Source organism: Pseudomonas sp. PvP001 (genome assembly GCF_040546375.1).
GTDB lineage: Bacteria > Pseudomonadota > Gammaproteobacteria > Pseudomonadales > Pseudomonadaceae > Aquipseudomonas > Aquipseudomonas coleopterorum.
On sequence record NZ_JBEPNQ010000001.1, the window covers coordinates 3,290,008 to 3,519,199 of the forward strand.

Annotated in this window: 201 protein-coding genes, 6 tRNA genes, 19 pseudogenes and 1 riboswitch (1 of these 227 cut by a window edge); of the genes and pseudogenes, 130 read left to right on the forward strand and 96 right to left on the reverse strand. The window is 62.1% G+C overall.

The genetic code is table 11. The annotated features are described in order from the left end of the window. Positions 1–42 precede the first annotated feature (42 nt). Positions 43–660: a BamJ family beta-barrel-assembly machinery protein gene (gene bamJ, locus ABMD26_RS14995; protein WP_354310480.1), complete on the forward strand. Its 618-nt coding sequence runs from the start codon at positions 43–45 to the stop codon at positions 658–660. A 262-nt stretch (positions 661–922) separates the two neighbouring features. Here the strand turns inward: bamJ and ABMD26_RS15000 are convergent, their stop codons facing one another. The 3 genes from ABMD26_RS15000 to ABMD26_RS15010 all read right to left on the reverse strand — a co-directional run bounded on the left by ABMD26_RS15000 (position 923) and on the right by ABMD26_RS15010 (position 2,853). Then, entirely contained in the window at positions 923–1,165 is a 243-nt protein-coding gene (locus ABMD26_RS15000; protein WP_043192798.1) for a PA4570 family protein, read from the reverse strand. A 143-nt stretch (positions 1,166–1,308) separates the two neighbouring features. Then, positions 1,309–1,650 carry a zinc ribbon domain-containing protein YjdM gene (locus tag ABMD26_RS15005; protein ID WP_056844078.1) on the reverse strand — a complete coding sequence of 114 codons (342 nt, stop codon included), beginning with the start codon at positions 1,648–1,650 and terminating at the stop codon, positions 1,309–1,311. A 234-nt stretch (positions 1,651–1,884) separates the two neighbouring features. Next, entirely contained in the window at positions 1,885–2,853 is a 969-nt protein-coding gene (locus ABMD26_RS15010) for a polyprenyl synthetase family protein (RefSeq protein WP_354310483.1), read from the reverse strand. 331 nt (positions 2,854–3,184) lie between these two features. Between ABMD26_RS15010 and rplU the strand changes: the two genes are divergently transcribed. From rplU to ABMD26_RS15035, 5 genes are all read left to right on the forward strand, one after another. Continuing rightward, complete coding sequence (gene rplU, locus ABMD26_RS15015) at positions 3,185–3,499, forward strand: 50S ribosomal protein L21 (protein ID WP_003176051.1); 315 nt, start codon at positions 3,185–3,187, stop codon at positions 3,497–3,499. A 34-nt stretch (positions 3,500–3,533) separates the two neighbouring features. After that, entirely contained in the window at positions 3,534–3,791 is a 258-nt protein-coding gene (gene rpmA, locus ABMD26_RS15020) for a 50S ribosomal protein L27 (protein ID WP_008371588.1), read from the forward strand. A 185-nt stretch (positions 3,792–3,976) separates the two neighbouring features. Then, complete coding sequence (gene cgtA, locus ABMD26_RS15025) at positions 3,977–5,197, forward strand: Obg family GTPase CgtA (protein WP_056844080.1); 1,221 nt, start codon at positions 3,977–3,979, stop codon at positions 5,195–5,197. Between the two features lie 229 nt (positions 5,198–5,426). Then, positions 5,427–6,545, forward strand: coding sequence for a glutamate 5-kinase (gene proB / locus ABMD26_RS15030; protein ID WP_049860975.1), 1,119 nt, complete (start codon positions 5,427–5,429; stop codon positions 6,543–6,545). Between the two features lie 19 nt (positions 6,546–6,564). Continuing rightward, the gene (locus ABMD26_RS15035; RefSeq protein ID WP_320523120.1) at positions 6,565–7,026 is read left to right on the forward strand and encodes a CreA family protein; all 462 of its coding nucleotides are present in this window, start codon (positions 6,565–6,567) and stop codon (positions 7,024–7,026) included. A 157-nt stretch (positions 7,027–7,183) separates the two neighbouring features. Here the strand turns inward: ABMD26_RS15035 and rpsT are convergent, their stop codons facing one another. Continuing rightward, positions 7,184–7,462: a 30S ribosomal protein S20 gene (gene rpsT, locus ABMD26_RS15040; protein ID WP_043192805.1), complete on the reverse strand. Its 279-nt coding sequence runs from the start codon at positions 7,460–7,462 to the stop codon at positions 7,184–7,186. A gap of 253 nt (positions 7,463–7,715) precedes the next feature. Here rpsT and murJ point away from each other — a divergent pair, with 253 nt between their 5' ends. From murJ to ispH, 6 genes and pseudogenes are all read left to right on the forward strand, one after another. Further along, on the forward strand, positions 7,716–9,254 hold the full coding sequence (gene murJ / locus ABMD26_RS15045) for a murein biosynthesis integral membrane protein MurJ (protein ID WP_049860976.1): 1,539 nt from the start codon (positions 7,716–7,718) through the stop codon (positions 9,252–9,254). Positions 9,255–9,365: 111 nt separating this feature from the next. After that, the gene (gene ribF, locus ABMD26_RS15050; protein ID WP_049860952.1) at positions 9,366–10,301 is read left to right on the forward strand and encodes a bifunctional riboflavin kinase/FAD synthetase; all 936 of its coding nucleotides are present in this window, start codon (positions 9,366–9,368) and stop codon (positions 10,299–10,301) included. A gap of 15 nt (positions 10,302–10,316) precedes the next feature. Further along, positions 10,317–13,148, forward strand: coding sequence for an isoleucine--tRNA ligase (ileS, locus tag ABMD26_RS15055; RefSeq protein ID WP_354310488.1), 2,832 nt, complete (start codon positions 10,317–10,319; stop codon positions 13,146–13,148). Further along, positions 13,141–13,663, forward strand: a pseudogene (lspA, locus tag ABMD26_RS15060) (signal peptidase II). The gene ileS and the pseudogene lspA overlap by 8 nt, the downstream one beginning before the upstream one ends. Then, positions 13,656–14,093 (forward strand): FKBP-type peptidyl-prolyl cis-trans isomerase, encoded by a 438-nt coding sequence (locus ABMD26_RS15065; RefSeq protein ID WP_049860955.1) that lies wholly within the window; start codon positions 13,656–13,658, stop codon positions 14,091–14,093. Before lspA ends, ABMD26_RS15065 begins: the two are co-directional and overlap by 8 nt. Positions 14,094–14,109: 16 nt before the next feature. After that, a pseudogene (gene ispH, locus ABMD26_RS15070) lies at positions 14,110–15,058 on the forward strand (4-hydroxy-3-methylbut-2-enyl diphosphate reductase). Here ispH and ABMD26_RS15075 read toward each other — a convergent pair. After that, on the reverse strand, positions 15,051–15,551 hold the full coding sequence (locus ABMD26_RS15075) for a GspH/FimT family pseudopilin (protein ID WP_354310490.1): 501 nt from the start codon (positions 15,549–15,551) through the stop codon (positions 15,051–15,053). The pseudogene ispH and the gene ABMD26_RS15075 overlap by 8 nt on opposite strands. On the opposite strand from ABMD26_RS15075, the gene ABMD26_RS15080 reads away from it, so the two are divergent. The 7 genes and pseudogenes from ABMD26_RS15080 (at position 15,435) to thiO (ending at position 22,489) form a co-directional block, all read left to right on the forward strand. Then, a complete protein-coding gene (locus ABMD26_RS15080; RefSeq protein ID WP_354310492.1) occupies positions 15,435–16,172 on the forward strand; it encodes a GspH/FimT family pseudopilin in 738 nt (245 codons plus the stop codon). The genes ABMD26_RS15075 and ABMD26_RS15080 overlap by 117 nt on opposite strands. Further along, positions 16,169–16,645: a type IV pilus modification protein PilV gene (gene pilV / locus ABMD26_RS15085; protein WP_192001191.1), complete on the forward strand. Its 477-nt coding sequence runs from the start codon at positions 16,169–16,171 to the stop codon at positions 16,643–16,645. Before ABMD26_RS15080 ends, pilV begins: the two co-directional genes overlap by 4 nt. Next, positions 16,642–17,376, forward strand: a complete 735-nt coding sequence (locus ABMD26_RS15090) for a PilW family protein (protein ID WP_122742588.1) — start codon at positions 16,642–16,644, stop codon at positions 17,374–17,376. The genes pilV and ABMD26_RS15090 overlap by 4 nt, the downstream gene beginning before the upstream one ends. 55 nt (positions 17,377–17,431) lie before the next feature. Further along, the gene (locus ABMD26_RS15095; RefSeq protein WP_134723844.1) at positions 17,432–17,896 is read left to right on the forward strand and encodes a pilus assembly PilX family protein; all 465 of its coding nucleotides are present in this window, start codon (positions 17,432–17,434) and stop codon (positions 17,894–17,896) included. Further along, a pseudogene (locus ABMD26_RS15100) lies at positions 17,880–20,964 on the forward strand (pilus assembly protein). Before ABMD26_RS15095 ends, ABMD26_RS15100 begins: the two are co-directional and overlap by 17 nt. Positions 20,965–20,972: 8 nt before the next feature. Beyond that, positions 20,973–21,368, forward strand: coding sequence for a type IV pilin protein (locus ABMD26_RS15105; RefSeq protein WP_134723722.1), 396 nt, complete (start codon positions 20,973–20,975; stop codon positions 21,366–21,368). Positions 21,369–21,388: 20 nt separating this feature from the next. After that, a complete protein-coding gene (gene thiO / locus ABMD26_RS15110; RefSeq protein ID WP_354310496.1) occupies positions 21,389–22,489 on the forward strand; it encodes a glycine oxidase ThiO in 1,101 nt (366 codons plus the stop codon). Positions 22,490–22,725: 236 nt separating this feature from the next. Here thiO and ABMD26_RS15115 read toward each other — a convergent pair whose 3' ends face one another. From ABMD26_RS15115 to ABMD26_RS15130, 4 genes are all read right to left on the reverse strand, one after another. Beyond that, a complete protein-coding gene (locus ABMD26_RS15115; protein ID WP_354310498.1) occupies positions 22,726–24,072 on the reverse strand; it encodes a sigma-54-dependent transcriptional regulator in 1,347 nt (448 codons plus the stop codon). Between the two features lie 2 nt (positions 24,073–24,074). Further along, positions 24,075–25,670: a sensor histidine kinase gene (locus ABMD26_RS15120; RefSeq protein ID WP_375143178.1), complete on the reverse strand. Its 1,596-nt coding sequence runs from the start codon at positions 25,668–25,670 to the stop codon at positions 24,075–24,077. Further along, positions 25,660–25,893 (reverse strand): PP0621 family protein, encoded by a 234-nt coding sequence (locus tag ABMD26_RS15125; RefSeq protein ID WP_049860967.1) that lies wholly within the window; start codon positions 25,891–25,893, stop codon positions 25,660–25,662. Before ABMD26_RS15125 ends, ABMD26_RS15120 begins: the two co-directional genes overlap by 11 nt. Before the next feature lie 271 nt (positions 25,894–26,164). Next, on the reverse strand, positions 26,165–27,187 hold the full coding sequence (locus ABMD26_RS15130; RefSeq protein WP_049860968.1) for an outer membrane protein assembly factor BamD: 1,023 nt from the start codon (positions 27,185–27,187) through the stop codon (positions 26,165–26,167). A 150-nt stretch (positions 27,188–27,337) separates the two neighbouring features. On the opposite strand from ABMD26_RS15130, the gene rluD reads away from it, so the two are divergent. From rluD to ABMD26_RS15165, 7 genes and pseudogenes are all read left to right on the forward strand, one after another. Beyond that, on the forward strand, positions 27,338–28,300 hold the full coding sequence (gene rluD, locus ABMD26_RS15135) for a 23S rRNA pseudouridine(1911/1915/1917) synthase RluD (RefSeq protein ID WP_049860969.1): 963 nt from the start codon (positions 27,338–27,340) through the stop codon (positions 28,298–28,300). After that, positions 28,297–29,034, forward strand: a complete 738-nt coding sequence (gene pgeF / locus ABMD26_RS15140; RefSeq protein ID WP_354310501.1) for a peptidoglycan editing factor PgeF — start codon at positions 28,297–28,299, stop codon at positions 29,032–29,034. Before rluD ends, pgeF begins: the two co-directional genes overlap by 4 nt. 151 nt (positions 29,035–29,185) lie before the next feature. Then, positions 29,186–31,751, forward strand: a pseudogene (clpB, locus tag ABMD26_RS15145) (ATP-dependent chaperone ClpB). Positions 31,752–32,167: 416 nt separating this feature from the next. After that, positions 32,168–32,243 (forward strand) — tRNA-Asn (locus ABMD26_RS15150). A 10-nt stretch (positions 32,244–32,253) separates the two neighbouring features. Then, positions 32,254–32,330 (forward strand) — tRNA-Pro (locus ABMD26_RS15155). A gap of 5 nt (positions 32,331–32,335) precedes the next feature. Next, a tRNA-Lys gene (locus tag ABMD26_RS15160) sits at positions 32,336–32,411 on the forward strand. Between the two features lie 97 nt (positions 32,412–32,508). Then, positions 32,509–32,585: transfer RNA gene (locus tag ABMD26_RS15165), tRNA-Pro, on the forward strand. A gap of 244 nt (positions 32,586–32,829) precedes the next feature. On the opposite strand, the pseudogene ABMD26_RS15170 reads toward ABMD26_RS15165, so the two are convergent. Together ABMD26_RS15170 and ABMD26_RS15175 are read right to left on the reverse strand one after the other, a co-directional pair. Then, a pseudogene (locus ABMD26_RS15170) lies at positions 32,830–34,132 on the reverse strand (NAD(P)/FAD-dependent oxidoreductase). Between the two features lie 329 nt (positions 34,133–34,461). Continuing rightward, positions 34,462–35,091: a DUF1780 domain-containing protein gene (locus ABMD26_RS15175; protein WP_354310503.1), complete on the reverse strand. Its 630-nt coding sequence runs from the start codon at positions 35,089–35,091 to the stop codon at positions 34,462–34,464. Positions 35,092–35,192: 101 nt separating this feature from the next. Between ABMD26_RS15175 and ABMD26_RS15180 the strand changes: the two genes are divergently transcribed. Next, complete coding sequence (locus tag ABMD26_RS15180) at positions 35,193–35,618, forward strand: DUF3830 family protein (protein WP_354310505.1); 426 nt, start codon at positions 35,193–35,195, stop codon at positions 35,616–35,618. Between the two features lie 85 nt (positions 35,619–35,703). Here ABMD26_RS15180 and ABMD26_RS15185 read toward each other — a convergent pair whose 3' ends face one another. From ABMD26_RS15185 to pilB, 6 genes are read right to left on the reverse strand one after another with little or no spacing between them, the layout of a single operon-like run. After that, a complete protein-coding gene (locus ABMD26_RS15185) occupies positions 35,704–36,606 on the reverse strand; it encodes an alpha/beta hydrolase (protein ID WP_354311833.1) in 903 nt (300 codons plus the stop codon). Positions 36,607–36,654: 48 nt separating this feature from the next. After that, positions 36,655–36,858: a DNA gyrase inhibitor YacG gene (gene yacG, locus ABMD26_RS15190; protein WP_049861149.1), complete on the reverse strand. Its 204-nt coding sequence runs from the start codon at positions 36,856–36,858 to the stop codon at positions 36,655–36,657. Then, on the reverse strand, positions 36,855–37,478 hold the full coding sequence (gene coaE / locus ABMD26_RS15195; protein WP_354310508.1) for a dephospho-CoA kinase: 624 nt from the start codon (positions 37,476–37,478) through the stop codon (positions 36,855–36,857). The genes yacG and coaE overlap by 4 nt, the downstream gene beginning before the upstream one ends. Further along, positions 37,475–38,344 (reverse strand): prepilin peptidase, encoded by an 870-nt coding sequence (locus tag ABMD26_RS15200; RefSeq protein WP_354310510.1) that lies wholly within the window; start codon positions 38,342–38,344, stop codon positions 37,475–37,477. The genes coaE and ABMD26_RS15200 overlap by 4 nt, the downstream gene beginning before the upstream one ends. A 1-nt stretch (position 38,345) precedes the next feature. After that, a complete protein-coding gene (locus ABMD26_RS15205) occupies positions 38,346–39,560 on the reverse strand; it encodes a type II secretion system F family protein (protein WP_354310512.1) in 1,215 nt (404 codons plus the stop codon). Positions 39,561–39,563: 3 nt separating this feature from the next. After that, positions 39,564–41,264, reverse strand: a complete 1,701-nt coding sequence (gene pilB, locus ABMD26_RS15210) for a type IV-A pilus assembly ATPase PilB (protein WP_122742573.1) — start codon at positions 41,262–41,264, stop codon at positions 39,564–39,566. Positions 41,265–41,481: 217 nt separating this feature from the next. On the opposite strand from pilB, the gene ABMD26_RS15215 reads away from it, so the two are divergent. The 4 genes from ABMD26_RS15215 to yecR (ABMD26_RS15230) all read left to right on the forward strand — a co-directional run bounded on the left by ABMD26_RS15215 (position 41,482) and on the right by yecR (ABMD26_RS15230) (position 43,368). Further along, positions 41,482–41,907: a pilin gene (locus ABMD26_RS15215; RefSeq protein WP_354310514.1), complete on the forward strand. Its 426-nt coding sequence runs from the start codon at positions 41,482–41,484 to the stop codon at positions 41,905–41,907. A 202-nt stretch (positions 41,908–42,109) separates the two neighbouring features. Continuing rightward, positions 42,110–42,544: a pilin gene (locus tag ABMD26_RS15220; RefSeq protein WP_354310516.1), complete on the forward strand. Its 435-nt coding sequence runs from the start codon at positions 42,110–42,112 to the stop codon at positions 42,542–42,544. A gap of 71 nt (positions 42,545–42,615) precedes the next feature. Further along, positions 42,616–42,691: transfer RNA gene (locus ABMD26_RS15225), tRNA-Thr, on the forward strand. A 305-nt stretch (positions 42,692–42,996) separates the two neighbouring features. After that, entirely contained in the window at positions 42,997–43,368 is a 372-nt protein-coding gene (gene yecR, locus ABMD26_RS15230) for a YecR family lipoprotein (protein WP_354310519.1), read from the forward strand. 156 nt (positions 43,369–43,524) lie between these two features. Here the strand turns inward: yecR (ABMD26_RS15230) and ABMD26_RS15235 are convergent, their stop codons facing one another. Beyond that, positions 43,525–44,286 carry a hypothetical protein gene (locus tag ABMD26_RS15235; protein ID WP_354310521.1) on the reverse strand — a complete coding sequence of 254 codons (762 nt, stop codon included), beginning with the start codon at positions 44,284–44,286 and terminating at the stop codon, positions 43,525–43,527. Positions 44,287–44,642: 356 nt separating this feature from the next. On the opposite strand from ABMD26_RS15235, the gene ABMD26_RS15240 reads away from it, so the two are divergent. After that, positions 44,643–45,326, forward strand: coding sequence for a DUF5677 domain-containing protein (locus ABMD26_RS15240; RefSeq protein WP_354310523.1), 684 nt, complete (start codon positions 44,643–44,645; stop codon positions 45,324–45,326). Positions 45,327–45,678: 352 nt separating this feature from the next. Further along, positions 45,679–46,822 (forward strand): annotated as a pseudogene (locus tag ABMD26_RS15245) (IS3 family transposase). 350 nt (positions 46,823–47,172) lie between these two features. Here the strand turns inward: ABMD26_RS15245 and ABMD26_RS15250 are convergent. Both ABMD26_RS15250 and ABMD26_RS15255 read right to left on the reverse strand, forming a co-directional pair. Then, the gene (locus ABMD26_RS15250) at positions 47,173–47,817 is read right to left on the reverse strand and encodes an STM2766 family helicase-associated protein (RefSeq protein ID WP_354310525.1); all 645 of its coding nucleotides are present in this window, start codon (positions 47,815–47,817) and stop codon (positions 47,173–47,175) included. Further along, the gene (locus ABMD26_RS15255) at positions 47,814–49,799 is read right to left on the reverse strand and encodes an STM2767 family DEAD/DEAH box helicase (protein ID WP_354310527.1); all 1,986 of its coding nucleotides are present in this window, start codon (positions 49,797–49,799) and stop codon (positions 47,814–47,816) included. Before ABMD26_RS15255 ends, ABMD26_RS15250 begins: the two co-directional genes overlap by 4 nt. Before the next feature lie 613 nt (positions 49,800–50,412). Between ABMD26_RS15255 and yecR (ABMD26_RS15260) the strand changes: the two genes are divergently transcribed. Together yecR (ABMD26_RS15260) and ABMD26_RS15265 are read left to right on the forward strand one after the other, a co-directional pair. Beyond that, complete coding sequence (gene yecR / locus ABMD26_RS15260; RefSeq protein ID WP_354310529.1) at positions 50,413–50,832, forward strand: YecR family lipoprotein; 420 nt, start codon at positions 50,413–50,415, stop codon at positions 50,830–50,832. 211 nt (positions 50,833–51,043) lie between these two features. Next, positions 51,044–51,445, forward strand: coding sequence for a VOC family protein (locus tag ABMD26_RS15265; RefSeq protein ID WP_354310531.1), 402 nt, complete (start codon positions 51,044–51,046; stop codon positions 51,443–51,445). 8 nt (positions 51,446–51,453) lie between these two features. On the opposite strand, the gene ABMD26_RS15270 is transcribed toward ABMD26_RS15265, so the two are convergent. Next, positions 51,454–52,215 (reverse strand): hypothetical protein, encoded by a 762-nt coding sequence (locus ABMD26_RS15270; RefSeq protein ID WP_354310533.1) that lies wholly within the window; start codon positions 52,213–52,215, stop codon positions 51,454–51,456. A 161-nt stretch (positions 52,216–52,376) separates the two neighbouring features. On the opposite strand from ABMD26_RS15270, the gene ABMD26_RS15275 reads away from it, so the two are divergent. Both ABMD26_RS15275 and ABMD26_RS15280 read left to right on the forward strand, forming a co-directional pair. Next, complete coding sequence (locus ABMD26_RS15275) at positions 52,377–52,640, forward strand: hypothetical protein (RefSeq protein WP_122742568.1); 264 nt, start codon at positions 52,377–52,379, stop codon at positions 52,638–52,640. 142 nt (positions 52,641–52,782) lie between these two features. After that, a complete protein-coding gene (locus tag ABMD26_RS15280; protein ID WP_192001177.1) occupies positions 52,783–53,028 on the forward strand; it encodes a hypothetical protein in 246 nt (81 codons plus the stop codon). A gap of 42 nt (positions 53,029–53,070) precedes the next feature. Here ABMD26_RS15280 and ABMD26_RS15285 read toward each other — a convergent pair whose 3' ends face one another. After that, on the reverse strand, positions 53,071–53,250 hold the full coding sequence (locus ABMD26_RS15285) for a hypothetical protein (protein WP_354310536.1): 180 nt from the start codon (positions 53,248–53,250) through the stop codon (positions 53,071–53,073). A 123-nt stretch (positions 53,251–53,373) separates the two neighbouring features. On the opposite strand from ABMD26_RS15285, the gene ABMD26_RS15290 reads away from it, so the two are divergent. From ABMD26_RS15290 to ABMD26_RS15310, 5 genes are all read left to right on the forward strand, one after another. Further along, complete coding sequence (locus ABMD26_RS15290; protein WP_043192846.1) at positions 53,374–53,592, forward strand: hypothetical protein; 219 nt, start codon at positions 53,374–53,376, stop codon at positions 53,590–53,592. Between the two features lie 260 nt (positions 53,593–53,852). Further along, positions 53,853–54,452, forward strand: a complete 600-nt coding sequence (locus tag ABMD26_RS15295) for a LemA family protein (RefSeq protein ID WP_192001175.1) — start codon at positions 53,853–53,855, stop codon at positions 54,450–54,452. Continuing rightward, a complete protein-coding gene (locus ABMD26_RS15300; protein WP_354310538.1) occupies positions 54,449–55,210 on the forward strand; it encodes a TPM domain-containing protein in 762 nt (253 codons plus the stop codon). Before ABMD26_RS15295 ends, ABMD26_RS15300 begins: the two co-directional genes overlap by 4 nt. A gap of 18 nt (positions 55,211–55,228) precedes the next feature. After that, positions 55,229–55,846, forward strand: coding sequence for a TPM domain-containing protein (locus ABMD26_RS15305; RefSeq protein ID WP_122742566.1), 618 nt, complete (start codon positions 55,229–55,231; stop codon positions 55,844–55,846). 90 nt (positions 55,847–55,936) lie between these two features. Then, positions 55,937–56,710, forward strand: coding sequence for an EAL domain-containing protein (locus tag ABMD26_RS15310; protein WP_122742565.1), 774 nt, complete (start codon positions 55,937–55,939; stop codon positions 56,708–56,710). Between the two features lie 13 nt (positions 56,711–56,723). On the opposite strand, the gene ABMD26_RS15315 is transcribed toward ABMD26_RS15310, so the two are convergent. The 5 genes from ABMD26_RS15315 to nadC form a co-directional block, all read right to left on the reverse strand. Beyond that, positions 56,724–57,080, reverse strand: a complete 357-nt coding sequence (locus tag ABMD26_RS15315; protein WP_134723704.1) for a type II toxin-antitoxin system HicB family antitoxin — start codon at positions 57,078–57,080, stop codon at positions 56,724–56,726. Next, a complete protein-coding gene (locus tag ABMD26_RS15320; protein WP_134723703.1) occupies positions 57,077–57,328 on the reverse strand; it encodes a type II toxin-antitoxin system HicA family toxin in 252 nt (83 codons plus the stop codon). The genes ABMD26_RS15315 and ABMD26_RS15320 overlap by 4 nt, the downstream gene beginning before the upstream one ends. Positions 57,329–57,538: 210 nt before the next feature. Beyond that, a complete protein-coding gene (locus tag ABMD26_RS15325) occupies positions 57,539–58,123 on the reverse strand; it encodes an SMI1/KNR4 family protein (protein ID WP_354310541.1) in 585 nt (194 codons plus the stop codon). Between the two features lie 208 nt (positions 58,124–58,331). Then, positions 58,332–58,586 carry a hypothetical protein gene (locus ABMD26_RS15330; protein ID WP_049861166.1) on the reverse strand — a complete coding sequence of 85 codons (255 nt, stop codon included), beginning with the start codon at positions 58,584–58,586 and terminating at the stop codon, positions 58,332–58,334. A 44-nt stretch (positions 58,587–58,630) separates the two neighbouring features. Then, positions 58,631–59,479 (reverse strand): carboxylating nicotinate-nucleotide diphosphorylase, encoded by an 849-nt coding sequence (nadC, locus tag ABMD26_RS15335; protein WP_320498350.1) that lies wholly within the window; start codon positions 59,477–59,479, stop codon positions 58,631–58,633. Positions 59,480–59,760: 281 nt separating this feature from the next. On the opposite strand from nadC, the gene ABMD26_RS15340 reads away from it, so the two are divergent. The 5 genes from ABMD26_RS15340 (at position 59,761) to ABMD26_RS15360 (ending at position 66,354) form a co-directional block, all read left to right on the forward strand. Next, complete coding sequence (locus ABMD26_RS15340) at positions 59,761–61,983, forward strand: DUF1631 domain-containing protein (protein WP_354310544.1); 2,223 nt, start codon at positions 59,761–59,763, stop codon at positions 61,981–61,983. An 81-nt stretch (positions 61,984–62,064) separates the two neighbouring features. After that, on the forward strand, positions 62,065–62,628 hold the full coding sequence (gene ampD / locus ABMD26_RS15345) for a 1,6-anhydro-N-acetylmuramyl-L-alanine amidase AmpD (protein ID WP_134723699.1): 564 nt from the start codon (positions 62,065–62,067) through the stop codon (positions 62,626–62,628). Next, entirely contained in the window at positions 62,625–63,461 is an 837-nt protein-coding gene (ampE, locus tag ABMD26_RS15350; protein ID WP_134723698.1) for a regulatory signaling modulator protein AmpE, read from the forward strand. The genes ampD and ampE overlap by 4 nt, the downstream gene beginning before the upstream one ends. A gap of 661 nt (positions 63,462–64,122) precedes the next feature. Further along, the gene (locus ABMD26_RS15355) at positions 64,123–64,701 is read left to right on the forward strand and encodes a hypothetical protein (protein WP_354310547.1); all 579 of its coding nucleotides are present in this window, start codon (positions 64,123–64,125) and stop codon (positions 64,699–64,701) included. After that, positions 64,702–66,354, forward strand: coding sequence for an SPM autocatalytic domain-containing protein (locus ABMD26_RS15360; protein ID WP_354310549.1), 1,653 nt, complete (start codon positions 64,702–64,704; stop codon positions 66,352–66,354). It begins immediately after the preceding gene. A 115-nt stretch (positions 66,355–66,469) separates the two neighbouring features. On the opposite strand, the gene ABMD26_RS15365 is transcribed toward ABMD26_RS15360, so the two are convergent. Continuing rightward, positions 66,470–67,297 carry a TatD family hydrolase gene (locus tag ABMD26_RS15365; RefSeq protein ID WP_354310551.1) on the reverse strand — a complete coding sequence of 276 codons (828 nt, stop codon included), beginning with the start codon at positions 67,295–67,297 and terminating at the stop codon, positions 66,470–66,472. 2 nt (positions 67,298–67,299) lie between these two features. Continuing rightward, complete coding sequence (gene cra, locus ABMD26_RS15370) at positions 67,300–68,295, reverse strand: catabolite repressor/activator (protein WP_122742557.1); 996 nt, start codon at positions 68,293–68,295, stop codon at positions 67,300–67,302. Between the two features lie 335 nt (positions 68,296–68,630). Here cra and ptsP point away from each other — a divergent pair, with 335 nt between their 5' ends. From ptsP to ABMD26_RS15385, 3 genes are read left to right on the forward strand one after another with little or no spacing between them, the layout of a single operon-like run. Then, positions 68,631–71,504, forward strand: a complete 2,874-nt coding sequence (gene ptsP / locus ABMD26_RS15375; RefSeq protein WP_354310553.1) for a phosphoenolpyruvate--protein phosphotransferase — start codon at positions 68,631–68,633, stop codon at positions 71,502–71,504. Next, positions 71,504–72,445: a 1-phosphofructokinase gene (pfkB, locus tag ABMD26_RS15380; RefSeq protein ID WP_354310555.1), complete on the forward strand. Its 942-nt coding sequence runs from the start codon at positions 71,504–71,506 to the stop codon at positions 72,443–72,445. The genes ptsP and pfkB overlap by 1 nt, the downstream gene beginning before the upstream one ends. A gap of 11 nt (positions 72,446–72,456) precedes the next feature. After that, positions 72,457–74,187, forward strand: coding sequence for a PTS fructose-like transporter subunit IIB (locus tag ABMD26_RS15385; RefSeq protein ID WP_049861174.1), 1,731 nt, complete (start codon positions 72,457–72,459; stop codon positions 74,185–74,187). A gap of 257 nt (positions 74,188–74,444) precedes the next feature. Here ABMD26_RS15385 and ABMD26_RS15390 read toward each other — a convergent pair whose 3' ends face one another. Next, positions 74,445–76,970: a PepSY domain-containing protein gene (locus tag ABMD26_RS15390; RefSeq protein ID WP_354310558.1), complete on the reverse strand. Its 2,526-nt coding sequence runs from the start codon at positions 76,968–76,970 to the stop codon at positions 74,445–74,447. 159 nt (positions 76,971–77,129) lie between these two features. Next, entirely contained in the window at positions 77,130–79,439 is a 2,310-nt protein-coding gene (locus ABMD26_RS15395; RefSeq protein ID WP_134723689.1) for a TonB-dependent receptor, read from the reverse strand. Positions 79,440–79,644: 205 nt separating this feature from the next. Here ABMD26_RS15395 and ABMD26_RS15400 point away from each other — a divergent pair, with 205 nt between their 5' ends. Both ABMD26_RS15400 and ABMD26_RS15405 read left to right on the forward strand, forming a co-directional pair. Then, on the forward strand, positions 79,645–80,325 hold the full coding sequence (locus ABMD26_RS15400) for a Fe2+-dependent dioxygenase (RefSeq protein ID WP_049861177.1): 681 nt from the start codon (positions 79,645–79,647) through the stop codon (positions 80,323–80,325). Then, positions 80,322–81,080, forward strand: a complete 759-nt coding sequence (locus ABMD26_RS15405) for a tetratricopeptide repeat protein (protein WP_134723688.1) — start codon at positions 80,322–80,324, stop codon at positions 81,078–81,080. Before ABMD26_RS15400 ends, ABMD26_RS15405 begins: the two co-directional genes overlap by 4 nt. Positions 81,081–81,121: 41 nt before the next feature. On the opposite strand, the gene ABMD26_RS15410 is transcribed toward ABMD26_RS15405, so the two are convergent. Then, entirely contained in the window at positions 81,122–82,285 is a 1,164-nt protein-coding gene (locus ABMD26_RS15410; RefSeq protein ID WP_049861179.1) for a type III PLP-dependent enzyme, read from the reverse strand. Between the two features lie 348 nt (positions 82,286–82,633). Next, positions 82,634–83,503: an oxaloacetate decarboxylase gene (locus ABMD26_RS15415; RefSeq protein WP_043192893.1), complete on the reverse strand. Its 870-nt coding sequence runs from the start codon at positions 83,501–83,503 to the stop codon at positions 82,634–82,636. 228 nt (positions 83,504–83,731) lie between these two features. Here ABMD26_RS15415 and ABMD26_RS15420 point away from each other — a divergent pair, with 228 nt between their 5' ends. From ABMD26_RS15420 to vapC, 3 genes are all read left to right on the forward strand, one after another. Next, positions 83,732–84,949: an MFS transporter gene (locus ABMD26_RS15420; RefSeq protein WP_122742549.1), complete on the forward strand. Its 1,218-nt coding sequence runs from the start codon at positions 83,732–83,734 to the stop codon at positions 84,947–84,949. Positions 84,950–85,172: 223 nt separating this feature from the next. Continuing rightward, positions 85,173–85,403, forward strand: a complete 231-nt coding sequence (vapB, locus tag ABMD26_RS15425; RefSeq protein WP_134723687.1) for a type II toxin-antitoxin system VapB family antitoxin — start codon at positions 85,173–85,175, stop codon at positions 85,401–85,403. Then, entirely contained in the window at positions 85,403–85,813 is a 411-nt protein-coding gene (gene vapC, locus ABMD26_RS15430; protein WP_134723686.1) for a type II toxin-antitoxin system tRNA(fMet)-specific endonuclease VapC, read from the forward strand. The genes vapB and vapC overlap by 1 nt, the downstream gene beginning before the upstream one ends. 73 nt (positions 85,814–85,886) lie before the next feature. On the opposite strand, the gene ychF is transcribed toward vapC, so the two are convergent. The 8 genes from ychF to ABMD26_RS15470 form a co-directional block, all read right to left on the reverse strand. After that, the gene (ychF, locus tag ABMD26_RS15435) at positions 85,887–86,987 is read right to left on the reverse strand and encodes a redox-regulated ATPase YchF (RefSeq protein ID WP_049861182.1); all 1,101 of its coding nucleotides are present in this window, start codon (positions 86,985–86,987) and stop codon (positions 85,887–85,889) included. A gap of 21 nt (positions 86,988–87,008) precedes the next feature. Next, positions 87,009–87,593: an aminoacyl-tRNA hydrolase gene (gene pth, locus ABMD26_RS15440; protein WP_043192904.1), complete on the reverse strand. Its 585-nt coding sequence runs from the start codon at positions 87,591–87,593 to the stop codon at positions 87,009–87,011. A 73-nt stretch (positions 87,594–87,666) separates the two neighbouring features. Next, on the reverse strand, positions 87,667–88,272 hold the full coding sequence (locus ABMD26_RS15445; protein WP_049861183.1) for a 50S ribosomal protein L25/general stress protein Ctc: 606 nt from the start codon (positions 88,270–88,272) through the stop codon (positions 87,667–87,669). Between the two features lie 138 nt (positions 88,273–88,410). Continuing rightward, on the reverse strand, positions 88,411–89,352 hold the full coding sequence (locus tag ABMD26_RS15450; RefSeq protein ID WP_043192909.1) for a ribose-phosphate pyrophosphokinase: 942 nt from the start codon (positions 89,350–89,352) through the stop codon (positions 88,411–88,413). A 47-nt stretch (positions 89,353–89,399) separates the two neighbouring features. Then, a tRNA-Gln gene (locus ABMD26_RS15455) sits at positions 89,400–89,474 on the reverse strand. Positions 89,475–89,513: 39 nt separating this feature from the next. After that, the gene (gene ispE, locus ABMD26_RS15460) at positions 89,514–90,359 is read right to left on the reverse strand and encodes a 4-(cytidine 5'-diphospho)-2-C-methyl-D-erythritol kinase (RefSeq protein WP_090362373.1); all 846 of its coding nucleotides are present in this window, start codon (positions 90,357–90,359) and stop codon (positions 89,514–89,516) included. A gap of 19 nt (positions 90,360–90,378) precedes the next feature. Continuing rightward, entirely contained in the window at positions 90,379–90,990 is a 612-nt protein-coding gene (lolB, locus tag ABMD26_RS15465) for a lipoprotein insertase outer membrane protein LolB (protein WP_502948346.1), read from the reverse strand. Positions 90,991–91,017: 27 nt separating this feature from the next. Further along, the gene (locus tag ABMD26_RS15470; protein WP_134723684.1) at positions 91,018–92,745 is read right to left on the reverse strand and encodes a tetratricopeptide repeat protein; all 1,728 of its coding nucleotides are present in this window, start codon (positions 92,743–92,745) and stop codon (positions 91,018–91,020) included. 164 nt (positions 92,746–92,909) lie between these two features. On the opposite strand from ABMD26_RS15470, the gene hemA reads away from it, so the two are divergent. The 6 genes from hemA (at position 92,910) to ABMD26_RS15500 (ending at position 98,268) form a co-directional block, all read left to right on the forward strand. Beyond that, on the forward strand, positions 92,910–94,187 hold the full coding sequence (hemA, locus tag ABMD26_RS15475) for a glutamyl-tRNA reductase (RefSeq protein WP_049861186.1): 1,278 nt from the start codon (positions 92,910–92,912) through the stop codon (positions 94,185–94,187). Further along, positions 94,184–95,266: a peptide chain release factor 1 gene (gene prfA / locus ABMD26_RS15480; RefSeq protein WP_049861187.1), complete on the forward strand. Its 1,083-nt coding sequence runs from the start codon at positions 94,184–94,186 to the stop codon at positions 95,264–95,266. The genes hemA and prfA overlap by 4 nt, the downstream gene beginning before the upstream one ends. A 3-nt stretch (positions 95,267–95,269) precedes the next feature. Beyond that, complete coding sequence (gene prmC / locus ABMD26_RS15485; RefSeq protein ID WP_134723683.1) at positions 95,270–96,100, forward strand: peptide chain release factor N(5)-glutamine methyltransferase; 831 nt, start codon at positions 95,270–95,272, stop codon at positions 96,098–96,100. Beyond that, a complete protein-coding gene (locus ABMD26_RS15490) occupies positions 96,094–96,849 on the forward strand; it encodes a molybdopterin-synthase adenylyltransferase MoeB (protein ID WP_049861189.1) in 756 nt (251 codons plus the stop codon). The genes prmC and ABMD26_RS15490 overlap by 7 nt, the downstream gene beginning before the upstream one ends. Next, the gene (murI, locus tag ABMD26_RS15495; RefSeq protein ID WP_134723682.1) at positions 96,842–97,633 is read left to right on the forward strand and encodes a glutamate racemase; all 792 of its coding nucleotides are present in this window, start codon (positions 96,842–96,844) and stop codon (positions 97,631–97,633) included. Before ABMD26_RS15490 ends, murI begins: the two co-directional genes overlap by 8 nt. Positions 97,634–97,749: 116 nt before the next feature. Then, complete coding sequence (locus tag ABMD26_RS15500; protein ID WP_049861191.1) at positions 97,750–98,268, forward strand: acyloxyacyl hydrolase; 519 nt, start codon at positions 97,750–97,752, stop codon at positions 98,266–98,268. Positions 98,269–98,341: 73 nt separating this feature from the next. Here the strand turns inward: ABMD26_RS15500 and phrB are convergent, their stop codons facing one another. The 5 genes from phrB to ABMD26_RS15525 all read right to left on the reverse strand — a co-directional run bounded on the left by phrB (position 98,342) and on the right by ABMD26_RS15525 (position 103,025). After that, positions 98,342–99,763 (reverse strand): deoxyribodipyrimidine photo-lyase, encoded by a 1,422-nt coding sequence (phrB, locus tag ABMD26_RS15505; protein WP_134723681.1) that lies wholly within the window; start codon positions 99,761–99,763, stop codon positions 98,342–98,344. 20 nt (positions 99,764–99,783) lie between these two features. Continuing rightward, positions 99,784–100,695 carry a MerR family transcriptional regulator gene (locus ABMD26_RS15510; protein ID WP_134723680.1) on the reverse strand — a complete coding sequence of 304 codons (912 nt, stop codon included), beginning with the start codon at positions 100,693–100,695 and terminating at the stop codon, positions 99,784–99,786. Further along, on the reverse strand, positions 100,685–101,647 hold the full coding sequence (locus ABMD26_RS15515; RefSeq protein ID WP_134723679.1) for a YbgA family protein: 963 nt from the start codon (positions 101,645–101,647) through the stop codon (positions 100,685–100,687). Before ABMD26_RS15515 ends, ABMD26_RS15510 begins: the two co-directional genes overlap by 11 nt. Before the next feature lie 125 nt (positions 101,648–101,772). Continuing rightward, entirely contained in the window at positions 101,773–101,997 is a 225-nt protein-coding gene (locus tag ABMD26_RS15520) for a TIGR02450 family Trp-rich protein (protein WP_134723678.1), read from the reverse strand. Next, complete coding sequence (locus ABMD26_RS15525) at positions 101,994–103,025, reverse strand: NAD(P)/FAD-dependent oxidoreductase (RefSeq protein WP_354310569.1); 1,032 nt, start codon at positions 103,023–103,025, stop codon at positions 101,994–101,996. Before ABMD26_RS15525 ends, ABMD26_RS15520 begins: the two co-directional genes overlap by 4 nt. Before the next feature lie 207 nt (positions 103,026–103,232). Between ABMD26_RS15525 and ABMD26_RS15530 the strand changes: the two genes are divergently transcribed. Further along, positions 103,233–104,135 (forward strand): TIGR01777 family oxidoreductase, encoded by a 903-nt coding sequence (locus ABMD26_RS15530; protein WP_134723676.1) that lies wholly within the window; start codon positions 103,233–103,235, stop codon positions 104,133–104,135. Between the two features lie 34 nt (positions 104,136–104,169). Then, entirely contained in the window at positions 104,170–105,195 is a 1,026-nt protein-coding gene (hemH, locus tag ABMD26_RS15535; protein WP_134723675.1) for a ferrochelatase, read from the forward strand. Between the two features lie 48 nt (positions 105,196–105,243). Here the strand turns inward: hemH and ABMD26_RS15540 are convergent, their stop codons facing one another. Together ABMD26_RS15540 and upp are read right to left on the reverse strand one after the other, a co-directional pair. Continuing rightward, positions 105,244–106,506, reverse strand: coding sequence for a uracil-xanthine permease family protein (locus ABMD26_RS15540; RefSeq protein WP_090360249.1), 1,263 nt, complete (start codon positions 106,504–106,506; stop codon positions 105,244–105,246). A gap of 3 nt (positions 106,507–106,509) precedes the next feature. Then, on the reverse strand, positions 106,510–107,148 hold the full coding sequence (gene upp, locus ABMD26_RS15545) for a uracil phosphoribosyltransferase (RefSeq protein WP_043192936.1): 639 nt from the start codon (positions 107,146–107,148) through the stop codon (positions 106,510–106,512). 172 nt (positions 107,149–107,320) lie between these two features. On the opposite strand from upp, the gene ABMD26_RS15550 reads away from it, so the two are divergent. From ABMD26_RS15550 to ABMD26_RS15560, 3 genes are all read left to right on the forward strand, one after another. After that, positions 107,321–107,878 carry a hypoxanthine-guanine phosphoribosyltransferase gene (locus ABMD26_RS15550; RefSeq protein ID WP_049861201.1) on the forward strand — a complete coding sequence of 186 codons (558 nt, stop codon included), beginning with the start codon at positions 107,321–107,323 and terminating at the stop codon, positions 107,876–107,878. A gap of 215 nt (positions 107,879–108,093) precedes the next feature. Continuing rightward, positions 108,094–108,573, forward strand: coding sequence for a hypothetical protein (locus ABMD26_RS15555; RefSeq protein WP_354310573.1), 480 nt, complete (start codon positions 108,094–108,096; stop codon positions 108,571–108,573). A 67-nt stretch (positions 108,574–108,640) separates the two neighbouring features. Then, entirely contained in the window at positions 108,641–108,928 is a 288-nt protein-coding gene (locus ABMD26_RS15560) for a PA4642 family protein (RefSeq protein ID WP_090360245.1), read from the forward strand. A gap of 386 nt (positions 108,929–109,314) precedes the next feature. On the opposite strand, the gene mqo is transcribed toward ABMD26_RS15560, so the two are convergent. Further along, positions 109,315–110,826, reverse strand: coding sequence for a malate dehydrogenase (quinone) (gene mqo, locus ABMD26_RS15565; protein ID WP_090360243.1), 1,512 nt, complete (start codon positions 110,824–110,826; stop codon positions 109,315–109,317). Positions 110,827–111,831: 1,005 nt separating this feature from the next. Between mqo and ABMD26_RS15570 the strand changes: the two genes are divergently transcribed. Continuing rightward, positions 111,832–112,425, forward strand: a complete 594-nt coding sequence (locus ABMD26_RS15570; protein ID WP_049861206.1) for a YajG family lipoprotein — start codon at positions 111,832–111,834, stop codon at positions 112,423–112,425. Between the two features lie 76 nt (positions 112,426–112,501). On the opposite strand, the gene ABMD26_RS15575 is transcribed toward ABMD26_RS15570, so the two are convergent. Beyond that, positions 112,502–112,708 carry a hypothetical protein gene (locus ABMD26_RS15575; protein WP_043192943.1) on the reverse strand — a complete coding sequence of 69 codons (207 nt, stop codon included), beginning with the start codon at positions 112,706–112,708 and terminating at the stop codon, positions 112,502–112,504. A gap of 110 nt (positions 112,709–112,818) precedes the next feature. After that, on the reverse strand, positions 112,819–113,985 hold the full coding sequence (locus tag ABMD26_RS15580; RefSeq protein ID WP_049861207.1) for a 1-acyl-sn-glycerol-3-phosphate acyltransferase: 1,167 nt from the start codon (positions 113,983–113,985) through the stop codon (positions 112,819–112,821). 130 nt (positions 113,986–114,115) lie between these two features. On the opposite strand from ABMD26_RS15580, the gene ABMD26_RS15585 reads away from it, so the two are divergent. From ABMD26_RS15585 to ABMD26_RS15600, 4 genes and pseudogenes are all read left to right on the forward strand, one after another. Further along, positions 114,116–114,298, forward strand: coding sequence for a CPXCG motif-containing cysteine-rich protein (locus ABMD26_RS15585; protein ID WP_354310577.1), 183 nt, complete (start codon positions 114,116–114,118; stop codon positions 114,296–114,298). Beyond that, positions 114,298–114,559, forward strand: a pseudogene (locus tag ABMD26_RS15590) (putative signal transducing protein). Before ABMD26_RS15585 ends, ABMD26_RS15590 begins: the two are co-directional and overlap by 1 nt. 22 nt (positions 114,560–114,581) lie before the next feature. Then, entirely contained in the window at positions 114,582–115,202 is a 621-nt protein-coding gene (locus ABMD26_RS15595) for an SOS response-associated peptidase (protein WP_354310579.1), read from the forward strand. 197 nt (positions 115,203–115,399) lie between these two features. Further along, positions 115,400–116,221 (forward strand): M48 family metallopeptidase, encoded by an 822-nt coding sequence (locus tag ABMD26_RS15600; RefSeq protein WP_049861211.1) that lies wholly within the window; start codon positions 115,400–115,402, stop codon positions 116,219–116,221. Positions 116,222–116,343: 122 nt separating this feature from the next. On the opposite strand, the gene ABMD26_RS15605 is transcribed toward ABMD26_RS15600, so the two are convergent. The 3 genes from ABMD26_RS15605 to ABMD26_RS15615 all read right to left on the reverse strand — a co-directional run bounded on the left by ABMD26_RS15605 (position 116,344) and on the right by ABMD26_RS15615 (position 119,182). After that, a complete protein-coding gene (locus tag ABMD26_RS15605) occupies positions 116,344–116,928 on the reverse strand; it encodes a TMEM165/GDT1 family protein (RefSeq protein WP_056844144.1) in 585 nt (194 codons plus the stop codon). Positions 116,929–117,018: 90 nt separating this feature from the next. Continuing rightward, a riboswitch (yybP-ykoY riboswitch) is annotated at positions 117,019–117,136 on the reverse strand. Positions 117,137–117,178: 42 nt separating this feature from the next. Further along, complete coding sequence (locus ABMD26_RS15610) at positions 117,179–118,174, reverse strand: methyltransferase (protein ID WP_134723672.1); 996 nt, start codon at positions 118,172–118,174, stop codon at positions 117,179–117,181. 48 nt (positions 118,175–118,222) lie between these two features. Next, positions 118,223–119,182 carry a 2-hydroxyacid dehydrogenase gene (locus ABMD26_RS15615; protein ID WP_354310582.1) on the reverse strand — a complete coding sequence of 320 codons (960 nt, stop codon included), beginning with the start codon at positions 119,180–119,182 and terminating at the stop codon, positions 118,223–118,225. 144 nt (positions 119,183–119,326) lie between these two features. Here ABMD26_RS15615 and ABMD26_RS15620 point away from each other — a divergent pair, with 144 nt between their 5' ends. The 4 genes from ABMD26_RS15620 (at position 119,327) to ABMD26_RS15635 (ending at position 124,169) form a co-directional block, all read left to right on the forward strand. Then, positions 119,327–119,956: a LysE family translocator gene (locus ABMD26_RS15620; protein WP_354310584.1), complete on the forward strand. Its 630-nt coding sequence runs from the start codon at positions 119,327–119,329 to the stop codon at positions 119,954–119,956. A gap of 96 nt (positions 119,957–120,052) precedes the next feature. After that, a complete protein-coding gene (locus ABMD26_RS15625; protein WP_354310586.1) occupies positions 120,053–121,927 on the forward strand; it encodes a DUF1302 domain-containing protein in 1,875 nt (624 codons plus the stop codon). 25 nt (positions 121,928–121,952) lie between these two features. Further along, on the forward strand, positions 121,953–123,317 hold the full coding sequence (locus ABMD26_RS15630) for a DUF1329 domain-containing protein (RefSeq protein ID WP_354310588.1): 1,365 nt from the start codon (positions 121,953–121,955) through the stop codon (positions 123,315–123,317). A 144-nt stretch (positions 123,318–123,461) separates the two neighbouring features. Next, a complete protein-coding gene (locus ABMD26_RS15635) occupies positions 123,462–124,169 on the forward strand; it encodes a YiaD family glycine zipper/OmpA-like lipoprotein (protein WP_192001146.1) in 708 nt (235 codons plus the stop codon). 58 nt (positions 124,170–124,227) lie between these two features. Here the strand turns inward: ABMD26_RS15635 and yihG are convergent, their stop codons facing one another. Continuing rightward, positions 124,228–125,106, reverse strand: coding sequence for a 1-acylglycerol-3-phosphate O-acyltransferase, YihG family (yihG, locus tag ABMD26_RS15640; protein ID WP_240050165.1), 879 nt, complete (start codon positions 125,104–125,106; stop codon positions 124,228–124,230). A gap of 10 nt (positions 125,107–125,116) precedes the next feature. Continuing rightward, the gene (pta, locus tag ABMD26_RS15645) at positions 125,117–127,213 is read right to left on the reverse strand and encodes a phosphate acetyltransferase (RefSeq protein ID WP_354310591.1); all 2,097 of its coding nucleotides are present in this window, start codon (positions 127,211–127,213) and stop codon (positions 125,117–125,119) included. A 226-nt stretch (positions 127,214–127,439) separates the two neighbouring features. Between pta and ABMD26_RS15650 the strand changes: the two genes are divergently transcribed. Continuing rightward, on the forward strand, positions 127,440–127,925 hold the full coding sequence (locus ABMD26_RS15650) for an FKBP-type peptidyl-prolyl cis-trans isomerase (RefSeq protein WP_049861221.1): 486 nt from the start codon (positions 127,440–127,442) through the stop codon (positions 127,923–127,925). Between the two features lie 150 nt (positions 127,926–128,075). Here ABMD26_RS15650 and ABMD26_RS15655 read toward each other — a convergent pair whose 3' ends face one another. Both ABMD26_RS15655 and cysZ read right to left on the reverse strand, forming a co-directional pair. Beyond that, positions 128,076–129,260: a glycosyltransferase family 4 protein gene (locus tag ABMD26_RS15655; RefSeq protein WP_134723664.1), complete on the reverse strand. Its 1,185-nt coding sequence runs from the start codon at positions 129,258–129,260 to the stop codon at positions 128,076–128,078. 105 nt (positions 129,261–129,365) lie between these two features. Then, positions 129,366–130,094, reverse strand: coding sequence for a sulfate transporter CysZ (gene cysZ / locus ABMD26_RS15660; RefSeq protein ID WP_134723663.1), 729 nt, complete (start codon positions 130,092–130,094; stop codon positions 129,366–129,368). Between the two features lie 318 nt (positions 130,095–130,412). Between cysZ and trxB the strand changes: the two are divergent. Beyond that, positions 130,413–131,376, forward strand: a pseudogene (trxB, locus tag ABMD26_RS15665) (thioredoxin-disulfide reductase). Positions 131,377–131,569: 193 nt separating this feature from the next. Here the strand turns inward: trxB and ABMD26_RS15670 are convergent. The 5 genes from ABMD26_RS15670 to ABMD26_RS15690 form a co-directional block, all read right to left on the reverse strand. Further along, positions 131,570–131,911 (reverse strand): HopJ type III effector protein, encoded by a 342-nt coding sequence (locus ABMD26_RS15670; RefSeq protein ID WP_134723662.1) that lies wholly within the window; start codon positions 131,909–131,911, stop codon positions 131,570–131,572. Next, a complete protein-coding gene (locus ABMD26_RS15675) occupies positions 131,904–132,200 on the reverse strand; it encodes a DUF1244 domain-containing protein (protein ID WP_134723661.1) in 297 nt (98 codons plus the stop codon). Before ABMD26_RS15675 ends, ABMD26_RS15670 begins: the two co-directional genes overlap by 8 nt. 27 nt (positions 132,201–132,227) lie before the next feature. Further along, positions 132,228–132,599, reverse strand: a complete 372-nt coding sequence (gene folX, locus ABMD26_RS15680; RefSeq protein WP_049861227.1) for a dihydroneopterin triphosphate 2'-epimerase — start codon at positions 132,597–132,599, stop codon at positions 132,228–132,230. 59 nt (positions 132,600–132,658) lie between these two features. Further along, entirely contained in the window at positions 132,659–133,360 is a 702-nt protein-coding gene (gene folM, locus ABMD26_RS15685) for a dihydromonapterin reductase (protein ID WP_134723660.1), read from the reverse strand. 67 nt (positions 133,361–133,427) lie between these two features. After that, the gene (locus ABMD26_RS15690; RefSeq protein ID WP_122742521.1) at positions 133,428–133,994 is read right to left on the reverse strand and encodes a putative antibiotic biosynthesis monooxygenase; all 567 of its coding nucleotides are present in this window, start codon (positions 133,992–133,994) and stop codon (positions 133,428–133,430) included. A 206-nt stretch (positions 133,995–134,200) separates the two neighbouring features. Here ABMD26_RS15690 and ABMD26_RS15695 point away from each other — a divergent pair, with 206 nt between their 5' ends. After that, a complete protein-coding gene (locus ABMD26_RS15695) occupies positions 134,201–135,148 on the forward strand; it encodes a MerR family transcriptional regulator (RefSeq protein WP_134723659.1) in 948 nt (315 codons plus the stop codon). A gap of 8 nt (positions 135,149–135,156) precedes the next feature. On the opposite strand, the gene ABMD26_RS15700 is transcribed toward ABMD26_RS15695, so the two are convergent. Continuing rightward, the gene (locus ABMD26_RS15700) at positions 135,157–135,762 is read right to left on the reverse strand and encodes a hypothetical protein (protein WP_134723658.1); all 606 of its coding nucleotides are present in this window, start codon (positions 135,760–135,762) and stop codon (positions 135,157–135,159) included. A 57-nt stretch (positions 135,763–135,819) separates the two neighbouring features. Next, positions 135,820–136,287, reverse strand: coding sequence for a PAS domain-containing protein (locus ABMD26_RS15705; protein ID WP_134723657.1), 468 nt, complete (start codon positions 136,285–136,287; stop codon positions 135,820–135,822). Between the two features lie 134 nt (positions 136,288–136,421). On the opposite strand from ABMD26_RS15705, the gene ABMD26_RS15710 reads away from it, so the two are divergent. After that, positions 136,422–136,874 carry a flavodoxin gene (locus ABMD26_RS15710; protein WP_134723656.1) on the forward strand — a complete coding sequence of 151 codons (453 nt, stop codon included), beginning with the start codon at positions 136,422–136,424 and terminating at the stop codon, positions 136,872–136,874. Between the two features lie 3 nt (positions 136,875–136,877). On the opposite strand, the gene ABMD26_RS15715 is transcribed toward ABMD26_RS15710, so the two are convergent. After that, on the reverse strand, positions 136,878–137,153 hold the full coding sequence (locus ABMD26_RS15715) for a YebG family protein (RefSeq protein WP_049861234.1): 276 nt from the start codon (positions 137,151–137,153) through the stop codon (positions 136,878–136,880). Positions 137,154–137,380: 227 nt separating this feature from the next. On the opposite strand from ABMD26_RS15715, the pseudogene ABMD26_RS15720 reads away from it, so the two are divergent. Continuing rightward, positions 137,381–137,823 (forward strand): annotated as a pseudogene (locus ABMD26_RS15720) (phosphate-starvation-inducible protein PsiE). Positions 137,824–137,839: 16 nt separating this feature from the next. On the opposite strand, the gene ABMD26_RS15725 reads toward ABMD26_RS15720, so the two are convergent. The 5 genes from ABMD26_RS15725 to ABMD26_RS15745 form a co-directional block, all read right to left on the reverse strand. Next, positions 137,840–138,175, reverse strand: a complete 336-nt coding sequence (locus ABMD26_RS15725) for a DUF3509 domain-containing protein (protein WP_134723654.1) — start codon at positions 138,173–138,175, stop codon at positions 137,840–137,842. Positions 138,176–138,394: 219 nt separating this feature from the next. Beyond that, complete coding sequence (locus ABMD26_RS15730) at positions 138,395–138,805, reverse strand: HPF/RaiA family ribosome-associated protein (protein ID WP_122742516.1); 411 nt, start codon at positions 138,803–138,805, stop codon at positions 138,395–138,397. Positions 138,806–139,044: 239 nt separating this feature from the next. Further along, entirely contained in the window at positions 139,045–141,405 is a 2,361-nt protein-coding gene (gene fecA / locus ABMD26_RS15735) for a TonB-dependent Fe(3+) dicitrate receptor FecA (protein WP_354310599.1), read from the reverse strand. Between the two features lie 105 nt (positions 141,406–141,510). Further along, the gene (locus tag ABMD26_RS15740; protein ID WP_320523068.1) at positions 141,511–142,449 is read right to left on the reverse strand and encodes a FecR domain-containing protein; all 939 of its coding nucleotides are present in this window, start codon (positions 142,447–142,449) and stop codon (positions 141,511–141,513) included. Between the two features lie 11 nt (positions 142,450–142,460). Next, complete coding sequence (locus ABMD26_RS15745) at positions 142,461–142,955, reverse strand: sigma-70 family RNA polymerase sigma factor (RefSeq protein WP_320523194.1); 495 nt, start codon at positions 142,953–142,955, stop codon at positions 142,461–142,463. Positions 142,956–143,176: 221 nt separating this feature from the next. Between ABMD26_RS15745 and ABMD26_RS15750 the strand changes: the two genes are divergently transcribed. From ABMD26_RS15750 to ABMD26_RS15760, 3 genes are read left to right on the forward strand one after another with little or no spacing between them, the layout of a single operon-like run. Next, positions 143,177–143,482 (forward strand): DUF3649 domain-containing protein, encoded by a 306-nt coding sequence (locus ABMD26_RS15750; protein ID WP_192068792.1) that lies wholly within the window; start codon positions 143,177–143,179, stop codon positions 143,480–143,482. Next, complete coding sequence (locus ABMD26_RS15755; RefSeq protein ID WP_354310602.1) at positions 143,479–145,059, forward strand: PepSY-associated TM helix domain-containing protein; 1,581 nt, start codon at positions 143,479–143,481, stop codon at positions 145,057–145,059. Before ABMD26_RS15750 ends, ABMD26_RS15755 begins: the two co-directional genes overlap by 4 nt. Next, positions 145,059–145,385 (forward strand): DUF3325 domain-containing protein, encoded by a 327-nt coding sequence (locus tag ABMD26_RS15760; RefSeq protein WP_056844168.1) that lies wholly within the window; start codon positions 145,059–145,061, stop codon positions 145,383–145,385. The genes ABMD26_RS15755 and ABMD26_RS15760 overlap by 1 nt, the downstream gene beginning before the upstream one ends. A 35-nt stretch (positions 145,386–145,420) precedes the next feature. Here ABMD26_RS15760 and ABMD26_RS15765 read toward each other — a convergent pair whose 3' ends face one another. Beyond that, complete coding sequence (locus ABMD26_RS15765) at positions 145,421–146,293, reverse strand: AraC family transcriptional regulator (protein WP_354310605.1); 873 nt, start codon at positions 146,291–146,293, stop codon at positions 145,421–145,423. A gap of 134 nt (positions 146,294–146,427) precedes the next feature. Between ABMD26_RS15765 and ABMD26_RS15770 the strand changes: the two are divergent. Continuing rightward, positions 146,428–147,377: pseudogene (locus tag ABMD26_RS15770) on the forward strand (DMT family transporter). On the opposite strand, the gene ABMD26_RS15775 reads toward ABMD26_RS15770, so the two are convergent. Beyond that, positions 147,367–148,341, reverse strand: coding sequence for a 2-hydroxyacid dehydrogenase (locus ABMD26_RS15775; RefSeq protein WP_354310607.1), 975 nt, complete (start codon positions 148,339–148,341; stop codon positions 147,367–147,369). The pseudogene ABMD26_RS15770 and the gene ABMD26_RS15775 sit on opposite strands and share 11 nt — an antisense overlap. A 70-nt stretch (positions 148,342–148,411) precedes the next feature. Further along, a complete protein-coding gene (locus ABMD26_RS15780; protein ID WP_049861244.1) occupies positions 148,412–149,359 on the reverse strand; it encodes a LysR family transcriptional regulator in 948 nt (315 codons plus the stop codon). Positions 149,360–149,536: 177 nt separating this feature from the next. Between ABMD26_RS15780 and ABMD26_RS15785 the strand changes: the two genes are divergently transcribed. From ABMD26_RS15785 to ABMD26_RS15800, 4 genes are read left to right on the forward strand one after another with little or no spacing between them, the layout of a single operon-like run. Then, a complete protein-coding gene (locus tag ABMD26_RS15785) occupies positions 149,537–151,039 on the forward strand; it encodes an efflux transporter outer membrane subunit (protein ID WP_354310610.1) in 1,503 nt (500 codons plus the stop codon). Continuing rightward, a complete protein-coding gene (locus tag ABMD26_RS15790; protein WP_134723645.1) occupies positions 151,036–153,201 on the forward strand; it encodes an FUSC family protein in 2,166 nt (721 codons plus the stop codon). Before ABMD26_RS15785 ends, ABMD26_RS15790 begins: the two co-directional genes overlap by 4 nt. Next, positions 153,191–153,391 (forward strand): DUF1656 domain-containing protein, encoded by a 201-nt coding sequence (locus tag ABMD26_RS15795; RefSeq protein ID WP_049861247.1) that lies wholly within the window; start codon positions 153,191–153,193, stop codon positions 153,389–153,391. The genes ABMD26_RS15790 and ABMD26_RS15795 overlap by 11 nt, the downstream gene beginning before the upstream one ends. 10 nt (positions 153,392–153,401) lie before the next feature. Beyond that, positions 153,402–154,262, forward strand: coding sequence for an efflux RND transporter periplasmic adaptor subunit (locus tag ABMD26_RS15800; RefSeq protein WP_122742507.1), 861 nt, complete (start codon positions 153,402–153,404; stop codon positions 154,260–154,262). Between the two features lie 18 nt (positions 154,263–154,280). On the opposite strand, the gene ABMD26_RS15805 is transcribed toward ABMD26_RS15800, so the two are convergent. From ABMD26_RS15805 to yaaA, 3 genes are all read right to left on the reverse strand, one after another. After that, positions 154,281–155,093, reverse strand: a complete 813-nt coding sequence (locus ABMD26_RS15805; RefSeq protein WP_354310613.1) for an SDR family oxidoreductase — start codon at positions 155,091–155,093, stop codon at positions 154,281–154,283. A gap of 15 nt (positions 155,094–155,108) precedes the next feature. Then, positions 155,109–155,573 carry a hypothetical protein gene (locus ABMD26_RS15810; RefSeq protein WP_049861250.1) on the reverse strand — a complete coding sequence of 155 codons (465 nt, stop codon included), beginning with the start codon at positions 155,571–155,573 and terminating at the stop codon, positions 155,109–155,111. 78 nt (positions 155,574–155,651) lie between these two features. Further along, on the reverse strand, positions 155,652–156,431 hold the full coding sequence (gene yaaA, locus ABMD26_RS15815; RefSeq protein WP_354310616.1) for a peroxide stress protein YaaA: 780 nt from the start codon (positions 156,429–156,431) through the stop codon (positions 155,652–155,654). A gap of 372 nt (positions 156,432–156,803) precedes the next feature. Between yaaA and ABMD26_RS15820 the strand changes: the two are divergent. The 5 genes and pseudogenes from ABMD26_RS15820 to ABMD26_RS15840 all read left to right on the forward strand — a co-directional run. After that, a pseudogene (locus ABMD26_RS15820) lies at positions 156,804–156,932 on the forward strand (sulfite exporter TauE/SafE family protein); the annotation flags it as partial. A gap of 53 nt (positions 156,933–156,985) precedes the next feature. After that, positions 156,986–157,543, forward strand: a complete 558-nt coding sequence (locus tag ABMD26_RS15825) for a sugar ABC transporter ATPase (RefSeq protein WP_320523061.1) — start codon at positions 156,986–156,988, stop codon at positions 157,541–157,543. Between the two features lie 83 nt (positions 157,544–157,626). Continuing rightward, on the forward strand, positions 157,627–159,096 hold the full coding sequence (guaB, locus tag ABMD26_RS15830) for an IMP dehydrogenase (RefSeq protein WP_049861254.1): 1,470 nt from the start codon (positions 157,627–157,629) through the stop codon (positions 159,094–159,096). A gap of 112 nt (positions 159,097–159,208) precedes the next feature. Further along, a complete protein-coding gene (gene guaA, locus ABMD26_RS15835) occupies positions 159,209–160,786 on the forward strand; it encodes a glutamine-hydrolyzing GMP synthase (RefSeq protein WP_056844177.1) in 1,578 nt (525 codons plus the stop codon). Positions 160,787–161,017: 231 nt separating this feature from the next. Further along, complete coding sequence (locus ABMD26_RS15840; RefSeq protein WP_354310620.1) at positions 161,018–161,272, forward strand: FitA-like ribbon-helix-helix domain-containing protein; 255 nt, start codon at positions 161,018–161,020, stop codon at positions 161,270–161,272. Positions 161,273–161,566: 294 nt separating this feature from the next. Here the strand turns inward: ABMD26_RS15840 and ABMD26_RS15845 are convergent, their stop codons facing one another. After that, a complete protein-coding gene (locus ABMD26_RS15845; protein WP_354310622.1) occupies positions 161,567–161,938 on the reverse strand; it encodes a PH domain-containing protein in 372 nt (123 codons plus the stop codon). A 164-nt stretch (positions 161,939–162,102) separates the two neighbouring features. Here ABMD26_RS15845 and ABMD26_RS15850 point away from each other — a divergent pair, with 164 nt between their 5' ends. The 3 genes from ABMD26_RS15850 to tadA all read left to right on the forward strand — a co-directional run bounded on the left by ABMD26_RS15850 (position 162,103) and on the right by tadA (position 166,657). Next, a complete protein-coding gene (locus tag ABMD26_RS15850; protein ID WP_354310624.1) occupies positions 162,103–164,694 on the forward strand; it encodes a dermonecrotic toxin domain-containing protein in 2,592 nt (863 codons plus the stop codon). A 103-nt stretch (positions 164,695–164,797) separates the two neighbouring features. Then, positions 164,798–166,171: a multicopper oxidase family protein gene (locus tag ABMD26_RS15855; protein WP_354310626.1), complete on the forward strand. Its 1,374-nt coding sequence runs from the start codon at positions 164,798–164,800 to the stop codon at positions 166,169–166,171. Between the two features lie 3 nt (positions 166,172–166,174). Beyond that, a complete protein-coding gene (gene tadA, locus ABMD26_RS15860) occupies positions 166,175–166,657 on the forward strand; it encodes a tRNA adenosine(34) deaminase TadA (RefSeq protein ID WP_275669813.1) in 483 nt (160 codons plus the stop codon). 72 nt (positions 166,658–166,729) lie between these two features. On the opposite strand, the gene mltF is transcribed toward tadA, so the two are convergent. Then, positions 166,730–168,190: a membrane-bound lytic murein transglycosylase MltF gene (gene mltF / locus ABMD26_RS15865; RefSeq protein ID WP_354310629.1), complete on the reverse strand. Its 1,461-nt coding sequence runs from the start codon at positions 168,188–168,190 to the stop codon at positions 166,730–166,732. A 217-nt stretch (positions 168,191–168,407) separates the two neighbouring features. On the opposite strand from mltF, the pseudogene purL reads away from it, so the two are divergent. Continuing rightward, positions 168,408–172,308, forward strand: a pseudogene (gene purL / locus ABMD26_RS15870) (phosphoribosylformylglycinamidine synthase). A 3-nt stretch (positions 172,309–172,311) separates the two neighbouring features. After that, positions 172,312–172,623, forward strand: coding sequence for a YqfO family protein (locus tag ABMD26_RS15875; RefSeq protein WP_134723637.1), 312 nt, complete (start codon positions 172,312–172,314; stop codon positions 172,621–172,623). Positions 172,624–172,637: 14 nt separating this feature from the next. On the opposite strand, the gene ABMD26_RS15880 is transcribed toward ABMD26_RS15875, so the two are convergent. The 5 genes and pseudogenes from ABMD26_RS15880 to ABMD26_RS15900 form a co-directional block, all read right to left on the reverse strand. Continuing rightward, the gene (locus ABMD26_RS15880) at positions 172,638–175,103 is read right to left on the reverse strand and encodes a two-partner secretion domain-containing protein (protein ID WP_354310632.1); all 2,466 of its coding nucleotides are present in this window, start codon (positions 175,101–175,103) and stop codon (positions 172,638–172,640) included. Positions 175,104–175,293: 190 nt separating this feature from the next. Then, entirely contained in the window at positions 175,294–179,883 is a 4,590-nt protein-coding gene (locus ABMD26_RS15885; RefSeq protein ID WP_354310634.1) for a hemagglutinin repeat-containing protein, read from the reverse strand. A gap of 59 nt (positions 179,884–179,942) precedes the next feature. Further along, on the reverse strand, positions 179,943–181,583 hold the full coding sequence (locus ABMD26_RS15890; protein WP_354310636.1) for a ShlB/FhaC/HecB family hemolysin secretion/activation protein: 1,641 nt from the start codon (positions 181,581–181,583) through the stop codon (positions 179,943–179,945). A 243-nt stretch (positions 181,584–181,826) separates the two neighbouring features. Continuing rightward, a pseudogene (locus tag ABMD26_RS15895) lies at positions 181,827–182,246 on the reverse strand (L,D-transpeptidase family protein); the annotation flags it as partial. Between the two features lie 189 nt (positions 182,247–182,435). Next, a pseudogene (locus tag ABMD26_RS15900) lies at positions 182,436–182,991 on the reverse strand (NUDIX hydrolase). Between the two features lie 135 nt (positions 182,992–183,126). Between ABMD26_RS15900 and ABMD26_RS15905 the strand changes: the two are divergent. The 4 genes and pseudogenes from ABMD26_RS15905 to purT all read left to right on the forward strand — a co-directional run bounded on the left by ABMD26_RS15905 (position 183,127) and on the right by purT (position 185,806). After that, entirely contained in the window at positions 183,127–183,726 is a 600-nt protein-coding gene (locus ABMD26_RS15905) for a CoA pyrophosphatase (RefSeq protein ID WP_134723631.1), read from the forward strand. A 51-nt stretch (positions 183,727–183,777) separates the two neighbouring features. Next, entirely contained in the window at positions 183,778–184,302 is a 525-nt protein-coding gene (locus ABMD26_RS15910) for a gamma carbonic anhydrase family protein (RefSeq protein WP_090360123.1), read from the forward strand. After that, positions 184,299–184,499 (forward strand): DUF1289 domain-containing protein, encoded by a 201-nt coding sequence (locus ABMD26_RS15915; RefSeq protein ID WP_090360119.1) that lies wholly within the window; start codon positions 184,299–184,301, stop codon positions 184,497–184,499. The genes ABMD26_RS15910 and ABMD26_RS15915 overlap by 4 nt, the downstream gene beginning before the upstream one ends. A 124-nt stretch (positions 184,500–184,623) precedes the next feature. Beyond that, positions 184,624–185,806 (forward strand): annotated as a pseudogene (gene purT, locus ABMD26_RS15920) (formate-dependent phosphoribosylglycinamide formyltransferase). A 63-nt stretch (positions 185,807–185,869) separates the two neighbouring features. Here the strand turns inward: purT and ABMD26_RS15925 are convergent. Continuing rightward, on the reverse strand, positions 185,870–187,105 hold the full coding sequence (locus ABMD26_RS15925; protein ID WP_354310641.1) for a transporter associated domain-containing protein: 1,236 nt from the start codon (positions 187,103–187,105) through the stop codon (positions 185,870–185,872). A 10-nt stretch (positions 187,106–187,115) separates the two neighbouring features. After that, a complete protein-coding gene (locus ABMD26_RS15930; protein ID WP_122742487.1) occupies positions 187,116–187,928 on the reverse strand; it encodes a cytochrome C assembly family protein in 813 nt (270 codons plus the stop codon). Between the two features lie 167 nt (positions 187,929–188,095). Here ABMD26_RS15930 and ffh point away from each other — a divergent pair, with 167 nt between their 5' ends. The 11 genes and pseudogenes from ffh to ABMD26_RS15985 all read left to right on the forward strand — a co-directional run bounded on the left by ffh (position 188,096) and on the right by ABMD26_RS15985 (position 200,794). After that, entirely contained in the window at positions 188,096–189,478 is a 1,383-nt protein-coding gene (ffh, locus tag ABMD26_RS15935) for a signal recognition particle protein (protein WP_043193032.1), read from the forward strand. A gap of 257 nt (positions 189,479–189,735) precedes the next feature. Next, positions 189,736–189,987: a 30S ribosomal protein S16 gene (gene rpsP / locus ABMD26_RS15940; protein ID WP_008366201.1), complete on the forward strand. Its 252-nt coding sequence runs from the start codon at positions 189,736–189,738 to the stop codon at positions 189,985–189,987. A 5-nt stretch (positions 189,988–189,992) separates the two neighbouring features. Next, positions 189,993–190,532: a ribosome maturation factor RimM gene (rimM, locus tag ABMD26_RS15945; protein WP_090360108.1), complete on the forward strand. Its 540-nt coding sequence runs from the start codon at positions 189,993–189,995 to the stop codon at positions 190,530–190,532. 3 nt (positions 190,533–190,535) lie between these two features. Next, on the forward strand, positions 190,536–191,288 hold the full coding sequence (trmD, locus tag ABMD26_RS15950) for a tRNA (guanosine(37)-N1)-methyltransferase TrmD (protein ID WP_049861275.1): 753 nt from the start codon (positions 190,536–190,538) through the stop codon (positions 191,286–191,288). A gap of 42 nt (positions 191,289–191,330) precedes the next feature. Beyond that, positions 191,331–191,681 (forward strand): 50S ribosomal protein L19, encoded by a 351-nt coding sequence (gene rplS, locus ABMD26_RS15955; protein WP_049861276.1) that lies wholly within the window; start codon positions 191,331–191,333, stop codon positions 191,679–191,681. 193 nt (positions 191,682–191,874) lie between these two features. Then, a complete protein-coding gene (gene xerD, locus ABMD26_RS15960) occupies positions 191,875–192,771 on the forward strand; it encodes a site-specific tyrosine recombinase XerD (RefSeq protein ID WP_354310646.1) in 897 nt (298 codons plus the stop codon). A gap of 142 nt (positions 192,772–192,913) precedes the next feature. Continuing rightward, positions 192,914–193,648 (forward strand): DsbC family protein, encoded by a 735-nt coding sequence (locus ABMD26_RS15965; RefSeq protein ID WP_043193042.1) that lies wholly within the window; start codon positions 192,914–192,916, stop codon positions 193,646–193,648. Between the two features lie 93 nt (positions 193,649–193,741). Then, a pseudogene (locus ABMD26_RS15970) lies at positions 193,742–195,047 on the forward strand (homoserine dehydrogenase). A gap of 25 nt (positions 195,048–195,072) precedes the next feature. Further along, positions 195,073–196,483 (forward strand): annotated as a pseudogene (thrC, locus tag ABMD26_RS15975) (threonine synthase). Positions 196,484–196,617: 134 nt separating this feature from the next. After that, entirely contained in the window at positions 196,618–200,220 is a 3,603-nt protein-coding gene (locus ABMD26_RS15980; protein ID WP_354310649.1) for a transporter substrate-binding domain-containing protein, read from the forward strand. 106 nt (positions 200,221–200,326) lie between these two features. Beyond that, the gene (locus ABMD26_RS15985) at positions 200,327–200,794 is read left to right on the forward strand and encodes a response regulator (protein WP_122742483.1); all 468 of its coding nucleotides are present in this window, start codon (positions 200,327–200,329) and stop codon (positions 200,792–200,794) included. Between the two features lie 40 nt (positions 200,795–200,834). On the opposite strand, the gene ABMD26_RS15990 is transcribed toward ABMD26_RS15985, so the two are convergent. Then, on the reverse strand, positions 200,835–201,497 hold the full coding sequence (locus ABMD26_RS15990; RefSeq protein WP_240050162.1) for a response regulator: 663 nt from the start codon (positions 201,495–201,497) through the stop codon (positions 200,835–200,837). Between the two features lie 251 nt (positions 201,498–201,748). Here ABMD26_RS15990 and ABMD26_RS15995 point away from each other — a divergent pair, with 251 nt between their 5' ends. Next, the gene (locus ABMD26_RS15995) at positions 201,749–202,039 is read left to right on the forward strand and encodes a DUF3509 domain-containing protein (protein ID WP_134723627.1); all 291 of its coding nucleotides are present in this window, start codon (positions 201,749–201,751) and stop codon (positions 202,037–202,039) included. A 305-nt stretch (positions 202,040–202,344) separates the two neighbouring features. On the opposite strand, the gene ABMD26_RS16000 is transcribed toward ABMD26_RS15995, so the two are convergent. Continuing rightward, entirely contained in the window at positions 202,345–202,998 is a 654-nt protein-coding gene (locus ABMD26_RS16000; protein ID WP_354310652.1) for a hypothetical protein, read from the reverse strand. A gap of 438 nt (positions 202,999–203,436) precedes the next feature. Here ABMD26_RS16000 and ABMD26_RS16005 point away from each other — a divergent pair, with 438 nt between their 5' ends. From ABMD26_RS16005 to ABMD26_RS16015, 3 genes are all read left to right on the forward strand, one after another. Then, positions 203,437–203,976, forward strand: coding sequence for a YaeQ family protein (locus ABMD26_RS16005; protein WP_049861282.1), 540 nt, complete (start codon positions 203,437–203,439; stop codon positions 203,974–203,976). 56 nt (positions 203,977–204,032) lie between these two features. After that, positions 204,033–205,742 (forward strand): single-stranded-DNA-specific exonuclease RecJ, encoded by a 1,710-nt coding sequence (recJ, locus tag ABMD26_RS16010; RefSeq protein WP_134723625.1) that lies wholly within the window; start codon positions 204,033–204,035, stop codon positions 205,740–205,742. A gap of 121 nt (positions 205,743–205,863) precedes the next feature. Then, positions 205,864–206,970 (forward strand): NADH:flavin oxidoreductase/NADH oxidase, encoded by a 1,107-nt coding sequence (locus tag ABMD26_RS16015; protein WP_134723624.1) that lies wholly within the window; start codon positions 205,864–205,866, stop codon positions 206,968–206,970. 76 nt (positions 206,971–207,046) lie between these two features. On the opposite strand, the gene ABMD26_RS16020 is transcribed toward ABMD26_RS16015, so the two are convergent. Beyond that, positions 207,047–208,660, reverse strand: coding sequence for a glucan biosynthesis protein D (locus ABMD26_RS16020; protein ID WP_354310656.1), 1,614 nt, complete (start codon positions 208,658–208,660; stop codon positions 207,047–207,049). A gap of 290 nt (positions 208,661–208,950) precedes the next feature. Here ABMD26_RS16020 and ABMD26_RS16025 point away from each other — a divergent pair, with 290 nt between their 5' ends. The 13 genes and pseudogenes from ABMD26_RS16025 to ABMD26_RS16085 all read left to right on the forward strand — a co-directional run bounded on the left by ABMD26_RS16025 (position 208,951) and on the right by ABMD26_RS16085 (position 224,662). Continuing rightward, on the forward strand, positions 208,951–209,706 hold the full coding sequence (locus ABMD26_RS16025; protein WP_354310658.1) for a tellurite resistance TerB family protein: 756 nt from the start codon (positions 208,951–208,953) through the stop codon (positions 209,704–209,706). Positions 209,707–209,910: 204 nt separating this feature from the next. After that, positions 209,911–211,533: a methyl-accepting chemotaxis protein gene (locus ABMD26_RS16030; RefSeq protein WP_049861332.1), complete on the forward strand. Its 1,623-nt coding sequence runs from the start codon at positions 209,911–209,913 to the stop codon at positions 211,531–211,533. An 8-nt stretch (positions 211,534–211,541) separates the two neighbouring features. Further along, positions 211,542–212,051: a chemotaxis protein CheW gene (locus ABMD26_RS16035; protein WP_240050161.1), complete on the forward strand. Its 510-nt coding sequence runs from the start codon at positions 211,542–211,544 to the stop codon at positions 212,049–212,051. Then, a pseudogene (locus ABMD26_RS16040) lies at positions 212,048–213,323 on the forward strand (CheR family methyltransferase). Before ABMD26_RS16035 ends, ABMD26_RS16040 begins: the two are co-directional and overlap by 4 nt. Beyond that, the gene (locus tag ABMD26_RS16045; protein ID WP_122742476.1) at positions 213,320–213,997 is read left to right on the forward strand and encodes a chemotaxis protein CheW; all 678 of its coding nucleotides are present in this window, start codon (positions 213,320–213,322) and stop codon (positions 213,995–213,997) included. Before ABMD26_RS16040 ends, ABMD26_RS16045 begins: the two are co-directional and overlap by 4 nt. Further along, positions 213,994–216,312, forward strand: a complete 2,319-nt coding sequence (locus ABMD26_RS16050) for a hybrid sensor histidine kinase/response regulator (RefSeq protein WP_354310662.1) — start codon at positions 213,994–213,996, stop codon at positions 216,310–216,312. The genes ABMD26_RS16045 and ABMD26_RS16050 overlap by 4 nt, the downstream gene beginning before the upstream one ends. Beyond that, entirely contained in the window at positions 216,309–217,319 is a 1,011-nt protein-coding gene (locus ABMD26_RS16055) for a chemotaxis response regulator protein-glutamate methylesterase (protein WP_049861291.1), read from the forward strand. The genes ABMD26_RS16050 and ABMD26_RS16055 overlap by 4 nt, the downstream gene beginning before the upstream one ends. 39 nt (positions 217,320–217,358) lie before the next feature. Continuing rightward, positions 217,359–218,372, forward strand: a complete 1,014-nt coding sequence (locus tag ABMD26_RS16060; protein ID WP_354310664.1) for a diguanylate cyclase — start codon at positions 217,359–217,361, stop codon at positions 218,370–218,372. 162 nt (positions 218,373–218,534) lie between these two features. After that, positions 218,535–219,630, forward strand: a protein-coding gene (gene prfB, locus ABMD26_RS16065; protein ID WP_122742474.1) for a peptide chain release factor 2 whose coding sequence is annotated in 2 segments (ribosomal slippage) — positions 218,535–218,606 and positions 218,608–219,630 — 1,095 coding nt in all. Because the reading frame shifts where the segments join, the coding sequence is not laid out codon by codon here. 111 nt (positions 219,631–219,741) lie between these two features. Next, entirely contained in the window at positions 219,742–221,244 is a 1,503-nt protein-coding gene (gene lysS, locus ABMD26_RS16070) for a lysine--tRNA ligase (RefSeq protein WP_134723619.1), read from the forward strand. A 447-nt stretch (positions 221,245–221,691) separates the two neighbouring features. Further along, positions 221,692–222,402 carry a TetR/AcrR family transcriptional regulator gene (locus ABMD26_RS16075; protein ID WP_375143179.1) on the forward strand — a complete coding sequence of 237 codons (711 nt, stop codon included), beginning with the start codon at positions 221,692–221,694 and terminating at the stop codon, positions 222,400–222,402. Positions 222,403–222,459: 57 nt separating this feature from the next. Further along, a complete protein-coding gene (locus ABMD26_RS16080; protein ID WP_049861294.1) occupies positions 222,460–223,737 on the forward strand; it encodes a flavohemoglobin expression-modulating QEGLA motif protein in 1,278 nt (425 codons plus the stop codon). Next, positions 223,709–224,662, forward strand: a complete 954-nt coding sequence (locus ABMD26_RS16085; protein ID WP_502948319.1) for an alpha/beta hydrolase — start codon at positions 223,709–223,711, stop codon at positions 224,660–224,662. Before ABMD26_RS16080 ends, ABMD26_RS16085 begins: the two co-directional genes overlap by 29 nt. A 48-nt stretch (positions 224,663–224,710) precedes the next feature. On the opposite strand, the gene lptF is transcribed toward ABMD26_RS16085, so the two are convergent. The 7 genes and pseudogenes from lptF to ABMD26_RS16115 all read right to left on the reverse strand — a co-directional run. Beyond that, on the reverse strand, positions 224,711–225,493 hold the full coding sequence (gene lptF / locus ABMD26_RS16090) for a lipotoxin F family OmpA-related lipoprotein LptF (RefSeq protein ID WP_049861295.1): 783 nt from the start codon (positions 225,491–225,493) through the stop codon (positions 224,711–224,713). 41 nt (positions 225,494–225,534) lie between these two features. Then, positions 225,535–225,948, reverse strand: coding sequence for a DUF4398 domain-containing protein (locus tag ABMD26_RS16095; RefSeq protein ID WP_056844228.1), 414 nt, complete (start codon positions 225,946–225,948; stop codon positions 225,535–225,537). Between the two features lie 246 nt (positions 225,949–226,194). After that, entirely contained in the window at positions 226,195–226,749 is a 555-nt protein-coding gene (locus ABMD26_RS22250; protein ID WP_240050176.1) for a methyl-accepting chemotaxis protein, read from the reverse strand. Next, a pseudogene (locus ABMD26_RS22255) lies at positions 226,747–227,571 on the reverse strand (PAS domain-containing protein); the annotation flags it as partial. The gene ABMD26_RS22250 and the pseudogene ABMD26_RS22255, both read right to left, overlap by 3 nt. A gap of 95 nt (positions 227,572–227,666) precedes the next feature. After that, positions 227,667–228,479, reverse strand: a complete 813-nt coding sequence (locus ABMD26_RS16105; RefSeq protein ID WP_134723616.1) for an OmpA family protein — start codon at positions 228,477–228,479, stop codon at positions 227,667–227,669. A gap of 41 nt (positions 228,480–228,520) precedes the next feature. After that, on the reverse strand, positions 228,521–228,925 hold the full coding sequence (locus ABMD26_RS16110; protein ID WP_354311835.1) for a DUF4398 domain-containing protein: 405 nt from the start codon (positions 228,923–228,925) through the stop codon (positions 228,521–228,523). 236 nt (positions 228,926–229,161) lie between these two features. Then, on the reverse strand, positions 229,162–229,192 hold the final stretch of the coding sequence (locus ABMD26_RS16115) for a pilin assembly protein (protein ID WP_122742466.1). 320 nt of this gene lie beyond the right edge of the window; only the last 31 of its 351 coding nucleotides appear in the window; its start codon lies beyond the right edge, outside the window; it ends in the stop codon at positions 229,162–229,164.

Here is a 229,192-nt window from a genome sequence, read left to right on the forward strand (position 1 = left end):
CCGCATGAAGACCCAAGCGCGGCCCCGCAGCGGAGCAGTGTGATGTCCGAAGTACAATTGTCGACCGACGAAACCCGCGTGAGCTATGGCATTGGCCGCCAGTTGGGCGGCCAGCTGCGCGACAACCCGCCACCGGGCGTGAGCCTGGAAGCCATTCTGGTTGGCCTGACCGACGCGTTCCGTGGCCATGAGAGCCGTGTGAGCGAAGAAGAGCTGAATGCCAGCTTCAAGGTCATCCGCGAGATCATGCAGGCCGAGCAGCAGGCCAAGGCCGAAGCCGCAGCAGGCGAAGGCAAGGCGTACCTGGCGGAAAACGCCAAGCGTGCCGAAATCACCACCACGGCCAGTGGCCTGCAGTACGAAGTGCTGAGCGCCGGCGAAGGCAGCAAGCCATCCGGCGACAGCACCGTGCGCGTTCACTACCACGGCACCATGACCGACGGCACCGTGTTCGACAGCTCCTACAACCGTGGCGAGCCGGCCGAGTTCCCGGTCAACGGCGTGATCGCCGGCTGGACCGAAGCCCTGCAACTGATGCCTGCCGGTAGCAAATGGCGCGTGCACGTTCCCAGCGAACTGGCCTACGGCGCCCAGGGCGTCGGCAGCATCCCGCCGCACAGCGTGCTGGTGTTCGACGTGGAACTGCTGGAAGTCCTGTAACGCCTCGGGGTAATCCAGAGACACCGCACGACCGCCGACGCGGCTCGCGCCGCTGCTACACAGACACGCGCTCCTGTAGCAGCGGCGCAAGCCGCCACCACGATCCCCCGGCCCACGCATCCCCCTGTAGCAGCGGCGCAAGCCGCGTCCGGCCCCACCGCGATCCCCCGCCCCATCACGATCCCCCGCCTGACGCATCCCCCTGTAGCAGCGGCGCAAGCCGCGTCGGCGGTACACACGGTCCCTCAGACACCCCGCACCCTCAATGCAATTCCCCCATCGGCCGCAATGCGCGGGCGTAGCAGAACAGAAAGAGGTTGCGCACCAACTCCTTCAACACCACAGGCTCGCTTGAGCTCAAACCATGCAGATCCAGATCCCCCTGATCACGCAGTTCATCCAACGCGTCCTCGCCAAGCACGGCACAGACTTCGCCGGTATCGCGATGCAGAATGCGCAGGTAGGGATGTGGGCGGTCCAGCCAGGCGTCGATCAGATAGGTCATGGCAATTCTCCTTGAAAGGGTTTCAATGAGAATAATTCTTATTCAAATAATAGCAAGAGACTATTTGCCATCGCCGGGCATTGCGCCCCTGAAAGCCTTGCCGGCCGCCTCACGACGGCTCGGACCGCTGGTCGGGCTGTACGTCAGACCTTGCGCACGAACTCGGACTTGAGCTTCATGGCGCCGATGCCATCGATCTTGCAATCGATATCGTGATCACCGTCGCACAGGCGAATGTTCTTCACCTTGGTACCGACCTTGACCACCAGCGAAGAGCCCTTGACCTTGAGGTCCTTGATCACGGTGATGGTGTCACCGTCAGCCAAAACGTTGCCCACCGAATCCTTGATCACCAGGGCATCGCCGTCGGCGCTTTCTTCGCCGGTTGCCGACCATTCATGGCTGCATTCAGGGCAGATCAGCTGGGTGCCGTCTTCGTAGGTGTATTCGGATTGGCATTTGGGGCAGGGCGGCAGCGTGCTCACGAGATTCCTCGAGGTAGAGAATAAAGGCACGCAGTATATAGGGTTTTTGCCCCCATAGCCCCTGTAGGAGAGGGCTACCGCAGAGAGGGGCAGTTGTGGGAGCGGGCTCTGCCCGCGAAAGTCTCACCACCGAATCATGTGGGAGCGGGGCGGGCGGCAAGCCCTCTGCCCGCGAAAGGCCCACCACCGAATCGTGTGGGAGCGGGCTCTGCCCGCGAAGGTCTCACCACCGAATCAGTGCGTACGCGCCACCGCAAACTCGCTGAGCTCGATCAATGCATCCCGATACTGGCTGGCAGGCAGCACTTCCAGCTGGGCAATGGCCTTGGCCACATAATCGCGGGCCAGACGCGCGGTGTAATCCAGCGCCCCGCAGTCCTCGACCGCCACACGGATGCGTTCCAGATCCTCGATCCCGCCTTTCTGGATTGCCTGCCGCACCAGCGCTGCCTGTTCGGCGTTACCTTCACGCATGGTGTAGATCAGCGGCAAGGTCGGCTTGCCCTCGGCCAGGTCGTCACCCACGTTCTTGCCCAGGGTCTCGGCGTCGCCGCGATAATCGAGCAGATCGTCGACCAGCTGGAACGCAACACCCAGGTGGTCGCCAAACGTGCGCAGCGCCTCGCACTGTTCCGCGCTGGCGCCGGTAAGCGCCGCAGCACTGTGCGCCGAGGCTTCGAAGAGCATCGCGGTCTTGCCGCGGATCACTTCCATGTAGATTTCTTCGGTGGTGCTGGCGTCGCGTACCTTGGACAACTGCAGGACTTCGCCCTCGGCGATGATGCGCGTGGCGTGTGAAAGAATCTTCATCACCGACATCGCGCCCAGCTCGACCATCATTTCGAAGGAGCGCGAATAGAGGAAGTCGCCGACCAGCACGCTCGGAGCATTGCCCCACTTGGCGTTGGCGGTGGAGCGGCCACGGCGCATGCCGGACATGTCGACCACGTCGTCATGCAGCAGGGTCGAGGTGTGCAGCAGCTCGATGGTGGCCGCCAGCAGGCGCAGGTCATCGCTTTGATGGCCCAGGGCTTTGCCAGCGAGCAACACCAGCAACGGGCGCAGGCGTTTGCCTCCGGAGGAGGTGATGTAGTCGCTGATCGTCGATACAAGCGGCACACGCGAGGTCAGCTGCTTCTTGATGATCTCGTCGACGGCGCTGAAATCGTCCGCCACCGCGCGGTAGAAAGCTTGGGGTTGCATCAGCGAGAGTCGCTCCAGAAGGGTTGCGCGGCATGCTAGGACGCGTGTTGGAGCGTGTCAAGGCGCGTCCATGGCCCACAGCGCCCGTATGCCGGGCCGGAAGCTGGTCGTGAACCTGCGCCGGCATCGTTTTGCCCGCAGCACCCAACCGTTCGGGCGACTGGCGGCCTCTTGTCAGCGGTTCATGGCTTGCGTACAATCGCGCACCCTGAACTTCCTGGGCAGCACCTGCCTTACGCAATTGCATTTGGGGCGTTCCAACCCATGCAGCCATGCCAGCCGACACTCTACTTATAAAGAGCTGGGTGAGCAGGATTATCGGAGAAATACCATGTCGTACGCAGTAATCGTTACCGGTGGCAAGCAATACAAGGTCGCCCCAGGTGAATACCTGAAGATCGAAAAACTGGAAATCGCCACCGGCGAATCCGTTACCTTTGATCGCGTTCTGTTGGTCGCCAATGGCGACGACGTGAACATCGGCGCTCCAGTGGTTGCCGGCGCTACCGTTGTGGCTGAAGTGATTTCCCAAGGTCGTCACGATAAGGTCCGCATCATCAAGTTCCGTCGTCGTAAGCACCACATGAAGCGCATGGGCCACCGCCAGTGGTACACCGAGATCAAAATCACCGGTATTCAGGCGTAATTTCAGCCTAATTCCTCACTAGGAGAATTGACTCATGGCACACAAAAAAGCTGGTGGTAGTACCCGTAACGGTCGCGACTCAGAAGCCAAACGCCTTGGCGTGAAGATGTATGGCGGCCAGGCTATCATCCCAGGCAACATCATCGTGCGTCAGCGCGGCACCCAATTCCACGCTGGCTACGGCGTTGGCATGGGTAAAGATCACACCCTGTTCGCGAAAGTCGCAGGCGTGATCAAGTTCGAAGTAAAGGGCGCCTTCGGTCGTCGTTACGTGAGCGTTGTCGCAGCCTAATCGCGACGTCGCTGGAGAAGCCCTGTCTTGCGACGGGGCTTTTTCGTTTATGGAGTGAGTCTCTTGCAAAGGTTTGCATGGGCTGTCGGTACGTGAGTCATTGACGGGTTTGCCGCGCTCATTTTTGCAAGAGCCTTACGTTTCAGGTTCATTGGCTCGCCCTGGCGGCGAGAGGCGTATTTTTAATGAAGTTTGTAGATGAAGTGTCCATCCGCGTGAAGGCGGGTGATGGTGGCAACGGCTGCATGAGCTTTCGCCGCGAAAAATTCATCGAGAATGGCGGCCCCAACGGCGGCGACGGTGGTGATGGCGGCTCGATCTACATGATCGCCGACGAAAACCTCAACACCCTGGTCGACTACCGTTATACCCGTCACTTCGATGCCGAGCGCGGCGCCAACGGCGGCAGCACCGACTGCACCGGCAAGAAGGGTGAAGATCTGGAGTTGCGCGTGCCGGTAGGCACCACGGTGATCGACGCCTCCACTCAGGAAGTCATCGGCGACCTGGTCAAGGCCGGTCAGCGCCTGCTCGTGGCCCATGGTGGCTGGCACGGCTTGGGCAACACCCGATTCAAATCCAGTACCAACCGCGCACCGCGCCAGACCAGCCCAGGCAAGCCAGGCGAGCAGCGCGATCTCAAGCTGGAGATGAAAGTGCTGGCCGACGTCGGTCTGCTGGGTCTGCCCAATGCCGGCAAAAGCACCTTCATTCGCTCGGTGTCTGCAGCCAAGCCCAAGGTGGCCGATTACCCGTTCACCACCTTGGTGCCGAACCTGGGCGTGGTGAGTGTCGACCGCTGGAAGAGCTTCGTCGTGGCCGACATTCCCGGTCTGATCGAGGGTGCTTCCCACGGTGCCGGTCTGGGCATCCGCTTCCTCAAGCATCTGGCGCGTACCCGCATTCTGCTGCATCTGGTCGACATGGCGCCGCTGGATGAAACCAGTGCTGCCGACGCCGCCGAAGTGATCGTCAACGAGCTGGTCAAGTTCAGCCCGTCACTGGCCGAGCGCGAGCGTTGGCTGGTGCTCAACAAGTGCGACCAGATCCTGGAAGAAGAGCACGAAGAGCGCGTCAAGGAGATCGTCGATCGCCTGGAGTGGGAAGGTCCGGTCTATGTGATCTCGGCCATCGCCAAGGAAGGTACCGAGCGTCTGAGTCGCGACATCATGCGCTACCTGGAAGACCGTGCCGACCGTCTGGCGCGCGATCCGGCCTACGCCGACGAGCTGGCCGAACTCGATCAGCGCATCGAAGACGAAGCGCGCGCCCAGCTGCAGGCGCTGGACGACCAGCGCGCGCTGCGTCGCAGTGGCGTGAAGAGCGTCCACGACATCGGCGATGACGACGACTGGGACGAAGAAGACGCCGAAGACGGCCCGGAAATCATCTACGTCCGCGATTGATCGGCCGGCCTGGCGTGCGCCTTCGCGGGCAGAGGGCTCAGCCGCCCGCCCCGTTCCCACAAAGCGCTCCGTCCCTGGCGGCGCATTGTGTGGGAGCGGGCTCTGCCCGCGAAGAGGTCGCCGCGATCCATGCACCCAATCGCATCGCCGGGCATCCTCGGTGTTAAACTAAACGCCGCTCACCATGAGCGGCGTTTTTGTTTTTCTACCGGGCAAAGGTTGGCAGATGATGCGGAGCAAGGTGACGGGCGCGCAGCGCTGGGTCGTGAAGATCGGCAGTGCGCTGCTGACCGCGGACGGCAAGGGTCTGGATCGCGCGGCGATGGGCGTATGGGTCGAGCAGATGGTTGCTTTGCACAACGCCGGGGTCGAGTTGGTACTGGTGTCTTCGGGTGCGGTGGCGGCCGGCATGAGCCGCCTTGGCTGGGCCAAGCGCCCCAGTGGTATGCACGAATTGCAGGCGGCTGCGGCCATCGGCCAGATGGGTCTGGTGCAGGCCTGGGAGTCGAGCTTCGCCGAGCATGGCCGACACACCGCCCAGATTCTCCTCACCCACGACGACCTGTCCGATCGCAAGCGCTACCTCAATGCGCGCAGCACGCTGCGTACGCTGGTCGAGCTGGGCGTGGTGCCGGTCATCAACGAAAACGACACTGTGGTCACCGACGAGATCCGCTTCGGTGACAACGACACCCTGGCTGCTTTGGTGGCCAACCTGGTGGAAGCGGACCTGTTGGTCATTCTCACCGACCGCGACGGCATGTTCGATGCCGATCCGCGCACCAATCCCGATGCCCAATTGATCTTCGAAGCGCGCGCCGACGACCCGTCGCTCGACGCCGTCGCTGGCGGTACCGGCGGTGCGCTGGGCCGCGGCGGCATGCAGACCAAGTTGCGCGCCGCGCGCCTGGCCGCGCGCTCCGGAGCGCACACGGTGATCGTCGGCGGCCGTATCGAGCGCGTGCTCGATCGGCTCAAGGCCGGCGAGCGCCTGGGTACGCTGCTGTCGCCCGAGCGTGAAATGCTGGCTGCGCGCAAGCAGTGGCTCGCTGGGCATCTGCAGACTCGGGGCACTCTGGTGCTCGACGACGGGGCCGTGCAGGCTCTGACCGGTGGCCACAAGAGTCTGCTGCCGGTGGGTGTGAAAGTGGTGCAGGGCAGTTTCAGGCGCGGCGAGATGGTAGTGTGCGTGGCGCCGGATGGTCGTGAAATCGCCCGCGGCCTGGCCAACTACAGTGCGCTCGAAGCACAGAAAATCATCGGTCAGTCGTCGGACGTCATCGAGCGCTTGCTGGGCTACATGGCCGAGCCCGAGCTGGTGCACCGCGACAACCTGATCCTCGTTTGATCCCTACAGGAATGTTTCGATGAATGTGCTCAAGGCCCTTTCGGCCACGCTGTTGTGCCTGCCGATGCTGGCGAATGCCGAGGAAATCGGTCAGGTGTCCACGGTGTTCAAGGTTGTCGGTCCCAACGATCGGATCGTCGTCGAAGCATTCGATGATCCCAAGGTGCCGGGTGTGACCTGCTACCTGTCGCGCGCCAAGACGGGCGGGGTGAAGGGCGGTCTGGGCTTGGCCGAAGACCGCGCCGAGGCGTCCATCGCCTGTCGCCAGGTCGGGCCGATCCAGTTGCCGGACAACTTGAAGGAAGGCGAGGAGGTGTTCAAGGAGCGCACGTCGCTGGTGTTCAAGACCATGCAGGTGGTGCGTTTCCACGACAAGAAGCGCAACGCGCTCGTGTACCTGGTCTACAGCGACCGCATGATCGAAGGCAGCCCGCAGAACGCCGTGACCGCCATCCCCATTCGTCCCTGGACCACCGAATAATTGCGGTGTGTCTATCGCGGCCGATGACCGCTCCTACGGATACAGGTCACGTAGGAGCGGTCATCGACCGCGAAAGGGGCCACATCGATAGCGCCTCATTCCTGCGGGCACAAAAAAGCCGACCCTGGGGTCGGCTTTTTCTACATCGTACAGCTGATCAGGCAGCAGCAGCCTGGTTCAGTGCTTTGATGTGGCCATTCAGACGGCCTTTGTGACGAGCAGCCTTGTTCTTGTGGATGATGCCTTTATCGGCCATACGGTCGATAACTGGCACGGCCAGAACATAAGCAGCTTGTGCTTTTTCGGCGTCTTTTGCGTCGATGGCTTTGACTACATTCTTGATGTAGGTGCGAACCATGGAACGCAGGCTGGCGTTGTGGCTGCGACGCTTCTCAGCCTGTTTTGCACGTTTTTTGGCGGAAGGTGAGTTGGCCACCGTCGAGCTCCTCGAAAGACTTTTTGAAATAGCCAAACAAATAAGGCCGCGAATCATGCCCATCAACGAGTTGGTTGTCAAGGGTACGTGAAACGATCCGCTAAGTGGTCGGTCGGTGTCGAAGTGATTCACTTCTGGCCCGTGACCTGTACACTCGCGAGGTTTTGGCTCTGCCTGCTGATGCGGCGCGGAGTATCGCACACCTGGGCCGGATATGGGCCTGCTCTTCGTCAACGGGCATGAAAAACTTTCGATGAATCTACTCAAATCCCTGGCCGCGGTCAGCTCCATCACCATGGTTTCGCGGGTGCTGGGCTTCGTCCGCGACACCATCATTGCGCGCATCTTCGGCGCCGGCATGGCCACCGACGCCTTTTTCATCGCCTTCAAGCTGCCGAACCTGCTGCGCCGGATCTTCGCCGAGGGCGCGTTCTCCCAGGCCTTCGTGCCGATTCTCGCCGAGTACAAGAACCAGCAAGGGGAGGAGGCCACACGCACCTTCATTGCCTATGTCGCCGGCCTGTTGACCCTGGCCCTGGCGCTGGTCACGGTGGCCGGGATCCTGGCCGCACCCTGGGTCATCTGGGCCACCGCGCCAGGCTTCGCCGATACCCCGGAGAAATTCCAGCTCACCACCGACCTTCTGCGGGTGACTTTTCCTTATATATTGCTGATCTCGCTGTCGTCCTTCGTCGGTGCGATCCTCAATACCTACAACCGCTTTTCGGTGCCGGCCTTCACGCCGACGCTGCTCAACGTGTCGATGATCCTGTTCGCCCTGTTCCTCACGCCGTACTTCGATCCGCCAGTGATGGCGCTCGGCTGGGCGGTGCTGGCGGGCGGGCTGGCGCAGCTGCTGTATCAACTGCCGCATCTGAAAAGGCTCGGCCTGCTGGTCCTGCCGCGTTTGAGCCTGCGCGACACCGGCGCCGTGCGCGTGATGAAGCAGATGCTGCCGGCCATTCTCGGGGTGTCGGTCAGCCAGATTTCGCTGATCATCAACACCATCTTCGCCTCTTTTCTGGTAGCAGGCTCGGTCTCGTGGATGTACTACGCCGACCGTCTGATGGAGCTGCCTTCGGGCGTGCTGGGGGTGGCGCTGGGTACCATTCTGTTGCCGACCCTTTCCAAGACCTACGCCAACAAGGACCGCCATGAGTACTCGCGCATCCTCGACTGGGGGCTGCGTCTGTGCTTCGTGCTGGTGCTGCCTTGCGCAGTGGCCCTGGCGTTGCTCGCCGAACCGTTGACCGTGGCCTTGTTCCAGTACGGCAAATTCACCGCCCTGGATGCGGCCATGACCCAGCGCGCGCTGATCGCCTATTCCATCGGTCTGCTGGGCATCATCCTGATCAAGGTGCTGGCGCCGGGTTTCTATGCCCAGCAGAACATCCGTACACCGGTAAGGATCGCCCTCTTTACGCTGGTGGCCACGCAGGTCTTCAACCTGATGTTCATCAGCCACCTGCAGCACGCTGGCCTGGCGCTGGCCATCAGCCTGGGTGCCTGCCTGAACGCCGGGCTGCTGTATTGGAAGCTGCGCCAGCAGGACCTGTTTCAGCCGCAACCCGGCTGGACCGCCTTTTTGTGCAAGCTGGGCATCGCCGTGCTGGCCATGGCCGCCGCCTTGCTGGTCCTGCTGCAGTACATGCCGGCATGGGCTGACGGACAGATGCTCGAACGCTTCCTGCGCCTGGGGCTGCTGGTGTTGACAGGCGTGCTAGTGTATTTCGGAATGTTGTTGGCCATGGGCTTCCGCCTCAAGGACTTCGCCCGCCGCGGGCTGGCCTGATCCCTGGGTGCCAGCGGTTTTGTGCGTTAGCGAACATCCATGCACGCTGTCGCCTGTCGTCGACGCGTGGGTATGGTTATAATCGACCACTTTATGAGCAAGAAGCGCGTTATGCAGCTGGTTCGAGGCCTTCACAATCTGCGGCCCCAGCATCGGGGCTGCGCCGCCACCATTGGCAATTTCGACGGTGTCCACCGCGGCCACCAGGCTATCCTGGCGCGGCTGCGCGAGCGTGCCCGGGAGTTGGGCGTGCCCAGCTGCGTGGTGATCTTCGAACCGCAGCCGCGCGAATACTTCAGTCCGCAGACCGCGCCGGCCCGCCTGGCCCGGTTGCGCGACAAGGTGCAGCTGCTGGCCGAGGAACAGGTCGACCTGGTCCTGTGCCTGGCCTTCAACAAGCGCCTGAGCCAGCTCAGCGCCTCGGAGTTCGTCGACACCATCCTGATCGACGGCCTGGGCGTGAAGCACCTCGAAGTCGGTGACGATTTTCGCTTTGGCTGCGACCGGGTAGGGGATTTCGATTTCCTGACCCAGGTCGGCAGCCTGCAAGGCTTCACCGTCGAAGCGGCGCAGACCGTTGAAATGGACGGCTTGCGCGTGAGCAGCACCCAGGTCCGCAAGGCCCTGGCGGCGGCCGATTTCGAACGTGCCGAGCAACTGCTCGGCCGACCCTTCTGCATCGAAGGAAGGGTCCTGCATGGGCAGAAGCTGGCACGCCAACTGGGCTGGCCCACTGCCAATGTGCAACTCAAGCGCCGTCGCGTGCCGCTGACCGGGGTCTACCTGGTGAGTGTCGACATCGATGGCAAGACCTGGCCGGGAGTCGCCAACATAGGCGTGCGGCCAACCGTTGCAGGTGATGGCAGTGCCCACCTGGAAGTGCATTTGCTGGACTTTGCCGGTGACCTCTATGGCCGGCATTTAACGGTGGCGTTCCACCACAAGCTGCGTGATGAGCAGCGTTTCGCCTCGCTGGAGGCGCTGAAGTCGGCGATCGATGCGGATGTCGCCGCCGCGCGTGCCCACTGGGCCAAGCCAACCGCTTAAATTGAAGAGCCTGAAATGACCGACTACAAAGCCACGCTAAACCTTCCGGACACCGCCTTCCCAATGAAGGCCGGCCTGCCCCAGCGCGAGCCGCAAACTCTGCAGCGCTGGGACAGCATTGGCCTGTACCAGAAGCTTCGCGAAATTGGCAAGGACCGTCCCAAGTTCGTCCTGCACGACGGCCCGCCCTATGCCAACGGCAATATTCACATCGGTCATGCGGTCAACAAGATCCTCAAGGACATGATCATCCGTTCCAAGACCCTGGCCGGCTTCGATGCGCCGTACGTGCCGGGCTGGGACTGTCATGGCCTGCCGATCGAGCACAAGGTCGAGGTCACCCACGGCAAGAACCTGGGCGGCGACAAGACCCGCGAACTGTGCCGTGCCTATGCCAGCGAGCAGATCGAAGGCCAGAAGGCCGAGTTCATCCGTCTGGGCGTGCTCGGCGACTGGGCCAACCCCTACAAGACCATGAGCTTCCCCAACGAGGCCGGCGAGATCCGTGCCCTGGCGGAAATGGTCCGCAACGGTTTCGTGTTCAAGGGTCTGAAGCCGGTGAACTGGTGCTTCGACTGCGGTTCGGCCCTGGCCGAGGCCGAGGTCGAGTACGCCGACAAGAAATCGCCGACCATCGACGTCGCCTTCCCGATCGCCGACCAGCAGGCGCTGGCCGATGCCTTCGGTCTGCCAGGCCTGGAGAAACCGGCCAGCATCGTGATCTGGACCACCACCCCGTGGACCATCCCGGCCAACCAGGCGCTCAACGTGCATCCCGAGTTCACCTACGCGCTGGTCGACGTCGGTGATCGCCTGCTGGTGCTCGCCGAAGAACTGGTGGAAAGCAGCCTGACCCGCTACAGCCTGCAAGGCTCGGTCGTCGCCACTACCGTGGGCGCCAAGCTTGAGCTGATCAACTCCCGTCATCCGTTCTACGATCGCCTGTCGCCGGTGTACCTGGCCGACTACGTCGAGCTGGGTGCCGGCACGGGCGTGGTGCACAGCGCCCCGGCCTATGGTGTCGACGACTTCGTCACCAGCAAGCAATACGGCCTGACCAACGACGACATCATCAGCCCGGTGCAGAGCAACGGCGTGTACGTCGAATCGCTGCCGTTCTTCGGCGGCCAGTTCATCTTCAAGGCCAACCAGAACATCGTCGACAAGCTGGCGGAAGTCGGCGCGCTGATGCACACCGAGGTGGTCAGCCACAGCTACATGCACTGCTGGCGTCACAAGACCCCGCTGATCTACCGCGCCACCGCGCAGTGGTTCGTGGGCATGGACAAGCCTCCGGTCGAAGGCGACACCCTGCGCGAACGCGCGGTGAAAGCCATCGAAGACACCAAGTTCGTCCCGGCCTGGGGGCAGGCGCGCCTGCACTCGATGATCGCCAACCGTCCCGACTGGTGCATCTCGCGCCAGCGCAACTGGGGTGTGCCGATCCCGTTTTTCCTCGACAAGGCCACCGGTGAACTGCACCCGCGCACCGTCGAGCTGATGGAAGAGGTGGCCAAGCGCGTCGAAGTCGAAGGCATCGAAGCCTGGTTCAAGATGGACCCGGCCGAGCTGCTGGGCGACGAGGCGGCCAACTACGACAAGATCAGCGACACCCTGGACGTCTGGTTCGACTCGGGCACCACCCACTGGCACGTCCTGCGCGGCTCGCACCCGATGGGCCATGAAAGCGGCCCGCGCGCCGACCTGTACCTGGAAGGTTCCGACCAGCACCGTGGCTGGTTCCATTCCTCGTTGCTGACCGGTTGCGCCATCGACAACCACGCGCCGTACCGCGAGCTGCTGACCCACGGTTTCACCGTGGACGAGAACGGCCGCAAGATGTCCAAGTCGCTGGGCAACGTCATCGCCCCGCAGAAGGTCAACGACACCCTGGGCGCCGACATCATGCGTCTGTGGGTTTCGGCCACCGACTATTCGGGCGAAATGGCCGTGTCGGACACCATCCTGCAGCGCAGTGCCGATGCCTATCGTCGCATCCGCAACACCGCGCGCTTCCTGCTCTCCAACCTCAGCGGCTTCAACCCGGCCACCGACCTGCTGCCAGCCGATCAGATGATCGCCCTCGACCGCTGGGCCGTGGACCGTGCGTTGCTGTTGCAACGCGAACTGGAAGAGCACTACGGCGAATACCGTTTCTGGAACGTCTACTCCAAGGTGCACAACTTCTGCGTGCAGGAGCTGGGCGGTTTCTACCTGGACATCATCAAGGACCGCCAGTACACCACCGGCGCCAACAGCGTCGCCCGTCGCTCCTGCCAGACCGCGCTGTACCATATCAGCGAGGCGCTGGTGCGCTGGATCGCGCCGATCCTGGCGTTCACCGCCGACGAGCTGTGGCAGTACCTGCCCGGCGAGCGCAACGAGTCGGTGATGCTCAACACCTGGTACCAGGGCCTGAGCGAGCTGCCCGAAGGCTTCGAGCTGGATCGTGCCTATTGGGAGCGGGTGATGGCGGTGAAGACTGCGGTCAACAAGGAAATGGAAAACCAGCGCGCGGCCAAGGCCATCGGCGGCAACCTGCAGGCCGAAGTGACGCTGTACAGCGAAGACGCGCTGAACACCGACCTGGCCAAACTGGGCAACGAACTGCGCTTCGTGCTGATCACCTCGGGTGCCACCCTGGCGCCGTTCGCTCAGGCTCCGGCCGATGCGGTGGTCACCGACGTGGCGGGCCTGAAGCTCAAGGTGGTCAAGTCCGGTGGCGTCAAATGCGCGCGCTGCTGGCACTTCCGCGATGACGTGGGCGTGAACCCCGAGCATCCGGAAATCTGCGGTCGCTGCGTCGACAACATCAGCGGTGATGGCGAGGTGCGCCACTATGCCTGATTCGTCGGCGTCTTTCGGTCGCTACGGTCACTTGAAGTGGCTCTGGCTCAGCGTGCTGGTCATGGCGCTGGACCAGGCCACCAAGTTCTATTTCGACGGCAACCTGCAGATGTACGAGCAGATCGTGGTCATTCCCGACCTGCTCAGCTGGACCCTGGCCTACAACACCGGCGCCGCCTTCAGCTTCCTGGCTGACAGCGGCGGCTGGCAGCGCTGGCTGTTCACCCTGATCGCCGTGGTGGTCAGTGTGGTGCTGGTGGTTTGGCTCAAGCGTCTGGGCCGCGGCGACACCTGGCTGGCGATCGCCCTGGCGCTGGTACTGGGCGGGGCGGTAGGCAACCTGTTCGAACCGCGTCGTGCTGGGCCATGTGGTCGATTTCATTCTGGTGCATTGGCAGGATCGCTGGCGTTTCCCGGCGTTCAACCTGGCCGACAGCGCCATCACCGTCGGTGCGATCATGCTGGCGTTGGATATGTTCAAGAGCAAGAAAAGCGGAGAAGCGGTGCATGACTGAACAGCGAATCAGGGAAAACACCGAAGTGACCCTGCACTTCGCCCTGCACCTGGAAAACGGTGATACCGTCGACAGCACGTTCGACAAGTCGCCGGCGACTTTCAAGGTCGGCGACGGCAACCTGTTGCCAGGCTTCGAAGCGGCCCTGTTCGGCTTCAAGGCCGGCGACCGACGCACCGTCAAGGTGCTGCCGGAAAACGCTTTCGGCCAGCCCAACCCGCAGAACGTGCAAGTCATGCCGGCATCGCAGTTCGAGGGCATGGAGTTGTCCGAAGGGTTGCTGGTGATCTTCAACGACGCCGCCAACACCGAGCTTCCGGGCGTGGTGAAGGCATTCGACGACAACGAAGTGACGGTAGACTTCAACCACCCCCTGGCAGGCAAGACCCTGACCTTCGAGGTGGAAATTCTTTCGGTCACGGCCCTTTAAGGGCACCGAGGCAAGCATGCAAATCAAACTCGCCAATCCCCGCGGCTTCTGCGCGGGTGTGGACCGAGCGATCGAGATCGTCAACCGTGCGCTGGAAGTCTTCGGCGCGCCGATCTACGTCCGTCACGAAGTGGTGCACAACAAGTTCGTGGTCGAAGACCTGCGCAACCGCGGCGCCATCTTCGTCGATGAACTCGACCAGGTGCCCGACGACGTCATCGTCATCTTCAGTGCTCACGGCGTCTCCCAGGCCGTGCGCCAGGAAGCGGCCGGACGCGGGCTCAAGGTGTTCGACGCGACCTGCCCACTGGTCACCAAGGTGCACATCGAAGTGGCCCGCTACAGCCGCGACGGCCGTGAGTGCATTCTCATCGGCCACGCCGGGCACCCGGAAGTGGAAGGCACCATGGGCCAGTACGACGCCAGCAACGGGGGCGCCATCTACCTGGTCGAAGACGAGGAAGACGTGGCCAACCTGAAGGTGGTCAACCCGGAAAACCTCGCCTTCGTCACCCAGACGACGTTGTCGATGGACGACACCAGCCGGGTCATCGACGCATTGCGTGCGCGCTTCCCGGCCATCGGCGGACCGCGCAAGGACGACATCTGCTACGCCACGCAAAACCGTCAGGACGCGGTCAAGATCCTGGCCGACGAGTGTGACGTGGTGCTGGTGGTGGGCAGCCCGAACAGCTCCAACTCCAACCGTCTGCGCGAGCTGGCCGAACGCATGTCTACCCCGGCGTACCTGATCGACGGCGCCGAAGACATGCAGCAAGGCTGGTTCGACGGCGTCCAGCGCATCGGCATCACCGCCGGTGCCTCGGCACCCGAAGTACTGGTGCGCGGCGTCATCGAGCAACTGCACGCCTGGGGCGCGACCGGTGCCGACGAGTTGATCGGTCAGGCCGGAGAACATCACGTTCTCGATGCCCAAGGAACTGCGCGTCAAGGCGATTACCTAGCCCGTTGCGTGCACTGGTCGGCACTGTCGGGATCTGGCTTATCGGTGATCCTGACTCTGCCGGCCCAGTTGATCACCACACGCCAGCGCAGCCGGGCCCGCTTCGGGTCGCATACGAACAACGACCCGATGTTCGATTGACGTCCCAGCCCGACAGGTGCCCCCAGGCTGTCGAAACGTACCTCGTCGCGTAGCCATTGATTGCCAACGATGGGAGCTTTGCCATCCAGCCTGTGGATGTGCAGCAACGCACCCCTCGCCCTTATGTTTCGAGTGTCAATCGAGGTGGTCCAGCCGCGCCCCCAACCTCCGAGGGAAGCTCGTACCACCACCGGCGTCTGCCGAAGAATGGCCTCGAGGCGGGCGGTGCGAAGACTATGGGCCAGTTCCTGAGCCACCACTTTTCGCTGCTGTTCCTGCAACAACCCGTGCAAGGCAGGCACGGCGATCGCCGCCAGTATTCCAACCACTGCCAGCACTGCCACCAGCTCCACCAATGTCACTCCCTTGCTGTTCATGCCAACCCTCCCTGGGTTTCTATGCAACAGGCGCTGATCCGTCTAGAACAACCGTATATCCTATGCGCCCAGCGAACCGCGCGAGCGCTGGTTTATAGTCAGTGCTCATGGGGGAGGCGTCCAATGCGGCATGGTTACAAGGGGTTTACGCTGGTCGAGCTGATGGTGACGATCGCGGTGCTGGCCATCCTGGTGACCGTGGGGATTCCATCGTTCGTTACCTTGATGAACAACACCAAAGCGGACACCGAGTCGACGGATTTGTATCGGGCGCTCAACTATGCGCGGCTTGAGGCGATCAACAGGGGCGTGAGCGTACGTGTTACGCCTTCCACTGCGAACGACTGGACGAGTCGTCTCGATATTCAGGTCGTCAACGCAGGTGCAGTAACCAACCCGGTATTGCGAGTGATCGCACCCATGGCAACGGCAGCCGTAGTTACACCCAAGAACATTGCCAACATCGAGTACAACAATTTGGGCGCGATGGCCAATCCAGTCACCGCAGTGGCGTTTTCCTATGTCCGAGGCACCTTCACCAGGGCTATCGGTGTTTGCATTAACGGGCGGGTGATACTGGGGGGCACTTGTCCATGAACATGCGTATTGGGCAAACAGGAGTCAGCCTGATCGAGGTCCTGGTGTCGCTGCTGATCATGGGCATCGGCCTGCTGGGGGCTGCAGCCTTGCAGCTCAACGCTCTCAAGTTTACCGACAGCTCGGCGCTTACCAGCCAAGCCAGCTTCATCGCCTACGACATGATGGACCGCATCAGGGCCAACCCGGACGGCAACTATGCGCTGGCCAACCTCGATGCTGCGCCAACGAGCAACATCAACGATACCCGAGCACAAGACCTCGCCGACTTCGCCGCCAATGCCAAAGCCATCGGCGGGGTCAGTGCCGGCAGCAGCATCGCTGTGAACAACCGCGTCGTCACCATTACCCTGCAATGGAGCGATGCGCGTGCGACCAACGCGGCGAGCGTCTCCGGTGTACAGAGCAACGGCGATGGCCTGCAGACGTTCACGTTGACGAGTCGCGTGGCCATCGACAAGGGGATCAAATGAGACGCTCATCTCGAGGCATCGGTCTCATAGAGCTGATGGTCGCCATGACGTTGGGCCTGGTCATCGTGCTGGGCGTCACACAGATATTTCTTGCGGCCAGGAATACCTACCAAAGCCAGAATGCCGCAGCGAGCATTCAGGAAGATGGGCGCTTTCTGATGAGCAAGATGGCCCAGGAAATCCGCATGACGGGGTTTTTCGGCTGCCAGGCAAATCCGCTCGACACCACGCCTACCAAAGACTTCACAGCCGCCTATGCTGCGCCGATCACCATTACCCGTGGCGCCAACAACAGCGTGATTCTTACGTTGATCACCGCTGACGTGGGCAATAACGGTACCAATGCCGACTGGAACATTCTTACAGACTGCCGCAGTTTTTCGACGGCTTACATACCAGCAAACATGCCTGCTGCGGTCGCTGGTCAGCAGGTTATTCCGATACGCCGCATCGTCTACACCTTCAGCAGCAATCAGGTCAGGTCGGGCAACGTAGCGACGGATGTACGACCGTTGATTGGTAACGTACTGGCGTTCGATGTGACTTTCGGCATGGCTTCATCGGCAGCCAACCTCAACGCCAGCACCTATGTAGCCACCCCGACCAACTTCGACCTCATTCGCAGTGTGCGCATCAGTCTGCAAGTGGCGGATCAGGCTGCTGCGCCAAACTCGCGTGCGCAAACCCGGACGTTCAATACAGTGATTGCACTGCGAAATCGGCTGCTGTGACGAGGCTTTCATGATGTTTGCATTTGCTCACCCCCATCCAGGCAGGCAACGTGGCATGACGCTGGTGGTCTGCCTGGTCTTTTTGTTGCTGCTGACTTTGATAGGCGTCTCGTCTATGCAGAATGCCACCTTGCAGGAAAAGATGGCGGGCAGCGTCACCTTGCGCAATGGATCTTTCCAGATAGCCGAAGCCATGCTTCGTCTCGGTGAAAACACCGTCAAGCCCGCCGCCTATACGCTGGCCTTCTGCCGAGATGCTGCCACGTGTGCGCCACCCACTACGGCCGGCACCATAGGCACCAGCAGTTACAGTGCGGCCAACGGTGTGGTGTGGACTCAATCCGGACAAGGCTATTACGCGATTCAAAAGGTGGGCACTACCAATAACCCAGCGATCATCGCCAGTGGCCTACCGATCAACACCCAGAAAACATACTACGAGCTGTATCGAATTACCGGAGTGGGTATCCAGGGGACTTCGCGCACCGTGTTGGAGAGTATTTATGCCAAGCAGAAGTAGTAGGCACGGCATGTTCAAAATCTTACTGGGCCTGCTGGCTGGTCTGTATGTCAGCGCGCCATTATATGCATTCACGCCCTCTGACTCGCCTCTGCTGAGTTCAGGATCGGTTGCGCCTAACGTCATGTTGCTGGTGGACGATTCCGGCAGTATGGATAACCTCATTCGTGCCACCGGGTTCGATCAGTCCGTGCCACGTACCCAGATTTACATTTGCGGGTACAGCAACTCCTGCAACCAGTATTACAACGTCGACATGGATAACGAGAACCTGTTCTACAGCTCGTTCCGACAAGGTGCTTGTTCCCTGAATTATTCCGGTTTTCTGCGCCCCAATGGAGTCAAGTACTGCCTTCGCCTACCTGACCCGGTAGGCAACGGCAACACGCGCTATTCGGCCCGGTACATTTCGTATTTGATCGACCAGCTGCCCAACGGTACAACGACCAGAAACTACACGGATAACTCGATTCCACAGGACTATCGCATCAACGTGGCGCGCGCCGCAGCTTCTGCGATCGTCGATGCCAATCGGACATTGCGCATCGGCTTGGCGACTTTCAATCCGCCGCGCTCGGGCGACTCTGGCCCCGGCGGTTTCATATCGCGCAACGTCGCTGATATCAGCACCACCACGTCGGCAGGCCCTGCCAACTACAGGGCACTGCAGAGTGCGATTGACGACTTGGGCTCTATCGCCAACACGCCATTGGCAGAAACCTACTACGAGATCACGCGCTACTTCAGGGGCCTGACGCCTTATTACAACAGTACGCCAAGCACCTACACGAGCCCGATCCAATACCGTTGCCAGAAGAACTATGGCGTGGTCATTACCGATGGTCTGCCGACCTACGATCGTACGTTTCCTAATAATGATCCGCTGGGCGGCTCTCGCCTCCCGAACTGGGACGGCATCAGCGCCAATGATGGGGACAACCTCAACGGCGACGGCGAGGGCGATACGCTTTATCTCGACGACATAGCGAAATTTGCCTACGACATCGACATGCGCTCAGGCGGCACCGATGCTGCTGGGAAAAGTTGGGATGCGGCAGATTTTCCCAAGCAGAACATGTCTACCTATACGGTAGGTTTTGCGGCCAATAACCAGATGCTCAGGGATGCCGCCGAGCTTTATGGCCAGGGTAAGTATTATCAGGCAACCGATGCTGCCGGGCTGAGTACCGCGTTGACCGCCGCGCTCAACGACATCGCCTCCAAGGCAGGTTCCGGCGGCGGCGCCACCGTCAACTCGGTGAGCCTGACTGCATCCAGCCAGTATTACCAAACGTTCTACGACCCAACCGACTGGCGCGGAACGGTTCGTGCCTACGGCCTGGACGCCACGGGCTCGCCTACTTCCACCGTGTTATGGTCGACCGACAGCAAGGTCACTTCGGCTGGCAGCACCACGTTCCAGTCCTTCAATACCACCACGGCTCTGCCCATTACCCTGGCGCTGGGGAATTTTTCCCCTGCGCAGCAGGCTACGCTCGCTACGGGCCTGCCCAGTGGTGTTTCCAACAATGATCTGGTGGAGTGGACCAAAGGGACGAACAAGACAGGCTTGAAGGTTCGTTCGGTGTTGCTCGGCGATATCATCAACTCGCCGTTGGTCTATGCGTCGCCATTCGCCATTTCGGCCACGGATACCACAGGTGATTTCAGCTACACCCAGTATCTGGACACCAAGGCTTCAACCATGTCCCCCAGCCTTGTCGTTGGCAGTAACGATGGCATGACGAGCGTGCTCAACACCGATGGGACGCGCCGCTACGCCTATTTACCCTCGAGTACGCTGTCCAACTTGCGCTACGTAGCCGACCCCACGTACATCAACGGTACAGGCCACAAGTTTCTCAACGATGGCCAACTGACGGTTGCCGACGCGCAGATAGGCACCTCGTGGCGGACGCTCGCGCTGGGCGGTGTTGGCGCCGGCGGACGGACTTACTACGCGCTGCAGTTGTTTCAAGCTGGCAGCAACGCGGTCCGAGCGCTTTGGGAAATCTCGAACACCACGGCAGGCTATGGCAACATCGGCTATGCCTACGGCAAACCCGAAGTTGCCCGTTTGAGTAATGGTAAATGGGCCGCCCTTCATCTCCAATGGTTATGGCAGTACTTCCGGGCGAGCTTCGTTGTTTGTCGTTGATGTGTCCAACGGTCAGCTGATCAGTGAGATTCAAACGCCTTTGGTCGTTTCGGGCGAAACCGATAACGGTTTGTCCTCCGTGGCGCTGGAGGTCAATAGCCAGGGAGTCGTGCAGTATGCCTATGGTGGCGACCTCAAGGGCCGCATGTGGAAGTTCGATTTCACCAGCACTACGAACGGTGCCGTGGGCTTTTCCGGTTCGCCATTGTTTACCGCTTCCGGCGGGGCAAGTCAGCCGATTACCGCACAGCCTACCATTGGCAGCTATACCCAAGGCCGGCAGATCATTTTCTTCGGTACTGGAAAGCTCAACGAAGTAGCTGATAAGACTACGACTGCCACTCAGGCCTTCTATGCAATCGTCGACGCCAATGGTTCGACCGCCAACTACACTGAGTCTTCATTACAGCGCCAGACCATCACCAATATCACTGGCAACAAAGTCTATACCAGCCAGAACACGGTGGATTACAGCACGCGCAAGGGGTGGTACATGCCGCTGACTTATGGCACCACGGCCACTGGCGAGCGAGTACTGTATCCCGCGTTGCTGTTCGATGGACGTGTGTACTTCACCACGGCGATTCTTGACACGACGGATCCTTGTTCCAGCGCGGGTTCCAGCAAGCTGATGGAAGTGGATGCCGAGTCTGGCCAGCGGATCACCAACTTCAATATCTTCGGAGGGCTGGAGTCTACTTCCGGCTTGGTGATCGGCGGTGGCCTGGTTAACGTGGCTTCTTTTGTGAGCTATCAGGATGATGCCGGCAACGATATGGTTGCGTTCCAGTTACCGAACACGGGGGACGCTGGAACGCCAGGTGGAGGTGGAGGTGGAGACGGAAAAAAAGCAGTCACCGATCCCGGCAGCAACATCAACCGCCGTATCATGTGGCAACAACGACAATGAGTGTTCGTATGCGCAGGCAACAAGGCTTTACCCTTATCGAATTGATGATCGTAGTCGCCATCGTCGGCATCCTCGCCGCCATCGCCTACCCCAGCTACACCGAGTATGTGAAGCGTACCCATCGCGTCGAGATCGGCCAGGTATTGGCCGAAGGTGCGCAGAACTTCGAGAGGGGGTTCACTCGGGCCGGCAGCTACGCCAACGTCCCCGATGTGGCGGGTAATGCCTGGTACAACGTCGTGACGGTAAAAGACGCCACCACGTTCAGCCTGACGGCGGCGCCAAGGGCGGGCACCATGATGGTCGGTGACAAGTGCGGCAGTTTCGTCATCAACCAGACCGGCGCGCGGACCAACACCGGCATGGCCGCCGGCACCACTTCCGCCACCTGCTGGGGCCGCTGAGCCTTCCTTGGAATCGTTTGATGTCTGAGCATGTTCTGGTTGTTGGCGGCGGTGTCATTGGCCTGCTGACAGCCTATAACCTTGCCGCCCATGTGGATCGCGTCACCTTGATCGATCGCAGCGCGGTGGGCCAGGAGTCGTCCTGGGCGGGCGGCGGTATCGTTTCACCGCTGTATCCCTGGCGCTACAGCCCGGCAGTCACTGCCCTGGCGCATTGGTCACAGGATTTCTATCCACAGCTGGGGCAGCGTCTGGCTGCCGAGACGGGCATCGATCCTGAGGTGCACACGACCGGCTTGTACTGGTTGGACCTGGAAGATGAGGCCGAGGCGTTGGCCTGGGCCCAGCGCAATCATCGGCCGCTGGCGGCTGTGGATATCTCTTCCACCTATGCCGCGGTGCCGGTGCTCGGGGCGGGGTTCGAGCGGGCGATTTACATGGCGGATGTCGCCAACGTGCGCAATCCGCGGCTGGTGAAGGCGTTGAAAGCGGCGCTGAACGCGCTGCCCAATGTGACGGTGCGTGAGCACTGTGAAGTGCAGGGTTTCGTGTTGGATGGCCAGCGTGTGATCGGTGTGCACTCGGTGCAAGGTGAGTTGCTGGCCGATGAGGTGGTGCTGACCGCGGGGGCGTGGAGCGGCGAGTTGCTGCAGACCTTGGGTGTCGGCTTGCCGGTGGAGCCGGTAAAGGGCCAGATGATCCTGTACAAATGCGCCGCCGACTTTCTGCCGAGCATGGTGCTGGCCAAGGGGCGTTATGCGATTCCCCGACGTGATGGGCACATCTTGATTGGCAGCACGCTGGAGCATGCGGGCTTCGACAAGACCCCAACGCAGGAGGCGCTGGACAGCCTGATGGCCTCGGCGGTCGATCTGCTGCCGGCCCTAGCCGATGCCACGCCAGTGCGGCAGTGGGCCGGGCTGCGTCCAGGGTCGCCGGAGGGGGTGCCGTTCATTGGTCCGCTGCCGCGGCATCCGGGTCTGTGGTTGAACTGCGGGCATTACCGCAACGGGCTGGTGCTGGCGCCGGCTTCGTGTCGTCTGCTGGTGGATTTGATGGTGGGCCGTGACGCCGTGATCGATCCAGCGCCTTACGCACCGCAGGACCGAATCGACCTATAACAGCGCCGCAACCCCTGTAGCAGCGGCGCAAGCCGCGTCCGGCACCGTTGCGTTCATCCAGACACCCCGCATGCACCGCCGACGCGGCTCGCGCCGCTGCTACAGGGATCGCGTACACCGCCGACGCCTTTGTTCAGGCACCCCACGTACACCGCCAACGCGTTCAATCTGGCGCACCACGCAAACCCTGTAGCAGCGGCGCGAGCCGCGTCGGCGGTGCACGCGGTGGCAGGGGATCAATCCAGCCCAAGCTTCTTCAGACGATAGCGCATCGAACGGAACGACATGTTCAGCCGCTGCGCCGCCGCCGTGCGGTTCCAGCGGGTTTCTTCCAGGGCTTGCAGGATGAGCTTGCGCTCCACGCTTTCCAGGTAATCTTCCAGGTTGTCGATCTGGGCCAGGCTGGGTTCACCTACTTCCGTGCCCACCGCCGTTTCACTCAGGCGCAGGTCGCTCGCTTCGATGCGATCGTCTTCACACAGGGTGTAGGCCCGCTCCAGCATGTTCTCCAGCTCCCGCACATTGCCGGGAAAGCGGTAGCCCTTGAGGGTTTCCAAAGCGGCGGGCGTCAACTGTGCGGCAGGCAGGCCGCTGCCTTGCGCCAGGCGCGCCAGCACGCTGGTGGCCAGCAGCGGAATGTCTTCACGCCGCTCGCGCAGACAAGGCACGCGAAGCTCGATCACGTTGAGGCGGTAGTACAGATCCTGACGAAAACGCTGTCCCGCGACTTCAGCTGCCAGGTCTTTGTGGGTCGCGCTGAGAATACGCACATCGACCACGTTTTCGGTCTGCCCGCCCACTGCGCGCACGGCCTTCTCCTGAATGGCGCGCAGCAACTTCACCTGCATGGTCAGCGGCAGGTCGGCCACCTCGTCGAGAAACAGCGTGCCGCCGTGGGCGGCCTGAAACAGCCCCGGCTTGTCTTCGGTGGCGCCGGTGAAGCTGCCCTTGCGATGGCCGAAGAACTCGCTCTCCATCAGTTCGGCGGGGATGGCACCGCAGTTGACCGGGATGAACGGTCGATCCGCCCGCGGGCCCTGCTCATGGATCAGCCGGGCGACCAGTTCCTTGCCGCTGCCTGACTCGCCGCTGATGTAGACCGGCGCCTGGCTGCGCGCCAGACGGCCGATCTGCTTGCGCAGGCCAAGCATGGGGGGCGACTCGCCGAGCAGGCGCTGGTCGATGCTCGGTTCCTTGCCGGTAGGGGCGGGTGCTGGCATGCGCAGCGCGGCACCGACCAACTCGCGCAGGCGCGGCAGATCGACCGGTTTGGTGAGGAAATCGAAAGCGCCGGCCTTGAGTGCGTTGATCGCGGTATCCAGGCTGCCGAACGCGGTGATCATGGCCACCGGCACTTGGGGGTAGCGCTGCTGGATGAATTGCACCAGATCAAGACCGGTACCGTCGGGCAGGCGCATGTCGGTCAGGCACAGGTCGAACGATTCACGGCCCAACCATTCGCGGGCCTCGGCGACATCGCGCGCACTGCGGGTTTCCAGCTTCATGCGGCCAAGGGTGATCTCCAGCAATTCACGAATGTCCGGCTCGTCGTCCACGATCAGAATTTTTTGCCTGGCGCTCATAGTCATCCCTGTTTGCGCGGGTGGGCGAAGGTGATACGCATGCAACTCCCGCCTTTTTCACGTGCCCTGTAGTCTAGGTGGGCCTGATTGCTTTCGCACAGCTCGCGGGAAATATACAGGCCCAGCCCGGTGCCGTTGCTTTCGGTGGTGAAGAAAGGCTCGAACATGTGCTGCAACTGATCGGCGGCAAAGCCCGGGCCGTCGTCCAGCACCTCGAGGATCGGTAAACCGTTGGTCGGCTCCACGAACAGATTCAGCCAGACCTGCGCGCGGCCCTGTTGCTGGGCGCTGTAGCGCAGGCCGTTTTCCACCAGGTTGTTCAGCACCTGGGTCAACTGGTTGGCATCCATGCGCGTTTCCAGGGTGCCGTCGCTGACATACATATGCAACTGTTGGCCTGGACGGGCGGTGGTACGGAATTCGCTGACGAAGTTTTCCAGCCAGGCTTTGAGGTCCAGTGGGTGCGGCGCGCTGGGGCGGCGACGCGACAGCTGCAACACGTTTTCGATGATCAGGTTCATGCGCTTGCAGTGATCCTGAATGATCTGGGTCAGGCGCCGGTCGGCGGCCGGCAGGTCTTCGGACTCCTGCAGCAACTGGCCTGCATGGCTGATGGCCCCCAGCGGATTGCGGATCTCGTGGGCGATGCTGGCCGTGAGACGACCCAGGGCAGCCAGCTTGAGCTGTTGTGCCTGCTGCGCGATCTGCGACAGGTCTTCGAGAAACACCAGCGTCTGCTGCTGCTCGCCACCGCGGCGCAGGGCAATGAAGCTGGCCTGGATCGACGCACCGGTAGGCGACAGCTTCAGACTCTTGACCCGCAAGGCTGGGTTGGTCTGCCACTGCAACAGACGCTCGATCAAGTCGGGGGAGTGATCGGCGATCAGTTCGCCATTGAGCGTCATCCGCCCGAACAGGGCCAGGGCGCCCTGGTTGGCCAGTTGCACGCGCAGTTCGGTGTCCAGCACCAGAATGCCGGTGCGCATGCGCTGCAGGATCAGCGAATTCAAGGCCTCCAGGCTGGTGACGTCACTGGCGCGCTGTTCGGCCAGGTTCTCGCTGGTGCTCAGCAGTCGGCTCAGCCCCTGAACCACGAACCACACAGCGAAGCACAACACACCCAGGGTACTCGCCTGCAGGTAGTCGTTGGCGGCGGCCGGTCGGGAGATGCTCAGGTAGAACGTCAGGTAGATGATGCCGATGGTGGCGAGTGCGGCGATCAACAGGCCGAGGCGACCGCGCAGCAACAGGTTGCCCATGGCCACGGAGGCGATCATCAGGTTGCCGATGCCGCTGGGCGTGCCGCCACCGGCGTAGAACAGGCCAGCGAGCATGATCACGTCGGCGGTGGCCAGGCTGAATACCGGCAGCACCCGACGCGGGTTGCCCATCAGCACCACGACCAGGATGTTGAGAATGAGGTAGAGCCAGCTGCCGGCGCGGAACAGTTCGCCATCGGCGACTTCCAGCAGGCGGTTGTCCATGTTGCTGGAAATCAGCAGGACCAGGGACAGACCAATGGTCAAGCGGTAGAGGTGGTACAGGCGCAGCATCCGCTGCGCCTGGGCGCCGCCGAGAAACTGCGCTTCAGCGGGCACCGTTGCCGGGCCCTTGCTCCAGATGGGGCTGGCTGCAATACCAGTGGCTGTCACGACGCAACGCGCTGTCCTCTGGCAGGTGCACGCCGCACTGGGCGCAGCGAACCATGGTCAGCGAGGCCGGCTTGTGCTCTTCACGAGGCGCGCGGGCGGGAGTCTTGAACCTGCGCCACAGCCAGATGGCGGCGAAGACGATGGCGATCCAGAAAATCAGGCGAATCATGGGAAGGTCAGCTTTGCCAGGGAAGATGGCGCAGTGTAGGAGCGAGCCCGACGCGGAGCAAGCGGCGGGCGAGGGTAGGCCCTGGCAAGCCCTGGTGTGAGCAGTCATTGGCTGGGAAACACACCTGTGGGAGCGGGTCTCTGCCCGCGAAAGGGGCCCTGCGGTGTATCAGGCAGACCGCAGTGAGCCCTTCGCGGGCAGAGACCCGCTCCCACAGGCGGTTATTCCAATAAAAAAGGGGCCGGAGCCCCTTTTTCAGTACAACCGCGCTTCAGTCGAACAAACCAAAGGTCGCGTAGCTGAACCACGAGCGGCTCTTGCCTTCCTCGGCGTTCGGCTGCTGCTGGTCGGCGGTGCCGCCGTCTTCAGGTGGCAGCAGTTCCTTCGGAATGGCGTCGCGCGCTTCCTGGTACTGGCGTTGCACATCCTGGTTGGCACGGGTTTCGCCCGGTGGCAGCGGGTCGGTGTTGGAGCCGATCCAGCCCAGGGTGGCCTTGGAGATCCACGAGCGGTTGTCCGCTTCGTCCTGCTGAGGCACGAACTTGCCGTCTTCCAGGCTCGGGTGGTCCGGGTAGTTGGCCTTCAGGGTTTCCAGGGTGGTGGCCGCCAGATCGTCCAGGTGCAGACGCATGTAGGCTTCGGTCATCACCGCCAGGCCGTCGCCGACGGACGGCGTTTCCTGGAAGTTTTCCACCACGTAGCGGCCACGGTTGGCGGCTGCGACGTAGGCCTGACGGGTCAGGTAGTAGTCGGCCACGTGGATCTCGTAGGAGGCCAGCAGGTTGCGCAGGTAGATCATGCGCTGCTTGGCATCGGGCGCGTAGCGGCTGTTGGGGTAGCGGCTGGTGAGCTGGGCGAACTCGTTGTAGGAGTCACGGGCAGCGCCAGGGTCACGCTTGGTCATGTCCAGCGGCAGGAAACGCGCCACCAGGCCACGGTCCTGGTCGAACGAGGTCAGGCCCTTGAGGTAGTAGGCATAGTCGACGTTCGGGTGCTGCGGATGCAGGCGGATGAAACGCTCGGCAGCCGACTTCGCCGCCTCGGGCTCGGAGTTCTTGTAGTTGGCGTAGATCAGCTCGAGCTGTGCCTGGTCGGCATAGCGGCCGAACGGATAACGCGACTCCAGCGCCTTGAGCTTGGCCGTGGCACTGGTGTAGCTGTTGTTGTCCAGGTCGGCCTGCGCCTGCTGGTACAGCTCGACTTCGCTGAGGTTTTCATCGACCACTTCTTTGGTCGAAGAACAGGCCGCGGTGAGTCCGAGGATGGCGATCAGCAGCAGGTGTTTCACTTGCATGGCGGCTAGCGTCCCTATAAACGGCCGCTGTCTCGGGCGTGGCCGTCCTGTTATGATGAGCACCCCGTGGAACCCCCGGGGCAAAAGACGCCGTATTTAACCACAAGCGTGCAGCCGAAACCAAAGGCTGTGCCGCCGCCTAGTCCGAGCATGTCCGAGATCATACAACTTCGCGCAGAGGTACCGTCCGATTTGGGCGGACAACGCCTCGACCAAGTCGCCGCCCAACTATTCGCAGAGCACTCGCGCTCGCGCCTTTCCGCCTGGATAAAAGAGGGCCGCCTGACCGTGGACGGGGACGTTCTGCGTCCGCGCGATACCGTGCATGGCGGTGCCCTGCTCGAGCTCAATGCCGAGCAGGAAGCCCAGGGTGAATGGGTGGCTCAGGACATCGACCTGGACATCGTCTACGAAGACGACCAGATCCTTGTCATCAACAAGCCGGCGGGCCTGGTGGTCCACCCGGCCGCAGGTCACGCCGACGGCACGCTGCTCAATGCCCTGCTGCACCATGTGCCGGACATCATCAACGTGCCGCGCGCCGGCATCGTTCACCGTCTGGACAAGGACACCACCGGTCTGATGGTGGTGGCCAAGACCATTCAGGCGCAGACCCAGCTGGTGTCCCAGTTGCAGAGCCGTTCGGTGAGCCGCATCTATGAATGCATCGTCATCGGCGTGGTCACCGCCGGCGGCAAGATCAACGCGCCGATCGGTCGGCATGGCCAGCAGCGCCAGCGCATGGCCGTGATGGAAGGCGGCAAGCAGGCGGTCAGCCATTACCGCGTGCTCGAACGCTTCCGCTCCCACACCCACGTGCGTGTGAAGCTGGAAACCGGCCGGACCCACCAGATTCGCGTACACATGTCGCACATCAACTTCCCTCTGGTGGGCGACCAGGCCTACGGCGGCCGCTTCCGCATTCCGCCCGCGGCCAGCGCCACCATGGTCGATGCGCTGAAAACCTTTCCGCGCCAGGCCCTGCACGCCCGTTTCCTGGAGCTCGACCATCCGACGACCGGTGAGCGCATGGGCTGGGAATCGCCACTGCCCGACGACTTCGTCTGGCTGCTGTCGCTGCTCAAGCAGGATCGCGAGGCCTTCATAGGGTGACCACTTTCGCGCAGGGCCTGTTGCTTCCCGACTGGCCAGCTCCGGCTTCGGTCAGGGCCTGCGTGACCACCCGTGAAGGCGGCGTCAGCCCGGCGCCGTATGACAGCCTGAACCTGGGCGCGCACGTGAGCGACGATCCTCACTGCGTGGTGCAGAACCGCCTGCGTCTGACCGCTCACTTCGGCATCCTGCCCGCCTGGCTGAACCAGGTGCACGGGGTGCGAGTGGTCGGAGCCGACCCCAGCCGCGTTCTGGAAGCAGACGGGAGCTGGACCGCTACGCCGGGAATCGCCTGCACATCGATGACCGCCGACTGCTTGCCTGCGCTGTTCTGCAATCGCGCCGGGACCCAGGTCGCCGCCGCTCATGCCGGTTGGCGCGGGCTGGCGGCCGGCGTTCTGGAAGCGACGGTGCAGACGTTCCGCGAGCCGCCCGAGCAGGTCATGGCCTGGCTCGGGCCGGCCATCGGTCCACGGCGCTTCGAAGTCGGCGCCGAGGTGCGTGAGGCCTTCATGTCGATCCATCCGCATGCTGCCGATGCATTCGCGCCGGGTGCCGCGCCTGGCAAGTTTTTGGCCGACATCTATGCGCTGGCGCGGATTCGCCTGGCTGCGGTGGGGGTGACGGCGGTGTATGGCGGGGGATTGTGCACCGTGGAAGACAAGCGCTTCTTTTCCTATCGCCGCGCGCAGGTCACCGGGCGCTTCGCTTCACTGGTGTGGCTGGAACCCTAGCTTCGCAGCCAGCACTGACACAACCTACCCAGACCTACAACCCCCATCCTTGAATCTTCCCCATTACCCCCCATCTAACTGTCATCCCCGGCAGGTTTTCTTCATCAGGTGTGTCCATCGCTCCGGCCTGCCCCTTTCAGGAAGGTGACTCATGCGTATAGACCGTTTGACCAGCAAGCTTCAACTCGCGTTATCCGACGCACAATCCCTGGCCGTTGGCATGGACCATCCCGCCATCGAGCCCGCGCACCTGATGCAGGCGCAACTCGACCAGCAGGGCGGTTCGATTCGTCCGCTGCTGATGCAGGTCGGTTTCGACGTCAACAGCCTGCGCAAGGCGTTGAGCAAAGAGCTCGACCAATTGCCGAAAATCCAGAACCCGACCGGCGACGTCAATATGTCCCAGGATCTGGCGCGCCTGCTCAATCAGGCCGACCGGCTGGCGCAGCAGAAGGGTGATCAATTCATCTCCAGCGAGCTGGTCTTGCTGGCCGCCATGGACGACAACAGCAAGCTCGGCAAACTGCTGTTAGGGCAGGGCGTCAGCAAGAAGGCTCTGGAAAACGCCATCAGCAACCTGCGTGGCGGCGAGGCGGTCAACGACCCCAACGCCGAGGAGTCGCGCAAGGCACTGGAGAAATACACCGTCGACCTGACCAAGCGCGCCGAGGAGGGCAAGCTCGACCCGGTGATCGGTCGTGACGACGAGATCCGTCGGACCATCCAGGTGCTGCAGCGTCGCACCAAGAACAACCCGGTGCTGATCGGCGAACCCGGCGTGGGCAAGACCGCCATCGCCGAGGGCCTGGCCCAGCGCATCATCAACGGCGAAGTGCCCGATGGCTTGCGTGGCAAACGCCTGCTCAGCCTGGACATGGGCGCGCTGATTGCTGGTGCCAAGTTCCGTGGCGAGTTCGAAGAGCGCCTGAAGTCGCTGCTCAACGAACTGTCCAAGCAGGAAGGACAGATCATTCTGTTCATCGACGAACTGCACACCATGGTTGGCGCCGGCAAGGGCGAGGGCTCCATGGACGCTGGCAACATGCTCAAACCGGCGCTGGCCCGTGGCGAACTGCACTGTGTAGGCGCCACCACGCTCAACGAGTACCGCCAGTACATCGAGAAAGACGCGGCCTTGGAGCGACGCTTCCAGAAAGTGCTGGTCGATGAGCCGAGCGAGGAAGACACCATTGCCATCCTGCGTGGCCTCAAGGAGCGCTACGAGGTTCACCACAAAGTGGCGATCACTGATGGCGCGATCATCGCAGCCGCCAAGCTGAGCCATCGCTACATCACCGACCGCCAACTGCCGGACAAGGCCATCGACCTGATCGACGAAGCGGCCAGCCGTATCCGCATGGAAATCGACTCCAAGCCCGAGGTCCTGGACCGCCTGGAGCGTCGCCTGATCCAGCTCAAGGTCGAGTCTCAAGCCCTGAAGAAGGAAGACGACGAAGCCGCGATCAAGCGTCTGGAAAAACTGACCGAAGAAATTGCCCGACTGGAACGCGAATACGCCGACCTGGAAGAGATCTGGACGTCGGAAAAAGCCGAAGTGCAGGGCTCCGCGCAGATTCAGCAGAAGATCGAGCAGTCCCGTCAGGAACTGGAAACCGCGCGTCGGCGTGGCGACCTGAGCCGCATGGCCGAATTGCAGTACGGGGTGATCCCGGACCTGGAGCGCAGCCTGCAGATGGTCGACCAGCATGGCAAAAGCGACAACCAGTTGCTGCGCAGCAAGGTCACCGAGGAAGAAATCGCCGAAGTGGTATCGAAGTGGACCGGGATTCCGGTGTCGAAAATGCTCGAAGGCGAGCGCGACAAGCTGCTGAAGATGGAAAGCCTGTTGCATCAACGCGTGATCGGCCAGGAAGAGGCCGTAGTGGCCGTGTCGAACGCGGTACGCCGTTCGCGTGCCGGCCTGTCCGACCCGAACCGTCCGAGCGGCTCGTTCATGTTCCTCGGCCCCACCGGCGTGGGCAAGACCGAGCTGTGCAAGGCGCTGGCCGAATTCCTCTTCGACACCGAGGAGGCGATGGTGCGCATCGACATGTCGGAGTTCATGGAGAAGCATTCGGTGGCCCGCCTGATCGGCGCACCGCCCGGGTACGTGGGTTATGAAGAAGGCGGCTACCTGACCGAAGCGGTCCGTCGCAAGCCGTACTCGGTGTTGCTCTTGGACGAAGTGGAGAAGGCGCACCCGGACGTGTTCAACATTCTCCTGCAGGTGCTCGAGGATGGACGTCTGACCGACAGTCACGGCCGCACCGTGGACTTCCGCAACACCGTGATCGTCATGACCTCGAACCTGGGGTCGGCGCGCATCCAGGAGCTAGTCGGCGACCGCGAGGCACAACGCGCCGCGGTCATGGATGCGGTGACCAGCCATTTCCGTCCGGAGTTCGTCAACCGGATCGACGAGGTGGTGATCTTCGAACCGCTGGCGCGCGATCAGATTGCCCGGGATCACGCAGATCCAACTGGCCCGCTTGCGCAGCCGTCTGGCCGAGCGCGACCTGAGTCTGGAGCTGAGCGACGAGGCGCTGGATAAGCTGATCGCGGTAGGCTACGACCCGGTGTATGGCGCGCGGCCGCTGAAGCGCGCGATCCAGCGCTGGATCGAGAACCCGCTGGCGCAGCTGATCCTCTCGGGCAAGTTCCTGCCGGGGACCTCGGTGCAGGCGTCGGTGGTGGATGATGAGATTGTGTTTGCTTAATTGATGAGGGGCAGTGAGAGCCTCTTCGCGGGCAGAGCCCGCTCCCACAGGTATGCAACGTTCCTGTGGGAGCGGGGCGGGCGGCGAGCCCTCTGCCCGCGAAGAGGCCCGCCATGACACACCCCATTGATTTCCCGTTGCATTTTCGTTTCAAGGCTTGTAAAGTGCGCCCCGCTGTCGGTCATCCCGCAGAACCAAACGCTTCACCCGGTTCTGAAAAAAAGTTGCAAATCAGTGTCTTGAAAGCAATTTAAAGGGTTGACAGGGGTTTTGAAGATTGTAGAATAGCGCGCCTCAGAGACATGAACGCAGCGATGCGAACAGGTCGAAGAGTTCAAGGCGGTAGTGATACAGGCTTGAAGCTGTAGCAGATGTAGATGTACTGAAGTTGCTGTAGATGTTCTGAAATTGATAGTTCCGTGATAGCTCAGTCGGTAGAGCAAATGACTGTTAATCATTGGGTCCCAGGTTCGAGTCCTGGTCACGGAGCCAAATTTCATATCGGGGTATAGCGCAGTCCGGTAGCGCGCCTGCTTTGGGAGCAGGATGTCAGGAGTTCGAATCCCCTTACCCCGACCATATTTGGGTCGTTAGCTCAGTTGGTAGAGCAGTTGGCTTTTAACCAATTGGTCGTAGGTTCGAATCCCACACGACCCACCATTTTTGATTCCGGTTCGCCGGGTCGAATCTTAAAAGCCCCACCGATTAAAACCGGTGGGCAGCAGAAAAGGCGCCTTCCGGGGTGCCTTTTTTGTACCGGGGTATAGCGCAGTCCGGTAGCGCGCCTGCTTTGGGAGCAGGATGTCAGGAGTTCGAATCCCCTTACCCCGACCATATTCGAAGAAAGGCGCCTGTCATAGGCGTCTTTTTTTTGTTCCCAATTCAACACACCCCCCTGTAGCAGCGGCGCAAGCCGCGTCCGACCCCACCGCGGAGTGTCAAACACACCGCATCGCCAATGACGCGGCTCGCGCCGCTGCTACATGGGAAATATGGTGCGCCATGACGCGCCCTGTAGCAGCGGCGCAAGCCGCGTCCGGCATCACCGCGTCACGTCACACGTAACGCGGTCGATCCATCAATGCAACTTCAATCGTGGCTCCGTGCCGCGTCCGATACGGCTGCCCAGCATCAACATGCCGGTACGGAACAGGCCATACAGCGCCGCCTGGTGCATCCGGTACAGCGACACGTAGAACATGCGCGCCAGCCAGCCTTCCAGCATCACGCTGCCGGTCAGGTTACCCATCAGATTGCCCACCGCCGAAAAGTGCGAGAGCGAAATCAGCGAGCCGTAGTCCTTGTAGGTGTACTCCGGCAGAGCCTTGCCCTCGATACGCAGCTTCAGCGACTTGGCCAGCAACGAAGCCTGCTGGTGGGCCGCCTGAGCGCGCGGCGGCACGTTGCGATCGGTACCCGGCTGCGGGCACGCCGCGCAGTCGCCGAACGCGAAGATGTCGTCGTCGTGAGTGGTCTGCAAGGTCGGGCGCACCACCAACTGATTGATGCGGTTGGTCTCCAGGCCATCGATGTCCTTGAGGAAACCCGGCGCCCGAATGCCCGCCGCCCACACCTTCAGGCTGGCAGGAATGACCTGGCCACTGCTGGTCAGCAGGCTTTCGGCAGTCACTTCGCTCACGGCGGCATTGGTCAGCACCGTCACGCCCAGTTTTTCCAGAGTCTGGTGCACCGGTTGACCGATGCGCTCCGGCAGCGCCGGCAACACCCGCGGACCGGCTTCGATCAAGGTGATGCGCATGTTCTCGGGCGCGATGCGGCCCAGACCATAGGCCGCCAGTTCCTTGGCCGCATTGTGCAGCTCGGCCGCCAGCTCGACCCCCGTGGCACCGGCGCCGACGATGGCCACGCTGATCTGCGCGCGGCTTTCATCGTGGCCGGCGTGTGCACGCAGGTAGTGGTTGAGCAACTGCTGGTGGAAGCGCTCGGCCTGCTTGCGCGTATCCAGAAACAGACAATGTTCGGCTGCACCCTGGGTACCGAAGTCATTGGTAGTGCTGCCCACGGCGATTACCAGCGTGTCGTAGCCAATGCTGCGCGCTGGCACCAGCTCCAGACCGGTTTCCGGATCCAGGGTAGCGCTCAGCTGGATCTGCTTGGCCGCCCGGTCCAGGCCACTCATGCGACCCAGCTGGAACTCGAAATGATTCCACTTGGCCTGGGCAACGTAGTTGAGCTCGTCTTCCGACGAATTCAGCGAACCGGCTGCCACTTCATGCAACAGCGGGTTTCCAGATATGGGTCAGGTTGGCGTCCACCAGCGTGATGCTGGCCGTGCCGCGCTTGCCCAAGGTCTTGCCCAGGCTGGTGGCCAGTTCCAGGCCGCCGGCGCCGCCGCCGACGATAACGATGCGATGTGTCATGGAAGGCTCTCATAAGGTTAAGGAATTCGTTGGGTCTGCGAGGGGGGCGAGCGCAAGGCAGCTCATAGCTCCACACCTTGAAGCAGAGGGTTCCACGGGCCCTGCGACGGCGGTTATCGAAGCAAGAAGCGGACGCTCGACTTGCTGCCGACAAGCACACAGACAACCGCCGACCCATAGGGCGCGGTTCACGTGGCAGGGCTTGGAACCCTGAACAGGTAGACGTTTCAGACGCTGGCAAGGCTACAGGGTTCCTGACAGTCGGTACGGACGATGACGCTTTGTATCATCGCCGCTGCGGATACGCCATGGCTGATAAATGGCGGTTGTCACAAACTGATGCCGACATCGAAAACGATGCTGCGGCCCAGGTTGTTGCGCAGAAAATCCGGCGCATCCGGATGGGCGAACAAGACCCGCGCGAAGGTCGGTCCGACCAGCGACAGCGAGCGCCAGCCTTGGCGGAGAAATTCGGTGGGCGGCGGAAAATGGCTGTTCAGGTCCAGGGTTTCGCGCTTGAGGCTGGCAAAGGCAATGATGTCCAGCTCGCCCAGGTCCAGGCCGCGTTCGCGATAGTTGTGGGATTTCTTGCGCAGGGTCGGGGCAAGCCGTTGCAGCAGCTCGGGCGCACGAATGCGCTTGGGCCGAGCCTCGCGGCGCACCAGTTGGCTGAGGGAGAAGGCGCTGCGGCGACGTTGCAGCTCTTCACGCCATTCATCATTGAGCCGGCGACCTTCATCGAGCACGAAAAACACTTCGAAACTGGCGTCGCGAAACAGCACGTCCGGCGGCTCCTGGCCTGCAGGGGTGAACTCGTCGTCGCGGTAGGTGATGTTCAGACCCTGCAAAAGGCGCTCGCACACCCAACGCTCGCGCTCCCATTTGCGTGCATTGGACAGAAAGGCGTTGGCTTGCTCGGCCTGGCTGGTGAGCAAACGCAGGTAGTCGGAGTCATCCATGGCCCTAGCTTAGCCCGCCTGTGCGACGAAAAGAATAATGGCCAACGCTTCAAAATCGCCGGGTAATGGGTAAGGATGGGATTTTTCCAAGGAGTTGCACCATGCCCAGCATCAAGATCACCTCCGGCGGCTATGAATTCTTGGCCGAAACCCATCCCGACGCACCGCAGACGGTGGAGGCGTTTCTCAAGCTGCTGCCCTATCGGCAGAAAATCATCCACGTACGCTGGAGCGGCGAGGCGTGCTGGGTGCCGTTGGGCGAATTTCAGTTGCTGCGAGGCGATGCGCCGGTCGGCTTCGAGAACCACACCAGCCACCCGTCGGTAGGGGACGTGCTGTTTTATCCGGGGCCGTACAGCGAAACGGAAATCCTGCTGGCCTACGGGTCGTCCTGTTTCGCCAGCAAGATGGGGCAGTTGGCCGGCAACCATTTCCTGACCATCGTGCAGGGCAAGGAAAACCTTCGCGCCCTGGGCGTGAAGACGTTGTGGGAAGGGGCGCAGGAGGTGCTGTTCGAATTGGAGTGATCCCGCCGGCGCGGTGTGACCGGACGCGGCTTGCGCCGCTGCTACAGGGGATTGGCGCTCTTCTGTAGCAGCGGCGCAAGCCGCGTCAGCGGTACACGCGGTTTTCGAAAATATAATGAAGCGAGGCAGGCAACATCGGCCCATGCCCCAGCCCGGGAAACACGTGGTACTCAACGCGCAAACCGGGCACGCCGCTAACACCCTTCAACAACCGCTCCATGGCCACCCCCGGCGCCTGCGTCGAGCGCCCCGGCCCACCCGGCCCAGCTGCCTCGGCGTCACCCCGCATCAACGTCAACCCCACCTCGCTCTGGCTCACTCGGTCCGCCAAGCCGTCCAAAGGCTCAAGCACCGCACCGTTTCCCCACCACAGCGAAGGACTGGCCGCAGCGTAATGCTGAAACGCCCCAGGCCGGGTCAGCAGGGCATGCAGCACCAGCAATCCGCCGTAGGAATGCCCCCACAATGTTTGCCGTTTCACATCCACCGGTACGGCGTGCTCCACCAGCGGTTTGATTCGCTGATCCAGCAGATCGAGAAACTGATCGGCGCCGCCGCTGGGCAACCCGGAGGGCGCATCGGTCTGCGTATCGCCGGTCACTTGAGGCGTGTAATCGAAGGTTCGCGCCGGGCGATCGATACGCAGTGGCGTGGTCGAGCCGATGGCCACGATCAGCGGTGCGTCTGCGCCTTCGTTCAGGCGCCGTAACAGTGCCTGGTCCAGCGCTCCCACGGCAGCATTGCCATCGAGCAGGTACACCACCGGGTAGCCAGCGGTGGGGGCGGGCTGTTCCGGGCGGCCGATGTACAGGCGGTAATGCCGCTGCCCGTCCGCCGAGTCCAGGGTTCGGGTGGTGAACCCATAGCCAGTGTCGGGCTGTTCCAGCACCGGGGCCACCATGGGCTGCTGCGGGTCTGGCCGCGCTTGCGCGGGACCTAGAGCGAGCAGGGCTGCCAAGGCCAGTCCGCTGAGCGTCAGGCATTTCATTCGTTGCATGATCGGGACGCCATTATCATCGCGCACGACAGCGCTCGCTCAATGACCGCGCGGTGGCAGGTCCTCGCTGAACAGCTCGTCCTCGGCATCCGGGCTGACCGGAATCTTGTGTTCCTCGGCCGCCCAGGCGCCCAGGTCGATCAGTTTGCAACGGTCGGAACAGAACGGCCTGTTCACGTTCGCTGCCGTCCATTCCACCGGCGCCCCGCAAGTCGGGCAATCAACGGTCAAGGGTTGGCTCATTCTCGGCCTCCACGCAAAGTCAGGTAAAAAGTATGCAGCCGCTCGACTTCCGAGTGCAGCCAGGCCAGATCACGATCGTTGACCAGCACATCGTCCGCCAGCGCCAGCCGCTGCTCGCGGCTCGCCTGGGCTTTCAGAATCGCCTGGACCTGCTCCGGGGTGGTGTGGTCGCGCAGGAGTGTCCGCGCGACCCGCACCGCCTCGGGCGCATCCACCACCAGCAGACGCTGGGTAATGCGGTATTGGCCGGACTCGACCATCAAGGGTGACACGAACACCGCGTAGGGCGACGTCGCCGATGCCAGCGATTGCGCAATTTCCGCGGCGATCAGTGGGTGCAACAACGCTTCGACCCAGCGCCGCTCCTGCGCATCCTCGAAGATCACCTTGCGCAGCGCTCCGCGATCCAGGCTGCCATCGGCCTGCAACAGCGCCGCGCCATAGCGCTCGACCAGCGCCGCCAACGCCGGACGCCCCGGCTCCACCACCCAGCGCGAGGCCTGGTCGGCGTCCACCACGTGCACGCCCAAATCGGCAAAGCGCTGCGCCGCCGCGCTCTTGCCGCTGGCAATGCCACCGGTCAGACCCAGCACCCACGGTTTATCCACAGCTGTTGTCATCGGAACCCGGCAAACTGCATGTATGAAGTGGTTATTTGATCACCCCACAGCAATGCAATCCACCCCGCGATGGCCAGATAAGGCCCGAACGGGATCGGCGTACTGGTTTGCGCGTTGCGCATCCGCAGCATCAACACCCCCAGCACCGCACCCACCAGCGACGACAGCAGAATGGTCAGCGGCAGAATCTGCCAGCCACCCCAGGCCCCCAGCATGGCCAGCAACTTGAAATCGCCGTAGCCCATGCCTTCCTTGCCGGTGATGAGCTTGAACGCCCAATACACCAGCCACAAGCTGAGATAACCGGCCACCGCGCCCCACAGCGCGTCATACAGGTTCGTGAACAAGCCCTGCCCATTGACGATCAACCCCAGCCACAACAGCGGCAGCACCAGCACATCCGGCAGCAACTGGTGGTCGGCATCGATCAGACTCATCGCCAGCAGCCCCCAGGTCAGCACCAGAAACGCCGCCGCCTCCCAGCCCAGGCCGAAGTGATACACCACGAACGCACTGAGAATGCCCGTGGCCAGCTCGACCAGCGGATAACGCAGACTGATCTTCGCCCGACAGCTGGAGCACTTGCCCCGCAGCATCAGGTAGCTCACCACTGGAATGTTCTCCCAGGCGCGGATCTTGTGCGCGCAGTGCGGGCACTCGGAGTGGGGGAGCAGCAGGTTATAGGTCGCGCCCGCTGGCTCTGGCGGCAGGCCGAGCATTTCTCGGGACTGCGTGGTCCAGTCGCGGTCGAGCATGATGGGCAGGCGATGGATGAGGACGTTGAGGAAGCTGCCGATGACGAGGCCCAGGAGGAGGGCGCAGGCGACTAGGGCCAGCGGGCTGGCCAAGAATTCAAGTACGGGCATGTTAGACGACGGAGCCGAGTTGGAAGATAGGAAGGTACATCGCAATAACCAGGCCACCGACCACCACGCCCAACACGGCCATGATCATGGGTTCCATCAGGCTGGTGAGGCTGTCGACCATGTTGTCGACCTCGGCTTCGTAGATGGTAGCTACCCGGTCCAGCATGTCGTCCAGGGCGCCTGATTCTTCGCCGATGGCGGTCATTTGGATGGCGAGGGTGGGAAAGACGCCCGTCGAGCGCATGGAAAAGTTGAGCTGCATGCCGGTGGAAACGTCGGCTTTGATCCGGTTTACGGCGTTTTTGAAGACGACGTTGCCGGTAGCACCTGACACCGAATCCAACGCATCCACCAGTGGCACGCCGGCCGCGAATGTGGTGGAAAGCGTGCGTGCGTAACGAGCCACGGCCGACTTGTACAGAATCGCCCCCACAATCGGAATCTTGAGCAACCAGCGATCTACCGTGTCACGCAGTTTTGGACTTCGTTTCATTGCATATTTGAAACCAAAGAACAAACCAACGAAGGCCGCCAGCAGCAGCAAATACCACTCTTGGACCACGTCAGACAGCCCCATCACCATCAGCGTGAAAGCTGGCAGCTCCGCGCCGAAGCCTTCGAAGATCGACTTGAACTGCGGCACCACCTTGATCAACAGGATCCCAGAAACAATGATGGCAACAACTACTACCGCGATGGGGTAGGTCATCGCCTTCTTGATCTTCGCCTTGAGCTGCTCGGTCTTTTCTTTGTAAGTAGCCACCCGATCCAGCAAGGTTTCTAAAGCACCCGCCTGCTCACCGGCATCCACGAGGTTGCAGTAAAGATCGTCGAAGTATTCCGGCTTCTTGCGCAGTGACGAGGCGAAGCTGTTACCTGCAGCAACCTCCTGCTTGATCTCATCCACGAGCTTGCGCATGTTGGGATTATCGACACCTTCGGAAATGATGTCGAACGACTGCAGTAATGGCACACCGGCGCGCATCATGGTGGACATCTGCCGAGTGAACAGAGCAATGTCGGCAGGCTTGATCCGTTTGCCTTTGCCGAACAGCGCAGTGCCCTTCTTCTTGATCTTGCCTGGGTTTATCCCCTGCTTGCGCAGCTGCGCCTTGATCAACGCCGGATTATGGCCGCTCAGCTCCCCAGACATCTTGGTGCCTTTGCGATCCAGCCCTTCCCAGGCATAGACGTGGATCTTTGCTTTGACCGCCATTACTTAATCCTTGGTGACTCGGTTGACTTCGGCAAGGCTGGTGACCCCTTGCATAACCTTGACCAGACCTGACGCTCGCAAATCGCTGAAACCTTCCTTGCGCATCTGCGCCGCGATCTCGATCGCGTTGTTGGCTTCCATGATCATGCGCTGAAGTTCCTTGGTGATTTTCACCACCTCGTAGATGCCCTGCCGACCGCGATAGCCCCCGTTACACTGCTCGCATCCCACGGGCTCGTAGATCTTGAAGGTACCTATCAGCTCCGGGGCGAAACCTTCCTCGATCTGTGCGTCGCGCGGAATGTCGGCTTCCTTGCGGCAATGCGGACACAGTTTTCTCGCAAGCCGCTGCGCAATGATCAGGCTGACGGACGTTGCAATATTGAAGCCAGCCACGCCCATGTTCTGCAAACGAGTGAGCGTTTCCGCAGCACTGTTGGTGTGAAGGGTGGAAAGCACGAGGTGACCGGTCTGTGCGGCCTTGATGGCGATCTCGGCGGTCTCCAGGTCACGGATCTCACCGACCATGATCACGTCAGGATCCTGACGCAGAAACGAACGTAGGGCCTGGGCAAAGTCCAGACCCTGCTTGTTATTGACGTTGACCTGATTGATACCCTCCATGTTGATTTCCACGGGATCCTCGGCCGTGGAGATATTGATATCCACCGTATTCAGGATGTTGATCCCGGTGTACAGCGACACAGTCTTACCCGAGCCTGTAGGGCCGGTGACCAGAATCATCCCCTGCGGTTGCCTCAGCGCCTGGAGATAGAGCTCTTTCTGATGAGGCTCATAACCCAGCGCATCGATACCCATCTGCGCGCTCGACGGGTCGAGAATACGCATCACGATCTTCTCGCCCCACAGCGTCGGAAGGGTGTTCACACGGAAATCGATGGCCTTGTTCTTCGAGATGCGCATCTTGATCCGGCCGTCCTGCGGTTTGCGACGTTCGGAGATGTCGAGGCTGGCCATGACCTTGAGACGTGCCGCAATGCGGCCTGCCAGATTGATCGGCGGACGCGCAATTTCGCGGAGCATGCCGTCGGTCCTGAATCGAACGCGATAGGCTTTTTCGTAGGGTTCGAAGTGCAGGTCGGACGAACCGCCGCGGATGGCATCGAGCAACATCTTGTTGACGAAGCGCACGACAGGAGCATCGTCGGCGTCCTGGCCGCCGATGGAGTCGTTTTTATTATCGTCAACGGTTTCAACATCCAGACCGTCCAGGTCGACATCACTAAGCTCTTCAAGGCCCGTGGTACCGCTCTCGAAAAACTTCTCGATGGCGTCGGTCAGCTTGTCGTCTTCAACGAGAATGGCTTCGGCTGTCAGGCCGGTGTTGAACTGGATGTCAGTGATGGCCTGGTGGTTGGTTGGGTCCGAAATCCCTACGAACAGTTTATTGCCACGTCGCCAAAGTGGCAGGGCATGATGCTGGCGAACCAGCTTCTCACTGACCAACCCTCGAGGTTGAGCCTCACGATCAACTGCTGCCAAATCTAGAAAGGACACACCGAACTGATCGGCCGCAATTTCTGCAATATCGCGGCTTTTTGCTAACTTGTTCTGTACCAGGTAGTGAACAAGAGGAACGCGGCTACGCTGAGCCTGCTGATAGGCCTGCTGTGCAGCCTTGTCGGTCAGGAGTTCAGCGACGACCAATTGCTTGGCCAAGCCGGTGAGGACGATATCGTTCATGGGGGCACCGAGTACGGACAATCCGTGGTTTATAGCGTAGTCGAGCGATGGTGCCAAATAGGGCTGCAAGAATCGGTCGCCTTACAGCGAGCCACAAAAGTGGGGTGGCAGTTTGCTTGGCACGGCATATGCTCACCTTGCGGTGTTGGACGCGAAGCTTGACCACGCGCCGCCCTCAAGCGCTGGGAGCGCTTGCGGAATACTCTGAGGGCATACAGTGAACACAATACAAAAGGGCTTCACCCTGATCGAACTGATGATCGTCGTCGCGATCATCGGCATCCTCGCTGCCATCGCATTACCCGCTTACCAGAGCTACATAAAGCGCGCGGCTTACACTGAAGTCGTTGCGGCACTCGGGTCCATCAAGACCGCCGTGGGTGTTTGTTATCAAACCTCTGGGGCCTTGAGCAGCTGCGATTCTGCAGGAAAAATTGGTATGACGATGCCTAGCAAAACGACCGGTGCTCTCAACTCCGCTTCTGTCACGACCACCACTGCTGCCATTGTCGCTGTCCCCAATGAATACAAAGGCCTTACGGCCGAAGACACTTGTACCCTGCAACCGACAGCCAGTGCAGGAGCTCTGACGTGGGCATACAGCGGCCCATGCGCAGACAAGGGTTATGTCAAAAACCAGTAGCAAGCTGTGGTGACAAAAAACGTCATGTTCTGCTCCATTCGTTTTCGGCTATGGATCATGTCGGGCGTCCAAACGTGCAGGTGCGGCGTTTCAAAAGTTGGCACGCCGTGTGCTCTAGCCACATCAGGTACTAGAAACCGTTGTGGGATTGACGGATCTGCCTCTGGAATCGCGGCACGTCGTATTAATCTGAGGATTGAACATGAACAAGATGCAAAAGGGCTTCACCCTGATCGAACTGATGATCGTGGTTGCGATCATCGGTATTCTGGCTGCTATTGCGCTGCCGGCTTATCAGAACTACATCAAGCGTGCGGCGTATTCTGAAGTGATCAACGGTATGGCGCCGGTTCAGACTGCCATTACTGTTTGCTATCAAGAGTCGGGGTCGGATCTCACAGCTTGTGATACTGCAGCCAAAATTGGAGTGACGCTCCCAAGCAAGACAACTGGCGCGCTTAATACCATCGCAATTACTGCGACTACTGCTGTCATTACTGCCACGCCTAACGCTTTCAAAGGAATTGCTGGTGGTGCGACCGGAGATACGTGTGTGCTTACTCCAACAGGGGCTGGCGGTACTCTTACATGGGCCTATAGTGGCGCCTGCGTAACAAATGGCTACATTAAAAACTAAGCTTTGAGAGTGATTAGCCGCCCAGTGCTTGTTCGGGCGGCTTTTTTTATGTTTCTGATTGCATTTTCACCGCCGGTGTAGCTCAGTCGGTAGAGCAGCGCACTCGTAACGCGAAGGTCGTAGGTTCGATTCCTATCTCCGGCACCAGTCGACAGGTTCATGCGATGCCAAGCAGTTGCATCCTACTCTTGGAAACCTACCCAGCGCTGGATTCCTGCCTCCTGCAGTAATCTAACTGCCCGCCCGACAAAAAAACCACGCTCATCTAATAGCTACAGCACCTCAAGATAGGCAAATTTTGCTGCTATCACCTTGAAGATCGAAGTCATCGATCAAAGCAGACAGGGATCCTGCATGAGAAAATTTGAGCTTCGAAACTGGACGCCAGCTTTACTGGGGCTGAGCGCACTATTAGCGGCGTGCGGCACAACCAAGACTCAGGTCTATGCTGTGTGGATGGCAGCAGGTCGGACGCCGTCGTTGACGTCGCCTACGATCCTGGCACGAAGGGCGTTACTGCCAGCGGTGAACAAAGAGGACTTGCGCTGGCGAAATCTAAATGCGCTGCTTGGGGATATACTGGCTCCGAAGCGTTTGGAGGCCGAAACGCCATTTGCTTGTCTTTCTCAGCCCTTGGATGTTCGTCTTACCGGACTGTCGTAAAATATCAATGCCAAGGTAACCCTGATTCGGTTCAACCGTTTGGTCTCCCGCCGAGCGCGGGGCAAGGCCGGTGCGCTGTGACGGCGCGAAGTGGGATGCGTAGGCCACGAGAAGCCGTTCGTAACTGGCATAAATCCCAAAATTGGCCGTTAGCAATCTGAAAAAAACATCGAACTATTGCTCGGTTGTTTGGAAGAGTACTTTCGCTTAGCAAGAGGACGCCACGACAAGCTAACGACGGGCACTGCATATAGTTACGCTGGCCTGCCAGCGAAAGTATTTACGAAGTATTTCTATAGCGCCTAGCCTATGTACTGCTATTTCGGCGGTGTTGGTCGCGGTGAGATGAGAGGGTTGCCGGAAAATTTCTCATCTAGATTGTAATCTATATCTGTCAGCAGTGGTTGGCCCTGGATACAGGTTATTGTTGCGTCCGGATACCTGTAAGGAGATGGGCGTTTATCTTTATTTGTTTTTTTATCATAAATCTGAACAGGCGCTGAATCATAATCTCTAGAGCTTACGAAGATGACTTTGTCGAACGGGAAGCGTGCTTGAGCAAGCAGGTAGTTGGTCCATGCGGATAGCCCACCTTTAAAAAATTCATTTCTAGACCAAATCACTTCGCTAAAGCAAATTAGGATTATTTCATCAAATTCTGATTCCGCTCTATAAGTTTCGTATCTTTTTGCTTTCCCGATCACGCCATCAAATATAAAGTTTTGAGGGATAGGCACATCTACTTTTTTGGTGGGATCGTCATCTACGATTCCTTGTTCGAAGGTTCGTGAGGTCTGCTCACTTATTAAGCTGGCTCCGTATTTTTTATCGTTCGCGTAAGCAAGATACCAATGAGGATCAACCGAAGTTATTTCAATGCCAATTTTCACTGAAGCTTTCACGCCAAATCGCTGGGGAGGCTTGGATAGTAGAATAGCTGCGTCAGGGCTATCTACTTGATCAGGAATTTTGGTGTAAGTGTTGTAGAGCTTCTCTAGGAGCGGGGCAGCCAGTTCGAATATTCGGTTCTCAAATTCTTCTTTGGCTTCTTTGATTGTTGGCTTTGCAGATAGCGTCATGATCTACTCCTTTGGTTCGTTTATTGTTCCGCGTCCATAGATACTGCGATCAGATCCGAGATCTACAGAGTGATTAAATTATCTGCACAGCTCCGCATATGTCAATATGGTATCACGACAGCTTCGATTACGGCTTTTCCGAAAGAAAGGAACACTGACTGTCCGCTTCTGGCCGGTAGCAGCCTGTCGCCACCGGCAGCAACCGACCCATAACGGACGCTCATAAGCAGGACGCAGGGAGCCTTTGGCCACCAAACGTGACGAGGTGTTCGGCGTTGATCAACAGGGATGGGTGGCAAAAGCTGTTTCTATTGAATATTGTCCTGCATCGACATCGAGCAAGGTGCTGGAACCGCATGAGTAGTCCAACCCCAGATATCAGTGAACTTGTAGAGTCGTTGAAGGTGCAGGCTGGGTTGCTGATCCAGGCGTCAGAGATGGAAGCTGGAGAATCTCCTGATGCCCGCGACGAATTTACTCGTCAGCAATTGAGACGTGCATCGGAGCTGGTGAAAGGCTCAGTCGCTCTAGGGGCAATTGAAAACTCTGCATGCTTGGGAATTCTGAGCCGAAGCTTGCTTGAACAGCTGATCACGGTTTTGTGGGGCATCAGGTCTGTTGAGAATGCGGAGTCCCAAATGGGCGCGGGTCCCGCAGAGTTGGCGAAGGCTCTGAAAATGAACCTGAAAGCTGGCACCGCCAAAATGTTGGATCGAGACACGGGTGAGGACGTGACCGCCCAATTTCTGGAAAAAGAACAGGCAAAACGAACTCGTCGACGCAAATCCGTGGAGGATCAGGCCAAGGAAGCCGAGGTGCAGGATCTGTATACGGTGTTCTACCGACTGTTATCACTTGAAACGCATGGTCACAATGAGACCCCAGCCGAAAAAGCTAAGGCTAGTGCTTTGTGTGCGACTCACCTTCAGGGCATCGGCGCAATCAGCCGAGGTATCGGTCAGGCGTGTGTCTGCTGGCTGATAGGTAGGCAGTGGCCCGACAACGAATCGCTACGTGACGTATTAGGGCTAAATGGATGATTGCATAGTTTTGCCAGACATCTAGACCGGGAAGAATATGGAACGGCTTCATACCGAAAATGACCTTGAAAATTTCTTACCCAAGCAGTGTGGGCGAAGCGTCACAATTGTCTCTGCATTTGCATCTGGTACAGTGGGGGTTCTGAAATCGATTGCCGCCAAAAATGACGTTGAAGTGGCGGTGGGCACAATCAATGCCCTCACTTCGCCGACGTTTATCGACGAGGCTCGAACGCTTCTTCATCTGCGGCTTTGGGTAGATTTCCGACGCAATGGTCTACGGCTAACTGTAGTGGCCTAATGAAACCGGACACCCATTTAGGCGAGAATGCTCGCCACAGAGAGGTGTCTGATGACCAAGCAACGTCGTGCCTTTACGCCTGGGTTCAAGCGCGAGGGGGCGTGCCTGGTGCTCGACCAAGGCTACAGCCATACCGAAGCAGCCCGTTCGGTTGGGCTTGTTGAGTCGGCCTTGCGTCGTTGGGTGAACCAACTCTAGCAGGAACGTGGCGGTGTTACTCCGACCAGCAAAGGCCTGACGCCTGAGCAGCAAAAAATCCAGGAAATTGAAGCTCGTATCAATCGGCTGGAAAGGGAAAAATCCATCTTAAAAAAGGCCGCCGCGCTCTTGATGGCCGAGGAACACGAGCGTTCGCGTTAATCGATCAACTTCGGGCTCACGAGCCAATTGACCTGTTGTGCACGGTATTTGAAGTGACCCGATCGTGCTACTACGCGTACTGCCGGAAACGTCGGTATCCAGATGCCGAACGGGTGGTCTTGCGCTGCCGCGTGAACGAGCTGTTTACGCAAAGGCGAAGCGCTACGGGCAGCAGGAGCATCATGCTGATGATGAAAGAGGACGGCATGCAGATCGGGCGATTCAAGGTACGCAAGTTGATGCGAGAGATGAACTTGATCAGCAAACAGCTGGATTCCCATGCCTATAAAAAGGCGACCGTGGAGCGGCCTGATATCCCGAACGTGCTTGATCGAGGGTTCAGCGTGGCGTCCCCCGAAATGGTTTGGTGCGGTGACATCACGTACGTTTGGGCCGAAGGTCGGTGGCACTATCTGGCGGCTGTCATCGACTTTGTGCCCGCCGTGTTGTGGGTTGGGCGTTCTCACCCAAGCCCGACGCCGACCTGGTAATTAAGGCACTGGACATGGCTTACGAGCAGCGTGGCAGGCCGCAAAACGTATTGTTTCACAGCGACCGGGGCAGCCAATATGGCAGCCGAAGTTTCCGCCAAAGACTATGGCGATACCGCTTCACACAGAGCATGAGTCGGCGCGGTAACTACCATGACAATGCGCCCATGGAACGGCTCTTTCGCGGCCTAAAGACTGAATGGATACCGACGGTGGGCTACATGAGCGCTGCGCTAGCGCAACAGGATATCGGCCGGTTCCTGATGGAGCGATACAACTGGCGGCGACCGCATCAGTTCAATGAAGGGCTAGCGCCTGCGGTCGCTGAGGAAAAACTTAATTAGTGTCCGGGATCAGTTGACCACTACAGGATCGATCTGATGGGATGCTGACGTCGAGCGAGCTACCGCCGATAGGTACTCTGCATACGCTTCATTCCGTAGTGGATGCCTACGTTTGCCGCGCTCAAGCAAGGTTCCGGTAACGAAGGCCGTAGCTGCGGCCGAGATGGCTACCACCAGTGGAATTTAAACGGTCCAACTCATCTACAGCGCCTTCCTCATCAGCCGTCCAGACATTAGAGCGTAGGCCAAGGGGGAAGTGCCTGCTTGGCGCTGGCTTACCAAGCAGGGGCGCCAGTGTACATGTGAAGAGTAGTATTAGTTTTCTGCTTGGCATTGGTTCTGAAACGTCCCTACATTCTGAGGTAGTGCTTTGGTACTCCGCCATCGAATAAAGAGTAGAAGCAATTAATGTCTACAACTGCATCTGTACCTATTTTAATGGAGGAGGTGTTCTTGAAGAAGAAGTCGAAGTGGTATCGAGGGTGGATGTTTTCATTCGCATTGTCGGGGTCGTCATCAAAACGGAAATAGCCGTGGTCGTCCGTTAAGAGCGTGGTATAGGTGTCATAGTACTGGACGGCATCTTGTACTCCCAGGCCGAAGCTATCTGCGATTGAGCAGATTATTTCCTCATGCGAATGTGTGCCTTCTTTAGAGGTAAGTATCGCGTTCCTCATTATTGAAATGAAACGCCCGCTGACTTCCTCCTTGGTTTCATCATGATTGAAGTAAACTCTGCCGCCATCGTCTACTATTTGAAATGGAATTGTCATTGAGAAGTAGCCATCGCTTTTTCTTACTAAGGCCCGGCAGTAGTCCCCAGAAAATATGGCGATTTCGAAATCATCCTCATACCTGGCCAGTTTGCAATGTGCGCTAGTGCTAACTATTTCCGCCAGGTTTAATAGATTGTCCAAATTGTCCAAGGTATCTCGTACCGCGCAAAATTTGCGCATGTGATACTCCGGAATGTCCTTGAAAAAGAAGGCTGTCATAGCATTCTATTCCGTTGGTACTCAGCATTCAGTAGGGCATCCAGATATTCCTGGTCATAATCAGACTCACCGACAATTGTGCTGATCCTGTCAATCAGTTTTGCGATCAGGCGAGGGCTTGGGCTTTCCTCTTTCTCGGCGCAATAGGCTCGGACAATTTCTTCGATTGATGGAAGTTCATCCAGTACTATGAACTCTCGTTGTTGAATCTCGAGTGGCGATGGAAGTCGCAGATTCATGTATGCGTTATTAGATAGGAAGTTGAGACCTTGATTGACGTTCGTTAAAAGTTGTTGGTCTACCAATTTTCCGAGTACTAAATGGCTTTCTAAGAACGAACGAGCCATCATGGTGTATAGGGCGTTTCGGAAGGATGGGTGTCGGTTCAGATTCAGTGCGAAGCAAATGACAAAAGGAAATTCAAGGCCCTTGGCGTTGTTAATGTTAGAGACAAAAATCTTTTCAGGGTCGTTACGTTTAGTCTCGAAGGAAACATTCACTCCCCAGCCTAGAGTATCAGCGATGAGTGGTTTTAGCTGAGTGATCACATCATAAATGTAGTTGTCTTTGTCGAGTAGAATGATGGCGATGTCACCTTGTTCTACACTAGGGTGACGGCGCCGTATGTCCTTGACCACTTCAACTAGATTCATAGCGATTGACAGACCATCGGTGAACTGGTGGATGGTCGTGCTCTTGAAATCTGCTGGAATATCCTCGAAACGTCGCAGCGGGTCTCGTGATATCAAGGCTCTATCATTTTGCTCGGTATAGATGTAGCCACATGCGTCCCACTCGTGTGGTTGAAGCCATCGCAACACTGGGTTTTCGAATAGCCCCATACCAAGGGCGTGAGAGAACATAAGGTTTTTAGGGTCAGTGCGATAGCACTTTTTGAGAACCATATCTGCGCGATTCACGCCTTCATCTATGGGTCTGAAAATATTTTGGAAAACGTCACCTGCCACATAGACTTTTTTTTCAGTTACCAGTTCGCACAAGTCAATGAAGCTGCTAGCGAAATCTTGACTTTCGTCAACAAATACGTAGTCAAAGGCGTATTTTCTTTCTCCTGAAAGTGCTTTAATCGCATTGATGGCTACTTTGCAAACATGATCAAAGCTTCCAGCCTGAAGGCTAAGGAATGGAATGCCATAGTAATGGCAGATGTATCGATACATTCCTGAGTATGGATCTTTGCCGCTTCCCCAGGAGTGGAAGCAGAAAAGTTTGTTGTTCCAGTCAATTTGACGTTCGACACGCATGAAATCAAAGAAGCTGGGGACGCGAGTTCGCATCGAGGATGCTAGGATTTTATTGAAGCAGGTAAAGGAAATTCTTGCCTCAAAGTCTCTTGAGTAAATTTCTTTTATTTTATGAAGTAATAGCTCCGTCTTTCCTGATCCAGCAAGCCCCTGAATCACGAATTTTTTTCCTGCCCCAGAGCGGAATACAAAGCTTGTCTGATCGGTATCGAAAAGTACTATTTTTGATTTGACGGTGTCAAGTAGGCCACTTGCTTCCAAATTAATTTTTGAAACATCGTTGATGCTTCCCACGACAAGAGACGTTATAAGGTCAACTAATCGGCGATCCGTGGGTTTATCAATCTCTAAGAGTTGAAAATCGAAGTCTAATGCGTCGCACTGCTCGAATAACGGAAGCCAGTGCCGTTTACGGCCGATTTTCTCTCGGTACTTAAACTTTTCAGAGAGAAATGCGATGTCTTCAGTGAAAAATTCAACATAATCCTCAAAGGACTCTTCGTCATCTGCCATATTAATAAAGCAAGGCTTCATTCCGGACGAGAATATGGCTACCGCGTTGTCGTACTCGTAGTGGGCGTCGTCTTTAGATAACGGCTTTCGAAGTACGTAAGTTTGCTTTTTGTTGGTTTCGGCAAAGTCTTCAATTATTTCCTTGATACCCGCTTGTTCCACCAAATCCTGCGCGTCAGGTGCGTAGAAACAATAACCAGACATTTTCAGCTCTCCTTTAATAACTTTACTGAAACCTTAGCTTTGCGAAGGATACTCAAACCCAGAGGATTTGTCGTCAGGTGATGGCGGCTTGGAGCGTAGTAGGCATTGGGACAATCATGCAGGGCGCTAGTGAGAGGCACCTAGGGTTCAGCTTGCGTCTCACCGACCGTCTGGCACCGAATTGTGGCGGTGGCTTAGCGGATTACAGCAAGCTCGTTAATCTCTATTTTTCGGCCCCACCGAGGCTAGAGTCTGGCCATTGACGTCGAGTCGGTAGTCCAGGTGTATGGGTGGTTAGCCTATGCTCGGCCGGGTTGCTTCATGTGACCGAAGGTGACCACCCTGCTCGCGCTGGAGGCAGATCGAACGAGTAACCCAGAGCGTCAGTCGCCTTCCACGGCTAGCATGGTTCATCGCAAAAGCAGGTGAGTACCTTATTGAGTACCTAAATCGATGTGTAAACTGTAATAGTTATTGATTTTTCTGGGGTTAGTGTAGCGGATTCGCTGCCTATCTCCGCACCATCTGAAATCACCTGTGTCAGCTTCAGTCTTTCAGACCCAGCAAGCCTGATGTAGCACGGCTGCTCAAGAGCCCAGAATACGGATATCACATGCCTCTCCTAAACTTCAGCCGCCGAACAGCGGCTTTCGTGTTTTTGGCGACCCTTGCAGGCTGCGCCACGCACAAGGACTTCCAGGCCACAGGCGGAAGTCGCGCAGATGGCGTCATTGACGTTGCGTATGAATTCAGTAGCTTCGAAACTCCTGTGGTCGATCAGCAGCAGGTGTATGCCATTGCCCGCTCCAAGTGTTCATTATGGGGTTATGTCGACGCAGAGCCTTTTGGCGGAACGAACCAGGAATGCACGCTCAGACGCGGCTATGGCGATTGCTCCGCATGGCGTGTATCGAAGAAATACCAATGCCTTGGCAACCCCGGCTGCGTGTCTGCGCCACTCAACTACCTTGGCCCAAGCCAAGCTCCTGTTGCTGTTGCTGTCCCTGCGCGACAGGCGACAGCACCCTACTAAGCCGCGCCCAGTACCGCGCCTGCGCCCTTATCGTCCTCTGAATACCGCGAACGGCAGATCGATTTGCTGATGCAGCAGAACTTGCCGTACGACGAATATCAAAAGAGATATCAGGCAATCATGGCGCAGTAGCGAATTGGGGCAGGGACATAAATCTGTCCGGTTCGGTTCCTCTCACGCATAGCCCACACGACATGCCCAGGAGCCCCCCATGTTCAGCCACATCCAAATTGGCGCCCGCGATCTCCCAAAAATGCTCGCCTTTTACGACCACGTCCTCCAAACCCTGGGCCTCATCCGCATCCCCGACGAAAACGACGGCGGTCCAGCCGGCGCCGGTTGGCAGCGGCCGGGCAGGCCCTGGCCTCAGGTCTACGTCCAGCTTCCGTTCAACGGCCTCCCGGCCACGTGGGGCAACGGCATGCAGGTGAGTTTTGCGGCGCAGTCGCAGCAGCAGGTGCGGGATGCGTGGCAGGCGGCGTTGGATAACGGCGGCGTGGACGAGGGGGCGCCGGGTTTGCGGCCGCAGTATGCACAGGACTACTTCGGGGCCTATTGCCGGGATCCCGAGGGCAACAAGTTATGTTTCGTGCACACCTCGGATATGGCCTAGGCCGCTTTTCAGCGCAGGTTGGCCAGTCGCGCGACGACGGCCGTGATCACCACGGCCAAGACCACGCCCGTCGCGACGGCGGGCAGTATGCCCAGTTGCATCACCATCCCCTGCAGGCTGAGGTAGAAGCCGATCACGCCGACGGCGCCAATGGCGTTGCCGCGCACGATGGCGGCGAGTTCCTGGCGTCCGCCTTGGAGGTGGGCGAACACGGCCAATGGCCACGCAATGATGGGGATGGGCGCCAGGTAGCCACTGACGACGGGGCCCAGCCACTGTGCGCCGGCGGTGATCAGCAGGAGCAGCAGGGTAGCGGTGAGCATCCGCATCGGGATGATCCAGCTGGGCAGCGGAACCGGTTTTGCCGGGCGCTCGCCGGTCTTTGAGGTGGCCATGATCAGTACGACGATCAGGCACAGGGTGACCGCAATGGACGCTGGGAGTGAGCCTAGCCAGTTCATGAACAAGGCGGCGACCACGTAGAAGGCCAGCGCTGTCACGCAGCCGAGGAATGCCGAAAGGCGCCGGGTCACGGTGAGGTAGAACAGGTAGGTGGCCTGAATCGCCGCAACGCCCGCCAGCGCACCCGGTACGGCCATCGCTACGAATCCAGGGCCTTGTTCAAGGCTCAGAAACAGCATCACCACGGCCGAGGTCACCGGAAGCCCCGAGAGCAAGCCACCGACGTGGGTGCCCCAGCGTTTGACGGCGATGGAAATCGAGAGCATGAGCAGCGGGGTGATGAGCAGCTTGAGGTAGAAGACGGTCATGAGCGTGCGTCGTTGTTTTTGGTTCGTACGTTTTACAGGATTCGATAGCCCGGTGTGTGGGCGGTCACCTGTCTGGCGCACTCTGGCGCGGCTTGTGGGCATCTACTACCGTTAGGGTCGATGGAGTCAGTGGCTCCAGCCGTTCAAACAGGAGTATTGCCATGGGTAAGTGGGTCCCTTCAATCGCTACCGCCTTGCTGCTGATCTGTGCCGTGGCGCCTGCCACGCAGGCTGAAGATGAACTGGACAAGGGCATTCGTCACGACAATCGTGAACTCGACAAAGGTGTCGAGCACGATGCCAAGGAAATCGACAAGGGCGTCAAACATGACGCCGCTGAGGTCGATAAAGGCGTCAAGCATGACGATGATGAGCGGCACAAGGCCGACAAACACCTCGACAAGGAGGCGAAAAAGCATTTGTGACGGCAGGCTGTGACGTGATCGGCAGGCGCAATCGAGTCGAGCGTACCCGCCATGGCGATTGTTCGCATCGACCTGTATTGTTTTCGCCGCGTCTGTCGACCACGCATGAGCCCGCATTGCATTTTGGGCAAGGAAGCCAACCGTGAAGTACCTTCTTATCATTCTCGCCAGTTACGCTTCGGTCTATCTGTGCGTCTCGCCGCTGCTCGATGCGCGGGTGCAGGACATTATCGAAGGCCTGGAGATGCGCCGCCGAGCGGCTGACATCGAGGTTTACATCGAGCAGGTGATCGATGCGTTGAATCGCTCCAAGCTGGAGTACGCCTTGTTCGGCGGTACGCTGCTAGCGGGGTTGATCTGCGCTGGGGTCTGGTTGCTCAGCCGTTAGGCCGGGCATGTACGTCGGCAAGGCTGTGCATGCCATCTACGGTCACTTATTGGCCTGGTCTTTTTCGCTGAACTCCACCGCCAGGGCGGCGGCCTCTTCGTCGTTGGTGCGGATGTGCAGCTCGCCCTCGGCGTCCTGTACTTGAAACACCAGGTCCATGCCTTGTGCACGGTATTGCTCGGGGACGTCATCGCCTTCGAGTTTCTTCACTGAAATGGCCATGGTTTTCCTCCCAAAGAAACTGTGACCTGTGCCTGTGGGTAACGTGCGGTCAAAAGTTATGCACAGGAACTTACCTCGCCTGCAAAGCCTCGAATCGTTACCTAACATCAGAGGCTTCCTACCATGACCACACGCGATGAAATCCAGCCAAAAGCTCCGACCCTCGACGCGAGCGGCAAGCCCGTGAACGTGGTCGAGCGCGATATCGAGAACGAAACCCCGGCGACCGAAGGCGTCGACAAGGTCATCACGCCCACCTCCATCAAGGAGAAAGAGCAGGACGCCGAGACCTTGCAGCGTAAGACCGCCGAGATCGAACGCAAGATCGCAGACGGTCGTTGATGTCGTGAAAAAGGAGAAAAGTGCAGCTAACTGTCCGTTCACATCCGTTTCACGCGGTGTTCACATTCTCGGGCGTAATGTTGACCTTGCTCCTTCTTCAAGCCCGCTTTCCTCCCCGTCGGCGGGCTTTTCTTTGCCTGCGATTTGGCGTTTCGCCCATCCAGGCCTGCTAACCTCTCTTATTCAAGCGTCGACCCGAACCGGATGTCGACGCGTTGCAGCGCCTCGTTGCGCTGCCTTTCAAGGAGCTTGACCCCGCCATGACCATTTCTCTGCGCACACGGCTGCTGGCCGTGTTGATGTTCACCACGCTGCTCAGTGGTTGCGGCATCAATAACATTCCGCAATATGACGAACAGGTGAAATCGGCCTGGGCTCAGGTGGAGAACCAGTACCAGCGTCGTGCCGACCTGATTCCCAATCTGGTGGAAACGGTGAAGGGTTACGCCAAACAGGAACAGGACACCCTGACCCGGGTGATCGAAGCGCGGGCCAAGGCCACTTCGATCCAGGTCGATGCCAATACGCTGGACGATCCGGCTAAGCTGCAGCAGTTCGACCAAGCCCAGCAGCAACTCAGCGGTGCCTTGAGCCGTTTGATGGTGACGGTCGAGCGCTATCCTGACCTGAAATCGAACCAGAACTTCCTGGCCTTGCAGTCGCAGCTTGAAGGCACCGAAAACCGCATCGCGGTGGCACGCCGTGACTTCATCGCCTCGGTCGAGAAGTACAACACCGAGATCCGCACCTTCCCTGGCAAGCTGTGGCAGATGACCATGTACCGTGACCAGAAGGTTCGCGAGAACTTCAAGGCCACGGCACCCAATGCCGAGCAAGCGCCGAGCGTGAAGTTCCAATGAAGCCATGGCGGTGCCTGCCGCTGCTGATGCTGTTATGGGTCGCCACTGCCGGAGCGCTGGAATTTCCAGCGCTCAGCGGCCGGGTGGTGGACCAGGCGGGCTTGCTCGACGGGCAGACCCGCAGTCAGCTCAGCCAGATGCTCGAAGCACACGAGCAGACGACCTCCGAGCAGGTCGTGGTGGTGACCGTGCCGGATCTGCAAGGCACGGACATCGCCGACTACGGCTATCAACTCGGACGCGCCTGGGGCATCGGGCAGAAGGGCAAGGATAACGGCGCCCTGCTGATCGTGGCCAAGGCCGAGCGCAAGGTGCGCATTGAAGTGGGCTACGGTCTGGAAGGGCAGCTCACCGACGCGCAGTCTTCCATCATCATCAATAACGTGATCGTGCCGTCGTTCCGCCAGGGCGATTTCGCCGGTGGCATTCGTGCTGGCGCGGCCGCCATATTGCAGGTGCTGGGCGGTGATCCACTGGCCGAGCCCCAGCGCAGCAATGCGCAGGGTCAAGGTCAGGAGCAGCAGCGCCTGCCGTGGCCGGCGTTTCTCATCTTGATCATCATCGTGATCGTGATGATCCGTGGTGGAGGAGGCGGGCGTGGTGGTCGCGGCGGCGGTGGCGGTTCGGTACTCACCGGTGCGGTGCTGGGCAGTGTGCTCGGCGGCGGCCGTGGCGGCGGTGGTTTCGGCGGCGGCGGTGGTGGTTTTGGTGGCGGTGGCGGCGGCTTCGGCGGCGGGGGTGCATCGGGTGGCTGGTAAATCGAGCAGGTACGCAGCATGACACTACTGGACGAAAACGCGCAGAAGCGCGTGGCCACGGCCATCGCCGAGGCCGAACTGCACACCGACGCCGAACTGGTTACGGTGCTCGCACCGCAATCCGACGACTACACCTACATTCCGCTGCTGTGGGCGGGGTTGATTGCTTTGCTGGTGCCGGGCCTGATCAACTATTACCCCGGCTGGCTGAATGCCCACCAGTTGCTGCTGGCGCAGTGGGCGACCTTCATCGTGATGGGGCTGCTGTTCCGCATTCCTGCGCTGACTACGGCATTGGTGCCGCGCCGTGTGCGTCACTGGCGGGCGGCCAACATGGCCCGTCGGCAGTTCCTGGAGCGCAAGTTGCACCACACCCAGGGCGCGACGGGAATGTTGATCTTCGTTTCGGAGGCGGAACGGTACGTGGAAATCCTGGTGGACGAGGGCATTTCCAGCCGTATTGGCGATGACACCTGGGGTGCGATCGTCGAGACATTCACCGCGCGGGTCAAGCGAGGTGAAACGATGGAGGGCTTCGTGGGTTGTATCCAGGCGTGCGGTGAGGTATTACGTGAACACGTACCTGTAACCCATCCTCGCAACGAGTTGCCGGATCGGTTGGTCGTGCTGGGCTGACCGATTAGCCCTGCCAATGGACCTAACGAGGTTACGAGCTGTCAAAGTGGCATTACGCTATCATCCGCACTTTGCCCACGGAGCCTCGCCATGAGCTCGATCATTTTTCCTCAGCCGTTCAAAGCGGTTGGCTGCTCCGACTGTCGAAACCTGGATGCCCTGGGTTTCGACTTCACCATGGCGTTCCAGCCGATCCTCAACGTGCGCAGCGGGCAGCCATGGGCCTATGAGGCCTTGGTGCGCGGCATCAACGGTGAGTCTGCGTACAGCATCCTGAGCCAGGTCAACGACGGCAATCGCTATCGTTTCGACCAGTCCTGCCGCGTCAAGGCCATCGAGTTGGCCACCCGTTGGGGTCTGCTTGACCTTCCTGACTGCCTGCTCAGCATCAACTTCCTGCCCAAGGCCGTCTATCGCGCCGAAACGTGCATCCGCGCCACGCTCGAAGCAGCCCGCGAATTCGGTTTTCCGTTGAATCGGCTGATGTTCGAAGTGACCGAAGGCGAGCGTGTGGACGACCCGCTGCATTTGCAGTCGATCTTCAGCGAATACGAGAAACAGGGATTCGTCACGGCGATCGATGATTTCGGGTCAGGGTATTCGGGCCTGAACCTGCTGGCGACCTTCCAGCCCAAGGTGCTGAAGATCGACATGGCACTGACTCGCGATCTGGATCACGACCTGGTGCGCCAAGCCATCGTGGCGGGGATCGTACTGGTGGCCGGCAAGTTGAACATCACCGTCGTGGCCGAGGGCGTGGAAACCGTCGGCGAAAGCACGGCCCTGCAGGGGCTGGGGATCGACCTTCAGCAAGGCTACCTGTTCGCCCGTCCTGCCATTGGCAAGCTGCCGCTCAAGCATTGAGCGAAGGGTTGCTTCAACCTGTGCGGATCGCTGATTCCTGATGAAGGTAGCTTGCAAGGGCCTGCTTGGTCAGGTCGTTGAGCGTAATGCTTTGCCGGTTTGCAGCAATACTGGCTGCCAAGTGCAACTCGTGGCCTATTCGCACATTGAACGATCCTTTGCAGGAGACTTCCGGCGCCACCTTCAGGTTGACGCAGGTTTCCAGATAGTCGTCCACGGCTGTGTGAAACGCTGCGATCAATTGTGAGACTGTTTGTCCTTCATAACTGATCAGCGCCCGCACGAACTGCGCTTTGCCATATAGACAGTCGTCTTCAGCACTCGCCTCGATCGATCCGAAATAGCCGCGGTATTGAAGCAATGGGTTCATGGGATCAAGCCTCCGCTTTTCAATTGGGCAATGATCTGCCGCCGTATGTAGGGTTTGATTTCGTTACCTGGATGAGGGCGATGTAGACTGATCAGGGCCTTCGGATCGCCATTATAGAATTTGACACGGCTACCACTGCCTTGAATTGGCTCGTAGCCAAACCCCTGTAGTACTTTCACCAGTTCATTCCATGTGAAATCGCCATCCTGCGAGATCAGTTTGGCAATGAGCTTTTCCTGCCTGGACATACCTTTCCCTAAGTGCGACTAAATTTAGTTGCTCATCAATTGCACGTCAATATTTGCTGCCTGGCTAGGTTTAGATCAGGAATGAGGATGTAGGCGAGGGGAAATGATACGAAGGATGTGCAGGAGCGCACGAGGGAAGCATAGGTGGGTGATCAGACCGTCTTGCCAGCAGACGAGCTCACCAGGAAGGTGGGCTCGTCTGCTGCCGCATCAATCTTCGAGAATGAACGCGAACTTGTCGTCGATCAGCATCTTCAGGTAGGCGTCGAAGCTGTCGGCGATGACCACGTATTCGTCCGGGTCGTGGACAAAGCGGATCACTTGGCCTTTGGTGCCTTTGCTCGTGGGGTCGAAGTCGATGAACAGCGTGGAGGTACCACCGTTGTTCATGCAGTGCGAGAAGCACAGCCGCTCGCCCAGGATGACATCGGGATCGATGCGCTTGTCGACCATGTCCGGGTTTTCCAGGAACAGGTCGTCGTAGATGTCGGCAATGCTTTTGTCGTTGGCGGTGCGGTCTTCGAGGATCTGTTCGACCGAGCGCAGGTAGTACGGGTACTCGGCGATGTCGGAGCCCAGGATGAGCACTGAGACTTCGCCTTTTTCGTACTTCTGCCAATGCGTGCCGTTCACCTTGGCAAGCAGGTGCAGGAGGCTGTCTGGGCAGTCGGGGTAGACTTCTTTGAGCGCATCCAGTTGGGTGGGCGAGGCGCCGGTGGCGAACGCGAGTTCGTCAAGGCTGGCGGCGGGCAGGGCGGCTTTGAGGCCTGAGTGGAACTGTTCGACGATGCTCAAGGCTGCTTCCTTACGCGGGTTTTGTTTGAGCACCATTGGGCGATTCGTGGGGGGGAGTCAAGGGAATTTACTGTTTGGGGGATTTGTGGGGGCTTGGGCTGTGTGGTGAGGCGACTGGCCTCTTCGCGGGCAGAGCCCGCTCCCACAGGGCCTGCTTCCACAGGACCTGCTTTCATAGGAGCAGCTTGCACAGAGGCCAGCGGAGGTGTCAGCGCCAGCGGACGGTGTAGTGCGCGGGGACGTCGCTCATCTGGGGCTGGAAGTGGGTGTTGGAAATGACGTGGGTCTGCACGTCTCCGGCGGCGTCGTGCAGTTCGATGCGGTCGCCCGCGCCAGCATTGAGGGTCACCTCGTAGATCAGGGCCTTGTTGGGCTCCAGGGAAGACTCGAAGGGGCCGAAACGGGTGCCGTCGATGCGAACGATGTAGACCTGGTGGGCGCCTTGGGTGGATGTGCTGGTCACTGCGAAAACTCCATACCTTTGCTGGTCGATATCTATGTGGGCTGTCACAGGCTCAGGCGCATGGACAGGTCTACCGCTTTTACATCCTTGGTCAGGGTGCCGATCGAGATGTAGTCCACACCCGTTTCGGCAATGCTGACAAGGGTCGAATCATTGATGCCGCCGCTGGCTTCGAGCTTGGCCTGGCCGGCGTTGATGCTGACCGCTTCGCGCATGTCCGCAAGGCTCAGTTCGTCGAGCATGACGATGTCCGCGCCGGCGGCTAGTGCCTCGCGCAACTCGTCCAGGCTTTCGACCTCGATTTCCACGGGCTTGCCTGGTGCGATGCGTTGCGCAGCCGTGATCGCCTGGGCCACGCCGCCGCACGCAGCGATGTGGTTTTCCTTGATCAGGAACGCATCGTACAGGCCGATGCGGTGGTTGTGGCAACCGCCGCAGGTCACCGCATACTTCTGCGCCAGGCGCAGGCCCGGCAGAGTTTTGCGCGTGTCCAGCAGTTTGACCTGAGTGTGGGCAACCCGCTCGGCGAACGACTGCGCACGGGTGGCGACGGCCGACAGCAGTTGCAGAAAATTCAGCGCGCTGCGCTCTCCGGTCAGCAGTGAACGCGCCGGCCCTTCGAGGTGGAACAAGGGTTGATTGGCCTGTGCCTGCTGCCCATCCACCACTTGCCAATGCACCGCCACGCGGGGGTCGAGCTGACGAAACACGGCATCGACCCAGGCGGTGCCGGCGATGGTGCAGGTGTCGCGGGTAATGATGGTGGCCTTGGCCAGGCGCTCGGCCGGGATCAGTTGCGCGGTGATATCGCCGCTGCCCACGTCTTCGAGCAGCGCACGGCGCACGTTGGCTTCGATTTCAGCGGTCAGATCGGCAAGACGAAGATTGGGCATGACGCGCTCCATCGGCAAAGTGGGGCGGATTATAGGATACTGCGCGGCTCGGAGCGAAGCCCTGCGCCCGTTGCCTCGATGTGCTGCAAAAAGACATGCATTTGGTCGGCTTCCCTGAGCGTTATTGTCTTTTTGCGGTCAATCTTTCACTTAACTCCGTGTTCGCTGAACTGCTTGTCACCTTGGTAGTCAGAGATCACTGTCTGTGAAGTCAGCTCGTAGATGACGTCACGCGGTTGGCAGGGATGTCGACGCTCTTTTTCGTGGGTGGGGGGTTCTTGATGGCGAACGATGGGAAAGTGGTTTCACTGAACAAGGCGGCCGTCGATCCTGCCAGCCAGCCTGCCAGTGTGCGCCTGCCTGTCGTCCTGTTGCAGGTGCGCGACAAGGCCGCGCTGCAGCTCAAGCAGGCCCTTCAGGTGCTGTTCGACAACGCCGACGATACCCTTTTCGAAATGGCCGATCGGGCGTTGAACAACGTCGATCAGAACACCTTCTTCGAAGCCATGCGCGACTTGCGTCTCAAGCGCAAGAGCATCGAGCGCGGCTTTCTCGAGAAATTCTACGAAAGCTTCGTGCGCGTGGGTCAGTACGACACGGCCGAAACCGGTACGCCTGCGCCGCTGAGCTACGACAAGCTGGCCTTGGTGCCCAACGACGAGCTGGAACGCACGGTGGCGCTGGACGCCATGGTCAGCAAGGTGCTGAGCCGCGACAGTTTTGCCCTGGGCCAGTTGACCACGCGCTTGAACGTACTGTTGACGCGCCGCCTGGACGACTCCACCAATCCGCTTGGCCCGGTCATGCTGTGTGACTATTTCCTGCAGGCCGGGCGCAGCCTGGGTGTGGAGATCAAGGTCAAGCTGATCATCCTCAAGCTGTTCGAGAAGTACGTCCTGACCGATACCGATCAGCTCTACGCCGAGGCCAATCAGTTGCTCATCGCCGCCGGAATCTTGCCCGAGCTCAAGGCCGCGCCGGCCCGTCGCGCCGCCGATCGCTCCAGCGACCGTGCGCGCCCCGCGGTCGTCGAACCGGAAACGCGCACCGAAGCACCGAGCAAGCCTGCCCAGCGCGACGAAGGCGTGCAGGAAGTGTTCGGTGCCCTGCAGGATCTGCTGCACGATCTGCGTGGCAGCATGGCGCCGAAGATGGAGCCGCCCAGCGAGGCCATGCCGATCTCGACCAGCGACCTGATGCGCCTGCTGTCTCATCTGCAGCATCACGTTCCCCAGCAGACACCGCAGAACGATTACGACCTGCGTCAACAGCTGGAGCAGCTGCTCACGCGAGTCAGCGTCAAGAGCGGCAAGTTTCGCGTGGTGGGGGTGGTGGACGAAGACGTCATCAACCTCATCGCCATGCTGTTCGAATTCATTCTCGACGATCGCAACCTGCCCGATTCACTCAAGGCCCTGATATCGCGCCTGCAGATTCCGATGCTCAAGGTCGCGGTGCTGGACAAGAGTTTCTTCAGCCGTGGCGCACACCCGGCGCGGCGACTGCTCAATGAAATCGCCTCGGCGGCGATGGGCTGGGGCAGCCGCGACGATTACCAGCGCGATGCCCTGTACCTGCGGATCGAGCAGATCGTTCAGCGCTTGCTCAACGATTTCGTCGACGACACCTCGCTGTTCTCCGAGCTGTTGGTCGATTTCCTCGCCTTCAGCAATGACGAGCGCCGCCGCAGCGAGCTGCTCGAACAGCGCACCCGCGATGCCGAAGAAGGCCGCGCGCGCGCGGACCTGGCGCGTCACCTGGTTGAAAAGGAACTCAACAGCCGCCTGCTGGGCCGCACGTTGCCTCAGGTGGTGGTCAATCTGCTGCAGGATGCCTGGAGCCGGGTGTTGTTGCTGGTCTGCCTCAAGCACGGAGCCAATTCGGCCGAGTGGCAGGCGGCATTGGCGACCGTCGACGATTTGATCTGGAGCGTCGAGCCCCACGATGATCCCGACATGCGCATGCGTCTGCTGGAACTGGTGCCGGGACTGCTCAAGTCCCTGCGCGACGGCCTCACCAGCACCGCGTTCGATCCGTTCGCCACCAGTGAATTCTTCAGCCAGCTGGAAGTGCTGCACGTTCAGGCATTCCAGCGCGAACTCGCAGATGTCGAGGGCGCTTCGAACGGCGATGAGTCGCTGGTGCAGGTGGTCGAAGAGATCGTTCTGACCCCGCTCGGCGAAAGCGTCGAGGGCGAGGCTCAGGTGCGCCTGGCCGACGATGACCCCGGCCTGCTGCAGGTCGATAAGCTGCGTGTGGGCAGCTGGGTGGAGCTGCAGGAAAACGACGAATTCAAACTGCGCTGCAAGCTGACGGCGATCATCGAAACGTCGGGCAAGTACGTGTTCGTCAACCGCACCGGCATGAAGGTCCTGGAAAAGACCCGCATGGGCCTGGCGGTCGAGTTCCGTCGCGGCACCGTGCGCGTGCTCGACGACACCCTGTTGTTCGACCGGGCGCTGGACTCTGTGGTCACCAACCTGCGCAAGCTCAAGGCGAACTGACGGGCCCTGGCCACAGGCAGGCTGTCTTCCTGCGCCTGAAGGTTCATACTGGGGCTCCTTGATTGGCCAGCAGGACTCCAGATGCGGTTGAACGGTTTCACGGGATGGTGCGAAGGCGCTCGACATTGCCCCTCACCCAACTTCAACGAGCGCCCTGGTGGCGAAGTCTCGCTGCTGGTCATCCACAACATCAGCCTGCCGCCCGCGCAATTTGCCACTGGCAAGGTGCAGGCCTTCTTCCAGAACCGTCTCGATGTCAGTGAGCATCCCTATTTCGAGGGGATTTCCCACCTGCGGGTGTCCGCGCACTTTCTGATCGAGCGTGACGGTGGAGTGACGCAGTTCGTCTCTTGCCTGGACCGCGCCTGGCACGCTGGGGTGTCGTTGTTCGACGGCCGCGAAAACTGTAATGATTTTTCGGTAGGCATCGAACTGGAAGGCACTGATGATCAGCCCTTCGCCGATGCCCAGTATGAGGCGCTCATCACCCTGACCCGGCTGTTGCTGGAGCGCTTCCCGGCGTTGAGCGTGGAGCGGATACGCGGTCACAGCGATATCGCCCCGGGTCGCAAGACCGACCCCGGCCCCTGTTTCGATTGGGCACGTTACCGTGCCGCCTTGCTGAATGAAGAGGATGCCCCATGATCTTTCTGGTGCTGCTGTTGGTCCTGCTGGCGGAGAAGTTTTCCGGGCTGCGCCAGCGCGTGCAACGTGACGGGTTTTTCCTGAGTGAACTGCACAGGCTCGAGGCGCGGCCGGGTCTGGCGCGCGAGCCTTGGCTGGTGCTGGGCATCGGCGTGGCACTGCCGGCGCTGCTGCTGGCGTTGCTGCTGTATGTCTTGCAGCCGGTCGCGTATGGCTTGCTGGCGTTGCCGGTGCATCTGCTGGTGCTGATCTACAGCCTGGGCCGTGGTGACGTTACCGTAGGGCTGGGGCCGTTTCGCGATGCCTGGCGCCGTGAAGATACCCAGGCGGCGGTGCACGTGGCCGAGCGTGACATGGGTGTTCTTGCCGATGATGGCAGCAGTTTGCTGCAGAAGGTGCAAGGCCATCTGCTGTGGGAGGCCTATCAAAGCTTTTTCGCGGTGATCTTCTGGTACGCCGCGCTGGGTCCGGTGGCGGCGCTGATCTATCGGCTGGTGGCCTTGGTGGCCGAGCAGTCTCGGCATCCCGCAGTGGCGTTACGGGCGCTGCGTCTGCGTCATGCCCTGGACTGGCTGCCGGTGCGCCTGCTGGCAGCCAGCTTCGCCCTGGTCGGCAACTTCGTGGCGGTGAGCCGAGTGATGTTGCACGAAGTGCTCAGCTGGGAGATCAGCGCTGCGACACTGATCGACCGGGTCGGTCGTGTGGCAGGCGATGTGCCGACGCCAGTGGTAGGGCCGGCAGGCGTGGAAACGCTGGACAGCCTCTGGCAGATGGTCGTGCGGGCCGGGGTGTTGTGGTATGCGGTGTTGGCGGTGGTTTCGGTTCTGGCGTGATTTCGCAGGTTCATCGTGCCGAACCCGAACCCGAACCCGAACCCGAACCCGGACGCGGCTCGCGCCGCTGATACAAGGCATCGCGGCGGGCCCTTCAACCCGCCCCCCCCGCTTCGGCGGTTACCGCTGTCAACGCTGCTAAATCCTGTAGCAGCGGCGCGAGCCGCGTCCGGGGTCACCGCGCATCCGGCAGGCTAAAAGTAATGAAAGACCCTTCCTACGAACCATAGAGTAAACGGCCTGCATCGCGCTAGGTAAATGATTCCTATTCTCTTTATTGAGGTCTTCGACTTAAGGAGGAATCATGCCCATTGGCACTCTGCCATCTACTGCCACCGGACGCGCCTGTTTGCTCATGCTTGCTCGTCTTTGCACGGTCGCCGTATCAGCACGGCAACAAATGCACGATGTTGCAAGCGAGGCCAGGCACGGCCGTCACTGCAGCGTTGAAACTGAAAAGAGAACGGTTCCAAGTAGCCGGCTTAGTTATTTGTCGGCTGTGTTGCAAAGAGGGCTACTGGGATAATGATCAACATATACATTAGCCGTGGGTTTCGCTATTTTTATAGTGCTCTTTCTGTTCTATTCGCCTTTTACTCGGTATTCATTTTTGGGCAGTCCGCCTGAACAAAGATCATCGTGCGGAAAGTTTGACGGGGAGGTGTTCGATTTCCCTGCGCCTTATGTGTTTTTGTCTCCCGAGTATGAGGGGTTAAGTATATGGGAGCAGGGTTACAAAAAGAACAAAAGGGGGTGCGATGCCAACTTTACAGTTGTAGCACTGAAAGTGCAGTGGCCGAGTTTGTTACCTGCTGAAAAAATGTGGGTTGGTGCAAATCGGCCGCCAGGTCAAATGGGAATCACCCTGGAGCAACAGCTGCCCCTTCCTGAAAATAACAAGGGTTTGAGGCCTGAGTATGCAGTCGCTGGAAAGGTTATTGATACGGCTCGAGATCGGCAATTTGATGAGGTATTGGGCCTATATAAACTAATTGGTGTCATGCGACCGATGCAAGATGACAAGATTGATGTTTACTGGAGGGAAGTCAATGGTTATACAGATGTTTTGCTGATATGTAGATACTATCCAGATGGACGTGATTTTGATTGCAACCAAACATGGTTGGCCAACCAAGGGCGGCTTCTAATTGTTGCTAACTATACAAGGCCCTATTTGACGGAATGGCAGGCTATCATGCTCCAGACTCACGAGATGCTCAAACTTTTTAAAAGGAATTGAATGTTGATTACGCCAATGACTGCACAACAAATGGAAATGCACACCAGGTTTGTTCACTATGGCGAGTACGACTTGATGTATAGTCTTATTGCATCCCATGGGCATCGCTATGCACAACTCGCTTTTGGTGTTCTGAATAGTAATGATTCGATAGCGGGTACGGCAGCAACTGGCTTTTTAGAGTCGACGGTGCTGAATGCTGGTCGAAGTTTTAGTGAGGATAATAAAGTTCAGATCTATCAGGGTATGGCTAGAGAGTATGTTGGAAAGCTGAACCTTCAGGTTGAAGCGCGAGGAATGGTTTGGAGAGATATAAACTATCGTGAGGCTTGGGATCTGCATAACACGGTATTTGAAGGACTGGGTTACACCCGAGATGCTTGGACGCTAAATGCTGTGTTTGAAGTTATCGGTAACGACAATGACAGACAGCAGTACTGGGATTCCGTTCTCAATGCTGCTGGAAATCCTGTGAGCGAGCTGTTACTTGCCAGAAGCACCTATTCAATGATGTTTCATGCACGGATGTTTGGTAATGAGGCACAAGCGGCGCATGCATCCAGATGGCTGAATCGCATCGAAACACTCGATAATGCAATTTCAGTGGGGAATGCTGCTGTCAATGTTTCAAGTAAAGAACTGAATAGCTTTTTCGATGGGGTCTATTCCACTATCAGTTCCACTGTGCAGCCCGCGCAATGGCACCCCGATCCAACGTCTCCTGCCATGTCTCCACCTTCTGCGCCATTACCACCCATGCCTATACCTACGCCTACACCGATCAGCGCGCCCCATGGCCCTAAAGGTCGTCGCAGGCCACGGCCCGGATTTGGCAATGTCGGCCACCCCGGTGACGGCTTCGGCGGTGGGGTTCGCTGGAGCAACACACGTCCGATTCTCACTATCGACCCGTTGGTAATGGATTTGAACGGGGATGGTGTGTCGCTTACCAGTCTCCACGCTAACGCTGTTGCCTTTGACATGGATAACGACGGCAATTCAGATGATATGACGAGCTGGGCAGGACCGGTAGATGGATTACTGGTGATGGATACCAATGAAAATAATCAAATAGATAGCATTGCCGAGTTGGTGTCAGAGCATTTAGGCGCCCCAGGGCCTCTAGACATTGGGTCCGAGCAAAGCATTTTTGGTAGCGGATTTGCCGCACTGACATCGTTCGATTTGAATGAGGATAACGTTATTGATGGGCGGGATGCCGTCTGGCAGCGATTGCAGGTATGGGTAGACAGCAATATGGACGGGCTCAGTTGGGTCGATGAGAATGCCAACGGATTGCGAGACGAAGGCGAAGTGAGTGAGCTCCATGCTTTATCGGATTTGGATATCACGCAGATCAGCCTGGCCAAGGTGGATCTAGGGGAAGTGGATGACGGCGGTAACAAGCTGCTTTCAGCTGGAAGCTTTGTCATGGGCGGCGAAGCCCAAGAGATTCTAGAAGTCGGTTTTCAAGTTCTTCTCGCAAAGGACCGTGAAGTGGAGCTCTCCACCAAGGCTCTCGCGAGGATAGAAGCCCAAGTAGCCAGACTGACAGACGCTATGGCCGTCGCAGGTGATGTATCTCCATCGGGTAACTACGCACCGTTCGGCGTAACCGAGCCTTTGGAGCTACGACTTGCAGTCGGTTCCTGACGAATAAGACAGGCATAACCTAGGCGTATTTATGATAGGCGGGTTGTCACCATGGATGCCGTCCACTTGCTCGCCGACGCGGCTTGCGTCGCTGCTACAGGGAACAACGGCGATTTCATGGCCTTTGTAGCAGCGGCGCGAGCCGCGCCAGAGGTTGCTGCCCATCGGGCCAGCCGAACAGGGCATTGGCATTCTGGGTGCTCGCGGCGGCCAGGGTCTGAACCTCGGTGCCGATGATCCTCGCCAACGCTTCGGCGATGTCCGGCAGGTGCTCCGGGCTGTTGCGTACGCCCGGATGCATCGCTGGCGCCATGTCCGGCGAATCGGTTTCCAGCACGATGGCTTCGAGCGGCAAACGTGGCAACACCTTGTGCATGCGTAACGCCTGCGGCCAGGTCGGTGCGCCGCCCAGGCCCAGCTTGAAGCCCAGTTTCAGATACTCCCGCGCCTCCTCCCAACTCCCGGCAAACGCATGAATCACACCGGCACGTTTCAGCTTGAAGCGCTTCAAGGTCGCGATCACGGCCGCATGACTGTGGCGCACATGCAGTAACACCGGCAGTTGCACATCCACGGCCAGTTTCAACTGCGCTTCGAACAGCGTCTGCTGCCGTTCTCGATCCAGATCCTTGAGGTAGTAATCCAGACCGAACTCGCCAATGGCGCAGAGCTTGGGATGTCCGTGCAACCGTTCCAGCCGGTCGCGCAGTGCGTTCACATGGTCGGGCTGATGTTCTTCGAGAAACACCGGGTGCAGGCCAAGGGCCGCGTACACCCGTTCATCCGCCAGGGCCAGGTCCCACACCCGTTGCCAGTTGGCCTGGTGCACGCCCAGGACCACCACCCGTTCCACGCCTCGCGCCGCAGCGCTGTCCAGCACGCGCGAGCGATCGGCATCGAAGTCGGGGAAGTCCAGGTGGGTGTGGGTGTCGATCAAGCGCACGATCAGGCCTCGTGAATCCTCTGTTTGAAGGTCCGGGCCAGGGCATTCACGCCGGGCTCGTAGTGCTTTTGTTCAACGGCGGCCAGGGCCAGTTCCAAAGCCTTGCTGGCGATCATGTCGTGCTGCTGGGCCATGGCGTTGACCGGCAGCGGTAAAAAGTCCAGCAACTGGGTGTCGCCGAACGTGCCCAGATGCAACGCCTGGGAATCCAGCGGGCGCTGCTGGAGGACATCGAACACACCCTGCAGCAGAACGTAGGAGGTGGTCACCAGTGCGTCGGGCAGGTGGCCGAGCTGGTCGAGAAGAGCCAGCATGGACTGCTGGCCACCTTCGCGACTGAAATATTCGCTGTGCTCGACCAGCACCGTGCCGTCGAATTCGGCCAGCGCGGTGTTGAAACCCTCGGTACGCACCTGACTGATGCTCAGCTCCGGCCGAGCGCCGATCAGGGCGATGTGCCGTGGCTTGGGCAACAGCAGGCTCTGGGTCAATTGCAGGCTGGCGTTGCGGTCATCGCTGATGACCGAACAGAACTGCGTTGGGTCCATCATCCGGTCGATGGCGATCACCGGCGTGCCCTTGGCCTGCAACTCGCGGTAACTGTCGTCACTGGCCGGCAGGCAACTGGCGACGAACAGCGCGTCGCAGCGGCGGGCGCGAAAAAGTTGCAGCAATTGCAGTTCACTGGCAGCGTCGTCGTCGGAACTGGCGATCAGCAGTTGATAGCCGTGAGCGCGAGCGCCCTGTTCGAGCCGCTTGGCGATGCGCGCGTAGCTGGGGTTTTCCAGGTCCGGCAGGATGAAACCCAGGGTACGGGTGTGCCGACTGCGCAGACCGGCCGCCTGGGGGTTGGGTGTGAAGCCCTGTTCCTGGACGATGGCTTCGACGCGTGCCACCGTCGCCTTGCTGATGCGTTGTTGGGCAGCCTTGCCATTGATGACGTAACTGGCCGTAGTGACCGAGACGCCAGCCAGGCGAGCAATATCGCTGAGTTTCAACCGTTGATTCCTTGTGGTCGGCGCGCCGGTGCCGGAGCATCTGGGTCGCGCTTATTCATCGTTGGTCAGGTTGCGTCGGGCCGTGATCAGGCAACGTAACCGACAGGTTGGACTTCAATCATCGAAGATTATCGAGTAACGTGCGCTGCATTCTAGATTAAACGTTTCAGCCCGCGCGTTTCCTGCCGTAAATCATCTCTCGCCGAGGTCTCACCCTTACCCTCGGCAACGCAGGCCGGACGTATCGAGAGTACAAGGCCCGCCCGTCGGTGCTCTATGCTCAAACTTCACAACAATACCTCAGCGCGCTGCCGCCGCTGTAAAGGAGAGAGGCAATGCTGGAGCTCACTATAGAGCAGATATCCATGGGCCAGAGTGCCGTGGATAAACCCGCCGCCCTGCAATTGCTCGCCGACAAGCTGGTTGCCGATGGTTTGGTGGCCGAAGGTTACCTGGCCGGCCTGCAAGCGCGTGAAGCTCAAGGCTCGACCTTTCTTGGCCAAGGCATCGCCATTCCCCACGGCACGCCCGATACCCGCGACCTGGTGTTCACCACCGGCGTGCGCCTGCTGCAATTCCCTGAAGGCGTGGATTGGGGTGACGGCCAGATGGTTTACCTGGCCATCGGCATTGCCGCCAAATCCGATGAACACCTGCGCCTGCTGCAATTGCTGACCCGCGCACTGGGTGAAACCGACCTGGGTGAAGCGTTGCGCCGGGCCGGCGATGCGCCAGCGCTGCTGAAACTGCTGCAGGGGGCGCCGCAGGAATTGGCGCTGGATGCGCAGATGATCAGCCTGGGGGTGATGGCCGAAGATTTCGAAGAGCTGGTGTGGCGCGGTGCGCGTCTGCTCCGCCAAGCCGATTGTGTAAGCAATGGTTTCGCGGCGCTGCTGCAGCAGGTCGAAGCGCTACCACTGGGCGATGGCCTGTGGTGGCTGCACAGCGAGCAAACGGTCAAGCGTCCGGGCCTGGCGTTCGTCACTCCGGACAAGCCCCTGCGTTACCTGGGCCAGCCATTGACCGGTCTGTTCTGCCTGGCGAGTCTCGGTGAAGCCCACCAGGCACTGCTCGAACGCCTGTGCGCCTTGCTGATCGAAGGCCGCGGCAACGAATTGGGCGGCGCCACCAGCACGCGGGCAGTACTCGAAGCGCTCGGTGGCGAGCTGCCAGCCGATTGGCCCAGTGCGCGTATCGTGCTGGCCAACGCCCACGGCCTGCATGCCCGCCCGGCGAAGATCCTGGCGCAGCTGGCGAAGAGCTTCGACGGCGAGATCCGCTTGCGGGTGGTCGAGTCCGGCGGCCTTGCCGTGTCCGCCAAGAGCCTGAGCAAGCTGCTCAGCCTCGGTGCGCAGCGCGGCCAGACCCTGGAACTGGTGGCTGAACCCACCATTGCAGACGACGCCCTGCCAGCGCTGCTGAAGGCCATCGAAGAAGGCTTGGGCGAAGAAGTGGAGCCGCTGCCGGCGGTCACCGAAGCGGCGCCGCAGCAGGTACCGGCCGTCAAGGCGCTCAAGGCCAAGCCACAGGCACCGAGCACAGGTGCCCAGGTCCAGGGCGTCGCCGCTGCCCCCGGCATCGCCATGGGGCCGGCGCACATCCAGGTGCTGCACGATTTCGAATATCCCCAGCGCGGTGAATCCGTGGCGCTCGAACGCGAGCGCCTGCAGGCGGCGCTGGGCCAGGTGCGCCAGGACATCGAAGGGCTGATCCAGCGCGCCCAGGCGCAGGCCATCCGCGAGATCTTCGTCACTCACCAGGAAATGCTCGACGACCCGGCGCTGACCGATGAAGTCGCCGCGCGTCTGCAGCAGGGCGAAAGTGCTGCCGCAGCCTGGAACACGGTGATCGAGGCTGCCGCGGTGCAGCAGGAAGCGCTGCAGGATGCCCTGCTGGCCGAGCGCGCAGCCGATCTGCGCGACATCGGTCGCCGCGTGCTGGCGCAGCTGTGTGGCGTACCAACGCTGGAAGAACCAAAAGAAGCCTACATCCTGGTAATGGATGAAGTTGGCCCCTCGGACGTGGCTCGTCTGGACCCGGCTCGTGTGGCCGGGATTCTTACCGCGCGCGGTGGTGCCACCGCGCACAGCGCCATCGTCGCGCGTGCTCTGGGCATTCCGGCCGTGGTCGGCGCAGGCGAAGGCGTGTTGCAGATCGCTGCCGGTACCGCGCTGCTGATCGACGGTCAGCGCGGCCTGTTGACCGTGGCACCGGCGCCCGAGGTGCTGGAACGTGCCCTGGCCGACCGTGATCGCCGCGAGCAGCGCCTGCAGGCCGCGGCCGAGCGACGCATGGAAAGCGCGGTGACCCTCGACGGGCACGCCGTGGAAGTGTTCGCCAACATCGGCGAAAGCGCCGGTGTTGCCAAGGCGGTGGAGCAGGGCGCCGAGGGCGTTGGCCTGCTGCGCACCGAGCTGATTTTCATGGCCCATTCGCAAGCCCCGGATGAGGCCGTGCAGGAAGCCGAGTACCGCCGTGTGCTCGATGGCCTGCAAGGTCGACCGCTGGTGGTACGCACCCTCGATGTGGGCGGCGACAAGCCGTTGCCGTACTGGCCGATCGACAAGGAAGAGAACCCGTTCCTGGGTGTGCGCGGCATTCGCCTCACGCTGCAGCGTCCCGACGTGATGGAAGGCCAGTTGCGCGCGCTGTTGCGCGCCGCCGACAACCGTCCGCTGCGGATCATGTTCCCCATGGTCGGCAGTGTCGAAGAGTGGCGCCAGGCCAAGGACATGACCGAGCGCGTGCGTCGCGAGATTCCGGTCAAGGACCTGCAACTGGGCATCATGATCGAAGTGCCGTCGGCGGCCTTGCTGGCTCCGGTACTGGCCCGCGAGGTCGACTTCTTCAGCATCGGCACCAACGACCTGACCCAGTACACCCTGGCCATCGACCGTGGCCACCCGACCTTGTCGGCCCAGGCTGATGGTCTGCACCCGGCCGTACTGCAATTGATCGACATCACTGTGCGTGCAGCCCATGACTACGGCAAATGGGTCGGCGTCTGCGGTGAGCTGGCAGCCGACCCGTTGGCTGTGCCGTTGCTGGTCGGCCTGGGTGTGGATGAATTGAGTGTCTCGGCGCGCAGCATTGCCGAGGTCAAGGCGGGGGTGCGCGAGCTGACGCTCAGCCACGCGCAACAATTGGCCCGGCATGCGCTCGGGTTGGGCACCGCCACGCAGGTGCGTGCCCTGGTGGAGAAATCTTGATGGCACGCATCCTGACCCTGACGCTTAACCCGGCGTTGGACCTGACCGTGGAGATCGACGGTCTGGAACTGGGCGAAGTCAATCGTAGCAATGCCCTGCACCGTCACGCCGCCGGCAAGGGCCTCAATGTCGCCCAGGTGCTGGCCGACCTCGGCCATCAGGTGACCGTGAGTGGTTTTCTTGGCGATGCCAATGCGCAGCCGTTCGAGGCACTGTTCGCGCAGCGCGGTTTTACCGATGCGTTCATTCGCGTGCCGGGTGAGACGCGCAGCAACATCAAGCTGGCCGAGCGCAGTGGTCGTGTCACCGACGTCAACGGTCCGGGTCCGGTGGTCGACGACCAGGCCCAGGCGGCGCTGCTGGCTCGTCTGCAGGACATCGCGCCGGGGCACGATGCGATCGTGGTCGCCGGCAGCTTGCCACGTGGGGTGAATCCGCAGTGGTTCCAGGCGCTGCTCGAAGCGCTTGCGTGCATGGACCTGAAAGTGGCGCTAGACACCAGTGGCGCGGCCCTTCGCGCCGGCTTGCTGACCCGTCCATGGCTGGTCAAGCCCAATACCCATGAGCTCACCGAGGTGCTAGGCAGCTCGGTGGAAACGCCTGCCGAGCAGTCTGCCGCGGCCCAGCGCCTGTTGGCTGACGGGGTCGGCAACGTGGTGATCTCTCAAGGCGAGCGCGGCGTCAACTGGTTCGCGGCCGACCTGGCCTTGCAGGCCTTGCCGCCCACCGTCGACGTGGCCAGCACCGTAGGTGCCGGGGACTCGTTGCTGGCCGGACTGGTGCACGGTCTGCTCAGCGAACGGACGCCGGAACACAGCCTGCGCACGGCCACGGCGATCGCCGCCATGGCGGTGACGCAGATCGGCTTCGGAATCAGTGATGCCGCGCACCTGGCGCGGCTTGAAAGCGGCGTCAGTGTACGTCCGCTGACAGAACAATAAGAGGGTTGAAGATGAAACTAGCTATTGTCACCGCGTGCCCCAGCGGGCGGGTGTCCAGCGTCTTGAGCGCACGTCTGCTCGACGCTGCGGCCCGTCGCCAGGGTTGGAGCACCAGCGTTGAAGTGTTCGACCCGCAAAACCCCGAGCAGCGTCTGACCGAGGCTGATATCGAAGCCGCGGACTGGGTGCTGGTGGTCAACACCGGTGCCATGGACCTGAGCCGTTTCGTCGGCAAGCGTCTGTTTCAGAGCAGCCCGGCCCACGCCCTGCAGGATGTCGACGGTTTTCTGCGGCAGGCTGCCGAACAGGCCAAGCCCTACGCAGCCGCGCCGGCGGCCGCCGCAACGGCGTCGCGTGCACCGCGTCTGGTGGCGGTCACCGCCTGCCCGACCGGGGTCGCGCATACCTTCATGGCGGCCGAAGCGTTACAGCAGGGCGCCAAGCAGTTGGGCTACGAGTTGCAGGTGGAAACCCAGGGCTCGGTGGGCGCGCGCAACCCATTGAGCGTGCAGGCCATCGACGAGGCCGACGTGGTGTTGCTGGCCGCCGATATCGAAGTGGCTACAGAGCGTTTTGCTGGCAAGAAGATCTATCGCTGCGGCACCGGCATTGCCCTGAAACAGGCTCAAGCGACCCTCAACAAGGCGCTCGCCGAAGGTGAAGTGGAATCCACCGGCAGCGCTGCCGGTGCACCCAAGAAGCAGGAAAAGACCGGTGTCTACAAGCACTTGTTGACCGGTGTGTCGTTCATGCTGCCGATGGTGGTAGCGGGTGGCTTGCTGATCGCGCTGTCGTTCGTGTTCGGTATCGAGGCGTTCAAGGAGCCCGGCACCTTGCCGGCCGCCCTGATGCAGATCGGTGGCGAAGCCGCGTTCAAGCTGATGGTGCCGTTGCTGGCGGGCTACATCGCCTATTCCATCGCCGACCGTCCAGGGCTTGCACCGGGCATGATCGGTGGTTTGCTGGCAAGCACCTTGGGTGCCGGCTTCATCGGCGGTATCGCGGCGGGTTTCATTGCCGGTTACGCGGCCAAGGCGATCAACCGCTATGCGAAGCTGCCGGCCAGTCTGGAAGCCTTGAAGCCGATCCTGATCATTCCCCTGCTGGCCAGTCTGTTCACGGGCCTGGTGATGATCTATGTCGTCGGCAAGCCGGTGGCTGGAATGCTGGCAGGTCTGACGACTTTCCTCGACAGCATGGGCACCACCAACGCGTTGCTGCTGGGGGTGCTGCTGGGGGCGATGATGTGCGTTGACCTGGGCGGTCCGATCAACAAGGCAGCGTATGCGTTTTCGGTAGGGTTGCTGGCGTCGCAGAGCTATGCGCCGATGGCCGCAACCATGGCAGCGGGCATGGTGCCGCCGATCGGCCTGGGGCTGGCGACCTTCTTCGCCCGGCGCAAATTCGCCCAGACCGAGCGTGAGGCAGGCAAGGCGGCGTTGGTTTTGGGGTTGTGCTTCATTTCCGAGGGCGCCATCCCGTTCGCCGCCAAGGACCCGTTGCGGGTCATTCCGGCGAGCATCGTCGGTGGTGCCTTGACCGGTGCGTTGTCGATGTACTTCGGCTGCAAGCTGATGGCGCCGCACGGTGGCTTGTTCGTGTTGCTGATTCCGAACGCGATCAACCATGCCTTGTTGTATTTGATGGCCATCGTCGCCGGTGCCCTGTTGACCGCGGTCGTGTATGCCGTGATCAAAAAGCCGGAGACCCAGGAAATCGCCGTAGAACCGGCAAAAGCCTGACCCTGTAGCAGCGGCGCAAGCCGCGTCCGGCCTTGACGCGGTTTTCCAGATACACCGCATGCACCGCCGACGCGGCTCGCGCCGCTGCTACAGGAACACTGCGATCCCCTGTAGCAGCGGCGCAAGCCACGTCCGGCCTTGACGCGGTTTTCCAGATACACCGCGTGCACCGCCGACGCGGCTCGCGCCGCTGCTACAGAAGCACTGTGATCCCCTGTAGCAGCGGTGCAAGCCACGTCCGGCCTTGACGCGGTGGGTCAATAGACGTCGCGGCGGTAGCGGCCGGTTTCGATGAGGTCGTCCAGGCGCTCGCGGCCCAACACCTCGGTCAGCACCTGATCCACGCCGCTGGCCATCCCCTGCAGGCTTCCGCACACGTAGATGACCGCGCCGTCTTCCACCCACTCCAGCAACACGTCAGCCGCTTCGCGCAGCCGATCCTGCACGTACACCTTGTGCGCCTGATCACGCGAAAACGCCACGTCCAAGCGTGCAAGGTCACCACTGGCCAACCACCCCAGTAACTCCTCCCGGCAATGAAAGTCATGGGCCCGGTTGCGCTCGCCGAACAACAACCAGTTTCGCTGACGTCCCTGTTCGATACGCGCCTTGAGCAAGCTGCGCAAGCCTGCCAGACCGGTGCCGTTGCCGATCATAATCACTGGCACCGAGTCCTGCGGCAGATGAAACCCCGCATTGCGTCGCAAGCGCAGGCTGACCGCGCCATGCAGTTCGGCGTGCTCGGTCAGCCAGCCCGAACCCAGCCCCAAACCTCCGTCGTCGTGCCGTTGCTGGCGCACGATCAGTTCCAGCCGACCATCGCCGGGCAGGGAGGCGATGGAATACTCGCGTACCGTGATGGGTATCAGTGCATCCACCAGCGCCTGCGCATGCAGCCCGACCAGATGACTGCGGCTGGCCGGAAGCTGGCGGCTGGCCAATGCTTGCCCCAGCGGTTCCTGCAGGCCATCGACCCAGACCAGGGTCGACGCCTCCAGACCCAGCCCCGACAGGCACTGTTCGATGGCCAGGCGGCCGTTGCGCGGCAGCACATCGACCAGATCGCCAGCCTGCCACTGGGCTTGACCATCGTCACGCAAGGCGATGCGGTAGACCGGATCGCCTGAGCTGTCGGGGTTCAACAGCTCGCGTTCGACCAAGCTCCACGGGCTGAATGCCGGGGCCTGCCACACGGCCTGGGCCACACCTCCAGTAAGCAGGCTCAGTTGCTGCTGCCACTGCTGCAAGGCCGCCGGGTCGGCGTTGTCCACCTCGATCGAGGCGAACAGCGGCTGCGCACCACGGGCATCGAGCCATTGATCGAGACGGTGGGCGAAACCGCAGAACTGCTGGTATTGCCGGTCACCCAGGGCCAGCACCGCGTAGCGCAAGCCGGGCAGGGCGCAGGCACTGCCCAGCACCTTGCGCTCGAAGCCGCGGGCGGTATCGGGCGCCTCGCCGTCGCCGAAGGTGCTGACCACGAACAAGGCCCTGTCAGCCTGCTGCAACTGCGCTTCGTCCACTTGAGCCAAGGCGCGGACCTGAACGCTGTGCCCGGCCGACTGCAGTTGCCCGGCGGTCTGCCATGCCAATTGTTCGGCGAAACCACTCTGGCTGGCGAAGCCGACCAACCATCCTGCAGAGGCATCGTCCTGCACGTTCAAGGCACCGCGCGCCAGGCGCACCTGGCGCTTCTTGCGGCGCCGATCCAGGTACAGCAACCAGCCGGTGATCAGGAACAACGGCATCGTCAGGCTGGCCAGCATCATCAGAATACGCCCGACCAGCCCGAAGTAGCTGCCCACGTGCAGGGCATAAATGCTGGTCAGCAGTTGCGCCTTCAGCGACTTGTCTTCGTAACGCTGGATGTCCTTGACCTGCCCGGTGCCGGGGTCGAGGCTGAGCAAGCCGAAGGCGCGGTCGTGCGGCGAATCCTTGCGCAGGTAGAAGACCGTCGCCGGCAGCCCGACATTGCCGGGAATGCGCACATTGATCACGCTCAGTTCTGGCCCGACCGCTGCGCGAATACTGGCCCACAGTGCGTCGTAGTCGACCACCGGAGCCACGTCGGAAGACGAGGCAGTGCGCCGTTCGATGCGCGGGGCGGTAGGGGTGTCGGAGAGCATCCTGTTCACGGCGTTGCCGAACCATTGATACGACCAGGTCAGGCCGGTCAGGGCAGCGAGCAGATAGAACAGCAAGCACCAGGTACCGAACACCGCGTGCAGGTCCCAGTTGAACGCGCGGCCTTTCTTGGCCCAATCCAAGGTCAGCCAGGTGCGCCAGTTCAATGCCTTGCGCGGCCAGCGCAGGTACAGGCCAGAGAGGCAGAAAAACACCAGCATCAGGGTGCAGGCTCCGGTGATCTGCCGCCCTGTGCCGCCCATGGCCAGGAAGCGGTGCAGGTCCAGCATCAGGTCGAAGAAGCCCTCGCCGAACACTTCGCCCTGCAATTCTCCGGTGTACGGATCGAAATAGGCCGATGGCCCACGCCGCTGTCCCGCAGGCGGAGTGAAGGACACCCGTGCGGCGCTGCCTTCGACCAGGTCCACGCGCAAGGCAGCGACCTTGCTGCCCTGGCGCCGCTCGAGAATCTCCACCAACTGCGCGGCAGGCAGGATCCCCGTGTCGCGGATCTGCACCGTCAGGCTCTGCGGGTTGAGCGCGCGCAGAATTTCATCCTCGAACGAATAACTCGCGCCGGTGATGCCCATCAGGGCCAGCACCAGGCCACCAGTGATGCCGAAAAACCAGTGCAGCTGGAAGAGGACGTTCTTGAACACGGATCACCTTGAGCGGGCCAATCGAAAGCAAGGCGGACGGCATTATGCAGCACGCGCTGAGAATCGGTCTCAACCGTACCGATTCGGTTCGTTGCCGTTGCGACGTAAAACGCCCTGCGTCGCGTGAACGAGCAGGGCGCAGAAACGGCCAGGCGGCCTCTAGAAGTGGAAGTTGGTGCTCAGCAGCGCCGTACGACCTGCCGCCTGGTTGGCGAAGTGGGTGCTGAAGGCCTTGTCGTAGTAGGTCTTGTCGGCCAGGTTCTGCACGTTCAACTGCACATCGAAATGCTTGTTGATCTTGTAGCTGGCCATGGCATCGAGGCGCACGTAGCTGTCGACCATCGTGGTGTTGGCAAGGTTGCCGAACACGTCATCGACATAGAACGCGCCACCACCGATGGTCAGCTTGGGCGTCAGGTTGTAGGTGGTCCACAGGCTGGCGCTGTTGTTCGGCGTGTTGGGCATCTGGTTGCCGTTGTTCGCCGCGCCCAGCGGGCCGTTGTCCACCACCCGTGCTTCCAGGTAGCTGTAGCCGGCAAACACCTGCCACTGCTCGGTGAGCTTGCCGGACGCCGACAGCTCCAGGCCGTCGACACGGGTCTTGCCCGCGTTCTCGTAGGCGTAGGTATTGGTCTGCACCCGGGTGTTGTCTTTCTCGGTGCGGAACAGCGCGGCGGTCAGCGACAGGCGCTGGTCGAACAGATCCCACTTGGTCCCGATTTCGTAGTTGGTGGTTTCCTCAGGCTCCAGGTCGCTCGTCAACAGGTTGCCGGTGCGATCCGGTGCGCCACCCAACGGGTTGCCTTCCATGCCTTCACCGACCAGCGAGCCGGGTGGCGTGGCGGACGTGGCATAGGACACATAGACGCTGCCATTCTCGGCCGGTTTCCACACCAACCCCAGTTGGCCGGTGACGAACTCGCTGGTGTCCTCGCTCTTGGCCGTGGTGACGCCAGCGGCCGTGTAGGTGCGGTAGTCCGTTTCGAAGTGGTCGTAGCGCAGGCCGGCGTTCACCTGCCATTGCGGGCTCAGCTCCAGCGTGTCGAACACGTAGATCGCCCGCGTCTTGCTCGACGTATCGGTGCCGGCATAGTTGCGGGCAATGGCGCCGTTCCACGGATCGTCCGGGTTGGGATTGGCCAGCGAGGTGCAGTTGTAGCCACTGGAGACGATGCTGCCCAGGCTGCAGTTGCTGCTGGAACCGGCGGTACGCGGCGTGGTGTCGGTGTTGACGGTGTAGCTGCTGCGGTCGCTGTCTTCGCGGCTGAACTCGATACCGGTCGAGAAGCTGTTCTTGAATCCGGCCACATAGAAATCGCCGAACAGGTCGGTCTGGTTGGTGGTGGTCGCGGTATTGCCGACGCGGCTGTTGGCCCGGCGCCAGACGCTGCCGTTTCTGACGTTGCGCTGGCTGTCGTCGGGCTGGGTGAGGATGTAGTCCTGCATGGTATTGCCGTGGCGCAGGGTGTTCTTCACGGTCAAGGTGTCGGTCAGATCGTGCTCGATGGCGAAGGTGGCAATGTCGCTGCGGGTCTTGCGGAAATCACGGTCGCTCAGGCCATAGAAGTTGCTGCTGCGCCCGCCGTCCTGCGGCCTGTCCGGATTGGCCGAGGTACGGCCGGCGTTCCCGGCAGCCGGAATGCTGTAGGGAATGCCCGAGTCGGGCAGGTCATCGCTCTCCAGGTGGTAATAGTCGAGGAAGACCCGCGTCTCCGTGCCCAGGCCGAAGGCCAGCGACGGCGCGATGCCCCAGCGGTCGTAGTCGACCTGATCGCGGCCGGCCACGTTGCTCTGGTGGCTCATCAGGTTGAGTCGCCCGGCGGCGCTGTCGCTGAACTGGTAATTGCCGTCCAGGGTGTAGCGCTGGGTCTGGTCCGAACCCCAGGTGAAGCCGCCGTCCAGGGAGTCACCCAAGTGTGCCTTCTTGCTCACCAGGTTGATCGTACCGCCGGCCGCGCCACGGCCGCCAATGGCCGAGTTGGGCCCCTTGCTGACCTCGATGGATTCCACGGCGAAGATTTCCCGGCTCTGCGCGCCGGCATCGCGTACGCCATCCAGGTAGGTATCGCCCTGGGCATCGAAGCCGCGAATGAAAGGCCGGTCGCCCTGCGGGTTGCCGCCTTCACCGGCACCGAAGGTAATGCCGGGTACGGTGCGCAAGGCATCCTGCAGATTGAGCGCGCCGGTGTCCTTGATGACCTGTTGCGGCACCACCGTCACCGAGCGCGGTGTGTCCACCAGCGGCGCGGTGTACTTGGTGGATGAGGCACGTTCGGTCTGATAGGACGTCGGCTCCTGGGCCTCCCCCGTGATGCTGGTGGCACCCAGCGACAGCGGAGCGGCCTTGGCCTCGTCGGCGTCAGCTGCGTACGCGGTGGGCGCTACCCAGGTGGCGCCCAGGGCCATGCCGATGGCAGAGGCAAGCAGCCGTGGCGATGAGCCCGGAATGAAGTGGTGTTGGCGCGACATGATGGAAACCTTCCCCAAGGTTATGAGGCGGCGGAGAATAATGTAAGTGAATATTTGTAGCAATTGCGAAATATTGCTATTCGCGAAGTGCTTACATTCTTTACAATTTCCCGCGCAGTTTTCGTCGTATTCCCACAGCAGCGCCCTTGTGCATTGGCAATGGGAATCAATACCATTGCTGCCCCTCGGCCTGCGGTGAATTTCCATGCTCCTACACATTCCCGGATTGTTCGCGCGCGACGAAGTGCTGCGCATCCGCCAGGCTCTGGAGCAGGCCGACTGGGCCGATGGTCGAATCACCGCTGGCCACCAGTCGGCGAAGGCCAAGCACAACCTGCAACTGCCCGAGGGCCATCCACTGGCCGTGGAAATAGGCGCCGCGCTGCTCGAGCGCCTGTGGGCCAACCCGTTGTTCATGTCGGCGGCGTTACCGAACAAGGTCTTTCCACCGCTGCTCAACTGCTACACGGCAGGCGGCAGTTTCGACTTCCACATCGATAATGCCGTGCGCCAGGCCAAGGGCGGCGTGGAGCGCGTGCGCACCGACCTGTCCTCGACGCTGTTCTTCAGCGATCCGCAGGATTACGACGGCGGCGAACTGGTGATCCAGGACACCTTCGGCACCCGCGAGGTCAAGCTGCCCGCAGGCGACCTGCTGCTGTACCCGGCCACCAGCCTGCACAAGGTGCGCGCCGTCAGCCGCGGCGCCCGCTTCGCGTCTTTCTTCTGGACGCAGAGCCTGGTTCGCGAAGACAGCCAACGTGCGCTGCTGTTCGAGATGGACGGCGCGATCCAGCAATTGACTCGTGATGTCCCCGATCATCCGTCACTGATCCAACTCACCGGCACTTATCACAACCTGCTGCGGCGCTGGGTGGACGTATGAGCGCCGACTGGCGCCTGCGTCGCCTGGAAATCCTGGACAACGAACAGCTGCAGGCCATGCTCACCGCTGAACCGCGCAAGGCTGCGCAGGCGCTGGTGATCGCCGCAGGGCAGGGCGTTGTCGACGCCCAGGCGCTGCTCGGGCAGATTCTGCTCGATGGCCGCGGTATCGAACGCGATGCAGCGCTCGCGGTGAAGTGGTTTGCCATCGCGGCGCATCAAGGCCACCCCATGGCGCACAACATGCTCGGGCGCTGCCACGAGCACGGTTGGGGCTGCGAGGCCAGCGCCGAACGCGCTGCCGGGCATTACCTGCAGGCGGCGCAGGCGGGACTCGACTGGGGCCTGTATAACCTGGCCAATCTGCTGGGCACCGGGCGTGGCGTCGGGCTCGACCATCCGCGGGCCTTCGCGTGCTACCTGCAGGCGGCGACCATGGGCCACGCCAAGTCCATGAATCTGGTCGGCCGCTATCTGGAACAGGGGCTGGTGGTGGGCGCTGACCTGCCCAAGCCAAAGGTCTGGTACATGCGTTCGGCGCAGGCGGGTGATTTCCGCGGGCAGTTCAGCCACGCGGCGATACTGGCGGAGGAGGGGGATGTCGACACGGCGCTGATCTGGCTGCATCGAGCTCTTGAAGGCGGGAACAGCAATTTTCTACGCAGTAGTCTGGCGGTGCTGGAGCAGGCCAGGCAGCCAGCCATCAGGGCGATGGCAACGCTTTATGCCCAGCGCCTGCAGGCACTGGAACAGTAGACCTGCAGACAGCCGATGGCTGCCCGCAGGTTACCGGTGCATCAGATGTAGAACGACTTCAAGGGCGGGAAGCCGTTGAATTCCACCGCGCTGTAGCTGGTGGTGTAGGCACCGGTGGACAGCCAGTACAGGCGGTCACCGATGGCCAGGTTCAACGGCAGGCCGTACTTGTAGTGCTCGTACATGATGTCGGCGCTGTCGCAGGTCGGCCCGGCGATCACCACTTCTTCCATCTCGCCTTTCTTCTCGGTCCAGATCGGGAACTTGATGGACTCGTCCATGGTTTCGATCAGGCCGCTGAACTTGCCCACGTCGGTGTACACCCAGCGTTCGACCGCGGTGCGCGACTTGCGGGCTACCAGTACCACTTCACTGACCAGGATACCGGCGTTGGCGATCAACGAACGGCCGGGCTCGAGGATGATTTCCGGCAGATCGTCACCGAAGTCTTCCTTGAGGAAGCGGATGATTTCCTCGGCATAGGTTTCCAGGCTGTTGGTACGGGTGATGTAGTTGGCCGGGAAGCCACCGCCCATGTTGATCAGCTTGAGGACGATGCCGTCTTCTTCCTTGAGGCGTTCGAAGATCACCTTGACCTTGGCGATCGCCGCGTCCCATACGCTGATGTCGCGCTGCTGCGAGCCCACGTGGAAGGAAATGCCGTAGGGCACCAGACCCAGGTCGCGCGCCAGGATCAGCAGGTCCATGGCCATGTCGGTCTGGCAGCCGAATTTGCGCGACAGAGGCCAGTCGGCCGTGGTCGAGCCTTCGGTGAGGATCCGCACGTAGACTTTCGAACCCGGTGCGGCCTTGGCGATGTTGCGCAGGTCGGCTTCGGAGTCGGTGGCGTACAGGCGCACGCCCTTGTCGTAGAAGTAGCGGATGTCCTTGGACTTCTTGATGGTGTTGCCGTAGCTGATCCGCTCCGGGCCCACACCTTGGTTCATGACCTTGTCCAGCTCGTAGATCGAAGCGATGTCGAAGTTCGAGCCTTTGTCGCGCAGCAGGTCGATGATTTCCACGGCCGGGTTGGCCTTGACTGCGTAATACACCTTGGCGAATTCGAAACCGGCGCGCAGGTCATCGTAGGCCTTGCTGATCATGGCGGTATCGATGAGTACGAAGGGGGTTTCTTGCTTGTCGGCGAAGGCCTTCATCTTGTTGAAGGTATCGCGTGCGAAGTAGTCTTCGACGTTGATCGACATGCTAGGGACTCCTGGTGGCAAACGTCGTGAATATAAATGGGCTCAAATGACCATCCTCCGTATCCCCACTTTGGTTCGCCTACTTCCCAAGGCATGTCGGGCGAAAGCAAAAAGGCCACGGAAAGCTGCTTTCCGATGGCCTGTTGTCTCGTCGTCAGTACTTGAGCCGGATGGATCGTTTCCAGCATGGACGGTCGGCGCGAACTGTAGGGCGTGGACGGCTTGAGAGCAACTAAAAATGTCGCCTTTTCGTACGTGGCCGATGGGGCCGGTAGCGGAACCCTTCGACGGTTCCCTTCTAACCGACCCACATGACCGCATGATGTTCCCGCCCCGGCGCCCCGCCGGTCATTCCTTCACGTTCATGAACTCCTTGGCCCAGCCGACGTAGCTCTCCGGGTGGGTGTAGGTGTGGGTGAGTTCGGTGGCGCTCAGGTCGGTGCTCTTGCTGAACTGCTGACGCTGTTCGCGCAGCGAATCGTAGGTGGCCTTGATGGCCGCGAAATAGGCACCGTGGCCAGCCACCACGACCCGCACACCCAATGCTGCCAGGCGTTCGTCGTCGTGCAGCGCCGGATTGCCGTAGGTCACCAGCATCAGCGGCACGCTGAGGTTTTCGGCAATCTGCTCCAGGTGCTCGAAGTCCTTCACGCCGACCATGCAGATGCCGTCGGCACCAGCGGCCTGATAGGCCTGGGTCCGGCTGATGACTTCCTGGGTGGAGAGCACACCGGCATGGGTACGGGCGATGATGGTCAACTCGGGGTCGACCCGGGCCTCCAGCGCCGCGCGGATCTTGCCAACGCCCTCGGCCACCGAGATGAGATCGGTGGAACGGCGACCGAACTGCGCCGGCAGCAGGGTATCTTCGATGGTCAGCGCACCGATGCCGGCACGTTCCAGCTCCACCACCGTACGCATGACATTCAGCGCGTTGCCATAGCCGTGATCGGCGTCGGCGATCACCGGCAATTGCGCGACACGACCGATGCGCGTGGCCTGTTCGGCGAACTCGGAGAGCGTGATCAGAGCGAAGTCGGGGGCAGCGAGCACTTGCAGCGAGGCCACCGAGCCGCCGAGGATGCCAACCTCGAAGCCCAGGTCGGCAGCGATGCGGGCGGACATGGGGTCGAACACCGAAGCGGTGTGATAACACTGTTTTGAAGCAAGCAGCTCACGGAACTGGCGACGCAGGGCCGTGTGAGAAACTTTGGGCATGATCGCTCCTGATTCTGGCGAAACCCCATTGCCTCATGCGGAGGGTTTCTGGAACTTTATCGATTCTTCATGGGTTTTTAGTGACTGGCGCCAGTTTATCACCGCCCGGTCGTTGTTGTATTCGTTGACGCCATTGCGCCGTGCCAGTTTCACCTGCGTCGGCAACTGGCGACGAGGCACGCAAAATGGCAGAGTGTCCGGCCATGCCTGCCTGCCAACGGAATCCTCATGGCCACCCCTACAACAACAAGCAACCCTGCCAGCGTGCCGGGCGCGGCACAGACCAGCCCATTGGTCATGCGCATCCTCGGCGCCTGTGCGCTCGCACACCTGGTCAACGACCTGATCCAGGCCGTGCTGCCGTCGATCTACCCCATGCTCAAGGCCAGTTACGGCCTGACCTTCACCCAGGTCGGCCTGATCACCTTGACCTTCCAGGTCACCGCTTCGCTGCTGCAGCCCTGGATCGGTTTCTACACCGATCGCCATCCCAAGCCGCTGCTGTTGCCCGCGGGCATGGTCTGCACGTTGATCGGCATCATGCTGCTGTCCACGGTCGGCAGCTTCCCGATGATTCTTCTGGCGTCGGCCCTGATCGGCATTGGCTCCTCCACCTTTCACCCGGAAACCTCGCGGGTCGCGCGCCTGGCTTCAGGAGGACGCTTCGGTCTGGCGCAGTCCACCTTCCAGGTAGGCGGCAACACCGGATCGGCCTTCGGGCCGCTGCTGGCGGCCGCCATCGTCATTCCGTACGGCCAGGGACACGTGGCCTGGTTCGGTCTGATTGCAGTGTTCGCCGTGGCATTGCTGTACGCAATCAGCCGCTGGTACCGCGGCCACCTCAACCAGTTCAAGGCCCGAGCCGGCCAGCGCGCCACCCATGGCCTGTCCAAGGGGCGGGTCAAGGCGGCGCTGGTGGTGCTGGCGCTGCTGGTGTTCTCCAAGTATTTCTACATGGCCAGCTTCACCAGTTACTTCACCTTCTACCTCATCGAAAAGTTCGACCTCTCGGTGGCCAGTTCGCAACTGCACCTGTTCCTGTTCCTCGGCGCAGTAGCGGCCGGCACGTTCTTCGGCGGCCCCATCGGCGACAAGATCGGCCGCAAGGCGGTGATCTGGTTCTCCATCCTGGGGTCGGCGCCGTTCACCCTGATGCTGCCCTACGTCGACCTGTTCTGGACCAGCGTGCTGAGCGTGGTCATCGGCTTCATTCTGGCCTCCGCCTTCTCCGCCATCGTGGTGTATGCGCAGGAGCTGGTGCCAGGCAACGTGGGCATGATCGCGGGCGTGTTCTTCGGCCTGATGTTTGGCTTCGGTGGCATCGGCGCAGCGCTGCTGGGCCATCTGGCAGACATACACGGCATCGAGTACGTGTACTGGCTATGCTCGTTCCTCCCGCTGTTCGGCATCCTGACGATCCTGCTGCCGAGGACCGGCAAGGTCTAGCGAATGCGAAGTTCGGCCGCTTGCGGGCGGCCCGACAGGCCCTGAACGATACCGCCTGATCCGCTACATCCTGGATTCCAGTTCGAAACGATGCCCTGCGGCGAGAGCATGCATCAGCTTCAACCGGAGACTTGGCGACCGAAAGGTTGCATGTATATCCTCAAGGTATATACATTCTCAATGCGATAGACTGCCGATATCCGAGTCAGAGCGAGGTGCTTTCATGGAGCAGGGTTCCGTTTTCTTGAGCAACAAGAGCCAGGCCGTCCGCTTGCCCAAGGCTCTGGCATTGCCCGCCGGCGTCAAGCGTGTCGACGTCGTCGCCATAGGTCGCACGCGCATCCTGACCCCTGCCGGCGAGTCATGGGACAGTTGGTTTGACGGTGAGGGTGTGACCAGCGACTTCATGCTCGACCGAGAGCAGCCAGCCATCCAGAAGCGTGACGGATTCTGATGCTGAAATTCATGCTCGACACCAACATCTGCATTTTCACCATCAAGAACCGTCCCGAACATGTGCGCGCTGCGTTCAAGCGCAATCATGGACAGATGTGCATCAGCAGCGTAACGCTGATGGAACTGATCTACGGCGCCGAGAAATCCCAGCACGTTCAGCGCAATCTTGAAGTGGTGGAGAGTTTCGCCGCCCGGTTGGACGTGCTCGATTACGACCCGATCGCCGCTGCCCACACCGGGCAGCTACGTGCCGAGCTGGCGCGATCGGGTACGCCGATCGGAGCGTACGACCAGATGATCGCCGGACATGCTCGTTCCAGAGGATTGATTCTGGTCAGCAACAATACGAGAGAGTTCGTGCGCGTGCCTGGGCTTCGGCTCGAAGATTGGGCAACGGCCGAAGCCTGAACGCAAAAAGCCCCGCATCGCAAGGCGACAGCGGGGCTTTCAGGGGACGCGCGAAGCGGTGTTGCAGACCGACTCAGACGTTGAAACGGAAGTGCATCACGTCACCGTCCTTGACGATGTACTCCTTGCCTTCCAAACGCCACTTGCCGGCTTCCTTGGTACCGGCTTCGCCGTTGTACTGGATGAAGTCGTTGTAGGCGATCACTTCGGCGCGGATGAAGCCTTTCTCGAAGTCGGTGTGGATCACGCCGGCGGCTTGCGGTGCGGTAGCGCCGATCTTCACGGTCCAGGCGCGGACTTCCTCGACGCCTGCGGTGAAGTAGGTCTGCAGGTTGAGCAGGTCGTAGCCGGCGCGGATCACGCGGTTCAGGCCGGGCTCTTCCAGGCCCAGGGCCTCGAGGAACATGTCCTTCTCTTCGCCGTCGTCGAGCTCGGCGATTTCGGCTTCGATCTTGTTGCACACCGGCACCACGATCGCGCCTTCCTCTTCGGCAATGGCGCGTACCACGTCCAGCAACGGGTTGTCTTCAAAGCCGTCTTCGGCGACGTTGGCGATGTACATCACCGGCTTGGTCGTCAGCAGGTGGAAGCCACGGATCACGGCCTTCTCGTCGGCGCCCATGTTCTTCATCAGGCTGCGGGCCGGCTTGCCCAGGGTGAAGTGGGCAATCAGCTGCTCCAGCAGGCCCTTTTGCACCACTGCGTCCTTGTCACCGCCCTTGGCGTTGCGCGCGACCTTCTGCAGTTGCTTCTCGCAGCTGTCGAGGTCGGCGAAGATCAGTTCCAGGTCGATGATCTCGATGTCGCGCTTGGGGTCGACGCTGTTGGAAACGTGGATCACGTTTTCATCTTCGAAGCAGCGCACCACGTGGGCGATGGCGTCGGTCTCACGGATGTTGGCGAGGAACTTGTTGCCCAGGCCTTCACCTTTCGAGGCGCCGGCCACGAGGCCTGCGATGTCGACGAACTCCATGGTGGTCGGCAGTACGCGCTTGGGATTGACGATGGCAGCCAGGGCTTCCAGGCGCGCATCGGGCATCGGCACGATGCCGCTGTTGGGCTCGATGGTGCAGAACGGGAAGTTCTCGGCCGCAATCCCGGATTTGGTCAAGGCGTTGAACAGAGTGGACTTGCCGACGTTGGGCAGGCCGACGATGCCGCAGTTGAATCCCATGGTGAATCCCTCTTCGAAGAGTCAGGCCTTTTGGCTGTGCAGGTTTTTCATCGCGCGATTCCACTCGCCGGCGAAGATATCCGGCAGCACACCGAGGGCGAAATCGATACTGGCGTCCAGCTTTTCCTGTTCGGCGCGCGGGGCGCGGCCAAGAACGAAATTGGACACCAACTTGCTGTCACCCGGGTGGCCGATGCCAAGCCGCAGACGGTGAAAGCCATTGTCATTGCCGAGCTGCGCGATGATGTCGCGCAGGCCGTTGTGCCCACCGTGCCCGCCGCCCAGTTTGAGCTTGGCGACGCCGGGGGGCAGGTCGAGTTCGTCGTGGGCCACCAGGATCGCTTGCGGCGGTATGCGAAAGAAATTCGCCATCGCCGCGACGGATTGACCGCTGCGGTTCATGTAGGTGGTGGGAATCAGCAGACGAACGTCATGGCCCTGATGGCTGAAACGCGCCGTCAGGCCGAAATACTTGCGATCGGCTACCAGGTTCACACGGTGTGCCTGGGCGATGCGCTCAACGAAAAGAGCCCCTGCGTTATGCCGGGTCTGTTCGTATTCGGGGCCGGGGTTACCCAGGCCAACGATCAGTTGTATGGCGGTCACGTCAGGGGCTCTTCCTTTTCGAGTCGTGGACGACACCCGAAGGTGTCATCCAGAGCTCGGCGTGCGAGTGAAATTACTCGGCAGCGCCTTCTTCGGTTTCTTCGTCGGCAACGATACGCGGAGCGTGGACGTTGGCGATTGCCAGGTCGGTACCATGAGCCAGTGCCACGAACTCGACGCCTTGCGGAGCCTTCAGGTCGGACAGGTGGATGATGGTGCCGATTTCAGCGTCAGCCATGTCGACTTCGATGAACTCAGGCAGGTCTTTCGGCAGGCAGGTCACTTCCAGCTCGGTCTCGGTGTGCGAGATCTCGCCGCCTTTCTTGACAGCCGGTTCCTGGTTCATGAAGTGCAGAGGCACGATGGCGGTCAGTTTCTGGCCGGCGATCACGCGTACGAAGTCAGCGTGCAGGACGTGACCCTTGGCTGGGTGACGCTGCAGTGCCTTGATCAGGACGTTCTGCTTGGTGCCACCGATGTTCAGTTCGATCACGTGGCTGAAGGCAGCCTCGTTTTCGAGCAGCTTGGTGACTTCCTTGGCCAGCATGCTGATGGACTCAGGGGCTTTGTCGCCACCGTAGACAACAGCTGGAACCAGGCTGGCGAGACGACGCAGGCGGCGGCTCGCACCTTTCCCCAGGTCGGAACGCGCTTCGGCATTCAAAGTAAAATCGTTCATGTGTTTCTCCAAAATAACCACGTTCGCCCAGCGTTTGCGACCAGCGCCAAGGCGATACGGGCAAAAAAGCCCCGGCCCGACAAGAGTGTCGGGCCGGGGCGCTTTTCGTCAGAGCGGTGCTTGCGAAGGGCAGGGCCCTCAGCGGAACATCGCGCTGATCGATTCTTCGTTGCTGATGCGACGCATCGCCTCGGCAACAACCGGAGCGATATCCAGTTGACGGATACGCCCACAGGCTTGTGCGGCTGCGGACAGCGGGATGGTGTTGGTCACCACCAGCTCGTCCAGCACGGACTTCTCGATGTTCTCGATCGCACGACCCGACAGAACCGGGTGGGTGCAATAGGCGAACACCTTGGCCGCGCCATGTTCTTTCAAGGCTTTGGCCGCATGGCACAGGGTGCCGGCGGTATCGACCATGTCGTCGACCAGGATACAGGTGCGACCTTCGACATCACCGATGATGTGCATCACTTCGGAGTGGTTGGCCTTTTCGCGGCGCTTGTCGATGATGCCCAGATCGACGCCCAGGGACTTGGCCACGGCGCGTGCACGCACGACGCCACCAATGTCGGGGGAAACGATCATGAGATTCTCGAAGCGCTGGTCTTCGATATCGTCCACCAGAACCGGGGAGCCGTAGATGTTATCTACCGGGATATCGAAGAAGCCCTGAATCTGGTCCGCGTGAAGGTCGACGGTGAGTACACGGTCGATGCCCACGACGGTCAGCATGTCGGCGACGACCTTGGCACTGATTGCCACACGGGCAGAGCGCGGACGGCGGTCTTGCCGGGCGTAACCGAAGTAGGGGATCACGGCGGTGATTCGCGAAGCCGAGGAGCGGCGGAAGGCATCAGCCATCAGCACCAGTTCCATCAGGTTATCGTTGGTCGGCGCACATGTAGGCTGGATAATGAAGACGTCTTTACCGCGAACGTTTTCATTGATCTCGGTGCTGATTTCACCATCGGAAAACTTGCTGACGGAGACATCACCGAGAGGGATATGCAGCTGACGCACAACGCGTCGAGCCAGATCGGGGTTTGAATTCCCCGCAAAGACCATCATCTTGGACACGCGCAGTACCTGCCGGCTGAGGGTATACCTGGATGAGTATAGGAAAATGGCAGGGGCGGCTGGATTCGAACCAACGCATGGCAGGATCAAAACCTGCTGCCTTACCGCTTGGCGACGCCCCTGTAGCTTGAAACCTCCGAGTGCCCAGCACTCGTTTCCTGTTACAGACTTTGCAGCTTGCGATGCAACATCGAAACGTTGCTTCCCTTGGCTACGAACCCTGAAAGGGTGTCTGCAAGAAGGTGCGAAACTCTATCAGCTTCCGCTTTGCTTGGGAAGGCCCCAAACACACAACTTCCAGTGCCTGTTAGCCGAGCTTCAGTGAATTTGTTGAGCAAATTCAGTGCGTTACGTACATCTGGGTAACGGCGCTCTACTACTGGCTGGCAGTCATTACGACTGTTTCCCTCAAGAACGGGGCGCACTTTAATGGGCGCCGAGTCACGTGTCAACAACGGATCGGAAAAAATTTCCGCTGTACTAACAGAGACTTGCGGCACCAGCACGAGAAACCAGGGTTCGGGCAGTTCGACCGGGGTAAGTTTCTCGCCCACACCCTCGGCGAAGGCTGCGTGGCCGCGGACGAATACCGGCACATCGGCGCCCAGGGCGAGACCCAGCTGGGCAAGCTGGTCTTCGCTGCAGCCGGTCTGCCACAGGTGGTTCAGGGCCAGAAGCGTAGTGGCGGCATCCGAGCTGCCACCACCGATGCCGCCGCCCATGGGCAGCACCTTGCGCAGCCAGATGTCCGCACCCAGGGTTGTGCCTGTGAGCGTCTGCAACTGGCGAGCAGCCTTGACGATAAGGTTGCTGTCGTGGGGCACGTCGGCTATTTCGGTGTGCAGATGCACGACGCCGTCGCTGCGCAGGGAGAAGTCCAGTTCGTCGCCGTGGTCCAGAAACTGGAACAGGGTCTGCAACTCGTGATAGCCGTCCGGGCGACGTCCCAGAATGTGCAGCATCAGGTTGAGCTTGGCAGGGGCGGGCAGGGTCAGTACGGGATTCATGGAAAGACCTTCGCTCACGTCACTGCCCCAACCGGCGCGGCTGCCAATCCTTGACCACCAGGGTCACGTCCAGATCCTGGCCATGCAGCTTGATGCGCTCGGGCAGCCAGTAGCCGTTCTGTTCGGCGTAGCTCAGGTATTCGACTGTCCAGCCGTCCTGCGCCAGGCCCGCCAGGCGGCTGTTGCCGTCCAGGGTCAGTTGGCTCTTGCTGTCGGGAGCCGGCAGGCCGCGGACCCACCAGGACAGATGCGATACCGGCAGCTTCCAGCCCAGTTGCTGTTCCAGCAGTTCTTCGGGAGTGGTCGCCTGATAGCGGCCCTGATTGGCCACTTCCAGGCTGACGTCGCCCGGACGTCCGGTCAGGCGCGCTGCCCCGCGGCCCAATGGGCCGGACAGGCGGATGTCGTAGTAGTCCTGGCGCTGCAGCCAGTACAGCGTGCCGGAACCGGAGTCCTTGGGCGCGCGGATGCCGATCTTGCCGTTGATTTCCCAGCCGTCGAGCTGGGTCAACTGTTGCTTGTGCGCCTGCCACTGCTGGGGGTTGCCCTGGCCTTGCAGCGCTTCGTGGGAGCCCATGCCGGCGCAGCCGGTGAGTACGGCGATGAACGTGGCAACCAGCAGGTAACGCATGTAGGAGGTAGGACGAACAGACATGGATTAAAGATTCTCTGAACCGGTCAGGCGCAGGATGGTGCTGCGCAGGATAGGGCTGTCGGGTTGTTCTTGCAGGGCTTTGCCCCAGATGCGGCGGGCCTCGCGCTGTTTGCCGTTGGCCCACAGCACCTCGCCCAGGTGGGCTGCCACCTCATGATCGGGAAAGCGTTCGAGCGCGCTGCGCAGATAGCCTTCGGCGGCGTCGAGGTTGCCCAGCCGATAGTTGACCCAGCCCAGGCTGTCGAGCACGGCCGGATCTTCCGGGTTGATCTGATGCGCCCGTTCGATCAGCGCGCGGGCTTCTTCGAAGCGGGTGGTGCGGTCGGACAGCGTGTAGCCCAGGGCATTGAGCGCCATGGCATTGTCCGGCTCGCGTGCCAGAATGGCCCGCAGGTCCTTCTCCATCTGCACCAGGTCGTTGCGCTTTTCGGCCAGCATCGAGCGGGTATACAGCAGGTTCGGATCGTCGGGGTTCTTTTTCAAAGCGTTCTGCAGCACCAGCCAGGCGGACTGATCCTTGTCGTTGTTCGACAGGGTTTCGGCTTCGATCAGGTACAGCTGGATGGCGTAGTCGGGCTGGGCATCACGCGCTGCGGCCAGGCGCCGTGAAGCCTCGTCGGCGCGGCCGTTGGCAATGAGGATGTCGGCCTGGCGCAGCTGCGCGGGCAGGTAGTCGGTGCCCACGCCGACCTGTGCATACTCCTCGAGCGCGGCCTGCGGATCGCCGCGCTCTTCGGCGATGCGGCCCAGGTTCAGGTGCGCGGAATCGACATGGCTGCCACGTTCCACCAGCTGTTGCAGGTAGTTGTAGGCTTCGTCCCACGCCTTGCCTTCCAGGCAGACCAGCGCCAGCGAGTAACGCAGTTCGTCATCGTCGGGGTATTGCTGGACGAGAATGGCGAATTGCACCTTGGCATCGTCCATGCGGTTCTGCTCGACCAGCATGCGGGCGTAGGTGAGGCGCAGGCGCTTGTCGTCGGGGATCTTCTTGAGGTTCTTCTCCAGCAGCGGCATCGCTTCGCTGCCACGATCGAGCGCGGCCAGCAGGCGGGCGCGAAGCAGGATCGGGGCGATTTCGCCTTCCTGTGGCGGGTTGTCTTCCAGCAGGGTCAGGGCGCCCTCGGTATTGCCATCCTGTTGCATCAGCAAGGCCTTGCCGAAGATCAGCTGGCCGTTGCCGGGGTATTTGCCGAGCAGGCGTTCGAAGCTCTGCAGCAGGCCACGCCGGGTGCTCTCGTCGGTGTCGGCGGCCGACAGCGCGAGAAAGTCGAAATGGGTATCGCCCTGGCCCTGCAGGACTTTTTCCATGTACACCAGCGACTCGTCGTACTTGCCATTGCGCGCCAGCTGAATGGCGGCTGCGCGCTGGGCGTCCAGGTCGGTGGGTGCATTCTTTGCCCACAGCAAGGCGGTTTCCAGCGCCGGTTGATCGGCGCCCAGGTACTCGGCGATGCGGAAGGCGCGCTCGGAAATACCTGGGTCCTGGGTCTTGCGGGCCTGGGTGACGTAGTTGCCCAATGCAAGATCGAAACGGTCGCGCTGGCCGGCCAGTTCCGCGCTGAGCAGGCTGAACACGGTTTCCTCGCTGAACGAGCCGTAGACCTTGGGCGTCTCGTCCGGCGTGGGCGCCGGCTGCGCCACGGGGACCGGAGTCGCTTGCTCTCTGGCTGGCCAGGACTGGCAGCCCTGCAGCAAGGCGAAGGCGAGGAGCAACGTGGAGGTTCTATTCATAGAGGGGATTTTGGCGGCTTACCTGCGGTCGGATCATCATGACACAAGCCACAGGTCAAACCCATAACTCGAGGTTGCCTATTAGGACAATAGATAGCGGTGGTTGTTCTGGACCGGACGAAGTAGGACAATTACCGGCTCCTCGACATCATCAGCGACCTTGAATGGCCTTTCTCGCCCTCGGTATCAACCACAAGACTGCTTCGGTAGACGTGCGCGAGCGCGTGGCGTTTACCCCGGAGCAGCTGGTAGAGGCCCTGCAGCAGCTTTGCCGACTGACCGACAGCCGTGAGGCCGCGATCCTCTCGACCTGCAATCGCAGCGAACTGTACATCGAACAGGATCACCTGGCCGCCGATGCCGTGCTGCGCTGGCTGGCCGAATACCACCGTTTGAGCGTCGACGAGCTGCGCGCGAGCGCCTATGTGCATGAAGAGGATGCGGCTGTTCGTCACATGATGCGGGTCGCTTCCGGGCTCGATTCGCTGGTGCTGGGCGAACCGCAGATTCTGGGGCAGATGAAATCCGCCTACGCCGTGGCCCGCGAGGCCGGCACCATCGGGCCGCTGCTGGGGCGCCTGTTCCAGGCCACGTTCAGCGCTGCCAAGCAGGTGCGCACCGACACCGCCATCGGCGAAAACCCGGTGTCGGTGGCCTTCGCCGCCGTGAGCCTGGCCAAGCAGATCTTCAGCGATCTGGCCCGCAGCCAGGCGTTGCTCATCGGCGCGGGCGAAACCATTACCCTGGTTGCACGCCATCTGCACGAGCAGGGTGTAAAGCGCATCGTGGTCGCCAACCGGACGTTGGAACGGGCGAGCACCCTGGCCGCGCAGTTCGGCGCCCATGCGGTTTTGCTGTCCGACATTCCGCAGGAGTTGGTGAACAGCGACATCGTCATCAGCTCGACCGCCAGCCAGTTGCCGATTCTGGGCAAGGGTGCGGTCGAAAGTGCGCTCAAGCTGCGTCGACACAAACCGATCTTCATGGTCGATATTGCCGTGCCACGCGATATCGAGCCCGAGGTCGGCGAGCTGGATGACGTCTACCTTTATACGGTCGACGACCTGCACGAAGTGGTTGCCGAGAACCTGAAAACCCGCCAGGGTGCCGCTCAGGCGGCCGAAGAACTGGTGAGCGTGGGCGCCGACGACTTCATGCTGCGCCTGCGCGAGCTGGCGGCCGTGGATGTGCTCAAGGCCTATCGCCAGCAAGGCGAACGCCTGCGCGACGAAGAATTGCAGAAAGCCATGCGCCTGCTGGCCAACGGCGGCAATGCCGAAGAGGTGCTCGCGCAACTGGCGCGGGGCCTGACCAACAAGTTGCTGCACGCTCCCAGCGTGCACATGAAAAAGCTCTCCGCCGAAGGCCGCGTCGATGCGCTGGCCATGGCTCAGGAACTCTTTGCCCTCAATGAGGGCTCAACGGATAAACCGCCGCAATGAAAGCGTCACTGCTCAACAAGCTGGACACGATCCAGGATCGATTCGAGGAACTGACCGCCTTGCTGGGCGACGCTGAGGTCATTTCCGAGCAAACCCGTTTCCGCGCCTATTCCAGGGAATATGCCGAACTTGAGCCGGTGGTGCTGGGCTACCAGCAGTGGTCCAAGGTGATGGCGGACCTTGAAGGCGCGCAGGCGCTGCTCAAGGACAGCGACCCGGACATGCGCGAAATGGCCGCCGAGGAAGTGCGCGAGGCCCGCGAGCAGTTGGTGCAACTGGAAAGCGCCTTGCAGCGCATGCTTTTGCCCAAGGACCCCAACGACGGCCGCAATGTCTTCCTCGAAATCCGCGCCGGTACCGGTGGCGATGAAGCGGCGATCTTCTCCGGCGACCTGTTCCGCATGTATTCACGCTATGCGGAACGTCGCGGCTGGCGTCTGGAGATTCTTTCCGAAAACGAAGGCGAGCATGGCGGCTACAAGGAGGTCATTGCCCGGGTCGAAGGCGAGAGCGTCTACGGCAAGCTGAAGTTCGAGTCCGGGGCGCACCGCGTCCAGCGCGTGCCGGAAACCGAATCCCAGGGTCGCATCCATACTTCGGCCTGCACGGTCGCCGTGTTGCCCGAGCCGGACGAGCAGGTCGCCATCGAAATCAACCCGGCCGACCTGCGCGTGGACACCTACCGTTCCTCCGGCGCCGGTGGCCAGCACGTCAACAAGACCGACTCGGCCATCCGCATCACCCACTTGCCGACCGGCATCGTGGTGGAGTGCCAGGAAGAGCGTTCGCAGCACAAGAACCGCGCCCGTGCCATGAGCTGGCTGTCGGCCAAGCTCAACGACATGCAGAGCAGTGCCGCGGCCAATGCCATCGCCAGCGAGCGCAAGCTGCTGGTGGGGTCGGGCGATCGTTCCGAGCGCATCCGCACCTACAATTTCCCGCAGGGCCGGGTGACCGACCATCGCGTCAACCTGACCCTGTACTGCTTGGATGAAGTTCTGGCCGGCGGAGTCGATGCAGTGATAGAGCCGCTTCTGGCTGAATACCAGGCCGATCAGTTGGCCGCGTTGGGTGAATAGAACATGACCATCATTGCCAGCCTGTTGCGCGCCGCCGAACTGCCGGAATCACCGACCGCGCGCCTGGATATCGAACTGTTGCTGGCCGCCGCGCTGGGCAAGTCGCGCAGCTACCTGCACACCTGGCCCGAGCGTATCGTGCCCAGCGAAGCCGCCCATGCGTTCGCTGACTTCATGCGTCGTCGCCAGGCAGGCGAGCCGGTTGCCTACATCCTCGGCCAACAGGGTTTTTGGAAACTCGACCTGGAAGTGGCTGCGCACACGCTGATCCCGCGTCCCGAAACCGAGTTGCTGGTGGAGGCTGCGCTGCAGTTGCTGCCGCCTCGTTCGGCGCGGGTACTCGACCTGGGCACCGGTACCGGGGCAATCGCCCTGGCCCTGGCGTCCGAATGCAGTGCCTGGCAGGTCACTGCCGTCGACCGTGTCGCCGATGCCGTGGCGTTGGCCGAGCGCAACCGGGTGCGTCTGAATCTGGGCAATGCCCGGGTACTGGAGAGCCACTGGTTCAGCGCCCTGCCGGGCGAGCGTTTCGACCTGATCGTCAGCAACCCGCCATACATCGCCAGCGCCGACCCGCATCTGAGTGCCGGTGACGTGCGCTTCGAGCCTGCCAGTGCGCTGGTGGCCGGGGAGGATGGCCTCGATGATCTGCGCCTGATCATCAGTCAGGCACCGCAGCACTTGCAGCCGGGCGGCTGGCTGTTGCTGGAGCATGGTTATGACCAGGCGCCGGTGGTGCGTGAGCTGCTGGCGCAGCATGATTTCGAGCAGATCGAGAGCCGCGTCGATCTCGGCGGCCATGAACGCATAACACTCGGGCGGTTGCTGTGCTGACCGACCAGGAGCTGCTGCGCTACAGCCGGCAGGTGCTGTTGGCGCAAATCGATATCGAGGGCCAGTTGAGGCTCAAGAACAGTCGTGCGCTGATCGTCGGTCTGGGCGGGTTGGGTTCGCCGGTGGCGATGTACCTGGCCGCTGCAGGCGTCGGCGAGCTGCACCTGGCGGACTTCGATACGGTCGATGTGACCAACCTGCAACGTCAGGTCCTGCACGACAGCGCCTCGGTCGGCGTGAGCAAGGTCGATTCGGCCATCGCCCGGTTGAGTGCGATCAACCCCGAGATCGATCTGATCGCGCATCGCAACGCACTGGATGAAGATTCACTGAGTGCCGCCGTGGCCGCCGTCGACCTGGTGCTCGACTGCTCCGACAACTTTGCCACGCGTCAGGCGGTGAACGCTGCCTGCTTCGCGGCCGGCAAGCCGCTGGTCAGTGGCGCCGCGATCCGCCTGGAAGGGCAGTTGTCGGTGTTCGACCCGCGGCGTCCGGAAAGCCCCTGCTACCACTGCCTGTACGGTGAAGGCAGCGATGCCGAGTTGACCTGCAGCGAAGCCGGCGTGGTCGGCCCGTTGGTGGGCCTGGTCGGTAGCCTGCAGGCGCTGGAAGCCTTGAAGCTGCTGGCACAGTTCGGCGATGTGCTGGTCGGTCGGCTGTTGTTGATCGATGCCCTGGGCACGCATTTCCGCGAAATGCGGGTCAAGCGCGACCCCAAATGCCCGGTCTGCAGCGCACGGCATGTCTGAAGCAGCGGTCGGCGTGTTCGATTCCGGTGTCGGCGGCTTGTCGGTGCTGGGTGAAATCGAGCGACTGTTGCCCGATGAGTCGTTGCTGTACGTCGCCGATACCGGCCACATGCCTTATGGCGAGAAATCCCCGGAGTTCATTCGCGAGCGTTGTGTCCAGGTCGCGCAATTTTTCCGCGAACAAGACGCGAAGGCCCTGGTGCTGGCCTGCAACACGGCCACGGTCGCTGCCGTGGCCGATCTGCGCCAACGCTATCCCGACTGGCCGATCGTGGGCATGGAGCCGGCGGTCAAGCCTGCGGCCGCGGCCACCCGCAGTGGTATCGTCGGTGTGCTGGCGACCACCGGTACTCTGCGCAGCGCCAAATTCGTGGCACTGCTCGATCGCTTTGCCAACGAAGTTCAGGTCATCACCCAACCTTGCCCTGGCTTGGTAGAGCTGATCGAAACCGGCGATCTGCACAGCCCGGAACTGCGCCTGCTGCTGCAAGGCTATGTGCAGCCGCTGCTCGCAGCGGGTTGCGATACGCTCATTCTGGGCTGCACCCATTACCCCTTCCTGAAGCCGTTGCTGGCCACCCTGGTCCCGGCCGACGTAGTGCTGGTCGACACCGGGGCCGCGGTGGCTCGTCAACTGCAGCGGTTATTGAGCGGCGGAGCACTTCTGGCCAAGGGTCCGGCACGACCCGCACAGTTCTGGACGAGCGGGTCCGTAGATATTTTCCGAAATGTCCTGCCGAAGCTGTGGAATTTTTCTGACAATGTGCAAAGATTCACGTTGTAAAAAAAATGTGAAAAAATCGATGTGTAACGCTGAACTTACGTTCCAACTCCGGTTTCTATAGCTTGTCCATTTTTTCGACAAAAATTCTTACAACTGCATTCGGTAGGATGTTTCTCATGAAGAGACTGTTCAGTTTGGCTGCGCTTGCAGCCTTGATGTTGGGGCAATCGGTAACCGCAAACGCGGCTGACCTATCGTTTTCTGCAGGTGAGACGGGCGAATCGTCCCAGGTCTACCGCATTGGTCTGCAATCCAATTGGGACAAGAGCTGGTTCCAGACCGACGTCGGTCGCCTGACCGGCTACTGGGACGCGGGCTATACCTACTGGGATGGCAAGGACTTCAAGGACAACCACAGCCTGTCGTTCGCTCCGGTGTTCGTCTATGAGTTCGGCGGTGGTTCGATCAAGCCCTACATCGAGGCCGGCATCGGCGTCGCGGCTTTCGCTCACACTCAGATCGAAGGCAACAAGCTGGGCTCCTCGTTCAACTTCGAAGACCGCATCGGCTTCGGCGTGCGCTTCGGCGGCGGTCACGAGCTGGGCGTGAGAGCGATCCACTACTCCAACGCCGGCATCAAAGAGCCGAACGATGGTATCGAAGCCTACACCCTGAACTACCGCATGCCGTTGTAAGCTTTTTCTCGGCCAGCATTGGCCGTCGCGCGGGCAGGGTCCTCTGCCCGCGATCGTCTTCCAGTACCTTTTTCTATTTGGCTTTGCGTGGCAGATTCTTGAACGCCGCCAAGGCACGTTCACGTCCTTGCTTCAGGTCCACGATCGGGCGGGGATAACCGCTCTGCTTGAGCGCATCGGCGGTCGGTGCATGGACCTGCTTGCAATCCAGTCCTTCCAACTCGGGCAGCCACTGCTTGAGAAACACCCCTTGCTCATCGAACCGTTGCGACTGGCTTACCGGATTGAAGATCCGGAAGTACGGCACTGAATCGGTCCCCGTGGACGCGCTCCATTGCCAGCCGCCGTTGTTGGAGCACAGGTCGCCATCGATCAGGTGCTGCATGAAGAAACGCTCGCCTTCGCGCCAGTCGATCAGCAGGTTCTTGCTGAGGAACATCGCCGTGATCATGCGCAAGCGGTTGTGCATCCAGCCGGTGCTCACCAACTGGCGCATGGCCGCATCGACGATGGGAATGCCTGTGCGGCCTTCCTTCCACGCCTGCAACTCACTGGGCGCATTGCGCCAGGGCAGGGCGGCGTACTCTTCGCGGAACGGCCGGTGCATCGACACTCGCGGATAGCCGACCATGATGTGCCGGTAGAACTCGCGCCAGATCAGCTCGCCGATCCAGGTCACCGCGCCGACGTTGCCGCTCTCGAACTCGCCACGGTTGCTGTTGAGCGCCGCGTGCAGACACTGGCGCGGAGAAACCACGCCCGAGGTCAGGTAGGCCGAGATCTGGCTGGTTCCGGGGTGGGCCGGTAGATCACGCTCGACCTTGTAGTCTTCGATCGGTTGATCGGTGAAGGTGTCCAGGCGCTTGTGCGCCTCCTTTTCACCGGCAGGCCACCGCTTGCGCAGTTCTTCGTCGGGTGTGGCGAACCCTTTGACCTGGTTGGGAACCTTGTCTGCGGCGATGTGCACCGGCTTCTGCGCGCGAGGCTTTTTTGCCAGCGCCGGGACGGACTGATGCAGGCGTTCGTAGCAGACCTTGCGGAACTGGCTGAAGACCTGGAAGTAGGTGCCGCCTTTGGTCAGCACGCTGCCCGGCGTGAACAATGCTTGATCGAGGTAGCGGTGCAGCGGGATGTCCGCCTTGGCCAAGGCGGCTTCCACCGCTTCGTCGCGGCAGTTTTCATTGACGCCGAATTCGTCGTTGCAGTGCACGGCTTCGATCTTGTGCTCGGCGCACAGCGCGGCAATCACCTTGGGCGCCTTGTCCCAGGTATCTGCCTCACGCAGCAGCAGTGGAATGTGCAAGGCCTTGAGGCTGGCACTCAGTTCCTTGAGATTGCGCAGCCAGAAATCGACCTTGTTCGGCGAGTCATCGTGTTCCAGCCATTGCTTGGGGCTCAACAGGAACACGGCCACGGTCGGGCCCTGCTCGCAGGCGGCCGCCAGGGCGGGGTTGTCGTGCACTCGCAGGTCGCTGCGCAGCCAGATCAATTGCATGGGGGCCTCATCGTTCGAATTCAGGGTTGCCGGTCGGCCAATACGCCGGACGCTTGCAGCGATTGCTGGGCGTGCAACGGATCGGTCGCCAGGTTCAGGTCGGCCATCGGGGGAGGGCTGTCTCCGGTCGCGGCGCGGTGGATGAGCACGGCCGAGCCCACCAGCCATTTGGGGCAGGCGCAGCCGACCAGCAGCCGACCCAGCGTGGCCAGGTTGAGCGCCTTGTCGGCATAGACCATCAGGGCGCGGGCTTGGAGTTTGTCGCAGGCCAAGGCCAGTTCACCTGCCGGCAGCGGCGCGTCGAACACCTGTACCGGGCAATCGCTGCTGCTAACGAGCCAGGCGCCCAGCCACAGGTACGGGTCCGGCGTGACGTCGGCCTGGTTGACTAGCACCACGGGCGCACCGTCGAGTTGGCGGTTGTTGTGATAGATCCGCGTGCCTAGCTTGCTGCGCAGCCAGCCGTAGAAAAACACCTTTTCCATCTGCGCACCGAACTGGCCGGCCCAGCGCTGCTCGAGATCGTTCAGCAACGGCAGCAACAGTTGCTCGCACAGGGTTGCTGGTGGATACAGCGCCATGGCCTGGTTGAACAGATCGTCCAGCGGCCGCTCGGCCATGTCGTTGATGGCCTGGGCCAGTGTCTGGCGCAGTTGCTGCCAGTCGTTCTGCACCTGGGGCCTTGCATCGCGTGGCGCGTCGAGCAACTGTTTGACCTGGCTGACGGCCACGCCCCGGTTGAGCCAGGTCAGCACATGGTGGATACGTGCGATCTGAGCTGAGTCGTACAGGCGGTGGCCCTTCGCCGTGCGGTGCGGCACGATCAGGCCGTAGCGCCGTTCCCAGGCGCGCAGGGTGACCGGGTGCACACCGGTCTGCCGGGTGACCTCGCGGATCGGCAGCCAGTCGGTGCCGTTGGCGTCAGATGGCATTGCGCAGGCTCAGGTTTTCGGGGTGCGGTTGCAGGTAGGTCTGCTGGGCAATGTAAGGGTCGGGATGAATACGGAACAGGTGCTTGAGCAAGGTCATCGGCACCACCAGCGGAACGATGCCCTCGCGGTACTGATTGATCAGCTGTTGCAGTTCCTGCTTGTCCTGTGCATCGATATCGCGCTTGAGGTAGCCGCTGATGTGTTGCAACGCATTGCTATGGGTGCCACGCGTGGCACAGCGTTTGAGCGCCTGCATCAGCTCGCTGAAATAGCGCGGGCCGATCTGCTCGGCGTCACCGCGGCCCATGCTGCCCAACAGTTTGCCCAGCACCTTGTATTGCAGGGGGTTGTTGGCCATCAGCTGGTATTTGAAGCGCGAGTGGAATTCCGTCAAGCCACGGCGCGTCAAGCCTTCAGCCAGCAACGCTTGCCACTGGGCGTAGGCGCCTACACGTACCAGGAAATTTTCCCGCAACACCGGGTCGCACAGGCGACCTTCTTCTTCCACCGGCAGGTCCGGATGGCGTGCGCAGAAGGCCTGGGCATAGATACCACGACCACCTTCGCGCTGGGGGGCGCCGTTGTCGCGGTAGATCTTCACCCGTTCGAGGCCGCAGGAGGGCGACTTCTGCATGAAGATGTAGCCGCACAGATCGGTCAGCTCACCGGCCATCTGTTCGCCGTAGGCAGCCAATGGGGCGGTGACATTGATGTCGCGGTGCACGGTACCGACCGCCTGGGTGTGTTCCTTGTCACCGACCAGGCGAATCGGCTCGCGGGGCGTCCCCAGACCGATGGCAACTTCCGGGCACACCGGGACGAACTCGAAATGCTCGACCAGAATCCGGCTGCACCAGCGCGATTCCTTGTGCCCGGCGTTATAGCGCACAGGCGCACCGAGCAGGCAGGCACTGATACCGATCTTGGGTTTGCTGACGCTGGGCTCTTGCATGACGGACCTCTTCTGAAACCTGTACATACTGACAACGCTGTACAGCATAGTTTCATCATAAATCCGGATTTGTACAGGCTAAATTCTTTGTACAGGTATTCGCAGGCGGAAAGCGGGGCGGCCACTCACTGCCAGCCCATCTTCCAAGTCTGGATGTCCTGCAGCGCCTGCCACGGCAAGCGCTGGGCACGGTGGGTGAGGACCGCCTGCAATTCCACTTCCAGCACGACGCCGTCGTCGTCGCAGAACACCTCGCTGACCAGAAAGTGTTTCTCGCGGTTGACCGGGCGTACGGCGGTCCACTTCGACAGCATCAGCTTGCGCGGATTGAGTCGGTGCCGAGCGTTCATTGCAGATGCTCGAGCAGGCGCCGCGCGGCCTCCTGGCCGCTGAGCCAGGCGCCCTCGACGCGGCCCGACAGGCACCAGTCGCCGCAGACGTACAGGCCCAGGTCGGGATCGGCCAATGCTCCCCACTCATGGGGCTGGGCCGGGCGCGCGTAGAGCCAGCGATGGGCCAGGCTCAGGCTGGGCGGGGGCATCGGGCAACTGACCAGTTCGGCGAAGGCACCGTGCAGCTGTTCGATGACTGCCTCGCGGGACAGGTCGATATGCTGCTTGCTCCATGCGCTGGTGGCATGCAGCACCCAGGTGTCGCTGCTGTCCTCGCGTCCTGGCTTGCTGCCACTTCGCGCCAGCCAGTCCAGTGGGCTGTCCTGCACGAAGCAGCCTTGCATCGGGGTATCCAGCGGCGTATCGAAGCTCAGTGCCACCGACCAGGTCGGGTCCATCTTGACCCCGGCCACCTGCGTGGCGAGCTTCGGTGCGCTGGCCAGTAAGGCAGTTGCCTGAGGCGCGGGCACAGCGAGCACGACGTGGCTGTAGGGCCCATGGCTGGTGCCCTCGGCATCGAGCAGTTCCCAGAATTCCTCGCCCTTGAACACCTCGGCGATTCGGCAGGAAAAAAACGCGGGGAGGTCGGCAGCCATGGCTTTGGCAATGGCGCTCATGCGTGGTGCACCGACCCAACGAACCTGTTCGTCGGGCGATGGGCTCAGGCGACCTTGCCTGGCGTTGTACAGCGAAGGTGACCACGGCTGTACGCAGCCTTCGACCTGCCATTGCTGGACCTGCGCCACGAAGCGCCGGTCGCGAGCGGTGAAGTACTGTGCGCCAAGGTCGATGGAACCCACCTCGCTGCGCTTGCTGGACATGCGGCCGCCTACGCCCCGTGCCTTGTCGAAGAGATGCACGGTATGGCCAGCCTTGCGCAAAACCTGCGCAGCCGACAGCCCGGCCATGCCGGTGCCGATGATCGCGATGGGGACAGGCGCGGCAGATGAACTTCCAGCAGATAAACTCCCAGCAAATAAACTCATAGTGCCCTCGTAACAGCTTCGTAAGCGCTATGCACACGTGTGTTCGGAACAAACAAACCTGTACAAAAGTCTTAATAAGTATAAGTTAACGGGATCCTTTTCGCTCAGGTGTCCTATGGTTCATGAGAGAGCCCCGTGTAGGGAAAGTGCCTCTCTCTTGAAAATAGACTAGCGCTGCAGACGCAACGCCACATTGGAGAAAACCTTATGCACATATTGCTGACCGGCGGCACCGGGCTCATTGGCCGCAAGCTTTGCCAGCACTGGGTGGGCCAAGGGCATCAGCTGACCGTGCTCAGTCGCCAGCCGGGGCAGGTCAAGCAGCTGTGCGGGGCCAGTGTGCGCGGCGTGGCGCAGCTTGAAGAAATCGGCGACGAAACGGTCGACGCGGTAGTCAACCTGGCCGGCGCGCCGATTGCCGATCGGCCCTGGACGGCCAAGCGCCGTGCGTTGCTGTGGAGCAGCCGGATCACCCTGACCGAGCGTCTGTTGGCCTGGCTGGAAAGCCGCGCGCAACGCCCCGAAGTGTTGATTTCCGGCTCGGCGGTCGGCTGGTATGGCGACGGTGGCGAACGCGAGTTGAACGAGACGTCGCAACCGGTCAAGGAAGACTTTGCCAGTCACCTGTGCATCGCCTGGGAAGAAACCGCCCTGCGCGCCGAAGCCCTGGGTATCCGTGTGGTGCTGGTGCGTACCGGGCTGGTATTGGCCAGCCAGGGCGGCTTTCTCAAGCGTTTGACACTGCCGTTCAAGCTGGGGCTCGGTGGCCCGATCGGCAGTGGTCGGCAATGGATGCCGTGGGTTCACATCGACGATCAAATCGCCCTGATTGATTTTCTCTTGCACAAGATTCAGTGCCGCGGTCCCTATAATGCCTGCGCGCCGGAACCGGTACGCAATCGCGAATTCGCTCGGCAACTGGGACGCGTACTGCATCGACCGGCTTTTCTGCCGCTGCCATCGCTGGTGCTGAAGGCCGGGCTCGGCGAGCTGTCGGGGCTGCTGCTCGGCGGCCAGCGTGCGCGCCCGGTGGCATTGCAGGCGGCCGGGTTCACGTTTCGCTACAGCGAACTCTCTGCCGCGCTGACCGAACTGTCCCGACGGCTTTGAGCTCTAACCACAGAATCTGGAAATAGGATGCTGCATGACCGATCACGCCCTGCTGCTGGTCAACCTGGGATCGCCCGCATCGACCCAGGTGGCCGATGTACGTAGCTATCTCAACCAGTTCCTGATGGACCCCTATGTCATCGACGTGCCGTGGCCGGTGCGGCGGCTGATCGTGTCGCTGATCCTGATCAAGCGCCCCGAGCAGTCAGCCCATGCCTATGCCTCGATCTGGTGGGACGAAGGCTCGCCACTGGTGGTGCTGACCCGGCGCCTGCAAGCGATCATGACCGAGCAATGGCGCCATGGCCCGGTGGAGGTCGCCATGCGCTACGGCGAGCCCTCGCTGGACACGGCATTGTCGCGTCTGGCCGGGCAGGGTGTGCAGAAGGTGACCCTCGCGCCGCTTTATCCCCAGTTCGCCCAGAGCACTGTGACCACGGTGATCGAGCAGGCTCGCAGGGTGGTGCGCGAGCGCAAGCTGGCGATGCAGTTCAGCGTGCTGCAGCCGTTCTATGACCAGCCCGAATACCTGGATGCACTGGTGGCCAGTGCCAAGCCCTACCTGGCGCAGCCCCATGATCATCTGTTGATGAGCTTCCATGGCTTGCCCGAGCGGCACCTGACCAAGATCGACCCGACCGGCAGCCATTGTCTGCGCACCGCCGACTGCTGCCAGAATGCCCCACCTGAAGTGCTTGCCGTCTGCTACCGCGCCCAGTGCCTGCGCACGGCCAGCGCTTTCGCCGAGCGCATGGGGCTGGCCGAAGGCAGTTGGTCGGTGTCGTTCCAGTCCCGACTGGGCCGGGCCAAGTGGATCGAACCGTACACCGAGGCACGTCTCGACGAATTGGCCAAGCAAGGCGTAAAGAAACTGCTGGTGATGTGCCCGGCCTTCGTTGCCGACTGCATCGAGACCCTTGAGGAAATCGGCGACCGTGGTCGCGAGCAGTTCTGCGAGGCGGGCGGCGAGGAGTTGGTGCTGGTGCCGTGCCTCAACGATCACCCGCAATGGGGGGAAGCCTTGAATACCCTGTGCGAACGGGCGCCGCTGATGCTGTAACGAAGGAATGGAAAACCGGGAGCGCCGTTGCGGCGCTCCCGGCCAGGCTCAGGCTTGAGGTGTCTTCTTCCAGTCGCCGTGCCCTGGCAACAGCAGGTTCAAGGCGATCGCAACCACGGCGCACAAGGCAATGCCCTTGAGGCCGAAATCGTCAGGCCCGGTCCCGGTGCCGACCAGCACGCCACCAATACCGAACACCAACGTCACCGAGACGATCACCAAATTGCGTGCCTCGGCCATGTCGACCTTGTGGCGAATCATGGTGTTCAGGCCCACGGCGGCGATGGAGCCGAACAGCAGGCAGAGGATGCCGCCCATCACCGGCACTGGAATGCTCTGCAGCAGCGCGCCGAACTTGCCCACGAAGGCCAGGCTGATCGCGAAGATCGAGGCCCAGGTCATGATCTTGGGGTTGTAGTTCTTGGTCAGCATGACCGCGCCAGTCACTTCCGCGTAGGTCGTGTTGGGCGGGCCGCCGAACAGCCCGGCGGCGGTGGTGGCGATGCCATCGCCGAGCAGGGTACGGTGCAGGCCGGGCTTCTTCAGGTAGTCACGTCCGGTCACACTGCCTACGGCGATCACGCCACCGATATGCTCGATGGCCGGCGCCAAGGCTACCGGAACGATGAACAGGATGGCCTGCCAGTTGAACGCCGGCGCGGTGAAGTGCGGCAGCGCCAGCCACGAGGCGGCAGCGATCTTGGCCGTGTCGACCACACCGAAGGCGAAGGACATGCCGAACCCGACCAGTACCCCGGCGATGATCGGCACCAGGCGAAAGATGCCCTTGCCGAACACGGCCACGATGATGGTGGTGAGCAGCGCCGGCATCGAGATCCACATGGCCGTGCTGTAGGGGATCAGCTCGGTGCCGTCGCCGGCCTTGCCCATCGCCATGTTGGCAGCGATCGGCGCCATGGCCAGGCCGATGGAGATGACCACCGGCCCGATCACCACCGGTGGCAGCAGGCGATCGATGAAACCGGTGCCCTTGATCTTCACCGCCAGCCCGAGAAAGGTGTAGACGAAGCCGGCGGCCATGATCCCGCCCATGGTTTCGGCCAGGCCGAACTGACCCTTGGCCAAGATGATCGGCGTGATGAAGGCAAAGCTCGATGCCAGGAACACCGGCACCTGACGACCCGTCACCAGTTGGAACAGCAGCGTACCCAACCCGGCGGTGAACAGCGCCACGTTCGGGTCCAGGCCGGTGATCAGCGGCATCAATACCAGCGCGCCGAATGCTACGAAGAGCATCTGGGCACCGGAGAGCACCTGCCGCCATAGCGGATCGTTGAACTCGTCCTGCATGGGTCAGGCGTCCTTCTGCTTGGTGCCGAAGATCTTGTCGCCGGCATCGCCCAGGCCGGGGATGATGTAGCCGTGTTCGTTCAGGCGTTCGTCGATCGAAGCGGTGTAGATCTGCACGTCGGGATGCGCCTTCTCCACGGCGGCGATGCCCTCGGGAGCAGCCACCAGCACCATGGCGCGGATTTCCTTGCAGCCGGCCTTCTTCAGCAGGTCGATCGTGGCAACCATCGAGCTGCCGGTGGCCAGCATCGGGTCGATGATCATCGCCAGGCGCTCGTCGATCTCGGGTACCAGCTTCTCCAGGTAGGTGTGCGCTTCGAGCGTGTCTTCGTTGCGTGCAACGCCGACGGCGCTGACCTTGGCGCCCGGGATCAGGCTGAGCACGCCGTCGAGCATGCCGATGCCGGCGCGCAGGATGGGCACCACGGTGATTTTCTTGCCGGCGATCTTTTCGACCTGCACCGGGCCGGCCCAGCCTGGAATCTCGTAGTTTTCCAGGGGCAGATCCTTGGTAGCCTCGTAGGTGAGCAAAGCTCCGACTTCCTGGGCGAGTTCGCGGAAGTTCTTGGTGCTGATGTCGGCACGGCGCATGAGGCCGAGCTTGTGGCGGATCAGCGGGTGGCGGATCTCACGGATAGGCATGGGGAAAGGCTCCGAACGGGCAAAAAAACGGCGGTAGATTAATCTATTGTATCGAGGTGTCCTATAGACATGCTGCACGTTAGTACATGAAACCTTGGATTGTGCTTGATTCGTGCCGGGTGTGTGCGTACCTTTGCCCGCTTTTCTTCCACCGCCCCCCTTGGAGAGCGCCATGTCCGCTGATCTCGAGCACATCCGTCAAGTCATGCGAGAGGCCGACTGCCTATATACAGAAGCCCAGGTCGAGGCCGCCATCGCCAAGGTCGGCGCGCAGATCAACGCTGAACTGGCCGAGCGCAATCCGGTGGTGTTCTGTGTGATGAACGGCGGGCTGATCTTCTCCGGCAAGCTGCTGACTCACCTCAATTTCCCGCTGGAGGCGTCGTACCTGCACGCCACCCGCTATCGCAACGAAACCCGCGGTGGCGACCTGTTCTGGAAGGCCAAGCCGGAAATCTCCTTCATCGACCGCGACGTGCTGATCATCGATGACATTCTCGATGAGGGCCATACGCTCAGCGCCATCATCGATTTCTGCAAGCATGCCGGCGCGCGTGCCGTGCACACGGCGGTGCTGATCGATAAAGACCATGACCGCAAGGCCAGCCCAGACCTCAAGGCCGACTTCGTGGGCTTGCCGTGCATCGACCGCTACATCTTTGGCTACGGTATGGATTACAAGGGCTACTGGCGCAACGCCGCTGGCATCTTTGCCGTCAAAGGCTTGTAAAGCCTGCGGCACCTCATGCGCCGCCGACGCGGCTCGCGCCGCTGCTACAGAAATACCGCGATCCCCCGTAGCAGCGGCGCAAGCCGCGTCCCGCACCGTTGACACAGAAACACCGCGATCCCCTGTAGCAGCGGCGCAAGCCGCGTCCGGCCTCGCAACGGATTCAAACCCCTGCTACATGCTAAAGTCAGCGGCTCTTTCACAAGGAGCCGCTCATGCGCCTGATCGTTGCCACCATTGCCTTGCTGACCTGTCTGCCGCTGGTCGCCGCGCCTGCGCATGGGCCCCTGCACGCACAATTCCTGCCGCCGGATGAACAATCCCTGCGTCAGGGCGATCCGCAACAACAGCTGCTGCAGGTGACCAGCTACTCGGTGGTCATGGGCAACCAGCGGCTTTCCAACCAGCAACCCATCCCCGTCACCGCACCCATGCTGCTGCGCTTGAAAGGCAAGGCGCTCAGCAAGGATGCGAAGCTGGCCGAAGTGCTGATCACCTTCGACGGCGAAAGCAAAAGCCTGAAGCGGCCGGCTTTCGACGAGGCCAGCGGTACCCTGGCCTTGACCTATCCACTGAGTCAGTACCGGATCCTGCTCGATCTGCTGCGCAACGATACCGTCTATGTGCAATTTCTCAGCTATCCGAATGGCCATGTCTGGGCCGATCTACACACCGCAGGCGTACGCGCGCGTTGAGCCCATGGCCGTGCCGAAGGTAGACTGCCAGCCCCGTGAATGACCGTGATAGCCAGTGGAGTCGGTAATGCGTAAAGACAAGAAGCAATTGATTGGCGATGAGATCGGCGATGAGCAGATCAAGCTGTTCCTGAATTTCGAGCCGGTCGATGCCACCTCGCCGTCGCTGCACAAGCTGATCAAGGCGTATCGTGGTTTGCGTGTCGATGATTTCGCACGCTTTCTGGTGTTCTTCAAAGAGGCCGGCTACGAGCTCGACGGCAAGGACGAACACGGCAACGATTTTGTCGCGTTGATTCGCGATCAGCGCAACGCCCAGGAATACATCGACCTGATCCAGCAAGCCCAGGCCTGACGCGCCCCCCCCTGTAGCAGCGGCGCAAGCCGCGTCGGCGGCCAACGCGGGGCATCTGGAAGAACGCAATGCCCCCCGGACGCGGTGTATCAGGAACACCGCGGCGCACCCGGACGCGGCTCGCGCCGCTGCTACAAGGGCGGTGCAAGCCGCGTCGGCGGCATATGCGGTGTATCTGGAAAAACGCGGCGCACCCGGACGCGGCTTGCGCCGCTGCTACAAGGGCGGTGCAAGCCGTGTCGGCGGCACATGCGGTGTAAGTGGAAAAACGCGGTGCCCCCGGACGCGGCTCGCGCCGCTGCTACAGGGGCGACGCGATCCCATGTAGCAGCGGCGCAAGCCGCGTCGGCTGTATACGCTATGGGCCGGCAGGAACACGCCGGGGCTCAGGCGTAATACTGCACGCCGTCGGTTTTCTCGGTGAGTTCGAGCGCCACGTCGCTGTCATGGCTGACACGACGATAAACCTCGGCATCCACCGCCAGCACCTTTTCGCGCGCCGGGAAGATCTCCGCCAGCTTGGTCGCCCAGGCCGGTGAGCGCGTCTGCTCGGGGAAGCAGCGTTCCAGCAGGTCGAGCATGATCGACACGGTCACCGACGCCCCAGGAGAGGCCCCCAGCAACGCCGCCAGCGAGCCATCGGCCGCCGACACCAACTCGGTACCGAATTGCAGCACGCCGCCTTTCTTCGGATCCTTCTTGATGATCTGCACACGCTGGCCAGCCACTTCCAGCCGCCAATCTTCGGCACGGGCCTCGGGGTAGAAGCGACGCAACGATTCCAGACGCTGCTCCATGGACTGACGCACTTCGCTCATCAGGTACTTGGTCAGGTCCATGTTGTCCCGTGCCACGGCCAGCATCGGGCCAATGTTGGCCGCGCGTACCGAGAGGGGCAGGTCGAGGAACGAGCCATGCTTGAGGAACTTGGTGGTGAAGCCCGCATACGGCCCGAACAGCAGCGACTTGTTGCCATCGACCACGCGGGTGTCCAGGTGCGGCACGGACATGGGCGGCGAGCCCACGGCAGCCTGGCTGTAGACCTTGGCCTGATGCCGCTTGACCACCTCGGGATTGTCGCAGCGCAGCCACTGGCCGCTTACCGGGAACCCGCCAAAGCCCTTGCCTTCCTCGATACCGGACATCTGCAACAGCGGCAATGCCGCACCACCGGCGCCCAGGAACACGAATTTGGCATCGATCTCGCGAGTGTTGCCACTGTTGACGTCCTTGACGGTGACGGTCCAGCCACTGCCCTTGCGGGCAAGGCCGGTGACTTTCTTGCAGTACTTGACCTGCGCGCCCGGCGCACTGGCCAGGTGGGCCAGAAGCTTGTTGGTCAGGGCGCCGAAGTTGACGTCGGTGCCGCCCATCACACGGGTGGCGCTGATGTGCTGGTCGGCAGGCCGACCCGGCATCATCAACGGCATCCATTCGGCCATCTTCGCCTTGTCTTCGGTGTATTCCATGTCCGCGAAGGCATGGTGGGTCTTGAGCAGTTCATAGCGCTTCTTCAGGAAGGCCACGCCCTTGTCACCCTCGACATAGCTCAGGTGCGGTACCGGACTGATGAACGAGCGCGCCGAACCGAAGCTGCTCTTCTTGCTCAGGTAGGCCCAGAACTGCTTGGACACCTCGAACTGGGTATTGATCTGCACGGCTTTCTTGATATCGATGGAGCCATCGGCGGCTTGCGGCGTGTAGTTGAGCTCACACAGACCGGCGTGGCCGGTACCGGCGTTGTTCCACGGATTGGAGCTTTCCGCGGCACCGGAATCCATGAGCTCGACGACTTCCAGCTTCAATGCCGGGTCGAGTTCCTTGAGCAGTACGGCCAAGGTGGCACTCATGATGCCGGCCCCTACCAATACCACGTCGACTGCTTCGTTTTGCGCCATTTAACGCGTCTCCAAAATCTTCAGCACCCATTGACAGCATGGGACCCCGGTACGTCTGTGCAGGCCTGGGTCGCCATGTCCGAAACTTCGCAACTGCATCGCTGAATGGCCTGTGCCGACGGGTTCGTCGGGCATGGCCCATGAACTCACGTCTGGCCCGCCAGCGCAATTCATAGGACCAAGGTTCATGGAACCCGGTCGATACGCGCGCTCAGCGACCGAAACCCTTCATGCGAAGCGTTCGATCCTTCCTCGTTGGGCTGTTCGGGACGCAGATAGTGCTGGTACAGATCCAAGACTTTTCATTTGCTCGCCACACTCTTGTGAAGTTGTGAAACCCGTTTTTTCACGCTCTTTTGGAGTCGTGAACCTCAAGAAGGCTGCTTGGGAAACCGGCAGCGGCAGGGGTGGCGCAAGCAAATGGAAACGCCAGCGCGTGACCTGCGTGGGCGGCTCTCTGTGGGCGGTGCGGAAGCCAAGACGAGTGCGTTGGCGGTGATGCGAGGCCCGATCAGGAGACGTCCTTATAATCGGGGGAAGATTATAGCGATGAAACGTGGCGAGTTGATCGTTATTTACAGGCTTTTGGTGACCGGGCAGTCAGGCATGCACGGCTCGAATGCCGCCAGCCCCCGTGGCATGGGCGCTGACGCGGGCATGGGCGGGCAGTGGGCTGGCCCAACCATTGTGGGCGAATATCGCCAACCTCGACCCAACCGTCGCCGCTGGGGGGCAGTTGGCACTGTTTGAAGGCGCGGCACAGACCCTGTCGGTCGAGCGCGACGTAGCAGCGGTAGGGCTGGCTGGCCCGGAACAGAGACTTGAGAAAACCCATGAGTGTTTCTCCGTGCGGTGGACTGTGGAGCCGATACTGCCCAAGGACGGTGACAGGCTGATGACACGCCGCGCATCGCGGTTGCATGCGCATGTTTCATGGCTGGTCCATTGCCTCCAGGCCCCGCTATACTCCCGGCTTATTCACTGCCCGTTGCCGGAGAGATGCGCATGTTGCACCGCCTGTTGTTCACCATGATCACTGTGACCAGTCTGACGTTGGTCGGTTGTGCCAACAGCCCGCAACAACTCAGCCCGCAGCCGCGCCTGACCTCGCAGTTCGCCGCCGTCGGCCAGGGCCAGGCCGTGGCCGTGCGCGTCGTCGATGGCCGACCTTCGCCCACCCTGGGCACCCGTGGTGGCCTGTATCCGGAAACCAGCGCGGTGAGCGTGGCCCCCAACGACGTATTGCCCAAGCTGCAGGCCCAGGCCGAAGCAGCCGTTCGCCTGCTGGGCTTCACGCCCACTGCGAACAACGGCAGCGCGCCGACGCTGACCATTACCCTGGCCGAACTCAAGTACCAGTCGCCCAAGGACAAGATGTACGTCACCGAAGCCAACATTGGCGCAACGTTCAAGGCCGACGTCACCAACGGTGGTCGCCACTACAGCGGCCGCTACGGCGCTTCGCTGAACCAGCGATTCGGCATGGCGCCGAATCAGGAAACCAATACCAAGCTGGTCAGCGACGTCCTCAGCGACGCACTGACCCGCGTGTTCAAGGACGCCACCATCGGCCAGACCCTGTCCCAGCGCAATTTCTGACAGCGTCGGCCAGGCATGAAAAAGCCCGCGTTCATCGCGGGCTTTTTTGTGGGTCGGGTTTTATCGGGTGCAGCATTCAGGCAGCGCGCATGTGAAAGTCGAGCAGGCTGATGCCGGTGCCCAGGTCCAGCTCCGGCCAGTCGCCATGTTGATGACCGCCGAGCGCGCAGTACACCAGCCACTGTCGATCCTGGACATTGAAGGCCAGGGCGTCGATCAGGGCTTCCTGCTCGTCGCTGGCGGCAATGTGGTAGAGGCGATCCTGGTTCAGGGCGTGCAGCATGACGGGCATCCAAAGCGTGTTGGGTAAGGGTGCAACACGATGCCTGCTTTGTATGAAGGGGGCGTGACGGACCCATGACCGTCCCGTTACGCCCCTTGCACTGGTCGACCCTAAAGCGGCAGTCCCGCCTTGACCCGATACTGGTTGCGCACCGGCGTGGCGTATTGCAGCACCAGGAATGGTCGTTGCTCCACCGGGCATTCGCGCAGCCGGCGCAGCCATTCGGCGCGGGCCTTTTCCAGCTCGGCGGCGGGAAACACATCGGCCGCCGCTGGCACCTGCAGTTCAGGGTCGGCATCGGCCCACTGCGCATAGGCCAGGTAGTGCACCGGGAACAGGCGATAGCCGCCCAGGATCTGTCGATCGATTTCCGTGGCCAGCTGCTTGGTGTCTTCGAACAGCTCGGTGATGGGCGGTGCGAAGTTGATGTGCACCCGGCCCTTGTAGCCGGTGATGCCCTGGGCAATGCTGACGTCGTCTTCGCCGGGCGCCTTGTTGTAGGCGCCCTTGGTCGCGCGAATGTACAGCTCGCGCGCTTTAGCCTGGTCGCAGGGGTCGTACTCGTAGCTGATCGACACCGGTGTCAGGTTCAGCGCCTTGATCGTTTCGCCGAAGGGCTCGTCCTTGCGGCTCATGTGGAACATCTTGAGGATCGCCGAGTCGGTACGGTCGTCACCGTCCTTGGCCCGGCCCTCGGCCTGGGCAATCCAGATCGAGGCGACGTCGTTACGGATCGAGTGGTTGATGTAGGCAGACAGCAGTTGGTAGGACGCCAGTTTTTCCCGGCGCCCGACCAGCGAGCGATGGACGATGAAGCTCTTGTTCAGGCGCATCAGGTCGCTGACAAACGGCTTCTGCAGCAGGTTGTCGCCGATGGCGATGCGCGGCGTCGGCAGCCCGGCGTGATACACCGCGTAGTTGACGAACGCCGGATCCATGACGATATCGCGATGGTTGGCCAGAAACAGATACGCGCTGCCGGACTTGAACTGCTCGACGCCGGTGTAGGTCACACCGTCCGTGGCGCGGTCGATGGTGTGGTCGACGTAGAACTCGACCTTGTCCTGCAAGGTTGCCACGTTGGTGACATCCTTGAACTCGCGGCGCAGGCGCCGCGCGATCAGTGGCTTGAGCAGCCAGCCAAAGGTCTTGGCCTGACGCGGGAAGCGGAAGTGGGTGAGGATATCCAGGAATGCCGGGTCGCTGAGCAACCGTGCCAGAACGGCAGGTACTTCAGCGTCGTCGTACGGTCGGATGGCATCGAATTCGCCCATCATGCTCTCTTGTTGGAAACGGCTAAGGTAAAGGTACAGGCGCAAGGTTGTGGGCAAAGGGTAGGGGCCCATGTAGCCAACGGCCTGCAAACAGAGTGGCGATTATACGCACAAGTGAGCCGTGGAGGCCGCGATGCTGGAAACCCAAGATTACTATTGCCCCTATTGCGGCGAGCCAGCCGAGGCGGTGCTCGACCTGTCCGCTGGCGATCAGGACTATATAGAAGACTGCCCGGTTTGCTGCCGCCCCATCGTCTTCGCCCTGCAGACCGATGGCGAAGACTGGTCGCTGCACGTGCGCAGCGAGAACGAGTGATGCAGCGCATCTACGAGCCCGCCAGCCTGCTGGAGGCACAGATGCTTCTGGGCATGCTGGAAAACGAAGGGGTGGGTGCGCACCTGGCAGGGCGGGATCTGGTCGGCGGGATGGGCGATCTGCCTGCCATGGGCCTGCTGGGTTTGCTGGTGGCCGACGAGCAGGCCGATTACGCACGGCAGCTGATCGGTGAGTACAATCGCTGCGCTGCCCATGTCGGGTGATGAGCCCGACAGTTTTCCCGGGGTTCTGCTGTGCTAGACCCCTCAAGAGTTTTTTCCTGATGTGTGGACGTTTTGCCTTGTTTCGCTGGTCACCCGGTTTCGCTGCGCAGGAGGGCTTTCCCGAAGGCCAGCAGGTGCAATGGAACATATCGCCGGGTGACTCGGTGCTGATCCAGCGCCGCGAAGGTGAGCGCTCGACTCTGGCCAAGGCACGCTGGGGGCTGACCCCGCCGTGGTTGACCGACCTGTCGCGGACCCCGGCCCACGCGCGTGCCGAGACGGTGGCCGAACAGCCGATGTTTCGCGAGGCCCTGCGCCTGCGCCGCTGCCTGATTCCGGCCAACGGCTTCTACGAATGGCGGGGCAATGTGCGCAAACGGCCGTTCTGGCTGACGCCGGGAGAGGGGTCTTCGCTGTTTTTCGCGGGGATCTGGGAAGCCTACCCGGTGCAGGAGCAGGTCTGGCTGAGCACGGCGGTGGTGACTCAGCCGGCGATGAGCCAGCGTCGGCCGCTGATCCTCGATGCCGCCGGTCAGGCGGCCTGGCTGGATCCGGAAACGCCCATGGCCACCCTGCAGTCGCTGCTCGCCGCGCCCCAGGCTGCGCTGCGCGAACGCCCCTTGGCGAACCTGGTCAACGACCCCAAACTCAATGCCCCTGAATGCCTGACCCCGGCGTGATGTCTTTCCAGCGACCGCGTCGCTCTTTTCGCGGCCACTGACCGCTCCTACGGGGGAGGGGAAGGGGGCGGTGCACCCGTAGGAGCGGTCAGTGGCCGCGAAGCAGTCACCGCGGTGCATCAGGCCGAGCACCTGCGCAGGTGTCGTGTCCGATATGCACCGTGTAGGATACCGCCAGGTTTACCAGGAGAGTCCCAATGGGCAAGTTCTTCATTCCGGCCACCCTGGCCGTCAGCGTGCTGCTGGCCGGTTGTCAGGCCGTCAATACCACCAGCTCCGGCGCCGTGGGTGTCGATCGCAAGCAATACATGTTCAGCATGTTGTCCACCGATGAGGTGAACAAGATGTACGCACAGTCCTACCAGCAGACCTTGACCGAGGCCAGCGGCAAGGGTGTGCTCGACAAGACCAGCGCCGAGGCCAAGCGCGTGCAGGCGATCGCCGATCGGCTGATCGCCCAGGCCCCCAAGCTGCGCCCGGATTCGGCGCAGTGGCAATGGGAAGTGAACCTGATCAAGAGTGACGAGCTCAACGCCAACTGCGGTCCCGGCGGCAAGATCATTGTCTACACCGGCCTGATCGACACCCTGAAACTCACCGACGACGAAATCGCCGCCGTGATGGGCCATGAAATCGCCCACGCCCTGCGCGAGCACGGTCGCGAAGCGATGTCCAAGGCCTATGGCATCCAGATGGCGCGCAGCGGGGCAGGGGCCTTGCTGGGGCTGGGCGAAGACAGCCTGAAACTGGCCGACACCGTGGTCAACTACAGCCTGACCCTGCCCAACAGCCGCAGCAACGAGAACGAAGCCGACCTGTTCGGCCTGGAGCTGGCGGCGCGTGCCGGGTTCGACCCCAACGCCGCGATCACCTTGTGGAACAAGATGACCGCAGCGGCAGGCAGCAACTCGCCACCAGAATTCATGAGCACTCACCCGGCATCGGCGAGCCGGATTTCTTCATTGCAGGCGGCGATTCCCAAGGTCATGCCGTTGTATGAGCAGGCGAAGAAGTCCTGATGTATCGCGGCGCCTGATTCGCGGGCAGAGACCCGCTCCCACAGGGGACCTCGGTATGAAGGTTCTTCTGTGGGAGCGGGGCGGGCGGCGAGCCCTCTGCCCGCGAAGGCCTCACCGCCCATCTACACCCAGCCGCTGACCTTCATCGCCTGATACACCGCAACGAACGCCAGAATGAAAAACGCCCCCGAGGCCAATCGGCGGATCAACGTCAGCGGCAGCTTGTCGGCAGCGAAATTACCCGCCAGCACCACTGGCACGTTGGCAATCAGCATGCCCAGCGTGGTGCCGATGATGACCATCAGCAAGTGCGGATACTGCGCGGCCAGCATCACCGTCGCGACCTGGGTCTTGTCGCCGATCTCGGCAATGAAAAATGCGATCAACGTGGTCATGAACGGCCCGTAGCGCCGTGCTGTGTTGGCTTCGTCGTCGTCGATCTTGTCCGGTATCAGGGTCCACAGCGCGGTGGCGGCAAAGCTTGCGGCCAGGATCCAGTGCAGGGCGACATCGGAGAAGAAGCTGCTGAACCAGGCGCCCACCGCACCGGCGGCTGCATGGTTGGCCAAGGTGGCGGCGACGATGCCAGCGATGATCGGCCAGGGCTTGCGGAAGCGCGCCGCAAGGATCAAGGCGAGCAACTGGGTCTTGTCGCCGATTTCGGCCAAGGCCACCAGCCCGGTAGGGACAAGTAGGGATTCCAACATCAGGAGCGTTCCTATGGGGGCGGGTCGACACGGCTATGACACGAACAGCCTCCCCGCCCCGGGTAAGGTGTGCGTGTCATAGGTCTTGTCAAACCCGGGCCGTCTGTGCGGCCGCTGGGTCGCACGCGCCATGGCCTGAGGGCCAAGTATGTTGACGCGTGCCTGGCGAGCTGGCGCTCGCGGGAGACTACTCCCCTAGGACGGTGCGGATTCTGCCTAGGCGATCACGATAGGGCAAGAAAATATTTCGCTATTTGACGGCGCGATAAATCTTGAAACCGCGACCCTCGGCCACTGTCTGGCAGCGCCCGAAAGCGCCTTCGATCAGCGGCTGATAGCGCAGGAAACTATTGGCAACCAAGCGAAGTTCGCCGCCTTTTTTCAGATGTTGGCTGGATTTTTCCAGCAAGTTTTCTGCGGCGTGATAGCTGGTATGAACGCCCGAGTGGAACGGTGGGTTGCTGATGATGGCATCCAGATGCAACGGCGCGGCATCGATACCGTCACCGGTGATGACGCAGGCTTCCAGCCCATTGGCCGCCAGGGTCAGACGGCTGCTGGCCGTGGCGAAGGCATCGACATCGAGCAACGTCAGCTGGTTGTCCGGGTAGCGACGTTTGAGGCTGGCACCCACCACGCCGGCACCGCAGCCGAAATCCAGCAGATGGCCGCGAGGCAGACCGTCGATGTGTTCGAGCAGCAGCTCGGTGCCGCGGTCCAGTCGACCGTGACTGAACACGCCCGGCAGGCTGATCACGGTCAACGGCTCGCCAGCGATCTCCAGTTGATAGCGCTGCGCCAGACTTTCCAGTTCCACGGCCTGCGGCGCCTGTTCGACCGTCACTTGCCACAACTGACAATGGCGTGCGCTGTCCAGCTTGCGCGGCTTGCCGAAGGCGTGCAGCAGCTTCGCCGCACCTTCGATGCCACCGCGCTTTTCGCCCACCAGATACAACTCGCGACCCTGCAAGCGGGCGGCCAGGGCATTGAGCAGATAACTGGTCAGCTCGCGCGACTTGGGCAGGAACACCACCGCGCCTTCAAACGCCGTCTCAGGGACATTCACCCCGAAATGGCTGCGGCCTTCGAAGCGCGCGTCCAGCGCCGCCTGATCGCCGGCATGCCAGCACCAGCCGGCGGCGTTCGGCAACTGGCCGAAGAGGTCATCGGCAGGCAGCCCGGCCAATAACAGCTGACCTTGGAACAAGTTGGCCTGACGAAGCAGCACTTCACTGCGCGGGTCCATTGGAAGGCTCCTGGCAAAAGCGCGGATTCTAACAGACCACGGCCCTTGTCAGACGCTGCGGATGGGCTGTCCGGCGAAGAAGGCCGTGGCGTTTTCCGCCAGTTGACCAATGATCCGCTGGCGTGCCTCGACACTGCCCCAGGCACTGTGCGGGGTGACGATCAGGCGCGGGATATCGTCGGCCAGCAGGGGGTTGCCGTCCACGGGCGGCTCCACACTGAGCACGTCGGTGGCCGCTCCGCCCAGGTGGCCACGGCGCAGGGCATCGGCCAGGGCCTGCTCGTCGATGATGCCGCCGCGCGCGGTGTTGACCACGAAGGCATTGGGCTTGAGCAGAGCCAGTTCCGGCGCGCCGATCATGTGTCGGGTGTGCTCGTTGAGCGGGCAGTGCAGGGTCAGGGCATCGATCTGCGGCAGCAACTCATGCAGCGGCAGGCGATCGGCGCGTGGCGGTCGACCGGGAATCTGCCCCAGCAGCACGCGCATGCCGAAGGCTTCGGCCAGCTTGGCGACCGCGCCGCCCAGTTCGCCATGGCCCAGCAGGCCGAGGGTCTTGCCGTCGAGTTCGACGATGGGGAAGTCCAGCAGACAGAACTGCTTGGCCCGCTGCCATTGGCCGGCCGCGATCTCGCGCTGGTAATCGGGCAGTCGGGTCGCCAGGGCCAGCAACAGCATCAGGGTGTGCTGGGCCACCGAGGGGGTGCCGTAGCCTTGGCAATTGCACACGGTGATACCGAGCTTGCGCGCCGCTTTCAGGTCGACGTTGTTGGTGCCGGTGGCCGACACCAGCACCAGTTTCAGATCCGGGCAGGCCTGCAGGGTCGCGGCGTCCAGGTCGATCTTGTTGCTGATGGCTACCGTTACGCCGCGCAGGCGCTCGACCAGTTGCTCAGGCGTCGTGCTGGGATAGAGCTGCAGGTCGTCGAAGCAGGCCTTGAGCGCGGCAGGGTCCAGGTCACCCAGGTCCAGGGAGCTGTAGTCGAGGAAGGCGGCACGGTGAGCGGGCATGGGTGAACCTCTTGAAGTGGTTGTGGATGTTCTACCATAGCTGCCGGATGAAAATCTTGTGGCCTGGCCTGCTGACGTGAGGTAGCGTCCGGGACTGCTTGAGGTCATCACCGTGTTTGCCACTGCCGCTTGGAGCCTGCTGTCATGTACTGGACCGAATTTCTCACCGTTGCCTTCATTCACCTGCTTGCGGTGGCCAGCCCGGGACCGGACTTCGCGGTGGTGGTGCGAGAGAGCGTCAGCCACGGCCGCCAGGCCGGGCTGTGGACGGCGCTGGGTGTGGGCACGGCGATCTTCGTGCACGTGGGGTATTCGCTGCTGGGCATCGGCCTGATCGTGTCCCAGTCCATCGTGCTGTTCAATGCCTTGAAATGGGCCGCCGCCGCGTACTTGCTGTACATCGGCTTCAAGGCCTTGCGCGCCCAGCCGGCGCCGCTCGGCGAGTCCACCCACAGTGCGGCACCGGTACAGCGCACACCCAAGGCCGCCTATGTGGCCGGGTTCATGACCAACGGTTTGAACCCAAAGGCCACGCTGTTCTTTCTGTCCTTGTTCACCGTGGTCATCAGCCCCCACACGCCCCTGGTCATCCAGGCCGGTTACGGCGTCTACCTGGCGCTGGCCACGGCGCTGTGGTTCTGCATGATCGCCCTGCTGTTCAGCCAGCGTCGGGTCCGCGAAGGCTTCGCCAGAATGGGGCACTGGTTCGACCGCGCCATGGGCGTGGTTCTGGTGGCGCTGGGCGTGAAGATCGCCTTGAGCGAAATACGCTGAATCGGCATGGCATGCACGCCGGATAGCGCGCCTTGCTGGCTATAATGGCCAGGCAGCAGCCCTTGCCAGCACCACAACGAACATGGAACAGCGTCGATGAATTCAGTAAACCTGCCCTGTCGCCGGGCCAGATTACCCGTGGCGGTCGGTCTGGCGACGCTTGCCGGGCCGGCGCTTGCCGTCAGCTTCAACATCGGCGAAATCGAAGGCCAGTTCGATTCCGCGCTGTCGGTCGGCGCCAGTTGGTCCACCGCTGGCGCGAACCGCAACCTGATCGGCGTCAACAACGGTGGGTCGGGCCTGTCGCAGACCACCGACGACGGCCATCTGAACTTCAAGAAAGGCGAAACCTTTTCCAAGATCTTCAAGGGGCTGCACGACCTGGAGCTGAAGTACGGCGACACCGGCGTGTTCATTCGCGGCAAGTACTGGTACGACTTCGAACTCAAGGACGAAGGCCGACCCTTCAAGGACATCAGCGACAGCAACCGCAAGGAAGCCGCGCAGTCCTCCGGCGGGCAGATTCTCGACGCGTTCGTCTACCACAACTACGCCATCGGCGATCAACCGGGCTCCGTGCGCCTGGGCAAGCAGGTGGTCAGCTGGGGCGAGAGCACGTTCATCCAGAACGGCATCAATGCGCTCAATCCGATCGACGTCTCGGCCTTTCGCCGACCCGGTGCCGAGGTCAAGGAGGGGCTGATCCCGGTCAACCTGTTCTACGTCTCCCAGAGCCTGACCGACAACCTTTCCGCCGAAGCCTTCTACCAGCTCGAATGGGACCAGACGGTGACCGACAACTGCGGCACGTTCTTCGCCCAGGCAGACGTCGCCGCCGATGGCTGCAGCGATAATCTGCGTCTGCTGGCCAAGCGTTCGAGCCTGCCGGCTGCGGCCCTGCCAGCGCTGACCGCTGCCGGTGTGGATGTCAACGAGGAGGGCGTGCGGGTGCGCCGCAGCGGCGACCGCGATGCGCGCGACAGCGGCCAGTTCGGCGTGGCGCTGCGTTACAACTACGATCCGCTGGACACCGAATTCGGTGCCTACTTCATGAACTACCACAGCCGCCTGCCGCTGTTCAACGCCACCGGGGCATCGGCCGCGACCTATGTGGCAGCGTCACGGGCCGGCGCATTGGGCCCGTTGCTGGTGGCGGGTGACTCCAGCTACTTCTACGACTTTCCCGAGGACATCCGCCTCTACGGGCTGAGCTTCGCCACCACGCTGCCCACTGGCACGGCCTGGAGTGGCGAGGTCAGCTACCGGCCCAATGCGCCGGTGCAACTCAACACCACCGACATTCTCTTTGCCGGTGTGCGTCCGCTGGGCGGCGCGTACAGCAACGCGTCAGTGCTCGACGGCACGCCCGGAGAAGACCTGAAAGGCTACCGCCGAAAAGAGATCACCCAGCTGCAAACCACCCTGACTCATTTTTTCGATCAGGTCATGGGCGCCGAGCGGCTGACGGTGGTGGGCGAGGTCGGGGTCACCCATGTCGGCGGTCTGGAGAGCTCTTCGCAGATGCGCTATGGGCGTGACGCGATCTTTGGCCCTGGCGCCTTGCCTGCTACCGGTGGCCTGGACACCTGCGCCGCCATCCTCAACACCGGCACCATAGCCGGGGCCGGGCCGGGCACCTCGGCCAGCAATCGCTCGCGCAACTGCACCGATGGCGGCTTCACCACCAGCACCTCGTGGGGCTATCGCGCCCGCGCCATCTGGGACTACAACAGCGTGTTCGCCGGGATCAACCTGCGGCCCAGTATCGCCTGGTCGCACGACGTGTCCGGCTACTCGCCCGGCCCCGGCGGCAACTTCGAGGAAGGCCGCAAGGCGGTCAGCCTCGGGCTCGATGCCGAGTACCAGAACACCTACACGGCGAGTCTGTCGTACACCAATTTTTTCGACGGCAAGTACACCACGGTGGATGACCGCGACTTCGTTGCGCTCAGCTTCGGCGTGAATTTCTGAGCCACCCTGTTCGAGACGATCGGCCATGAACACAAGAACGATGCTGATGCAGGCCGGAATCTTCGGCCTTTCCCTGTGGGCCGGCGCTGCCATGGCAGCGGTCAGCGCACAGGAGGCCGAGCAACTGGGCACCCGCCTGACGCCATTGGGCGCCGAGAGGGCCGGCAATGCCGACGGCTCCATCCCGGCCTGGGCGCCGATGCCGCGCACCGCCGGTACGGTCGACAGCAAAGGGTTTCTCTCCGACCCCTACGCCAGCGAGAAGCCCCTGTTCACCATCACCGCGCAGAACGTCGAGCAGTACAAGGCCAGGTTGGCGCCGGGCCAGTATGCGATGTTCAAGCGCTATCCGGACACCTTCACGATGCCGGTCTACCCCTCCCATCGCGGAGCGAGTGTGCCGGACGAGGTTGCGAGTGCGATCAAGGTCAACGCGACGCATGCTCGGCTGATCGGTGACGGCAACGGTGTGGAGGGCTTTCAGGCGGCCACTCCGTTTCCCATCCCCAAGACCGGCATCGAGGTCATCTGGAACCACATCACCCGCTACCGGGGCGGCAGCGTCTCGCGGCACGTGACCCAGGCCACGCCGCAACCCAATGGCTCCTACAGCCTGGTGTATTTCCAGGACCAGTTCGTGTTCCGCGACAGGATGAAGGATTTCGATCCGCAGCATCCCGGCAACGTGCTGTTCTATTTCAAGCAGGACGTCATCGCGCCGGCGCGTCTGGCGGGCACCGTGCTGTTGGTCCACGAGACTCTGGATCAGGTGGCCGAACCGCGTCAGGCGTGGATCTACAACGCCGGGCAACGCCGTGTGCGACGCGCGCCGCAGGTGGCCTACGACGGCCCGGGCACCGCAGCCGATGGCCTGCGTACTTCGGATAACCTGGACATGTTCAACGGCGCTCCGGATCGCTACGACTGGCAACTGGTAGGCAAGCAGGAAATGTTCATCGCCCAGAACAGCCACCGGCTCGACTCGCCCAATCTCAAATACGCGGACATCCTCAAGGCCGGCCACATCAACCAGGACCTGGCCCGCTACGAACTGCGCCGTGTATGGCACGTGGTCGCCACGCTCAAGCCCGGTCAGCGGCACATCTACGCCAAGCGCGACTTCTACTTCGACGAAGACACCTGGCAGGCGGCCGTGATCGATCATTACGATGGCCGTGGACAGCTGTGGCGCGTGGCCGAAGCGCACGCGCAGAACTACTACGACAAGCAGGTGCCCTGGACCACCCTGGAGGTGCTCTATGACCTGCAGTCGGGACGTTACCTGGCGCTGGGCATGAAGAACGAGGAAAAGCAGTCCTACGACTTCGGCTTCACCGCCACCACTTCCGATTTCACCCCGGCGGCGCTGCGCCAGGACGGGGTACGCTAGCAGGCTGCAGGCCATGGCTGACGAGGGCTGAGAGCGCGACACGGGAATCTTTCCCGGTTTTTGCCCTCCAAGTCAGTCACAAGTTCACGACCCGTCGCCGCATTTTTTCAGCAGATTTCCGCCTTCATGTAGTAGGAGTTGCCCATGTTTACCTCGCGTCGCTTGATCACTGCCGCCGCTGCCATCGCCCTGTTGTCCGGGTGCGCGTCGCAGAATCCGTATGAAAACCAGGGTCAGGCCCAAGGTTCGTCGGGCATCAGCAAAACCGCCAAGTATGGCGGGCTGGGTGCACTGGCCGGCGCCGTGGCCGGTGCCGCCATCGACCACAACAACCGTGGCAAGGGCGCGCTGATCGGCGCTGCCGTGGCCGGCGCCGCTTCGGCAGGCTATGGCTACTATGCCGACCGCCAGGAAGCCGCGCTGCGTGAAAGCATGGCCAACACCGGTGTGGAAGTGCAGCGCCAGGGCGATCAGATCAAGCTGATCATGCCGGGCAACATCACCTTCGCCACCGACTCGTCGAACATCTCCAGCAGCTTCTACACCCCGCTGAACAACCTGGGCAATTCGTTCAAGCAGTTCAACGAGAACAACATCGAGATCGTTGGCTACACCGACAGCACCGGCGGCCGTCAGCACAACATGGACCTGTCGCTGCAGCGTGCCCAGGCGGTCAGCAACTACCTGACTGCGCAGGGCGTTGATGGCTCGCGCCTGTCGGTACGCGGCGCAGGTCCCGACCAGCCGATCGCCAGCAACGCCGACGCCAACGGCCGTGCCCAGAACCGCCGTGTCGAAGTCAACCTCAAGCCGATTCCCGGCCAGCAGTACTCGCAGCCGGCCCAGCAGTAGCAATCACTGCAAGGCTTGCAAAAAAATCCCGCTCGGCAGCGGGATTTTTCATGGGCGATCAGTCTTTCTTCAGCCGCTCCAGCGTCGCGTCCTTCTGTGTCCACAGCGTATTCACCCAGGTCTGGAACAGCGCGCGGTACGTCTCGTCCTGGTCATAGCTGTGGCCGATGAATTGCTCGGGGATCGGCAGTTCCTCGAACAGCACGTGGATTTCGCCCACTCGGCCGCACAGCAGGTCCCAGAATCCGGGTGCGCCCTGTGGGTAGTAGATCGTCACGTTGACCATCGACTGCAACTGTTCGCCCATGGCATCGAGCACGAAGGCGATGCCTCCAGCCTTGGGCTTGAGCAGGTGGCGAAACGGTGAGCCCTGCTGGGCGTGTTTGGCCCGGGTGAACCGGGTGCCTTCGGCGAAGTTGAAGATGGCGGTCGGCTTGCCGCGGAAGCGGGCGCAGGCGCGGCGGGTGGTGAGCAGGTCTTCGCCCTTCTTCTCCGGATGCTTGGCCAGGTAGGCCTTGGAATAGCGCTTCATGAACGGGAAACCGAGCGCCCACCAGGCCAGGCCGATGACGGGTACCCAGATCAGCTCGCGCTTGAGAAAGAATTTCAGCGGCCGGATGCGTCGGTTGAGCACGTATTGCAGGACCAGGATATCCACCCAGCTCTGGTGGTTGCTGGTCACCAGGTAGGAATGCTGGTAGTCCAGCCCCTGCAAGCCCTCGACCTTCCAGCCAATGCCGCCGAGCAGGTTCATCCAGGCCTTGTTGTTGCTGATCCAGGCTTCGTGGATGTGGCGCATCAGTTCGTCGGTCAGGCGCTGCGCCGCCGCGAAGGGCAGGCACAGCTTGATCAGGCTGACGATGAACAGCGGCGTGCAGCAAACGATGGTGTTAAGGGCCAGCAGCAGGGCGGCGCACAGCCCGGTAAGAATCTGCAAGATGATGTTCCTAGAGGTCGAGGGTGCGGTTGGCCTGGATGGCGGTCAGGGCAATGGTGTAGACGATGTCGTCGACCTGAGCACCACGCGGCAGGTCGTTGACCGGTTTGCGCAGCCCTTGCAGCATCGGCCCCAGGCTAACGCAATCGGCACTGCGCTGGACCGCCTTGTGGGTGGTGTTGCCGGTATTCAGGTCGGGAAACACGAACACCGTCGCGCGACCGGCGACCTGGCTGTCCGGAGCCAGCTGGCGTGCGACGTTTTCGTTGGCGGCGGCGTCGTATTGCAGCGGGCCGTCGATCAACAGATCACGCTGGGCTTCCTGCGCCAGCTGGGTCGCCTCGCGGACTTTCTCCACTTCTTCGCCGCTGGCCGAGTTGCCGCTGGAATAACTGATCATCGCTACCCGCGCGGCAATCCCGAACGCTTCGGCGGAGTCGGCGCTCTGCAGGGCGATTTCCGCCAGTTCGGCAGCGCTGGGGTGGGGGTTCATCACACAGTCGCCATACACCAGCACCTGATCGGGAAACAGCATGAAGAACACCGACGACACCAGGCTGCAGCCCGGTGCGGTCTTGATCAACTGCAGAGCCGGGCGGATGGTGTTGGCGGTGGAATGGAGGATGCCCGAGACCAGACCGTCGACCTCATCGAGGGCCAGCATCATGGTGCCGATCACCACGTTGTCTTCCAGCTGCTGCTCGGCCATGGGCGCATTGAGGCTCTTGCTCTTGCGCAGTGCCACCATCGGCTCCACGTAGCGACCGCGAATCAGGTCGGGGTCGAGGATCTCCAGCCCTTCGGGCAGCTCGATGCCCTGGGCACTGGCGACCGCCTGCACGTCGGCGGGCTTGGCCAGCAGCACGCAGCGGGCAATACCGCGGGTCTGGCAGATGGCCGCTGCCTGGATGGTCAGCGGATCGTGGCCTTCGGGCAGGACGATGCGCTTGTCGGCCTGCTGCGCGCGCTGGATCAGTTGATAGCGGAACACGGCCGGCGACAACCGCAGCTCCCGCGGCGTGCCGCAGCGCTGGTGCAGCCACTGGGCATCCAGGTGGCCGGCAACGAAATCGGTGATGATCTCCGCACGCTCGCGGTCATCGATGGGGATTTCCTTGTTCAGCTGGTTCAGGCGCGTGGCGGTGTCGTAGGAACCGGTGCTCACCGACAGCACCGGCAAACCGGCCTGCAGGGCGCCCCGGCACAGTTCGAGGATGCGTGGGTCGGGCAGGGTGTCGCTGGTCAGCAGCAGCCCGGCCAGAGGCATGCCGTTCATGGCCGCCAGGCTCACGGCTAGGATGATGTCGTCACGATCGCCTGGGGTCACCACGAGAACGCCCGGCTTGAGCAACTGCACGGTATTGAGCACGGTCCTGGCGCAGATGATGATCTTGTTCATCCGCCGCTGCTCGTAGTCACCGGCGTTGATCACCTGGGCGCCGAGCAGTTCGGCCACGTCACGGGTGCGCGGCGCGTTCAGGTCGGCCTGGTAGGGGATGCAGCCGAGCAGGCGAAAATCACCGCTACGCAGCAGGGGCGAGTGCTCCTTGAGGCGCGCGGCGAACACCTCCATGCCTTCATCGGTACGCACCTTGTTGAGGATGACGCCCAGAACCTTCGGGTCGCGTGGGCCGCCGAACAACTGCGCCTGCAACTCGACGCGGCCGGAGAGCTCGGCAAGCACCTCGTTTTCGGCACTCGACACCAGCACCACATCGGCATCCAGGCTTTTCGCCAGGTGCTGGTTGACCCTGGCGGCATAACTGGCGTTGCGGGTCGGCACCATGCCTTCGACGATGACCACGTCGTTGCCGGCGCAGGCTTGCTGATAAAGCGTCAGGATCTCTTCGAGCAGCTCGTCGAGCTGCCCATCGCCCAGCATGCGCTCGACGTGGGCCAGGCCCAAGGGCTTGGGCGGCTGCAGGCCATGGGTGCGCGCAACCAGCTCGGTCGAGCGTTCCGGGCCCAGGTCGCCGGGGTGTGGCTGAGCGATGGGCTTGAGAAAACCGACCTTCAGGCCGGCGCGTTCCAGGGTCCTTACCAGCCCCAGGCTGATGGAGGTCAGGCCTACGCCAAAGTCAGTCGGCGCGATGAAGAAAGTTTGCATGCGAGCTTCTCGGGTGAGCTTTGGGCTGCACGCTACAAGCTTCACGCCACGGCCCGCAAGTAGAAACGAATCGCGCCGTGCACAGTCATAATTTCATGGCGTGTGCCAAGACCCTCACGGGCTGGGCAGATTGCTTCGGGTCATCCACTGGCCGAGTGGGTTCGCTTTCAAGCCAACCCTTGGTTACACTTGGTCGTTCTACATTCTTATGCAAAAGGTCTTCCTCATGCTGATCGCCGCCAACAAGGCTGTCTCCATCGAATACACCCTGACCAACGACGCTGGTGAGGTTATCGACAGCTCCGCCGGCGGCGCGCCGCTGGTTTATCTGCAGGGCGCTGGCAACATCATTCCTGGCCTGGAAAAGGCTCTGGAAGGCAAGCAGGTCGGCGACGACCTGGACGTGGCGATCGAGCCCGAAGATGCCTACGGCGAGTACGCGGCCGAACTGGTCAGCACCTTGTCGCGCAGCATGTTCGAAGGCGTCGACGAGCTGGAAGTGGGCATGCAGTTCCACGCTTCCGCACCCGATGGCCAGATGCAGATCGTGACCATTCGCGACCTGGACGGCGACGACGTCACCGTCGACGGCAACCACCCGCTGGCCGGCCAGCGCCTGCACTTCAAGGTCAAGGTCGTCGACATCCGCGACGCCAGCCAGGAAGAAGTCGCGCACGGCCACGTGCACGGCGAAGGTGGTCACCACCATTGATCTGAGCACGGTGCTCTTTGGAGCTATCAGGCGCAGATGCAAACAGGGGGCACGTCAGCGACGTGCCCCCTGTTTTTTTTTTGGCCCCTTGTAGGAGCGGTCATCGGCCGCGAAGGCTCAACGCGGTCTGGCTGACACGCAGCGTACGGTTCAGCCCTGGGGGCTCGTTGCAGTCCTTGCAAAGCTTGCCGAAGGTATCGGCGCGCAGGCGTTCGTCAGCAGCTGCTCGAACTGCTCGACGATCGCACCCCAACCCTGAAGTCGGGCATGTCGCCGCGCGTTGAGGCGGACCCTGCGCAGGTTCTCTTCGTCCTCCAGCAACCAGCCAGCGGCTTCCAGAAAGGCCGCCTCGTCGCCAGGCATGGCCAGCGCGCCGCTGTGGCCGTGGCGAATGTGCTGCGCTGCCGCGGCTTCATCGTAGGCCACCACGGCCAGCCCCGATGCCTGCGCTTCCAGCACCACATTGCCGAAAGTCTCGGTGAGGCTGGGAAACACGAAGATGTCGCCACTGGCGTAATGCTCCGCCAGCGCTTCGCCACGCAACGCCCCACAGAAAATCGCCTCGGGCACCTGCCGCTGCAGGTCGCTGCGCCGACTGCCATCGCCGATCACGATCAACCTGATCAATCGCTGCGGATGCTGCGTCTGCAGGTGGGCAAACGTGCGCGCGAGCAGGTCCAGGTTCTTCTCCTGCGCAAGACGTCCGACATAGAGCAAAGCGAGGTCGCCCTCGCTCAGCCCCCAGCGATGGCGCACGGCCGTGCTGCGCCGCCGGGGATGAAACATCTGGCTGTCGACACCGCGCGCCAGCAGATGCAAACGCTCGAAGCCGCGCCGCTGCAACTCCAGACGTTGGCTGGTGCAGGGCACCAGGGTCATGCAGGTGCGACGGTGAAACCAGCGTAGATAATGGGTTACCAGACGTGCCAGCAGTCCCAGCCCGCAGTGCGCGGCGTATTGCTGGAAGTTGGTGTGAAAGCCGCTGACCACCGGGACACCCAACCGTCGGGCGGCACGCAGCGCGCTCAAGCCCAACGGCCCGGGCGTCGCGACATACACCACATCGGGCCGCCTCGACCGCCAGCGCCGCACCAGCCGCCCCATGGACGACTCGCCCCACTGCAGCCCCGGGTAACCAGGAATCGGCCAGCCGCGACACAGCATCACATCCTCGTCCGGCGCACTGTCCTGCACTTGCCGTGGCCGCACCACATGCACATGGTGGCCACGGCCGCGCAATCCCTGGCACAAATGGTCGAGCGTGCTGGCAAGCCCGTTGATCTCGGGGGTGAAGGTTTCGGTGATGAGGGTGATATGGAGTGGGAGCGCTGTCATTCAGACAGTTTCGAAGGGTTGTATTGCGTTGGTGTGGCGCATTCGTGAGGAATTCGTGACGCCATCACCAGCGGTGCGAGCCGTGATCGGTCGCACCGCAAAGACTCATCCCCGCTCACGCACCCAGAACAACGTCGCCCCTGCCACTGCGGCCGGCATCATCAGGACGTTGACCCCCGGAATCAGCAGCGCCAGGTACACGATGCCGCCGAAACTCAGGCTGCGCCAGCGCTTCTGGCGTAGCCAGGCGAGCATGTCCTGCCAGCTGATCTTGTGGTTGTCGGCGGGGTAGTCGATGTATTGGATCGCCATCATCCACACACCGAACAGTAGCCACAGAGGCGCGGCGATGATGTTCAGCATGGGGATGAACGACAGGACGAACAGCGCCAGCGCACGGGGCAGGAAATACCCGAGCTTGCGGGCTTCGCGGGCCAGTGTGCGCGGAATCATTTCGAGCAGCTCGGCCCAGCGAAAGGGCGGAAACTCATCCTTGCCCCGCGCCACCACCTCGACCTTTTCCGACAGGAACCCGTTGAAGGGGGCGGCGATGATATTGGCCAGCATGGTGAAGCTGAAAAACACCATGAACGCCACCAGCACGGCGAACAGCGGCCAGAGGATGAAGCTGAGGAAGCCCAGCCAGTGCGGCAGGCTCTGGATCAAGTGATCGACCCAACCGCTGAACAGGTGCCCAGCGAAGTAGATCAAGCCCACGAACAACACCAGGTTGATACCCAGTGGCAGCAGCACGAACAAACGCAGCCCGGGAGACAAGACCATTTTCAGGCCTTCGCGCAGGTATTGCGGGCCGGACAGTGCAGGGACAGGCATGGACAACTCCAGGACAATGAAAACGTGCTGACAGTACCGGCTTTGCACGGGCGCGGGAACTACGGCAATGGCTGGTAACAACCTGACGCGATCCTCGCCAGTCGAAGATGTCCGCATAGAAGAGGGCTATGGATCGGATTGCCAAAGGGTATTTCCCTAATCGGGCCTACGTCGTTAAGCTTGGCGCATTCGATTTTCAACCCTTCCTTTTGAAGTTTACGGGCTGGCGGCATTGAACCTTCCCCAAGGTGTCTTGCCAGTCCTTTTTATTCCAGCCGTACCGGATCGGCTTCAACGTCCGGCAGTCAGGAGCTAGTCATGTCTCAAGTTCGTCATTCCCGCGTGATCATCCTGGGTTCCGGCCCTGCCGGTTACAGCGCCGCCGTCTACGCTGCCCGCGCCAACCCTCAAGCCGTTGCTGATCACCGGCATGCAGGCAGGCGGCCAGCTGACCACCACCACTGAAGTCGACAACTGGCCGGGCGACCCCCATGGTCTGACCGGGCCGGCCCTGATGGAGCGCATGCGCGAGCATGCCGAGCGTTTTGAAACCGAGATCGTCTTCGATCACATCAACGCAGTGGACTTCGCCGCCAAGCCGTTCACCCTGACGGGCGACAGCGCGACCTACACCTGCGATGCGCTGATCATCGCCACTGGCGCCAGCGCACGCTACCTGGGCCTGCCGTCGGAAGAAGCGTTCATGGGCAAGGGTGTTTCGGCCTGCGCGACCTGCGATGGCTTCTTCTACCGCAACCGCGAAGTTGCGGTGGTCGGCGGCGGCAACACTGCGGTCGAGGAAGCCCTGTACCTGGCCAACATCGCCAGCAAGGTCACCTTGGTGCACCGTCGCGATACCTTCCGTGCAGAGAAGATTCTGATCGACAAGCTGCATGCCCGTGTGGCGGAAGGCAAGATCGAGCTCAAGCTCAACGCTACCCTGGAAGAAGTGCTGGGCGACAACATGGGTGTGACCGGTGCGCGCTTGCGCAATAATGATGGCATTGCCGAAGAGCTTAAAGTCGATGGCGTGTTCATCGCCATCGGCCATACGCCGAACACCTCGCTGTTCGAAGGCCAGTTGGCCCTCAAGGACGGCTACATGGTGGTGCAGGGTGGCCGTGAAGGCAACGCGACTGCCACCAGCGTCGAGGGTGTATTCGCAGCCGGTGACGTGGCCGACCATGTATACCGTCAGGCAATTACTTCGGCCGGTGCTGGCTGCATGGCGGCGCTGGATGTGGAGCGCTATCTGGATGGGCTGGCCAACGCTTCGTTCTAAGCCGGAACCGCGGCGCGGCCTTCGCGGGTAGAACCCGCTCCCACAGTGGAACGCGTCGCCTGTGTCAGTTGTTTCCAGCTACAAAGGGTGATGGACCGAACCCTGTGGGAGCGGGTTCTACCCGCCGAAGAGGCCCTTGAGCCAGACACAAAAAAAACCGACCTCACAAGGTCGGTTTTTTCATGCCTGTCGATCAGCCCAGGCGTGCCAACGGCAGTTCGGAGAACGTCACCCCTGCCAGGCCATGCTCGATCAGGTTGCGGATATTGCCGTGATCGCTGCCGTCGGGCGTCGCCACCACCGAGCGGTAGTGTTCGCCGAACGCCAGCAATGCCTCTTCATCGCTCAGCCCTTCCAGCAGGGCCAGGCCCAACGTCTTGCACGAGCCTTCATTCTGACCGGCCGCATTGTCCAGAGCACCGTTGCGGAAGGCCTGCGGTGTATAGGCATAGTGCTCGGCAACGAACGCCAGTGTCGTTGCGAACTGATGTTCGCCGCTGGCCAGGCTGGTGCGCAGCGCCTTCACATCATGCATTGGGCGTCCCCTTGGCGAAGGCCGCCTGCTGTTCGGCGTTGGCTTCCTGCTGGTACTGAGCCTTCCACTGCGCGTACGGCATGCCGTAGACCACTTCGCGGGCCTCGTCGAGGCTGACCTCGACCTGCTGCTCGTCGGCTGCCGCCTTGTACCATTTGGACAGGCAGTTGCGGCAGAACCCGGCCAGGTTCATCAAGTCGATGTTCTGCACATCCTTGCGCTCGTCCAGGTGCTTGACCAGACGGCGGAAGGCTGCGGCTTCCAGTTCCAGGCGTTGCTGTTCGTTCATGTCGCTCTCCAGCTGGGCGGCAACCGGTCAACGGCTGCCAGCGAGGGTAATCGAAACCGATTCGGCGAAGCGCAGCGCATGGGGCTTGTCGACTTCCACTTCGGCATAGCGCACGGCGGTGTTCTGCATGACCAGGTCGAGAATTTCCTGGGTCAGGCGTTCGAGCAGGGCGAAACGATTACCCTCCACGTGCTGGATCACCGCCTTGGTAATGGTGCGGTAGTTCAGGGCGTGCTCGATATCGTTGTCGCGCACCGCTTCGAGTGCCGGGTACAGGACGGTGAGGTTGATCAGCACGTCCTGTTTGTTGACGATTTCGTCTTCGTTGATACCGATGAAGGTGCGCAAGCGCAGGTCCTTGACCCGGATACGTGCCATTCCTGGCTGCAGTGGTGCCATCGTTGTGTGCTCCGCAGAATGTTCGGGGTCAGCGCCGTGTCCGGGCTGCCAGGCAAGCGCTATTTTACGTGCCTGCCGCCGTTGACGGTCAAGGTGGTGCCCGTGACGTAGGGGTTTTCCAGCAGGTAGCGCAGGCTCTGGTAGATGACCTCGGCACCGGGCTCGATGCCCAGCGCCGATTTGGCCAGCGACTTGTAGCGATAGTCGGCGTCGTCGTCCGGGTTGAACAGGATCAGCGCCGGGGCAATGCCATTGACCTTGATCGCCGGGGCGAAGCGCGCGGCGAACGACAGGGTCAGGTTGTCCAGGCCCGCCTTGCTGGCGCAATAGGCCATGTGCTTGGCGCTGCCCTTGCGCGTCACGTCGTCGCTGATGTGGACGATGTCGGCCGGGTTCGAGGCGCGCAGCAGGTCGGCGCAGTGCAGGTTGATCAGGTAGGGCGCCAGCATGTGCACGTTGACCATCTGCTGGAACGCAGCCGCTTCGTCTCCCGCGCTGTCCGCGATCCAGGCCGAGGCATTGTGAACGATGGCGCGCAGCTGCGAGGTCTGCGCCTTGAGCGCATCGATGAATGCCAGAATGCCGGCCTCGCTGCCGAAGTCGGCATGGATGGTGACCGCGCCCATCTCGCGCAGGTGAGCGACGGTTTCGCGCTCCTGACGGTAGCTGATGATGACCGGCTGGCCTTCGCCCAACAGGCGTTCTGCGCAGTGCAGGCCGATGCGCTGGCTCGCACCGGTGATGAGGATCGGGTGGGGCATGTGGCGGGCTCTTCGTCGGCAGGTTGCTGCGCTGATTTATACCACAAAGCGCAGCAGGGCCGGCCGATCAGGCCACCTTGGCCTTGGGCAGCGGCGCGCGGGCCGGGGTGGCGTGCAACCAGGTGCGCAACAGGCGCGTCGACAAGGGAATGAAGAAAAACACCATGATCGGAGTCAGGGCCAGGGTGCTGAGCATGATTCTGGGCACCAGGCTGATCTCGTTCAGCACGTGACCGAACAGGAAGTTGAAGATCAACGATACCGGAAAGAACGCCAGCCAGATGGCCACGGCCTGCTTCCAGCGCGGTGGACGCTGCAGGCCGCTGTCGCCGAACCAGCCTTCGGTGCCGCTGACGCGGTGCACATGGGGTTGGGCGAACAGGTCGCTGCCACGGCCCAGCCACGAACGACGGGAAGCCGAATGCTCCCAGGCATGCAGGGTGGTTTCGTCGGCGAAGCGGAAGATGATCTGGAATTCGTCGTCGCCTGGCGCAGGGGCCAGAACGCCAGAACCCAGGTAGCCCGGAAAGTCGGTGGCAAGCTGTTCGCCTTCATGCAGCCAGGCGATCAGATCCTGATATTTGCCATCGGCCACGCGGCGCGCGACCATCAAGGTAACGGGGGAGGTAGACATTGTGTATCTCCAGACAGTCTGGTGCTCCGGGTAGGAGCCTCCATCGAATGCAGCGCCGGGGTGGTGGGCTGCATTTGAAATCAAGCAAGTATTATTCCCGAAAACGGTCGGTTGCACATCTACCGTCCGTTGGATCATCCGCAAACCTCTATGTACCCACAGCGGTTACACTGTCGATTCCTGTTCCTGGCAGCGGTTGACTAGCAATGAGCGAATCCGGCACCCGATTGCCTGGCGTGCAAGACCCAGCGCTGGACGAGCTGTACCCCATTCGCGAGGTGGCGCGACTGACCGGGATCAATCCCGTCACGTTGCGTGCCTGGGAGCGTCGCTATGGCCTGGTGCAGCCAACCCGCACCGAAAGCGGGCACCGCTTGTACTCCTTGGCCGATATCGAGGAGGTGCGCAGCATCCTGGGCTGGATCGAGCGCGGGGTGGCGGTGAGCAAGGTCGGCAAGATTCTCGCCCGTACCCAGCAGACCGAAGCACCACCGCCCAGCGCCCGCGACGAGCAGGGTGAATGGCAGCAATGGCAGGAGCGGGTCCGACAATGCGTGCGCGAATTCGCCGAACCCAAGCTCGATCAGGTCTACGGTCAGGTGTTCTCCAGTTACCCGCTGGCCGTGGCCTTCGAGCAGGTGCTGATGCCGGTGTGGCAGGAGCTGCTCGTGCACCAGGGCCACTTCGGCCAGGCCAGCGAGTGGATCTTCCTCGATACATTCCTGCGCGCGCGCACCTTGCAACGCCTGCGCTTGACTGCCGATCAGGGACAGGACAGCCGGGTGGTGCTGGTGGCCATACCCGATCAGTGCCGCGAACTCGAGCTTCAGGTGACCGGCCTGCTGTTGGGCGGACCGCAAGTGGACGTGCAGTTGCTGGGCTTGGGCCAGCCGCTCGAAGAGCTGAGCCTGGTCTGCGAAAAACTCGCACCCCAGGCGCTCGTGCTTTTTTCCAACCGCCCGCCGGTGCCGGCGCTGATCCGGCAGTTGAAGCGATTGAACAACGCCTTGAGTTGCCCGCTGCTATTGGCCGGTGAGCTGTCCGAAACGGTCCAGGAAAGCCTTCAGTCTCCGGAAATCGTGTGTTTGGGCAGCGATGGACGCCTGATGCAGCGGCGTCTGCAGCAGTACCTGGCGGGCCATCTGGACAGTTGATTCGATCCTCAGGTGTGGAGTTGCGGATGAACCAGGCGGTGCTGCTGCAGGATGAACTGACGCAGCGACTCGATCGCCCGGGCGTCGCTCTGGCTGAGGCGGTAGGCGAACAGGCCATGCTCGGCCTCGCGAATCATCGAGCCGCGTAACGGAATCGGCGCGCAGCCTTCAGGGGTGAACCACAGCTGGAACTGGGTCGGTGCCTTCGCCCCATCGCGCGCCTCGAGCAAGGCGCCCTTGAAGGAAATGTCACGGACCCAGAAGTGGCTGTCACGCCCTTCGCCGTCGCGCAGCACGATCGGTTCGGCCAGACTCAACCGCCAGGGGCGCAGCATCGGCCCGTCTTCATAGATGCTCGGCGCCCCCAGTTCCAGATGGGCCGCCTGGAAATCGTCCTCCACGACCTGCAGCGGAAAACTGATCTGCTGATTCTCCAGGTGCGCCTCGATGGTGACTTGCTCATGGGAGGCCAGGCGCATCAGCAGCTCGCGCACCTGCGGCCCACCCTTCACTGAAACATTGAGAAAGGTGTCGCGCACGTTGAGCTGCGGATTGGCCTGCATGGCTCGCAGGAAATCCAGCTCGTCCTGGGTCAGCAGAACATCAGGCGGCATGGCGCACACTCGTGGTGAATGGGGATTCGACGCAGCCTCGAAAAATGTTCATCGTCGTCACGCCGGACTCGAGGGGGCAGGGGGTTCGAGCTCGGCGACGCGTCGTTGCAACGCCGCCACCTGTTGCTCCAGTTCGACGATGCGCTGCTGCGCCGCGACCTCGCGACTGACATCCTTCTGGATCCCGATGTAATACATCAGTTGGTCGCTTTCGTTATGGACTGGCGTGATCGACAGCTCATTCCAGAAACAGCTGCCATCCTTGCGATGGTTGCGCAGCACCTCGCGGCACGCCACGCCCTGATCGATCGCTTCGCGCACGCGCCGGCGGGCCGGCTGGTCACGATCGTCACCCTGCAGCAATCGGCAGTCCTGATAGAGCATTTCCAGCGAGCTATAGCCGGTCATGCGTTCGAAGGCCGGATTGACGTAGATGAGGATATTGTCCTCGCCTTCCTGTTCGGCGACGACGATGCCGTCGTTGGACGCATCGATCACCCGTTGCAGCAGCTTCGCATTGATCATGTGAGAGTTCCCTACCGTGCAGCCTAGTCTAATTCATACGGGCCGCGTGAGGGGTCCCAGCACGTCAGATCTTGCCTTTCAATGCGCGAACGGGCTGTTAAGATCATGCCTTTGAATGGTTCGAGACAGTCATCATGAAAGTTGCCATCCTCAGCGGTTCGGTCTATGGCGCGGCCGAGGACGTCGCCCGGCATGCCGAACAGCTGCTCAAGCGACAGGATATCCAGGCCTGGCACAACCCCAGGGCCACTGTGCAGGAGATTCTGGCGTTCGCACCCCAGGCGCTGCTGGCGGTGACATCGACCACTGGAATGGGGGAACTGCCGGACAACATCATGCCGCTGTACGCTCAGCTGCGCGACGAGCTGCCGGCGGCATTGCGCGGATTGCCCGGTGGCGTCATTGCACTGGGCGACTCCAGCTACGACCTCTATTGCGGCGGTGGCGAGCAGATGCGCGAGCTGTTCGCCGAACTGGGCATCCATGAAGTGCAGGGCATGCTGCGCCTGGACGCCAGCGAAACCGTCAACCCGGAAACCGATGCAGAACCCTGGCTGGCGCAGTTCGTGGAAGCGCTGCGCAGCTGACCATCAGTCCTGCTCGGCGCTGTCGGCCGTAGCTGTGAGCAGCTCGTTCAATGCATCGGGCTGGCTCTTGAACGCCTTGGCGAAGATGTCGCGGTTTTTCGCCATGTAGATCCCGGCGTCTTCGACCTGCTTGTCGTCGAGCGACGGCACGGCTTTCTTCAGGACGTCTGCGAGCAGCTCGGCCAGTTCGAGCATTTTGTCGTGACGATCGGCTTCAGCTTTGTCCATAAACAGGCGCTCCAGATCTCGGCTGCTGCGGTATACCACTTCGACGGCCATTGACCACCTCATATGCCTAGGGGAATTTGGTTCAGTACAACTACTGTTCGTTTATACAGTGCAAAGCATAAGGCAAATCTTGGCGCTTGAACAGCCGTGCCGACGAGGTGCCCTGCGACAGTCTGGCTGCTTCTCATCAGCCGGGGCTGGCCCTTATGCTGCATGCGCTAAACGAGCATAGGCGTTCGGGCGCCGCTCTCAATCGGTTCGCATAAGGAACACAGGCAATGAAATGGGCTGAAAAGCTTCGGGGGACCCTGCACGCTCAGGCCGATTCGCTGGGCAATCTGTGCGTGGAGTCTTTCCACTACCTGGCACTGTTCGGGATCGGTGCCATCACCGCCTGGGCGCGGCGGTCAGTGCTTTTCTGGGAATGGTGGAGAAGGGCAGCGTGAGCGTGGATGACATCCTCTTGCTGTTCATCTACCTGGAGCTGGGTGCGATGGTGGGGATCTATTTCAAGACCAACCACATGCCCATCCGCTTTCTGCTGTATGTGGCCATCACCGCGCTGACACGCCTGCTGATCGGCGATGTCTCGCACCACAATGCACCGGATGTGGGCATCATCTACCTGTGCGGCGGAATCCTGCTCCTGGCGTTCGCCATCCTTGTAGTGCGCTACGCGTCATCGCGCTATCCGTCGGTGAAGGAAAAATCGGACAGCTAGGCCGAGCAACGGCCTATCAGAGGCTGGCGGACACCGGTGCGGCCTGCGCGGTGGCAGCATGAAGAGCTGGCTTGCTGCCCAGCTTGTCGACGTTGCCGGCATCGGTCATTGCCGCCAGCATCTGCATGGCGCTACCGCCTTGCTCGATGGCCATGCCGAACTTGATGCTTTCGATCAAGCGGTGCATGCGCTTGGGGTCGTTGCGCTGTTCGGCGGTGATCATCCGTTTGGCGGCGACACCTCGCTCGTTGGACAGGGTCAGCATGATGCTGCCATCCAGGCGCTGGATGCTCAAATTGACGCGATATTCGGGCTGGAACGCGTCGCTCAGGGCTTGGAATGGATTATCCATGAGGTACTACCTGTCATAGTCGAACTTTGTTAATGGACTGGACGATTAGTTGCTGGTTCCAGACCGCTGGTCGGCTTCATACTTCATCCTTTGCTATATGTAACCGCTCCTTACTTCGCTGCCTTTTGATGTAGCAATCGCCGTGCCCGGATCGGAGAACTTATTTGCAGGCAATAAAAAAGGCGAGCTCGGGGCTCGCCTTTTTCCTTAGTTCAGGGCTCAGGACTTGCTGTTGAGCACCTGCTCGTTTTCCAGAAACTCCTCTTCGAGCAGCGCTTCGTTCGGGCCGTCGGGGATGGTCTGCGTGTTGGCTGCACGCTTATTGCGCAGCCTGCCGAACAAATGCTCCAAGGCATGGCTGAGCTTCTCGGCAGCGCCGTCGATCGCCAGCTCCAGCGTTTCTGCCTTGTGGGTCACGGAGATGGGCTGATGCCCCTTTGGCCGTGCTTCCATCTGGCAGCGCATGTCGTCTGGACCGGATTTCTGGCCATTTTCGTCGGCCAGATGGACCTCCACGCGGGTGAGGTCTTCCTGGAAATGCTCGACTGCGCCTTCCACTACGGTGCGTACCCACTCCTGCAGGCGGGCGTCGCCTTGAATATGGTTATCGCTATTGACCTGGATCTGCATAGTTCATCCCTTATTCGGCTTTCTCGCTTGAGATTCGATGACTGATTATCATCGCCTCTTGAAGTACAAGGTCAGGGAGTTGAAGAAACAATTCAACCCCTTGATGAAGATAAATATTCAGTAACTTTTCCGAACTTTTCATGAAATAAGTGCGAAGCCTGATATTTCTGGTCCTGCGGACACGGCCCGCGTCCCGCTGCAGCAGGGGATGCACCTGCAGCAGGAGCTGGCCGACGGCGTCAGAACGCGACCGAGGTCTGCACGTAGACAGTGCGCGGCTCACCCACATATTTGCCCTTGTTGTTGTCGTCGAAGGAGCGGGTGTAGTACTGGTGGTTGAAGATGTTCTTCACACCCACCGCCACGTTGAGGTCGGACAGCTGCGGCCCGAAGTCGTAGCCGGCGCGGCTGCTGAAGAGCATGTAGCCGGGAATGCGTCCGGTGCTGCCATCGGCGCTTTCGGCCTGGGTGTTGGCGTTGTCGGCGAACTGGCTGCTCTGGTAGGTGCTGTCCAGGTCGAGCTTCCAGGGGCCTTGAGTGTAACCGATGCCCAGGGTGCCCTTGTGGCGTGAGGAAAACGGTACGCGGTTACCCTTGTTCGGCCCATCTTCGCGGATGGTCGCATCCACGAACGCGTAGCTGGCGTGGACGTCGAAGCCGGCCAGGGCCGGGCTCAGGTCGTCCAGGGCGTAATTGATGCTGGTCTCGATGCCCTGATGCCGGGTTTCGCCACGGGCGATCACGGTGTCGTTGGTCTGGTTGCTGTCGTACTGGTTGTCGAAGTTGATCAGGAACGCGCCGATTTCCGCACGCAGGTTGCCGTTGTCGTAGCGTGTCCCCAGCTCCCAGGTACGGGCCTTTTCCGGTTTCACTTCGCCGCCGGTCACGCGGTTGGGCATCTGGCTGTATTGCACGCTGCCGAACGAGCCTTCGGTGTTGGCGTACAGGTTCCAGTTTTCGTTGACGTGGTAGAGCACGTTCAGCGCCGGCAGGGCGGTGGTGTAGTCGCCCTGGTATTTGACGTTGCTCAGGTTGTTGGTCTGCTGCGAGTCGATCATCTCGTAGCGGATGCCCGGTGTGAACGTCCAGCGGCCGATGTCGATACGATCGTCGATGTAGAGCGCGTGAGCCTGGGTGCCGCCGCGGGTGTCGCGGTCGTTGCGGCTGTCGGTGCTCGGCAGTTGCTGGTTGGCGCTGATCGGTGTGCGGTAGCGCAACTCGTGGCCCGCCTCGCTTATGTAGCGGTAGCCCACGCTCATCTCGTGCTGGGTCTGGCCCAGATCGAAGCCTTGGGAGAAGCGTGTTTCCACACCCCGTACCCAATACTCGCGAGGCGACAGCGAGAGGAAATTGCCCTGGTCCAGGTAGCCACTGCGCAGGGTCTTGGTGAAGAAGGTGTTGGCGGTGAACTCGCGGCGATCTTCCTGATAGCGATAGCCGAAATTGACCATGGTGCGCCGGCCCCAGAACTTGTCGTAGCGGCGGGTCGACTGGTAAGGGTCTGCCTTGTAGTCGGCGGCGCTGAGGCCGCCGGGCATGTCGGCTTCACCTTCGTAGTACTGGGCCTCGGCATTGAGGCTGTTGGCTTCGTCGATCTGGTACTTGCCCTTGAGGATCAGGTCGTCGATCTGGGTATCGCTGTGTTCGCGCCAGTCACTGCCGCGCACGCCGGAGTAGAGGAGGGCGCCGCCCAAGCCGTTGTCGGCGGTGCCACCTGCCAACAGGTTGCCCGTGGTCTTCAAGCCGTCCCGGCTCGACGAGGGGCTGACCTGGGTCTGGAAACCCCCTTTCACGGTCGGAGCATCGGGAATGGCACGGGTCACGAAGTTGACGATGCCACCGACGTTCTGCGGGCCATAGCGCACGGCGCCGCCACCGCGGACCACGTCGACGGCGTCCATGTTGCCCATGCTGACCGGTGCGAACGACAGCTGCGGCTGGCCATAGGGCGCAAACGGCACCGGGATGCCGTCCATCAACACCGTGGAGCGGGTCGCCAGCCGTGGGTTGAGTCCACGGATACCGAAGTTCATCGCCATGTCATGGCTGCCCGTGCCGTTGTTCTGCGGCGCGTTGACCCCCGGTATGCGGTTGAGAACCTCACGCGCGCTGGTGGCACCGGTGCGTTCGAAGTCTTCGCGACGCACGACGTCGCGCGCGCCGGGGTGTTCGAAGACGTTGGTCTGCTCGGCGGCGCCGAGCCAGTCGCCCACCACGCTCGAGGCGCCCAGCTCGACGGCGGCACCGGGACTGCCGGGTTGTGCCAGTGAAGCAGGCTCCAGGCTGTAGGCACCGTCACCCAGAGCGCGCGCCTGCAAGCCCGTGCCTTCGAGCAACTTCGCCAATCCCTGTTCTACGGTGTACGCGCCTTGCAGGCCAGGGCTGGGCTGGTCTGCCAGGGTGGTCGAGCCGAACGAGATCAGTACGCCGGCCTGACGGCCGAACTGGGTGACTGCGCTTTCGACCGAGGCGGGCGCGATCTGGTACTCGCGAGTGGTGCCGTCGGCGGCCAGGGCGTGCGGCAGTTGAGCAACGCTTACGGCAGTGCCGAGCAACAGGCAGCGCAGGGCGCGGGCGAGCGGGGTGGGCAGGTTGGACATGCGGCGTTTCCAGGCAGAATGTTGGGAGAGTTACCCTGTCTGTCACGCGACCAAGGCAAAACGGCTCACGAAAGATGTAAAAAACTTTCGGCAGCGTAAGGGTGACTAGACGCGGGCTTGCACCGTGACCCAATAGCGGGTGAAGCGGCGGACTTTCACCGGCAATGCGGCCTCCAGTGAATCGAGAATCTTCTCGGTGTCGCCCAAGGGGAAACTGCCCGACAGCAACAGGTTGGCCACCGAGGTATCGCAGTCCAGTTGGCCACGGCGATAGCGGCCCACTTCGGCCAGGAAGTCGCCCAGGCGCATGTGCGCGGCGATCAGCATGCCGTCGACCCACGCACCGCTGTTGGCGTCCAGTGGCCGCGCGGCATTGAAACGTTGGCGATCGAACTCGACCTGCTGGCCGCCGGCCAGGCGCAGCGGACCGCCCTGCAACCCTGTGGGCTCAATGGCGACCGCACCCCGCAAGGCCTGCACCTGGGTGCTGCCCGGCAACTGGCGAACGTTGACCTGCGCGCGGTCAGCGGTCACCAGCCCCTGATCGGTGCTGATGCGCAAGGGCCGTGCATCGGCCCCTGCGGTGAGCATGATTTCGCCTTCGAGCAGGTGGATCAGGCGCTGACCTGCGTCGAAGCGTACGTCCACCGCACTGGTGGTGTTGAGGTTGATTCGGCTGCCGTCGTCCAGCTGCAGCTGGCGACGCTGGCCCAGCGGGCTGCGATAGTCGGCCACCAGCGGCGGCAGCCAATGCTGTTGACGCAGGGCCAGGGTGGTTGCCCCAGCCATCCCGAGCAGGAGGAGCGTCTTGAGTGCGCGCCGACGGCCTGGCGAGTAGGGCGAGCCCACGGTGGCCTGCGCCAAGGGACCGGGCAGGCCGGCAAACTGTTGATTGACCTTTTGGATGTGCTCCCAGGCGCGGCGGTGTTCGCCGTCGGCGTGCAGCCATCGCTGCCACGCCTGCTGCTGCCGCGGGTCGAGCGCCCCCTCCTGCAGTTCAAGCCACCATTGCACGGCCTGCTCGGCCACGTGTGGGGAAAACATGCGCGCCTCGTTCACAGTGCGAAGTAGCAGCGCATGGCTGCCTTGTGCAGGTAGCGCTTGACCGTGGCCAGGGAAATGCCGAGTTCGTCGGCGATGTCCTGGTAGCCCAGGCCATCGACCTGCGCCAGCAGAAAGGCGCGCTTGACCAGCACCGGCAGGCCATCGAGGAGCGCATCCAGCTCCAGCAGGGTCTGCAGGATGATCGCTCGGTGCTCTTCGCTGGGCGCGAACGGCTCTGGCATCTGGCTCAGGGCTTCCAGATAGGCACGCTCCAGATCCTGACGGCGGTAGTGATTGAACAGCACACGCTTGGCGACTGTAGTGAGAAAGGCGCGGGGCTCGCGGATGGGCGTGACTTCACGCGCGGTCAACAGGCGCATGAAGGTGTCCTGGGCAAGGTCGGCGGCATTGTCCGGACAGCCCAGGCGGCTGCGCAGCCATTCGGTCAGCCAGCGGCGATGAACGAGGTAGAGACCCTCGACCGATTGCGAGGCAGGGGAAGTCACAGCGGTCACCGCGAACACTCCGGCGCCATGGGGTGCGCAGCAGAATAGAGAATTGTTCGTATCTTACGGATGTGCCGGTAGTTGGGCAAGCCAGCACGCACTGCACGGGCCTGGAAAAGCGTTGCATTGCACGATAAATGCCAGCGAACTTTGCGCATGAGAATATTTATCATTATTATCAGCGCGATTGCGCGATGCATCCGTACGTTCGAAGGTCATTCATGAGAAGCAGAATCGGCGGGGTGTCGACCTCGTATCGTTGGGCCGTGGCCTCCCGTGTCATCGCTGCCGTCTTTGGCGGTTACGTGCTGGCGGCCCTGGCGAGCGTCTGCATTGCCTGGCTCCTGCCCATGGCGCGCGGCGAAGCCGTGGTCAGTGCCATGATGCTGTCGTTCCTGGTGTACCTGGTGGCCGTGCTCTGGTGCTTCGCCTCGCACAGCGCCAGCCGGGCCTGGATCGGCCTGGCCAAGCCAGGTCTCGTCCTGGCCGCGCTGGCAGCGCTTCTGCACTGGCAGCATCTGCCGTGAGAGAGGGCTTTCGCCAGGCGATGGCGTGGCTGCATACCTGGGCGGGGCTGGTGTTCGGCTGGCTGCTGTTCGCCATCTTCCTGACCGGGACCCTGTCCTATTTCAAGGACGAGATCAGCCACTGGGCCCAGCCCGAAGTACCGGTGCGCGCGGTCGATGCCCGTGCCAGCCTGGCGCAGGCGCAGGCCTACCTGCAGGCCAACGCCGGGCAGTCGCCACGCTGGTTCATCAGCCTGCCGGATGCGCGCGAGCCCGCGCTCTCGGTCATGTGGCAGGATCCGAACAAGAGCGGGCGCGGTGCCTTCACCCGTCATACGCTGGACCCGCAGACCGGCCAGCGCGTCGAGGCACGCGACAGCCGCGGCGGCGACTTCTTCTACCGCTTCCACTACCAACTGCAGATGGGCTATCCCTGGGGGCGCTGGCTGAGCAGCCTGGCGGCGATGGTCATGCTGGTGACGCTGGTCACCGGGATCATCACCCACAAGAAGATATTCAAGGAGTTCTTCACCTTTCGTCCCGGCAAAGGCGCGCGTTCCTGGCTCGACGGGCACAACGCAATCGGCGTGCTGGTGCTGCCCTTTCACCTGATGATCACCTACAGCAGCCTGGTGATCTTCATGACCATGCTCATGCCAGCGAGCATCGTCAGCCGCTACGATGGCGATACCCAGGCGTTCTTCAACGAAATCTATCCCGGCAATCAGCGGTTGGCCGCCGCGGGGCAGCCCGCGCCGCTGGTGGATCTGAGCGTGCTGTACGAGCGTGCTTCGCAGCAATGGCCTGGAGGCCGGATCGGCCGCGTCGCGGTGCAACTGCCGGGCGATGCCAATGCCCAGGTCCAATTCAGCCGTCATGAGGGTGATACCGTGAGCCGTGACGCGGGTGCGGCGATCACCTTCGCCGGCGCCACGGGTGCGGTACTTGAACTGCCGCGCGACAGCGCCACGCCGATGGTCGTGGCGGGCACGTTCTATGGCCTGCACATGGGCCTGTTCGCCGGGCCCGTGTTGCGCTGGCTGTATTTCTTCTGCGGCCTGGGCAGTACGTTGCTGATCGGCACGGGGCTGGTCATGTGGTTGGGCAAGCGTCAGCTCAAGCACGCCCGTAGCGGTGTGCGGCCCTTCGAACTACGCCTTGTGGAAGTGTTGAACGTCGCCAGCATGGCGGGACTGGTGTTGGCGGTCGCAGGTTTCCTGTGGGCCAACCGGCTGCTACCGGCGACCTATCCGGAGCGTGCCGGTATCGAGGTCGACAGCTTCTTCATCGTTTGGCTGCTGAGCATCGTGCATGCCGCTGTGCGCAGTGGCAGCAAGGCCTGGATCGAGCAATTGGGCCTTGCCGCCGGTGCCTTGGTAGGGTTGCCGTTGTTGAGCCTGGTGACCACCGACCATGGCCTGCCGACGTCCATCGCTGCGGGCGACTGGGTACTGGCCGGCGTCGATCTCAGTGCCCTGGGGTGCGGTCTGGTGCTGGCCTGGGTGGCCATGAAAATCCGGCGTCGCACAGCTCTGGCAGCGTCGCCGATCGCACGCGCGGCACGTACGCGTGCGTCCATGCCCAGCGAGGTGCACTGATGTTGGCAGCAGGCCTGCTCAGTTATGCCGGTTTCAGTGCCTTGTGCCTGGCCATGGAGCGCCATCACCAGGAAATGCTCGGGCGTCGGCCCAGCCCGTCGCGCAAGGTGCAGCTGCGGGTCGCGGGTTGGGCGCTGCTGGCTCTGTCGCTGTGGGTCTCGGTGCTCAGCGCTGGCTGGGCGATGGGGCTGGTGCGCTGGACGGCGGTGTTGATGGGCAGCGCGGTGTTTCTGGTGTGGTTGCTGCCGTACCGGCCCCGCTGGGCGCTGGTACTGGCTGCGGCGGGTCTGCTGCTGGGACTACTGGCGGCTGTTGCGCGCTGGTAGCGTCCGCTGTTCGACACTGCGTTTTGGCGCTGCCGTCAGGTGAAGGCCAAGCGATACTCGCCCGGCGACACCCCGCCTGCCTGGCGAAATCGGTTGCTGAAATGGCTGGCACTGGCGAAGCCACAGGCCAGTCCCACCTCACCCAATGGCAGCGGGGTGTGGCGCAGCAGCGAGCGGGCACGAGCGATCCGCCGAGCCAGCACGTACTGGTGCGGTGGCAAGCCGAAGCTGGTGCGAAACATCCGCGCGAAGTGGTACTCGGACAAGCTGCAAAAGGCCGCCAGTTGGCCCAGGCTCAGCGGCTCGGCCAGCTGCGCTTCGATGAAGTCACGCAGCAGGCGCCGCTGATGAGGTGCCAGTCCGCCCTTGAGTCGTAGCTGCGGACGCGCGGACACTTGGCTGAGCAGGGCATGGGCGAGCATTTCATGGGCCAAGGTGCTGGTCAGCACACGCTCGCCCGGCTCGGTCCAGTTGAGCGCGATCAAGCGTGCAAAACGCTGCGCCTGCGCCGGATCTTCCAGGAACGTGTTCTCCCGCAGCTGCATTTCCCGCGGCTCGCGGTCCAGCAGGGTCACGCAGCCCAGCGCGAACTGTTCTGCGCTGAAATACAGATGGGCGAGACGAATGTCGCCGTTGATGACCCACGCCGACTCATGTCCGGCGGGCAGGATGCACTGCTTGCCGGGCGCGCCTTTCTCCCACGGTCGATCGCGGCGAAAGGTGCCCGTGCCGCCGCCGATGTAGCAGGACAAGGTGTGATGGGTCGGCGCCTGATATTCCTGGGCGTCGTGGTGGTTGCGCCACAACGCGGCCACCATCGAATCGCCCAGCTCGGCGCTGTGCTCGAGGCGCGCGTGGCGCGAGTTGTGTAGCGCCTGGAACACTTGCAGGTTCAGCAAAGCCGTCATGATCGATACCCCCGTGCCCATGGTACTGCGTCGCGCACGGGCCGCCAGTACGGTGACGGAAAAAGCGCAAGTTTGTGCAAGCCGTCAGCGTCCGCCGCTCGGACAATGCGCCTCTGACCCAGGAGGGCATCGCCATGAATCTTTCGCTGTATCTGCTTACCGTCTTGATCTGGGGAACGACCTGGATTGCGCTCAAGCTGCAACTGGGCGTGGTCGAGATTCCCGTGTCCATCGTCTATCGCTTCGGCCTGGCCGCGCTGGTGCTGTTCGCGATCCTGCTGGCCACGCGGCGGCTGCAAGTGATGAACCGCCGTGGCCATCTCATCTGCGTGGCGCAGGGGCTGTGCCTGTTCTGCGTGAACTTCATGTGTTTTCTCACCGCCAGCCAATGGATCCCCACTGGGCTGCTGGCGGTGGTGTTTTCCACGGCCAGCTTGTGGAATGCGCTCAACGCACGGATCTTTTTCGGCCAGCGGATCACCGCTAACGTCATCGGTGCAGGGGCTTTGGGCTTTCTCGGTCTGGGTCTGTTGTTCTGGCCCGAGCTCTCGGCTCACGACGCCAGCCCGCAGACCTTGCTCGGCCTGGGGTTGGGGCTGCTGGGTACGCTGTGTTTCTCGGCGGGCAACATGCTCTCCAGCGTGCAGCAGAAGGCCGGGCTGCGGCCCTTGACCACCAACGCCTGGGGCATGCTGTATGGCGCTCTGCTGCTCTCACCGGCTATTGTCTGCTGCGAGGTACACCCTTCGGCATGGAGTGGAGCCTGCGCTACGTCGGCTCGCTGCTGTACCTGGTGATACCCGGTTCGGTGATCGGCTTCACGGCCTACCTGACGCTGGTAGGGCGCATGGGCGCCGACCGCGCCGCCTACTGCACGGTGCTGTTCCCCGTGGTGGCGTTGAATGTCTCGGCGTATGCGGAAGGCTATCAATGGACCGCGCAGGCGCTCGGCGGGCTGGTGCTGGTGATGCTGGGCAACGTGCTGGTGTTCCGCAAGGGCAGCAGACCTGCGACGCCTGCGCCGATGGCGACGCAGGGCGCTCAGGTTCACGGTACCCAGGTACGGGTACTGACTAGCCCTTGAAGGTCTGCGGATTGACCAGGTCCTGAGGGCGCTTGCCGAGCAAGGCGGCGGTCAGGTTGTCGATGGCGCGATACGCCATGGCGTCACGAGTCTGCGCCGTGGCCGAGCCGATGTGCGGCAGGGTCACGACGTTGCCCAGCTCGAACAAGGGCGATTCGGCCAGGGGTTCCTTCTCGTAGACATCCAGGCCGGCGCCGCGCAGGGTGCCGTCGCGCAGGGCTTGCACCAGTGCCGCTTCGTCGACCACCGGTCCGCGAGAGATGTTCACCAGAATGGCGCTCTTCTTCATCTGCGCCAGCTCGGCCGCGCCGATCATGTGCCGGGTCTTGTCGCTGAGTGGCACCACCAGGCAGACGAAATCGGCTTCGGCCAGCAGTTGCTCGAGGCTGCGAAACTGCGCGTTCAGCTCTTGTTCGAGGTCGGGCTTGCGGCTGTTGCCGCTGTACAGGACGGGCATGTCGAAGCCGAGGTGGCCGCGGCGCGCCACGGCAGCGCCGATATTGCCCAGGCCGACGATGCCCAGGGTCTTGCCGTATACATCGGTGCCGAACAGGTCGGCACCGACACTGACTTTCCAGTTGCCGGCCTTGGTCCAGGCATCCAGTTCGGCCACGCGTCGCGCGCTGCTCATGATCAGCGCGAAGGCTAGGTCGGCCGTGCTCTGGGTCAGCACGTCGGGCGTATTGGTGAGCATGATGCCGCGTTCGTTGAAGTAGCCGACGTCGTAGTTGTCGTAACCCACCGAAACGCTGGAGACCACTTCCAGCAGGGCGGCATCGGCCAGTTGCTTGCGGCCCAGCGGCCGACCGGCGCCGATCAGGCCATGGGCCTTGGGCAGGGCTTCGTTGAATTGGGCGGCGATGTCACCGGCCTTGGGGTTGGGCACGATGACGTCGAAATGGGCTTCGAGCCGCTCGACCATGGCGGGGGAAATGCGGCTGAACGCGAGGACGGTTTTTTTCATTGGGGTTGTGCTCGTCGGGAGGTGAATGTGAGCACGCTAACATTCCCGATCGAGCAGAAACAATCCCGCTTCAGTTGGCGATCTGCAGGTCGAAGGTCTGCAGGTCGGCGTCGTGGGCCGCGAGGATGTCGGGCAGCGAACCGCGCAGGTATTCCACCCAGGTCTTGATCTTCGCGTCCAGGTACTGCCTGGACGGGTAGATGGCGTACAGGTTCAGCTCCTGCAGGCGGTACTCGGGCAGCATGCGTACCAGGGTGCCGTTGCGCAGGCCGTCGATGGCCGCGTAGATGGGCAATACGCCCACGCCCATGCCACTGCTGATGGCGGTCTTCATGGCGTCGGCCGAATTGACCTGGAACGGCGCGTTGCTGATGTTGACCATCTCCTGGCCATCGGGACCCTGGAACAGCCATTTTTCCAGCTGCACCACCGGGCTCACCAGGCGCAGGCAGGCATGTTCGCGCAGATCGCCGGGCGTGCGCGCCGAGCCGTTCGCCTTCACGTATTCGGGAGAGGCGCAGACGATGCTGTAGGTGATGCCCAGGCGTTGCGACACGAACCCGGAGTCCGGCAGCTCACTGGCCAGGACGATGGACACGTCATAGCCTTCGTCGAGCAGGTCAGGCACGCGGTTGGCCAGGGTCAGGTCGAAGGTCACGTCCGGATGAGTGCGCCGGTAGCGCGCGATGGCGTCGATCACGAAGTGCTGGCCGATGCCGGTCATGGTGTGCACTTTCAACTGCCCCGAAGGCCGTGCATGGGCGTCGCTGGCTTCGGCTTCGGCTTCGGCGACATAGGTCAGGATCTGCTCGCAGCGCACCAGGTAGCGTTTGCCGGCTTCGGTCAGGGCGATGCGTCGGGTCGTGCGGTTGAGCAGGCGGGTTTGCAGGTGTGCTTCGAGGTTGGACACTGCGCGCGATACGTTGGCGGTGGTAGTGTCCAGTTGTGCGGCGGCGGCGGTGAAACTGCCCGCTTCGGCCACGCAGGTGAACGCACGCATGTTTTGCAAGGTGTCCATGATTCGTTCTCTGGTTCGACGGACAAATTGTCGCATGAAACCACAATTATACAGAAGGATTATCACCGGTTCGGTAATAAAGAATCGCAGGAAATCCAGCTTATCGGCGCCCCGAAGCGGCCCTAGAATGCCGGTCCAGACCCCTCCGCAGTTCGACCTCTCCCGGAAATCGCCGCAGTGCCCCGCCGCCTCATCGAAGAGCTGAAAATCCTCAGTGTCTGGACCTTTACCCTGGCCTTGACCGGCTGCATCGGCACCGCCGGTATCGCCCCTCGCAGCGAAACGCTATCGGCCGATGCGCTGGTCACCGATGCCGCCATTCAAACCGCCGCCCATGACGCGCAATGGCCGCAGAGCCAATGGTGGCGCGCCTATGGCGACCGGCAACTCGATGATTGGGTCAACCTGGCCTTGCTGGGCAGTCCGAGCATGGCCATCGCCGCCGCACGGGTGCGCCAGGCCAAGGCGCTGGCGGGTGTGGCGGAGTCCGCCGAGTCGCTGCACATCGACGCCAGCGCCGCGCTGAAACGCCACAACTGGCCGGCTGATCCTTTCTACGGGCCGGGCGACCTGTCCGGGCAGACCACCTGGGACAACACTGCCGGCCTGGGCTTCACCTATGCCCTGGATCTGTGGGGGCGCGAACGTAGCGCCAGCGAGCAGGCCCTCGACCTGGCCCACATGAGCGCCGCCCAGGCGCGCCAGGCCCAGTTGGAGTTGGTCAACAACGTGGTGCAGGTGTACATCCAGCTGTCGTTGCACTACGCCCAACGCGACATCGTGCAGCGCACGCTGGCGCAGCAGGAGCAGATCCTGGAACTGGCGCAACGGCGCCTGCACGGTGGCCTCGGGACGCACCTGGAAGTCAGCCAGGCCGAGGCCCTGTTGCCCGAGACGCATCGGCAGGTCGATGCCCTGGACGAAGAGATTGCCCTGGCGCAAAACCAGCTGGCGGCCCTGGCTGGCAAAGGGCCGGGGCAGGCTAGCCAACTCCAGCGCCCGAGCCTGTCCCTGCAGGCCCCGCTCGGCCTGCCGTCCACGCTGCCGGCGCAATTGCTGGGCCAGCGGCCGGACGTGGTCGCCAGTCGCTGGGCGGTGGCCGCGAACGCTCGGGGTATCGAAGTCGCTCATGCCGGCTTCTATCCCAACGTGGACCTGGTCGGCAGCCTGAGCTACCTGGCCACCGGCGGCGGCATGCTCGAATTTCTGGCCGGACGCAAGCTGGCCTACAACGTCGGGCCCGCCCTGAGCCTGCCTATCTTCGATGGCGGCCGGTTGCGCGCGCAGCTGAGCGACGCCTCGGCCGGCTACGATCTGGCCGTGGCGCGCTACAACCAGACTCTGTTGGAAGCGCTCAGGCAAATCTCCGATGAACTGATCCGTCGTGCCTCGATGGACAAGCAGCAGGCCTTCGCCGACGAATCGGTGGCCGCAGCGCAGCACAGCTACGACATTGCCCTGATCGCTTACCAGCGGGGCCTGACCGGCTATCTTGAGGTGCTCAACGCCCAGACCCTGCTGTTGCGCCAGCAACAGGTCGAGCAACAGGTGCAGGCCGCGCGACTGGCGGTCCATGCACAATTGGTCACGGCATTGGGCGGCGGTCTGGGCGCAGGTGCCGACGCCCCTGATGCCGAACGTCTGCACCCACCCAAACCACTGGCGGTGATCGATCGATGATCACCTGGCTGGGCCGCCTGCAATGGCGCCGAGGTTTCTTCGAGTGGGCACGCAGTGATGGCGTCACCTGGATCTACATCTTCAAGGTGTTGCTGGCCGCGTTCACCACACTGTGGCTGGCCATGCGCCTGGAGCTGCCGCAACCGCGCACGGCGATGATCACCGTGTTCATCGTCATGCAGCTGCAAAGCGGGCATGTCTTCGCGAAAAGTTTCTACCGTCTGCTGGGTACCCTGGCGGGCTCGGCGGTCACGGTGGTATTGATCGCGCTGTTCGCCCAGAACACCGAGCTGTTCCTGCCCAGCCTGGCACTGTGGGTCGGCCTGTGCTCGACCGGCGCCATGCGCTGCCGCAACTTCCGCGCCTACGGCTTCGTCCTGGCTGGGTACACGGCGGCGATGGTCGGTCTGCCGGCGCTGGCCCACCCGGACGATGCCTTCATGGCAGCAGTCTGGCGGGTGCTGGAGATTGCCCTGGGCATTCTGGTTTCCACAGCAGTCAGCGCGGCGATTTTTCCACAGTCCGCCAGCGCGTCGATGCGCAATGCCTTGTATCAACGCTTTGCCGTCTTCGCCCGATTCGTCACCGACGGCCTGCGCGGGCACAGCGCCCGCGAGCAGTTCGAAGCCGGCAACGTGCGCTTCATCGCCGAGGCCGTGGGCCTGGAGAGCCTGCGCAGCGTGACCGCCTTCGAAGACCCGCACATGCGTCGGCGCAACGGTCGGGTCAGCCGTCTGAACAGTGAGTTCATGGCCGTGACCACCCGTTTCAATGCACTGCACCAGTTGCTCGAACGTATCCGCGCGCGTGGCCATGGTGACGTCGTGACCGCCATCGAGCCAGCATTGCAGGCACTGGCGCAGGTACTGGACGATTTTTCCGGGCAGGCCCTGACCGACGCCGATGCCGCGCGCCTGGCTCAGCGCATGGCCTTGTACAAGGACGCGCTGCCGGCCCAGGTGCGCAGCCTGCGCGAGGTGTTCGAACACAACGGCCCCGACGATGAAGACCTGCTGGATTTCCATACCGCGTTCGAGTTGCTCTATCGCTTTGTCGAAGAGCTGCACAGCTATGCCCAGACTCACGCCTCGCTGGTCGAACATCGGCATGCTCGCGAGCGCTGGGACGAGCCGTATCGTTCACAGACCAACTGGCTGGCCAGTGCCGCCGCCGGCATTCGCGGTGCGGTGGTGTTGCTGCTGCTGGGCAGCTATTGGATCGCCACGGCCTGGCCCAGCGGGGCGACCATGACCTTGGTCGCCGCCGCCACCGTCGGCTTGTCGGCCGCCTCGCCGAACCCTCGGCGGATGTCGTTTCAGATGGCTTGCGGCACCTTGCTCGGGGCGCTGGTCGGCTTCTACACGACATTCTTCGTATTGCCCTGGATCGACGGTTTCGCGCTGCTGTGCCTGACGCTTGCGCCGGTGCTGACGCTGGGCGCCTTTCTTGCCTCGCGGCCGCGCTTCGTCGGTTACGGGCTGGGCCTGCTGATCTTCTTCTCCATGGGCTCGGTGCCCGGCAACCTGACCCAATACGATCCGTATGCGTTCATCAACGACTACATCGGCATGGTTGTGGGCATGCTGTTCTGCGCCGCCGCCGGGGCGATCATCCTGCCGCCCAACAGTCGCTGGATGTGGCAGCGCCTGGAGCAGGACCTGCGTTCCCTGGTGGTGTTCGCCATCAGCGGCAAGCTGCGCGGCCTGGGTTCGGCCTTCGAGAGCCGCAGCCGCGACCTGCTGCACCAGGCGTACGGTTTGGCAGCCGGACAGCCACAGGTGCAGCGCAACCTGCTGCGCTGGATGTTCGTGGTCATGGAGGTGGGGCACGCGATCATCGAACTGCGCCGCGAGCAGGAGCGCTTGCCGGTGCATCCGGCCTACGCCCCCTGGCAGCCCTGGCGTCAGTCGATCCGGGTCATGGGGCGCGCGCTGATGCGCCTGTTCATCCAGCCCCAGGAGGGCAATCTGCAGCGTGCCATGGCGGCGGTCGAACAGGCCATTCACCTGGTCCGGAACACCGATGAACCCTTCGCCCGACATTTCGACACCTCGGCACTGCGCCGAGTCCAGAGCTACCTGCACTTCATCCGCAGTTCGTTGCTGGACCCGCAATCGCCACTCGCCGAACTGGCCGCTCCAGGAGCCGACCATGCCCCGTGAAATCGCTTTCCATGGCCTGTACATGCCGACCATGACCCTGTTGTTCGTGGTCGCCGCCGGTATCGCCTGGGCCTTCGATCGGCTGTTCGCCAGCCTGGATCTGTACCGTTTCTTCTGGCACCCGGCGCTGCTGCGCCTGAGCCTGTTCGTCTGTCTGTTCGGCGCCATGGCGCTGACTGTCTACCGTTGAGAACCGCGCAATGAAAAAGTTTTTCAGTCTGTTGGCCACCCTGTTGGTGCTGGGGCTGGCGATCTTCATCGGTCGTCAATTATGGGTGCACTACATGCAGACGCCCTGGACCCGCGACGGGCGCGTGCGTGCGGACATCATCAACGTCGCCGCCGATGTTTCGGGCTACGTGACGGCGGTGCCGGTGCGCGACAACCAGCGCGTGCGCAAGGGCGACGTGCTGCTGCAGATCGATCCGGCCCACTACCGTCTGGCCGTCAAGCAGGCCCAGGCGCTGGTGGCGTCGCGCAAGGCTGCCTGGGAAATGCGCAAGGTCAACGCCAGTCGCCGTGCCGACCTGGATGAACTGGTGATCTCCAAGGAAAGCCGTGAAGACGCCAGCAACGTCGCGGCCTCGGCCCTGGCCGACTATCAACAGGCCGAGGCGCGCCTGGAGGCGGCGCAGCTGAACCTGGATCGCACCCGCGTGCTTGCCACCGTTGATGGCTACGTCACCAACCTCAACGTCCATGTCGGCGACTATGCGCGAGTGGGCGAAGCGAAGCTCGCCGTGGTCGACGAGCATTCGTTCTGGGTCTACGGCTTCTTCGAGGAAACCAAGCTGCCCCACGTGCACGTGGGGGATCCAGCGCAGTTGCAGATGATGAGCGGTGAAACCCTCACCGGCCACGTGGAAAGCATCTCGCGCGGCATCTATGACCGCGACAACCCGCAGAGCCGCGAGCTGATCGCCGACGTCAACCCGACCTTCAACTGGGTGCGTCTGGCTCAGCGAGTGCCGGTGCGCATCCAACTGGACCCGGTGCCCGACGGCATGCTGCTGGCAGCGGGCACGACGTGCACGGTGATCGTCACGCCGACGTTGCCCTGACCGGCGCTTGCGCTGCTGTCAGAGGGGACGATCCAGCCCGAACTTTCTACGCAAGGCTTTCTCCAGCAACCCCTTGGGCATCCACATCGCCAGTAACGGTAGCGCGCGGCTGCCGTTGCCCAGCCGTACCAGGCGAGCCGGCTTGGGGCGCTGCACGGCCTTGAGCAGCGCCGTGGCGAATTCAGCGACCGGGGTAGGGCGATCCTGGGAAGCGCGGGCCCGGGCGCGCACGTATTCGCGAACCGGCCACCAGGGCGAATGCTCACCGATGACCTGCTCCGCTTCGGCACTGGCATGGCGGGCGAACTGCGTACCGATCGCCCCAGGTTGCACCTCCATGACACGGATGCCGAAGGGCGCAAGCTCCATGCGCAAAGCATCGCTGATGGCGTGGATCGCTGCCTTGGACGCGCAGTAGGCGCCTGCGAACGGAGTCGCCAGCACACCGGAGACGCTGCCGATGTTGACCACCAGGCCGTGTCGCCGACGCAGCGCCGGGAACAGCGCGCGGGTGATGCCCACCACCGCAAACACGTTGGTCTGGAACTGCCGTTGCAGGGCCTCGGTGCCGCCATCGAGCAGCGGCCCCATGGTGCCGTAGCCTGCGTTGTTGATGAGGATATCCAACTCCGGCACGTCGTCGGCCAGACGCAACAGCGCAGACGGATCGTTCACGTCCAACGGGCGGGCATCGAAGCCGGCCGCGGCCAGGCGGGCAACGTCGTGCTCCTTGCGCGCGGTGGCTATCACGTCGAAACCGGCATCTTTGAAGGCTCCGGCGAGGGCCAGGCCAATACCCGACGAGCAGCCGGTGATCAGTACGCGCGTCATGCGTCGCTCCTTGCGTTATCGAGAAAAGCTGCCTTGCAGCCGTTCGGCACGAAACTCTAGAGTCTGTGGGCGGTAGCCGGGACGCAGCGGTGGCAGCGGCAGGCAGTCTTGCCAGTCGGCGCCGGCCTGCAGCTCACCAGGGCCGCGGTAGCGGGGAGCGGTGTAGAGGTTTTCTGCCAGGTTGGCGGTCTGGCCCGGCGCGTAGGCCGCGATCTGCCATTGCAGCTCGACCATGGGGACGTTGTTGCCATTGTTCAGGTTCAGGCGCAACGGACGGTCGGCGGGGCAGCCTTGCGGATCGAAGGTGATGCGCATTTCCAGCCGGGCCAGGCGATGGGCTTCGCGCGTGTCGCTCATGATGACCCACAGCGCGAGCAATGCCAGGGCGAACACGGCGGCGCCGGAAATCGGCAGCGCCTTGGAGGGATAGCGGATCAGCAGGATGACCCAGGAAATGATCAGGAAGATGCCGATTAACATGACTGCCAGCCTTGGTGAAGAAGTGGGGCGTATCGTACAGAACGTTCGCGTGTCTGTGAAAACCACGCCCGCACAGGCTCAGTCGTCGGGCTGATCGCGCAGGAACACCAGGTGGTCGGGCCGCGACTCGTCGGCACTGTAGCGATAGCCCTGACGGTCGAACCCCTTGAGCTGCGCCGGGTCATGGATATTTTCGTCGATCACGAACCGGGCCATCATGCCGCGGGCTTTCTTGGCGTAGAAACTGATGATCTTGTATTGGCCATTCTTCAGGTCCTTGAAGTCGGCGGTGATCAGGCGCGCCTGCAACGCCTTGCGTTTGACGGCAGAGAAGTACTCGTTCGACGCCAGGTTGAACAGCACGTCGTCGCACTGGTCGGCCAGCGCCTGATTGAGCCATTCGCTGATACGCTCGCCCCAGAACGCGTACAGGTCCTTGCCGCGGGCATTGGCCAGCTTGGTGCCCATTTCCAGCCGATACGGCTGCATCAGGTCCAGGGGGCGCAGCAGGCCGTAGAGTCCCGACAGCATGCGTAGGTGTTTCTGCGCGTAGTCGAAACCGGCTTTATCCAGCGTCGTTGCATCCAGGCCGGTGTAGACGTCGCCCTTGAAGGCGAGCAGGGCCTGCTTGGCATTGTCGGGCGTGAAGTCGGGGGTCCAGCTGCCGAAGCGTGCAGCGTTGAGTCCGGCCAGCTTGTCGGAAAGGTGCATGAGCTCGGCAATCTGCGCCGGGCTGAGTTCGCGCAGCTGTTCGATGAGCACCTGGGAGTGGTCGAGAAACTCAGGCTGGGTGTAGCGCTGGATGACCGGGGGGGTATCGAAATCCAGGGTCTTGGCGGGGGATATCACCATCAGCATGCAAAGGTTCTCCTGTGGGCGTCGGTAAATTCTGGAGCAGTGCCGGCACCTCGTCCACCCTTAAGCGTGGGGGCATCCAGATGGACCGCAGCGACCCCGGACGCGGCTCGCGCCGCTGCTACAGGGGATCGCGTGTGCCGTTCGTACGGCTCTTCTCTGTAGCAGCGGCGCAAGCCGCGTCCGGCCACACCGCGAACCCTCTGGCACACCCCCCAACCCCCCACCGTATTGACGCCATCAATCCCGCTCCCCCACAGTGCCCGGAAAAAAGGAAACCCGCGCATGGACTACGCACTCATCGACTGGAGCATCATGCTCCTGGCCATCGCTGCCGCCTACATCGTCTTCGGCATCGCCGGCTTCGGCACGGCCATGGCGGCAGGCCTGTGGATCGGGCGTCGACTGACCCTGCGCATGTCCCGCGAGGCTTTCGTGCGGCTGGTGACCTGGCTGGTGCTGGCCAGCGGCCTGGCGCTGCTGTACCGCTATTTCAACCCTTGACCTGCGCCCGCAGGGGGCTATCCTGCCGGTTTTGCGCACCGTCGGGCCCTTGCATGAACACTCAGAACATTCTCGTTCCGCGCCTCTCCACCTTGCCGGTGCACGAGCCCCGTGCGCGGGCGATCCTGCGCTGGCTGGTACGCAAGGAGATCGTCGAGGAACAACTGAGCACCTGCGGTCGCAACGGCAATCGCATGGCCTACGCCATCGGACCGGGTGCGAGAAACGTCGTCGAACAGCCGGACCTGCTCCCCTATGGACAACCCGTCAATGGCCTGGAAGTAATCACCGACCGCTGCATCTTCACCCCCATCGATGGCTTCCTGCACGAGGCCGGCTGCCCGGAATGCCGCCGGGAAGTCGGCGAGGCCCTGTTCGATAGCCTCGAAGAATGGATGCCCGGCCTCACCGACAACTTCACCTGCCCCCTGTGTGGCCATGAGGACGACATCAACGGCTTCCTGTTCCTGCAACCCTGCGCGTTCTCCAACCTGGGGTTCATCTTCAACAACTGGGGGCAGACGTCCTTCAAGCCAGCGTTCATCGCCGAATTCGCCGACTGGCTCGACCAGCCGATCGCGCAGGTGCTGGTGAAGTTCCAGGACAATTGATCGCCAGGCCATCTTTGCCTTTCTTGTGGGGGCATGTGTGGGTATAATGGCGCGCTTCCATTTTCCCGCTCGGGAGCCCCCGCATGCTGCGTATCAGCCAAGAAGCCCTGACCTTCGACGACATTCTCCTAGTGCCCGGTTATTCCGAAGTACTGCCCAATGAAGTCAGCCTCAAGACCCGTTTGACCCGCGGCATCGAGTTGAACATCCCGCTGATTTCCGCGGCGATGGACACCGTGACCGAAGCCCGCCTCGCCATTGCCATGGCTCAGGAAGGCGGCATCGGGATCATCCACAAGAACATGACCATCGAGCAGCAGGCTGCCGAAGTGCGCAAGGTCAAGAAGTTCGAGGCCGGCGTGGTCAAGGACCCGATCACCATCGAGGCTGATGCCACCGTTCGCGATCTGTTCGAACTGACCTCCCTGCACAACATTTCCGGCGTCCCGGTGCTGCATGACGGCAACCTGGTCGGCATCGTCACCTCGCGTGACGTGCGCTTCGAAAACCGCCTGGAAATCCCTGTCCGCGAAGTGATGACGCCCAAAGAGCGTCTGGTCACCGTCCGCGAAGGGGCCGACAAGGAGCTGGTCCGCGACCTGCTGCACAAGCACCGCATCGAGAAAGTGCTGATCGTCGACGGCGAGTTCCACCTCAAGGGCATGATGACCGTCAAGGACATCGAGAAAGCCAAGGCCTACCCGCTGGCGAGCAAGGATGACCAAGGTCGTCTGCGCGTCGGCGCGGCCGTCGGTACCGGCAAGGACACCGGCGAGCGCGTCAGCGCCCTGGTTGCAGCCGGCGTCGACGTGGTCGTGGTCGACACCGCCCACGGTCACTCCAAAGGCGTGATCGACCGCGTACGCTGGGTCAAGCAGAACTTCCCCGACGTCCAGGTCATCGGTGGCAACATCGCCACCGGCGAGGCTGCCAAGGCCCTGGCCGAAGCGGGCGCCGATGCGGTCAAGGTCGGCATCGGCCCAGGCTCCATCTGCACCACCCGGATCGTCGCCGGTGTCGGCGTGCCGCAGATCAGCGCCATCGCCAACGTCGCCGCTGCCCTCGAAGGCACCGGCGTGCCGTTGATCGCCGACGGGGGCATCCGCTTCTCCGGGGACCTGTCAAAGGCCATCGTCGCCGGTGCCTACTGCGTGATGATGGGCTCGATGTTCGCCGGTACCGAAGAAGCGCCGGGCGAGATCGAACTGTTCCAGGGCCGTTCCTACAAGGCCTACCGCGGCATGGGCTCGCTGGGCGCCATGTCCCAGGCCCAGGGCTCCTCGGACCGTTACTTCCAGGACTCCTCGGCCGGTGCCGAGAAGCTCGTGCCCGAGGGCATCGAAGGCCGTGTCGCCTACAAGGGTGGCCTGTCGGCGATCATCCATCAGTTGATGGGTGGCCTGCGTTCTTCCATGGGTTACACCGGCAGCGCCGACATCCAGGAAATGCGTACCAAGCCCGAGTTCGTCCGCATCACCGGCGCCGGCATGGCTGAATCCCACGTCCACGACGTGCAGATCACCAAGGAAGCGCCCAACTACCGCGTGGGCTGACCCCGGTAGCCCGCCTGCCGCCTGGTACCGGGCGGCGGGCGGACATTCAATTTAGCGGGGCTGTTCACTACAGCCCCGTGTTGTTTCCGAATACATCTGACGAGAATGAGTCATGGCCCTCGACATTCACGCCCACCGTATCCTGATCCTCGATTTCGGTTCCCAGTACACCCAGCTGATCGCCCGCCGCGTGCGCGAAATCGGCGTGTACTGCGAGCTGCACCCGTTCGACATGGACGATGAAGCGATTCGCCAATTCGCCCCGCGCGGCGTCATCCTCGCCGGTGGCCCCGAGTCGGTCCACGAAGCCAACAGCCCGCGCTGCCCACAGGCGGTGTTCGACCTGGGCGTGCCGGTCTTCGGCATCTGCTACGGCATGCAGACCATGGCCGAGCAGCTGGGCGGCAAGGTGGCCGGCTCCGATATGCGTGAATTCGGCTACGCCCGCGTCGACGTGGTCGGCAAGAGCCGCATCCTCGAAGGCATCGAAGACCACATCGACGCCGATGGCGTGTTCGGCCTGGACGTGTGGATGAGCCACGGCGACAAGGTCACCGAGATCCCCCAGGGTTTCCACGTGCTGGCCAGCACCCCGAGCTGCCCGATCGCCGGCATGTTCGACGATGACCGCAACTACTACGGCGTGCAGTTCCACCCCGAGGTGACCCACACCAAGCAGGGCGAACGCATCCTGTCGCGCTTCATCATCGACATCTGCGGTTGCGAAGCCCTGTGGACCCCGTCGAAGATCGCCGAAGACGCCATCGCCCAGGTCCGTGCCCAGGTCGGTACCGACAACGTCCTGCTGGGCTTGTCCGGCGGTGTCGATTCCTCGGTGGTCGCGGCCCTGCTGCACAAGGCCATCGGTGATCAGCTAACCTGCGTCTTCGTCGACAACGGCCTGCTGCGCCTGCACGAAGGCGAGCAGGTCATGGCCATGTTCGCCGAGAACATGGGCGTCAAGGTCATCCGCGCCAACGCCGAAGCGCAGTTCCTCGACAACCTGGCCGGCGAAGCCGACCCGGAGAAGAAGCGCAAGATCATCGGTCGCACCTTCATCGACGTGTTCGACGCCGAATCCTGCAAGCTGGACAACATCAAGTACCTGGCCCAGGGCACCATCTACCCCGACGTGATCGAGTCGGCCGGTGCCAAGAGCGGCAAGGCCCACGTGATCAAGTCGCACCACAACGTCGGCGGCCTGCCCGAGGAAATGAACCTCAAGCTGGTCGAGCCACTGCGTGAGCTGTTCAAGGACGAAGTCCGCCGTCTGGGCCTGGAGCTGGGCCTGCCGTACGACATGGTCTACCGCCACCCATTCCCCGGCCCGGGCCTGGGCGTGCGCATCCTGGGTGAAGTGAAGAAGGAATACGCCGACCTGCTGCGTCGCGCCGACCACATCTTCATCGAAGAACTGCGCAAGGCCGACTGGTACCACAAGGTCAGCCAGGCATTCGTCGTCTTCCAGCCGGTCAAATCGGTCGGCGTCGTCGGCGACGGCCGCCGCTACGCCTGGGTCGTCGCCCTGCGCGCCGTGGAAACCATCGACTTCATGACCGCGCGTTGGGCCCACCTGCCTTACGAACTGCTGGAAACGGTGAGCGGCCGCATCATCAACGAGATCGAAGGCATCTCGCGGGTGACCTACGACGTGTCGAGCAAGCCGCCGGCTACGATTGAGTGGGAGTGATGGGGCGTCCGGCATTGTCCGGCACGATCTAGCAAGAAATGCCCTGGAGCCCGCTTAATTGCGGGCTTTTGGCTTTTTTGGTCTGGCATTTTCTCGGAACGCCCAAACGGTTCTTTTGCGCTGCAGTCGTCGCTACAAGTGGGATAACCAGCGGAACGAAATGCCACCACCTGTCCCATTGCTTTTAGATTGCTAAAGTCCAACCAATCGCAGCACAGGGAAATACGAGATATGCCATCCATTACCGTTCGAAACGTCTCTGATGAGGTCTTTCGCGCCATCCGTATACGCGCCGCTCAACATGGCCGCAGCATCGAAGCCGAGATGCGCGAAATTCTCGAGTCTGCCGTGAAGCCGGAAGGTCGGGTCAAGCTGGGTTCGCTGTTGGCCCAGACCGGCCGCAAGGTCAAGTTGACGGATGAAGAGCATGCTGCCTTTAAAAGCGCACGCGATGAAGCCCCCGCTCGCGCAGTGAGCTTGGAATGATCCGTCTGGACACCAATTTGATTTCGGAGCCTCTACGCTAATAGCTTTTGATCCGCGTCATTCAATGGATCGATGAGCAGGCATTGGAAACCCTTACTTCTCCGCCATGACCGTGGCTGAGCTCCGTGCAGGTATAGCGCTGATGCCGGTTGGGCGACGTCGCCACTCGCGATATTCACCCGTTCCTGGCTGCTGGCCTGACGGTTATCGATCCTTGGGCGCTGTAAAGAGAGCTTGCTCGTATGCCATGAAATGATCGAAAACCTGGGAGATCGCGGCCTATTGCCGATCAACTCACCTCAACACATACCCCCCAATCAACCGCGAAACCTCCACCATCGACGTCTTCCCCGAGAACTCGAACCGCACCTTCCCCAGCGCCGAGAAATACACTTCCAACTCCGAGTCCAGATCGAACGTGCCCGAGGTTTCGATCGAGTACGCGACGATATTCTTGTAGGGCAGGGAGGTGAAATCCTTCTTGCTGCCGGTCAGACCCTGCACGTTCAAGGCAATGATGCGCTTGTTGGTGAACACCACGCCGTCACGCATCGACTTGTAGGCGTCGACCACGTGCTCGTCGTCCAGCAGCAGCGCGGTGACGCGTTCGCCGTATTCGGTGTTTTGCTTGAGTTTGAAGAAACCTTTGTTGTTGAAGTCGATCATCGCCTGGAATCCTGCAAGGAGAAGGTTCGCCGCAGTTTACCCTGATGACGGTGCTGGCGAAGGTGGTGTCTGACCAACCCGAGTCGTGAGGCCAAATATGTAGGCCAGGCGGGTCTGGGGCAGTGACCATACTCGCAGCCCTTTCAGAAACCGACCTCTTTGACATGACCGATGCACGTTCCGATACGCACCTGAGCGACGTTCTCGCCGGGCTCGCGCGGCAACTCACCCAGCAGGTGCCCAACCTCCACCAAATGGCCGTAGACGCGGCGACTCGGCTGCTCAGTTCCATGGGCATCGCCACCCATCCCGACGCGTTTTACTGGCATCGCTTCGACAACGCCCAATCCAGCCACCGTTCGTTCAGTGGTTACGCGCACATGGGGCCGCCCAGCGAATCGATGACGTTTACGCAACTGGTGATGCAGCGGTTTCGCGCGAGCGATCAGGACAATGCCGACTTGCTGCATGTCATGGGTGGGTTCTACACGGGCGATGCGAAGACGCTGTGGTTCGATGAGCGCAACGAGGTGCGGTTGGAGCCGGACAAGGTGTTGAGCGCGTTATGGCACATCGATTTTGCAACCTCGTATCACCAGGCGCTGGCGACGTTCTGGACCGATAATGAGCAACGGGTGCAAACGCTGATTCGGATCAACTGCCTGCGTGCGGCGGTGGATGCCTGCCAGGCCGGTCACTTGACGCGCCAGCAGGTGCAATGGGTGTTCGATGGCATGGGCTGCGCGGATGCCATGGCGCCGACGCTGGATGGCTTGGATGGTCAACGTCCAGCGATCAACGGCGTCACCGTCAGTGCGCTGCAGATCGGCAGTTATGCGTTCGCCAGCGTGCTGTGCTTCAACCGGCAGACAGGTGAGCGATTGCTGTATCTGGCAGGACGAGACACCGCGTTCCAGGTGTTCGCCGACCAGAAAGCCATGCAGGCATGGTTGTACCAGCAGGTGAAGGCCGAGCCCAGCCGCGAACGTCTGCTCGATCACGCCAGGCTGATCGAGGCTGCAGCCGCATTGGCACGGGCCCGAAGCTTCGCGCTGCTGGCAAAGAAGCCGGCGGCGCTGTTCGCTGCAAAGGTGACGTGGCAGCCCATCGCGGTCGACGCGGCGTACTGGCTGCAAGTACAAACCCGCGAACAGATGCTGGCCGAGGCCAACCTGCAGCTGCACAGCAACAGCGAGCTGCGCAAGCAGTTGTGGATCGGTTATCTGGGCGCCGGCGCGCACCTGTTCGGTGCGGCGGCGACGGTCAGTTGGCCGATCGCCTTGATCGTGGTGGTGGCCAGCGCCGGACGGTTTGCGCTGAACGTGGAGCGTGCGGTGAACGCGGCAGAAGCGGGAGACCGGCGCGCTGCACTGTATGCGTCGATCGTCAGCGGCATCGAGCTGTTGTTGAACACGACTTTATTGATTCCTCAGCAGGTACCCGAAGTCGGCGACTTGCGGCCGCTGCAAGCGCCCGCACACATGTACGAGCAGATCCCGCTGCTGCCTGACAGCCAAGGATTAATGGACGTTGCCGGCCAGCCGACGATCCGTTTGCGTGGCAACCTGTATCGCGGACGCTACGATACGAATCTGCGCTGCTGGCTGATTGTCGATCCGCAACGACCCTTTTCCTTTACGGGCAACTACCCGGTGCGTTTCAACGAGCAGTTGGAGTGGGAACTGGTGCCGCCCGGTTGCTTGCGCGGTGGCGGGGGCTGCCTGAGCGTGTCGGGGGAAATGGAGCTGGAGCCGCCACCGGTAAGCTACGTCCAGTTCGAGCGCTCGCCCAGTCGTTACGAAGTACCACTGGTGGCCCGTGCCGCAATGCGTGAGCTGTTGAGCGAGCAGTTTCGAAAGATGCTGTCGGGTGACTATTTCGACCCCTATGCGCCGCTCAACCCGGTGCTCGACAGTCTCAACCAACTGCGTACCGAGTTGATCGAAGATGCCAACGCGTTCATCGCCCATTGGCGCTCGACCAACAGATCGCCATTGCATGTGCCCGACCCTTCACTGCCGCCATACATCGCTGTGCGCCGTCTGCTGGATGAGTCCCGGGGGCTGGTCATCGGTGAGTCCCATCAAGCCATCGCCAGTAAACGCTTTTTGATCGAGAACATGCCGGCGCTTGCCAGGGACGGGGTGGAAACCCTGTACATGGAGCACCTGATGACCGATCTGCATCAGGCCGAGCTCGATCAGGTTGCCAGCGACGGGCGTCTTCCCAGCCAACTGCAGGACTACCTGCGCGACCTGGATCTGGGCCATCGGACCGACCCTGGGCAACAATACACCTTCACCACGCTGGTGCAGGCCGCACGTCGCGAAGGTATTCAGGTGCGTGCGCTGGACTGTGCGGCCAGCTATCGACTCGATGGCATGGAGGACCTCTACAATGTGGATGGCACCCTGCGTCACAGGGTGTTCAGCTACCATGCCAGCCGCGTGATCGCAGCGCGCAGTGTGTTGCCCGGCGGTGGCAAGTGGATCGCTCTGGTTGGCGATACCCACGCTTCCACCTACAAGGGCATTCCAGGTCTGGCCCAACTGCACGACGTGACGTCGCTGCGCATCGTCGATGCCGGAGCCGGGCAGCAGACCAACATCACGCTGGACCCTGGCGAGTATTACCTGCCCTCCATGGGGCATCCCGACGGTGTGGTCAAGGCGGACTGGCGCCTGGCCTTGAAGGTACGCGAGGCGCCGTTCACCTACCTGGATCCGTCACTGGCACCACCAGGCGTGATCAGGTAATGACGCCCACGATCGCGGACGCAGGCCAGTTCAACTCTTAATCTTTCTCAATTGCAGGTGTATCGTGTCGGCCTTTCGCGTTCATTGAGCAGGTGCCGCCCCCATGTCTTTCACTCGTCGACGATTTCTCGGTGGTCTGGCAGGCGTGGTGGCGGTCGGTGTGGGTGCCGGCGGCGCTGCCCGGTACTGGCTGGGAACGCCGGTCGACCAGGCCGGTGTCGACTATCAACTGATCGCCGCGCCGCTCGACGTCGAATTGGTGGCGGGCCACCAGACCCCCGCCTGGGCCTTCGGCGGTTCGGCACCCGGCCAGGAGCTGCGCGTGCGCCAGGGCGAATGGTTGCGGGTGCGCTTCATCAACCAACTGCCGTTAGAGACCACCATTCACTGGCACGGCATCCGCCTGCCGCTGGACATGGACGGCGTGCCCTATGTGTCGCAGTTGCCAGTCAAGCCCGGCGAATACTTCGATTACCGCTTTCGGGTGCCCGACGCCGGCAGTTACTGGTATCACCCCCATGTCGCCAGCAGCGAGGAACTGGGCCGGGGCCTGGTCGGCCCGTTGATCGTCGAGGAGCGCGAGCCGACCGGCTTCGCTCATGAAGCAGTGCTCAACCTGAAAAACTGGCACGTGGACGAGGAGGGCGCGTTCCTGCCGTTCAGCATCCCGCGCGAGGCTGCGCGCAACGGCACTCTGGGGCGACTCTCGACGATCAACGGTGTGCATCGGGCGACCGTCGATCTACCGGCCGGGCAGATCGTCCGCGTGCGCATTCTGAACCTGGACAACACCGCCACCTACCGCCTGAATTTCCGTGGCGACGCCGAGATGCGTCTGTATGCGCTGGACGGCAACCCGATCGAGCCCCGTGCGTTCGGCAAGGATTACTGGATGGGCCCCGGCATGCGCGTCTGCCTTGCCGTGAAGATGCCGCCTGCCGGTGAAGAGATCGCTATCCGCGATGGCTCGGTGCGTCTGGGCACGCTGCGCTCGGTGCCGGCCGAGGCAGCGGCTACCGACTGGCCGCCGGCATTGCCCGCCAACCCGATTGCCGAGCCGGACCTGGCCAACGCCGAGAAGCTCAATTTCAACTTCGAATGGGTGGGCGAGGTGTCCGACACCACCGAAGGCAAGCCTCCCAGCCTGTGGCAGATCAACGGCATCGCCTGGGACATCACCGACAAGACCTGCGCCGATCGGCCCATCGCCAAGATGCAGTTGGGCAAGAGCTACGTGCTGGAGCTCAAGAACATGACCCAATATCAGCACCCCATTCACTTGCACGGCATGAGTTTCAAGGTGATCGCGTCCAATCGGCGCAAGATCATTCCGTACTTCACCGATACGTTCCTGCTGGGCAAGAACGAACGTGCCCAGGTGGCGTTGGTGGCGGATAATCCGGGTATCTGGATGTTCCATTGCCATGTGATCGACCACATGGAAACCGGACTCATGGCTGCAATAGAGGTTGCCTGAACAGTGAAGTACGCACAGATCATCGATCGCAGCCGCGATCAGTTCTTCATGGCCGAGGCCCTGGCCTTGGCAGCCCAAGGTGCGGCGCTGGGCGAGGTGCCGGTAGGCGCGGTGCTGGTGCAGCAGGGGGAAATCGTCGGGCGCGGATTCAATTGCCCCATCAGTGGCCACGACCCCAGCGCCCACGCCGAGATGGTTGCGATCCGCAATGCCGCGCAAGCGGTGCAGAACTATCGGCTGCCGGGCAGCACCCTGTACGTCACCCTGGAGCCTTGCAGCATGTGTGCGGGGCTTATCGTGCATTCGCGCATTGCGCGGGTGGTATTCGGTGCGCTCGAACCCAAGGCGGGCGTCGCGCAAAGCCAGGGACAGTTCTTCAGTCAGGGTTTTCTGAACCACCGGCTGGTGGTGGAGGGGGGCGTGTTGGCCGAAGAATGCGGGGCTATCTTGAGCGAGTTTTTCAGGGCGCGGCGGGCGAAGGGTTGAGATTCAGGGAGGGAGTGCTGCCAAGGGCTTTTTCGCGGGCAGAGCCCGCTCCCACAAGATCACCGCGTGCTTTTAGAGGGGTGGGGTCTGCTGTGCGGGCTTTGACTGGTCGACGCCGGGCACATGCAGGTTGCCATCGGCGACCTGGCTGCCTTCGAGCTGCGGCTGGGTCACCCAGGTGAGAATGTCGTAATAGCGGCGGATGTTGGCGACGAAGTGCACCGGTTCGCCACCGCGGGCGTAGCCGTAACGCGTCTTGCTGTACCACTTCTTCTGCGCCAGGCGCGGCAGCATCTTCTTCACGTCCAGCCACTTGTTCGGGTTCAGCCCTTCGCCTTCGGCCAGCTTGCGCGCGTCGTCCAGGTGGCCGCTGCCCACGTTGTAGGCGGCCAGGGCGAACCAGGTCCGGTCGGGCTCCTCGATGCTGGCATCGAGCTGGTCCTTGACGTAGGCGAAGTACTTGGAGCCGCCATTGATGCTCTGCTTGGGGTCCAGGCGGTTGCTGACCCCCATGGCCTGAGCCGTATTCTGGGTCAGCATCATCAGGCCGCGCACGCCGGTCTTGGAGGTCACGCCCGCCTGCCACATCGACTCCTGATAGCCGATGGCAGCCAGCAGCCGCCAGTCGACCTTTTCCTGCTTGGCCGAGGCCTGGAAGGTCTTCTCGAACTTGGGCAGGCGTTGTTGCAGGTGCTGGGCGAAGGTGTAGGCGCCGACGTAGCCCAGTACGTCGACATGCCCGTAATAACGATCCTTCAGCCGTTGCAGGGTGCCGTTGCCCTTGACCTTGTCGATGAAGCTGTTGACCTCGTCGAGCAGGCTGTTGTCGTCGCCTGCAGCCACGGCCCAGCGCTGGTCGCGGCCGTCACCCAGGTCGAAGGCGACCCGCACGTTGGGGAAATACACCTGGTTCATGGCGACTTCGTTGGAGTCGACCAGGGTCAGGTCGATCTGCCCTTCGTCGACCATGCGCAGCAGATCCACCACCTCCACCGCATCGGACTCCTCGTACTCGATCGCCGGGTACTGCAGCTTCAGCTTGGCCAGTTGCTCGGCGTGGCTGCTGCCCTTGAGCACCATGATCTTCTTGCCCACCAGCTCGGCGGCATCGGTGGGGCGGTTCTGGCCATTGCGATAGATGACCTGCGGTGTCACTTCCAGGTAGGGGTGGGAAAAGCGCGCCTGTTTTTCCCGCACTTCGCTGGTGACCAGGCCGGCAGCCGCCAGTACCGGCCCCTTGGGCTGGCTCAGGCCGGCGAAGATATCGTCGAGGTTGTCGGCGGTTTCGATCTTGAGTTCGACCCCCAGGTCATCGGCGAAACGCTTGACCAGCTCGTATTCGAAACCGGTTTCGCCGTTGCGATCCTGGAAATAGGTCGCCGGGCTGTTGCGGGTTATGACGCGCAGCACGCCGTCCTCCTTGACCCGCTCGAGCGTGCTGGGTTTATCAACACAGCCACTGAGCAGCAGGAGAAGTCCGGTTGCGAAGAGCCATTTGGCGCAGCGCGAGCGTAAGACGGTCTGGGTGAGCATGGGTGCAGTATACGCAAACGGCCGCTTGAGCCATATCTCGACAGTAAGTAGAGGAGTCTGCTAGAGCGGCGAGGCCTGCGCGACCACCCTTCGACCGCCCGTCCTGCGGGATCTGACGAACGAACGCGGTGTTTTCCATCCGTCGGGTGCCTAGCGCAACGGTTTAGGCTAGAATGCACGGCCTCCAAGCACACCCCCTTTCGAGGCTGTCCCGACGATGTTGATCCTGCGCGGCGCTCCTGCCCTTTCTGCCTTTCGCCACGGTAAATTACTCGAGCAACTGAGCCAGAAGGTCCCCGCTGTTACTGGCCTGTATGCTGAATTCGCCCACTTCGCCGAAGTCGAAGGCGAGCTGGCCAGCGACGACCAGCAAGTCCTTGCCCGTCTGCTCAAGTACGGCCCCAGCGTTCCGGTTCAGGAGCCCACCGGGCGGCTGTTCCTGGTGCTGCCGCGTTTTGGCACCATCTCGCCCTGGTCGAGCAAGGCCAGCGATATCGCACACAACTGTGGCCTGACTCAGGTTCAGCGTCTGGAACGCGGCATTGCCTTTTATGTGTCTGGTGATTTCAGCGAGACTGAAGCCGAGCTGATCGGCGGTGTGCTGCACGACCGCATGACCCAGGTGGTGCTGTCCCGTCTGGAAGAGGCCGCCGGCCTGTTCCGTCATGCCGAACCCAAGCCGCTCACCGCCGTGGACATCCTGGGCGGCGGTCGTGCCGCGCTGGAAAAGGCCAACGTCGAGCTGGGCCTGGCCCTGGCCGAAGACGAAATCGACTATCTGGTCAGCAGCTTCCAGGGTCTGGCGCGCAACCCGCACGACATCGAACTGATGATGTTCGCCCAGGCCAACTCCGAGCACTGCCGCCACAAGATCTTCAACGCCAGTTGGGACATCGACGGTCAGAGCCAGGAAAAAAGCCTGTTCGGCATGATCAAGAACACCTACCAGATGCACAGCGAAGGCGTGCTCTCGGCGTACAAGGACAACGCTTCGGTCATCGTCGGCAGCGTGGCCGGGCGCTTCTTCCCCAACCCTGAAACCCGCCAGTACGGCGCGGTGCAGGAGCCGGTGCACATCCTGATGAAGGTGGAAACCCACAACCACCCTACGGCGATCGCGCCGTTTCCAGGTGCCTCCACCGGGTCTGGCGGCGAGATCCGCGACGAAGGTGCGACCGGCCGTGGCGCCAAGCCCAAGGCGGGTCTGACCGGTTTCACCGTGTCCAACCTGAACATTCCAGGCTTCGAGCAGCCGTGGGAAAAACCCTACGGCAAGCCCGAACGCATCGTCACCGCGCTGGACATCATGATCGACGGCCCCCTGGGCGGCGCGGCGTTCAACAACGAATTCGGTCGTCCGGCCCTGACCGGCTACTTCCGTACCTTCGAGCAAAGCATCGACACCCCCCATGGCGAAGAAGTGCGCGGCTATCACAAGCCGATCATGCTCGCCGGCGGCATGGGCAACATCCGTGAAGAACATGTGCAGAAAGGCGAGATCACCGTCGGTTCCAAGCTGATCGTGCTCGGTGGCCCGGCCATGCTCATCGGCCTGGGCGGCGGTGCCGCATCCTCCATGGCCACCGGCACCAGCTCGGCGGACCTTGACTTCGCGTCGGTGCAGCGCGAGAACCCGGAAATGGAGCGTCGTTGCCAGGAAGTCATCGACCGTTGCTGGCAGCTGGGCGACAAGAACCCCATCAGCTTCATCCACGACGTGGGCGCGGGCGGTCTGTCCAACGCGTTCCCCGAACTGGTCAACGACGGTGGCCGTGGCGGTCGCTTCGAGTTGCGCAACGTGCCCAACGACGAGCCGGGCATGGCCCCGCTGGAAATCTGGAGCAACGAATCCCAGGAACGCTACGTGCTGGCCGTTGACGCCGCCGATTTCGAGCGTTTCCAGGCCATCTGCGAACGCGAGCGTTGCCCGTTCGCCGTGGTCGGCGAGGCCACCGCCGAGCCGCAATTGACCGTCACCGACAGCCACTTCGGCAACAGCCCGGTCGACATGCCGCTCGAAGTGCTGCTGGGCAAGGCGCCACGCATGCACCGCAGTGCCGTGCGCGAGCAGGCGCTGGGTGACGACTTCGACCCGTCCCAGCTGGACCTGGCCGAATCCATCGAGCGCGTGCTGCATCACCCGGCCGTGGCCAGCAAGAGCTTCCTGATCACCATCGGCGACCGCACCATCACCGGCCTGGTGGCACGCGACCAGATGGTCGGCCCGTGGCAGGTACCGGTAGCCGACGTTGCCGTCACTGCCACCAGCTTCGACGTCTACAGCGGCGAAGCCATGGCCATGGGCGAGCGCACGCCGCTGGCATTGCTCGACGCCCCGGCCTCGGCACGCATGGCGGTCGGCGAAACCCTGACCAACATCGCCGCATCGAGCATCGCGAAAATCTCCGACATCAAGCTGTCGGCCAACTGGATGTCCGCGGCTGGCCATCCAGGTGAAGACGCGCGTCTGTACGACGCCGTGCAAGCGGTCGGCATGCAGTTGTGCCCGGCGCTGGGCATCACCATCCCGGTCGGCAAGGACTCCATGTCCATGAAGACCCAATGGAGCGAGGAGGGCACCGACAAGAGCGTGACCTCGCCGATGTCGCTGATCATCACCGGCTTCGCTCCGGTGGTCGACATCCGCAAGACCCTGACCCCGCAACTGCGCATGGACAAGGGCGAAACCGACCTCATCCTCATCGACCTGGGTCGTGGTCAGAACCGCATGGGCGCCTCGATCCTGGCTCAGGCGCATGGCAAGTTGGCCAACCAGGCGCCGGACGTCGACGATGCCGAAGACCTCAAGGCATTTCTTCGCCGTGATCCAGGGCCTCAACGCCGACGGCCACCTGCTGGCTTACCATGACCGTTCCGACGGTGGCCTGCTGGCCAGCGTGGTGGAAATGGCCTTCGCCGGTCATTGCGGGCTCAACCTGCAACTGGCCACCCTGGCGCATAGCCGCGAGGAAGTGGGCGCGGTGCTGTTCAACGAAGAACTGGGCGCGGTGATCCAGGTCCGTCAGGACGCCACGCCGATGATCCTGGCGCAGTTCAGCGCCGCAGGCCTGGGCAACGACTGCGTGGCCGTGATCGGCCAACCGATCAACAACGGTGCGGTGAACATCCGTTACCACGACGAGGTGCTGTTCAGCGGCGAGCGCCGTCTGCTGCAACGCCAGTGGGCCGAGACCAGCTACCAGATCCAGCGACTGCGCGACAACGCCGTCGGCGCCGATCAGGAATTCGATGCGCTGCTCGAAGAAGACAACCCAGGCCTGAGCTTCAACCTCAGCTACGACGTCAACGAAGACATCGCTGCGCCGTACATCAAGAAGGGTGTCCGCCCGCAGGTGGCGGTGCTGCGCGAGCAGGGCGTCAACGGTCAGGTCGAGATGGCCGCGGCCTTCGATCGCGCCGGCTTCAATGCCATCGACGTACACATGAGCGATATTCTTGCCGGTCGCGTCGACCTCAACGAGTTCAAGGGGCTGGTCGCCTGCGGCGGTTTCTCCTACGGTGACGTTCTGGGTGCCGGTGAGGGCTGGGCCAAGTCGGCACTGTTCAACGCCCGTGCCCGTGATGCATTCCAGCAGTACTTCGAGCGCAGCGATAGCTTCACGCTCGGTGTGTGCAACGGTTGCCAGATGATGTCCAACCTGCATGAACTGATTCCGGGCAGCGAGTTCTGGCCGCACTTCGTGCGCAACCGTTCCGAGCAGTTCGAAGCGCGCGTGGCCATGGTCCAGGTGCAGGAATCCAATTCGATCTTCCTGCAGGGCATGGCCGGTTCGCGCATGCCGATCGCCATCGCCCACGGTGAAGGCCACGCCGAGTTCGCCTCGGCCGATGCCTTGCTGCAGGCCGATGTGTCGGGCTGCGTAGCCCTGCGTTTCGTCGACAACCACGGCAAGGTCACCGAGCAGTACCCGGCCAACCCGAACGGCTCGCCGCGCGGGATCACCGGTCTGACCAGCCGTGACGGTCGCGTGACCATCATGATGCCGCACCCGGAGCGGGTCTTCCGCGCAGTGCAGAACTCCTGGAAGCCTGAGGAGTGGGACGAGGACGGTGCCTGGATGCGCATGTTCCGCAACGCCCGAGTCTGGGTCGACTGACGCGTGTTCAAACTGGCCTTCTTCGTTCCCGACAGCCATGTCGAGCTCGTCAAAAGCGCTGTATTCGCCGCCGGTGGCGGTCGCATCGGCGCCTACGACAACTGTTCGTGGCAGGTGATGGGGCAGGGCCAGTTTCGGCCGCTAGCGGGGAGCCAACCCTTTTGCGGGCAGGCGGACGTCGTGGAAAAGGTCGAGGAGTGGAAGGTCGAGCTGGTCGTGGCCGATTCACTCATTGCACAGGTGGTGCAAGCACTCAAGCTTGCCCACCCCTATGAAACGCCGGCCTATGAAGTGTGGCGGCTTCACGAGCTGTAAGCCGCCACCGTTCTTCAGCGCAGACGCATCTGGCCGTACACCCGCTTGACCAGATCGAGGTTGCCCTCGCGTACCTTCACCAGGTTATGGCTCTGCAGTTCGCTCACGCCCTGGGCGTGCTGAGCCTGATCCACCACACCTGCGACCTTCAGCGTCATGCCTTCGGTAGCCGACAAGGCGGAAGCCTTGGCGACGCCCTCTCGGTCAGTGCGCTTGAAGTCGAAACTGCCTTGCTCTATCGCGCTGCCTGCACCCGCCGAGCCGTAGGCTTGCAAGGCTTCGGTTGCCGCCTTGTTCCACTTGCCGGCCAACATGGCAGTCTCACTGGCCAGTGCGCCAGGCGTCGCCTCGGCGTCCAGTCGAGCCTGTCCGTCCACGTTCAGCACTTTCACATCGTCACGGCGGCTGGTAACCACCAGGTTGCCACCAACGCTGCCGGTGATCGTCTGTGCCTGGACTTCGGCGCCATCGAGTCGCAGCTGGCCGTGGGTATCGACCTGGACGGTATCGGCCACCAGTCTGGCGTTGCGATAGGTCTTGCTGTCTTCTTTGTATTGGGTGATCGCGAGCTGCGATTTGCCGGTTTCCGAACCGATGTCGAATGTCTTCACATCCGCCTGGGTGCGCTGGGTAGCCGCTTCCAGTTGAACGCCACCGTTGGTTGCCTGGAGCTGGATCCGGGCGGCATCGATTTCAGTGCCTTGCAAGGTGATGGCCTGGCTGTGACGCGCCAGTGCGCTCAACTTGACGTCGTTGGCAACTCGCCACTGCGAATGCACCTGGCGATAGCTGTCGCGCTCCGTCTGGCTCATCTGCAGGCCTTGATCGCTGTTCGCTACGTGATGCCCAGTGGCCGTCACCTTGTCGACGCCCGCCAGATTCAGCAATTTGCCGCCTGTGGAAATGTTCAACGTGTCGACCTTCTGCTCCTGAGAACCGATCTGTACGCCTGTCAGCACCACGTCACGTCCGGAAGACAGGCTGACCATGCCCGGTGTGTCCAGGCGCGCCACGACGGCCTGACGTTCGTTGACGGTACGCTGACCATCCACGGACTGCTTGTGATGGCTGGCCTGGTTCAGCGACAGTGCGCCGCCAGCGTTCACGGTGACAGGACCCTTCGCGCTGCTGAACGCCGTGCCTTCGTACTGGCCATTACCTTTGAGCTGGATGTCGATGCCGGCCACACCTGCAATCGTCCCCACCTTCGCCTGGCTCGTACCTTCGCCGAGTTTTTCTGCGGCGGCCTTGAGGTCGTGGTTCTGCGCGCTGATGCGGGTCACACCCGTGGTGCTCAGATAGGACGTTCCCACGTCGTTGATGTTGCCATCGACCGAGACATCGACCTCGCCGCCCTGATACCGGCTGACCATTGCCTGGTCTGCCGTGTTTCTTGCCGTGCTGGCGCGGATACGCAAGGTGCCGTCGGCAACCGCATCCACACCCTGGCTGCGCAGCGTGTGCGCGGTCAGGGCCATCCCGCCTTGAGTGCGCAGTTGCGCGTCGGCCATGTTGAGCTGTTGCGTGGCATTGATGTTCAGCTCACCGCTGCCTGCGTCGAGCCGTGCCTGTGGGGCGGGTTTGTCGGTGGTGGCGCGGCCTTGCAGATTGATGTCGCCTGCGGCTGAAAGGTCGATGCCTTTATTCGCTGTCATTCGGATGCCCGGCATCTTGATCCCGGCACCCTCGTGGGTGCTGACGATACGGATGCGCCCGTCGCTGTCCATGGCGCCGAGCAGGTTGGCATCGATGCGCTTGGGCATGCGCGTGCTGCTGACGACTTCGCTCTTGGCGTAATCGATGAGGTTGCTGCCGAGCACCAGGTCGACATCGCCGCCTGCACGGATCGATCCGTTACTGGTGATGCTTGGCGCTATCAGCGCAAGACTGCCTTCCAGGTTGCTCACGCCGTTCTTGTCCACCCGCAGTGCACCCTTGGCCGCTTGGGTGGCGAGCTGGTGCAGCTGGCCATCCTGCAGCGTGGGCGAACCGACCACGAAGGTGGCACGCGGCACATTGGCCAGGCTGGCGCCGTTGAGGGTGATGCCGTTCGGGTTGGCCAGCACATAGTCCGCCGCCGCGCCGAAGATCGCTTGCGGGCCATTGACGTTGGAGCGACTGTGGCCGACCACCTCGTTGAGAATGGTGCTGGCCGCCGTCCCGCCCAACTGTGGGTTGGCCTGCAACGCACCGGCCAGTTCGCTGTGTCCGGCGACCACGCTGTTGTTGAGCACTACACCCTCGGTACCGACGTTGTACTCGCTGTAGAAGTTGTGCGAGAGCCCCGTTTGGTTGGGTGCGACGATGTCGATCACCGGAACGGTCCGATCGGTGTGGATGGTCGGCGCTCCAGCGTGTCCATCCAAGGGTTCCAGGCCATCGGCCCAGGCGTACGAGCAGGGCACCAGCAAGGCGGCGGCGATGGCCAGCGGCAGCGAGCGTGGCGTCAGGTGGCGCGGGTGTTTCGTGTTGTGAGTCATCGAGGTCTTTCCTTAGGTCCTGGATTGGTCTGTGCATCGAGCGGTGGCCGATGCACAGGGGATTACCTTAGGAAGGGTGTACTTCGAGCGACAGGGGCACTGCGCGCAGTGCCCCGTAGGATGCGGCCCAAAGAATTGTCAGGCCGGGATGAGAGCTGCGGCCCCGTTCAGACAGGGCCGTGACGAAGCCTCAGAGCGAAAGTTTTTCCACTCCCCCTGTCAGGTGCTGGGTCCGGTTATGGCCGCCTGCGCGGAACAGCCCGGTGTCGATCTGCACCTCTTCGGGCTTGTCCTTCTGCAGATCGCTGTACAGGTTCTTGATCGCGCTCAGCGACGGGGTCCGCGCCAGCAGCGACACGGTCACCAGTCGGTCGCGCGAATCCAGGTCACTGGTCTGCAGACGGTCGTTGCTTGGCGTCACCTGATTGCCCGTCGTCTGCAGCTGCGCACCCTGCAACAGCGTTTCCTTGGCCACGTTCAGGCCTAGGCTGTCCCGGCCATTGAGTACCGTGCTCTGGGCCACGGTGTCCCGCAGTTCGCGGCGCAGTTCGAAGTCGAGTTTGGCCGAGACGGGGAACGAATAGGTCGCGTTCAGCTGCTCCAGGCGTTGTTTGGTCTTGTTGCCCCATTCGCCCGCCAGGCTCGCCAGTCCACCGATGGCCCCCCATGGATCTCCGCCCTTGCCGATTGCGGCCTCGGCCTTGACGGTGATGGCGTCGACATCGTCCTTCACGCTGATCGCCTGCAGGCTGCCTACCGAGCCGTTGATCTGATCGGCGTGCACCTGCGCACCGGCCAGCCGCAGTTCACCTGGGGTGTTGAAGTCGACCGTGTCCGCGGTCAACCGGGCGTTGGCGTAGGTACTGCTCTGCAGCTTGTCGTAGTCGAGCTTGAAGTCGGCAGCGAACTCGTTGAGCGAGTAGGTCTGCTTGTTACTCCCTGTTTGCCCCCCCAGGTTGAAACTGGCGGAAATCAGCTTGTTGTCGCGCTTGCTGAGCGACTGTGCTGCGTTGATATGAATACCCCCGTTGCTGGCGTCCAGCGCGATACGGCTGGCGTTGGCCTGCAAGCCCTCCAGCAATATCGCCGCGACGTGGTCGCTGCCTGCCGTCACGGTCAGGTCGTCACGTACATGCCACTGCGCACCGCGTTGCACGGTCGATTTTTCGTCGGTCTGGCCGATCTCGAACCCTGCACCGCCAGCCAGCGGCAAACCGCCTGTAGGCGTCTGCGCGCTGACCTTGAGCGAGCCGCTGCCGCCATAGACATTACCCTTGGCGCTGGCGCTATCGACGCTGGCAAGCACCACCACACTTTCCCCGGCATTGACCGACAGACTCTCGACAGGGGCTTGCTGCGAACCGATATCGGTACCCTGCATGATTATGTTGCCCTTGGCATTGAGCGTCACCGCACCCGAGGTGTCGATTCTGCCGCCGACACCGATGATCTGGGTGCTGTCCAGTTCGGTGTATTGCCCACTACCGGCGATGGCTCCGCCCGTTACCACCGGCACGGGTGCGACGATGCCGCTGAGCTGGGCAGCGCCGCGCCCGCGAGTACCGTCGTCGTGCTTGACGATACTGTTTCTGGCCTGGCGCAGTTGCAGGTTGCCACCGCTGTCGATCCGAATCGGCCCGTTCTCGCTGCTCATCAGTGTGCCCTCATACAAGCCATCGGTGCCCAGCTGAATGGCGATGCCCTTTTTGCCGACCAGGCTGCCGACCACAGCGGTGTCCACCGTCTTGTACTGCGCACTGCTGTAGCCACGCGCGCCGGCGCCCAAGGCCCAGTCGGCAATGGTCGAGGTTTCCAGGCGCGCGATGGCGTCCACCCCCAGCGCATCGATGGTGGTGCGAACGCTGTTACGGGCTGCGTCCAGGGTATGGCTGCCAGCGCTCAGGGCGATCGCTCCGACCGTGCTCTCGTACTGGGTTCCGACGTCATGCAGCTTGCCGGTGACCGCGATATCGATATCACCACCCTTGAACGCCGAGACGCGGGCAATATCGGTCATCGATTGGGTGCTGCGATCCAGGTAGTCCGCCTTGAGATTGATGCCCACGCTCCATGGCAGCAGGCCTTCTTCCAGGCCGTTGGAATACAGGCTGGTCTGATCGACGCCGGTCCACAGCTTTTGCACCTGGCGAGCGATGGCACCGTAGTCCAGCGAACTGCCTGCACTGAGCTTGATCTTGTTGTAATCCAGGGCCGTCTTGGTGATGTCGGTAACCGCCTGGTTGCGAACATTGTCGGCGCGCACCCGCAACAGCTGGCCGGCTTCCACATGCGCCGCTTGTGTTGTCAGGTTTTTTGCCGTCAGGTAGGCGTCTTTGCCTGCCTTGATGGTGCTGCGTGTGTGCACGCGCTCGCTGCGCCCATCGGTATCGGTCTGCAGCGCGAAAGCGGACCCCGAGCCGATGCGGTCGAGGCCTGCGGTGATCTCATAGCCCACGGTCCTTCCAGTCGCCTGGTTGCGGAAGCTGCGCAGCGCCTGCGTCGCCAGGATGCGAATGTCCTCGGCCGTGAGCATGGCGTCCTGCTCGGCCTCGACCGACGAGCCAACGATGGCCAAGGTCTTGCCCGCCTCGAGCGTGACGTTTTTGCCCTTCAGGCTGCTGCCTTTATGGGTGCTCAGTTTCGCCGTGTCCAGGGTCCACTGCTCGCGCGACCCGGCGCCTGCGTTCCACTGTCCCGACGCGCCTTGCGCCCCGTCCACCGGCTGTCCCGAGCCGGGTCCGGCAGCCTCGACGAAGACCGTCAGGTTCCAGTCCTTGCCTTTGAGTGTGGACTCGCTGCTCTGCTCACCGGCATCGACGGTCAACTGACCGTGACTCTTGATCTTCAGGTTGCCCCCGGCCGAAATGTTCGACCCTGTGATCCGGGTATCTTTCCGGCTCTCCAGAACCACTTCGCCACTGGCGTCGAGCGAGCTGCCCTGGTAGGTGTGTTGAGTGCGGTCATAGCTGCGGTCGGACGAGCTGAACAACGCAGAGTCCAGGCGGGCGTTTTCCAGGTGCTTGTACGCCTGTGCGCCTTTTACCGTGAGGTTTTCGGAACGGCTTTGCAGGCTGATGTCCTTGGCCTGGACCTGCGCGGCGACCAGCTCGACGCGATCGGCTTTGACCTCGACCTTGCCGGCGTTCGCCTTGAGCTGGCTGCCACGGTAGTCGGTCGTCTGCTCGCGGTCGTGCAGTTCAGTGCGCGTGCGCCGCACGATCACATGACCTTCGCGACTGTCCTGCACCACGTTGCCGCTCAACTCGACGGTACCGATCTCCACCGTGTCGGTGCCAGCCAGGTCGATATCGCCGCGGCTGGTCAAGTCGCTGCCGGTGACCTTGACGGTACGCCCCGCCAGTCTGACCGACTGACCTTCCAGGCGGCTGGACGCCGCGGTCTGCGTCTTCTGCACAGCGGTGCTGTCCTGGCGTTGCGCACCTTGGCGTTTATTGCTGACGGTCACGCGGTCCAGCGTTTCATCGACATTGGCAATCACGTCCAGCGCGTTGCCTGCGCGTACGGCAATGTCACCGCCGCTGTTGATGTGGGTGGCGGCGAGCTTGGCGTTGTTGCCTGCCGTCAGGGTCACATTGCGCGTTGCGTCCAGGCTGTTGGTCAGGTGTTGGTCCTGCTTCTTGTAGACCGTGGTGGTGGTCGCGCCCGCAGGCACGAAATACCAGCTGTTATCCACACCTGTTCTGACACTGGATTCGGTAGTGCGGGTCAAGGTGTCCAGCGTCAGGTTCGCCCCGGCATCGGCGGTGATCGATGCGCCGCGGGCGTTTACCGACGTGATGTTCAGATCCCCCGCCGAGCTGAGGCGAAGGTCGCCATCGCCGGCGTTCAACAGGCCCTGAGTGGGCAGGCCGTCGCGCTGAGCGGTGCTGGTGATGTGCAGATTGCCGCGCGACGCTACATCGATGCCTTGCCGCGCCTCGACTCGACTGACGCCCATGTTGATACCAGCACCTTCGCGTGTGCTCAGGATATTGATCCGGCTGGCATGCATGGCCCCGACCAACTGCGCGTCGGTCTTGAAGCTGTTCTGCTGGATGTTGCTGATTGCCAGGCTGTCGGCATCGACCCGGTGGCTGCCCAAGAGAATGTCGAGATTCTGCTGTGCGCTGATCTGACCTTGCTGGTCGATCCTCGGCGCGATCAGAGCCAGCGAACCGCCGTTCACCGTGACACCTGTACCGTTCACTCGCAGTGCCGCGCGTGGGTCGACCGTACCGCCCGTGTCGAATCCGGCGATACGGCCGTTCTCGACCTGCGGCCGACCCACCAGGAAGGTCGCCTGACGGTCCAGGCCCAGGTTCACCTGCGCACCGTTGAGGGAAATACCATTGGGGTTGGCCAATACGTAGTCGGCCGCCTGGCCGAAGATGAGCTGCTCGCCCTTGATCTCGGAGCGGTAACGGCTGGTCACCTCGTTGAGGATCGTGCTGGCGGCCCGGCCCCTGAACTGCGCGTTGGCCTGGACATCCTGGAACTGCCCAGCCACATGTGCCCGGCCGGACTGCAAGCTGTTGTTCAGCACCACGCCCGGTTGGCCGACGTTGTAGTGCACGTAGCGGTTGTGCGAGAGGCCTGCGGCATTGGGTGCGACGATGTCGATGACAGGCGCACGGTCCGGGCTGTTGATGATGACCGGCGCAGCGCCCGAATCGAGGTCCGACTGGAGAAGGGCGGCGTTGGCCATGTAGGGGGCCAGGACGATACTGGCAATCGCCAGGCGCAGGGTGTCGCGCTGAACAAAACGTGATGGTTTTTTCATGGGATGTTTACCTGTTGTCAGAGCTTGTATGGCAGAACCTGGGTTTCAGGGCGCAGGTGTCAGAAGACTTGCGAGAGCCCGATCGTCCAGAAACCTGGCTCCGGTGAAGTGCTGGTACGTCGATGCAAACCGCGTTGATAATCCAGCGTCAGCTGTCCATCGCCCCAACTCAGGGCCGCGCCGGTACTCAAGCCGACGGCGTGCTGGGTCTGGACCTCGTTGTAGGTGTGCTGGCCCCAACCCAGGTCCAGCCCGGCACGGGGCGTCAGATACAGGCCGGGAGCCAGCAGGTGGGAAGTGCTCAGGGTGTTGCGCAGCGTGGCGCCCTTGGATACCGGCTGGCTGTCCAGACGGTAACCGCGCACGTTGCTGCTGCCGGCCAGGCGCAGCTGTTCCAGGCTGGGCAGCGGATCCGGGCTGTACTGAAGATCGAGCTCGGTGTTCCAGGCCCAGCGTCGTTCGAGAACGTCGAACAGCGAACGGCGGGTAACCGTGCCCCGGTACTTTTCGAAATGCGCTTGGGGAGCGTCATGGCGCAGGGGCGTGCGATCACCTCCCAGCCAACCCTGTCCTCGGGAATAGCCCAGATAGCCGCTCCACACCGAATCACCCAGGTGCGTCACGTTCAGCCCTACGCTGGCGACGCTGAGCGTGGTGCGACCGTTGCGCACGGTAGTGCCGTCGAACAGCAGGTCGGCTCGGGTCTGGTCCAGGCGCAGGTCGGCGTTGAGCAGCGTCGTCTGGTTGCGCCACAGGCTTCGGTCCAGCTTGACCCCGTAGCTGTCCAGGCTTTGCGCCACGTTATGGCGATTGGGCAGCGGTGCGCGGGACTCGAAACGACTCGCCGAAGCGCTCAGGGTCCAACGCCCGTAGGGGATTTCGTAGAACATCCCGCCTTGGCGACTGAATCCCGGACCACCGTCCAGGCTGTGGGCATAGCTGGCCGCCAGCGAATCGTTGAGGTGCAACGGGTTGTCCAGGCTCAGGCTCAATTGCGCCTGGTGACGCCCGGAGCTGTCGCTGCCTCGGTTGTTCAGGCCGGTGCCCAGCGCCCAGGATTTGCTTGCGTCCTGTGGACGCAGAATGATCCGCGTGCCGCCTACCTGCTCGCCGGGTGCGATGTCCAGGGTCAGGTCGACCGAGCGCAATCGGTTGAGCTGGTCCAGACCACTTTCCACATCGGTGAGCTTGAGCGGGCGACCGATCATTCCGGGGAATGCACTGCCCAGCGCCAGATCGGTACTGCCATCGGCGATTTCGATCGACTCGATGAAGCCTTCGAGCATGGCAATGACCAGCTCTCCATCTGCTTGGGGCAATCGAAGGACATAGGGTCTGGCGGCGATGTAGCCGGCCTTCACATAGGCACTGGTCAGCGCAAGGAGCATCTGGTTGATGTCGTTGACGCCGATGCAAGGCGAAACCCAAGGCTGCAGCACGGCCTGCAGTGCAGCGGTATCCAGCAGTTGGTTGTCCTGCACGTGCACGCCGGAGACCGGCCAGCACTCGGTGTCGTGCTCGACCCGCTGCGCGGCGGCAGGCGCCTGCAACTCTGCATCTTTATTGAGGGTTTCCAGCCGCTGCGCCCGTTCGTTGGCCTCACGCTCCAGACGCTGGCTGTCGAACTGACGCAGGATCTGCTCGTTCAGTCGTGGCACGTCTGTTTCCGCCAGCGCCAGGGCAGGTCCCAACAGCAACATGGATAACAGGCAGTCTTTGCGGAAAATCGTCATTGCAGCCCAGCCCCAGTCGTCGACCAATCAGTAGAGGGCCACTCTAAGAGGGAGGACTTCCCTGGGAACGGGTAGGGGAGAGGGGGTATTGGTAGGAAGAATCTGACAGACAGTAGGAAAGCGAGGATTAGAAAAAGGAACCAGTCGTAGGATGGTTCCTATGGTGTCTGAAGGACCGCTACGATCGCGTCAGTGCAGAGGGCGTTCGGTTCAAGGCCTGATCTCGATCATCGTGCCGTCCTTGACCAGGCTCCACACTTCACGCATGTCGTCGTTTTTCATGGCGATGCAGCCATCGGTCCAGTCCAGCGTGGCGAAGTACCATTCCGGATACTCCGCGTCGATCGGGGTGCCGTGGATCATGATCATACTGCCCGGTGCGACGCCCTCGCGGCGGGCCCGGGCCGCGTCGCTGATGTTGGGGTAGGAAACGTGCATGGCCAGGTTGAAGCGGTCACTGACCTTGCGCCAGTCGAGCCAGTAGAAACCCTCGGGGGTGCGCTTGTCTCCCTCGCGCTCCTTGGCTCCGTTGGGCTGCTTGCCCAGAGAGATACGATAGCTCTTGAGCGGCTCGCCGTCGCTGATCAACTGCAACTGGCGGCTGGTCTTGAGCACCAGCACCTTATCGATCGGGTCCACGCCCAGGCGCTTGCCCGGTTTCGCCGCAACGCCGATCTGGTCAACCGGCTTGCGTTCCACGGTAACGGTGAAGGCCGCCTGGGCGCTTACGGTCAAGCACAGGCAGAACAGGGCGATCAGGCAGCGCATCGATGGGGTATTCCTGCAATGAACACGCACCGTAGGGGCCGGTGCGTCGGGTCAGGTCTGAGGCGGCCGCGCGAGCAGGGGCCCCAGGCACTCGTTGCGGACCGGATAGTTGTGCTCCAGCGCGGTCGGCGAAAAAGTATTCTAAGGTACGCCCGACGGTGGGGAAAGCGAGCTCCGCCCAAGGGATCTGATTTTGCGCGAACAATCCCACTTCCAGGCTTTCCTCACCCACGGCAAATACAGGCTCGGACATTTCGGCGCGGTAGAACACCTGCACCTGGCTGATGTGCGGCAGATCGAAAACGGTGTACAGCGCAAGGTCGGTCACCTGGGCGCAGGCTTCTTCCATGGTTTCGCGGCTGGCGGCCTGTTGCAGGGTTTCGCCGTTTTCCATGAAGCCTGCCGGCAGGGTCCAGAAACCGCGGCGCGGCTCGATGGCCCGCCGGCACAACAACACCTGCCCCTGCCATACGGCAATGCAGCCTGCCACCACCTTGGGATTCTGGTAATGAACGAGGTGGCAATGTCCGCAGACGAATCGGGGACGTGTGTCGCCGGTAGGAATGCGCAGGGTCACCGGGTTGCCGCAATGGCTGCAGAAATTCATGCTGAGATCCTTGATGGCTGCCGCTATCTTGGCCGTACTGTCCGAGGGCCGCAAGCCCGCGGCATGGCAAATCGGGCTTGGGCTGCCAGCGGCTTTTGGTGCATCATGCCAGCAGGCCACGGATCGAGAAACGCCATGCTGGACGAGCTACTGCGCCGAGTGAGCAACCACACCCCACGCACGCTGGAAACCGACAGCCGTTTTCCCGAAGCGGCGGTGCTGCTGCCCATCACTCGCAGCGACGAGCCCGAACTGGTCCTGACGCTGCGTGCCTCGGGGCTCTCCACCCACGGCGGCGAGGTGGCCTTTCCCGGCGGCCGGCGCGACCCGCAGGACCCGGACCTGGTGTTCACCGCCCTGCGTGAGGCCGAAGAGGAAATCGGTCTGCCGCCGGGGCTGGTGGAAGTGATCGGTCCGCTCAGCCCGCTGGTCTCCAAGCACGGGCTCAAGGTCACGCCTTTTGTCGGGATCATTCCCGACTACGTCGAATACCAGCCAAACGATGCCGAAATCGCTGCCGTGTTCTCCGTGCCGCTGGAGTTCTTCCGCCAGGATCCGCGCGAACACACCCACCGCATCGATTACCAGGGGCGCAGCTGGTATGTGCCCAGCTACCGCTTCGGCGAATACAAGATCTGGGGATTGTCGGCGATCATGATCGTCGAGCTGGTCAACCTGATGTATGACGCCCGGATCAGCCTGCACCGGCCTCCCGAGCACTACACCGCCATCTGAGCGTCGTTCGGCCAGGTGCCGTGCCGACCGCTGCTGCGTCGAGGACATCACATGAAATACCGTCTGGGCGACTCTCGCGTCGAAACCCATCCCGACAGCTGGACCGCACCCAATGCCACCCTGATCGGCAAGGTGCGGCTGCAGGCCGGCGCCAGCGTGTGGTTCGGCGCCGTGCTGCGCGGCGACAACGAACTGATCGACATCGGCGAGCACAGCAACGTCCAGGACGGCACCGTGATGCACACCGACGCCGGCGTGCCGCTGACCATCGGTCGCGGCGTCACCATTGGCCACAATGCCATGCTGCATGGGTGCACCGTGGACGACTTCAGCCTGATCGGGATCAACGCGGTCATCCTCAACGGCGCCAGGATCGGCAAGCATTGCATCATCGGCGCCAACTCGCTGATCGCCGAAGGCAAGGAAATTCCCGATGGATCGCTGGTCATGGGGTCACCGGGCAAGGTCGTGCGCGAACTGACCGAAGCCCAGAAGCGCATGCTCGAAGCCAGCGCCGCGCACTACGTCCACAATGCCCAGCGCTACGCGCGCGAACTGATCGAGCAGGATTCATGAATCCTCTACCCAAACCGGTCAAGTCGCCTTGCATCAGTGTGTGTGCACTGGACGAGGACGATGTGTGCACAGGCTGCCAGCGTACCGCAGTCGAAATCACCCAGTGGGGGCGCATGAATGACGATCAGCGTCGCGACGTGCTGCGTCTGGCTCATCAGCGCGCCGTGGCCCAGGGCCTGATGTTGCCAGGCGTTTAGTCGAGCACCTGCCCTCGGGCGGCGAGACTGGCGCGCGCAACGCCGTGTTGGGTTAAAATGCCCGCCCCTGTCGGGCAGGCGTGCGTGCTGCCCCTCGATCCAGACGCTTCCCTGAGGACCTGAAATGACCCGTATCGGAACCCCCCTGTCGCCGACCGCGACCCGCGTATTGCTGTGTGGCTGCGGCGAGTTGGGCAAGGAAGTGGTGATCGAGCTGCAGCGCCTGGGCGTCGAAGTCATTGCCGTGGATCGCTACGCCGATGCGCCCGCCATGCAGGTTGCCCATCGCAGCCACGTCATCAACATGCTCGACGGCGCGGCCTTGCGCTCGGTCATCGAAGCGGAAAAGCCGCATTACATCGTGCCCGAGATCGAGGCCATCGCCACGGCCACTCTGGTGGAGCTGGAGTCCGAGGGTTTCACCGTGGTCCCGACCGCGCGTGCGGCCCAGCTGACCATGAACCGCGAGGGCATCCGGCGTCTGGCTGCCGAAGAGCTGGACCTGCCGACCTCGCCGTATCATTTTGCCGACACCTTCGAGGACTACGAGCGCGCCGTGCAGGACCTCGGTTTCCCCTGCGTGGTCAAGCCGGTCATGAGTTCCTCGGGCAAGGGCCAGAGCCTGTTGCGCACGTCCGCCGACGTCCAGGCGGCCTGGGAGTATGCCCAGGAAGGCGGGCGCGCCGGCAAGGGCCGGGTGATCATCGAGGGCTTCATCGACTTCGACTACGAGATCACCCTGCTGACCGTGCGCCACGTGGGCGGCACGACGTTCTGCGCGCCGGTCGGCCATCGCCAGGAGAAGGGCGACTATCAGGAGTCCTGGCAGCCCCAGGCGATGAGCCCGGTGGCCCTGGCCGAATCGGAGCGTGTGGCTCGCGCGGTGACCGAAGCCCTGGGTGGGCGTGGTCTGTTCGGCGTCGAGCTGTTCATCAAGGGCGATCAGGTCTGGTTCAGCGAAGTTTCGCCACGTCCGCATGACACCGGTCTGGTCACGTTGATTTCCCAAGGACCTTTCCCAGTTCGCCCTGCATGCCCGTGCCATTCTCGGCCTGCCGATCCCGCTGGTTCGTCAGTTCGGGCCGTCGGCCTCGGCGGTGATTCTGGTCGAGGGCAATTCTCGCCAGACCGCCTTCGACAACCTCGGTGCGGCACTGGCCGAACCGGATACGGCGCTGCGTCTGTTCGGCAAGCCGGAGGTCAATGGGCAACGGCGCATGGGCGTGGCCCTGGCCCGCGACGAATCGATCGAAGCGGCCCGGGCGAAGGCCACACGTGCCTCGCAGGCGGTCAAGGTCGAGCTGTAAGGGGCAGGTTGGCTGGCGCCTGCCGAAGGGAGGCGCCGGTCAAGCAAGAATGCAGCGCTCGCGTCACGCCGCAGGCAAGCTGCTTGCGTGCCAGATCAGCACCCGCGACGCGCGGTTTTCCTCGGTTTCGAGAATCTCCATCCGGTAGCGACCGATCTTCAGGCACACGGCGCTGGCCGGGATGCTTTCCAGCGCCTCGGTCACCAGACCGTTGAGGGTCTTGGGGCCGTCACTGGGCAGGTGCCAGCCCAGGCTCTTGTTGATGTCGCGGATGGAGGCCTGGCCCTCGACCACGAAGCGGCCGTCCAGCTGCGGGTGGATATGGGGGTTGGCCAGGGCGTCGTCATCTTCGAACTCGCCGACGATCTCTTCCAGAATGTCTTCCAGGGTGACGATGCCCTGCACCTCGCCGTACTCGTCGACGACGATGCCCAGCCGCCGCTGCTGTTTGTGGAAGTTGAGCAACTGCATCTGCAGGGGCGTGCTTTCCGGTACGAAATAGGCTTCGTAGCAGGCAGCCAGCAAGGCTTCGATGGTCAACTCGCGTTGAGGCAGCAAGTGGCTGATCTGGCGGGTGTTGAGCACGCGCTCGACATGGTTGATGTCATTGTGGAAAACCGGCAGGCGGGTGTGCCGGCTGATCATCAGCTGGTCGATGATCTCGTCCAGCGAGTCTTCCAGATTGATCCCGTCGATCTCGTTGCGCGGCACCAGAATGTCGTTGACCGTGATCTTGTCCAGGGCATGAATGCTGTTGGCCAGGTGCGGCTTGTTGCTCCGCGCCTCGGCAGCCAATTCATCGAGCACGCTGCGGGGCTGGGCAGGTTCCTGCCGGGGGCCCTGATTCGGGTCCTTGCGGGCGAAGGGTACGACCAGCAGGCGCGCAGCGCCGTCCAGCAACCACGCCAGCGGCCAGACCAGCTTGAGCAGCGGTGCCAGCAGCGCATTGGCCATGCCGATGAACGGCCGCGGGTAGCGCTGGGCAAGATGACGTGGCAGGTAGTCGGCCAGCACCAGCAGCGTGATTGCAGTGCCCAGGCCCCCCAGCCAGGCGCCATGAGCGCCTCGCAGATAGATGCCCAGCGTGACGCCCAGGGTCACGGCCAGGGCGCGGACCAGGGTGCTCAGCAGTATCAGGCTGGGCACGGGCGCCTGGAGCACTGGCCGATCGCCGTTGCGCCCGGTAGGACGCTGAGCGGCGAGTGTGTGCACCGCCGCGTCCACTGCACACAGCAGCGCGGCGAGGAGAATGGCCAGCGCCAGCGCGCCGAGCATCGGCCCTAGGGGCAGAGTGTCCATGGGTGACCTGTCAGATGTGCAGAATGTATTCGCGAACCAGCTTGCTGCCGAAATAGGCCAGCATCAGCAGGCAGAACCCGGCCAGCGTCCAGCGAATCGCCTTGTGCCCGCGCCAGCCCAGGCGATTGCGCCCCCACAGCAGGACGCTGAAGACGATCCAGGCCAGGCACGCCAGCAGGGTCTTGTGGACCAGGTGCTGCGCGAACAGGTTCTCGACGAACACCCAGCCTGAAATCAGCGACAGCGACAGCAATCCCCAGCCAGCCCAGATGAAGCCGAACAGCAGGCTTTCCATGGTCTGCAGCGGCGGAAAGTTCTTGATCAGTCCGGCGGGGTGCTTGTTTTTGAGTTGGTGATCCTGCAGCAACAGCAGCAGCGACTGGAACACGGCGATGGTGAACATGCCGTACGCGAGGATGGACAGCAGGATGTGCGTAAGGATGCCAGGCTCTTCGTGGATCAGCGGCGCGGTTCCGCCAGGCACGAACTGCGCGATCAGGATGGTGGCCAGGCCCAGGGGGAACAGCAGCACCAGCAGGTTTTCCACGGGAATCTGACTGGTCGCCAGCAGGGTCAGGGCGATCACCGCCACGGCGATCAGGCTGGCGGCGCTGAAGAAGTCCAGGCTCAGCCCCAGCGGTGTCAGCAGTTGCGAGAACAACGCGCAGCCATGAGCGATGACGGCCAGGAAGCCGAACAGGTAGAGCAGGCGCTTGTCAGCCTTGCTGCCCTGGCCAATGCGGGTCGCCTGATAGGCAGTCGCAGCGGCGTACAGGCAGGCGGCGGCGAGGGTGGGTAATAGACTGGGTGACAAGGGGAGCATAGGTCCTGTGGAGCACAAGCCGGAAAGTGCCTGAGTTTGGCATCAAATGCCCGCCGACGAAAGACTGCATACCGCGCAGTGTCCGTGGCACCCACTCTTGGTTATAATCGCCGGCCTGCTATTGCCGCCACAACCTCGGCTCAACCAGAGCCAGAAAGGATCGCGACATGTTTGAAAACCTTACAGACCGCCTCTCGCAGACGCTTCGCCACGTTACCGGCAAAGCCAAGCTGACCGAGGACAATATCAAAGACACCCTGCGCGAAGTGCGCATGGCGTTGCTCGAAGCCGACGTCGCCCTGCCGGTGGTGAAGGACTTCGTCAACAAGGTCAAGGAGCGTGCGGTCGGCACCGAGGTTTCGCGCAGCCTGACCCCGGGCCAGGCATTCGTGAAGATCGTCCAGGCCGAGCTCGTCGAAATGATGGGCGCCGCCAACGAGGAACTGAGCCTGGCGGTGACCCCGCCGGCGGTCATCCTGATGGCCGGTCTGCAGGGCGCGGGCAAGACCACTACCGCCGGCAAGCTGGCGCGCTTCCTCAAGGAGCGCAAGAAGAAGACCGTGATGGTGGTGTCGGCCGACGTCTACCGTCCGGCGGCCATCAAGCAGCTGGAGACCCTGGCCAGCGATATCGGCGTGACCTTCTTCCCGTCCGACATCAGCCAGAAACCGGTGGACATCGCCCACGCCGCGATCCGCGAGGCCAAGCTCAAGTTCATAGACGTGGTCATTCTCGACACCGCCGGCCGTCTGCACATCGACGCCGAGATGATGGGCGAGATCCAGCAACTGCACGCGGCCGTCAAGCCGGCTGAAACGCTGTTCGTGGTCGACGCCATGACCGGTCAGGACGCGGCCAACACGGCCAAGGCCTTCGGCGATGCGCTGCCGCTCACCGGCGTGATCCTCACCAAGGTCGACGGCGACGCCCGTGGCGGTGCCGCGCTGTCGGTGCGTGCCATCACCGGCAAGCCGATCAAGTTCATCGGTATGGGCGAGAAGAGCGAAGCGCTCGAGCCGTTCCACCCCGACCGGATCGCCTCGCGCATCCTGGGTATGGGCGACGTGCTCAGCCTGATCGAGCAGGCCGAACAGACGCTGGACAAGGACAAGGCCGACAAGCTCGCCAAGAAGCTGAAGAAGGGCAAGGGCTTCGACCTCGAAGACTTCCGTGACCAGCTCGTGCAGATGAAGACCATGGGCGGCCTCGGTGGCCTGATGGACAAACTGCCCAGCATCGGCGGCGTCAATCTCTCGCAGATGGGCAACGCCCAGAACGTGGCCGAGAAGCAGTTCAAGCAGATGGAAGCCATCATCAACTCCATGACCCCGGCCGAGCGCCGCGACCCGGACGTGATCAGCGGTTCGCGCAAGCGTCGCATCGCCATGGGTTCCGGCACCCAGGTGCAGGACATCGGTCGCTTGATCAAGCAGCACAAGCAGATGCAGAAGATGATGAAGAAGTTTTCCACCAAGGGTGGCATGGCCAAAATGATGCGCGGCATGGGCGGCATGCTGCCCGGCGGCGGTGGCGGCATGCCCAAGATGTAACGCATTCCGTCGGCACGAGAGCCCTGCGGGAGTCTGCTCCCACACGTCCACTCCCCGTGCCGATGAATACCCTGGCCATATGGCCAAACTCCGTTGCTTGCAACGGCTTATAGGCAAATCCACGCTGCAAGCCCCGACCTATCGGAAAAAGGCATTTGCAAATGTCCGTGTATTCCTTGAGAATATGCGGCCTTTCGGGCACCCGTGTGCCCGCTGTGCATTATGATTTGCAGCACCGACTACAGGAACGATGTTCAATGCTAACCATCCGTCTTGCCCGTGGCGGCTCCAAAAAGCGCCCGTTTTACCAACTGACCGTAACCGATTCGCGCAACCCGCGTGACGGTTCCCACAAAGAGCACGTGGGTTTCTTCAACCCTGTTGCCCGTGGTCAGGAAATCCGTCTGTCCGTGAACCAAGAGCGCGTCAACCACTGGTTGAGCGTGGGTGCACAGCCTTCTGAGCGCGTTGCTCAGTTGCTGAAGGAAGCTGCCAAGGCCGCGGCCTGAGCAATATGAACGCGACGCCAGATTCCGCTGATGACTTGATCGTCGTCGGCAAGATTTTCTCGGTACACGGCGTTCGCGGCGAGGTGAAGGTCTTTTCCTTTACCGATCCGATAGAAAACCTGCTCGACTACAAGACCTGGACGCTCAAGCGCGATGGGGTTGTCGTCAAACAGGTAGAGCTGGTCAGCGGCCGATCCACACAAAAGGATCTGGTTGCCAAGTTGAAAGGCCTGGATGATCGCGACGAAGCCCGTCTTCTGTCCGGTTACGAGATTTGCATCTCGCGCAGCCTTTTGCCCGACCTGGCCGAAGATGATTACTACTGGTATCAGCTTCAGGGCCTGAAGGTCATCGATCTGCAGGAGCAACTGCTCGGCACCATCGATCACCTGTTGGAGACCGGCGCCAACGATGTAATGGTGGTGAAGCCCTGCGCGGGCAGCCTGGATGATCGTGAACGCCTGTTGCCCTATACGGCGCAATGCGTGTTGAAGGTCGACCTGGCCGCTGGCGAGATGAGGGTGGATTGGGACGCGGACTTCTAGGCGATGGCAACCCTTCGCGTTGAAGTGATCACCCTGTTCCCCGAGATGTTCTCGGCCATCAGTGAGTACGGCATTACCAGCCGCGCGGTGAAACAGGGGTTGTTGCAACTGACCTGCTGGAACCCGCGGGACTACACCACGGACCGTCACCACACAGTGGATGACCGGCCCTTCGGCGGTGGTCCGGGAATGGTGATGAAGATCAAGCCTCTGGAAGACGCGTTGGTTCAGGCCAAGGCAGCAGCAGGGGAAGCGGCGAAGGTGATCTACCTCTCGCCCCAGGGCCGACCGCTGGTACAGGGCGCCGTGAAACAACTGGCGACTTCCGAATCCCTGATTCTGATCGCCGGGCGGTATGAAGGCATCGACGAGCGTTTCATTGAAGCTCATGTCGATGAAGAGTGGTCTGTTGGCGACTATGTGCTGTCGGGCGGTGAATTGCCCGCCATGGTCCTGATCGATGCGGTTACACGACTGCTGCCCGGAGCTTTGGGGCATGCGGACTCCGCGGAGGAAGACTCCTTCACGGACGGTCTGCTGGATTGCCCGCACTACACCCGACCGGAGGTGTATGCGGATCAGCGTGTTCCCGACGTATTGCTTAGCGGCAATCATGCACACATCCGGCGCTGGCGTTTGCAGCAGTCCCTTGGGCGGACCTACGAACGACGTGCCGATCTTCTGGAAAGACGCTCGCTTTCTGGAGAAGAGAACAAGCTGCTGGCGGAGTATCTCCGCGAGCGGAACGATAGTTAACGTATCGATGGCAATTCAGACGATTTGCCTTAGGAGCACAGCATGACCAACAAAATCATTCTGCAACTCGAAGCCGAGCAGATGAGCAAAGAAATCCCTCCCTTTGCCCCGGGCGACACCATCGTCGTTCAGGTGAAAGTGAAGGAAGGTGATCGTTCCCGTCTGCAGGCGTTCGAAGGCGTTGTCATCGCCAAGCGCAACCGCGGCGTGAACAGTGCTTTCACCGTTCGTAAAATCTCCAACGGTGTAGGTGTAGAGCGTACTTTCCAGACCTACAGCCCGCAGATCGACAGCATGGCCGTGAAACGTCGTGGTGACGTGCGTAAAGCCAAGCTGTACTACCTGCGCGACCTGTCTGGTAAAGCAGCACGTATCAAGGAAAAACTGTCCTGAGTACAGTTTGTCTCTGATGCAGGAAAAGGCAGCCTTCGGGCTGCCTTTTTTGTGGGTGAAGGTTTGTGGGCGAGTGTCGGCAGGTGAGTGTTCAATGGCGATGTTCATGTGGGAGCGGGCTCTGCCCGCGAAGGCGTCGCCCTGACTCTGCGCCCTGTTATCATCCTCGGATTCCCACAACCCTACGATCTCGATGCCAGCCCTAGACCACCCCCTGATCGACCAATTCCTCGACGCCCTGTGGCTGGAGAAAGGCCTCTCCGAAAACAGTCGCGACGCCTATCGCAGTGACCTTGCCCTGTTCAACGGCTGGCTGCAGGAGCGCGGCATCGCGCTGGAGGCGGCTGGCCGCGAGGTGCTGCTCGATCACCTGGCCTGGCGGGTCGAGCAGGGCTACAAGGCGCGCTCCACGGCGCGGCTGCTGTCGGGTGCGCGTGGTTTCTACCGTTACCTGCTGCGCGAGAAACTGATCGGCAGCGATCCGACCTTGCAGATCGATATGCCGCAACTGGGCAAGCCGTTACCCAAATCATTGTCCGAAGCCGACGTCGAGGCGCTGCTCAAGGCGCCGGACCTGAGCGAGCCGATCGGCCAGCGTGACCGCGCCATGCTCGAGGTGCTGTATGCCTGCGGCCTGCGGGTGACCGAATTGATCAGCCTGACGCTGGATCAGGTCAATCTGCGCCAGGGCGTGTTGCGCGTGGTGGGCAAGGGCAACAAGGAGCGCCTGGTGCCCATGGGCGAGGAAGCCGTGGTCTGGGTCGAGCGCTACCTGCACGACGGGCGCCAGGAGCTGCTCGGCGGCAGGCCCAGTGATGTGGTGTTTCCCAGCCAGCGTGGCGAGCAGATGACCCGGCAGACCTTCTGGCATCGCATCAAGCACCAGGCTCAGGTCGCCGGCATCGCCAAGTCGTTGTCGCCGCACACGCTGCGCCATGCGTTCGCCACCCATCTGCTCAACCATGGCGCGGATCTGCGCGTGGTGCAGATGCTGCTCGGCCACAGCGATCTGTCGACCACCCAGATCTACACCCACGTGGCGCGCGCGCGTCTGCAGGACCTGCATGCCAAACATCATCCGCGCGGATGAAATCGGACGATTCGGTACTGTGTCGAGCGTTGTCCGCAGTCGGTCTTGCCCAATGAATGTGGTAGGCTTGCCCGGTTTATGCAGCGGGCCGTGACGAGCTGATCGTCCACTGCCCCTCAAGTCCGTCGCTCCAGGAGTTCCCATGCGCGTGACCCGTCTTTTCGCCGCCGCAGCCCTTGCGTTGGCCAGCACTTTTGCCGTGGCCGACCCGGCTGCGGAGCAAGCGATTCGCAAGACCCTGCAGACCCTGCAACTGGAAGTACCCATCGAAAGCGTGGGCGCGAGCCCGCTCAATGGCCTGTACGAGGTCAAGCTCAAGGGCGGTCGCGTGCTGTATGCCAGCGCCGACGGCCAGTTCGTCATGCAGGGCTACCTGTTCCAGATCCAGAACGGCAAGCCGGTCAACCTGACCGAGAAGACCGAACGGCTGGCCATCGCCAAGACCATCAACGCCATTCCGGTCGCCGATACCGTGGTGTACCCGGCGGTGGGCGAAACCAAATCGCACATTACCGTATTCACCGACACCACCTGCCCGTACTGCCACAAGCTGCACGCCGAAGTCCCCGAGCTGAACCGCATGGGTGTCGAGGTCCGCTACGTGGCGTTCCCGCGCCAGGGTCTGAAATCGGCCGGTGACGAACAACTGCAGGCCGTCTGGTGCTCCAAGGACCGCAAGGCGGCCATGGACAAGATGGTCTCGGGCGATACCATCAAGGCACCGTCGTGCGTCAATCCGGTTGCCAAGCAGTTCGAGCTGGGCCAGTCGATCGGTGTCAGCGGCACGCCAGCCATCGTGCTGGAAAACGGGCAGGTCATCCCTGGCTACCAGCCGGCTGCGAACGTGGCCAAGCTGGCGCTCGACGCGAAAGGCTGAGCGGCACTCGCACGTCATCAATAGCCGCGGGCTTAGGGCCTGCGGCCAGTATCACGACCGTCATCTGGGCGGTCGTTTCATGGGGAGTTCAGAGTGAAACCGGTCAAAGTAGGCATCTGTGGGTTAGGTACCGTCGGTGGCGGCACCTTCAACGTACTTCAGCGCAACGCCGAGGAGATTGCCCGCCGTGCCGGGCGCGGTATTGAAGTGGCGCAGATTGCGATGCGCTCGCCGAACCCCAACTGCCAGATTACCGGTACCCCCATTACCAACGATGTCTTCGCAGTGGCCGGCAACCCGGAGATCGATATCGTCATCGAGCTGATCGGTGGCTACACCGTCGCGCGCGAACTGGTGCTCAAGGCCATCGAGAACGGCAAGCACGTGGTCACCGCCAACAAGGCGCTGATTGCCGTGCACGGCAACGAGATCTTCGCCAAGGCGCGCGAGAAGGGCGTGATCGTCGCGTTCGAAGCTGCGGTTGCCGGTGGCATCCCGGTGATCAAGGCGATCCGCGAAGGCTTGTCGGCCAACCGTATCAACTGGGTCGCGGGCATCATCAATGGCACGGGCAACTTCATCCTGACCGAGATGCGCGAGAAGGGCCGCACCTTCGAAGACGTTCTCGCCGAAGCACAGGCACTGGGCTATGCCGAAGCCGATCCGACCTTCGACGTGGAAGGCATCGATGCCGCGCACAAGCTGACGATCCTGGCGTCCATCGCCTTCGGCATCCCGTTGCAGTTCGACAAGGCCTACACCGAAGGCATCACCCGCCTGACCACGGCCGACGTCAACTATGCCGAAGCCCTGGGCTACCGCATCAAGCACCTGGGCGTGGCACGCAGCACCGAGCGTGGTATCGAACTGCGCGTCCACCCGACGCTGATCCCGGCCGACCGCCTGATCGCCAACGTCAACGGCGTGATGAATGCGGTGATGGTCAATGGCGATGCAGCCGGCTCCACCTTGTTCTACGGCGCCGGTGCTGGCATGGAGCCCACCGCTTCGAGCGTGGTCGCCGACCTGGTCGACGTGGTTCGTGCCATGACCTCGGACCCGGAGAATCGTGTCCCGCACCTGGCCTTCCAGCCGGACTCGTTGTCCGCCCACCCGATTCTGCCGATCGAGGCGTGCGAGAGTGCCTACTACCTGCGCATCCAGGCCAAGGATCATCCGGGGGTGCTGGCACAGGTGGCGAGCATCTTGTCCGAGCGCGGCATCAACATCGAGTCGATCATGCAGAAAGAGGTCGAGGAACATGACGGCCTGGTGCCGATGATCCTGCTGACCCACCGCGTCGTCGAACAGCACATCAATGATGCCATCAAGGCGCTGGAAGCCTTGCAGGGCGTGGTCGGGGCCGGTTGTGCGCATCCGTGTCGAGCACTTGAACTAAGCGGCAGCTGCCAGAGGAATTCGCAATGCGTTATATCAGTACTCGCGGTCAGGCCCCGGCCCTGAACTTCGAAGAGGTCCTGCTCGCCGGCCTGGCCAGCGATGGCGGGCTGTACGTGCCGGAAAATCTGCCGCGTTTCACCCAGGAAGAAATCGCCTCGTGGGCAGGCCTGCCTTACCACGAGCTGGCCTTCCGAGTGATGCGCCCGTTCGTCACCGGCAGCATCCCGGACGCCGATTTCAAGAAGATTCTCGAAGACACCTACGGGGTATTCGCCCACGCCTCGATCGCCCCCTTGCGCCAGCTGGGCGGCAACGAGTGGGTGATGGAGCTGTTTCACGGCCCGACCCTGGCGTTCAAGGACTTTGCCCTGCAGTTGCTGGGTCGTCTGCTCGACTACGTGCTGGCCAAGCGTGGCCAGCGCGTGGTGATCATCGGCGCCACCAGTGGCGATACCGGTTCGGCGGCGATCGAAGGCTGCAAGCACTGCGAGAACGTCGACATCTTCATCCTGCACCCGCATGAACGCGTATCGGCGGTGCAGCGTCGGCAGATGACCACGATCGGCGGCGATAACGTGCACAACATCGCCATCGAGGGCAACTTCGACGACTGCCAGGAAATGGTCAAGAACAGCTTCGCCGACCAGAGCTTCCTCAAGGGCACGCCGCTGGTTGCGGTGAACTCGATCAACTGGGCGCGGATCATGGCCCAGATCGTCTACTACTTTCATGCCGCGCTGCAGCTGGGCGGGCCAGCCCGTTCGGTGGCGTTCTCGGTGCCGACCGGCAACTTCGGCGACATCTTCGCTGGGTATCTGGCACGCAACATGGGCCTGCCGATCAACCAGTTGGTGGTGGCCACCAACCGCAACGACATCCTGCACCGCTTCATGAGCGGCAACCAGTACGTCAAGGAAACCCTGCACGCCACGCTGTCGCCGTCCATGGACATCATGGTTTTCTTCGAACTTCGAACGCCTGCTGTTCGACCTGCACGGTCGCAACGGCGCGGCCATTGCCGGCCTGATGGACAACTTCCGCCAGGGTGGCGGCTTCAGTGTCGAGCAGGAGCGCTGGACCGAGGCGCGCAAGCTGTTCGACTCGCTGGCTGTCAGCGACGAGCAGACCTGCGAGACCATCGCCCAGGTGTTCGCTGAGTGCGGCGAAGTCCTCGATCCGCACACGGCCATTGGCGTGCGCGCGGCCCGCGAATGCCGACGCAGCCTGGATACGCCCATGGTCGTGCTCGGTACCGCGCACCCGGTCAAGTTCCCCGAGGCGGTGCAGAAGGCCGGCGTGGGCAAGGCCCTGGAGCTGCCACCGCATCTGGTCGATCTGTTCGAGCGCGAAGAGAAGTGCACCGTATTGCCCAACGACCTGTCGGCCGTACAAGCCTTCGTCAGTCAGCACGGCAACCGCGGCAAGCCGCTCTGACGGTACGCAGCAGCGCGTCTGACGCGATCTGAAACACATAAAGCCCGCTCGATGCGGGCTTTCTGCTTTTTACAGTGCCAAGCTTATGCAACTTTTTCCCAGGCCCTTTCGGCCCGCAGGCAAGGATGCACGGCATGAGACCCACACCGACCTCGTTTTTCACGCGCGCAGGGGCGATGGCGTGGGCGGCGAGGTTGTTGATTGGCGCCTGCATCCTCTCGCCCAGCTGGGCCGTTGCTGCCCAGAGCCTGCCGTTCGCGCTCGTCGCACCGTTCGCCCAGCTTGCGCCACTGCCGCTCTCCAGTGACGAACAGCAATGGCTGCAGCGCCACGGTACGCTGCGGGTGGGGGTTTCGCTGGCTGACTATGAACCCATCGACATCACCAGCGAACGCAACCGCTATCAAGGTGTGAGCGCCGATTACCTCAGTCTCATCGGTAGTCGCCTGGGGGTCGAGCTGCGAGTACTGGGCTTCGCCCAGCGCAGCGAAGCGGTGCAAGCGCTCAAGGATGGCGAAATCGACCTGCTGACCAGTGCCAATGGGTTCGAGCAGGCCATCGCCGGCCTGGCTTTCTCCAAAGAGTACATGCCCGACCATGGCGTCATCGTGCGTCGTGCAGGCAGCAAGCGGGAAACCGACCTGGCCGGTGAAAAGGTCGCTCTCGTGGATGGCTATGCCGACGATGCCACGGTGCAGCGGGTGTATCCGGACAGCCGCATCGTCATGGCGCCCAGCCTGAGCAGCGGCCTGCAGGCGCTGCATCAGGGCGATGTCGACGCCATGATCAGCAACGAGGTCATCGTACGTGCCTACAATGCGCTGCGTCCCTATCTCGATCTGGACATCGTTGGCCCCAGCAGCCTGCCACCGGTGGGTTACACCTTTGCCAGTCGCCAGGCCGACCCCCTGCTTGGACAGATGGTCGAACGGGCCCTGGCCAGCATCGACGACGGCCTGCGCCGCGAGATCCTGACCCGCTGGACCACCGGGCTCGGCTCTGAAATCGGTCACCACCGGGTCCCGCTGGAACCCGCCGAGCAAGCCTGGATCGCCCGGAACCGCCAGGTCCGCGTGGTTGCGACCCAATATCCGCCGTACCTTTACAGAGACCGGCAGGGAAACTGGGTAGGGCTCAACAGTGAGGTGTTGGCGACGGTTTCGCACATGACGGGACTGCAGTTCGTCTACCTGCCTTCCAGTTCCATGGCCCAGAGCCTGGACATGCTCAAGCACGGCCAGGCCGACATGAACACCACGCTCTCGGAAACCCCGGAACGCAAGGCGTTCCTCAGCTTCAGTCATTCCTTCGGCGGTCAGGGCTGGGTGTTCATCGTTCGCGCCGAGGATCTGCCCATCGGCCATCTGGACGAGCTCGCCGGCAAGGTGCTGGCGATTCCGGCCGAGCACGCGCTGGAAAGTGCGATCCGCACCCAATACCCGCACATCAAGCTGGCGTTGGTCAGCACCTATGACAAGGCGCGCGAGATGGTCGCCAGCGGCGAGGCGGATGCCACCATCGACAGTGAGGTCGGGGCCTATCGGGCAGTGGGGCGTTATCCGCCGGGTGTGCTCAAGGTCGGGCGCAACGTGGATGGCGAATGGTCGCCCGATCGTTTCGCCATTCGCGCCGCCGAGCCCGAGCTGACGGCCATCATCAACAAGGCGCTGGAAGCGTATCCGGTGGCGGAGTTGCGCGCAGCACGCCTGAAGTGGCTGGGTGCGGTGGTGCCACCGGAGCCCATGTGGCAACGCATCGCCACTTGGGTCTATTGGGTTTTGGCAGTGGCCTTGGTGCTGGGTGCCGTTTCGCTGTTGTGGAGTGGCCGACTCAAGGCTCAGATCCGTCAGCGACTCGAGGCCGAGCACGCGCTCAACGATCAACTCGCCTTCCAGCATGCATTGCTCGATGGCATTCCCAGCCCCATCTATGTCCGCGACCTGCAGGCACGGCTGTTGTCCTGCAACAAGAGCTATGAGCAGAGCTTTGCCACGCGCCTGCATGACATCAAGGGCCGTACGTTGCAGGAGGTCGCCGTGGTCAACGCGGACGAGGCCGAGCAGATGCATCGTGACTACCTCAAGTTGCTGGACGACCAGCAGCCGGTGTCCGCCGATCGGCAGATTCAGATGCATGGCCGCAAGGTTCATGCCTGGCAATGGATCGTGCCGTTCTACAATGCCGAAGGCCAGCTCCAGGGATTGCTGGGCGGCTGGATCGACATTTCCGAGCGCAAGCGTCTCGAAGATCAACTGGTGGAGGCTCGGCACAGCGCCGAACAGGCCAATCAGGCCAAGAGCGCTTTTCTGGCGACCATGAGCCACGAGATCCGTACGCCCATGGCAGCCATCATCGGCCTGCTAGAGTTGGAGCGCGAACGGCGCAAGCGTGACGAGCAACCGGTGTCCGAGGCGCTCGAGGTGGCGTGGCGTTCGGCCCAGGAGCTCATTGCCCTGATCGGCGATAGCCTGGATCTGGCGAAGATCGAGTCGGGCAGCCTGCAACTGGCCGAGCAGGTGACCGAAGTGAGGCCGTTCTTCGAAGGCATGCTCAGCCTGTTCTCGGCCCAGGCCCAGCGCAAGGGGATTGTGCTCGATCTCGACATCGCACCGTCCATGGTCGGCACATTCTGGTTCGATCCGTTGCGGCTGCGGCAGGTGGTGCACAATCTGCTCGGCAATGCGCTGAAGTTCACCCGCCAGGGCAGCGTGAGCCTTGCAGTCGGTGCACAACCGATCAACCCAGGTCAGTGGCGGATGACCATCGTCGTCAGCGACACCGGCGCGGGTATCACCCCGGCGCAACAGGCCCGGCTGTTCAAGCCGTTCGTTCAGGCAGGAGTGGACGTGCAGCAGGAGTCCGTCGGCACCGGCCTGGGGCTGACCATCTGCAAGCAATTGGTCGAACTGATGGGCGGGACGATCAACCTTCACAGTACCGAAGGTGTAGGAACGCGAGTCGAAGTACAGATCGATGTACGGCACGATGCAGCGTCCGAGGAGGCACTGCCGATCGTGCAATCGCGGCCCGAAACCGCTGCGCTGGACATACTGGTCGTGGATGACCTGTCGGCCAATCGGATGGTGTTGAACCAGCAGCTGCAATTCCTCGGGCATCGGGTACAAGACGCCAGCGACGGTTTGATGGCCCTGGCGGCCTGGCAGGCCGGGCATTTCGATCTGGTGCTTACCGACTGCAACATGCCAGGCATGAATGGCCATGCCTTGTGTCAAGCCATCCGCCAGCAGGAAGCGGCCTCCGGTGCGCCCCCGGTCATGGTCATCGGCTGCACGGCCAATGCCATGCAGGATGAGCGGTTGCGCTGTGCCGAAGCGGGTATGGATGAACTGTTGGTCAAGCCCATAGCGCTGGACAAGCTGGCGCAGATCATTGCCGATCTGCAGCAGGGGCCGGCATTCTCCATGCCGGCGCTGCAGCGTCTGACTCAAGCCAATGAAAGGGTCATGCGGCGAATGCTCGATGAATTCTCCCGCAATCTGGAGGACGAGACCCAGGCGCTGACAGAGGCCGTCGAGAGCCTGGATTGGGTGCGCCTGCGCGAAGTGCTTCACCGGCTCCAAGGCATTGCCTGTCTGATCGACGCGGCGCCTCTGGCGCACGCGCTCGCCGAAGTGGATGCGTGCTGTCAGTCGGACGATGAGCAACGGTTGCGCGTCAAGAGTGCCGAGCTCCACCGCGAGATTGGCCGGCTGGCAACGGCAATGGCGCACAGCTGAGAAAATTCCCCGGAAATTTAGGACTTGTCCTATCCCAAGCGTCCCGCTTGCTCTTTAAAGTGCCAGGCAATGCGCAACTCGATGCGCTCCTTCGAGGTTTTCATTCATGCGTTCGCTCAGAGTTCTGGTGCTGGAAGACATTCCGTACCAGTTGATCGCCATGCATCAGGTGCTCAATGCGTGTGGCGTGTTCGATGTCCTGACCGCGCAAAGCTTCAATGCCGCGTGTCTCTCGCTGGAAAAGCGTCATGGCGCGGACGTGGTCATCTGCGAGGTGACCATGGCCGGCCTGGACATGGACGAGCTGATTCGACATCTGGCCGCGACCGGGCTGGCGCGGGCACTGATCCTCTACAGCAATGGCTCGCAGCCGGTCGAGCCGTTGGCAGCACTGGCCCGGCAGCACAGGTTGCCCCTGCTGGGAGTGCTGTACACGCCGGTGTCGTCTGTTGCGGTGCATGGGTTGCTGCAGGATTACCAGCGCCGAATGGACGTTCAGGCCTTTCTGCCCCTGCCTGAGGTCCATGAGATCAGTCACTACGAGGGCGCCTGGCCTTTGCCCTTGCGCCCCTGACGGCCCAAGCTGGCGTGATGCAGGTCTGCCTCGATCATGTTCATTTCAATCCGTGGGCCTGCAGGTAGATATACAACGCGGCATCGTTGCTCACGCCCAGCTTGCGCATGGCGCTGACCTTCTGCGCACTGATCGTCTGCTTGCTCCGATTGAGCTGGACGGCGATTTCGTTGACCGAGAGGCCTTGAGCCAATAACCGCGTGATTTCCATCTCACGTGGTGACAGGTCGACATGGCCAGTGATCTGGCTGGCGGGATTATCACCCGGCGCTGCCAGGATGCTTCTTATCGATTGCGCCACGAACGGCTTGTTGCGCTTGAGGCTGGCGATTGCTGCCGGCAACTCGTTGACGAGGCTGGCCTTGCCCAACAGGCCGGCCACCCCCAGGTTCAGGATCGCCCGTAACAGGCCTGGATTGGTGAGCATGGTCACCACCAGTATCGGCAGTTTCGGCCAGTGCCGACGGACATACCCGATCAGCCGCAGGCCATCGCTCTGGTCCTGAGACGGCATCATGAAGTCGGTGATCAGCAGGCCGCATTCGGTTTCGCCAAGGCAGCGGGTCAGCTCCTTGGGCGATGCGGCTTCGGCCACCACGCGCAAGCCAGGGTCGCGTTCCAGCACGGCACGCAGGCCGATACGAAAGATCGGGTGATCATCGGCCAGCACGATCCGCAGGGGGGCGATCAGTGGGTCGGTCAAGGCGGGCTCCGGTGACGGGCGAATCAGGCGGTGAATTCTGGCACAGCCGTGGTCTATTCCTGATCTGTTTTGTAGTCCATTTCTGGCCTTGTAGCCACCAAACCACACAATCAGAAAAGTCCTACGTCTGTAATGTCATATTCCGCAGGCACCGTCGGTAACAGTCTGACATGACAGGCCCAGAACTTTTTTCGCTGGGGAAGGGTCAGTGTCATGCACCTTAAGAATTCGAACAGACGAGTGGTGATGCGATGAAGAATATCAGCCTGTTGCTCAATGAAGCCCTGACGCCGTATCGCGTGACTCTCGAAGGGCTGGATAGCCTTGGCAATTGCCAGGTCGTGGTAATGAGCGCGGCTGGAAGCGTGGTGACCAAGCGTTCGGTCAACCGTAGCCAATTCGAAGATTTGCGTTCATTTACCGATGTCGTGGACGGATTGCACCGTGATCTGCTGGTGGCCGAAGGGCGATTGGAGCCGTCGATGATCGCGGCGTTGCGCAACGTTTCGCAAAGTGCCGGTTTCAACCACGCGCTGGCTTGAGTTGAGCGGCCTGTCTCTATCTGCGCGGTGAGGCCTTCGCGGGCAGAGCCCGCTCCCACAGTGTTTGGCGGGGGGGAGTGCGTTTCCATAGGCCTTCGCGGGCAGAACCCGCTCCCACAGTGTTTGGCGGGGGGAGTGCGTTTCCATAGGCCTTCGCGGGCAGAGCCCGCTCCCACAGTGTTTGGCGGGGGGAGTGCGTTTCCATAGGCCTTCGCGGGCAGAGCCTGCTCCCACAGGGGAAGTGGGTGCGTTTACCGGGAAGGCTGCACGCGCTTCGGCGAATGCTCTGGAGCCCATACCCCCAGTCAGCGCTGGTTGCAGTAAGTTTCGTTGCCACCTGTGTTGAATAACGCCTGGGTTTCGCGCAGATAACCGGGTTGTTCATGGGGCGCCAGCCATTGTGCATAGAGCTGCGCCAGCTGATTGTTGCGCAGCTCCAGCAACACCGGGTTCAATGCGTCCACCACGCGACGCCCGACGGGGCTATCGGAGCAGCCAACGTGCACGATCTGTGTGCTTGCCGCACCCTTGATCGGGACCTGCACCAGTTGCTCCGGATCCAGGCCTTCCTGACGCGCCTGATAGCGAGCCTCCAGCCAGTAACCCAGCAGAGCTTTGATCCTTCCCAGTCTTTCCATGCGCAGCAAGCTGCCCATGGCGTCGTTGCCATGGTGGGCAAGAATCTGGCTACCTTTGGCTTCAGCCAGGATGGAATCGACGACGCGGCCATAGCTGCGTCCGGCGATGGTGCCCAAGGCGATGGTATTGCTGCGCAGAAGGGCGCTCAGGTCGACCTTGCTGTCCTCCATGAACCGGGCAATGAGCGGTAGATCGCTGCGCTGCATGATCAGTGCGCTGCTCAGCACGTTCATGCTGGGCACGGAGTAAAAGATCGTCTGCGCGCGTTGGGCCGTCCAGAGCAGCGCGGGGTCGCAATAAAGGCCTGGTTCGGCGAGCATCTGCGAAGCCGCGCGCGCGGTTGACCCTGAGCACGCTGTGGTCATAGTCCGGCAAGGCTGCGCGCAGCAGTGGCAGGGTTTGGTCGACAGCGCCGCGGTTGCGGTCCGGGCCTCTGGCAATGATCAGCGGCGCCAGGTCGCGGAGCAGCCAGGTGATGGTTTCCCGGCCCTGTGCATGAGGGGCGGTGAGCAGGCAGGCGCACAGCACCAGTGACAGGAGAAGGCTGCCGGTTGGCAGGATTCTGGGGCATAAGTCCATGGCAGTCCTTGCGCAGGGAGTGGGGCGGGGGTGTCCGTTTTTGAAACACCGCACCATCTTTGCACACCCAGGCTCATGATCAAAACGCACTGTGGCGCCGTAGTGGCCCATGGAGGTCGTTGATCAAGGCCGCATCGGGTAGACTGTCGACCTTTTCCCGTTCCCAAGAAGCCTGCCTAATGGCCCAGCCGTCGACCACGTATAAATTCGAACTGAACCTCACCGATCTCGACCGCAGCGTTTACGAGAGCGTCAAGCAGACCATCGCCCGCCACCCCTCCGAAACCGAAGAGCGGATGGCCGTGCGCCTGCTGGCGTATGCCCTGTGGTACAACGAGCATCTGTCTTTCGGCCGCGGTTTGTCGGATGTCGATGAAGCTGCGCTGTGGGAAAAGAGTCTGGACGGGCGGATCCTGCATTGGATCGAAGTCGGTCTGCCCGATGCCGAACGGCTCACCTGGTGTTCACGTCGCACCGAGCGTACCAGCCTGCTGGCCTACGGCAGCCTGCGCGTGTGGCAGACCAAGGTGGTCGATGCGGTCAAGAACCTGAAGAACGTCAACATCGCCGCGGTGCCTCAGGAAGTGCTCGAGACCCTGGCCAAGGACATGCCGCGGGTCATCAAGTGGGACGTCATGATCAGCGAGGGCACGGTGTTCGTCACCGATGACCGCGGTCAGCACGAAGTCCAGCTCGAGTGGCTGTTGGGCGAGCGCTAGGCCGCCCGGTTTCACCTTTCCTCTTTTGTCTTGCAGTGAGAACCGCCCCAGGCACCATGCGCATCGAACCCCGTCAGTTGCCCCAGATCCTGCCCTTCCTCGGCGATATGCCGCCCCTGCTCAATCGCCTGTACGCGGCGCGTGGCGTATCGAGTGCGCAGGAGCTGGACAAGAGCCTGGCGCGCCTGATTCCCTTCCAGCGGCTCAAGGGTATCGAGGCCGCCGTCGAGCTGCTGGTGACGGCCATCGACCAACGCCAGCGCATTCTCATCGTCGGCGACTTCGATGCCGACGGTGCGACGGCCAGCGCGGTGGGGGTGCTGGGTCTGCGCCTATTGGGCGCTGCCCATGTCGATTACCTGGTGCCCAATCGTTTCGAGTACGGCTACGGCCTGACCCCCGAGATCGTCGAAGTTGCCTTGCAGCGCGAGCCACAGTTGCTGGTGACGGTCGACAACGGTATTTCCAGCGTCGAGGGCGTGGCTGCGGCCAAGGCTGCCGGGCTGCAGGTGCTGGTGACCGACCATCACCTGCCGGGGCACGAGTTGCCGGCTGCGGATGCCATCGTCAACCCCAATCAGCCGGGCTGCGAGTTTCCGAGCAAGAACCTGGCCGGGGTCGGCGTGATTTTCTACGTGCTGATGGCCCTGCGCGCACGGCTGCGTGAGTTGGGCCGCTATGCCCAGCTGGCGCAACCCAACATCGGCGAACTCCTCGATCTGGTAGCGCTGGGCAGCGTGGCGGACGTCGTGCCGCTGGATGCCAACAACCGCATTCTGGTGCATCAGGGGCTGGAGCGAATTCGTGCGGGTCGGGCCCGGCCCGGTATCACGGCGATTCTGGAGGTGGCACGCCGCGAGGCTGCGCGGATCACCTCTACCGATCTGGGCTTCATCCTCGGGCCGCGCCTCAATGCCGCCGGGCGCCTGGACGACATGAGCCTGGGCATCGAGTGCCTGTTGAGCACCGATCTGCCCAGCGCCCAGGCGATCGCCTCGCAGCTCGATGGGTTGAACCAGGACCGCAAGTCGATCGAGCAGGGCATGCAGCGCGAAGCCCTGGCCCAGCTCAAGGACCTAGCGGTGGAATCCATGCCGTTCGGCCTGTGCCTGTTCGACGCGCAGTGGCACCAGGGTGTGATCGGCATCCTTGCCTCGCGCCTCAAGGAGCGCTACCACCGGCCGACCATTGCCTTCGCCGATGCGGGCGACGGTTTGCTCAAGGGCTCGGCGCGTTCGGTGCAGGGCTTTCACATTCGCGACGCACTGGATGCCGTGGCGGCCAGTCATCCGCAGTTGATCAGCAAGTTCGGTGGGCATGCCATGGCGGCGGGACTGACACTGCCGCAGGAAAACTTCCCGGCGTTCTGCGAAGCGTTCGATGCCCAGGTGCGCAGCCAGCTGTGCGAGGAAGACCTGACCGGACGCCTGCTGTCCGACGGCACTTTGGGCGTCGAGGAGTTTCACCTGGAGCTGGCGCGCGCCCTGCGCAATGCCGGGCCCTGGGGGCAGCATTTTCCCGAGCCGATGTTCCATGGCGTGTTTCAGCTGGTGGAACAGCGCGTGGTCGGCGAGCGTCACCTCAAGGTCACGCTCAAGACCGAGTGCGGCAGTGTCAGCCTGGACGGTATCGCCTTCGGCGTCGACCGTGAGGTATGGCCCGATCCGTCGGTACGCTGGGTGCAGCTGGCCTACAAGCTGGACCTCAACGAGTTTCGCGGACGCGAGACGGTGCAATTGCTCATTACCCACATCGAGCCGCGCTGACAGGCGGAACCACGGTCGCCGGCGGGTTGTCGACTGGTCTTCAAGAGCGAGATGGTACGTCCGCCACGGCTGTCGGCCGACGGCCTCTCGTCACACGTGGAACTGCCAACCGAGGTGCCCGATGAGCATGCTGCTCGAACCCTATACCCTCCGCCAGCTGACCCTGCGCAACCGCATCGCGGTTTCACCGATGTGCCAGTACTCCAGCGTCGATGGCCTGGCCAACGACTGGCATCTGGTGCACCTGGGCAGTCGTGCCAGCGGCGGTGCCGGTCTGGTCTTCACCGAAGCCACCGCCGTGACGGCCGATGGTCGCATCACACCGGAAGACCTCGGTCTGTGGAACGACGAGCAGATCGAACCACTGCAGCGCATCACCCGCTTCATCACCTCACAGGGCGCGGTGCCGGCGATCCAACTGGCCCACGCCGGGCGCAAGGCCAGTACCTGGCGACCCTGGTTGGGCAAGCATGGCAGTGTGCCGGTCAATGAAGGTGGCTGGTTGCCCGTCGGGCCCTCGCGGATCGCCTTCGACCCACAGCACACCGCACCTACTGCGCTGGACGAAGCCGCCATCAAGGACATCGTCCAGGCGTTCGTCGCCGCCACCAAGCGCGCATTGACCGCCAACTTCAAGGTGGTCGAGGTCCATGCGGCCCACGGCTATCTGCTGCACCAGTTCCTGTCGCCGCTCAGCAATCAGCGTCAGGATCAGTATGGGGGTAGTTTCGAAAACCGAATTCGTCTGACCCTGGAGGTCACTCAGGCGATTCGAGATGTGTGGCCGGCGGAATTGCCCGTGTTCGTCCGCGTATCCGCGACCGACTGGGTCGAAGACGGCTGGAACCCGGACGAAACCGTGGAGTTGGCCAAGCGCTTGAAGGCGCTGGGCGTGGACCTGATCGACGTATCGTCGGGCGGCAGCTCGGCCAATGCCGAGATTCCAACCGGACCAGGCTATCAGACGCGCTTTGCCGAGCGGGTCCGCAAGGAGGCGGATCTTGCCACGGGCACCGTGGGCATGATCACCGACCCGGCTCAGGCCGAGCACATTCTGCGTACCGGTCAGGCTGACATCATCCTGCTTGCGCGTGAACTGCTGCGCGATCCGTACTGGCCCCTGCACGCCGACGAAGACCTGGGCGGTCGCCTGGCCACCTGGCCAGCCCAGTACCAGCGCGCCACCCACCGCGATCAGCCGATCCTGGAATCGGATCTGCGCGACTGATCGTCGTCGGGCGTTTCAATGATGGCATCTTCGCCCTTGGAATCATGGGGCGAAGAGGCCATGCCGCTTCAGTCCATCAGACGTACTTGCGCTTTTCCGGAGCCGGAGGGAAGTACTGGTAGAGCCAGGTTTCGCTCAACGTGCGCCCCTGGGTCTTGATGAACAGGCGCATGTCCACCGGATCGACGCTGTCGCTGGTAGGGTACCAGTCGAACAGCACGCGGAAGCCCTTGATGTCCGGCAACTCCAATACCTGAATGTCCTGCACCTTGCCGCCCGAGGCCGTGATGATGGGTTCGATCGGCGTTTTCAGCGATTCCAGCCCGCCACCGGTGAAGTCCACGGCGAACCGTCGTGCCCAGACGTTGGGGTAATGCTCGCCCGGCGCCCAGCCTTCGGTGAAACCACCCATCCCGGAGCGCGTTGCCGCGACACGCGCAAGGGGCGTGCCGACCGGTGCCAGGGCGCTCCAGTACAGCTTGTAGCCGAAATTCAGGGAGTTGCCGGCCTTGACCGGATTCTTGGGTGTCCAGAAGGCGACGATGTTGTCCATGGTTTCACCGGTGGTCGGCAGCTCCACCAGATCGATGGCGCCTTCGCCCCAGGCGGTGGTCGGCTCGACCCACAGGCTCGGACGCTTGTGGTACCAATCGACCGTATCCTGATAGCTGCTGAAGTTGTGGTCGGTCTGGATCAGGCCGAAGCCTTTTGGATCGACATCGGCAAAAGCGTTGAAACGCACGCGGTCCGGGTTGTTCAGCGGTCGGCAGATCCATTCGCCATTGCCGCGCCACATGGCCAGGCGATCCGAATCGTGGATCTGTGGATGGATGGTGTCGCACATGCGCCGCTCGTGGTTGCCGCAGCTGAACATGCTGGTCATCGGTGCCACTCCCAGCTGCTCGATGTCCTGACGCGCGTTGATGTGCGCATCGATGTCCATGACCACGCGCTCTGCCTGGCAATCGATGTCGAAGCGATAGGCGCCGGTGGCACTCGGTGAGTCGAGCAGGGCGTAGACCACGAAGCGGGTGCTGTCTTTGCTTGGCGTTTCGAACCAGAACTTGGTGAAGTCGGGAAATTCTTCCTGTTTCTTGGCATAGGTGTCGATCGCCAGGCCGCGCGCGGACAGACCGTACTGGCCGGTGGCATCGACGGCGCGAAAGTAGCTGGCGCCGAGGAAGGACACCACGTCATGGCGTTCGAGGTTGGGCGCCTTGAACAGTTTGAAGCCGGCGAAGCCCAGGTCGCCCTTGAGCTGCGAGGTGTCGACCGTGGTGTTCTGGTAGTTGAACAGCGGCGGATGGAAATGCACTTCGCGCGCCTGCTTGCGATCGGCATCGACGCTGTACATGCGCACCGGGGTGCGGAAGCCCATGCCGACGTGGAAGAACTGCACGTCCAGCTGGCCATTGAGGTCGTTCCACAACGAATGGTTGGCGTCGTAGCCAATCGCATTGAATTGCTGTGGCGTCATGTTTGCCAGGGTCGGTGGCAGGGTCTGCTTGTTGCTGACATAGGCCTGTGCGGCCAGGCTCTTGGCCTGAGCCTTGAGCATGTCGAAGCTGAACGGCTCGGCTTCGCCATCGGCGGTGGCGGCCAGGGCCTGGGCGGCGAACAGCCCGGTGCCGGACAGTCCGGTATAGGCCGCGAGGGCCATCGACGCTTTCAGAAGGTGTCTGCGGTGCATAGCTAACCTGTTCTGAATCAACCTCGGTCGCTCCAAGCGACCTGCGAGGCTCAAATGGGAAGGTTTGGGCCTGCCTTGTCCAAACGCAGCGAACTGTACACAGATACCGGAATGACCGATGTGTTCGCAAACTCCTGTAAAAAAGTTTTCCGGATATGTCCCCGTCGCCCCCCCGATTGACCGTTGTGGTCAAGCATTTGCGCAACATCCCGAAGCAAATCACCATTCGAGCCAAGCAACGGAATGCCCTTACTCTCGTCAAACGTTTCTCCCATTGACGAGACCAAAAAATGAACACGCGTGGCTTGCTCGACCAGTTGTTCAAATCCGGCCAGGAGCTGCTGAAGAACAAAAGCGGCGGTGGCTCTTCACCCCTGGGTGGCGCCGGTGGTGCCGGTGGTGTCGCCGGTGCACTCGGCGGTCTGCTTTCCGGCAAAGGCGGCGCGGGCAGCGCGTTGGGTGGCCTGTTGTCCGGCGGCAAGGGCGCGCTGACCGGTGGCGCCATGGGCCTGTTGCTCGGCAACAAGAGCGCACGCAAGTACGGCGGCAAGGCGTTGGCCTATGGTGGCCTGGCAGCGTTGGGCGTCATTGCCTACAAGGCCTATGGCAACTGGCAGGCCCAGCAGCAGAGCGCGCCACGTGGCGAGCCACAGACGGTCGACCGGGTGCCGCCCCAGCAGGTCGAGGAACACAGCCAGGCCATCCTCAAGGCGCTGGTTGCGGCAGCCAAGTCCGACGGCCATGTGGACGAACGCGAACGTGAACTGATCGAAGGCGAGTTCACCCGTCTGGATTCGGACAACGAGCTGCAGCAGTGGCTACACGCCGAATTGAACAAGCCGCTGGACCCGGTGGATGTGGCGCGCGCTGCCAAGACCCCGGAGATTGCCGCCGAGATGTACATCGCCAGCGTCATGATGGTGGATCAGGAGCACTTCATGGAGCGGGCCTACCTGGACGAACTGGCCAAGCAGCTGTCCCTCGACCCTGCGCTGAAGCTGGAACTGGAAAAGCAGGTTCGTCAGGCCGAAGCCGAGGTCGTGTAAGGTGAATAGACAGGTTGAACGGAGGGCGTCACCGTTCATCCGTCGATCGCGACGTCGGTCGGCAATAGTCATGCATTGATCACGCGGCAACTGGCATTACCCTCGCTGATGAACGAAAGTTGAGCAACAGCGCGAAATCGCCTGAGGTAGGGCTATACTCAGGCGATTTTTCGTTTGTGCTGTAGGAATTTTCGAGGGTTGACTGTGAAGAACTGGTCCTTGCGCCACCGCATCCTGGCGAGTTTCGCCGTTGTCATCGCAATCATGCTGTTGATGGTCGTGGTGTCCTATTCACGTCTGCAGACCATCGAGACCAACGAAACCAAGGTGCGCACCGACAGTGTGCCGGGCGTGGTATTCAGCTCCATGATCCGCAGTGCTTGGGTCGACAGCTACGTCTATACCCAGCAGCTGGTGGGCCTGAGCTATCAGCGCGAGCTGATCACGGCCGACGAGGACCAGTACAAGAGCTTCGCCGAGCGCCTGACTCAGCAGATGGCCAATTACCGCAGCACCGTCCAGGACAGCGAAGACCAGGCCGCTTTCGAAGAATTCGCGCGGATGCGCGTGACCTATGAAAAGACCCTGGCTGACGTGCTGGAAGCCTATCGCCTGCGCAAGTTCAGCGAAGCCCAACAGATGGCCATCGACGACCTGACGCCAGCCTGGGTCGCCGGTCGCAAGCAACTCAACACCTTGATCGATCGCAATCGCGAGGGGGCCGAGAAGGCCACTTCGGCCATCGACTCCTCGGTGGCCGCGGCCAAGGTCAGCCTGGTGATCTCGCTTCTGGTGGCAATCATCGTCGCCGGTGTCTGCGGGCTGTGGCTGCTGCGTACCATCATGGCGCCCATGCAGAAGATCGTGCGGATCCTGGAGGTCATGCGCAACGGCGACCTGAGCACTCGCCTGAGCCTGGCGCGCAAGGACGAATTCAACGAGGTCGAACTGGGCTTCAACGACATGATGACCGAGCTCACCGCGCTGGTGGCCCAGGCGCAGCGATCGTCGGTGCAGGTCACCACCTCGGTGACCGAAATCGCCGCAACGTCCAAGCAGCAACAGGCCACGGCGACCGAAACCGCCGCAACGACCACCGAAATCGGCGCCACTTCGCGAGAGATCGCCGCCACCTCGCGCGATCTGGTGCGGACCATGGGTGAGGTCACTTCGGCAGCCGACCAGGCGTCCTCCCTGGCCGGCTCCGGTCAGCAGGGTCTGGCGCGCATGGAAGAAACCATGCATCAGGTCATGGGCGCTGCGGAGCTGGTCAACGCCAAGCTGGCGATCCTCAACGAGAAGGCCGGCAACATCAACCAGGTGGTAGTGACCATCGTCAAGGTGGCGGACCAGACCAACCTGCTGTCGCTCAACGCCGCCATCGAGGCCGAGAAGGCCGGCGAGTACGGTCGCGGCTTTGCGGTGGTCGCCACCGAAGTACGCCGTCTCGCCGACCAGACCGCCGTGGCCACCTATGACATCGAACAGATGGTGCGCGAAATCCAGTCGGCCGTCTCGGCCGGGGTCATGGGCATGGACAAGTTTTCCGAGGAGGTGCGCCGCGGCATGTTCGAGGTGCAGCAGGTCGGCGATCAGCTGTCGCAGATCATCGGCCAGGTGCAGGCCTTGGCGCCGCGCGTGCTGATGGTCAACGAGGGCATGCAGGCGCAGGCCACCGGTGCCGAACAGATCAACCATGCGTTGGCGCAGTTGGGCGATGCCAGCAGTCAGACGGTGGAATCGCTGCGTCAGGCCAGCTTCGCCATCGACGAGCTGAGCCAGGTCGCCACCGGACTGCGCGGCGGCGTCTCGCGCTTCAAAGTCTGATGGGCGCGATGCCGATCGCCGCGCGCAACAAGCTGTTCCTGCTGTTCCGCATCGCACAGGAGCGCTTCGCGCTGGATGCGCTGGAAGTGGCGGAGGTTCTGCCGTTGCTGCCGCTCAAGCCGGTCCCGCAGGCGCCGGCGTGGGTGGCCGGTGTATTCGCCCATCGCGGTCGTGTGGTGCCGGTGCTGGACGTCAGCGCGTTGAGCTTCGGCGTCGCGGCGGTGCGCCGTACCAGTACGCGTCTGGTGCTGGTGCACTACCCGAATGACCAGGCCGGTCCGCAGGCTCGTCTGGGGCTGATCGTCGAATTCGCCAGCGAAACGCTGCGCTGCGATCCACACGACTTCAAACCCAATGGTGTGCATAACCGTGCCACGCCCTACCTGGGGCCGGTACGCGAAGACAGTCAAGGGCTGTTGCAGTGGTTGCGCGTGCAGGATCTGCTCGAACCGGCCGTGCGCGAACTGCTCTTTGCCCCGCAGTTGGCGGCCTCGGTCGTGGAGGAGGGCGCGCGATGAGTGACGACCAGCGCTTCGTGCGTTTTCTGCGTGACCGCATCGGTCTGGATGTGGCGTCGGTAGGTCCGGCGTTGATCGAGCGCGCGGTCGCGCAGCGCAGCCAAGCCGCGCATGCCCCGAACCTGGATGCCTACTGGACGCTGTTGCAGGGCTCGGCAGCGGAGCAGCAGGCGTTGATCGAGGCGGTCATCGTTCCGGAAACCTGGTTCATGCGCTACCCCGAATCCTTCGCCGCGCTGTGCAAGGTCGCCAAGGCGCGCCTCGCCGAACGGCCCGGCGTGCCGCTGCGCATTCTCAGCCTGCCCTGTTCGACGGGCGAGGAGCCTTATTCGATCGCCATGGCCTTGCTCGACGCCGGGCTGGCGCCGGAGCAGTTCAGCGTGGACGGCGTGGACATCAGCCCACTCTCGGTGAGCCGGGCGACACGGGCGGTCTATGGGCGCAATTCGTTTCGCGGGAGCGCCGCTGACATTTCGTGATCGACATTTTGCGCCGACGGACGAGGGTTACCTGCTCGCACCACAAGTTCGCGCGCAAGTACGCCTTCAGGTGGGCAACATTCTCGATCCGCTGTTGCTGGGCGGCGAGCGCGCCTATGACTTCGTGTTCTGCCGCAACCTGCTGATCTATTTCGACCTGCCGACCCAGCAGCAGGTGTTCGAAGTGCTGAAGAAACTGACTCACGAAGACGGTGCACTGTTCATCGGCCCGGCCGAGGGCAGTCTGCTGGCGCGCTTGGGTATGCGCCCGATCGGCATCGCGCAGTCGTTCGCCTTCGTCCGCGATCGTCAGGTTGCGCCTGCGCCCACGCCCTTGGCCCCTGCGCCGGCGCGGTTGCAGATGCCGATCAAGCTGCTGCCCGAGCCTGGTCGGCAGCCGGCGCGTCCCCGCACGCGAGTGCTGGCGCTGCCGGTGGCCAACGCCGCCGAAACGGTGGCGAGCGACGGCGCAGCCTTGCTTGCGCAGATCGCCAGGCTCGCCAACGAAGGTAAAAGTACCGAGGCCCAGGCGGCGTGCGATGCCTACCTGCGCAGCCATGGGCCCGATCCCCAGGTGTTCTACTGGCTGGGCCTGCTCAGTGACGTCGGCGGCCAGATGCTGCAGGCCCAAGGTTACTACCGCAAGGCGTTGTACCTCGATCCACAGCATGCCGAGGCGCTGGCTCACCTGGCCATGCTCCTCACCGCCCAAGGCGACATCGCCGGTGCGCGGCGCCTGCAGGAGCGTGCCGCGCGCAGTGACCGGCCGCAGGCGCAGGAGCATAAACGATGACGGCCCCGGACCTGATCGACATCGATGCCCAGCAGATCGATGACTGCTGGAACCGCATCGGCATTCATGGCGACAAATCCTGCCCACTGCTGGCAGAGCACATCCATTGCCGCAACTGCGCGGTGTACGCCTCGGCAGCGGTCCGTCTGCTGGACCGCTACGCTTTGGATCGCCAGCACGCGCCCCTGCATTACAGCGAAGCGGTAGGAAGGGTCGAAAGCAAATCACTGGTCCTGTTTCGCCTGGCCGATGAATGGCTGGCGCTGGCCACCCGCTGTCTGGTGGAGGTGGCGCCGGTGCAGGCCGTGCATTCGCTGCCGCACCAGCGCTCGCGAGCGTTGCGCGGCGTCGCCAATGTGCGCGGCGCGCTGGTGCCGTGCCTGGCGTTGGAGGAGCTGTTGGGCATCGACACCCAACACGCCACCCCAGCCGTCTCCGCGCGGGTCATGCCGCGTATGCTGATCATCGCCATAGACGGCGGCTCGGTGGTGGTGCCGGTGGAGGAAGTGGACGGTATCCATCGCATCGATCTGGTCGAGCTCGAACAGGCTTCCACGGCCACGACCCAGGCGGGCGCACGGTTCACTCAGGGCGTTCTGCCATTTCGCGGGCGCAGCGTGCGCCTGCTCGACGACACGGCGCTGCTGCAGGCCATGAACCGGAGCCTGACATGACCCCGGAGCAGATGCGCGACGCCTCGTTGCTGGAACTGTTCAGCCTGGAAGCCGAGGCCCAGACCCAGGTACTCAATGCCGGGCTGTTGGCCCTGGAGCGCAACCCGACCCAGGCCGATCAACTGGAAGCGTGCATGCGCGCGGCCCACTCGCTCAAGGGCGCCGCGCGCATCGTCGGCCTGGACGCCGGAGTGCGCGTGGCCCACGTCATGGAAGATTGCCTGGTAGCGGCCCAGGAGCGGCGTGTGTACCTGATGGCCGAGCACATCGATGCGCTGCTGCTGGGCACCGATTTGCTGATGCGTATCGGCACGCCCGGTCCTGGCGCGCCCGGCACGCACGATATCGATGCCTACGTGGCGCAGATGGCGGCGGTGATGGATCCCTTGGCCGCCGCCGCAGCGCAGCTCTCGCCCACGGTGCCACCGGCTGCACCTGCGCCGGCCGAGCTACCCATGGAGACCCCGCCCGAGCCGCCCTCAGTCAGCGAACTTGCAGACGCAACGCCCGCCTTGGACGATTTCGTGGCCGAACTCCCGGCGAACCGGGCACGCCGGGTCACTGACACCGGCGAGCGGGTATTGCGGGTCACGGCGGAACGTTTGAACAGCCTGCTGGACCTGTCGAGCAAGTCGCTGGTAGAAACCCAACGGCTCAAGCCCTATCTGCTGACCATGCAGCGTCTCAAGCGCATGCAGGCGCAGAGCATCCGTGCGCTCGGCGGCCTTGCCGAACAGTTGCAGCTCGAAGGGCAGAGCGCCGAGGTGCGCGACGCCTTGGCGCAGGCCCAGTCGCTGCTGGATCAGACCCAGCAGATGCTGCTGCAGCAGACTGCGGAACTGGATGACTTCGGCTGGCAGGCCAGCCAGCGCGCGCAGTTGTTGTACGACACGGCACTGGCCTGTCGCATGCGCCCGTTCGCCGACATGCTGGGTGGTCAGGAACGCATGGTCCGCGACCTGGGCCGCTCGCTGGGCAAGCAGGTGCGGCTGGACATCGAAGGCGAGAAGACCCAGGTCGACCGCGACGTTCTGGAAAAACTCGAAGCGCCGCTGACCCACCTGCTGCGCAACGCCGTCGACCACGGTATCGAAACCCCCGAGCAACGCCTGCTGGCCGGCAAGCCTGGCGAAGGCCGAGTGCTGCTGCGCGCCTCCCACCAGGCAGGCTTGCTGGTGCTGGACCTGAGCGACGACGGCGGTGGGGTCGATCTGGCTGCGCTGCGCCGCAGCATTGTCCAGCGCGGCTTGTCGGCCGCTGATACGGTGGAGCAGCTCAGTGAAGAGGAGCTGCTCAGCTTTCTGTTCCTGCCCGGCTTCAGCATGCGCGACACGGTCACCGAGGTGTCGGGACGAGGCGTCGGGCTGGATGCGGTGCTGCACCTGATTCGCCAACTGCGTGGCTCGGTCGAGCTCATCCAAGTGCCGGGGCAGGGCAGCCGTTTTCACATCGAGGTGCCGCTGACCCTGTCGGTGGTACGCAGCCTGGCGGTGGAAGTGGGGGGCGAGGCCTACGCGTTTCCGCTGGCGCACATCGAACACACCATGGACCTGCCGGCCGAGGACATCATCCAGCTCGAAGGCCGCCAGCACTTTTGGTTTCAGGACCGTCATGTCGGCCTGGTGGCCGCCAGTCAGCTGTTGCAGCGGCCGCCCAGTCAGGGCAACGAAGCGACCGTCAAGGTCGTGGTGATCCGCGACCGCGAGGCGATCTACGGCGTGGCGGTGGAACGCTTCATCGGCGAGCGCACGCTGGTCGTGCTGCCGTTGGACGCGCGGCTGGGCAAGGTCCAGGACATTTCCGCCGGTGCCTTGCTCGACGACGGTTCGGTGGTGCTGATCATCGATGTCGAAGACATGTTCCGCTCGGTGGAGAAACTGCTCAATACCGGTCGCCTGGAGCGCATCGACAAACGCAGCCAGCAGGCCGAAGCGGCGCGCAAGCGGGTGCTGGTGGTGGATGACTCGCTGACCGTCCGCGAGCTTCAGCGCAAGCTGCTCAGCCATCGCGGCTACGATGTGGCCGTGGCCGTCGACGGCATGGATGGCTGGAATGCCTTGCGCAGCGAAGACTTCGACCTGCTGATCACCGACATCGACATGCCGCGCATGGACGGCATCGAACTGGTGACCCTGCTGCGCCGCGACAGCCGCCTGCAGTCGTTGCCGGTCATGGTGGTTTCCTACAAGGACCGCGAAGAGGACCGCCGCCGCGGCCTCGACGCCGGTGCCGATTATTACCTGGCCAAGGCCAGTTTCCACGATGATGCCTTGCTCGATGCGGTGGTTGAGTTGATTGGAGGAGCGCGGGGATGAGGATTGCCATCGTCAATGACATGCCCATGGCCGTGGAAGCGTTGCGCCGGGCGATCGCGCTGGAGCCGTCCCACGAGGTGGTGTGGGTGGCCAGCAACGGTCGCGAAGCGGTCGAGCGCTGCCAGACCGTGACCCCGGACCTGATCCTGATGGATCTGATCATGCCCGTGATGGACGGTGTGGAAGCCACTCGGCAGATCATGGCCAACACCCCGTGCGCCATCGTCATCGTCACGGTGGACCGCCAGCAGAACGTTCACCGTGTCTTCGAGGCCATGGGCCACGGTGCCCTGGATGTGGTCGATACCCCAACCCTGGGTGTGGGCGACGCTCGCGAGGCTGCTGCGCCACTGTTGCGCAAGATCTTCAACATCGGCTGGCTTGTGGGGCAGCGCAGCCCGGCGGTGCGCAGCGAGTTGCCGCTGCCGCGCGCAAGCGGGATGCGACAGAAGCTGGTGGCCATCGGCTCGTCGGCCGGCGGCCCCGCCGCGCTGGAAATCCTGCTCAAGGGATTGCCGCGCGATTACCCGGCGGCCATCGTTCTGGTTCAGCATGTGGACCAGGTGTTCGCCGCCGGAATGGCCGAATGGCTGAGCAGTGCCTCGGGCCTGCCGGTGCGCCTGGCAAGGGACGGTGAGGCCCCTCAGGCTGGCACTGTGCTACTCGCTGGCACCAATCATCATATTCGTCTGCTGAAAAATGGTACCTTAACCTACACGGCAGAACCGGTGGACGAGATCTACCGGCCTTCCATAGATGTTTTTTTCCGTAGTGTGGCGCAATTCTGGAACGGCGACGCCGTGGGCGTGTTGCTCACCGGCATGGGCCGCGACGGCGCGCAGGGCTTGAAGTCGATGCGTCAGCGCGGTTACCTGACCATCGCCCAGGACCAGCTCAGCAGCGCCGTCTATGGAATGCCGAAAGCGGCGGCGGCCATTGATGCAGCTGTTGAAATTCGTCCGCTCGAGCGGATCGCACCCCGACTGATGGACGTATTTTCACGATGAACTCGAGCCACGGCGCAGGCAGTATCCAGGTGACAACCCATGATTGATCTACAGATCGAAGCCTTCAGATCCAACGACAACAACAAGTCGATGGTACTTCTGGTGGACGACCAGGCCATGATTGGTGAAGCCATCCGTCGCAGTCTCAGCGACGAAGCCAATATCGACTTTCACTTTTGTGCCGATCCGCAGCAGGCCATCAATCAGGCCATGCGAATCAAGCCGACCGTCATCCTCCAGGACCTGATCATGCCGGGCCTGGATGGCCTGTCGCTGGTGCGCGACTATCGCAATCATCCGGCGACCCAGGACATTCCGATCATCGTCCTGTCGACTAAAGAGGACCCTCTGATCAAGAGCGCCGCCTTTGCCGCAGGCGCCAATGATTACCTGGTCAAGCTGCCCGACACCATTGAGCTGGTGGCGCGCATTCGCTACCACTCCAAGTCGTACCTGACGCTCCTGCAACGCGACGAGGCCTACCGCGCACTGCGCGTGAGCCAGCAGCAGTTGCTGGACACCAATCTGGTCCTGCAGCGGCTGATGAACTCCGATGGCCTGACCGCGCTGTCCAACCGTCGCCACTTCGACGAGTACCTGGAGCTGGAATGGCGTCGCGCGATGCGCGACAAGACCCAGCTGTCGCTGCTGATGATCGACGTCGACTACTTCAAGTCCTACAACGATAACTTCGGCCATCTGGCGGGCGACGAAGCCCTGCGCCGCGTGGCCGATGCCATCCGCCACTCCAGCAACCGCTCCAGCGACTTGCCGGCGCGCTACGGCGGCGAAGAATTCGCCCTGGTGCTGCCGGGCACCTCACCTGGCGGTGCCCGGCTGGTCGCCGAGAAGCTGCGCCAGACCATCGCCGCCCTGAACATCCCGCACATCGCGCCCCAGGCCGACGCCTGCCTGACGGTGAGCATCGGCCTGGCGACCATGACGCCGCAGCAGTCCAGCCATTGCCGCGAACTGATCCTGACTGCGGACAAGGGGCTGTATACCGCCAAGCACAATGGGCGCAATCAGGTAGTGGTGGGCGAGCAGGAGTAGGGCGTCGGTTTCGGTTGGCCTCTTCGCGAGCTCTTTGCCCGCGAATAGGCCGACGGGTCAACCCAAAAAAAACACCCATCCCCAGCTCGACGGGCTGCTGTCCATGGCCGGCTGCGTTATACTCTCCGGCTTTTCACACGTTACGCACGAGAGCTGCCCGCCATGGAAATCAACCCGATCCTTAACAGCATCAAGGACCTGTCCGAGCGCTCCGAAACCATTCGGGGGTATCTTTGACTACGATCAAAAGCATGAGCGTCTGACCGAAGTCAATCGCGAGCTTGAAGATCCTGCTGTCTGGAACAACCCTGCCTACGCCCAGGAACTGGGTCGCGAGCGTTCGCTGCTGGCGCAGATCGTCGACACCCTCGATGAAATGAACGCCGGCCTGAGCGACGCCAAAGACCTGCTGCAAATGGCCGCCGAAGAAGAAGACCAGGGCGCCGTCGACGACGTGTCCGCCGAGGTCGAGCGCCTGCGCGCCCAGCTCGAGAAGCTGGAATTCCGTCGCATGTTCAGCGGTGAAATGGACGCCAACAACGCCTACCTGGACATCCAGGCCGGTTCCGGCGGTACCGAAGCCCAGGACTGGGCCAACATCCTGCTGCGCATGTACCTGCGCTGGGCCGACAAGCGCGGCTTCGACACCACCATCATGGAACTGTCGGCCGGTGAAGTCGCCGGTATCAAGGGTGCGACCCTGCACATCAAGGGCGAGTACGCCTTCGGTTGGCTGCGTACCGAGATCGGCGTGCACCGTCTGGTGCGCAAAAGCCCGTTCGACTCCGGCAACCGTCGCCATACCTCGTTCTCGGCGGTGTTCGTCTCGCCGGAAATCGATGACAACATCGAGATCGACATCAACCCGGCCGATCTGCGCATCGACACCTACCGTTCTTCCGGTGCCGGTGGTCAGCACGTCAACACCACCGATTCGGCGGTACGTATCACCCACGTACCGACCAACACCGTGGTCAGCTGCCAGAACGAACGTTCGCAGCATGCCAACAAGGACACGGCGATGAAGATGTTGCGTGCACGCCTGTACGAACAGGAAGTGCAGAAGCGCAACGCCGCCTCGCAGGCGATGGAAGACAGCAAGTCGGACATCGGCTGGGGTCACCAGATTCGCTCCTATGTGCTCGATGCCTCGCGGATCAAGGATCTGCGCACCAACATCGAACGCAGCGACTGTGACAAGGTGCTCGACGGCGACATCGACGAATACCTCGAAGCCAGCTTGAAACAAGGGCTGTAACACCGCCGGGCTGGTCGACGCGCCCAATGCGTCGGCCTGCCACGGCTGGCCTGCCCGCGATCCCGGCGACGTAGTCGGGAGCAACGAACCCGTGATGGAAAATCTGAAGACATGAGCGACCAACAACTCGACCCGCAAGACCTGCAACAGGAAGAAAACAACCTGATCGCCCTGCGCAAGGAAAAGCTTGCTGCCGTGCGCGCCCAGGGCCAGGCCTTCCCCAACGACTTCCGTCGCGACAACTATGCAGGCGACTTGCAGAAACAGTACGTCGACAAGACCAAGGAAGAGCTCGCCGAGGCGGCGATTCCGGTCAAGGTCGCCGGTCGCATCATGCTCAACCGTGGCTCGTTCATGGTGATCCAGGACATGACCGGACGCATCCAGGTCTACGTCAACCGCAAGACCCTGCCCGAGGAAACCCTGGCTCAGGTGAAGACCTGGGACATGGGCGACATCATCGCCGCCGAAGGCACCCTGGCCCGTTCCGGCAAGGGCGACCTGTACGTCGAGATGACCAGCGTGCGCCTGCTGACCAAGTCGCTGCGCCCACTGCCCGACAAGCACCACGGCCTGACCGATACCGAGCAGCGCTACCGCCAGCGCTACGTCGACCTGATCGTCAACGAAGACGTGCGCGATACCTTCCGCGTGCGCTCTCAGGTCATCGCCCATATCCGCAGCTTCCTGGCCAAGCGCGACTTCCTCGAAGTCGAGACGCCGATGCTGCAGACCATTCCCGGCGGCGCCGCGGCCAAGCCGTTCGAAACCCACCACAATGCCCTGGACATGGAAATGTTCCTGCGCATCGCTCCTGAGCTGTACCTCAAGCGTCTGGTGGTCGGTGGCTTCGAAAAGGTGTTCGAGATCAACCGCAACTTCCGTAACGAAGGCGTCTCGACTCGGCACAACCCCGAGTTCACCATGCTCGAGTTCTACCAGGCGTATGCCGACTACGAAGACAACATGGACCTCACCGAAGAGCTGTTCCGTGAGCTGGCGCAGCTGGTGCTGGGCAGCACCGACGTGCCCTACGGCGACAAGGTGTTCCATTTCGGCGAGCCGTTCGTGCGCCTGTCGGTGTTCGATTCGATCCTCAAGTACAACCCCGAGCTGAGCGCCGATGACCTGAACGACATCGACAAGGCCCGCGCCATCGCCAAGAAGGCTGGCGCCAAGGTGTTGGGTTTCGAAGGTCTGGGCAAGCTGCAGGTGATGATTTTCGAGGAACTGGTCGAGCACAAGCTGGAGCAGCCGCACTTCATTACCCAGTACCCGTTCGAGGTGTCGCCACTGGCCCGTCGCAACGACGACAATCCCAACGTCACCGACCGCTTCGAGCTGTTCATCGGCGGCCGCGAGATCGCCAACGCTTACTCCGAGCTCAACGACGCCGAAGATCAGGCCGCACGCTTCATGGCCCAGGTGGCGGACAAGGACGCTGGCGACGACGAGGCCATGCACTACGATGCCGACTTCGTTCGCGCGCTGGAATACGGCATGCCGCCAACGGCCGGCGAGGGGATCGGTATCGATCGCCTGGTCATGCTGCTGACCGACTCGCCCTCGATCCGCGACGTGATCCTGTTTCCGCACATGCGGCCGCAAGCCTGACAGTTGTCGATCAGCCGCCCCATGGGGCGGCTTTTTTATGGGCGCCAATATGGGGTGTCAATGCCGGCCCCGACGCGGCTTGCGCCGCTGCTACAGGGGATCGCGACAACCTGCCGTTGTCTCAAAGGATTACGATATCGTGTAGCAGCGACGCGAGCGCTCAAGGATCCGCGGGCCTGCGCGATCTCTGTAGCAGCGGCGCAAGCCGCGTCACAATCCACGGGCTCTCACGTACCCTGTAGCAGCGGCGCAAGCCGCGTCACAATCCACGGGCTCTCACGTACCCTGTAGCAGCGGCGCAAGCCGCGTCACAATCCACGGGCTCTCACGTACCCTGTAGCAGCGGCGCAAGCCGCGTCACAATCCACAGGTTCTCACGTACCCTGTAGCAGCGGCGCGAGCCGCGTCAGGGCCCGCACCCTCCCACTTACTCAAAGGATACGAGCAGTGATTCCAGCAACACCCAGACAAGGAGCCGCCAGCGTCGCCTCGACACTCGCCCGCAACGTCCAGTACCAAGGGCGCAAGGCCAGCCGCCAAGGCAGCGAGCTGCGTCGCCAGGCGATTCTCGACGCGGCCATGCGCATCGTCGTGCGCGATGGCGTGCGGGGCGTGCGCCACCGCGCCGTGGCCACCGAAGCCGGGGTGCCGCTGTCGGCGACCACCTATTACTTCAAGGACATCGATGACCTGCTCAACGATGCCTTCGCCCAGTACGTCGAGCGCAGCGCCGTGTTCATGGCCAAGCTGTGGAGCAACACGGAGGAGATGTTGCGCGCCCTGATCGCTCGCGGCGACGGCAGCCCCGAAGCTCGCGCCCAATTGGCCGACGAGATCGCCCGCCTGACCGCCGATTACGTGATGCACCAATTGCAGACCCGTCGCGATCACTTGATCGCCGAGCAGGCCTTTCGCCAGGAGGCATTGCTCAACCCGCGCCTGGCCTCGCTGGTGCTGGCTCATCAGGACATTCTTCTGCAAGGCGGTCGACAAATGCTCGAGGTGCTGGGCTCGCGCGATCCCGTGCAGGACGCGCAGGTGTTGACGGCGATTATCGGGCGGATGGAATATCAGGGGCTGCTGGCCAGTACCCAAGCGGACGCCGACCGCGAAATGCTCGGCATCCTGACCCGCTTCATGCAATGGGTACTGGGCTGAGCCCACGCAGTGAACGGCCCACTGTCGGTGGGCCAAGCCAGAACGAGGAGCAGTACGGTGGATGAGTATCAGCAGACGATTCGAGGCCTCTCCGACCGGATCGTGCAGGCACAGACGCCGATTCGCGTGCTCGATGCAGTGAAGTGGGACGACTCCATTCGTCATGGCTTTCTGCAGGCAGGTGGCAAGCAGATGCCGGCGGTGGATCGCGACTATTACCAGAACCGAGCCCTGGGCTTCGACTCCAGCGCGGTCAAACTGGAATTCCAGAACATCGAGCGCGATATCACCCGCCAGCTCGGCCAGTTCAATCCGGTCGGGCAGATCATGCGCCGCATGTGCAAAGAGTACCGCATGGTCGTGCGCATGCTCGAAGCGCGCGGCACCGAGGACTTCGGCCTGATCTCACAGGAGCTGTACGGCGCCGCTTCCGATGCCTTCCATGCCGGCGACCCGACCTTGGCCGATCTGGGACTGATGCTTTCGGACTATTTGAACAACATCGCCGGACGCGGAGACCTCAAGGACGAAGCCAAGACCCTGACGGCCAAGGATGCGGTGAACCTGTTGCAGGGGCGCCTGAACCGGGTGTTCGGTGAAACCGAGGGCACCATTCGCGTGTTCGAGTCCGACGGCATCGTCGCCGACGCCGCGGCCGGCGCGGATTACATCAAGATTCGCAGCGATGCGATGTTCAACGAGCGCGACGTGCGTGCCCTCGAAGTCCACGAAGGCCTGGTCCATGTCGCCACGACGCTGAACGGCCAGAACCAGCCGATCTGCACCTTCCTCTCCAAGGGCCCGCCCTCGTCGACGGTCACCCAGGAAGGCCTGGCCATCTTGATGGAAGTGATCACCTTCGCGTCCTATCCCAGCCGCCTGCGCAAGTTGACCAATCGCACCCGCGCGATCCACATGGTCGAGGAGGGTGCCGACTTCCTCCAGGTGTTCGACTTCTTCCGCGACGAAGGCTTCGAGATGCCCGAGGCCTACGGCAACGCCAGCCGTGTGTTTCGCGGCTCGACCCCGACCGGTCTGCCGTTCACCAAGGACCTGTCGTACCTCAAGGGCTTCATCATGGTCTACAACTACATCCAGCTGGCCGTGCGCAAAGGCAAGCTGGAACAGGTGCCGCTGCTGTTCTGTGGCAAGACCACCCTGGAAGACATGCGCACGTTGCGCCAGTTGGTCGACGAAGGGCTGGTGACGCCGCCCAAGTACCTGCCCGAACAGTTTCGCGACATGAACGCGCTGTCCGCCTGGATGTGCTTCTCGAACTTCCTCAACCACCTGAGCCTGGACCGAATTGAAGCCGATTACTCGAACATCCTCTGAGCGGCCGCCGCAGCGACGCTGGCGTACTGCCCTGGCGCTGGCAGTGACGGTCAGCCTGGCCGGCTGCAGTTCGCTGCTGTTCTACCCGGAGCCCGGACTGCCGTTCACGCCTGCCAAGGCGGGCCTGGCCTACGAAGACGTTACGCTGACGGCTGCCGATGGTACGCGCCTGCACGGCTGGTGGTTGCCGGCCAAGCCCGGTGTCGAGGTCAAGGGCACGGTGCTGCACCTGCATGGCAACGGCGGCAACCTGGCTTGGCACCTGGGCGGTAGTTGGTGGCTGCCCGAGCAGGGCTATCAGGTGCTGATGCTCGACTACCGCGGCTATGGATTGTCCGAGGGCTCGCCGCGACTGCCGCAGATCTATCAGGACATCGACAGCGCCTTTGCCTGGCTGCAGGCGCGTACGCAGGTGCGCGACAAACCGTTGGTGCTGCTTGGGCAAAGCCTGGGTGGAGCGATGGCCGTGCACTACCTGGCCGAGCATCCGCAGCAGCGTCAGCGCCTCAAGGCGCTCGTCCTGGACGGCGTGCCCGCCAGCTACAGGGCAGTGGGCCGTTATGCCTTGAGCACGTCATGGGTAACCTGGCCGTTGCAGGTACCGTTGTCCTGGTGGGTGCCCGACGGCGACAGTGCCATCGCCTCCATCGAACAACTGAAAGGCACGCCCATGCTGCTCTTCCAGAGTATCGACGATCCGATCGTGCCGCTGGACAACGCGCTGCAACTGTACCGACAGGCGCCATTGCCAAGGGTATTGCAACTGACCCGTGGCGGCCATGTGCAAACCTTCGCCGACCCCACCTGGCGTCAGGTCATGCTGCGCTACGTGGACGACCCGCAGCATTTCAACGGCCTTCGCCGTCTTGGCGAGATACCCAACTATCCCGCGCCTGCCGAATCGGTGCCCGCAACGCACAAATGAAAACGCCCCGGTGATCACTCACCGGGGCGTTTATTTACAGCGGGTGGATCAACGCATGGACGAGCGCGGGGCCACTGGCTGGTTGTCGTTGGAAATGGTCACTTCCACACGACGGTTCTGGGCGCGGCCCGAGTTGCTGGTGTTGTCGGCAACTGGGTATTCCTTGCCATAACCTTGAGCGACGATGCGCGAAGGCTCGACGCCGGCGCGGACCAGGGCGGCCATCACGGAGTTGGCGCGGCGCTCGGACAGGCTCTGGTTGTAGGCAGCCGAACCGGTGCTGTCGGTATAGCCTTCGACGATGACCTTGCGATCAGCGTTTTCCTGAAGGAACTGGGCCAGCTTGGCAATGTTGGGGAACGCGGACGACTTCAGCTCAGCCTTGTTCAGGTCGAACAGTACGTCACCGAAGGTCACCAGGGTACCGCGGTCAGTCTGCTTGGCGTTCAGGCTGTCCTGAAGCTTCTTGATCTGAGCGTCGCGGGCATCCAGGCGAGCCTGAGCGCGCTGGGCAGCAGCACCTTTGAGGGTTTCCTCGGCGCTGCGCAGAGCGATGGTCTGCTTGGCCACTTCAACGCGCTGGTTGGTCAGGTAGGCCAGTTGGTCGACTTTGGCGCGGTCGGCGTCGTCGCGGTAGGCCTTGTCAGCCTTGTCCAGCCATTCCGAAGCGTCTTTGGTTTCCAACGCAGCCAGTTGTACCGACTTGGGGTTGGTCTGCAAGGAAGAGAAGTTGGTCCGCGCTTGTTCCAGGTTAGGGTTCGGCGGGGTGGAGCAAGCTGCCAGGCCAACGCTGAGAGCCAACAGGGCAGGAACCATCAATTGTTTACGCATAGTCTTCATCCTTTATTCGAGTTCAAGTCGCGATGGGCAGCTTACTGAGCGCTGCGCATGCCTTCTTCACGCAGGTCCTGTACACCCTGCTTGGCGTCTTGTACGGCCTTGGCCGCTTTGCCAGCCTGCGCCTTGCGCTCGGCCAGACGTGCGTCCCACTCGGCCTGTTCGGCGAGGACCTTGGCTTTCTCGTAGTTCTTGTCGTGCATGGCGATTTCAGCCTGCTTGAACTTGTCCTGCGCAGCTTTCATTTCCACAGCAGCGTATTCGGTACCGCCAGCGCTCACGGCGCTGTTCACGGCCGACTGAGTCACGGCGTACTGCTCGGTGGGAGGCTTGCCGGCGCAGCCAGCCAGGACGAAGGTAGTGCCCAGGGCGAGGGCAGCCAGTTTCAGCCCGCGCAGAGGGTTGGACGAGGTTTTGGCAGTACGGGTATTCATGGCTTTCAACTCCATTGGATAGCTCCTGAAAAACATCAAAATCCATGACAGTCGAACGTTTCACGCGCCTGGGTAAAGCCCGGCGACTAGCACACGCCGCTGGCTGTAATGGTTAAACGTTGGGACACAAGGCAATTTTGAATAGTTCAGAAATTTGTCCGAATGGGCGAGTTTTTTCTGGCGCCGCTGGTTTGTCACGCAGATGCGCTGGTCAGCGAGCCGACAAGGCGCATCAGGTAGCGACTGGTAATGAATCGAACCCTAGGACTCGGTGGCCAGCTGCGTTGTAAAGCTTGCCACAGCACCTACCACACGCTTCGCACCGTCCTGAATCTCGGTGATGACGGTACCTGCCTGATTGGCCAGTTGCAGGCCGGATTCGGCTTGGTGCCTGCCGGCGCCGATGGTTTCCACCGCGTCGGTGGCAAGCTTCTGATTCTGCCTGACGACGCCCTCGATCTCGGCGGTGGCTTGAGTCGTCCGTGAAGCCAACTGGCGAACCTCATCGGCCACCACTGCAAAACCACGGCCCTGTTCACCCGCGCGTGCGGCCTCGATGGCGGCGTTCAGCGCCAGCAGATTGGTTTGTGCGGCGATACCGCTGATGGTCTTGATGATGTTGGAAATCACCTGGCTCTGCTCGTCCAGCGCCTCGATGCCTTCAGCCGCTGTTTGCATATGATGGGCGAGGTCCTTCATCACCTTGACCGTGTCCCGCACGACTTCGGCTCCGCGCAGGGCCGTTTCATCGGTGCGCACCGACGTGTCGTACGCCACCGTGGCGGCTTCGGCGATGGCGATCTCGCGTTCCACCATCTCGGTGATGACGGTCGCGACCTTCACGACCTTGTAGACATTGGCGTTGCCATCCCGGACCGGGTTGTAGGAAGCCTCGAGCCACACCGTGCGACCATGGCTATCCACGCGCTCGAAGCGCTCGGCGACGAACTCCCCGCGACGCAGGCGCTCCCAGAACGCTTGATAATCACGGGAATTGGCGATTTCGCCGCTGCAGAACATGCGGTGATGCTTGCCCTTGATCTGCTCCAGGCCATAGCCCATCGCCTGCAGAAACAGGTCGTTGGCGGTCAGCACATGGCCGTCGAGGTCGAACTCGATGACCGCAGTTGAGCGCAACAGCGCCTGGATGAAGTTCTCGTGCGCCCTGGAGGTCTCGATGGTATTGGTCAGGTCGCTGGCATAGCAGGAGAACTTGACCAGCCTGCCATCGGTGGAATGTACGGGGTGCATGATGACGCGCAGCCAGGTCTCACCGCCATCCTTGCGCACCAGCCGCCAGGCCCCGCAGAAGTGTTCGCCCTGGCGTATGGCGCTACGCACGCGTGCGTAGTGCTTGTCCTTCTGCACATGTTCGGCGACCAGGCTTTCCAGCGGCTTGCCCACCAGCTCGTCGTTGCGATACTGCAGCACGGCCTCGAAGTTGGCGTTCACGCCCAGAATGCAGCCTTGAGGGTCGAGCCTGAGGTGAATGGTTTCTTCGTCCAGGCCTTGGCGGATCTGCCGGACGATCGCCACTTCCTCACGCAGGGCGGCCATTTCGTTTTTCAGGCGTTTGAAGAAGAACATGGCACAGGCCTCGAGAAGGGAAGGGCATGTAAAAGTATCGACAGCCCCCATCGTTACTTAAGCCCGAAACGGCCGAGCGGTAAGGTTGAAACGATTAAGCGCAAAAAACCCGGCGCGCAGGCCGGGTTTTTCTCGAGCATTGCAGATCAGCGCATCGAAGCGCGGGACCTGACCGGTTGGTTGTCATTGGAAATGGTCACTTCGACCCGACGGTTCTGTGCACGACCCGACGCGTCGCCATTGCTGGCCACCGGATAGGACATGCCCAGGCCTTGAGCGACGATGCGTTCAGGGCTCACGCCTGCGCGTACCAACTGCACCAGGACGGCATTGGCGCGGCGCTGCGAGAGGGTCTGGTTGAAGCCGGCAGAGCCGGTGCTGTCTGTGTGCCCCTCGACGATCACCTTGCGGTCCGGGTTGTCGCGCAGAAAGTCCGCCAGGCGAGCGATGTTGTCGTAGGCGCTGGTCCGCAGTTCGGCCTGGCCGGTTTCGAACAGCACATCGCCAAAGGTGACCAGACTGCCGCGCTCGGTCTGTTGCACAGCCATCGTTTCGGCTGCGGGTTGCTTGGCGTTGAGACTTTCCTGAAGCTTCTTGATCTGCGCATCGCGTGCTTCCAGGCGGGCCTGGGCGCGCAGGGCGGCAACACCCTGGATCGCCTGCTCGGCGGCGCGCAGTTCGATGGTCTGCCTGGCCACCTCGACACGCTGATTGGTCAGGTAGGCCAGGTGCCCTACTTGCTCATCGTCGACCTTGGCCCGTGCGGCTTTTTCGGCGCGCTCCAGCCAACCGGCAGCATCCTTGGTCTCCAGGGCGGCCAGCTGAACCGATTTGGGATTGCCTTGCAGGTCGGCGAAATTGGCCTGGGCCTGCACCAGTTGCGGGTTGGGCGTTTTGGAACAGGCGGCCAGCAGCACGACCAGCGCCGACAGAGCGGGGAACTTGAATTTATTGTTCACGGTAATTTCCTGAATCTTGAAAGAAGAACGCGAAAGCCAGCTCAAGAGGCGGCGCGCAGGCCTTCCTCACGCAGGTCCTGAATACCCTGGCGAGCATCTTCGACGGCGCGACGGGCCTTGGCGGCCTGAGCCTTGCGCTCGGCGAGGCGGGCGTCCCATTCGGCTTGTTCGGCCAGACGGCGAGCCTGCACGTAGTGCTTGCCGTGCAGTGCCAGTTCAGCGTTCTTGAGCTTGTCCTGAGCGGACTTCATTTCGACGGCGGCGAACTCGGTGCCGCCGGCGCTGACCGCAGCATTGACCGCCGACTGGCTCACGGCATATTGCTCGACCGGCGCGATACCGGCGCAGCCTGTCAGGACGACACCGGTGGCAAGGCCCAGGAGGGCTGTTTTCAGAGGGCCGAAAGACGACCGTACGCTGGATGTATTCACGCGATAGTGCTCCATTGAACAGCGATTGATTGCTTCGTCCGTCTTGCGCAACACGCCAGCAAAGGCCTGCTGGCGCAATGCACTGCGGACGAATCGGTGGCCAGTGGCTGGCTCTTTTTTTTCCGAGTCTACAATCGCTTTTGAGCACTATCCTATTGATTTGTATGAATTTTGCCGCCAAGTCCGGGGTTTTTTTATGACCATCTGACCGGGGCTGGCCAGCGCGTAGGAGCTTTCGCAAACCTACCGGTTCAAGTTCGATTCGCAGCGTCGTCCGCAGTG

Bases quoted from the DNA above. Each gene is read 5' to 3' on its own strand.
- bamJ (WP_354310480.1), top strand. From the start codon at position 43: ATGTCCGAAGTACAATTGTCGACCGACGAAACCCGCGTGAGCTATGGC.
- ABMD26_RS15000 (WP_043192798.1), bottom strand. From the start codon at position 1,165: ATGACCTATCTGATCGACGCCTGGCTGGACCGCCCACATCCCTACCTG.
- ABMD26_RS15010 (WP_354310483.1), bottom strand. From the start codon at position 2,853: ATGCAACCCCAAGCTTTCTACCGCGCGGTGGCGGACGATTTCAGCGCC.
- rplU (WP_003176051.1), top strand. From the start codon at position 3,185: ATGTCGTACGCAGTAATCGTTACCGGTGGCAAGCAATACAAGGTCGCC.
- rpmA (WP_008371588.1), top strand. From the start codon at position 3,534: ATGGCACACAAAAAAGCTGGTGGTAGTACCCGTAACGGTCGCGACTCA.
- cgtA (WP_056844080.1), top strand. From the start codon at position 3,977: ATGAAGTTTGTAGATGAAGTGTCCATCCGCGTGAAGGCGGGTGATGGT.
- proB (WP_049860975.1), top strand. From the start codon at position 5,427: ATGCGGAGCAAGGTGACGGGCGCGCAGCGCTGGGTCGTGAAGATCGGC.
- ABMD26_RS15035 (WP_320523120.1), top strand. From the start codon at position 6,565: ATGAATGTGCTCAAGGCCCTTTCGGCCACGCTGTTGTGCCTGCCGATG.
- murJ (WP_049860976.1), top strand. From the start codon at position 7,716: ATGAATCTACTCAAATCCCTGGCCGCGGTCAGCTCCATCACCATGGTT.
- ribF (WP_049860952.1), top strand. From the start codon at position 9,366: ATGCAGCTGGTTCGAGGCCTTCACAATCTGCGGCCCCAGCATCGGGGC.
- ileS (WP_354310488.1), top strand. From the start codon at position 10,317: ATGACCGACTACAAAGCCACGCTAAACCTTCCGGACACCGCCTTCCCA.
- ABMD26_RS15065 (WP_049860955.1), top strand. From the start codon at position 13,656: ATGACTGAACAGCGAATCAGGGAAAACACCGAAGTGACCCTGCACTTC.
- ABMD26_RS15080 (WP_354310492.1), top strand. From the start codon at position 15,435: ATGGGCCAGTTCCTGAGCCACCACTTTTCGCTGCTGTTCCTGCAACAA.
- pilV (WP_192001191.1), top strand. From the start codon at position 16,169: ATGAACATGCGTATTGGGCAAACAGGAGTCAGCCTGATCGAGGTCCTG.
- ABMD26_RS15090 (WP_122742588.1), top strand. From the start codon at position 16,642: ATGAGACGCTCATCTCGAGGCATCGGTCTCATAGAGCTGATGGTCGCC.
- ABMD26_RS15095 (WP_134723844.1), top strand. From the start codon at position 17,432: ATGACGCTGGTGGTCTGCCTGGTCTTTTTGTTGCTGCTGACTTTGATA.
- ABMD26_RS15105 (WP_134723722.1), top strand. From the start codon at position 20,973: ATGCGCAGGCAACAAGGCTTTACCCTTATCGAATTGATGATCGTAGTC.
- thiO (WP_354310496.1), top strand. From the start codon at position 21,389: ATGTCTGAGCATGTTCTGGTTGTTGGCGGCGGTGTCATTGGCCTGCTG.
- ABMD26_RS15115 (WP_354310498.1), bottom strand. From the start codon at position 24,072: ATGAGCGCCAGGCAAAAAATTCTGATCGTGGACGACGAGCCGGACATT.
- ABMD26_RS15125 (WP_049860967.1), bottom strand. From the start codon at position 25,893: ATGATTCGCCTGATTTTCTGGATCGCCATCGTCTTCGCCGCCATCTGG.
- ABMD26_RS15130 (WP_049860968.1), bottom strand. From the start codon at position 27,187: ATGCAAGTGAAACACCTGCTGCTGATCGCCATCCTCGGACTCACCGCG.
- rluD (WP_049860969.1), top strand. From the start codon at position 27,338: ATGTCCGAGATCATACAACTTCGCGCAGAGGTACCGTCCGATTTGGGC.
- ABMD26_RS15175 (WP_354310503.1), bottom strand. From the start codon at position 35,091: ATGGATGACTCCGACTACCTGCGTTTGCTCACCAGCCAGGCCGAGCAA.
- ABMD26_RS15180 (WP_354310505.1), top strand. From the start codon at position 35,193: ATGCCCAGCATCAAGATCACCTCCGGCGGCTATGAATTCTTGGCCGAA.
- ABMD26_RS15185 (WP_354311833.1), bottom strand. From the start codon at position 36,606: ATGAAATGCCTGACGCTCAGCGGACTGGCCTTGGCAGCCCTGCTCGCT.
- yacG (WP_049861149.1), bottom strand. From the start codon at position 36,858: ATGAGCCAACCCTTGACCGTTGATTGCCCGACTTGCGGGGCGCCGGTG.
- coaE (WP_354310508.1), bottom strand. From the start codon at position 37,478: ATGACAACAGCTGTGGATAAACCGTGGGTGCTGGGTCTGACCGGTGGC.
- ABMD26_RS15200 (WP_354310510.1), bottom strand. From the start codon at position 38,344: ATGCCCGTACTTGAATTCTTGGCCAGCCCGCTGGCCCTAGTCGCCTGC.
- ABMD26_RS15205 (WP_354310512.1), bottom strand. From the start codon at position 39,560: ATGGCGGTCAAAGCAAAGATCCACGTCTATGCCTGGGAAGGGCTGGAT.
- pilB (WP_122742573.1), bottom strand. From the start codon at position 41,264: ATGAACGATATCGTCCTCACCGGCTTGGCCAAGCAATTGGTCGTCGCT.
- ABMD26_RS15220 (WP_354310516.1), top strand. From the start codon at position 42,110: ATGAACAAGATGCAAAAGGGCTTCACCCTGATCGAACTGATGATCGTG.
- ABMD26_RS15235 (WP_354310521.1), bottom strand. From the start codon at position 44,286: ATGACGCTATCTGCAAAGCCAACAATCAAAGAAGCCAAAGAAGAATTT.
- ABMD26_RS15240 (WP_354310523.1), top strand. From the start codon at position 44,643: ATGAGTAGTCCAACCCCAGATATCAGTGAACTTGTAGAGTCGTTGAAG.
- ABMD26_RS15250 (WP_354310525.1), bottom strand. From the start codon at position 47,817: ATGACAGCCTTCTTTTTCAAGGACATTCCGGAGTATCACATGCGCAAA.
- ABMD26_RS15255 (WP_354310527.1), bottom strand. From the start codon at position 49,799: ATGTCTGGTTATTGTTTCTACGCACCTGACGCGCAGGATTTGGTGGAA.
- yecR (WP_354310529.1), top strand. From the start codon at position 50,413: ATGCCTCTCCTAAACTTCAGCCGCCGAACAGCGGCTTTCGTGTTTTTG.
- ABMD26_RS15265 (WP_354310531.1), top strand. From the start codon at position 51,044: ATGTTCAGCCACATCCAAATTGGCGCCCGCGATCTCCCAAAAATGCTC.
- ABMD26_RS15270 (WP_354310533.1), bottom strand. From the start codon at position 52,215: ATGACCGTCTTCTACCTCAAGCTGCTCATCACCCCGCTGCTCATGCTC.
- ABMD26_RS15275 (WP_122742568.1), top strand. From the start codon at position 52,377: ATGGGTAAGTGGGTCCCTTCAATCGCTACCGCCTTGCTGCTGATCTGT.
- ABMD26_RS15285 (WP_354310536.1), bottom strand. From the start codon at position 53,250: ATGGCCATTTCAGTGAAGAAACTCGAAGGCGATGACGTCCCCGAGCAA.
- ABMD26_RS15290 (WP_043192846.1), top strand. From the start codon at position 53,374: ATGACCACACGCGATGAAATCCAGCCAAAAGCTCCGACCCTCGACGCG.
- ABMD26_RS15295 (WP_192001175.1), top strand. From the start codon at position 53,853: ATGACCATTTCTCTGCGCACACGGCTGCTGGCCGTGTTGATGTTCACC.
- ABMD26_RS15300 (WP_354310538.1), top strand. From the start codon at position 54,449: ATGAAGCCATGGCGGTGCCTGCCGCTGCTGATGCTGTTATGGGTCGCC.
- ABMD26_RS15305 (WP_122742566.1), top strand. From the start codon at position 55,229: ATGACACTACTGGACGAAAACGCGCAGAAGCGCGTGGCCACGGCCATC.
- ABMD26_RS15310 (WP_122742565.1), top strand. From the start codon at position 55,937: ATGAGCTCGATCATTTTTCCTCAGCCGTTCAAAGCGGTTGGCTGCTCC.
- ABMD26_RS15315 (WP_134723704.1), bottom strand. From the start codon at position 57,080: ATGAACCCATTGCTTCAATACCGCGGCTATTTCGGATCGATCGAGGCG.
- ABMD26_RS15320 (WP_134723703.1), bottom strand. From the start codon at position 57,328: ATGTCCAGGCAGGAAAAGCTCATTGCCAAACTGATCTCGCAGGATGGC.
- nadC (WP_320498350.1), bottom strand. From the start codon at position 59,479: ATGCCCAATCTTCGTCTTGCCGATCTGACCGCTGAAATCGAAGCCAAC.
- ABMD26_RS15340 (WP_354310544.1), top strand. From the start codon at position 59,761: ATGGCGAACGATGGGAAAGTGGTTTCACTGAACAAGGCGGCCGTCGAT.
- ampD (WP_134723699.1), top strand. From the start codon at position 62,065: ATGCGGTTGAACGGTTTCACGGGATGGTGCGAAGGCGCTCGACATTGC.
- ampE (WP_134723698.1), top strand. From the start codon at position 62,625: ATGATCTTTCTGGTGCTGCTGTTGGTCCTGCTGGCGGAGAAGTTTTCC.
- ABMD26_RS15360 (WP_354310549.1), top strand. From the start codon at position 64,702: ATGTTGATTACGCCAATGACTGCACAACAAATGGAAATGCACACCAGG.
- ptsP (WP_354310553.1), top strand. From the start codon at position 68,631: ATGCTGGAGCTCACTATAGAGCAGATATCCATGGGCCAGAGTGCCGTG.
- pfkB (WP_354310555.1), top strand. From the start codon at position 71,504: ATGGCACGCATCCTGACCCTGACGCTTAACCCGGCGTTGGACCTGACC.
- ABMD26_RS15385 (WP_049861174.1), top strand. From the start codon at position 72,457: ATGAAACTAGCTATTGTCACCGCGTGCCCCAGCGGGCGGGTGTCCAGC.
- ABMD26_RS15395 (WP_134723689.1), bottom strand. From the start codon at position 79,439: ATGTCGCGCCAACACCACTTCATTCCGGGCTCATCGCCACGGCTGCTT.
- ABMD26_RS15400 (WP_049861177.1), top strand. From the start codon at position 79,645: ATGCTCCTACACATTCCCGGATTGTTCGCGCGCGACGAAGTGCTGCGC.
- ABMD26_RS15405 (WP_134723688.1), top strand. From the start codon at position 80,322: ATGAGCGCCGACTGGCGCCTGCGTCGCCTGGAAATCCTGGACAACGAA.
- ABMD26_RS15410 (WP_049861179.1), bottom strand. From the start codon at position 82,285: ATGTCGATCAACGTCGAAGACTACTTCGCACGCGATACCTTCAACAAG.
- ABMD26_RS15415 (WP_043192893.1), bottom strand. From the start codon at position 83,503: ATGCCCAAAGTTTCTCACACGGCCCTGCGTCGCCAGTTCCGTGAGCTG.
- ABMD26_RS15420 (WP_122742549.1), top strand. From the start codon at position 83,732: ATGGCCACCCCTACAACAACAAGCAACCCTGCCAGCGTGCCGGGCGCG.
- vapB (WP_134723687.1), top strand. From the start codon at position 85,173: ATGGAGCAGGGTTCCGTTTTCTTGAGCAACAAGAGCCAGGCCGTCCGC.
- vapC (WP_134723686.1), top strand. From the start codon at position 85,403: ATGCTGAAATTCATGCTCGACACCAACATCTGCATTTTCACCATCAAG.
- ychF (WP_049861182.1), bottom strand. From the start codon at position 86,987: ATGGGATTCAACTGCGGCATCGTCGGCCTGCCCAACGTCGGCAAGTCC.
- ABMD26_RS15445 (WP_049861183.1), bottom strand. From the start codon at position 88,272: ATGAACGATTTTACTTTGAATGCCGAAGCGCGTTCCGACCTGGGGAAA.
- ispE (WP_090362373.1), bottom strand. From the start codon at position 90,359: ATGAATCCCGTACTGACCCTGCCCGCCCCTGCCAAGCTCAACCTGATG.
- lolB (WP_502948346.1), bottom strand. From the start codon at position 90,990: ATGCGTTACCTGCTGGTTGCCACGTTCATCGCCGTACTCACCGGCTGC.
- ABMD26_RS15470 (WP_134723684.1), bottom strand. From the start codon at position 92,745: ATGAATAGAACCTCCACGTTGCTCCTCGCCTTCGCCTTGCTGCAGGGC.
- hemA (WP_049861186.1), top strand. From the start codon at position 92,910: ATGGCCTTTCTCGCCCTCGGTATCAACCACAAGACTGCTTCGGTAGAC.
- prfA (WP_049861187.1), top strand. From the start codon at position 94,184: ATGAAAGCGTCACTGCTCAACAAGCTGGACACGATCCAGGATCGATTC.
- prmC (WP_134723683.1), top strand. From the start codon at position 95,270: ATGACCATCATTGCCAGCCTGTTGCGCGCCGCCGAACTGCCGGAATCA.
- murI (WP_134723682.1), top strand. From the start codon at position 96,842: ATGTCTGAAGCAGCGGTCGGCGTGTTCGATTCCGGTGTCGGCGGCTTG.
- ABMD26_RS15500 (WP_049861191.1), top strand. From the start codon at position 97,750: ATGAAGAGACTGTTCAGTTTGGCTGCGCTTGCAGCCTTGATGTTGGGG.
- phrB (WP_134723681.1), bottom strand. From the start codon at position 99,763: ATGCAATTGATCTGGCTGCGCAGCGACCTGCGAGTGCACGACAACCCC.
- ABMD26_RS15510 (WP_134723680.1), bottom strand. From the start codon at position 100,695: ATGCCATCTGACGCCAACGGCACCGACTGGCTGCCGATCCGCGAGGTC.
- ABMD26_RS15515 (WP_134723679.1), bottom strand. From the start codon at position 101,647: ATGCAAGAGCCCAGCGTCAGCAAACCCAAGATCGGTATCAGTGCCTGC.
- ABMD26_RS15520 (WP_134723678.1), bottom strand. From the start codon at position 101,997: ATGAACGCTCGGCACCGACTCAATCCGCGCAAGCTGATGCTGTCGAAG.
- ABMD26_RS15525 (WP_354310569.1), bottom strand. From the start codon at position 103,025: ATGAGTTTATTTGCTGGGAGTTTATCTGCTGGAAGTTCATCTGCCGCG.
- ABMD26_RS15530 (WP_134723676.1), top strand. From the start codon at position 103,233: ATGCACATATTGCTGACCGGCGGCACCGGGCTCATTGGCCGCAAGCTT.
- hemH (WP_134723675.1), top strand. From the start codon at position 104,170: ATGACCGATCACGCCCTGCTGCTGGTCAACCTGGGATCGCCCGCATCG.
- ABMD26_RS15540 (WP_090360249.1), bottom strand. From the start codon at position 106,506: ATGCAGGACGAGTTCAACGATCCGCTATGGCGGCAGGTGCTCTCCGGT.
- upp (WP_043192936.1), bottom strand. From the start codon at position 107,148: ATGCCTATCCGTGAGATCCGCCACCCGCTGATCCGCCACAAGCTCGGC.
- ABMD26_RS15550 (WP_049861201.1), top strand. From the start codon at position 107,321: ATGTCCGCTGATCTCGAGCACATCCGTCAAGTCATGCGAGAGGCCGAC.
- ABMD26_RS15555 (WP_354310573.1), top strand. From the start codon at position 108,094: ATGCGCCTGATCGTTGCCACCATTGCCTTGCTGACCTGTCTGCCGCTG.
- ABMD26_RS15560 (WP_090360245.1), top strand. From the start codon at position 108,641: ATGCGTAAAGACAAGAAGCAATTGATTGGCGATGAGATCGGCGATGAG.
- mqo (WP_090360243.1), bottom strand. From the start codon at position 110,826: ATGGCGCAAAACGAAGCAGTCGACGTGGTATTGGTAGGGGCCGGCATC.
- ABMD26_RS15570 (WP_049861206.1), top strand. From the start codon at position 111,832: ATGTTGCACCGCCTGTTGTTCACCATGATCACTGTGACCAGTCTGACG.
- ABMD26_RS15575 (WP_043192943.1), bottom strand. From the start codon at position 112,708: ATGCTGCACGCCCTGAACCAGGATCGCCTCTACCACATTGCCGCCAGC.
- ABMD26_RS15580 (WP_049861207.1), bottom strand. From the start codon at position 113,985: ATGATGGGCGAATTCGATGCCATCCGACCGTACGACGACGCTGAAGTA.
- ABMD26_RS15585 (WP_354310577.1), top strand. From the start codon at position 114,116: ATGCTGGAAACCCAAGATTACTATTGCCCCTATTGCGGCGAGCCAGCC.
- ABMD26_RS15595 (WP_354310579.1), top strand. From the start codon at position 114,582: ATGTGTGGACGTTTTGCCTTGTTTCGCTGGTCACCCGGTTTCGCTGCG.
- ABMD26_RS15600 (WP_049861211.1), top strand. From the start codon at position 115,400: ATGGGCAAGTTCTTCATTCCGGCCACCCTGGCCGTCAGCGTGCTGCTG.
- ABMD26_RS15605 (WP_056844144.1), bottom strand. From the start codon at position 116,928: ATGTTGGAATCCCTACTTGTCCCTACCGGGCTGGTGGCCTTGGCCGAA.
- ABMD26_RS15610 (WP_134723672.1), bottom strand. From the start codon at position 118,174: ATGGACCCGCGCAGTGAAGTGCTGCTTCGTCAGGCCAACTTGTTCCAA.
- ABMD26_RS15615 (WP_354310582.1), bottom strand. From the start codon at position 119,182: ATGCCCGCTCACCGTGCCGCCTTCCTCGACTACAGCTCCCTGGACCTG.
- ABMD26_RS15620 (WP_354310584.1), top strand. From the start codon at position 119,327: ATGTACTGGACCGAATTTCTCACCGTTGCCTTCATTCACCTGCTTGCG.
- ABMD26_RS15625 (WP_354310586.1), top strand. From the start codon at position 120,053: ATGAATTCAGTAAACCTGCCCTGTCGCCGGGCCAGATTACCCGTGGCG.
- ABMD26_RS15630 (WP_354310588.1), top strand. From the start codon at position 121,953: ATGAACACAAGAACGATGCTGATGCAGGCCGGAATCTTCGGCCTTTCC.
- ABMD26_RS15635 (WP_192001146.1), top strand. From the start codon at position 123,462: ATGTTTACCTCGCGTCGCTTGATCACTGCCGCCGCTGCCATCGCCCTG.
- pta (WP_354310591.1), bottom strand. From the start codon at position 127,213: ATGCAAACTTTCTTCATCGCGCCGACTGACTTTGGCGTAGGCCTGACC.
- ABMD26_RS15650 (WP_049861221.1), top strand. From the start codon at position 127,440: ATGCTGATCGCCGCCAACAAGGCTGTCTCCATCGAATACACCCTGACC.
- ABMD26_RS15655 (WP_134723664.1), bottom strand. From the start codon at position 129,260: ATGACAGCGCTCCCACTCCATATCACCCTCATCACCGAAACCTTCACC.
- cysZ (WP_134723663.1), bottom strand. From the start codon at position 130,094: ATGCCTGTCCCTGCACTGTCCGGCCCGCAATACCTGCGCGAAGGCCTG.
- ABMD26_RS15670 (WP_134723662.1), bottom strand. From the start codon at position 131,911: ATGCATGATGTGAAGGCGCTGCGCACCAGCCTGGCCAGCGGCGAACAT.
- ABMD26_RS15675 (WP_134723661.1), bottom strand. From the start codon at position 132,200: ATGAACGAACAGCAACGCCTGGAACTGGAAGCCGCAGCCTTCCGCCGT.
- folX (WP_049861227.1), bottom strand. From the start codon at position 132,599: ATGGCACCACTGCAGCCAGGAATGGCACGTATCCGGGTCAAGGACCTG.
- folM (WP_134723660.1), bottom strand. From the start codon at position 133,360: ATGCCCCACCCGATCCTCATCACCGGTGCGAGCCAGCGCATCGGCCTG.
- ABMD26_RS15690 (WP_122742521.1), bottom strand. From the start codon at position 133,994: ATGTCTACCTCCCCCGTTACCTTGATGGTCGCGCGCCGCGTGGCCGAT.
- ABMD26_RS15695 (WP_134723659.1), top strand. From the start codon at position 134,201: ATGAGCGAATCCGGCACCCGATTGCCTGGCGTGCAAGACCCAGCGCTG.
- ABMD26_RS15700 (WP_134723658.1), bottom strand. From the start codon at position 135,762: ATGCCGCCTGATGTTCTGCTGACCCAGGACGAGCTGGATTTCCTGCGA.
- ABMD26_RS15705 (WP_134723657.1), bottom strand. From the start codon at position 136,287: ATGATCAATGCGAAGCTGCTGCAACGGGTGATCGATGCGTCCAACGAC.
- ABMD26_RS15710 (WP_134723656.1), top strand. From the start codon at position 136,422: ATGAAAGTTGCCATCCTCAGCGGTTCGGTCTATGGCGCGGCCGAGGAC.
- ABMD26_RS15715 (WP_049861234.1), bottom strand. From the start codon at position 137,153: ATGGCCGTCGAAGTGGTATACCGCAGCAGCCGAGATCTGGAGCGCCTG.
- ABMD26_RS15725 (WP_134723654.1), bottom strand. From the start codon at position 138,175: ATGGATAATCCATTCCAAGCCCTGAGCGACGCGTTCCAGCCCGAATAT.
- ABMD26_RS15730 (WP_122742516.1), bottom strand. From the start codon at position 138,805: ATGCAGATCCAGGTCAATAGCGATAACCATATTCAAGGCGACGCCCGC.
- fecA (WP_354310599.1), bottom strand. From the start codon at position 141,405: ATGTCCAACCTGCCCACCCCGCTCGCCCGCGCCCTGCGCTGCCTGTTG.
- ABMD26_RS15740 (WP_320523068.1), bottom strand. From the start codon at position 142,449: ATGTTTTCCCCACACGTGGCCGAGCAGGCCGTGCAATGGTGGCTTGAA.
- ABMD26_RS15750 (WP_192068792.1), top strand. From the start codon at position 143,177: ATGAGAAGCAGAATCGGCGGGGTGTCGACCTCGTATCGTTGGGCCGTG.
- ABMD26_RS15760 (WP_056844168.1), top strand. From the start codon at position 145,059: ATGTTGGCAGCAGGCCTGCTCAGTTATGCCGGTTTCAGTGCCTTGTGC.
- ABMD26_RS15765 (WP_354310605.1), bottom strand. From the start codon at position 146,293: ATGACGGCTTTGCTGAACCTGCAAGTGTTCCAGGCGCTACACAACTCG.
- ABMD26_RS15775 (WP_354310607.1), bottom strand. From the start codon at position 148,341: ATGAAAAAAACCGTCCTCGCGTTCAGCCGCATTTCCCCCGCCATGGTC.
- ABMD26_RS15780 (WP_049861244.1), bottom strand. From the start codon at position 149,359: ATGGACACCTTGCAAAACATGCGTGCGTTCACCTGCGTGGCCGAAGCG.
- ABMD26_RS15790 (WP_134723645.1), top strand. From the start codon at position 151,036: ATGATCACCTGGCTGGGCCGCCTGCAATGGCGCCGAGGTTTCTTCGAG.
- ABMD26_RS15795 (WP_049861247.1), top strand. From the start codon at position 153,191: ATGCCCCGTGAAATCGCTTTCCATGGCCTGTACATGCCGACCATGACC.
- ABMD26_RS15800 (WP_122742507.1), top strand. From the start codon at position 153,402: ATGAAAAAGTTTTTCAGTCTGTTGGCCACCCTGTTGGTGCTGGGGCTG.
- ABMD26_RS15805 (WP_354310613.1), bottom strand. From the start codon at position 155,093: ATGACGCGCGTACTGATCACCGGCTGCTCGTCGGGTATTGGCCTGGCC.
- ABMD26_RS15810 (WP_049861250.1), bottom strand. From the start codon at position 155,573: ATGTTAATCGGCATCTTCCTGATCATTTCCTGGGTCATCCTGCTGATC.
- yaaA (WP_354310616.1), bottom strand. From the start codon at position 156,431: ATGCTGATGGTGATATCCCCCGCCAAGACCCTGGATTTCGATACCCCC.
- ABMD26_RS15825 (WP_320523061.1), top strand. From the start codon at position 156,986: ATGAACACTCAGAACATTCTCGTTCCGCGCCTCTCCACCTTGCCGGTG.
- guaB (WP_049861254.1), top strand. From the start codon at position 157,627: ATGCTGCGTATCAGCCAAGAAGCCCTGACCTTCGACGACATTCTCCTA.
- guaA (WP_056844177.1), top strand. From the start codon at position 159,209: ATGGCCCTCGACATTCACGCCCACCGTATCCTGATCCTCGATTTCGGT.
- ABMD26_RS15840 (WP_354310620.1), top strand. From the start codon at position 161,018: ATGCCATCCATTACCGTTCGAAACGTCTCTGATGAGGTCTTTCGCGCC.
- ABMD26_RS15845 (WP_354310622.1), bottom strand. From the start codon at position 161,938: ATGATCGACTTCAACAACAAAGGTTTCTTCAAACTCAAGCAAAACACC.
- ABMD26_RS15850 (WP_354310624.1), top strand. From the start codon at position 162,103: ATGACCGATGCACGTTCCGATACGCACCTGAGCGACGTTCTCGCCGGG.
- ABMD26_RS15855 (WP_354310626.1), top strand. From the start codon at position 164,798: ATGTCTTTCACTCGTCGACGATTTCTCGGTGGTCTGGCAGGCGTGGTG.
- mltF (WP_354310629.1), bottom strand. From the start codon at position 168,190: ATGCTCACCCAGACCGTCTTACGCTCGCGCTGCGCCAAATGGCTCTTC.
- ABMD26_RS15880 (WP_354310632.1), bottom strand. From the start codon at position 175,103: ATGACTCACAACACGAAACACCCGCGCCACCTGACGCCACGCTCGCTG.
- ABMD26_RS15885 (WP_354310634.1), bottom strand. From the start codon at position 179,883: ATGAAAAAACCATCACGTTTTGTTCAGCGCGACACCCTGCGCCTGGCG.
- ABMD26_RS15890 (WP_354310636.1), bottom strand. From the start codon at position 181,583: ATGTTGCTGTTGGGACCTGCCCTGGCGCTGGCGGAAACAGACGTGCCA.
- ABMD26_RS15905 (WP_134723631.1), top strand. From the start codon at position 183,127: ATGCTGGACGAGCTACTGCGCCGAGTGAGCAACCACACCCCACGCACG.
- ABMD26_RS15910 (WP_090360123.1), top strand. From the start codon at position 183,778: ATGAAATACCGTCTGGGCGACTCTCGCGTCGAAACCCATCCCGACAGC.
- ABMD26_RS15915 (WP_090360119.1), top strand. From the start codon at position 184,299: ATGAATCCTCTACCCAAACCGGTCAAGTCGCCTTGCATCAGTGTGTGT.
- ABMD26_RS15925 (WP_354310641.1), bottom strand. From the start codon at position 187,105: ATGGACACTCTGCCCCTAGGGCCGATGCTCGGCGCGCTGGCGCTGGCC.
- ABMD26_RS15930 (WP_122742487.1), bottom strand. From the start codon at position 187,928: ATGCTCCCCTTGTCACCCAGTCTATTACCCACCCTCGCCGCCGCCTGC.
- ffh (WP_043193032.1), top strand. From the start codon at position 188,096: ATGTTTGAAAACCTTACAGACCGCCTCTCGCAGACGCTTCGCCACGTT.
- rpsP (WP_008366201.1), top strand. From the start codon at position 189,736: ATGCTAACCATCCGTCTTGCCCGTGGCGGCTCCAAAAAGCGCCCGTTT.
- rimM (WP_090360108.1), top strand. From the start codon at position 189,993: ATGAACGCGACGCCAGATTCCGCTGATGACTTGATCGTCGTCGGCAAG.
- trmD (WP_049861275.1), top strand. From the start codon at position 190,536: ATGGCAACCCTTCGCGTTGAAGTGATCACCCTGTTCCCCGAGATGTTC.
- rplS (WP_049861276.1), top strand. From the start codon at position 191,331: ATGACCAACAAAATCATTCTGCAACTCGAAGCCGAGCAGATGAGCAAA.
- xerD (WP_354310646.1), top strand. From the start codon at position 191,875: ATGCCAGCCCTAGACCACCCCCTGATCGACCAATTCCTCGACGCCCTG.
- ABMD26_RS15965 (WP_043193042.1), top strand. From the start codon at position 192,914: ATGCGCGTGACCCGTCTTTTCGCCGCCGCAGCCCTTGCGTTGGCCAGC.
- ABMD26_RS15980 (WP_354310649.1), top strand. From the start codon at position 196,618: ATGAGACCCACACCGACCTCGTTTTTCACGCGCGCAGGGGCGATGGCG.
- ABMD26_RS15985 (WP_122742483.1), top strand. From the start codon at position 200,327: ATGCGTTCGCTCAGAGTTCTGGTGCTGGAAGACATTCCGTACCAGTTG.
- ABMD26_RS15995 (WP_134723627.1), top strand. From the start codon at position 201,749: ATGAAGAATATCAGCCTGTTGCTCAATGAAGCCCTGACGCCGTATCGC.
- ABMD26_RS16000 (WP_354310652.1), bottom strand. From the start codon at position 202,998: ATGCTCGCCGAACCAGGCCTTTATTGCGACCCCGCGCTGCTCTGGACG.
- ABMD26_RS16005 (WP_049861282.1), top strand. From the start codon at position 203,437: ATGGCCCAGCCGTCGACCACGTATAAATTCGAACTGAACCTCACCGAT.
- recJ (WP_134723625.1), top strand. From the start codon at position 204,033: ATGCGCATCGAACCCCGTCAGTTGCCCCAGATCCTGCCCTTCCTCGGC.
- ABMD26_RS16015 (WP_134723624.1), top strand. From the start codon at position 205,864: ATGAGCATGCTGCTCGAACCCTATACCCTCCGCCAGCTGACCCTGCGC.
- ABMD26_RS16020 (WP_354310656.1), bottom strand. From the start codon at position 208,660: ATGCACCGCAGACACCTTCTGAAAGCGTCGATGGCCCTCGCGGCCTAT.
- ABMD26_RS16025 (WP_354310658.1), top strand. From the start codon at position 208,951: ATGAACACGCGTGGCTTGCTCGACCAGTTGTTCAAATCCGGCCAGGAG.
- ABMD26_RS16035 (WP_240050161.1), top strand. From the start codon at position 211,542: ATGCCGATCGCCGCGCGCAACAAGCTGTTCCTGCTGTTCCGCATCGCA.
- ABMD26_RS16045 (WP_122742476.1), top strand. From the start codon at position 213,320: ATGACGGCCCCGGACCTGATCGACATCGATGCCCAGCAGATCGATGAC.
- ABMD26_RS16050 (WP_354310662.1), top strand. From the start codon at position 213,994: ATGACCCCGGAGCAGATGCGCGACGCCTCGTTGCTGGAACTGTTCAGC.
- ABMD26_RS16055 (WP_049861291.1), top strand. From the start codon at position 216,309: ATGAGGATTGCCATCGTCAATGACATGCCCATGGCCGTGGAAGCGTTG.
- ABMD26_RS16060 (WP_354310664.1), top strand. From the start codon at position 217,359: ATGATTGATCTACAGATCGAAGCCTTCAGATCCAACGACAACAACAAG.
- lysS (WP_134723619.1), top strand. From the start codon at position 219,742: ATGAGCGACCAACAACTCGACCCGCAAGACCTGCAACAGGAAGAAAAC.
- lptF (WP_049861295.1), bottom strand. From the start codon at position 225,493: ATGCGTAAACAATTGATGGTTCCTGCCCTGTTGGCTCTCAGCGTTGGC.
- ABMD26_RS16095 (WP_056844228.1), bottom strand. From the start codon at position 225,948: ATGGAGTTGAAAGCCATGAATACCCGTACTGCCAAAACCTCGTCCAAC.
- ABMD26_RS22250 (WP_240050176.1), bottom strand. From the start codon at position 226,749: ATGGTGGAACGCGAGATCGCCATCGCCGAAGCCGCCACGGTGGCGTAC.
- ABMD26_RS16110 (WP_354311835.1), bottom strand. From the start codon at position 228,925: ATGGAGCACTATCGCGTGAATACATCCAGCGTACGGTCGTCTTTCGGC.